The sequence below is a fragment of the Bradyrhizobium sp. PUT101 genome, assembly GCF_052043945.1.
In the GTDB taxonomy this organism is placed as follows: Bacteria; Pseudomonadota; Alphaproteobacteria; order Rhizobiales; family Xanthobacteraceae; genus Bradyrhizobium.
This window is the reverse complement of the sequence record NZ_CP197207.1, coordinates 5,547,973-5,777,249: the sequence shown is the minus strand read 5'-3', so window position 1 is coordinate 5,777,249 and position 229,277 is coordinate 5,547,973. Positions and strand designations below refer to the sequence as shown.

The window sequence follows — 229,277 nt, the reverse complement described above, 5'->3', positions numbered from 1 at the left end:
CGAGACCATCGCCGCGCTGAAGATCATCGACCGCGGCGATCTGCATCCCGACGAGATGATCGGCTCCTGGGCCGGCGAGCTCGGGCAGACGCAATTCCTGCCCGTGCACTACGTGAACTATGCGGTCGATTATGACGGCGACGGACGGCGCGACCTGCTGCGCTCGCCGGCCGACGTGATCGGCTCGACCGCGAACTACATCGCCACGGGATTGAAGTGGCGGCGCGGCGAGCCCTGGCTGGAAGAAATCAAGGTGCCGCCGAACCTGCCGTGGGACAAGACCGATCTCACGACGCGCGAGCCGCGCTCGACATGGGCGCAGCTGGGCGTCACCTATCCCGACGGACGTCCGCTGCCGAATGACAATCTTGCGGCATCCGTGCTGCTGCCGATGGGACGCCATGGTCCCGCCTTCCTGGCCTATCCGAATTTCGCGGCCTACACCGAGTGGAATAACTCGCTGATCTATTCGACCACGGCGGGCTATCTCGCCTCGCGCATTGCCGGTGCCGCGCCGATGCGCAAGCCGTCGGCGCCGGTCGCGCAATTGCCGTTCAACGAGCTCAAGGAATTGCAGCAGCTCCTGGTGCGTGCCGGCTTCAATGTCGGCAAGGTTGACGGCGTGCTGGGCCAGCAGAGCCGCGCTGCGGTGAAGGCGATGCAGATCAAGTACGGCCTGCCGGCCGATTCCTGGCCGACGGCCGAGCTGGTCGCCCGCATGCGCGGCGGCTCGGCGCAGGCACAGCCCCAGGCGACGATCCGCTAAACCCTCCTCCGTCATGCCCCGGCTCGACCGGGGCATCCAGTACGCCGCGGCCTATCGATTCAACCAAAACTGTCTCGGCGTACTGGATCGCCCGGTCAAGCCGGGCGATGACAGCGAGGATGACGCCGTAGAATTTTCGTATCGGACAAGCCGCGCTCTGCGATTGTATTTTTCCATGAGGCTCCCATGTGAGTGGCTCAGGTTTTCTCCTGAGATTTCCCACCATTGAAGCGAGCATCACATGTCCTTCCACGACGCCGTCGTCCCCGCCTATTTGCAAATGCTGAACAGCGTGACTGGGCTGCTCACCAAAGCTGAGGCGCATTGCGCGGCGAGAAAGATCGATCCCGGCGTCCTGCTCGGCTCGCGCCTGTTCCCGGACATGTTGCCGTTGTCGAGGCAAGTTCAGCTCGTCTGCGATTTCGCTGCCAAAGGCTGTGCGCGGCTTGCTCACAGCGAAGTGCCCTCGACGCCCGATACCGAGACCAGTTTCGCGGAATTGAAGCAGCGGCTGGCGAAGACGATCGACTACGTCAAGTCGTTCAAGCCCGAGCAGTTCGAAGGCGCCGATGCGAGGGACGTCACCTTCCCGGCCGGCCCCGACAAATCCATCACCATGAAAGGCCAGCAATTCCTGAGCTCGTTCTCGCTGCCGAACTTCTATTTCCACGCCGCGACCGCCCACGGCATCCTGCGCCACAACGGCGTCGAGATCGGCAAGCGCGACTTCCTCGGCGCAAACTGATTGCGAAATCGCACGGCTGCGGCAGCGGAAATCCGCTGCCGCAGCCGAAGTTGCACATGAATTATGCTACGGCAGCCCCGCCGCGCAGCTCACCTGCACTTTCCGAATGGCTCTTCCCTTGCGCCTGATGCCGCGATGCACAAGTGTTCGGGACCTCTCACCGCCCGGAAGCATTTCCCATGAGCCGTTCGACTAAATTGTTCGAGACCTACAAGCTCGGCCCCATCACGCTGGCCAATCGCCTGGTGATGGCGCCGCTGACGCGCAACCGCGCAACGCCCGGCACGTTCGTTCCGAGTCCGCTGGCGGCCGACTATTACGGCCAGCGTGCCTCCGCAGGGCTCCTGATCACCGAAGCGAGCCAGATCTCGCAGCAGGGTCAGGGCTACCAGGACACGCCCGGCATCTACAGCAAGGACCAGGTCGCCGGCTGGCGCAAGGTCACCGATCGCGTGCATGAGCGCGGCGGCAAGATCTTCATCCAGCTCTGGCATGTCGGCCGCATCTCGCATGTCGACCTCCAGGCGAATGGCGCTGCCCCGGTCGCGCCGAGCGCGATCCGCGCCAAGGGCAAGACCTTCGTCAACGGCACCTTCGCCGACGTCTCCGAGCCGCGCGCGCTCGAACTCTCCGAAATTCCCGGGATTATCGACGACTTCAAGCGTGCGACGAAGAACGCGCTGGAAGCCGGCTTCGACGGCGTCGAAATCCACGGCGCCAACGGCTATCTGCTCGACCAGTTCGCGCGGGACGGCGCCAACAAGCGCACCGATGCCTATGGCGGCTCCATCGAGAACCGCGCCAGGCTGATGCTGGAAGTCGCCAAGGCCGTCGCCGCAGAGGCCGGCGGCGATCGCACCGGCATCCGTATCTCGCCGGTGACGCCGGCCAACGACCTCTCCGACAGCAACCCGCAACCGCTGTTCGATCACATCGTCGACGGGCTCAGCGCGCTCAATCTGGTCTATCTCCATGTCGTCGAGGGTGCCACCGGCGGGCCGCGCGACATTGCACCGTTCGACTATGCGTCCCTGCGCAAGCGCTTCTCCGGCGCCTACGTCGCCAACAACGGCTATGATTTCGACCTCGCGACCAAGGTGCTGGACGCGAACGCGGCCGATCTCATCGCCTTCGGCAAGCCGTTCATCTCCAACCCCGACCTGGTCGAACGCCTGAAGCGGGGCGCTCCGCTGAACGACTGGGACAAGACCACGTTCTACGGCGGCGGGGCGAAGGGCTATACGGATTATCCGACGCTGGCGGCCGAGCCGGCGGAGTGAGGGACCATCCACCCACGACGCTGTCATGTTCCGCAAAGGCGCGGCATCCAGTACGCCGCGGCCCCTCGATTCAATCATGACCGCCTCTGGAATACTGGATTGCCCGCCCCTGTGCGCAATTGCGCACTAGGCGGGCAATGACACCGGGTGTGTGGGACGCGCGTCCCACAAGCTCGTCACCACAAGCACAAAAGAAAAAGGCCGGGATCGCTCCCGGCCTTTCGTGTTTGTGACTCTCTAAGCGCTGCTTATTTCGCCTCCGCGCGCTTGGGCGGGCTCGCCGGCCACGACTTGATCAGCGTGTCGTAGTCGACCGTCTCACCCTTCGGCTTCTCGTTGGCGAGCTTGCGCTGGGGCGCGACGGTGCCGTCCTTTTCCGCCTTGGCGAACCAGTACTCCGGCTTCTCCTTCTTGTGGAGCTTCGGACCGCAGGCGCCCTGCACGCCGGACTTCTCCAGGCGCTCCATTACGGAGTCCTGAGCGGCGGCCAGCGCATCCATCGCCTGCTGCGGCGTCTTCGCACCGGACGAAGCGTCGCCGATGTTCTGCCACCAGAGCTGCGCGAGCTTCGGATAGTCGGGCACGTTGTTGCCGGTCGGGGTCCACTGCACGCGCGCGGGCGAGCGGTAGAACTCGATCAGGCCGCCGAGCTTCGGCGCACGCTCGGTGAACGACTTGTCCCAGATGTCGGATTCACGGACGAAGGTGAGACCGACATGGCTCTTCTTCAAGCTCACCGACTTGGAGACGATGAACTGGAGATAGAGCCAGGCCGCCTTGCGGCGATCCGGCGGGGTCGACTTCAGCAGCGTGAGCGAACCCGCGTCCTGGTAGCCGAGCTTCATACCTTCCTTCCAGTAGGCGCCGTGCGGCGAGGGAGCCATGCGCCATTTCGGCGTACCGTCCGCGTTCATCACGGCGATGCCCGGCTTCACCATGTCGGCGGTGAAGGCGGTGTACCAGAACATCTGCTGGGCGATGTTGCCCTGCGCCGGCACGGGACCGGACTCGGAGAAGGTCATGCCCTGGGCCTGCGGAGGCGCGTACTTCTTCATCCACTCGAGATATTTGGTGATCGAGTAGACCGCCGCCGGTCCGTTGGTGTCGCCACCACGCTCGACGGAAGAGCCAACCGGACGGCAGCCCTCCATGCGGATGCCCCATTCGTCGACCGGCAGACCGTTCGGAATGCCCTTGTCGCCGTTGCCGGCCATCGACAGCCAGGCGTCGGTGAAGCGCCAGCCGAGCGAGGGGTCTTTCTTGCCATAGTCCATATGGCCGTAGACCTTGACGCCGTTGATCTCCTTGACGTCGTTGGTGAAGAACTCGGCGATGTCCTCATAGGCAGACCAGTTCACGGGCACGCCGAGCTCGTAGCCGTACTTGGCCTTGAACTTGGCCTTGAAGTCGGGATTGGTGAACCAGTCGTAGCGGAACCAGTAGAGGTTGGCGAACTGCTGGTCGGGCAGCTGATAGAGCTTGCCATCCGGCCCGGTGCCGAACGACTTGCCGATGAAGTCGTTGACGTCGAGCATGGGGTCGGTGACGTCCTTGCCCTCGCCGGTCATGTAGTCCGACAGCGCGATGGTCTGGCCGTAGCGGAAGTGGGTGCCGATCAGGTCGGAGTCGTTGATCCAGCCGTCATAGACGTTCTTGCCGGACTGCATCTGGGTCTGCAGCTTCTCCACGACGTCACCTTCCTGGATGAGGTCGTGCTTGAGCTTGATGCCGGTGAGTTCGGAGAACGCCTTGGCCAGCGTCTGCGCCTCGTATTCGTGAGTCGTGATGGTCTCGGAGACGACGTTGATCTCCATGCCCTTGAAGGGCTCGGCGGCCTTGGCGAACCACTCCAGCTCCTTTTTCTGGTCCTCCTTCGACAGCGTCGAAGGCTGGAATTCCGCGATCCATTTCTGGATCACGGCCTCGTCGGCAGCGCGCACCGGCGCCGACATGGCGAGCGACACCGCAAGAAGCGCGGCGGTGCTGGACATGGTCAAAAAGCGATTCTTGGTCAATGGACCTTTCCTTCTCCTAAACTGTCGCATGTTGTTCCTCCGTTGCAGCGACAAACTTTTATACAGGCCCGGGTTGGCCCCCGGATCTGGCCGTCCCTTCGCGAGTTTCAGACCGTGCGGAAGATGAGCGCGGCCGTGACCAGCGAAATTCCACTTGCGAGCCACAGGCTCGAAATCTCGAAACCCTCCTCGCCGACCGGCAGCGTGGCGATGGGGTCGGTGCCGACGAGACCGATCCACACGAGGTGGATAACGGCGGCCGCGATCAGCGAGATGAACAGGCGATCGCCGCGCGTGGTCGGGATGCGCAGCACGCCGACGCGCTCGGCCTCGGGATAGACCGCGGCGAGCCAGGTCATTACGGCCAGGGTGCAGGCGAGCGCGACGAAGAAGATCGCGGTCGGCAGCGTCCAGGCCATCCATGCGATAGACTCCATGGCTCTTACTCCTTGCGCATGATCTGTTCCGAAAACCGGCTTCCACTTTTCAGGATCATGCGCGTTACACCCGGCCGAGCGCGAAACCGCGCGCGATATAGTTGCGGACGAACCAGATCACCAGCGCGCCCGGAATGATGGTGAGCACGCCGGCGGCAGCGAGCAGGCCCCAATCCATGCCGGCGGCCGACACGGTGCGCGTCATGATCGCGGCGATCGGCTTGGCCGACACCGAGGTCAGCGTGCGCGCGAGCAACAGCTCGACCCAGGAGAACATGAAGCAGAAGAAGGCGGCGACGCCGATGCCGCTCGCGATCAGCGGCACCAGGATCTTGATGAAGAAGCGCGGGAAGGAATAGCCGTCGAGGAAGGCGGTCTCGTCGATCTCGCGCGGCACGCCGGAGACGAAGCCTTCCAGGATCCACACCGCGAGCGGCACGTTGAAGATGCAATGCGCCAGCGCGACCGCCCAGGGCGTATCGAACAGGCCGATCGCCGAATAGAGGTTGAAGAAGGGCAGCGCATAGACCGCGGCCGGCGCCATGCGGTTCGACAGCAGCCAGAAGAACAGGTGCTTGTCGCCGAGGAAGCGGTAGCGCGAGAACGCGTAGGCCGCCGGCAGCGCCACCGAGATCGAGATGATGGTGTTGAGGACGACGTATTCGAGCGAGTTGATGTAGCCGGAATACCAGCTCTCGTCGGTGAAGATGCGCTTGTAGTGCTGGAGCGTCGGCGTGTGCGGCCACAGCGTCATCGTCGAGACGATCTCGCTGTTGGTCTTGAAGCTCATGTTGACGAGCCAATAGATCGGCAGCAGCAGGAAGACCAGGAACAGCCCCATGATGAGGCGGCGGCCGGGAATCGAATGCATCACGCGGCTCCTTCCTTCACGGCTCGTTCGGTGCCGGCATTGGTCATGACAGTATAGAAGATCCAGCAGACGATCAGGATGATCAGATTGTAGACCAGCGACAGCGCCGCGGCCTTGCCGAGGTCGAACTGGCCGAGCGCGATCTTGACGAGTTCGATCGATACGAAGGTGGTGGAATTGCCGGGTCCGCCGCCGGTGACGACGAACGGTTCGGTGTAGATCATGAAGCTGTCCATGAAGCGCAACAGCACCGCAATCAGCAGCACGCGGTTCATCTTCGGCAGCTGGATCGCCTTGAACACGGCCCAGCGCGAGGCGCCGTCGATCTGCGCGGCCTGGTAATAGGCCTCGGGAATCGACTTCAGGCCGGCGTAGCAGAGCAGCGCAACGAGGCTGGTCCAGTGCCAGACGTCCATCACAATGACGGTGACCCAGGCGTCGACGTCGTTGGAGACGTAATTGTAGTCGAAGCCCATCGCGTTGAGGACATAGCCGAGCAGGCCGATGTCCGGGCGGCCGAAGATCTGCCAGATCGTGCCAACCACGTTCCATGGAATCAGCAGCGGCAGCGCAAGAATCACGAGACAGGCCGCGACCGTCCAGCCCTCGCGCGGCATCGACAGCGCGACGACGATGCCGAGCGGCACCTCGATGGCGAGGATCACCAGCGAGAAGAACAGATTGCGGCCGAGGGAGGCGAGGAAGCGACCGCCGAGATCGGTCGAGGGATCGAGCAGCTCCTTGAACCAGCCGACGCCGTTCCAGAAGAACTGGTTGTTGCCGAACGTGTCCTGCATCGAATAGTTCACCACCGTCATCAGCGGCAGCACCGCCGAGAAGGCGACGACCAGGAACACCGGCAGCACCAGGAACCAGGCTTTTTGGTTGACGGTCTTGTCCATCAGGCGGCTCCCTCCACCAGAAGGCTGTCGGCATAGACGTGAACGTGCGACGGATCGAATTTCAGGCCGGCGGTGCCGTCCGCGCTTGTGAAGCCCGCCGGCGCGCGCGCGGCCAGCTTCGCGTCGCCGACGCGCACGCGCGCGAAGCGGATGCGGCCGAGATCGTCGATGCGCTCGATCTTCGCGGTGAGCAGGCCGGGCGCGGGCGCAACGACCTCGACGAATTCGGGACGGACGCCGATCTCGATCGTCGCTCCCGCAGGCAGATTGTCGTAGGCGCGATTGAGCGCGATGACGTGGCCGCCAACCCTGGCCTCGCGTCCTCGCACCTCCGCCGGCAGGATGTTCATGCCGGGCGAGCCGATGAAATAGCCGACGAAAGTATGCGCCGGCTTGTCGAACAGTTCGGCCGGCGTGCCGCTCTGCACCACGCGGCCGTCATGCATGACGACGACGGTGTCTGCAAAGGTCAGCGCCTCGGTCTGGTCGTGGGTGACGTAAATCATCGTGAGATCGAGCTCGCGGTGCAGCGCCTTCAGCTTGGAGCGGAGCTGCCATTTCAGCTCGGGATCGATCACCGTCAGCGGCTCGTCGAACAGCACGGCGGCGACGTCGGAGCGGACCAGGCCGCGGCCGAGCGAGATCTTCTGCTTGGCATCGGCCGTGAGCCGCGTCGCCTTGCGGTTCAGGTAGGGCTCGAGGTCGAGCAGGCGGCCGATCTCGGCGACGCGCCTGTCGATCTCGGCCTTCGGTACGCCGCGATTTTTCAGCGGAAACGCCAGGTTCTGCCCCACCGTCATGGTGTCGTAGATCACCGGAAACTGGAACACCTGGGCGATGTTGCGCTTCTGGGTCGACAACGGAGTGATGTCCTTGCCGTCGAACAGGATCTTCCCCCGCGACGGCGTGATGATGCCGGAAATGACGTTGAGCAGCGTGGTCTTGCCGCAGCCGCTCGGCCCGAGCAGCGCATAGGCGCCGCCCTGACGCCAGGTCATGGTGACGGGTTTCAGCGCAAAGCTCTCCGGCGCGGCATCGTTGCCGCCGTAGGAGTGCGCGAGATCGACGAGGTCAATGCGGGCCATTGCGCATCTCCCTCAAGAGCTTTTTCTGTTTAACGCGTTTTCCTCACGCGAACCGCTACGCGCTTCGCTTGAAAACGCTATGCCGGGTGCCGCGACGAGGCGATCCGCCGCGTCGAACACGAAGACATCATTCGGATCGAGCACGGCGTCGAGCGTCTGGCCCGGCTCGAACTCGTGCACGCCGTGCAGCACCGCCACCCAGTTCGATCCGTCGCGGGTCAGATGCACGAAACTCTCCGAACCGGTGATCTCGGTCACCGTGACCGTGGCATGGAAGGCATGGCGGTCGGCCTCGCCATTGGCGAGCGCGAGCTGATGCGCGCGAAAGCCGACGCGATAGATGCCGTCAGCCAGCGACGAATAGAGCCCCGTGGCCGGTGACGCGGTGCCGCCTGCATATTGCACGGAGCCATTCTTCTTCTCGATGCCGACGAGGTTGAGTGGCGGATCTGAAAAGACCTGCGCAACGCGCAAGGTCTGCGGCCGGCGGTAGACGTTGGCGGTCTCGCCCATCTGCAGCGCCTGGCCCTCCCACATGCACACCGTGTTGCCGCCGAGCAGCAGCGCCTCGGTCGGCTCGGTGGTGGCATAGACGAAGATCGCGCCCGAAGCCTCGAAGATGCGCGGCAGCTCGGCGCGCAGCTCCTCGCGCAGCTTGTAGTCGAGATTGGCGAGCGGCTCGTCGAGCAGCACGAGATCGGCGCCCTTGACCAGCGCGCGTGCGATCGCGGTGCGCTGCTGCTGGCCGCCGGAGAGCTGGAGCGGCGTGCGCTTCAGGAACGGCTCGAGCCGCAGCAGCTTTGCCGCTTCCGCCACGCGCGCCTCGATCTCGTCGCGCGGCTTGCCCTGCACGCGCAGGGGCGAGGCGATGTTCTCGTAGACCGTCAGCGAGGGGTAGTTGATGAACTGCTGATAGACCATCGCGACCGAGCGCTTGCGCACGTCGGTGCCGGTGACGTCCTTACCGTTGACCAGGACCTTGCCCGTGGTCGGCTTGTCGAGGCCAGCGAGCAATCGCATGATCGAAGTCTTGCCCGACAGCGTCGGCCCGAGCAGCACGTTGAGCGTGCCGCTCTCGAGCGTCAACGAGACGTCGCGGATGTGCTCGACACCGTCGACGGTCCGGGTCACGTGATCGAGTGTCACGGTCATGAGCGTCCTCCCGCTTCCAGCAGGGGACTTTGCGGCACGGCGTGGGTCCTGATCCAGTCGTCGAGTGCCGCAATCTCGTCGTCAGATAGTCGCAGGCCGAGCTTGGAACGGCGCCAGACGACGTCCTCCGCTGTGACGGCCCACTCATTGGCCATGAGGTAGCGGACCTCGCGCTCGGTCAGGGTGGCGCCGAAGGCCTGGCCGAGATCGGCCGCCGATTTCGCATCGCCGAGCAGCTTGATCGCCCGCGTGCCATAGGCGCGCGCGAGCCGCCTTGCATGCTCATGGCTGAGGAAGGGATAGCCGCGCTGGAGCTCGGCGATCAGACCGTCGATGTCGGACACATCCATGTCGCCGCCGGGCAGCGGCCATTTGCCGGTCCAGCCCTCGCGCGCTTTCGCGCTGCGGAGATAGGGCGCAAGGCGTTCCAGGGCCTCTTCGGCGAGCCTCCGATAGGTCGTGATCTTGCCGCCATAGATCGACAGCAGCGGCACGCCACCGGGCGTGTCGAGCTCGAACACGTAGTCGCGCGTCGCGGCCTTGGCTTCGCTGGCGCCGTCGTCGTAGAGCGGACGCACGCCGGAATAGGTCCAGACCACCTCATCCGGCGTGACCGGCTTGGCGAGATATTCGCTCGCCGCGGCGCACAGATACTGGATCTCCTCGGCCGTCGCCTTCACCTTGGCAGGATCGCCGTCATAATCGCGATCGGTGGTGCCGATCAGTGTGAAATCGTCCTGGTACGGGATGACGAAAATGATGCGGCCGTCGGCATTCTGGAACATGTAGGCGCGGTCGTGATCGTAGAGTTTCTTCACGACGATATGTGAGCCCTGCACCAGGCGGACTTTCGCCTTCGCATTGACGCCGGCGCCGCGACCGAGCACGTCCTCGACCCAGGGACCGCCGGCATTGACCAGCGCACGCGCCTGGACCTGCGAGCGCTCGCCGGTCAGCGTATTGACCATGCTGACGGTCCAGAGGCCGCCGGCCTGGCGAATCTCGGTGGCGCGGGTGCGGGTGCGGATCTCGGCGCCCTTGTCGGCGGCATCGCGCGCGTTGAGCACGACGAGGCGGGCGTCGTCGACGAAACAGTCGGAATATTCGAACGCGCGGGCATAGCGATTCGGGATCAGCGGCTTGCCGACCTCGTCGCGCCGCAGATCGACCGAGCGGGTCGCCGGCAAGAGGTGGCGGCCGCCGATGTGGTCATAGAGGAAGAGGCCCAGGCGCAGCAGCCAGGCGGGACGCAGGCCGGCATGGTGCGGCAGGACGAAACGCAGGGGGCGGATGATGTGGGGCGCGATGCCCCAGAGGATCTCGCGCTCGATCAGCGCCTCGCGGACCAGGCGAAACTCATAATATTCGAGATAGCGCAGGCCGCCATGCACCAGCTTGGTCGACCAGGACGACGTCCCGCTCGCCAGATCGTTCATTTCGCACAGGAAAACCGTGTTGCCGCGGCCCACCGCGTCGCGCGCGATGCCGCAGCCGTTAACACCGCCTCCGATAATGGCGAGATCGAAAATACGCTCCAACAGACGCATCCCCCGGCGACCGCCCGTTCGTCGAGCGGCTACTTTCGCTTTTCATTAGATCATACCGAAAAACGAAAGCAAGATGAAAGAGAGGCGAAAGGAAGTGAAAGGGGAACATATTCGATGGCAATGAGGCGGGGAAATCGGCAATAAACCGGGCAAGTTTCGAGGCAAACAGCTCAATCGAACGGCGTGGCCCGAGCGATGCGGGACACGTGCCGAAGATCTTGAATGTAGCAACATATCTACATACATTCCTCTCGGTAAGGTACGCCAAGACAAGGAGGCGCTGACGGATGGTGACCACCCTGACCAGCCGAGAATTCAATCAGGATACGAGCGGCGCCAAGAAGGCGGCCTCGCAGGGTCCCGTCTTCATTACGGATCGTGGCCGCCCGGCCCATGTCTTGCTGACAATCGAGGACTATTTGCGCCTCAGCGGCGGGCACATGAGCCTTGCAGAAGCTCTGGCGCAGACGAACGCGGACTTTGACTTCGATCCACCTCGTATGGCCGGCGGGATATTCAAGTCGGTCGATCTCGACTGATGTTTCTTCTGGACACCAACGTCATTTCCGAACTGAGGCGACCGGACAAGGCTGATCGCAACATGCTCGCTTGGGCCAACACAGCGCCCGCGGCGAATTTCTTCATGTCCGCCATTTCGATTCTCGAAATTGAACTTGGCGCGCGCCGGATCGAGCGCAAAGATGCGGTGCAAGGTGCTGTCCTGCGCGCCTGGATCGACGATCACATTCTGGCCCGCTTCGAGGGGCGGATCCTGGCAATCGATACGGCCGTAGCGCAGCGTTGTGCGCAACTTCACGTTCCCGACCCGCGGGCCGAACGCGACGCCCTCATTGCAGCGACCGCGCTTGTTCACGGCTTGACCGTCGTTACGCGCAATCTGGGGGATTTCGAACCTACGGGCGTCCCGCTACTCAATCCGTGGGACGACGTGTGAGCGCCTATCTCAGCCGAACGACCGGTGCGGCTTCAGGCGCGGCATCCTGAGCATCAGCCGCATCATCGACCTCTGCCCCCTTCGGCATCGCCTCGACCACCTCGATGCCTTTGCTGTGGCAGATGGTGGCGAGGCGCTCGGGGAGTTCCTGGTCGGTGACGAAGGTCTGGATCTGGGTGATGTGGGCGATGCGCACCGGCGCGCTACGGCGAAGCTTGGTGGAATCGGCGACCAGCATGACGCTGCGGGCATTGGCGATGATGGCCTGCGCCACCTGCACCTCGCGATAGTCGAAGTCGAGCAGCGCCCCCTCCTCGTCGATCGCGGATGCACCGATGATGGCATAGTCGACCTTGAACTGGCCGATCAGTTGCGTCGCGGTCGAGCCGACCACTCCGCCGTCGGCGCGCCGAACCGTGCCGCCCGCGACCACCACCTCGATGCGGGGATGGCGATAGAGCAGCATGGCAACGTTAAGATTGTTGGTGATGACGAGGAGATCCTCGTGCGAGGTCAGCGCGCTCGCGACCTCCTCCGTCGTGGTGCCGATGTTGATGAACAGCGAGCAGCCGTTCGGGATCAGCGAAGCCGCCGCCGCGCCGATCGCCTTCTTCTCCTCGGCAGCGACGAAGCGGCGCGCCTCATAGGCGAGGTTTTCGACGCCGGAGGCGATGATGGCGCCGCCATGGATGCGGGTCAGCGATCTCCGCTCGCAGAGGTCGTTGAGATCCTTGCGGATGGTCTGCGCCGAGACTTCGAATCGACGCGCGAGCTCCTCGACCATGACGCGGCCGGAAGCGCGCGCGATGTTGAGGATTTCGGCTTGGCGATGAGTTAGTCCGGTCACGGCAACGGCCTCAAATCAGGATGATGCATGGTGCGGCGGTTCGCGTCTTCGGTCAATGCGCGCGCCGATCACGGTTAACGGGCGACGGGCCCTCACCACGCCATTTCTTACCACGCCATGGCGTTCGCAAGACGCTCGAGCAGCGCCGGATCGTCGAAGGCGCTGGCAGAAGTGACGGCGCCTGATGCAACCAGGTCAGCATGGCTGAGGCTGGTCCGGATGCCGACGGTCGGAATTCCGGCCGCCGTGGCGGATTGCACGCCGGTGCGGGAGTCCTCGAATGCGATCGAGGTTTCCGGCCGCGCGCCGACGAAACGCAGTCCTTCCTGATAGGGCAGCGGATGCGGCTTGCCGTGCGGCAGCTCGGCGCCGATCACGAGTGCCTTGAAGCGATGCGTGATGCCGAGACCGGAGAGCAGCAGCTCGGCGTTGAGCCGCGGCGCGTTGGTCACGGCGACCATGGGGATGCCGGCGCTGTCGGCCCGGTCGAGCAGCGCCATCAGGCCCGGCAGCGGTGCGATCTGCCCGGCTACGAGCGTGCGGAAGACCTCCTCCTTCTCATCGAGGATCAGCGCGCGCCGCTCCGGCGCCTCGTCGGGCAGAAAGCGCTCGCCGATCGCGACATTGGCGAAACCCTGCAGCTCTCTGGAGAAACGCGCGCGATCGAAGACATGGCCGCGCGGGCCGAGCACCTGGTTGAAAGCCCTCAAGTGCAACGGATCGGTATCGGCAAGCGTGCCGTCGATGTCGAACAACAACGCCCTGCCCGTCGCATCGTAGCTGGCCTCGATCATTTCCGTACTTTCCCAAATGCGCGACGCATCGATGCGCGAGACGTATCAATACCGCCTCGATCCCGCAATCGCGCATTCACATGACGACAATGCGACACTCGACAATGTCATGCGGGGCTGCAACACTCGGCGCAAGATCAAAAAGGAGGAAACGATGACCATCAATCGACGCGATCTGGCTCTCTCCACTTTCGCCGTCTCCGCGCTTGCGTTCGCCGCGCCGGCGATCGCCGCTTCGGCGGACGAGGAAGCCGTGGCGAAGAAGGTCGAGGCCTTCCGCCTTGCCCAGATCGCGGCCGATCCCAAGGCGCTCGGCGCGTTGTGCTGGGACGATCTCAGCTACAGCCATTCCAGCGGCAAGGTCGAGGACAAGGCAACCTTCATCGCCAACGCCACCGACGGCAAATCGAAATTCCTGTCGATCGAATACAAGGACCCCACCATCAAGGTGGTCGGCCCCGCAGCGATCGTGCGTTTCCACTGGCTGGGCGAGCAGGAGATGGCAGCCGACGGGAAAAAAGTATCGACCAATCTTCACATCCTGATGAACTGGCAGAAGCAGGGCGACGAGTGGAAGCTGCTGTCGCGGTCTGCGACGAAGTTGTGATGACGTCCCTCCCCTTTCCTTCTTGTGGGAGAGGATGGCTCCGCGAGGGAGAAGGGAACGGCACGGTGCGGTCGGCAAAAAATTCCGACCGCGCAACTCGCGTTGACGACTACGCCGCTTCCTTCACATCGCCGTTAACCAGCTTGCGCGCGGCGCGTTCGGCTTCGCGGGCGTTGCGGAAGAGCTGGCCTTCGAGACGGTTGAAGCGGTGGGACGAGGCGAAGAAGCAGTAGCCTCCTTGAGAGCGAACGACGATACCTGCGGTCTGCGAATCGACTTCGATAATGTAGCTGTCCGGCATGGTCCGTGGATCCCTCAGTGCGGGCAAATAACGGCACTCGTGCCCAAAGGTTCCCAGGCATTTGAGGCCGTTTCACCCCGAATCGACACGCAATTGAGTACGCCGAGACCTCATCCGTTTTATGACTGGTTCTTGGCGAAGCCGCGACGAGGATGACTCACCCGCGCCGCGTTCTGCGGCGCTTGCCACGTCTCGCAGGATGAGGCAGAGCGTCGCGCGCGATTACGTCGCGATCGGCGGATCGTTTCGCTGGATCGCCTGCGGACGGCCGTGGTCGTCGATCGAGACGTAGGTGAAATTGCCGTCGGTGACGAGGAACGGATGAAGCTCCTTGCGCCGCAATGCCCAGGCCTCGAGATGCACCGTCAGCGAGGTGCGCCCGACGCGCACGAGATTGGCGTAGACCGAGACGAGATCGCCGACATAGACCGCCTTGCGAAAATTCATCGCCTCGATCGCGACCGTCACGGTGCGCGACCTCGCAGCCTTCGAGGCGAACACGCCGCCGCCGACGTCCATCTGGCTCAGAAGCCAGCCGCCGAAGATGTCGCCGTTTGCATTCGTGTCGGCCGGCATCGCCAGCGTGCGGATGCAGAGATCACCGCTCGGCCCGGTCGTAGCTTGTTCACTCATATCGCTCTCACTTGAAACTGTCCCAGCCCGGATCAGGCGCATAGCGCGCACCGAATCGCTCGGCCAGCGCGCGCAGCGTCGAGACCACGTCATCAACGCCACGCGTGCGCGCATAATTCAGCGGGCCGCCGCGGAACGGCGCATAGCCGGTGCCGAAGATCATGGCGCCATCGACCGCATCGGCATCGTCGACGATGCCCTCGCGAAGCGCCGCGATGCAGACGTTGGACATCGGCAGCACGAGGCGGTCGATCATCTGATCGGTGACGCGCGGGCCGGTCTCGGGAAGCGGTGCCTTCTCCGCCTTGCCGTCCTTCCAGGTGTAGAAGCCCTTGCCGGCTTTGCGGCCGAGCTCGCCCCTGGCGACCTTCTCGCGCAGCCAGGCCGGCGTCGGCGGCAGGAGATCGCCGAACTTGGTCCGCAGCATGTCGCCGACGTCGAGGCAGATGTCGAGCCCGACCTGATCGGCAAGCTCGATCGGCCCCATCGGCATGCCGAACTGCTCGGCTGCGGCATCGATCAGGCGCTGGTCGATCTTCTCGTCCAGCATCACCATCGCTTCCAGCATGTACGGCGTCAGCGCGCGGTTGACGAGGAAGCCGGGCGAGCTCTTCACCGCGAGCGGCAGGCGGTCGATCGCGCCGACAAAGGCGAGCGCGTCCTTCAGCACCTGCGGATCGTTGCCGTCATGGCTGACGACCTCGACCAGCTGCAACCGCGACACCGGATTGAAGAAATGCAAGCCGACCAGCCGCTCCGGCCGCGCCAGAGTGGTGCGCAAGTCCTGAAGCGGAATGCTCGACGTGTTGGTCGCAAGGATCGCGCCCGGCTTCATCCGCGGCTCGAGCGCGCCATAGACCTTCTGCTTCAGCTCCAGTTTCTCCGGCACGGCCTCGATGATGAGATCGGCATTGCGAACGCCCTCCCCGTCCATGTCGGGGATGAGACGGTCGAGCGCGTCACGCACCTCCGTCGGTTTGCGGATGATCTTGCCGTAGAGCTCGGCTGCGCGCTTCACCGCACCCGCGATCGGCTCCGCCTTCATATCGGCGAGCGAGACGCGCACCCCCTGCCCCGCACACCAGGCGGCGATGTCGCCGCCCATCGCGCCGGCGCCGATGACATGGACATGCTTGACCGTATTGCCGCTGCCCGCGGCCTTCTTCATCTGCTCACGCAGGAAGAAGACGCGGATCAAATTCTGCGCGGTCGGCGTCACCATCAGCCTGGCGAAGGAAGCCTGCTCCGCCTTCAGCATCGCCGCCTTGCTGCCGCCATGTGCCTCCCAGAGATCGATCAGCGCGTAAGGAGCGGGATAATGCTCCCGGGATGCAGCCTTCGCGGCCTCCGCGCGCATGCGCTTGGCCAGCAGGCCACGCACCGGCCCGAGATTGGCGGCGCGCGCGAGCAGACCGGGCCTAGCCCGCTTCAGCCGGCCGAACAGCGCATCCTTCACCGCGCCGTGGACGTGGCGCTCCTGCGTCACGGTGTCGACGAGGCCGATCGCCTTGGCACGGCGCGCATCTATGGTGCGGCCGGTCAGCATCAGCGCCATCGACTGGGTCGGATTGACCAACGCGGTGAACCGTGCCGTGCCACCGAGGCCGGGATGCAGGCCGAGCATCACCTCAGGGAAGCCGAAGCGAGCACCGTCGATGGCGATGCGCGCCTGGCAGGCGAGCGCGACCTCCAGTCCGCCGCCGAGGCAGAAGCCGTGGATGACCGCGACCGTCGGCAGCCTCAAGGCTTCCAGGTGGTCGACAACGGCGTGCGCGGCGCGGATGCGCGTCTCCACCATGCCGGGATCAGACGCGCCGCGAAATTCGTTGACGTCGGCGCCGGCAACGAAGCCGGACGGCTTGGCCGAGCGGATCACGAGGCCGGCCGGACGCTCGGTCTCGATCGCGGCGAGCACGGCGTCGAACTCCTCCATCACGTCGGAGGACAGGGTGTTGGCGCTGGTCTCGGCGCGGTCGAACAGCAGCCAGGCGACACCATCGGCGTCACGCGTCAGCTTGAAATGCCTGTATGGACTGTCCGCCGCGGGCGGGGGCCCAAGCGTCAGGAGGCGGTCGCCCAGCGCGGTCATGATCTTCGAATCCATGGTCACACCGCCTCGATCAGCATGGCGCCGCCGAGCCCGCCGCCGATGCATTCGGTGGCAACGCCGCGCCGGGTGCCGAGCCGCCTCATCGCATTGACGAGATGCAGCACGATGCGGTTGCCGGAGGTGCCGACGGGATGGCCGAGCGAGATCGCGCCGCCGTCGACGTTGAGCCTGTCGCGATCGATCTCGCCGGCGGCGCCGTCCAGCCCGAGGATCTCGCGGCAGAATTTGTCGTCGTTCCAGGCGGCGAGGCAGCCGAGCACCTGCGTCGCAAAGGCCTCGTTCAGCTCCCAGGTCTCGACGTCCTTGATCGTGAGATTATTGCGCGAGAGCAGCGGCGTCGCCGACATCACGGGCCCGAGCCCCATGATGCTGGGATCGAGCGCAGCCCAATGGCTGTCGACGATGACGGCCTTCGGCGTCAGCTTGTGCTTTGCGACCGCCTCGTCGGAGGCGAGGATCACCCAGGAGGCGCCGTCGGTGATCTGCGAGGAGTTGCCGGCGGTGACCTGTCCCCAGGGGCGCTCGAACACCGGCCGGAGCTTTGCCAGCGTCTCTGCCGTCGAATCCGGCCGCACGCCGTCGTCATGGTCGAAGAACTTGCCGTCGCGGGAGAACGCAGTCTCGACCTCGCCCCTGAGAAAACCGGCGCCTTGCGCATGCGCAAGGCGGCGATGGCTTTCGGCGGCGTAAGCATCGGACTGTGCGCGCGTGATGCCGAAGAGATGGCCGACGACTTCCGCGGTCTGGCCCATGTTCAGCTCGGTGATGGGATCGGTCAGGCCCCGCTCGAGGCCGATGATCGGCTTGAGATAGCGCGGCCGCAGCTTGAAGGCCGCAGCGAGCTTCGCGGCAACGCCCTTGGCGGTGGCGAGGCCGGCGAACCAGCGCACGCCGGAGTTCGGCCAGACCAGCGGCGCATGGCTCAGCGCCTCGGTGCCGCCGGCGAGGATCATGTCGGCATGGCCTTCACGGATGTAGCGGTAGGCGGTGTCGATCGATTGCATGCCGGAGCCGCAATTGATCTGCACGGTGAAGGCGACCATGTCCTCGCCCATGCCGAGCCGGAGCGCGGCGACGCGGGCCGGGTTCATCTCGTCCGCGATCACGTTGACGCAACCGAGGATGACCTGATCGAAGCTGTCAGGCGCAAACGGCTGACGCGCCAGGAGCGGCCGGCCGCACTGGACGGCGAGATCGACCGGCGTGAACGGACCGGGCCCCGAACGCGCCTTTAGAAACGGCGTCCGACTGCCGTCGACGATGAATACCGGTCGTGCCATCAGCTCGCCGCCCTCTGCTCACCGAGTTCCTGGAAGAACTGATGCACATTGACGGTTTTCTTGTAAATCGGCGACAGCGCCTCCGGCGCAAAATCGTCGACCTCTATCACTTTTGTGACGGATTCGCGGGCCGCGGCGAGCTGCTCGCCCTCAGCCTGCGTGATCACGCCCTTGGCGACCGCTTCCTTCCAGTCGCGAATATGCGCGGCGCGCAGGCGCCTGGCGATGGCGTCCGTGCTGGCGACCAGCTCGAACGCGCGCTCCAGCCGGGCAAAACCGCCGTCGTCGTCGACCCGGGCCAGATCCGGCGTGAGGCGCTCGCGTGCCGCCGACGGCTCCAGGGCCAAGCTCGCGCATCGGTGCACGACGCGGTCGGAGGGGCCGAGCACGCGCGCGCCGAACGGTTGGACCACGAGCCCGAGGAAACCTGCGACGAAGCGGTTGGGCAAATTGGCGAGGATTTCGGCAAGCCGGTTCTCGATCGTGCGGACGCCGGTCGCCATGCACCATTCCAGCGCGGCAAAATCCTCTTTCTGCCGGCCTTCGTCCTGCCAGCGCTTCAGCGCGGCCGAGAGCAGATAGAGCTCGGACAGGATGTCACCGAAGCGGGCCGACAGCATCTCCTTGCGCTTGAGCGCGCCGCCGAGCGTCAGCAGCGCCATGTCGGCGCAGAGCGCAAAGGCCGCGGAGTAGCGCGAGAGCTGGCGATAGAATGGCGTCGCATCGCCCGCATCGGGCGCCGGCGCGAATGCGCCAAAGGTCCAGCTGCGACCGAAGGCGCGGAACAATGTCCGGAAACTATGGCCGACATGCTTCCAGAACGCCTTGTCGAAGGTGGTGAGGCCGCGCTCGCGATCGGAATCGGCGAGCGCATTCATCTCGTCGAGCAGATAGGGGTGCGCGCGGATGGCACCTTGCCCGAACACGATGAGGTTGCGAGTCAGGATGTTGGCGCCCTCCACCGTGATGCCGACCGGCACGGCGCGGTGCAGATTGCCGAGATAGTTTTGCGGACCGTCGATCACGGCCTTGCCGCCATGGATGTCCATGGCGTCATCGATCACGGTGCGCATCCGCTCGGTCGCATGCAGCTTCATGATGCCGGAAATGACGGCGGGATGAATGCCGGCATTCAGCGCCGCACAGGTCAGCCGCCGCGCCGCATCCAGCTGGTAGGCGGTGGCATTGATGCGCGCGAGCGGCTCCTCGACGCCTTCGAACTTCGAGATGGAGATGCCGAACTGCTCGCGGATGCGGGCATAGGCTCCGGTGGCGCGCGCCGCATAGGCGGCGCCCGCGGCAGAGAGCGACGGCAGCGAGATGCCGCGTCCGGCGGCAAGGGCCGTCATCAGCATCTTCCAGCCTTGGCCGAGGCGCTCCTTGCCGCCGATGACGTAGTCGAGCGGAATGAAGACGTCGCGTCCCCAATTCGGGCCGTTCTGGAACACCTGCATCGACGGCAAATGGCGATGGCCGATCTCGACGCCGGGCAGATTGGTCGGGATCAGCGCCACGCTGATGCCGAGCTCTTCCTCGCTGCCGACGAGATGATCGGGATCAGAAGCCTTGAAGGCAAGGCCCAGCAGCGTCGCGACCGGGCCGAGTGTGATATAGCGCTTGTGCCAGTTGAGCCTGAGGCCGACCACCTCGCGGCCCTCGAAGGTGCCCTTGCAGATGACGCCGGTGTCGACCATCGAGGCGGCGTCGGAGCCGGCTTCCGGGCTGGTGAGCCCGAAGCAGGGAATGTCGCGGCCGTCGGCGAGGCGCGGCAGCCAGCGCTCCTGCTGCTCCCTGGTTCCGAACCGCATCAGGAGTTCGCCGGGCCCGAGCGAGTTCGGCACCATCACGGTGACGGCCGCCGCAATCGAGCGGGTCGAAATCTTGCGCACCACTTCCGAATGGGCGTAAGGCGAGAAGCCGAGGCCGCCGAACTCCTTCGGAATGATCATGCCGAAGAACTTCTCGCGCTTGACGAAGTGCCAGACGTCCTGCGGCAGGTCACGCAATTCCCAGAAGATCTTCCACTCGTCGAGCATGGCGCAGAGCTCGTCGACGGGGCCGTTGAGAAAGGCCCGTTCCTCGTCCGTCAGCACGGCCTGCGGCACCTTCAGCAGCTTCGACCAATCAGGATTGCCGGTAAAGAGATCGGCGTCCCACCAGACGTCGCCGGCTTCGAGGGCTTCACGTTCGGTGTCGGACATCGTCGGCAGCACGCCGCGCGCCCAGGAGAAGATCGGCTTGGTAAGAATGTCGCGGCGGAAGCTCATGGCGGACCTCATGCATCGGCGCGGGTGTCAGGCATTTTAGCGGAAAGTGGGTGGCGGATGTGAAGACTTCGGCTGCGATATTGACGCGGCCGGGCGGCCGCCCAAGCCATAACGGCCGGGGCGTGGTGGCAGTTCCGGGAGGGGGAATGGGGCTGAACGCCCCACTGTCATTCCGGGGCACGCGAAGCGTGAGCCCGGAATCCATCATGCGGCAGCGTTGGTCGGTGAATGGATTCCGGGCGCGCGCCTGACGGCGCGCCCCGGAATGACGACGCGAAGATGACCGGCCCTAATCCGGCCGGATCATCTCGAACATGTTTTCGGGCTTGATCTCGAAATAATCGCCGCGGCGGCCGGCGCGGACGATCGGGTGGGCGGCGGCGGTCTGGTAGACGCCGTCCTTGATCAAGGTCTTGTCGATGTGGACGGCGACGACCTCGCCGAGGGTCAGCCAGGCGTCGGCCTCCTTGCCGTCGGCGCCCTTGAGGCGGACGATGTCGGACACCTTGCACTCGAAGGCGACGGGGCTCTCAGCCACCCGCGGCACGTTGACGAGCTTGCCGGGCACGGCGGTGAGGCCCGCGAGCTTGAACTCATCAACCTCGGGCGCGACATGCGCCGCGGTCGCGTTCATCTGCTTCGCCAGGTCCATCGTGGCCAGATTCCAGACGAACTCGCCGGTCTGCTGCATGTTCTCGACCGTATCCTTCCAGTTGGTGGAGGAGAAGCCGATGATCGGCGGCACGTAACAGAACGCGTTGAAGAAGCTGTAGGGCGCGAGGTTGACGTGGCCCTTGGTATCGCGGGAGGAGATCCAGCCGATCGGCCGCGGCGCGATGATGGCGTTGAAGGGATCGTGCTTGAGGCCGTGGCCCTTGGAGGGCTCATAGAAGTACAGGTCTTTGTCGGTCACGCGGGTGCTTCTCCAATGCCCGTCATTCCGGGGCGATGCGAAGCATCGAACCCGGAATCTCGAGATTCCGGGTTCGGTCCTACGGACCGCCCCGGAATGACGGCAAGGACGTTATAGGAGAAACTTCCCGCCTCGTCAGTGGCGCGGCGACAGACCCGCGATGACGAAATCGATCATCTGGTCGATGGTCGGACCAGGCTTGGTGGCACACTGGGCGATCATCTGGGGGTGGAAGAAGCGCATCATCGCGGTACAGGCGCACAGCGAAGCCAGCTGCAGGTCCGGCGCCTCGAACTCGCCGGAGGCGACGCCTTGCGCGATGATCTGGCCGACAAATCCGGCGATGCACTCCATATGGTTGACACAGACCTGCCAATCCTCCTGCATCGCGATCTCGACCATCTCGTGCAGCTTGTTGTCGCCGACATAGCGCTCGGTGTTCATGCGGTGGATGGTGGTGAGCAGTTCGCGGAAGCGCTCCCTGACCGGACCGGGCTTTGCGACGATCCGCCGGGCCTCGAGCTCGACCTCGCCCATCAGCGAGCGGGCCACCGCCTGATGGATCGCTTTCTTCGATTCGAAGAAGCGATAAACGTTGGCGGGGCTCATCCGGAGCTCCTTGGCGATATCCCCGACCGTGGTCTTCTGGTAGCCGATCTGGCGGAACAGCCGCTCAGCCACCTCGAGAATACGATCCCGGGTGTCGCCTTCGATATGTTCCGCAATCAGTGTCATTTGTCAGGACTCGTCCGTCAGCACTTCATCTCACTTATTCAGCCGCTTCAGCAAGCGGAATAGCGGAATGCTCATCGCTCCCATGCTGCGGCGCGGCAGGCTGTTCCGGGGTACCGGCCTCATCCAGGCTCTTCCTGAACCACAGGGCGTAGAGGCCCGGCAGATACAGGAGCGTGAGGAAGGTCGCGACGAACAGGCCGCCCATGATGGTGATCGCCATCGGGCCCCAGAAGGCCGAGCGCGACAGCGGGATCATGGCGAGGATGGCGGCGAGCGCCGTCAGCACCACGGGCCGGGCGCGGCGGACGGTGGCTTCCACGATCGCCTCGCGCCGGGTCAGGCCGTGCGAGACGTCGGTCTCGATCTGGTCGACCAGGATGACCGTGTTGCGCATGATCATGCCGGCAAGCGCGATCAGGCCGAGCAGCGCCACGAAGCCGAACGGGGCATTGGCGACGTTGAGGCCGAGCGAGGCGCCGACGATGCCGAGCGGCGCGGTCAGGAATACCAGGATCAGGCGCGAGAAGCTCTGAAGCTGGATCATCAGCAGCGTCAGCATCACCATGACCATCACCGGGAAGAGGATGAAGATCGAGGCGTTGCCCTTGGCGGATTCCTCGAACGCGCCGCCGGGCTCGATCCGGTACGCCGGCTCGAGGTGATCCTTGATCGCCTTCAGCTTCGGCGTGATCTGGTTGGTGACGTCGGGCGCCTGCACGCCGTCGACGACGTCTGAGCGCACGGTGATCGCCATGTCGCGGTTGCGCCGCCACATGATCGGTTCCTCATGGGCATATTCGATCTTGGCGATCTGCTGCAGCGGCACGGCAACGCCATTGCGCGAGGTGATGGTGAGATCACCGACACCGCCGAGGTCGAGGCGCTCGGACGGGATCGCACGGGCGACCACGCCGACCTTCTCGATGCCGTCGCGCACGGTCGTGACCTGCGAGCCCGAGATCAGCATCGACAGCGCTTGCGAGACGTCCTGCGGGGTCAGGCCCATGGCGCGGGCGCGATCCTGGTCGACGACGAGCTTGAGGTAAGGCGACTGCTCGTTCCAGTCGAGCTGGACGTCCTTGACGCTCTTGTTCTGCCGCATCACGTCGCGGACCTGGTAGGCGATCTCGCGGACCTTGTTGGGGTCGGGGCCGATCACGCGGAACTGGACGGGGAAACCGACCGGAGGACCGAAGTTGAAGCGGTCGACGCGCACGCGCGCCTCGGTCAGGAAGCCCTCGGCAGCCGCGTTCTCGATCTTGGCCTTGATGCGCTCACGCGCCTCGACGCCCTTGGCGACGATGACGATCTCGGCGAAGGCCTCGTTCGGAAGCTGCGGATTGAGGCCGAGCCAGAAGCGCGGCGAGCCCTGGCCGACATAGGAGGTATAGGTCTCGATGTCCTTGTCGTCCTTCAGCAGCGTTTCGGCCTTCTTCACCGCCTTCTCGGTGACGTTGAAGGCGGTGCCCTCGGGCAGGCGCAACTGGAGGAACAGCTCGGGCCGCTCCGACAGCGGGAAGAACTGCTGCTGCACATGGCCGAAGCCGACGATCGAGGCGACGAAGACGCCGACGGTCGCGACCACGACGGTGATGCGGTGATTGACACACCATTGCACGATGGCACGCAGGCCACGGTACATGCGGGTCTCGTAGACTGCGTGCGGATCGTGGTTCTGGTGCGCCTTCATATCCGGGAGCAGCTTGACGCCGATATAGGGCGTGAAGATCACCGCCACGAACCAGGAGGCGACCAGCGCGATCGCCACGATCCAGAAGATGCTGCCGGCATATTCGCCGACCGCGGAATTGGCAAAGCCGATGGGGAGGAAGCCGGCTGCCGTGACCAGCGTTCCCGTGAGCATCGGAAATGCAGTTGATTCCCAGGCAAAGGACGCCGCGCGCACGCGGTCCCAGCCCTGCTCCATCTTCACCACCATCATCTCGACCGCGATGATGGCGTCGTCGACGAGCAGGCCGAGCGCGATGATCAGCGCGCCGAGCGTGATGCGGTGCAGGTCGAGCGACATCGTGTTCATGACGATGAAGACGATGCCGAGCACCAGGGGCACCGACATAGCGACCACGATGCCGGTGCGCCAGCCGAGTGCCAGGAACGAGACGAACAGCACGATGACGAGCGCTTCCATGAAGGAATGCACGAACTCGCCGACGGCGTGCTCGACCACCTTGGGCTGGTCGGCAATCAGCTTGACGTCGATGCCCTGCGGGACGGCCTTCATGAACTCGTTGGTCGCCTTCTCGACCTCCTTGCCGAGCTCGAGAATGTTGGCGCCCTTGGCGGTGACGACGCCGATGCCGATCGCGGGCTTGCCTTCCTGGCGCACGATGAAGCTCGGCGGATCGACATAGCCATGGGTGACGGTGGCGATGTCGCCGAGCCGGAACACACGGCCGTTGCTCTCGACCGGGGTCTCAGCCACGGCCTTGGCACCGTCGAGTGCGCCGGTGACGCGCAGCGGCACGCGCTGCGACGAGGTTTCGACCGTGCCGGCCGGCGTCACGTTGTTCTGCTTGGCGAGCGAATCGAACAGCGCCTGCGGCGTGATGCCGAGCGTGGCGAGCTTGGCGTGGGAGAACTCGACGAAAATACGCTCGTCCTGATTGCCGTAGACGTCGACCTTGGTCACGCCGGGGACCTTGAGGAGGCGCTGACGGAATCCTTCCGAGACCTTCTTGAGCTGAGCATAATCGGCGCCGTCGCCGGTCATCATGTAGAGGATGGAATCGACGTCGGAGAACTCGTCGTTGACGACGGGTCCGAGAATGCCGGAGGGCAGCTGGCCCTGCACGTCGACCAGCTTCTTGCGCAGCAGATAGAAGAGATAAGGCACGTCCTTCGGCGGCGTGTTGTCGCGGAACGTGACCTGGAGCGCGGTGAAAGCGGGCTTGGAATAGGTCTGCACCTTCTCGAAATAGGGCAGCTCCTGGATCTTCTTTTCGATGGGATCGGCGACCTGGGTCTGCATCTCCTGCGCGGTCGCGCCGGGCCATATCACGGAGACGTTGACCACCTTCACCGTGAAGAACGGATCCTCGGCGCGGCCGAGCTTCTCGTAGGAGAAGAAGCCTGCGACGCCGAGCACGATCATCAGGAAGAGAACCAGCGTCGGATGGCTGACGGCCCAGGCCGAAAGGTTGAAGCGCTTCATCGCTCTCTCCGAAAGAAGATCCAGTTGCAAATACGACAGCCGCTCTATTCACCCCGTCATCGCGAGGCAGCGAAGCAATCCAGGGGGCTGGGCAGGTTCTGGATCGCTTCGCCGCTTCAGCCCTCGCATTTGCGCTCGGGCCGAAACTCGCCTCACACGACGTAACTCGACTTCTCCAGTCATTCCGGGGCGCCCGCAGGGCGAACCCGGAATCTCGAGATTCCCCGGTGCGAAATTGCGCACCTGTGGTCTGGTCCTTCGGACCATCCCGGAATGACGGGAATTAGAAACTCAGTGATGAAACGATCCGCACCCGCTGACTCGGATCGAGCTTCTGCACGCCGAGGGCGACGATCTTGGCGCCCTCTTCCACGCCGCCCGTGATGACGACGTCCTTGCTCTCGTAGGACTTCACCGTCACTGGTTTCAGCGCGACCGAGCCGTTGTCGTCGACGACGTAGAAAGACGGCTTGCCGCCTTCGTTGAACAACGCCGATAGCGGCAGCCGGGCGACGCGCTCGGTTGCGGCGTCAGACAGCGTCAGCGTCGCCGTCATGCCGAGCGCGACCTTGTCGTCGGCCTCAGGCAGCGAGAACTTTGCCAGATAAGTGCGCGTGGCCGGGTCGGCCGCCGGCGCGATCTCGCGCAGCTTGGCCGCATACTTCTTGTTCGGCTCGGACCAAAGAGTGACGCTGGCGACGCCCGACTTGGCGCGTCCGACCAGCGTCTCAGGGATCGCGACGACCGCTTCCTTCTCGGCAAAGCGGGCGACACGGATCGAAGCCTGGCCCGCGGCAACCACCTGGCCGGGCTCGATCAGCGTTGCGGTGACGACGCCGCGGGCATCGGCAACAAGCGTCGCGTAGGAAAGGGAATTCTTAGTCAAATCGACCGAACGCTCGGCCCGGTTCAGGCGCGCACGGGCCTCGTCGGCGGCGGCGCGACTCGAATCCAGCTGCGCATCGGTGGTCCAGCCCTTGGCCTTCAGGTCCTTGGCGCGCTGCTCGGCGGCGGCGGCCTGGGCCAGCACGCCGGTCGCGGCGGTCTGCTCGGCGACGGCCTGCTCGGCCTGGAGCTTCAGGTCGACCTCATCGAGAGTGGCCAGCGGCTGACCAATTTCGACGGTCTGGCCGACCTCGACCAGGCGCTTGGCAACCTTGCCGGCGACGCGGAAGCCGAGATCGCTCTCGATCCGCGGCCGGATTGTGCCGACGAAGCTGCGCTCCGGCGTCTCGGCTTTGTAATGGGCGGTAGCAACCAAAACCGGCCGCGGCGGCTCGGCCTTCTCGGCCACAGTATCATTGCACCCGGCCAGGGCGGCGGCCATCAGGGCCAGCGATACACCCACCAAGAGCTTGGAATAGCTGGACAAAACCGACCGGACGAACATCGAAGAACACTCCTGCATCTCGACTGGCGGGAGTGTCGACTAAGGACTGACGAAAGTCAATAATCGTCAGTCATCAGGAAAGCGTGATCGTTAAGGGGTGGTAAGGATTGGGATGGCCATATTGCGAAGGTGCGATGGTAGAGTGGGCAACCGGACTTGTCCGTCGGAGCCCGGCGGGCGAAGGCAGAGCGCGCCCAACCTTCAGCCCGGGAGGAGATGGTGGGCACGGAGCGCGACAAGCGCGCCTTTTGCCCACCGTGCGACGGCCCCCTTACCGCCCCTGCTCGGCGAACTCGTGCTTGCTGTCGTGGCCGCCGACGAAGACCAGGATGCCGGCGATCAGGGGCAGCACGGCGAGGACGAGCAAACCGGTCGAGGTCTGGCCGGTGGCTTCCTTGACCCAGCCGATCAAATAGGGCCCGCCGAAGCCGGCGAGGTTGCCGATCGAGTTGATCAGGGCGATGGCGCCGGCCGCCGCCGTGCCGGACAGCCAGGCGGTCGGCAACGTCCAGAACACGCCGAAGCAGCAGAACACGCCGATCGCGGCGACCGTCAGCGCAGCCATCGTCAGGATGGGATCGGTGAGAGAGGAGGAGATGCCGAGCGCGACGGCGGTGAGCAGCAGCGGTGCGCCGACATGCATGACCCGCTCGCGGCTCGCATCCGAATGCCGCGCCCACAGGATCATCGCAATGGTGCCGAACAAATACGGGATCGCGGTGACGAAGCCGGTTTGCGCGTTGGTGAGGCCGAACGCCTTGACGATCTGCGGCAGCCAGAACTGCATGCCATAGAGCGCACCGACGAAGCCGAAATAGATCAGGCTGAGCGCGATCACCTTCGGTGACGACAGCGCTTCGCCCAGCGAGAAGTGCTTCACCGCCTGCTTTGCCGCGATCTCCGAGTCGAGCTTCGCCTTCAACCAGGCCTTCTGCTCGGCCGAGAGCCAGTCCGCCTTCTCCGGCTTGTCGGTGAGATAGAACCAGGTGACGATGCCGAGCAGCACGGACGGGATGCCCTCGATGATGAACAGCCACTGCCAGCCCTTCAGCCCCATCATGCCGTCGAGCCCGAGCAGCAGGCCCGAGATCGGCGCGCCGATCACGGTCGAGACCGGCACGGCGATGGCGAAGGCCGCGAGGAAACGGGCGCGATACTGCGCCGGATACCAGTAGGTGAGATAGAGGATGATGCCGGGGAAGAAGCCGGCCTCGGCGACGCCGAGCAGGAAGCGCAGGACGTAGAAGCTCGTGACGCCGCTGACCATCGCCATCAGCGCCGAGATGATGCCCCAGGTCACCATGATGCGGGCGATCCAGCGGCTTGCGCCGAATTTTTCCAGCGCGAGATTGCTCGGCACCTCGAAGATGAAATAGCCAATGAAGAAGATGCCGGCGCCCCAGGAGAAGATCAGCGGCGTGAATTTCAGCTCCGCATTCATCGTCAGCGCGGCAAAGCCGAGATTGACCCGGTCGAGATAGGAGAAGAAATAGGCCAGCACCAGGAACGGAATCAGGCGCCAGGAGATGGCGCGGATGGTCGAGGTTTCGATGTCGCTCTTGCTGGCGCTGTTGGCACCGCCGGCGGAACCGGCATAGGTGGTCTGGCTCATGGCTTCCCCCCAGGGTTGTTGCTTTTGTGGGCTAAGTGGCGGTTTTGAGCATCGCGGGCAAAGAGTCAATGGAGCGAGCAATGCACGGGACGCAGCCGGATAAACCCGTTGCGCCGCTCCGGACATCGCTGATCCGCGCCGTCCTCGCCGCGGTGGTGATCGTCTGCGGGTTGTGCTTGCGCTGGTACGGCTTTCCGCTCGGGCTTCCGGCCTTCGTGGTGAAATATGGCGGCTCGCTCTTGTGGGCGACGATGGTGTTCTTGCTGGTCGGGGTTGCGCTGCCTCGGCTGACGCGGACGCAGATTGCGGCCATCGCGGTGGTGATTGCAGGCGTCGTCGAATTCTCCCGGCTCGTGCACACGCCATGGCTCGATGCGTTCCGGCTGACAACGGCCGGCGCGCTGCTGCTCGGGAGAATCTTTTCGCCGTGGAATTTGGCCGCTTATGCGGTCGGGATTGCCTTCGGCGTTTGGATCGATCGGCTCGTCCAACGGCGTAGGGAGGAATAGCGCGCGGCTGCGCAGAGCGCTGATCGCCCTACGCAGATTTCACTCCGCCAATTGAAACCGCTCGAATCGGTCGAGCTCTTCTTCGATCACACGCTTGAGCTCCCGTCGTCCCGCCGCCTTCTTGCCCTGCCCGACCCAGGTCCATTTCTGCATCAAGAGCTTCTTCGCCTGCCGGTCGGTCTTGAGATCGAGGGCGGCGACGATCTCGTCGCCGACCAGCACGGGCAGCGCGAAGTAGCCGAGCTTGCGCTTGGCCTTCGGCACATAGGCTTCGAACAGATGGTTGTAGCCGAAGATGAGATTGGTGCGCTTGCGCTGGATGATCAGGGGATCGAACGGCGAAAGAATGTGGACGAGATCGGGCGACGGCCCCTCGCCGCCCGCCTCCAGCGCTGCGGGCGAGGCCCAATGCTCCTGCTTGCCGGCGCCCTCGAGCGTAACAGGCACGAGCTCGCCGCGGCGGACGCGCGCGGCGATCAGGCGCGCGACCGGCTTCTTGCTCGGCGCGTCGAGATGGCAGATCGAATCCAGGCTGACGACGCCCTGCGAGCGCAGCGCGCGATCGAGCGGATAGGCCGTGATCTCCCGCGCGGAGGCCGGCTTCGGCGGTTTGTCCCACCCGAAATGCCGCGCCATCAGCTCATAGGTCTTCAGCATGCCCTGGCGCTCGCTGATGGTGACGGCGCCGGTATAGAAGGCGAGTTGCAACGCGCGCTTCGACGGCTTGCGGCTCTGCCACAGGTGCTCCTTTTCGACGAGCACGTCGTCCTCGATGTCGCGGATCGTCAGCGGGCCGGCGCGCAGCAGTCGCATCACCTTGCGCGTGTCGGCCGGCTTCACCGAGGCGAACCATCCGTGTCCCTCGCGCCGGTGCTCGCGCATCGCCGGCAGGAAGAACCGGAAGTCGCTGCTCGGCACGTAGGACAGCGCATGGGTCCAGTATTCGAACACGCTCTTGTCGACGCTCTGGGCCTGACGCAGGTCGGCGCGACGGTAGGACGGGATCCTGCTGAACAGGATGTGGTGATGGCAGCGCTCGATGACGTTGATGGTGTCGATCTGCACATAGCCGAGATGAGCAGTCGCGTCGGCGATGGCCTGAGCGCCCTCCCCGAACGGCGCGCGCAGGTCGAGCCGCTGGGCATGCAGCCAGATCTGCCGGGCCTGTGCCGTCGAGAGCGGATGGGGTTTCGGGGCGCGGGGCATTGCGGAATGCAATGTAGCCGGATTCGCCGCAAGGCAAGAAGCAGGGACACGAAAAAGCCGCGCTGACATCTGCTGCCAGCGCGGCCATGACGTCCGGGATCGGCGGGGGGCCCTACTTCATCGCCATCGCCTTCTCGGCGTTCATATAGTGCTTGCAGGCTCCGCGCATGTTCCCTTTGCTCATGTCGGAATTGGCCGATGCCATCGACTTCCTCGCTGCGATCTTGCCCGGCGTGTCTTCGCCGCCCATCCCCGCAACGAGCTTCGCCATATTTGCACTGGTGCACGCCATCTTGGCGGCGGATGCGGGGGACAGCGCAAGCGCCACGAATGCCGTCGCGAGCAACAGGGTCTTCATCAATTTTCTCCTCCAGAAAGGAAGCCGGCCTGATGCCGGCCACCGCAACTGCCATTCTTCAGCGGCAAGTTTTTCAGGGAGAAGACACTTCGTTGTCGCGCTGCCGAATCAGCCCCCTCTCAGCCTGCGGCTTTTGGGCGCTCCCGGTCGCGACAGTCAGGATCTCCGCGGGGCGATTTCGAATGTGAGGAAGATCACATCGAGGCCTTTGAACCTGCCCTAGGCTCGCAGCATCAAATCGCCATCAGGCGTAACAGCGAGGATACGACAATGACCCGTTTTGATAAGTCTTTTGGACTGAAGGCGATGATTATCTCCGCAGCGCTGTCGATGACGGCGGGCCTGGCTCTGGCCGGCGACAACAATGTCTCCACCGATAAAATCCTGGAGGCACTGAAGCCCAAGCCGGCAACCCGCGGCCTGTCCATCGGTCCGCAGGCCGACACGACCGCGCAAGCCAGGGAATCGACCTTCCTGAACACGGTGCGCAACCGCTCGACCCGGTCGCTCTCGACGGGCGAGCGCGAGCAGATCGCCGAGTTAGCTGCGACCAAGCCGAAGATCGATCTGGAGATCCAGTTCGACTACAACTCGGCCGACATAGCCAAGACGTCGGTGGCATCGGTGCAGGCGCTCGGCAAGGCGCTGTCCGATCCGGCGCTGAAGGGCTCGACCTTCGTGGTCGCCGGCCACACCGACGCGATCGGTGGCGAAGCGTACAATCAAGGGCTCTCCGAACGGCGCGCCGACACCATCAAGAAGTACCTGGTGCAGAACTACGGCCTCAACGGCACCGATCTCGTCACCGTCGGCTACGGCGAGACCAAGCTGAAGGATGCCGCCAACGGCGCCGACCCGACCAACCGCCGCGTCCAGGTCGTGAACATGGACACCAAGACCGCAGCGAAGTAATTCGCAGTCGTCGCGCCAGACACGCCGCTTGCCGCAGCCCCGGCAGGCGGCGAAGTCATATCCAGCTTTGGAACAGCATCAGGCGGCCGAAGGTTCGCATGGACGTGCCGAGGAAGGCCGCGGAGATCGGCAGCATGACCGCAAAGCCGGCTGCAGCGACGCCGACATAGGCCCACAGCAGCCAGCGCGGCAGCCCCTCCCGGCGCAGCACATAGACCAGCGCCAGCGAGGCCGCGGTCGCGGCCGGCAGATAGTAATAGATGAAGCCGAGCGTACGCGGCAGCAACGCCCAGGCGAGCCAGGGACCGAAATAGAATGCCGCGATCAGGAATGCATCCCACCGCCGGGCGACGATGAAATCGCGCAGCACCACAACGAGGGCGAGCAGAGCCGGCCAGAGCACCAGCGGATTGCCAAGAAAGACGATCGCAGCGACGTTGTCATCTCCCGTCTTGTCGAACAGGAACCACACCGGGCGCGCGAGCAACGGCCAGGACGGCCATGCGCTCATATAGGTGTGGCCGGCGATGGCCGTCGTGGTGTTGTCGGCGAAGATCCGCCGCTGCGCCTCGATCAGATCCGGCGGTGACACTCCATAGAGGGGGACGAAAGCGGCAAGATAGGCCACCGTCGGCAGGACGGCGAAGCAGAGCGCGACGTGATGCAGCCTCAAGCCGCGCCAAAGCTCCGGCCGATACCAGTCGTCCGGCTTCGCGTCGGCAAACAGCGTACGCCAACCCTGCATCAGGCGGATCACCGCAACGATCACGATGCAGACGCCAAGCGGAAACAGGCCGCTCCATTTGCAGGCCGCAGCACAGCCGAACAGGCTGCCCGCGAGCGCGAACATTGCCTGCGGCCGCTCTCTGCGAAAACCATGCATGAAGGCGGCGGTCGCGAGCAGGCCGAAGCCGAGCGCAAAGATGTCGAGCATCGCGATGCGCGCCTGCACGTACAGCATCTGGTTGAGGCCTGCGAACAGCGCCGCGGCGATCGCCGGCCCTTGCGCGGAAAACAGCGCGAGGCCGCACAGATAGATCGCGACGATCGCCAGCGCGCCGAACAACGTCGCGGGGTAACGCCAGCCGAACGCGTTGTCGCCGAAGGTTGCGATCGATGCCGCGATCAGCTCCTTGGCCAGTGGCGGATGCATCGGATTGAGCATCGGCTGCGACATCACAGGCGCCAGCATCTGCCGCGCCGCCGGGACGTAATGCACCTCGTCGAAGACGAATTTTTCCGGCGTGGTGAGACCGATCAGCAGCGCCAGATGCGCAACCAGGAAAATCGCGACAGCAAGCACTGCGCTCGGCGACAGCCCTGGAACTGCGAGCGATTCAGGCGGCTGCTGTTGAGATATTTTGCGTGGCAAATCTGCGTCACCGCGGACAAAAATAAAGGTCGCGATCTCATTGAACGCATTCTGTCGCAACTGTCACTAAGCATAGCGCACGTCCCGCGCCGCTTGTGATAATTACGCCACATCGCAAGCGAGCGCGATCCGGTACGATCAGGGACACATCGATCGGTTGCGAAATGAATTTGCGTTTTTGGCTTTTCTCCATCCTCTCGTTGGCCACATTGGGCGCCGGCTCTAGCGCGCAGGCGCAGACTCGCGTCGGCGAAGCCGTCGTGATCCAGAACGAGGTTGTGCGCGTGGCCGCGACCACGACGCCGATCAATGTCGGAGACAGCATGCTGCGCGACGAGACCGTGCGGACCGGCGCCGACAGCGCGGCGCGTTTCGTGATGGCCGACAGCACCAATCTGTCGCTCGGCCCGAGCGCCACGCTGAAGCTCGACCGCACCGTCTTCAACGACGAGCGCAGCTATCGCGACGTCGCGATCCGCATGACCACCGGCGCCTTCCGCTTCGTCACCGGACGTTCCGACAAGGCCGCTTACAAGATCACGACGCCGCTTGCGACCATCGGTGTGCGCGGCACTACGCTCGACATTCTCTCGCAACGTGGGCGCTCCGTGGTCGTGCTTCAGGACGGCGCGGCCAGCGTCTGCACCAAGAGCTCCCAGTGCGTGCAGCTCACCCAGCCAGGCGACACCGCGATCATCACCTCGACCGGCGGCAAGGTCGGCATCACCAAGGCCAACACGCCGCCCTGGACGTTTGCCGCCAACTGCGCCGCGAGTGCAGGGCTTTGTGCCGTCAACCAATATGCCGGCGCCTCGCCGACCATCACGCCAGCCGTCCAGGACGACGGCATGCTGTGCGGGCGCTGACGATGACGAAATACCGCTTCCGGCGCCTCATCCTCATCGGCGTGCTGACCGCCGCGTCCGCATTTGCGCTTGTCGCCTCGGGGGCCCGCCCGGCGGCCGCGCAGGCGTCGGAGTGCGGGTCCGAGTGCGGCGAGCCGACGCCTTATCCGTCGCCGACCTACTCGCCCTCGCCAGCGCCCTCCCCGAGTCCTACGCCCTCACCAAGCCCTGCGCCCTCACCGTCGCCGAGCCCGTATCCTTCCCCCAGCCCATATCCGTCGCCGAGCCCGACACCGACCGGCGCGGCTTCCAGCGGCAGTTCGATCGGCGGCCTCGCCAACCAGCGCTTCAACCAGATGATCACCAACCGGGTGCTCGGCACGGTGCTGCTCGGCGTCAACGAGCAGATCAATTGCGGCGACTGCATCAGCGCATTCGGCTCGGCCGGCTCGTTCTCGGCCGGCATCCACGGCCGCAAGGCGCTGACCAACAATCTGTCGCTGCTCGCCGGCATCGCCTACACGCACTACGACGGGCGTGGCTACGAGATCACCAGCGCACCGATCGGCGCTTTTGCGTTGCGCTATGACTTTACCGATTGGGGCTCGTCGCGGCCGTTCTTCGACGTCGGCACGATCCTGACGCCATGGGAGAAGGCGCGCTACACGCGCAGCTACGATACCAGTCTCGGCCCGGTGAGCGTGACCAGCTCGACCAACGTCTCGAACTACGCCGTCTACGGTCGCGCCGGCTGGATAAGCCGCCTCTCGCCGCGCGACGAGGTCGCGGCCTCGATCGAGGTCTGGCAGCTCTGGCAGCGCGTCTCCGGCTACAGCGACAGTACGGTGGCGTTCAATCCATTCGACGCCAGCATCGCTGATGGCACCGACCGCACCAGCCTCGTCAAGATCGGCGGCCAGTGGACGCATCTCTTCGGCAGCAACATCGAGACAAACATCAATGGCGGCTGGGTGCAGTCGTTTGCGAGCCACAGCGGCATCGTCGCCACCGTAACCGGCAACGGCGTGGTGGTGCCGACCATGGGCAACCAGGGCTGGTTCGAATATGGCGGCCGCCTCGGCTTCCGCGTGCAAAAGGGCTGGATCGTGGATCTCTTTGCCAACGGCACGTTGGGCCCGCAGCCGGTCGGGAACACGATCCACGGCGGCGTCGGGCTGCGGATAAATTATTAGGACGGAGACCTCGCTCCAAATTCCGCTGTCATGTCCCGCGAAGGCGGGACATCCAGTACGCCGCAGCCCATCCGCTCAATCACTGCCGTCTCGGAGTACTGGATCGCCCGGTCAAGACCGGGCGATGACAATGAGCATGTGGCAGGAGCCTGTGACCTCAGGCGGCCGACTTGCCCTCGAACGCCTGACGCAGGACGGCCACGTCGAGCTTGACCATCTTCATCATGGCCTGTACCGCGCGCGCGGCCGCTGCCTTGTCCGGGCTCGACAGGAACTCGAACATCACTTTCGGCACCACCTGCCAGGCCACGCCCCAGCGATCCCTGAGCCAGCCGCACTGCTCTTCCTTGCCGCCGTGGGCGAGGAACGCGTTCCAGACGCTGTCGACCTGCGCCTGGTCGTCGCAATGGATCATCAGCGAGATCGCGTGGGTGTATTCCATCTTCATGCCGCCGTTGAGCGCGACCAGGGGCTGTCCGGCCATCGTGAACTCGACGACGAGCACGGAGCCTTCCTTGCCGGAGGGGCCGTCCGAAACGTTGCGCTGGACGTGCGTGATCGCCGAATTCGGAACGAGCGAGACGTAGAATTTTGCGGCGTCCTCGGCATCGCCGTTGAACCACATGCAGGGCACGAGCTTGGACATCGTGAATGCTCCTCTTCAGATCTTCCGGGTTCGGATCAGGCGTTTGCCATCTCGGGCTGCAGAGGGGCGGCCGCGAGGTCCATCCAGTTCACACCCCACATATGGCCATCGGGATCCTCGAAGCTGCGGCCGTACATGAAGCTGTATTCGTCCTTCGGACCGGGATCGGCCACTCCGCCTGCCGCCGCAGCCTTGCCGACGATATCGTCGACGTCGCTGCGACTGTCCGCGGACAGGCAGAGTAGCACCTGGTTCGAGGTCCTGGCATCCGCGATCGGCTTCGGCGTGAACTGGCGGAATTTGTCGTGGGTCAGCAGCATGGCGAAAATGGTCTCGGAAAAGACCATGCAGCTCGCGGTCTCGTCGCTGAATTGCGGATTCTTGACCGCACCGACCGCCTCATAAAAGGCGGTCGCGCGCTTGAGGTCGGTCACCGGCAGGTTGACGAAGATCATCTTGGGCATCGGAAGCTCCTCGGGTGGGGTTCTGCCCAAGGACGGACGGCCAGGCCGTCATCCGACACCGCTTCCGACTAATTTTTCGGACCCCGATCTGCGGGGTTCTGTCGCACCGAACCCCGCGCGCCGAGCAGCCTTACTTCTTCTCGTTGGGATCGCGGTGCACCGGGTCGATCCAGAGCACGGTCTCGGGCTTCTCCACCGGCTCGATGTCGAGATTTATCGCCACCGCCTCGCCGTCGCTGCGCACCAGCACGCATTCCAGCACCTCGTCCGGGCTGGCGTTGATCTCCTGGTGCGGCACGTAGGGCGGGACGAAAATGAAGTCGCCGGGGCCGGCTTCCGCGGTGAACTGCAGGCTCTCGCCCCAGCGCATCCGCGCCTTCCCCTTCACCACATAGATGACGCTTTCGAGATGGCCGTGATGATGCGCGCCGGTCTTGGCATCCGGCTTGATGCTGACCGTGCCCGCCCACAATTTCTGCGCGCCGACGCGTGCGAAATTGATGGCAGCCGCGCGGTCCATACCGGCCGTCGAGGGCACGTTCGTGTCGAGCTGGTTGCCCGGAATGACGCGCACGCCGTCATGTTTCCAGCGATCGTCGTGATCGTGTGCATGATGCGAGTGCGAGTGATCATGGCCGGTCATGGGTACTTGCTTTCTGTTGGTTCCGTGCGCGGCAAACTAACCCAAAGCCGCAGCCGCAAGCCATACCAAAATCGGAACCCTCGTAGCCGCTCAGCGTTGTCATTGCGAGCAAACCGAGAGGAGAATTTCATGGGCAGCACCACTGACAAGATCAAGGGCACCGCGAACGAGGCGATCGGCAAGGCCAAGCAGGGCATCGGCGAAGCCACCGGGTCCGATCGCATGAAGGGCGAGGGCGTGGTCCAGGAAGTGAAGGGCAAGGGCCAGCAGGCCATGGGCGACGCCAAGGATGCCGCGAAGGATGCGATGGATCGCGCCGCCGCCGCGGCAAAACGCGCGACGGAGTGACGCGCTTAGAGCTGAAAGCGAAAAGACCGGCCGAAAGGCCGGTCTTTTTGTTTGTGCAGTCATTCCGGGGCGGCGCGAAGAGCCGAACTATGGTGCGCGATTGCGCACCTGAGAAATCTCGAGATTCCGGATTCGATGCTGCGCATCGCCCCGGAATGACGGCTACGCCGTCACTTCACCGCGAGCAATTCCACGTCGAACATCAGGGTCGCGTTCGGCGGGATCACGCCCCCCGCGCCGCGCGCGCCATAGCCGAGCTGCGGCGGGATGATCAGCGTGCGCTTGCCGCCGACCTTCATCGAGGCAACGCCCTCGTCCCAGCCGGCGATGACGCGACCCTTGCCGATCGGGAATTCGAACGGCTCCTTGCGATCGACAGAGGAGTCGAATTTCTTGCCCTTCTGGCCGTTCTCATAGAGCCAGCCGGTATAGTGCATCACGCAGATCTGACCGGGCTGCGGCGAGGCACCGGTGCCGACGGTGGAGTCGATGATCTGCAGGCCTGAAGCTGTGGTCATGGTCTTTCCTGCGGTCTGGGCCGAGGCCGTGGTGGAAACGAAATCGGACACGCCACCGATCACGGCGATCGCGAGTGCCGACACGATAGCGAGGAGCATGCGCTGAAAACGCTGCATAGGGCACCTTCCATTTGAGGCGGGAGGTGTCTAACCCAACGACGTCGCCGTTTCCACCCCTCAGACCTCGATATTTTCCAGCCGCACCGGCAGCTTGCGGATGCGCTGGCCGGTGGTGATAGATCGCGTTGCAGATCGCTGCATTGGTGCCGACATTGGCAAGCTCGCCGAGGCCCTGCGCCCACCGGGTTGATGTGATCGTCCTGCTCGGAGAGCATGATGACCTCGACGCTGGGCACATCGGCATTCACGGGCACGAGGTAGTCGGCAAGATTGTCGTTGACGTAGCGCGCATTGCGCTCGTCGATCTCGGTGGCCTCCAGCAGCGCCGAGGACATGCCCCAGATCAGGCCGCCCATCAGCTGGCTGCGCGCCGTGCGCGGATTCATGATCCTGCCTGCAGCGAACGCGCCGACCAACCGGGGACAACGGATCTCGTGCGTGAAGCGGTTGACGCGGACCTCGACGAACTCGGCGCCGAAGGCGTAGGCGATCTTGTCCTTCATTTGATGGCCGCCGACGAACCGAGGCTGCCCGGCATGCATGGCCCTGAACGAGTCCGGCGGTGCGCCCTCCGGCTTCCATTCGCCATATTCCTCGACAACGCCGACATCGGAACCATCGCACTTCCGGCAGCACCGGCCAAGAAGGCGCGGCGATTGAATTAACTTGGAGCAATGAGTGCAGTTCCGAACGAGAAAGGGCGGCGCAGCAAATGCCGCGCCGCCCTTCGTCAACTTTTCCTGATCTTGCGCGCGGAACCCCGCGCGAGCTCAATAGCCGAGGGCGCAGCCGTCCTTGCGCGGATCGGAGCCGCCCGTGAGCGTGCCCTTGTCCCAGTCGATCCAGATCGCCTGGGCGCCGCCGAGCGGGCCGACCACGCTGGTGGTCTTGTGGCCAATCTTCTTCAAGCCTTCGACGATCGCAGCCGGCACGCTGTCCTCGAGTTGATATTGGCCCTCGTAATGCAGGCCGCGCGGCATGTCGATCGCCTCCTGCACGTCGCAGCCGTAGTCGAGGATGTTGGTCAAGACATGGGTCTGGCCGGTCGGCTGATACTGGCCACCCATCACGGCGAACGACATTGTCGAACGGCCGCCCTTGGTGAGCAGGCCCGGCATGATCGTGTGCAGCGGGCGCTTGCCGCCTTCGATGCAGTTGGGATGGCCGGGCTGGATGCGGAAGCCGCCGGCACGGTTCTGGAACAGTACACCGGTCTTGTTGGAGACGATGGCCGAACCGAAGGAATGCGCGACCGAATTGATGAACGAGCAGACGTTGCGGTCCTTGTCCACCACCGTGATGTAGATGGTCGAGGGGTTCATCGGCGGCGCAACGTTCGGCAGGTCAAGCATGCCGTCCATGCGGATCTTGCTGATGTACTCGTCGGCAAAGCCCCTCTCGAGCATCTCGGCGACGTTGATCCTCATGTGCTCGGGAGAAGCGACATGCATCTCGCGGTTCATGTAGGCGATGCGCGCGGCTTCCGCCTCGAGATGGAACCGCTCGACGCTAACGGGCGCGTACTTGGTCAGATCGAAACGCGACAGGATGTTGAGCATCAAGAGCGCGGTGACGCCCGGGCCGTTCGGCGGGCACTGCCAGAAGTCATAGCCCTTGTACATGGTGCCGATCGGCGTCGTTACCTCAGTGGTGTGCGCGGCGAAATCGTCGAGCGTGTGCAGGCCGCCGATTCCCCTGAGGGTCTCGACCATGTCTTCCGCGATCGGCCCCTTGTAGAAGGCGTCGCGGCCATCCTTGGCGATCGCGCGCAGGGTCTTGCCGAGCTCGGCCTGGCGAATGACGTCGCCGGCCACCGGCGGCTTGCCGCCCGGCAACAGGTAGCGCACGGTGTTGGTACCATTCTTCAGCTTCTCGAACTGGTTCTTCCAGTCGAAGGCGATGCGGGGCGCGACGACGTAGCCTTCCTCGGCCGCCTTGATCGCGGGCTGAAGCAGCCGGTCGAAACCGAACTTGCCGTGGTCGCGCAGAACCGTCGCGAAGGCGTCGATCACGCCTGGGATCGAGACCGCATGCGCCGATGTCAGCGGCACCGAGTTGATCTTGCGCTCGAGATACCAGTCGGCGTTGGCCGCCTTGGGCGCGCGGCCGGAGCCGTTATAGGCGATGATCTTGCCCTCGCCGCGCGGCTGGATCAGCGCAAAACAGTCCCCGCCGATACCGGTCGACTGCGGCTCGATCACGCCGAGCAGGGCAGAGCCGGCAACGGCCGCGTCCACCGCGGTGCCGCCCTCGCGCAGCACCTCGATCGCCGCGAGCGAGGCTTGCGGATGCGAGGTCGCGACCATCGCGTTGGTGGCGTGGACCGTGGACCTGCCGGGGAAATGGAAGTTTCTCATCGAATTTCTTGCTCTCTTGGCCGTGGGCGCGAGTGGCGCGCCATCTCGAAAACCGCGTCTACATGACACATTCCGGCCCGGCGGGGCAATGCTGGCATACCAGGAAAATGGCTGCCATCCGCTGGACGTATGGAGTTTTCGACGCTGGCGGCCATGCGGGTTTTCCGGATGGCTGCCGCCTGCTAAACGAGCCGCCATGTCCGATCCGAATTCGGCGACCAAGGTCGCGGCCCTCTATCAATTCGTCGCCCTCCCGGAATACCGCGAGCTGCGCGAGCCGCTGCGCGCCTTCTGCGCTGGCCTTAAGCTGAGGGGCAGCGTGTTGCTGGCGCAGGAGGGCATCAACGGCACCGTCGCCGGTACGCCGGAGGCGATCGATGCCTTCGCCCATGAACTCGCACACGGCGACATGTTCGGCGGCAGGCTCGACAAGCTCGAATTGAAATTCTCGACCGCGGAAGCGATGCCGTTCGGGCGGCTCAAGGTGCGGCTTAAGAAGGAGATCGTCACGCTCGGTGACGAGACTGTCGATCCGACCCGCCAGGTCGGCACCTATGTCGATGCTGCCGAGTGGAATGCGCTGATTGCGAGGCCCGACACGCTGCTGCTCGACACCCGCAACGCCTTCGAAGTGGCCATGGGGACGTTCGAGGGCGCGATCGACCCCGGCATCAAGAGCTTTGGCCAGTTCAAGGATTTTGCCGCAATTGAGCTCGATCCGGCAAGGCACCGCAGGATTGCGATGTTCTGCACCGGCGGCATTCGCTGCGAGAAGGCGAGCGCGCATCTGCTCGCGCGCGGCTTTGCAGAGGTCTATCACCTCAAAGGCGGCATTCTCAAATATCTCGAGGAGGTGCCGGAGGCTGAGAGCCGCTGGCGCGGCGAATGCTTCGTGTTCGACGAGCGCGTGGCGCTCGGCCACGGTCTGCGAGAACTTGGCTTGCGCGAACGGAGCCTGCGCGAACAAAAATTGGGGCACGGCCGTGACGAATGAGATCAAGACGCTGAGCGAGCGCATCGACACGCTGGAGACGCGCCTTGCCTACCAGGACGACGCGATCGAGACGTTGAACCAGACCATCACCGCGCAGTGGAAGCAGATCGACACGCTGACGCGGCAGATCGCGCAGCTCCATGAGCGGCTCCAGGAGGCCGAGGCAAATGCGCCGGGGCCCGCCAACGAGCGTCCGCCGCATTATTGATCGGTCTTACTCGCCGGACGCCTTGGGCAGCAGGTTCATGACCTCGCCGGACATCACCAGGCGATCGCGGCCTGCGTCCTTGGCGGCGTAGAGCGCCCGGTCGGCAGCTTCGATCAGCGAGGCCACACCCGCCGTGCGCTCCAGCGCCGGCCGGCAGGTCGCGCCGCCGACCGAAGCGGTGACGCATCCAGCCGCCAGATTGGTGCTATGAACGAGGCCGGCCTTGTGAATGGCACTGCGGATCCGCTCGCCGACCCGGGCGCAGCCGGCGGCGTCGATGTTCGGCAGCAGCACGGCGAACTCCTCGCCGCCATAGCGTGCCGCCAGATCGCCGGCGCGCTGCGTTTCGGCCGCGATGATCTCTGCGATCCGGCGCAGGCAGGCATCGCCCGCGGGATGGCCGTATTCATCGTTGTAGGCCTTGAAGTGGTCCACATCGATCATCAGCAGAGCAAGGCTTGAGCGGTCGCGATAGGCACGCGCCCATTCCTCCTTCAGCCCCTCGTCGAAGCGGCGACGATTGGCGAGGCCGGTGAGGCTGTCCTCGATCGCAAGCGTCTCCAGCCTGGTCTCCAGCCTCTTCTGCTCGGTGATGTCGCGCGAGATCGCGACCACGCCATCGACGTTGCCGTTGCCCTTGCGGGTCACCCGCATGGTCGATTCGAGCCAGACTTCGCCGTTCTGCCGGTGCGCGTTGCGGTAGGTGAAACGCGCCTCCTCCTTCTCGCCGCGCTTGATGGCGTCGACGATCGCCTGGACCTCGGGCAGATCCTCCGGATTGATGCCCGCAAGAGCCGGCGTGCCGATCAGCTGATTGGGGCGCCAGCCGACGACGCGGACCGACGAGGGCGAGACATAGCGCAGCCGCTCGTCGAGGCCGATGCGTGTCACCATGTCGCTGGAGCCTTCGGCGAGCAGACGGAAATGCGCCTCCTTCTCGGCCAGCGCGACGGCCATGCGCTGGCCCCGGTGCAACTGCCGCACCAGCACGCCGCCGATGACCGCGATCAGCATCACCAGCGCGAGCACGTAGAGCATGCGGGAGATTGCCGCGGCGCGCCAGGGCGCGAGCAGCTCGTCCTTGTCGACCGTGGCAACCAGGAGAAGCGGGAAGCGGCTGCTGCGATTGAAGAAGCTGACGCGTTCGGCGCCGTCCAGCGGCGACTTGAAGTGATAGGCGCCGCTCGGCCGCTGCAGGCTCGGCTCGCGGAAAAAAGGCGTGTCGACGACGCTACGTCCGACGAATTTCTCGTTGCCGGGATTGCGCGCGAGGATCATGCCGTCGCCATGCGTCAGTGTCACGGAGCTGTTGCGGCCGATCTCGAACTGCTCGTAGAAATGCGAAAGATATCTGGAGCTGATGGTCGCGAGCACCACGCCGCCGAAGCTGCCGTCCTGCTTGTTGAAGCGGCGCGACAGGGGGACGACCCATTCGCCATCGAGCAGGCTCTTCACGGGACGGCCGACATAGGCCTCGCGCTTCGGCGAGAGCCGGTGATATCGGAAAAATGCATCATCGCTGAGGGTCGAGCCGATCGTACCGGGCGAGGTCAGCCAGTTGCCCTGATCGTCGATGATGTCGAGGCCGTGGATACGGGTGATCGCCTTCTTGCGTGCGTCCAGGAGGTTTCCAAGCTTGGCGACCGTGGCTGGAGCAGTGCCATCCATCTCCAGCCGGCTGACCACGCCGACGACGCCGGAATCCAGGAGATCGAGGCTGTCCTCTGCATGCTGTGTCAGCGAACGGGCGACGTTCGCCATCTCCGTCTCGGCACCCTTGAGCACTGCGTCGCGTGCCGCCCACTCGCGCCAACCACTGACGCCGAGGATGGTCGCGCAGGTCAGCAAGACGAAGGCCGCCGCGCGCAGCGGCAGGCGGCTCCATCCAGCTCGTTGGGTAGCAACGCTCATGCGGCAATGTCCTCCGGTCGACCGGAAACTCTGCCGCTTCTGTTAGTGAATTCTGAAATCACTACCGGAATACGTGGCGATCGACCCGCTTCCAGTAGTCCTACGGACGCAACGATCAACGCATCGCTAACAAGGCATTAGCAAGCCTGTCGGAATCCGGCGCGCCCGCCGCTGCTAGCTGAAGATGGCCTTAACCTTGTCCCAGAGCGAGGGGTGGTGGTCGGCATCCGCATCGGCCTTCGAAGGCGTCGGTTGCGCGGCACTCACGGGATCGGAAGCAGGGAACGTCCCCTTCAGCCCGGCGTCGAGCTTGGCGTTGCGGTCGGCAGCGAGCGCATCGTGCGGGTCTTCGGCGTGCTTGTCGTGCGGCGCGGGATTGAATGTCTCAGCCATGATCTCCTCCATGGGCTGATCAACGCGGGCCGATCGCGCCGGTTCCCCTGTTCCGCTGAGGGCTGGGGGTGTATCAGGAACCATAACCTTCCGCAGGATCATTCGTGCCCCAGTCTCCGACGAAACCTTTCATCGACGTGCTCTCCGGCCAGCGCCAGACCATCCCGCCTGTGTGGATGATGCGCCAGGCCGGGCGCTACCTTCCGGAATATCGCGAGGTGCGCGCCAAGGCAGGCGGCTTCCTCGATCTCTGCTTCAATCCCGAGCTTGCCGCCGAGGTGACGCTGCAACCGATCCGCAGGTTCGGCTTCGATGCGGCGATCATCTTCTCCGACATTCTGGTGATCCCCTATGCGCTCGGACGCTCGGTGCGGTTCGAGGTCGGCGAGGGCCCGCGGCTCGAGCCGCTGGACGATCCAGCCAAGGTCGCGACGCTGGCGCCGCGCGTCGACCTGGGCAAGCTCAAGCCGGTGTTCGAAGCGCTGAAGATCGTGCGCGGCGCGCTCGATCCCAGGATCGCGCTGATCGGCTTTTGCGGCGCGCCCTGGACGGTTGCGACCTACATGGTCGCGGGGCACGGCACGCCGGACCAGGCGCCCGCCCGGATGATGGCGTACCGCCATCCTGAAGCCTTCTCAGAGATCATCGACGTGCTGGTCGACAGCTCGATCGAGTATCTGTTGGCACAGCTCGCCGCCGGTGCCGACGCGTTACAGATCTTCGACACCTGGGCCGGGGTGCTGCCGCCCGCCGAGTTCGCGCGCTGGTCGACCGAGCCGACACGGCGCATCGTGGAGGGCGTGAGGGCCAAGGTGCCGGAAGCGAAAATCATCGGCTTCCCCCGCGGGGCCGGCGCGCTGCTGCCTGGCTATGTCGAGGCGACCGGCGTCGATGCGGTCAGCATCGACTGGACCGCGGAGCCGGCCTTCATCCGCGAGCGCGTGCAAAGCAAGGTCGCCGTGCAGGGCAATCTCGATCCGCTGGTGCTGATCACAGGCGGTTCCGCGCTCGACCGCGCGGTCGACGATGTGCTGGCCAATTTCGCGCAGGGGCGGCTGATCTTCAACCTCGGCCACGGCATCCAGCCGGAAACGCCGATCGCTCATGTCGAGCAGATGCTGAAGCGCGTGCGGGGCTGAACGGCGGGCGGACTCTCCGCATCGTCATGGCCGGGCTTGTCCCGGCCATCCACGCCTAACCAACCGGTGCCAAGAACGTGGATGCCCGGGACGAGCCCGGGCATGACGACCTCACGTGATCGCGGTCCAACAAAAACTGCGAAAACAACCCCATGCACAGTAGACAAGTCATTGAAAACTCTAGGCCTGCATGATTCACCCCGCGCGTTTGACACGTCGGGCGAGACAGGCGCAGAACTGCGTGATCGCCGATTGTGATTTTGGCTGGGCTCAGCGTGGCCGGCTGCGCTCGATGATCTCCGCCGCCCCCTTTGACAGCAGGTCCAATCCCACCGCACGGCCGAGTTCGCGCGGGCGGTTGGCGGGGCCGGTGCGCGAGGCCTCGATGATGGTGTTGCCGGAGAGGTCGAGCACGGAGGCGGTGAGCGACATCTGATCGCCGGCGATGGTCGAGAAGCCCGCAACCGGCGAATTGCAGTGGCCGTTGAGCACCCACAGCACCTCACGCTCGGCATCCGCGCACAAATGCGCGGCGGGATCGTCGATCGATGACAGGATCTGTCGCGTCTGCCAGTCCTGCGCCGCGCATTCGACGGCGACAATGCCCTGCCCCGCCGCCGGCAGCATCTCAGCCGCGGTAAACTCATAGGCGATGCGGTTCGCCAAACCAACGCGATCGAGGCCGGAACGGGCCATGATCAGCGCATCGGCAGGCCCCACCGCGCCACCATCCGGCAGGCGCTGCTTCTCGCCATTGTCGAGCTTGCGTACGCGCGTGTCGGCGGCGCCGCGGAAGTGGATCACTTCCACGTCCGGAAACAGGCGGCGCGCATAGGCGGCGCGGCGCACCGCGTTGGTGCCGATCTTGAAACCCTTGCCGCGGGACTGACGCAGCGCCTCCAGGGTCACGCCGTCGCGCAGCACGAGCGCATCGCTCGGCGGATCGCGCGACAGCGTGGCGCCGATGACGAGGCCGGGCGTATCCTCGTTGCCCGGCATGTCCTTCAGCGAATGCATCGCTGCCTGGAGCTCGCCCGACAGCACCGCGGCGCGGATCTGCGCCACGAAGGCACCGCCCTTGCCGCCATGCGGCAAGAGCTTGCTGGTCTGGTCGAGATCGCCCGTGGTGTCGAACTTGACGATCTCGACATCGAGACCGGGCACGGCGGCGGCCAGACGGCGCGCGATCTCTTCCGTCTGTGCCAGCGCCATGGCGCTCTTGCGTGTGCCGATCCTCAGTCGCGTAGCCAATCCCGTGTTCCTTCCGAGCCGTTTATCGCGCATCCTCCAGTATCATGTCGGAGGCCTTTTCGGCGATCATGATGATCGGCGCGTTGGTGTTCCCCGACACGAGGTCCGGCATGATCGAGCCGTCGACGACGCGAAGACCGTCGAGCCCCCTCACCTTCAGCCGCTGATCGACCACCGCGAGTGCGTCATTGCCCATACGACAGGTCGAGGTCGGATGGTAGATGGTGCTGCCGCGCTCGCGGCAATAGTCCAGTATCTCGGTGTCCGTAGATACCTTCGCCCCGGGATCGTATTCGCTGACCACGAACGGCTTCATCGCCGGTGCGTTCAATATCTTGCGCAGGATCTTCAGGCCCTCGACGTTGGTGGTGCGGTCGGTCTCGGTCGACATGTAGTTGATGCGGATCTCCGGCGGCACGGTCGGGTCGGCGCTTTTGATGCGCAGGCTGCCGCGGCTCTCGGGCCGGAGCTGGCACACTGACGCCGTGAAGCCGGAGAAATCGTGCAGCTTCTCGCCCATCTTGTCGGTCGAGAACGGCAGGAAGTGGACCTGGATGTCGGGCGAGGCCAGCCGCGGGCTGGTCTTGAAGAACGCGCCCGCCGTGCCGGCCGCAATCGTCAGCCAGCCCTTGCGGAACAGCGCGTAGCGTGCGCCGGCCATGGTGCGGCGGAGCGGATGATTGACGGTGTCGTTCAGCGTGATCTTCTGCGAGCAGCGCATCACGATGCGCACCTGCATGTGGTCCTGGAGGTCGTGACCCACGCCCGGCGCGTCCAGCACGATGTCGATGCCATGCTTGCGCAGGAGATCGGCAGGACCGACGCCGGAGAGCTGGAGCAGCTGCGGCGAGTTGTAGGCGCCGCTCGACAGCACGACCTCCTTTCGCGCCCGCACGCGGCGCAACGCCGCGCCTTGCCGGTATTCGACGCCGACCGCGCGGCGCCCTTCGAACAGGATACGCTGGCCGAGCGCGGACGTCTCGATCTTCAGATTGCCGCGCGTCCTGGCGGGTCCGAGATAGGCCACCGCCGTCGAGGCACGCCGGCCGTTGCGCGTCGTGGTCTGGAACAGGCCGACGCCTTCCTGCGTCGCACCGTTGAAGTCGGGATTGTACGGCAGACCGGTCTCGACCGCGGCGTCGATGAAGGCTTTCGACAGCGGATCGGTCACGATCATGTTGGAGACCGGCAGCGGCCCGCCCGTGCCGTGATACTGATCCGCACCGCGCGACTGGTTCTCCGCCTTCTTGAAATAGGGCAGCACGTCGTCATATCCCCAGCCGGTGTTGCCGAGCTGGCGCCAGCGGTCATAGTCCTCGTGCTGGCCGCGGACATAGAGCAGGCCGTTGATCGAGCTCGACCCGCCGAGCGTCTTGCCGCGCGGCTGGAACACCTGGCGGCCCTTCAGTTCGGGCTCCGGCTCGGTCTGGTACATCCAGTTGACCGTCTTCTCCTTGAACAGCTTGCCGTAGCCGAGCGGGACATGGATCCAGATGTTGGAATCCTTCGGGCCGGCTTCGAGCAACAGCACGCTGTGTTTGCCGTTCGCCGACAACCTGTTGGCGAGCACGCAGCCGGCGGAGCCGGCGCCGACGATGACGTAGTCGAATTCGGGATCGGACTGCGCGAGAGAGGAATTTGCGTTCATGCGCTACTGTTCTTCTTGTTGGTGTGGGCGTTTCCGTCGTTCACTTAGCACAATCATGCGCGCACGCGCAGCGCCTCGACCAGCGACTTGAACGCACGGGCGTATTCCGCGCCTGCCCTTGCGATGTCAGCGCGTCCGGCGCAGGCGACCGCGGCTTCCGTGACTGCGCCGAGCAGCAGCCGCGCCAGCGGCTCGACCGGCTGGCGGGCGATCAGCCCGGCTTCCATGGCAGCCGCAATCGCGCGCGGCAGCTTGCCGCCAAAATGCTTGGCGTCGATCTCCCGCCAACGCTCCCAGCCGAGCACGGCGGGGCCATCGCGCAGGATGATCTGGCCGGTCGGCCCCTTCGCCGTCGCGGCAAAGTAATGCTGGGTGCCCGCGACCATGGCGGCGAGCACGTCCTTCTCGGCACGCGCGGCGCCGTCGATCTCGACCACGAGATCGCGTGAGACCTGGTCGAACACGGCTTCGAACACCGCCTCCTTGGTCTTGAAGTGATGATAGACCGCGCCCTTGGCGATGCCCGCAGCGTCCGCGATCTCGTCCATGGTCGTGGCGGCGAAGCCTTGCGCTCCGAACAGGCGGCGCGCCGCCGTCAGGATCGCCTCGGTTGTCGCTGCGCGCCGCTCCGCCTGTTTCGCCATGGGCCCTCGTCTAATTCAATCATACGCCGGCCGCCAGTTGACTTTTCGACCGCCGGTCGGTATTTACCGACTGTCAGTCGGTTTATCCCCGAGGTGCATCATGCCGAGCCGTGAGATCGTCGAAGCTTTCGCAAGGAGGCTGGAGGATGGCGACTTCGTCGGAGCGATCCTCGACTATTACACGCCGGATGCCGCGACCCACGAGAATCTCGCCGCGCCGGTGGTCGGGCGCGACAAGCTCGCGGACAAGGAGCGTCGCGTGCTGGCGGCGTTCAAGGAGGTCACTGCCGTGCGCATCGGTCCAAGCCTGATCGATGGCGATATCGTCGCCAGCCGCTGGAAATTCTCCTTCACCAACGCTGAAGGCGTCACGCGGACGCTGGAGGAGATTGCCTGGCAGACCTGGCGAGGCAACGAGATCATCGAGGAGCGGTTCTTCTACGATCCGAAGCAGCTCGGACGCTGACATTTCCGCTGATTGCCATCATCGGTACAGCATGACCACGGCCATGCCGCTGAGGGGCGCAAGAAACCGGACGGCCTGCCACCGAGAGCCGTCGATCGACCAGCGTCCATAGACGATGGTGCCGTCGTTTGGGGATGACGGCCTGGGTTGATCCCGAAATGCCTTCCATCGCGCCTCGGCAGGCCCGAGAAAATCTTCCGGCTTGACCGTCATGTCGGAGCTGTTCAGCACCACCTGCATCATCTCGCCTTTCGGCTGGAACATCGCTTCGGCCCCGGGTGGCGAGAAGAAGCTGCGTTTCGGGGCGATATGCTGCTCATAGAAATCCTGACCGACCGTGACGGCCGCAGCGTAGGGACTGACGTACGGCACCCCCGAGATGCCGGGAACGACGAGGTGGCCTACCCCGCGCACCTCCTGCCAGGGAATGAAGAGACCCTTGAGCCATGGCCTGTGAAACCGGATGCCCGCGGCAGACATGGAGACGACCGCCCGATCCGCATAGAAGTGCCGGTAAGCTGAAAACGCGATCCATCCGAAACCCAGATAGAGCAACATCCAGCCGAAAACATTCAGCGATGGATTTACGAGATGGCTCCAATAGAGACTGCGTATGGCGCCGACATAGCTGGAGCGGCCGCTTGGCCCGCCGACCAACACGCTGATCACACCGATCACGCCGGAGACGATGATCAGGACCAGGAGGCCGATGAACAATTCGAGAAGCAAGGGCAGCCCGGACCGTCCGATCAGGCTCGTCAGTGCATAGCCTGCGAACGCCAGCCCCAGGAGACCCAGGTAGACAGCGGCCAAGGCCGCTCCATTCTGGCCCCGGCTCTCGGCGTGAAGCGCGACCGCGAGGCCGGCGACGCAAGCCCACATGGCCCATGAAATGCGGTCCATCCGCCATTTATCCATCGTGTATTCGACCGTTGCCGAAACATCGGCTGAAGGCTCGCTCATGGACAGGCCCTCGGGATTTCAAACGCATCCAGTGCCGACGCGGCGACGGTGGCCTGTCGGTCCGACGAACGTATCATGCGATGGAGCGAGGCGTCTCGATCCCCTCAGGGGTGGTAGAAAGCGGATCGAGGAGCCGCTCTTCCCGGCGCGGGAGCCGCTCAGGCCTTAATGCGAGACGCTGACGCACCTGAGGCCTGACCTGGCGCGACTCCCATGGAAGGGCTGACGATCCATCCGGAGCGAGCGCAAGTCCCGTGCGTCGCTTGCCATTTAAGGACTGATCGGTCTATATATATCGGCATGAGGCACACAACCCCAGCGCAGCCGCCCCGTGGCCGGCCGCGAAGTTTCGATACGGAAATCGCCGTCGAGCGCGCGATGGAGGTGTTCTGGTCGCGTGGCTATCATGCCACGGCGTTGCCCGACCTCCTTCGTGCGACGAGATTGTCGCGGGGCAGCCTCTACGCCGCTTTCGGTGACAAGCATTCGCTGTTCTTGCGCGCGCTTGATCGCTACATCGCGGATGCCTTGAGGCGTATGGAAGGGGAATTCGATCCTCGCAACGATCCGGTGGTAGGCTTGCGGGCCTACCTTGCCGGCTACGTCGAGCGCACCAGTGGGAGCAACGGACGGCGCGGATGCCTCTTGGTAGCCACAGCCATGGAATTGGCCGGCCAGGATGCCGAAGTGGGTCGCCGCGTTGCGGGCTTCTTCAAGGCCATGGAAGCCAAGGTGACGGATGCACTCTCGCGCGCGAAAGCGGCCGGCAAGTTGGCCGACGGTGTCGAGCCCGCGATCGCCGCCAGCATTCTCGTCTGTTTCGTCGAAGGATTGCGTGTCGTCGGCAAGACGGCTCCGGCCCGGATCGCGTCGCAAGCCGCCGCCGACGCTCTCGTCGGCCGCTTCGTGAAGTAATTCGATGGATGCCTCGGCATACTGGCGCATCCACATATGGACTGATCGGTCCTGAAAGGTGCGCCATGTCTGGCATCCAGATCGTTTGCGCCATCGCCGTTCCCATGATCTGGGGATATCAGTTCGTGGCCATCAAGGTGGGCGTCGCGGAGTTTCCGCCACTGTTCTTCCTCGCACTACGCTTTCTGGCTATCGCAGTGCTGCTCGTTCCCTTCGTCGCGAGGCCCACGCGTCGACAACTAGGTCCTGTTGCGACCATCTCGCTGTTCCTGGGCGGACTGAATTTCGGGCTGTTCTATGTCGGGCTTGGACTCGGCTCGGGAAGCATGTCGGCCGTCGCGTACCAGCTCGCCACGCCCTTCACCATCCTGTTGTCCTGGCCCATTCTGGCGGAGAGGCCGTCTCTCGCCACCTCTGCCGGAGTCGTGCTTGCATTCGTCGGCGTGACCGTGCTCGCGGCGGAGCCGGGCCTGTCGACCAACCTGATTCCGCTGCTGCTTGTGGTTGGTGCCGCTCTTGCCTTCGCGGTGTCCAACGTCTTGACGAAGCGTTACGGGCCCTTTGATCCCTTGATGTTGATGGGGTGGTCCTCGCTGCTTACGGTCCCGCAGGTCATGTTGATGTCGCTGCTCCTTGAATATGGACAAGCGGCGAGCCTTGTGACGGCGGGCGAACTTGGCTGGCTGGCGCTCGCCTACACGATCTTCGTGGGGGGAATTGTCGGGTTTGGCCTCTGGTTCTGGCTGATCGCCCGTTGCTCGATGGTGCGCGTCGCGCCCTTTGGTCTGCTGCTTCCGGTGTTTGCCTTGCTTTCGAGCGTCCTGTTTCTCGGCGACCGACTCACGCCAAAGCTGATCGTCGGCGGACTGCTCGCGATGTCCGGCGTCGCCATCACGCAGCTGAGACCGCGCCCTCGCCCCATTTGATGTCCGGCCTGTCAGGCATTTGTATCGATTTGTTATCGATACTGCGTGACGAACACGCAGAAGTGGTCGCGGTCACCGCGGCAAACGAGGATAATTCATAGTTCGTCAAAGGTTTGCAACGAATTCTCCTGATCGAGCCGGACAACGGCCGGTGCTGCTAGGCTATCGCATGCGGACTCAAACGACCAACTATGTCGCACGGCTGTTCGCCGGCGATCTGTCGGCCTTTGGCGGTCCCGCAACCGACGAAGCCATGGCCGGGCATATCCGCGCCGAACAGATGTCGCTGGTGCTCGGCTATTCGGTCGGCATCATGCTCGGCAATGCCTGCAACGCCATCGTGCTCGCCATCGCACTGTGGCAGTCGCCGGACAGGACCTTCGCCTTGATTTGGGCCGTCACCGTCGCCGGCGCCGCGATCGCTTTTGGCCTGCAATCCCACGCGGCGCGCCGCATCACCAAGCCGCAATTCGTCTCGCGCCGGGCCATGCACCGGCTGGTGCGCAACGCCTTCATCCTCGGCTCCGCCTGGGGCATCGTCCCGGTCGCCTTCTTCGCCGACGCCTCGACCGGCGGCCAGCTCGTCATCACCTGCCTGTGCTCGGGCATGCTGGCCGGCGGCGCACTGGCCTTCGCCACCATCCCGATCGCGGCCATCGCTTTCACAGCCCCCATCTTCGTCGGGATCGCCATCTGCCTCGGCAGGAACGGCGATCTGGCCTTCCTGCTGATCGCCTTTCTCGTCGTGGTCTATGGCAGCGTCCTGCTGCGCGGCGTGTTCGTCAACTCGTTCTCGTTCGCGCGGCGCGTGATGCGGCAGATCGAGGCCGAGCGCACGGTGCGGCTGGATCCCCTCACCCATCTGCCCAACCGCGTCGCCTTCAACGAGACGCTCGATGCGGCGCTCAAACGGCTGGCGCTGTCGGGTGAGGACTTCGCGGTGCTGCTGCTCGATCTCGACCGCTTCAAGGACGTCAACGACCAGTTCGGTCATCCCGCCGGGGACGAATTCCTGGTCCAGGTTGCAAGCCGCCTGCAACGCTGCACGCGCGCGGCCGAGCACGTCGCGCGCATCGGCGGCGACGAGTTCGCGCTGGTCATGGCCAATCTGGCGCGGCCGAAGGATGCGCTCGACATCGCCGAGCGCTTCGTCGCGGCCTTCACCGAACCGTTCCAGATCGAGGGCCGCCAGATCGTCGGCGCGACCAGCGTCGGCATCGTGCTGGCGCCACGCGACGGCGACACGCCGTTCGACGTCATGAAGAATGTCGACGCCGCGCTCTACCGCGCCAAGAAGGCGGGGCCGGGCACCGTGTGCTTCTTCGAGCAAGCCGACGACAGGCTCTCCCGTGACCGCAAGGCGCTGCAAGCGGACCTCGAGGGTGCGATCGCACGAAACGAGCTGTTCCTGGTCTTTCAGCCATTCCTCGATCTCGGCACCGACCGGATCACCGGCCTGGAGGCGCTGCTGCGATGGCAGCATCCTTCGCGCGGGCTGGTGCCGCCAAGCGAATTCATCCCGATCGCGGAGGAGACCGGGCTGATCCACGAGATCGGCGAATGGGTCATCCGCCGCGCCTGCGCAAGTGTTGCCGAGTGGCCGGAAGACATCAGGGTCGCCGTCAACTTCTCGGCAGCGCAATTTCACAACACAGGCATCCTCCAGACCATCGTGCAGGCGCTCGCCGATGCCAAGATCGCTCCGCACCGGCTCGAGATCGAGATCACGGAATCGATGCTGCTGTCGAAATACGGCTCGGCCGCGACGGTCCTGAACGCGCTGCTCGAGCTCGGCGTCACGGTGGCGCTGGACGATTTCGGGACCGGCTTTTCCTCGCTGACCTACCTGCGCAAGCTGCCGTTCAGCCGCATCAAGATCGACCAGTCCTTCATCCGCGACATGCTGGTGCAGCCGGACTGCGCCGCCATCGTCAAATCGGTGGTCGGGCTCGCGCGCGATTTGCAGATCGGCGTGGTGGCGGAGGGTGTCGAGACTGCCGACCAGCTCGAATGTCTGCGCCAGATCAGTTGCGACGAGGTGCAGGGGTATCTGATCAGCCGGCCGGTGTCGGCCAATGGCGTGCTGGCGTTGCTGGATACGAGGAAGTATCGGGCGACTTACGCGGCGTAGGCTGCAAAGCCTCCACGGCGTCATGGCCGGGCTTGTCCCGGCCATGACGACCTCAGCTCAAATCGCATCCGCCCGCAGCAGCGTGTCCACGGTGATGGTGCCGCGGGCGCGGGAGACACAGGCGCAGATCTTCTGGTTGCCTTGCTTCTGGTGGTCGCTGAAGAAGACGTCGCGATGGTCGATCTCGCCGTCGACCTCGACCACGTCGATGGCGCACAGGCCGCATTCGCCCCGCCTGCAGTCGAACATCACGTCATGGCCGCTGGCGTTGAGCACGTCCAGCATCGAGCGCTCGCGCGGGATTTCGAGCTCGATGTTCGAGTCCTTCAATCGCACGCGAAACGTTTCGGTCGGCAGCGTGCCGCTGGAGCCGAAGGTCTCGTAGCGAAGATCGGGGAGCGGATGGCCGGCGCCGATCCAGGCATGGCGCGCGGCGTCCAGCATCCGCATCGGACCGCAAAACAGGCCCAGCGTTCCCTGCGGCAATGAGGCGAACAGGGTGTCGAGATCGAGCCGCCTGCCTTCGTCGCTCGCATGGACGACGAGGCGATCTCCAAGCATCGCGGCGAGGTCGTCGAGATAGGCGGCCTCGCGGCGCGAGCGCACCGCATAGTGCAGCGTGACTTCCGGCCCGCGGCGCGCCAGCGCCTGCGCCGCGCCGAGGATCGGGGTGATGCCGATGCCGCCGGCGATCAGGCAATAGTTCTGCCGCGTCCAGTCCACCGCGAGCAGAGAAGCGGGCTGGGTGATGTCGAGCCGCGCGCCCGGCTGCAAGGACCACATGTAGCGCGAGCCGCCACGGGAATCCTCGGCGCAGCGTACCGCGATTCTGAAGCCGTGCGAAGAGCCCTCGCCGACCAGCGAATAGGACCGTGTCTCCGGCAGGCCGTCGATGGTCACGCTGACATTGATGTGGCTGCCAACCGGATAGGCCGTGGCGTCGAGCTGATCCGGCTTGATCAGGAACTCGCGGATGCCGGGCGCAAGGTCGCGCGTCGAAACGAGCGTCGCCGGGGTCCAGGTTTCAATGAAGCGCATGGTGACTGCCCTCAATCGGTTGCGGTCTTGATCAGCGCGAGCGCCGGCAAGAGGTCGAGATGGGTCCGGTTGCGCAGCGCGAGCCGCAGGTTTCGCACCGCGAGCCGCGCATGCTCGCGCATGACGGCCTCGGCGCGCGCGCCTTCGCGGTTCTCGATGGCGTCGATCACGACGCGATGGTGCTCCTGCCCGATGATCAGGATCTGCTGCGCCTCCGGCAGCGCCGACTGCGCCATCACGAAGCCGCTCGGGGACGCAAACGGCAGCGCCGAGGCGCGGTCGATCTGGCGGATCAGCGGCGGGCTGCGCGACAGTTCCGTGAGCACGGCGTGGAAGCGCGCGTTCAGCGTGACATAGGACGAGAAGGCATCGACCGAGATCGGCACCTGGCGGAGCAATTCGTCGATCGCCGCAAGGCATTCCTTCAGCGGCTCCAGCTCGCGCGCGGAGACGCCGCGTTCGGCCGCGAAGCGCGCAGCCAAGCCTTCCAGCGTGCCGCGCAGCTCGATGGAGTCGGAAATGTCGCGCTCCGAAAACGCCTTCACCATGAAGCCGCCGGAGGGGATCGCCTCCAGGAGGCCATCCTCCTCCAGCCGCACCAGCGCCATGCGCACCGGCGTGCGCGAGGCGCCGGTGGTCTCCACCGCCTGAAGCTCGGAGATGCGCTCGCCCGGGCGCAAGGCCCCCGACAGGATCTGGTCGCGCAGCGCGAGCTGCGCCTTCACGGTCTGCGAGACAGAGCGGTCGACCTCGCGCTCGGCCATGTCCCTACTCCGCGGCCTGAAGGTGCTTTGGGGCGTTTTCCTTCGCCACCATCCGGTCGATCAGCTTGCGCGACCACATCGCGCCGGCGTCGATGTTGAGATTGTAGAAGATGCGATCGGGGTTCTCGTCCATCGCCCGCTGCTGCGCCTCGAGGATCAGCTCGTCCTCTCGGAAGATGCCGGAGACGCCCTCGCGGATCTCGGTGGTGATGCGCTGCTCGCCGAGGCGGTAGTTGCGGACGAACGCCCAGAAATAATGGCAGGTCTTCTCGGTCTCCGGCGTGATGGTGTTGAGGACGAAGCCGTTGACGCCCTGCGAACGGTCGCCTTCCGGCGCGCCGCTGCCGGCCGGCGCCACGCCGACGTCGATCGCGATGGTGCACGGGGCCTCGAAGCGGATGATCTGCCAGCGATCGACGAGCCCGGGCTTGCCGAGCTGCCTGGCCCAGAACGGCGGCGGCTCGATGTTCCGCATCCAGCGCGTCACCGTCACCGTCTTCTCGCCATGGGTGACGTCGAACGGCGCTTCGGCGACCGCCTCGTTGCCGATCGAGGAGCCGTGCACGAAGGTCTCGTGGGTGAGATCCATGAGATTGTCGAGCACGAGGCGGTAGTCGCAATTGACGTGAATGGTCTTGCCGTCGCCCGCCCAGGCCGGATCGTGATTCCAGTGCATGTCCGGCACCAGTGCGGGATCGGCCAGCGCGGGATCGCCCATCCAGAGCCAGATGTAGCGGTGACGCTCGACCACGGGATAAGCGCGCACGCAGGCCGACGGATTGATGGTCTCCTGCGAGGGCATGAAGGTGCAGCGCCCCTGCGCATTGTACTTCAGGCCATGATAGCCGCAGACGACGGTGTCGCCTTCGAGCCGGCCCTTGGACAGCGGCACCAGGCGGTGCCAGCAGGCATCCTCCAGCGCGGCCACCGAGCCGTCGGCCTTGCGGTACATCACGACATGCTTGCCGCAGATCGTCCGCGGCAACAGCGCCGGCTTCACCTCGGCGTCCCAGGCGGCGGCGTACCAGGCGTTCATGGGGAAGGGTTTTGTCATTGGTCTCGCTCCCACGGCTTATGTATGCGTTATGTATACAGTAACTGAGGAAAGAGATCATTCAAGCTAAAAATTTGATTACTATCATACCTGTATCGAATTAAATGTATACAGAACTGACGTAGAGGATAGAGGCCCCGTCATGGCCGGGCTTGTCTCGGCCATCCACGCGCTGCCGCTCGGCACGTAGAACGTGGATGCCCGGGACAAGCCCGGGCATGACGACCTATAGAGACGTGATTGTCCGCAGTTCCGGGCGCCCTACGCCCCGAATACCTTCTTCAGCCCGGCCTGGGCCTCTTCCTGAATCTTCTTCAGATGCTCGGTGCTGCGGAAGCTTTCGGCGTAGATCTTGTAGACGTCCTCCGTCCCCGACGGCCGGGCGGCGAACCAGCCATAGTCGGTCTCCACCTTGATGCCGCCGAACGGCTGGCCGTTGCCGGGCGCCTTGCTGAGCGTCGCGCGAACCGGATCGCCGGCGAGATCCTTCAGGCCGAGTTGCTCTGGCGTGACGGACTTCAGGATGTTCTTCTGCGGCCCGGTCGCGGCAACGTCGATGCGCGCGTAATGGGGCATGCCGAACTCGGCAGTGAGGTCGCCAAAGATCTGGCTGGGATCGCGACCGGTCTTCGCCATGATCTCGGCAGCTAACAGGCCGAGGATGATGCCGTCCTTGTCGGTGGTCCAGACCGCGCCGTCGCGGCGCAGGAACGAGGCGCCTGCACTCTCCTCGCCGCCGAAGCCGAATCCGCCGGTGAGCAGGCCGTCGACGAACCATTTGAAGCCGACCGGTGTCTCCACCAGCTTGCGGCCGAGCTTCTTTGCAACACGGTCGATGATCGAGCTCGACACCACCGTCTTGCCGATCGCGGCGTCCTTGCCCCAGTGTGGGCGGTGCGCGAACAGATAGGAGATCGCGGTCGCCAGATAATGGTTCGGATTCATCAGGCCGCCGGTGCGCGTGACGATGCCGTGACGATCGGCATCGGTGTCGTTGGCAAAGGCGACGTCGAAGCGGTCGCGCATCGCGATCAGGCTCGCCATGGCGTAAGGCGATGAGCAATCCATGCGGATCTTGCCGTCCCAGTCCACCGTCATGAAGCGGAAGGTGGGGTCGATCGCCTCGTTCACCACCGTGGCCTTCAGACCGTAGCGCTCGATGATCGGATGCCAGTAATGCACGGCGGCACCGCCGAGCGGATCGATGCCGATGGTGACGCCGGCGGATTTGACGAGGTCGAGATCGACGACATTGCCGAGATCGGCGACGTAAGGGGTGATGAAGTCGTAGGCGTGGACGTTCGCGGACTTGCGCGCCTTGGCATAGTCGATGCGCTTCACGCCCTTCAGGCCATCGGACAGGTACGCGTTGGCGCGCTTCTCGACGACACCGGTCACATCCGTATCCGCCGGGCCACCATGCGGCGGATTGTACTTGTAGCCGCCGTCCTCCGGCGGATTGTGCGAGGGGGTGATGACGATGCCGTCGGCGAGGCCGCTGGCGCGGCCCTTGTTGTAGGTGAGGATGGCGTGCGAGATGACGGGCGTCGGCGTGTAACCGCCGTCCTTGTCGATCATGACGTCGACGCCGTTGGCGGCGAACACCTCGATGGCGCTGACGAGTGCCGGTTCGGCCAGCGCGTGGGTGTCGATGCCGATGAAGAGCGGACCCGTCAGCCCCTTTTCTCGTCTGTAGTCACAAATGGCCTGCGTAGTCGCGAGGATGTGGCCTTCGTTGAACGTGTTCTTGAACGAGGTGCCGCGATGGCCCGACGTGCCGAACGCCACGCGCTGCGCCGGATCCGATGCATCGGGCTTGCCTGCGAAGTAGGCCGTCACCAGCCGCGGAATATTGGTGAGCGCGTCCGGCGAGGCCTGCTTGCCCGCCGCGGGATGAACATCAGCCACTGAAATATCCTCGTCCTGTCGTCACGGAAATAGCGGGACACCATAGCATCGGCCGCGCCCCCGCCAAGGCCACAACACGCGCGATTGGGAAGGCGTTCCTTGGGGCGTGATGGTGGCGGACGCCCGGTCACGGATCAGGGCGCCCGCGCGGCAGCGACCGCGCGCCAATGGCCGGTTTGTTAACTCCGGAGCTCTATGACAAACCCATGCTGCGGGATCAGGCACACTTCAGTCTGGGCGCGACGTGGAGACACGTGGCGGTCGTGCTGCTGTTGTCGGCCCCGATCGGCGCACATGCGAGCGACGGCGATATCGACGGGCCGCACACGACGTCGACGATCCCCAGCGCCGGGACCGAGCTCGGCGCCGGCGAAACGCCGTCATCCCGAACCATGATCCGGAAGATCATCGAGAGAGAAACGGCAAAGACCAATTTGCCGGCCGATGTCGCCGAAGCCGTCGTCTTTGTCGAAAGCGGCTATAACCCGGCGGTCGTCGGCAGCGTTGGCGAAATCGGCGTGATGCAGGTGCGGCCCGAGACGGCGGCGATGCTGGGATTCCGCGGAAGCAATGCGGAACTCGCGGAATTGGACGTCAATATCCATTACGGGGTACTTTATCTCAGCCGGGCCTGGCACCTGGCGGGCGGGGATCTCTGCCGCGCCCTGATGAAGTACCGGGCAGGTCATGGCGAAGAAGAGATGACCGCACGGTCGCAGGTCTATTGCAACCGAGCCCGCAACCGTCTCCTCGCCATGAATGCGATGCCGGCAGGGACCGCAACTGCGACTGCTCCGGATCCTGTGCCCCCCGTCGCTGCTACGGCTCCGGCAAAACCGGCGAGCCGCCCGAAGATGCCGGTGCAGCCCAAAACGGTCTATGCCCGCTATCGTCAGGGCACCGCGGCCGCCAGCCGCGCCTATTGGGCCGCGCACGAGGCCCGGATCAGCCAAATCAAGGCGCGCATCGGATCCAGATGGAAGCGCGTCGCATCGCGTTGACGGCGAGCCGGCGACTCCCTTGAGCCGCTTCGAAGCGGAGGGCAAGGTTATTGCGATCACCGGCGACACGGTCGGCAAGATCGCGGCCAAGGCCGGCGTCAGGAAGCTCGCGCTGACCCACCACCGGCCGCGCAGCGACGACACCATGCTGAGCGCGCTGCTTGAGGATGTCCGAGGCGACTACTCAGGTCCGGTCGTGCTCGGCGAGGATCTCACGCGCATCGAGGTCTGAGGACCATCGATCAGCGCGCCCCTCGGCCTCAGGACGATCCGACCTCGATCCGGAACGACAAGCGCTCTTCCCCGCCCGGCGCAATATGCATCAGGCCCGGCTTGTCGGTGAACTCGCCCTCGAAGCCGGCGGGACTGGCATAGCCGCGCCAAGGCTCGATGCAGAGGAACGGCGCACCTGACGGTTTCGACCAGACGCCGAGCTCGCGGAAGCCGCGCCATGACATTTTCAGCCACGGCCCGGTCGATGCCCCCTGCCCCGCGGCAAAGCGGACCGAAGTGCTCTCGATCCGGTCGAAGATGATGGCGTCGTCGGTGAACAGGGATTCGGACAGAGGAAGCGAGCTGCCTTTGACCGGGCTTGGCTCCGCTGCCGGCCGCAGCAGTCCACCATCGAGACGGCGGACGGGAGACGACTCTGCACGCGCGAAGGCCAGCGCATAACTCTCCTTTGCCACGCCGGGCTGCAGCGGCCAGTTGAAGGCGGGATGGCCGCCGAGCGAGGCCGGCAGTGTCTCCTTGCCGGTGTTGGCGATCGTGAACGTCAGGTCGAGACCGGTGTCATCGATGGCGTAGGCGGCCGTGAGCCGGAATGCGAACGGATAGAGCGCGCGCGTCGCCTCATTGTCATCGAGCACCAGGGTGCAACGGCTCTCGCCGCGTTCCGCCCAAGCAAAGCGGCTGTCGCGGGCAAAGCCGTGCTGGGTCATCCGATAGGTCTTGCCCCGGTGTCGCAATTCGTCGTTGGCGAGGCGCCCGACGATCGGAAACAGCAGCGGCGCGTGGCGCGGCCATTCCGGCCCCGCCTGCCAAACGAATTCGATGCCGCTGTCGTCCCTCAGCGAGCACAGCTCGGCTCCGTGCGCCTTGATGGTTGCCGTGAGGGAGCCGCTGCGGAGAGAGTAGGTGTCGTCACTCATGCCCGACGTCTACACCCCCAACCTACCCGCAGCAAGGCAGCGCCGATCATGCGACTCGAACGTTTTGGCGCTGATCGAGCGCTACGTCATATTTCCGTACCCAACGATTGCTCTGTTGGCTCAATCACCGTCTGCCTCCCCGAGGCCGACCCGACCTGAAAGCCGATGAACTCCCATGGTAGCCAATTGAAGTTCTTCATCAACGGCCGCTTTCTGTCGCAAAAGCTCACCGGCGTTCAGCGTTATGCCGCTGAAATGGTCAAGGCGATCGACGTGCTCCTGGCGTCGGAGCAGACCCCTGCCTCGCTGCGCAACGCCGAGTGGCAATTGCTGACGCCGGCGGATGCGAGCGAGACCCTTCATCTCGATCACATCAAGATCCGCGCGGTCGGCCGGTTGCATGGGCACGCTTGGGATCAGATCGATCTCGCACGCGCCGCTGCCGGAGGCCGCTTGATCAGCCTGGCCAATTCCGGTCCCGTCTTCCATCGCGACCACATTGTCGTGCTCCACGACGCCCAGGTCTTTCGCAGACCCGACTTCTTCAACTGGCGCTACCTGACCGTTCATCGCACGATGGGGCGGCTGCTCGCCCGCCACGCCACCATCGCAACGGTGTCGGCATTTTCCCGCGGAGAACTTGCTGAGGTGCTGAATCTATCGGCATCGCGCATTCCGGTCTTTCCCAACAGCGCCGAGCATTTCGCTGCCACGAAACCCGACCCCGGCATCCTCGCGCGACTGGGCATTCAACCGCAAAAATTCTTCCTCTTCGTGGGCTCGAAGACCAAGAACAAGAATCTCTCCGTCGCGATCCGCGCCGTCCAATTGCTCGACCGGGCCGACGTTCCACTGGTCATCGTCGGAGGCGATAACAGCAAGGTCTTTCAGGACAATTCGGGCGAAGGGGTTTCCGGCCTGCTGCTTGCCGGGCGTCTGACGGACAGCGAGATTGCCGCTCTCTATGCGCATGCATCGGCATTCGTGTTTCCCTCGCTCTACGAGGGGTTCGGCGTGCCGCCGCTCGAAGCCATGATCTTCGGCTGTCCGGTCATCGCCTCGATGGCTGATGCCGTCGTGGAGACATGCGGTGACGCAGCTGCGTATTTTCGCGCCACCGATGCCGAAGCGCTGAAGCAGCTTATGCTCGAAAGACTGGCAATCGGCGCGATCTCGGACCAGGAGCGCATGCGGCAGCAGGATCGCCTTGCCTTCTATTCCTGGAAGAAGTCGGCGAAGGCTCTGCTCGATCATCTCGAACGACCAGCAAGAATCGCCAGCGCCGCTTGAAGCTCGACGCAGTTCGCCTATTGCGCGCGATGGTTCTTGCACAAACGATTTGCAACTCGCGGCTCCTTGCATAGTTCCACGAGAACTTTTTCGTTCGTGCACCGATCGCGGCGCAACAACACCACATCGCTGCCCCAATATCGCTACGTATTCGAGGAACTGTGCCGTTATCAGTGAAGCTCAGAACAGGGATACACGATGTCCGGCTCTCCGACGCAGCCTTATCCAAGACAGACGATGAAAGTGCTGCACGTCGCCGAGACGATTCGTGGCGGGATTGCGAGCTACCTGAATGAGTTACATCCTCAGCAACAGGCGAGCTTCGGCGCCGAGAATGTACATTATGTCGTGCCCTCGGATCATCGTCGCGATCTCGCCGCGGTCGATGACAACCAGATTACGACGTTCGAGCGATCCGGCCGCAGCATCGCCGGACTATTCCAGATGTTGCGCGCAAGCATGCAAGCGCTGGATGCCTTCAGACCGGACGTGGTGCACCTGCATTCCTCGTTAGCAGGCCTCGTGCTCCGGCCTGCGCTGGCGGCTCGCTCGGGCGGACCGCGCGTCGTCTATTGTCCGCACGGCTGGGCGTTTTCGCGCGAGACCGGCCGCCTCAGTCATGTGGTGACAAAGGCGGCGGAGAACCTTCTCGCGCGCACGTCGGACCGGATCATCTGCATCTCCGGCGACGAATTCAACGAGGCGGTCCGCGCGGGAATTCCCGCCGACCGCCTCATCGTCGTCCACAATGGCATCTCGAAGAGCCGCACGCTGCAGCCCGTTGCGGCGGAATGGACTTCCAAGAAGGTCAAGGTCCTGTTCATCGGTCGTCTGGATCGGCAGAAGGGCTTTGATCTCCTGATCGAAGCGGCACGCTCGCTCGAGGACGTCCTCGACGTCCGCATGGTCGGCGCCTCCGTCGTCAACAAATACGAAGGCCCGACCGTCCCCTCCAACGTGTCCCTGCTGGGCTGGCTGGACCGGCCGACCATCGAGACCCAGCTTGAGGCCGCCGACCTCGTCGTGATCCCGTCACGATGGGAAGCCTTTGGCCTCGTTGCGCTCGAGGCGATGCGCGCCGCCAAGCCCATTCTGGCGTTCCGCAGCGGCGCATTGCCCGAGATCGTCGTCGATGGCGTCACCGGCGTGCTGTGCGAGCCCGTCGCCGTTCAGCCGCTCGTCGACGGCTTCCGGCGAGCACTGGATCTCGATCTCAAGGTGCTGGGGCAGCGCGGCTACGACCGGTTCAAGCAGCTGTATGACGTTCAGAAGACGCATGGACAATTGCAGCAGGTCTATGTCGAGCTCCTTCAGGACGACCGGACGCCGATTGCAACGAAGGCGGGGCTGCAATCGGATCTCTCCGAGAATTTCTGATGATCAACATCCACGCTTGCCCTCGCAGATGCTGGAGATCGCGATGGCGATGCACCCGGCCGGGTTTGATGTTGTTACCGCCAGTGTATCGCGCGTGAGCATGAACTAGACCATGACACGCCCACGCACCTTGGTTCGCGACAGTATCCGCCTCGCGGCCTTCATCTCGTCCATTCTTCTGTCGGTCCCTGCCTGCGCTCAGCACGCTCAACCGCTCGATGCTCGATTCCTGTTGGGTGTCGGCACTCATCAGGGCCTGGGCGGGCCGGTGAGCGCGCGCGGGTACGTGCCTGCGGAGAACATCGCTCAGATCAAGCAACTCGGCCTCAACTCCTTCCGCGACGACTTCCCCTGGTCCGATTTCGAGACGGCCGGACGCCGGATGGGCTTCGCGCCCAGACTCGGCAGGCTGGAGGCGCAAGTCAGGTCCGGCGTCGCGCGCCCGCTCCTGATCCTTGCGTTCGGCCATCATCTCGTTCCGAATTCCTCACCACCGACGACCGATGAAGCCCGGCAGCGGTTTGCCGATTATGCTGCTGCCGCGGCGCAATCGGTCGTGGCGCAACACCCGCTGTTCGAGCTCTGGAACGAATGGAACCTGGCGGCAAAGAAAGATGCCGCATTCTCACCGGAGAACTATCTGGCGCTCGCGGAGGCCGCACGCCCGGCGGTCAAGCGGGTTGCGCCGAACGCGCCTTTCCTGGTCGGGGCGCTCGGCGACGATCCGGGCTGGACGTGGACCGAGAAGATGCTGCGAACCGGCATTCTCCAGCACGCGGACGGCGCTTCGATCCATCTCTACAATTTCTGCATGGGTCCAAGCAAACGCACCTCCGCCGAGATCATCGATCGGCTCACCGCGTTCCATCGGCTCGTGGGTCAGGCGAGCGGAAACCCCGACTTCCCGATCTATGTCACCGAGACCGGCTGGACCACGGCCACCAACAAATGCGGCGTCAGCGAACAGGCCCAGGCCGACAATACGGCACAGCTCATCCTGTGGGCGTCGACCGCGGCACGCTGGCTCAAGGGCGTCTGGCTCTATGAGCTCAAGGACAGCGGAAAGGATCCATCGGAGCTGGAGCACAATTTCGGCCTCTACCGTTACGACAATTCGCCAAAACCCGTCGCCTGTGCGGCCCAGGGCGCCTGGGCTTTCATTCGCTCCAGCCTGAGTGCCGAGCGACGAGAACTCGCCAGCGGCGTCGTGTCGATCAATGCATCCACGGCGTCCGGCGGCAGAGTTGCAGTCTGGTCCGAGGCCCCGGACCGACGTTACGAAATCCGGCTCAAGGGAGAACAGGAAGGAGCGACTTTTGCGATGCCGTGCGATTCCGCCGCAAGACCAGCATCCGGGGCCTGGATTCCGGTTTCGAGCACACCGGTTCTTATTGCAGTCAACAACGGTTCCACACCCGGCCTGGAGATACGGCCGGCGCGATAGGCGCGATTTTGCAGACATGAGGTTACGCGATGAAAGTTCTTTTGACGTCCACGCTTTATCCGACACCTCAGGCACCAAAGATCGTTGGCGGTGCAGAGATCTTCGCGCGACGTTTCGCCGAAGGCCTGGTGCAACGCGGAGACGAGGTCGAGGTGATACGGGCCGCGCCTGCCCCCCAACAGGCTCGCGAATCCTGTAACGGCATCGACATCTATTCCGCGCCGGTACAGAACATCTATCTGCCTTTCACCGAGCAGAAGAACGTCGCGCTGCGCAGCATCTGGCACGCGGTCGATGACTGGCAGATGCAGGCGCCCCTGATCGCGGAGCGAGTCCGGGCCTTCAAGCCGGACGTAATGCACTCGAACAATTTGTCGGGTCTCACCACTGCGATCTGGCGCGTTGCCGCCCAGCTCGGCGTCCCGGTGCTCCATACACTTCACGACTATTATCTGACCTGTCCGCGCTGCTCGCGCTTCGACAAGGGACACTCGTGCGAGCACACCTGCACGAGCTGCGGAATTCTGAGCTATCATCGCAAGCGCGCCACGCATTGGCTCAGTGCCGTGGTCGGCGTGAGTGAGCGCGTCCTGTCCATTCATACCGACATGGGCATGTTCACCGAGACGCCGATCCGCACCGTGATCCGCAACGCCTCGACCGAGCCGCCACGTGAGCCCTATCCTCGTCCAATCTGCACCACGGAAGTGACGTTCGGGTTCATCGGCCGCCTCACGGAGGAAAAGGGCATCGACAACCTGATGCGGGCACTTGCCATGCTGCCGCATGATCGCATCCGGATGCTGATCGCCGGTCGTGTCAGCGACGAGGAGCAACGACGCCTCAGGGCGCTCGCTCCGGACGCGCGCATCGAGTTCATGGGCTTCGTGTCGCCGGACGATTTCTACAAGCAAGTCGACGTGGTGGTCGCGCCATCCATCTGGCACGACCCCGGCCCACTCGTCGTCGCAGACGCCAAGGCAGCTGGCAGGCCGCTGCTCGGAACGCGCTTTGGCGGCATGCCCGAGGTCATCGAGCACGGCGTTACGGGCTGGCTGACCGAAGCCGATCCGCAATCCCTGGCCGACAGCATGCTCGCAGTCGCGGCGGATCCGCACAAGATCGACGAGATCAGCCGGCGCCTCATCGCGGATACCAACAAATGGGTATTTGCAGACGTGCTGTCTTCATACAAGAACCTGTATGAGCAATTGCGCGAGCAACGGATGTCGCGCTTGCACGCAGCAACGGCCGACGCGCCGCTGGGACGGGCCGTCGGCAAGGGGCGCCTCATTCCGAGATGACACGCCTCTTGGCGATGGCGGGCTACTTCTATCAAAGCGCCGCGGCGATCATCCTGATCTTCGCGATCAGTCATCTGCTGCCCGCCGCCGACTACACCAATTTTTCCCTGGCACTGGCCTCGAGCCAATTGCTCTGCGTCCTGATGTTCGAGTGGCTGCAGCTCGCCGGACTGCGCTTTCTGGCGGCAGCAAGGGAGAACGAAGCGGCTCGATTGAGGTGGTCGCTCTTTGCGGCAGGCCTGTCGAGTGCGGGGGCGCTCATCGTGGTCGGGAGCTGCGCATCTTTGGCCAGCGTGCTCCCGACGGGGATCGTCGCACTCGGCCTCGGCATATCCGTGCTTCAGGGCTTGACGGATCTTTATTTCCTGTCGGTCCGTCTGTCCGATCGGTTGGGCATCGCGTCCCTTCTTCTTGCGCTTCGTGCCACCGCCCTTCTGACCGGGGCCGCCGCCGGCGCAGCGAGTTCGGGAACTGCCGAAGCGGCGCTGCTCGGCGTTGCCGCCGGCCACACGCTGGGCCTCCTCGCCGGACTGGTGGCCTATCGCACCCCCCTGGATCGCCCTTCGCTGCGGACCATGCTCGCCGACTGGAAGGATTTCTCCCGCTACGGCATGCTCGCCGCGGGCGCGTCGGTCATCCATTTGTCGGTCCCGGTGCTGCTCCGTGTCATCGTCATCGGCCGGCTGGGTGCGACGGGGGCTGGCGCCGGATTTTCGATCGCGCTCGACCTGCTGCAACGTCCCTTTTGGGTCCTCAATGCGGCGATCCACACCGTGAGCTATCCCGAAGTGGTCAACGATTTCGAGCACGGGACCAGCGCAAAATCAGTGCAATCTGCGCGCCGCATGCTCGAGTTCATGATCTGCACGACCCTCGTCCTGCTCGGCGGATTGGTCGGCTTCATTCCAGATGCCGCGCGTATCCTGGTGCCCCGGGAGAGCCTGGATGGATTCCTGCAGACGGCGCCGGCGATCGCCGCCTTCTATTTCCTGCATACCCATTTGCAGGCGACGATAGCGGTTGTCCCCCACCTCGAGAAGCTGGCGACCAGGCTGGTCCTGGTCGCCGCCGGCCAGCTCGCCCTCGTTGTCGCCCTCTCCCTGGTCGCAGTGTCGGCCGGCCTGTCGCCGCGAGGGGCGGTGGGCTGTGCTTCGCTAGCCACCCTCGCTACGATTCTGGCCGCACTCGGTCCTACGCTGCGGTTTGAGGCATTCCCGCGCTGGTCTTTGGTCATGCAGGCGCTGGTGGCCGCAATCCTGATCGGATCACTCGGTTCGATGCCGACGGAGCCTGCGGCATGGCTCACCGGCAAGATCATGATCGCCGCGCTTGCAACGGCGATCATCGCATGGCGCGGGGACTTTCTCATGCTGGCGCGCCGCGGCTGATCCGCCACACCCGTGTGTCTGCCAATCAGATCCGGTTTTCCGAGAGGGAACCGGCCTCCCGTGTCAGCTCCCGCAGCGGGTGCGTGTACCATCACTGAACCAGCACAACCCTCCCGGGTATCTCCTATAATTTAACCGCCCACAGAAGCGGCATCTGCAAACGTCCTGTGCAGGCTCTATCAGTTTCACGGAAGAGCGGATGAAACTCCGTAGGATTGCGGACGCCGCGAAGCCCCTTTGCCCGCATCACACGCTGCAAGCGTGCCGCATCGTTCCTTTCCGAACCTGTCGCGTGGATCCAATCGGCACAGCCTGCGCATACATTCATCAGTTGAGATCGACAGAATTCTTGAAAGCGCCTTTCTCACGCCATCCTGCTCCGGCATCGCAATCAACGTTCTGCTGCAACAGAGCAAGCCTGTTCCTGCACAAGGAACCTGTTTCGCTCGCTATTTGTAGCTTTGGTTTTTATCTGAAATTCACACTCGACAGAGAAGGTTGAACGCAAATCCCTGCGAGCAATTTGGTTCGCGCTGAAATCGAGTGTGCAATGTCTGATCAAGCAATCCTGTCCGCCAGCGGCTTCATCAACTCCATCGGCGTCAACACGCATGCCGGCTTCGGATGGACCGGCTACAACAATCTCGCGATGATGGTCGACGACCTGGAATATCTCGGCGTCACCAATCTCCGCGACGCAATGGGAACCAGCCCGGCTGCGCAGCCGGTGGTCGAGGGGCTCGCCGCTGCCGGTTACAAGTTCGACTTCCTCGTATCGTCCGCCCTGCCCCAGATGGGTACGACGGGACTTGAGAAGTATATCGCGTCGCTCGAGAAGTTCGTGGCGAGCCACCCGGACAGCATCAGCGCCATCGAGGGTCTCAACGAGGCCAATCACCAGCCCTTCAGCTACAATGGCAGCTCGAGCCTCACCGCCGCGGCCCAATTCCAGAGCGCGCTCTATCAGGCCGTCAATGCCAACGCCGCGCTCGGCAGCATCCCCGTCTACAATCTGTCACTGGCGTACAACGATCCCCAGGGCTACAGCCAGCTCGGCGACATGTCGGGCTCGGTCGACTTCGCCAATGCGCATGCCTATGTCAGCACCAGCCTGACCACCGGCAGCTCAATCTCGGCAACGCTGAGCGCCGTCATGACCGCTGCGCCGGGAAAGCCGGTCGTCATCACGGAAACCGGATACACCACGCAAGCCAACACCCAATATCTCGGCGTCAACGAGACGGTGCAGGCCAAATCGATCCTGAACACACTGGTCGATGCCTACAAGGCCGGTGTCAGCGCGACCTATCTCTACGAGCTGTTCGACCGCGACTCGTCCGCGGGCAACACCAATCCCGAAGCCAACTTCGGATTGTTCAATTCCGACGGAACGCCCAAGCTCGCCGCGACCGCGATTCACAACCTGACGACCATTCTGGCCGACGACGGCAAGGGCGGCCAGCAGCCGACCGATCCGTTGAACTACACCCTGAGCAACATGCCGGCCTCGGGCAACAGCATGGTGCTCGGCAAGAGCAATGGGGCCTATGAACTCGTCGTGTGGGCCGAGCCGAAGCTCTGGAACGATGCCACCGATACCGAGGTCACCAACAGCGCCCAGACGGTCACGGTGGATCTCGGCGGCGTGCATCATACGGTGAAGGTCTACGACACGCTGACGGGAACCACGGCGATCGCCAGCTACACCGACGTCAGCACCATCACGATTCCGGTCAGCGATCACCCGTTGATCATCGAGATCGACGCGCCTCCGACCACGCCGACTCCGCCTGACACCCGGGCCAGCGTCAGCGGCACGGCTGCCGAGATCGTGCCGCAACTGTCCGACCTGAGCACGTCGACGGCGCTGCAAAGCATCACGTTGACGGATTCGCATGTCCTGCCGGTCGCCTCGAAAGCGACGATGGACTACATCATTGCCCAATACGGCAGCGCGCTGTCCAAGATCGAGGGCGGATACTCGTTCTCCGTGACGAACACGGCCGCGTCCTGGACCAACACGAAGACTTACGACGCGAGCGGAAAGCTGCTGTCGAAGTCCGACACCGGCCTCAATTCAAGCGGGCAGCCGACCTCGACCACCGTCGCCTACACCGACGGTTCCCAGGACCTGATCAGCTACACCGCCGGCGTGATGACGAAGTTCGTTCATGTCGGAACCGACGCAATCCGGACCACCGACACCTACAACACGGCCGGAACTCTTCTGAGCGAAATCGTGCAGAGGCCGGACGGCTATTACTCCACCACGCTCTACACGAACGGCGTGAAGACCGCCGCCTACGTCAAGAATGCCGACGGCTCGCAGGACAACTACACCTACAATATCACGGGGAAGAGCTTCACCACGCAGGTGCAGCACCTCGATCCGACGGGAAAGGTCACCTCGGTGACCCGCAGCCATGCCGACGGCTCGCTGGATTCGACGCAGGTCTACAACAGCGACGGCAGCAGCGTGATCACCACCTATAGTGCCGCCGGCGTCAAGCTGGTCGAGACCACCTATCATGCCGATCACAGCAAGGACGTCTGGACCTACAACATCACGGGCCAGACCTACGCGACCGAGCACGACGTCTACGACACGACCGGCTTTCTCACCAGCCTGACGCGCCTGCACACCGATGGCAGCCTCGCCTTCAAGCTGGTTCAGACGCCTGACGGAACCAAGACGACCGATTGGTACGATGCCGCCGGCAGCCTCACCAGCGAGGTCGTGCAGAAGGCCGACGGCTCCACCTCGACCACGCTCTACAGCAACGGCGTCAAGACCAACGCCTATGTGAAGAACGCCGATGGCAGCCAGGATAATTATGCCTACGGCATCACCGGCCAAAGCTACACCACGCTGATCCAGCACGTCGATCCGTCCGGCAAGGTCACCGCAGTGACCCGCAAGCATGCCGACGGCACGTTCGATTATACGGAGGTCATTAACGCCGACGGCAGCAGCGTCGTCACCAATTATGATGCCGCGGGAACGCGGACGAAGGAAACCAACTACCACGCCGACGGCAGCAAGGACGTCTTTCTCTTCAACATCACCGGCCAGAACTACACGACCGAGCACGACATCTATGATGCGACCGGCTTCCTCACCACGCTGATTCGCACCCACGCCGATGGCAGCCTCGCGTTCAAGCTGGTGCAAAGCAGCGACGGGGCCAAGGCGACGGACTGGTACGACGCCAACGGTGTCCTCACCAGCGAGATCATCCAGAAGCCGAGCGGATACAGCTCGACCACGGTGTACACCGATGGCGTGAAGACCGCGGCCTACATCACCAACGCCGATATGAGTCGCGACAACTATAGCTACAACATCACCGGCCAGAGCTATACCACGCAGTACCAGCACCTCGACCCGACCGGCAAGACGACCGAGGTGACCCGCTGGCACGCCGACGGCTCGCTGGACTACACCCAGGTCGTCAACAGCGACGGCAGCAGCGTGGTCACCAACTACGATGCAGCGGGCGTCAAGAAGACGGAAACCGACTACCACGCCGACGGCTCGAAGGACGTCTTCCAGTTCAACATCGTCGGCCAGACCTACACCAACGAGCACGACACGTACGATGCGACCGGCTTCCTCACCCACATCGTGCGCACCCACGCCGATGACAGCCTGGCATTCACGCTGGTGCAGAGCGCCGACGGCACCAAGACCTCCGATTGGTACGACGCAAAGGGTGTCATCACCAGCGAGGTGACGACCAAGAGCGATGGTTACAACTCCACGACCGTCTACACCGCCGGCGTGAAGACTGCGGCCTATATCAAGAACGCCGATGGCACGTCGGACAACTGGAACTACAACGTCACGGGGCAGTCCTACACAACCCAGCATCAGCACCTCGATGCCTCGGGCAAGCTGGTCGAGCTCACCCGAACCCACGCCGACGGCACGCTGGACTATACCCAGGTCATCCACGACGACGGCAGCAAGCTGACCGACATCTACGACAGCGCCGGCAACAAGACCCAGGAGACCGCCAATAACGCCGACGGCTCGAAGGACGTCTTCCTGTTCAACTTCAACGGACAGACCGGCACGACGCAGCACGAGAACTACAACACCGCCAATGCACTACAGTTCTTCGACCAGACCAAGACCGACGGCACCCATAACGTCACGGCCGTCGCCAGCGGCGTGACGATCCAGGGCGGCGCCGCCAACGACGTGTTCTCGGCCGCACCAAGCTCGACCACCATCGCCTACGATCATGGCCAGGACCAGATCCTCAACTTCCAGGCCGGCGACGGCACAACTCACGACGTGATCCAGATCTCGAAGCTGCTTGCGGCAGACTACAGCCACCTGCAGATGACCCAGTCCGGCACGAATGCGCTCATCACGTTCTCGGCCGACGACTCGATCCTTCTCAAGAACGTCTATGTCAGCAACCTGACGAGCCACGACTTCGTTTTCGTCTGAGCAGACCGGACAGACCAGTATCGACATCGACGCGGGCCGGGACCAGCCAAAGTCCCGGCCCGTTCATTAGGCGCTTGCCTACTCGAGAGGCACAACTCGATCAACGAAGATACCCTCTTCGCGAGCAGGCGGTCTTCGTGAACGCAGCCTGCCGATCCTGTGTTCGCGCCGCACCGGCCGACGATCGCAGCGCACTTGCGTCACAATTGATCCCTAGAAGAAGCTAACACCGCAAGGAATTCGATGCCCGATGGAAGCAAGTGAAGCCAGACGTTTCGTCGTCCTCGACTTTTATCGCTTCGTTGCCGCCCTCGGTGTCTTCATCTTCCACCTGAAGCTGGTCGACCCGGGCATCTCGCCGGTCTGGAACGGATCCTTTGGTCTGTTCGTGGACATGTTCTTCATCCTGTCCGGCTTCGTCATCTCCTACTCCTATCCGGCCGACGCGCGCGGCGTTCGCGCCTATTCCCGGTTCATGATCCGCCGCATCGCGCGGATCTATCCGCTGCACCTGCTGAGCTTGCTCATCTTCGTGGTGCTGATCGGCGTCGGCCTCGAGCGCACGGCGCGGTCGACCTCGCTGGACTTCCTGTATAACCTCCTGCTGGTCCAGGCCTGGGGCGTCACCAATCATCTCAGCTTCAACTCGCCGTCATGGTCGATCAGCGCGGAGTTCTTCTGCTATCTGATCTTTCCGCTTCTGATGCTGCTTGCACGCAAGGTCCAACCGGTCGTGCTCGGCGCAATCGTGGCGGCGCTCTATCTGGTCCTTGCCCACGGCCATTTGCCGATCTGGCAGGACCGGTCGCAGATGTACGGCGCCAACTACGACTACGGCATGCTCCGCGCGTTGCCGAGCTTCCTGAACGGCATCCTGCTCGCCATCCTGTTCCGGATGTCGGGTCCCTACCGGCACAAGCCGGTCATCTTCGCCGGCATCGGCGTGTTCGGCCTCTCCGTGCTCGTCCTCAACGTCTTCGCCAAGCCGGATTTGGCTATTCTCCTGTTCTCCTGCGCCATCCTGCTCACCGCGGTCGGCGAAAGCGCCTTCAAGGAGTTTCCGGGCGCGCGCCTGCTTGGACGGCTCGGCAATACCTCATACGCGATCTACATGCTGCACGATGCCGTCCTCATTGCGGTGTTCAAGCCGTTGTGGACCTGGCTCGAACTTCGCCCGGATCAGTTCGCCCTGTTCGCCCTGGCATGTTGTGCGGTCCTCACCATCATCGCCGACCGCACCTACGCCTATTTCGAGAATCCCGCGCGGCGCCTCATCAATCGCTGGGCTGACATTGGTGCTGCGTCCCCGCGGAAGGCTCCGGTGGTCGCAGCCGAAACGTCCATGCGCTTTGACAACACCGAGCGGGCGGTCAACTGACGCCCGCCCGATGGCAAGAGGCGTTCAGGCAACCTTGCCGTCGGCCGCCGGTGCCATCCGCATCGCGCTATCGCCCAGTAAGGGGGCGACGTTGGCACGCGACAGCTCCATGACGCCCGGCAATGCCTGGCGGACCTGCTCGCCGGCGGCCTCGTACGCACCGAGGAAGTGCAGCAGAAATTTCTCGAAGCTGTCTCCGACGAGGAACTGAGCCGGCGAGAGCAACAGCTGCTCGCTGGTGCCGAAGTGCGCGAACAGGCCCTGGAACTTGTCCTGATAGGTGATCGCCGCGACGGGCGTTCCCTGCCCGAGCGCCGCAATCGCCAGATGCATGCGGCCGGTGATCACGCCGTCGACCAGTCCGACCACGGCCTTGATCTCGCCCGCCGACAACGTCTGTTCGACATGATGCACGTGCTCGCCGAGCGTGGGCTTGAGTCGGTCGGCCAGCGGCCGAAGACAGTTGTCGTCGGCGATCTCGGGCCGGTAGTCATGCGCGAGCAACAACCAGCTTGCATTGTGCTCACGGGACAGGCGGTCCATGGCGGCCGCCGCAAGCTCGATCATTTTCCGCAGCTTGGCCGGCTCCGGCTTCTTGAACAGCATCGGGTGCATGTTGAAGACGAAGACCTTACGCCCCTGCTCGCGTTGTCGCGCGATCGTAGCCGCGATGTCCTTCACTGCGGCGGTGTCCGCGCGCGGCGTCAGCATGAAGGCCGCATCGGCGACCAGACGGGCGCGTTTCCGGGCAAAATCGTCGAAGCGCTGAAGGGATATCGAATCGCGCAGATTCAAGGCCACGCCCGGCCCCAGCAGTCGGAACACCTCGCGTAGCGCCTTCGCAGGCCGGGAGTTGAAACTGAAGCCAAGCACGCTGACCTTGGCGCCGAACGCCGCCATCAGGTCGGCAACGAGCAGCATGCGGGCGGCATCCACCGGAGAATAGTAGCCGTCGAGCACATCGGCGCCCAGAACTAGTCCGAAATCCGGCCTGGTGAGGGACAGCTCCCGTGCCACCGTCTCGTAGGAGAACGGTTGCTTCCAGAGTTCGAGCGGCTTGAAGCCCATGCCGCGCACGTCCGCGCTGGCTGCCGCTGTGGCCGTGACGATATAGATCTCGAGGTCCGGATAGGTCCGCCTCATCTCCCCGGCAGCCGCTTCGATCATGGCCTCATCGCCGCGGGACTGATGAATGCTCCAGGGATCGGAGGGAAGCACCACGAGCCGGCGCGGATCGTTGCGCGGCGCGGCGTTGACGCCGACATCCTTCCGGGCGATCTGCCATCTGCGCAACTCGAGGAGATCGACTGCGAAGGGCGTATTCTTCGCGCTGTTGAGCCAACCTCGAAGCTGCCTGCGCACCGGCACCGGAATCAATTGCTTCACCACATCCTCCTCGTCCTCATCAAGCGGTCGCGCCGCGCTTCACGACGAAATCTATCAAGGACAGCAGCTGCTTCCGCCAGAACAGCAGGATGCTCGCCAAATAGGTCGCTGCAAAGCAGGACGACAGCAGCCCAATCCGCAAGTAGGGGTTCATGCCCGGCGTCGCCTCCCGGCACAGCGCGACCGCGCCGTACGCCAGAACGATGGCGCAAAGGCAGCCCGCAATGGGGCGCAGAAACTGACTCCAGCTCAAGCCCAGCAGCCGAAGCGCCAGCGCAAACGTCACGGGCGTCACCACGAGCTGCGCGAACGCGAAAATCGTGGCCAGTTGACCGATGTCATGCGACGGAAGCAGGAACATTGCGGGCACGACCGAACAGAATTTCAGGATGTTGAGCAGAAAGACGTAATTCGGCTTGCCCATGGCGCCAAAATAGGCGCTGTTGACGAATTGCACCGTCTGGACCGCGCCGATCAGCATCAGCGGCCGCATGACCGCTTCGCTGCCGCTCCATTTCGCGCCGAACAGCAGCAGCGAGAACTCCGGCGCGATCGCCGCAAGGAGCACGAAGATTGGAGATCCGACCAGCGCTCCGAGACTGACGCTGCGCAGATAGGCGCCGGCAACCCGGTCGCGCTCGTGCGCGATTTTCGACAGCGCGCTCAACGCGACGTCCATGACCGCCTGGGTGAGGAGCTGCATCAGGATGATGTAGACCCTCGCGCCGACCGTGTAGATGCCGAGGGCTGCGACGCCATAGAGCGACAGGATGATCATGTCGATGGTGCGAACGATGGCGAAATCCAGCAGCCGGTTCAGAACGACATGGACGCTGTAGCCGGAGAGCTCCCGAAAGCTTCTGGAATCGTAGCCGCGCATCGGTAGCCATCGCGGCTGGCTCCACAGCCACAAGCCGCTGATCGCGCTCTGAACGACCACCTGGATCACGAGGCTGAGAGCGCCGAACCCGGCATAGGCGCAGGCAATTCCCACGATGCCGGAGATCGCGGTCGCGACCATGGTCCTGACCGCGAGCACGCGAAAATCCATCTGCCGCTTGTAAAGCGCCTCCTGAAACAGGGTCGCGGTGCCGATCGGGAGGGAGAGGGACGCAGCCGTCAACAGCGGCGCGAGCCCTTTCACGTCCAGCCAACGCTCGATATCCGGCGCAAGAAGAGCAATCAGAACCGCCAGGATCGTCGAAGCTGCAAAGGAGCAGAAGAAGGGCAGCGTCACATCGGCAGGCTCGAGCGTGCGACGCTGGATCAACGCGTCGCCGAAGCCGAATTCGGCGATTGAACTCAAAAGCAGCAGGATGAAGGCAACCAGCGCCGCAAGACCGAAATCCGCGGGATCGAGCAGCCGTGCCAGCACCAGGAACAGCACGAACGACAACGCGCGGCCGCCCCAATTCTGGGCAAGCGACCAGAACAAGGCAACCACGACCTGATGTTGTTTGCCCGTAACGCTCATCAAGAATTCGACCCAATTCCGACAGATCCAACCACAATCGTAGACTAGACGCGTGGCATGCGATGCTGCCGCGACGTCACCTTCTCCGATCATGGCGGAGCACTGAATGCTCGCTACAATACGACGGAGTGATGGCAACCAGATGAGTGCCGTCACGATTCCGATTTAGAGTGGAAGTGAGTTCAAATCGTGGACTACACTCCAATCAACCTTTGCGAAGTGATGCAAAATGGATGCCTTGTTGAATTCGCCCGCTCAGCGTTCTCTCCGCAGCTCCAAGCGTTTGCGTGTGGCCATCTACGCACCGCATTTTGCGGAATATTCCTACCGTCTCGCGTCGGGATTGGCCCGCCATTGCGACGTCCGGCTAGTGCTCAATCGCAAAGACGCGAACCAGCAGTGGAAACTAGCCGATATCGCTGTGACAGCTCCATTCGAGACGAGAATTCGCGACCTGAGCCTGCGCCGCGGCGGCGCGATCGGCATCCCAGCCTCGTTCCTGGACATAATTTCGTTTCGTCCCGACGTGATTCATTGTCACGAAGTTCCGGAGATCTACACGTCCAGGCTGATCCAACTTCTTCGTCCGCTCGGCATTCCGCTGGTGTTGACCGTTCACGATGCGATCCCGCATTCGGAAGGCGGCTCCGGTACCTCGCCGCGTGAAGATGCATGGCGCGGGCGCATGCGCGCAGCCGCGTCGGTCGTCACCACGCATGGCGAGAGCTGCATTGCCGATTTTCGCCGTGCCTCGCCTGACTTCAAAGGGGAAGCGGTCTCCAGCATGCATGGCGTGCTCATGGTGCCTCCGGCTGGAGGTGCGGTCACCGCGCCGGAAGCCGCGCGCATCCTGTTTTTTGGACGGATGTGGGCTTACAAGGGCCTCGACGTCTTCATCGATGCAATCGACATGCTGGCCGAGCGCGGTGTGGCCCATGAAGCGATCGTTGCCGGCCGCGGCCCCGAGATGACACGGCTCGGAGCGCGGATGGAGGCGATGCCGACGGTCAAGACCATCAACGCCTTCATTTCGCCTGCCGATACCGGACGACTGTTTCAATCCGCAACCGTGGTTGCCCTGCCCTACAAGGATGCAACGCAGAGCGGGGTGCTTGCATCCGCCTATGGGAATTCCCGCCCCGTGGTCGCCAGCGCCACCGGCGGCATTCCCGACGTCGTCACCGACGGAGTGAACGGGCTTCTGGTTCCTCCCGGCGACGCCACTGCATTGGCCGATGCGCTCGAACGCGTGCTGACGTCGAAGCCTCTCGCAGCGACGTTGACGGATGGCGCACGGCAGACCGCGGCCGGCATCCTCAACTGGGAGCGCATCGCAGAGGGGCTTCTAGGATCCTATCACAAGCTCGCCGGTCGCACCGTGAGTTGACCGTGACCGGCCTCGTGGCGTTCAAGCCGATTGCTCGATCTTCATCGGCCGGAACAACGTGCCTCGGATCGCGCCATCCAGCAGTCGACGCAGCCTCACCTCGATCAGCTCATAGCTGATCGCACTCGCCACCAATGACATTACCAGCCCGAGCCCGATGAAGGCGGCCCACAGCAGCCAGCGGTCGACGCCGACGGCGACCAGCTTCAGGCCGATCACCTGCAAGGGGAAGAGCACGAAGGGATGCACGAGATAGAGGCTGTAGCTGATCTTGCCGACATATTGCAGCGCCGGCGCGCTCAGAGCTTTGCCAAGGCCCGATTCCGGAGCAAGCGCCATGCCGAACAGCAGAAATCCGGGAACGAGCCCCACGAACGGGTGAAACAGGACGAGGCTCGCATACAGAGCGACCCCGCAGGCCAGGCCTGCGAGCAGTCCGGCGGGCCCGGGAATGGAGATGCGAAATCCGATTGCGCTGAACAGCATCCCGACGCAGAAGAACGCAGTGATCGGCCAGTGCATCAGGCACGCCAGACCCAGCAGGATCAGGGGCGCTGCCAGCAGCCTGCCCCCGACGCGCCACATCGAGAACGTCAGCGCAAACCAGATGTAGAACGCCCACTCATAGGTCAATGTCCAGGCATTCTGCTGGGCAATGGGCAGGCCGAGCGCGTCCTGGACGAAGAACAGATTGGCCGCAAAGATTGTGAGATAGCTGGTCAGATCGATCCCGCGGAAGAACTTGTAGGCCACGATCGGACCGATCGCGAACAGCGCAAGATGCAGGATCACGAACACCGGCATGATGCGCAGGACGCGGTCGAAGAAGAACCGCGACAGCGAACCGTGCCGCACGAGACTCGCCGGAATCAGGAATCCGCTGATCATGAAGAACAGCTCGACACCATGCCCGCCGACATTGATCACCGATTGCAGCCAGGACCAGAGCGGCGGCAGGAAACCGGGATTCGGGATGTCGTACATGCCCCCCTTCGGCATGTCGTAGAAATGGTCCATCAGCACGCTCAGTGCCGCGATGCCGCGAAGGCCCTGGACCGAAGGAAGGAACGATCCATCATAGGCGGCGCCCGGCTGGTGAGGTGCCTTGATCACTCCGCGGCCCCCTGGGTGCTGAGGGCAGGCTCGAGAACGACCGGCCTTCTTCGCGCCGAGCGGAACCTTTGCCCGAAGGAAATGCAGGGTTTCTCGACGAAGGTGTAGGTCATCCAGCTGACCAGGATCGACAACGCCAGGATCGCGACCATGAAGATCGACCATCCCAACGGCCCGTCACCGAACCAAAAGAGGCGATGGATGACGACGATCACGAACGGCGACATCAGGTAGACCGAATAGCTGATCACGCCGACGAACGCCATCGGGCGCCACGCCATTCGTTCGCCGAACACGGCAAAGGCGATGAAGACCAGCGCCGCGCAGACATAGGCCGATCCGATCGAATAGCTGTAGAAGAAATTCTCGTGATAGACGCCTCCGAAACGCCGATCGGACAGGGTGGCTGCGAAGATCGCATACAGGAGCGTGCAGACGGCCACATGGGTCCATCGCAGCTTGCCGCCGATGACGGTGTCCCGGATGATCTTGCCCAGGAACATCGCCGACAGGTTCAGCCCGACCTCCATCACCGAGGAAACGGTCCTGTTCTCGACCAGGAGCGCAGCGGTGGTTCCGACCAGAGCGGCCGCGGCGACGATCGTCACCGCCGTAAAGCGCTGGTTCAACAGCCCCATCGCAAAGAGAATCGTGCATCCGGCGTAGAACAGCAGCTCGATCGCCAGCGTCCAGTAGAACACCCAGAGGTTCGGGATGTTCACGAAGGTCTGCAACATCGTCACGTTCGCGACGACCTGCCCCAGCGGATAGCTCTGCGACTGCAGCACCTGCATCGTCACGAGCCCGACCAGGAGCGATGTCCAGTAAGCCGGATAGAGCCGGAAGAAGCGGCTGATCGCGAAATCCCTCACGGGAGTGGCGCTGTCCGGAAAGCTGAAGGGGATGACGAAGCCGCTGACGAAGAAGAACAACACGACGCCAAACCGGCCAAAGTTCATGTAGTAGCCGAACACGTCATGGATGGGCCAGTAATAGGCGCCCGTCGGGTGCTTTTCGACGATCACCTCGAATACATGCTGGACCAGGACCGACAACACGGCAATGCCGCGGAGCGTATCGATGAATGCAAGCCGTTTATGCATGGTTCGTTCTCACCTGCTCCCGCTCGCCGCCGGTAGATCCGGGCGGAAGCCTTCCAACGGCCGCATCGGCTGCCGCATGACGATCGGCACGGCGTCGACGCCTCGTGCGGAGGTCGCACGCCGCGAGAACACTTCGCTGAAGCTCAATGCGATGATCAGCAGGCCGGACGCCGGCCCGTAGTTCAGCACCGTGATCGTGAACAGGTTGACGACGAAGAGCAGCGTCAGCTTGTATACGTCGGTCGCACCGAATGTCGCCCGGAACACCATCACCATGAATGCGACGAAGGGAAGACCGAACATCAGGTAGGTCCCGATGTAGAAATTGTCGACCGGCACCCAGTAGTGCGCGAGCGGCGAGAACAGCTTCTGCGGATAGTTGAAGCAACCCGCGCCGCAGCCGGTCACCAGGCCGATCGGCATGAGCTGGCTCATGTAGACGAACGGCAACTGCCAGCTGTTGTTGATGCGATCGACAATGCTGAACAAGGTCGAGTGCGGCACGGCTGCGGTGCCGGAAGCGAGCACGATCATGAAGAACGGAACCAGAATCGCGGCAAACGACCATAGCGCGAGGGTCCGGATGGCGGGAAAGCGCGACCTCTCCGGCAGCAGCCGCACGAACACCAGCAAGAGCAGGTAGGCCACGAGGACGATCATGGTCGTCTTGCTCGTGGTCAGGCGAGTGGCATAGATCGCAATGGACCCGAATACGATGCACCACGTCGTGCTCATGCGAATGGACGTGATCGCGAACGACACGAGGATGAAGAAGGCAGCCATGGTATTGTCGGCCGCAAAACCCATAAGGCGCTGGTCGTCGCCGCCATAAGCCCACCACAACCGGCCCGCCTCGCGCACCGCGCCGAAGGACTCGTATTTGTAGCCGACCCAGGGCATCAGATAGAATTTCGTCAGGAACACGCCGATCACGGACAGGTAGAAGGTCAGTGCGATGACCGACAGCAGCTTCCGATACGAGCCGAGGCTCGAGTCGCAGAAGCAGAATCCGACGAATACCGGCAGCATCATCTTGAAGGACGAGATGGCCGCGTTCGCCGTACCCATCATGAAGTAGCCGAGCACGAGCGACAGCATGATCTGCACGAGCACCAGCAGGGCCAGGGTGCTGCGATTGCGCAAGATGCAATGCACGAAGAACTGGGCCAGACACAAGAGCGCGACGCCGTCGGGCAGGTACCACAACGCATCCATGTGATAGATGCTGGTGTAATAGCGCATCACTCCGCCGAAGGCGTCGCGGACCAGATAGACCCCAAGCGCGATCGCCTCGATGTTGAGGCTGATCAGCGTGATCTGCGGCCTGTTCAGCGCGAGGATGCTCATGTCGCGCTCAGTTGGTCAGCCGCGCCGACCGCGCGGGAGATGCAGCGAAATCCGGACGGCTTCCGAGCGCATTTCGCAGGAACTTGCCGCCGGGGATTTCGATGTAGAGATAGGTGAAGTGCGAAACCACCAGAACGGCCGCCAGTGAGACGACGAGATTCAACGTCGCCGGCAAGCCCGCCCAGACCGAATCCAGCGCAGCGATCCGCCCTGCTCCCACTGCCCGCACGAAGTACTCGGCCAGCAGCACCACGAGTGCGTGCACCATATAGATGGAGTAGGAACGGCGACCGAGCCAGACCAGCGGCTTGGCCACCAGCATCCGCGGCACCAGCAGCCCATCCGGAAAGGCCAGCAAGCTGCCAAGAAAGATTGCGAACGTCACCGGCGCGAGGAAAGTTGCCGCGGGATTGGTCTCCGCCAAGGACACCAGGACGATGCTGGCGATCATGGCGACGAATTGCACCGCTCCCTGCACGGCAGGACCCGGCTTTGCCGGCAGGCGATCGACGATCCTGACCGTCAGCACGCCCAGGAAGAAGCTCACGAAGCAGCGCAGGATGCCGAAATCGGTCTGAAGCCCGAGGCTCCTCTTATCGAGCACGAAGATGATGAAGACCAGGCTGCCGACAGCAAGCGCACCGCAAAGGACGTAGAACCACAACAAGGAACGCATGCGCTGGGCCAGCAGCACGATCAGACCGAACACCAGATAGGTGTAGAACTCGACGCTGATGCTCCAGCTCGGCGCGTTCCAGCTGAGATAGTCGATGAACCCCATGGAGTGCAGCAGCAGGACGTTGAGACCGAACGAATAGGCGTTGTTCACCTCGAAGGCCGCCGGCGCGGCAACCACGACGCCCGCCATGACCAGGCTGATGCGCAGGAGACGAAACAACAGATTTGCGATCAGCATGACGATGTGCAGCGGATAGACCCTCGCCAGGCGCCGCACCATGAATTCGCGCAGCGAGAAGCGCCCGAAGTCGCTCTCGACATAGCTGAGCGACATGACGATCCCGCTGAGAACAAAGAACAAATCGACCAACAGCCACGCGCTTCTGAAGAACGAGCAGTTGATCCACGCATTGTTCGGGAACGCCGCGAGGAAAGTCGGCATCAACAGGAGGTGGTGAATCACCACCGAAGTCGCGGCGATCCCCCGAATGCTGTCGAGCGGCAGGACATGCGCCTTCTCACGATGAACCAACTCCGTCACATCAACATTCCATAGCTATTGCACCGCAGCAGTGTGTATCAGGTCTCGCGCATGTTCAATCTTCGCGATCGCGGACTCGCACTCGATGCATGACGATCGACGATACTTTCAATGCTCGCAGATCATTCGGACATGCGAGCGCCAACATCACGCCACTTTTTGTTTGAGGCCCGCGTGCTTCGGGCGCAAATTTCACCAGTCGTGATGATTGCGAGTATTTGCGCGGAAAGTGTGCGCGAAATTCGGCGCTGTTGCGGTAGAGGACAGCGACCGTGAGCGCTTCGCATGCAGATGGCGCACGCGGATATTTTTTCTACACGCGGGGAACAATGTCCGCGCGCAGTGCTTGTGTCGGTTTTGCGACGCGCGTTTGCGGCGCTTTGACGGACGAGCGCCTCTTTTGTTTTCAAGTTGCAACATTCCTGGGCGCGAACATGCCGATCTCGCAGGCATTGCATCTCGCAGGTTTGCAACCGATCGGAGGCAGCTAACGCATTCGTTGTCGGCGACAGATGCATCCAGCTTTTGCGCCGCACAAAAATTGACACAGTTGGCTGCCAAGTTTCGCGTGTTCTCCTACTGCAACAAGGAGGAAGGGACACGGATGGGCTGCGGAGCAACACGTCGTCATATGAAGCCGCGATGGCTCCCGATCGCCTTCGCAGGTTCTGCCCTGATTCTAATCAGTGTCGATGCTTGCCACGCGCAGTGCGTTGAATTCTCGGACCGCGCCTCGCAGCTCGAACTCGACACCTTCGTGAAGTCGCCCTCCTCGCTCCTGGAGCGACTGCGCAACGACAAGGAGAAGCTGCGAAATCGCCTCTCAACCTACGTCGCGACCAATCCGTCGGTGCTGCCGTCCGTCCAGACGCTCATTTCGGCGTCGGCTTCAGCCGATCGCTCGTCGATCGGCGCCGCGCTGCGCATTGCGGAAGGGCGCTGCACATCGACGAAGCCGGACGCTGCGCGTAAGATCAGGGATTTCGTGCAGCGGATCGGCGATCTCAACGTGCAGGCCGGCTATTCCGCTGCAGGCGAGGACAACTCCGGCGTCCAGATACAATCGACGGTCAAGGGGCCGGCGCAGCCGCCCCGAGGCGGAGCCCTGCTCGACGGCGAGTGGAGGACCAAGGTGGCCAATCCATTCAAGCCCGTCCCGCTTCCGAATTGATCCATGATCGTCAAAGGCAGCAAATCAGCAGATGTATCAGCCTAGAGAACATTTCCAGTCGGGACACCGATTCGGTATCGAATTCGGCGGGGCAGTCCTCAGCTTCGAGCGCGTAGCCGATGTGTTGCGCCGCCAGTGGCCGATCATCGCGACGTGCGTCGGAGCTTCACTGGCCCTGGTGATTTTGTACCTGGCTTCGGCGCAACCCATGTATACGGCGAATGCCCGCATCATGATGGATACGCGTCAGGCGCAGGTGCTGGACAAGGACAGCAACACCAGCAGCGCCCTGATCGACACCGGCTATGTCGACAGCCAGGTCGAAATCATCAACTCGGACGACCTGATCCTGTCCGTCGTCCGTCGCCTGAAGCTGACGGAGGATCCGGAGTTCAACGGTTCCAGTCCGGGCCTGCTTTCGATCATCATCGGTAAGGTCATGTCGCCGTTTCGCTCCGGCGAACCGGCATCCCAGGAACACATCGAGCATGCCGTGGTCGAGCAGGTTCAGAGGAATCTGCGAACGGAACGCGTCCTGACGACATATGTCCTGTCGCTGAGTTATCGCGCACGAACCCCCGACAAGGCCGCCAAGATCGCCAACGCCGTCGCCAATGCCTACCTCGTCGGCGCCCTTGAAGCCAAATATCAATCCACCAAGCGGGCGACCGAGTGGCTTCAGCAGCGCAGCCTCGAGCTGAGCGAGCAGGCGACGGCCAGCGACCGCGCCGTGCAGACCTTCAAGGCCGAGCACAACATCGTCGGAACCAGCCGCGGCCTGATGTCCGAGCAGCAATTGTCGGACCTGAATACGCAGCTGGTTCAAGCGCGAGCCGCGACGGCCGAAGCCAAGGCCCGGCTCGACCGGATCGACGCGATCTCCGACCAGGATCTCGCCCAGCCGACAGTGACCGACGCGCTCAACAACTCGGTTATCACCCGCCTGCGAGCCCAATATCTCGACCTCCAGGCCCAATATGCCGACTGGTCCAGACGCTACGGCAAGACTCACCTTGCAGCGGTCAATCTGGCCAACAAGATGGAGGAGCTGCGCAAGAACATCGCCGATGAGCTACATCGGATCGGCGACGCCTATCGCAGCGACTACGAGATCGCAAAGAGCCGAGAGGCCTCGCTCGAGAAGAACGTGAAGGAGCTCGTTGCCCAGGCCGGTCACACCGGCCAGGCCGAGGTCAAGCTGCGCGATCTCGAAAGCGCCGCCGACACCTATCGCAATCTCTACAACAACTTCCTCGAGAAGTTGCAAAGCGCGACGCAGAATCAGAGCTTTCCGCTCAGCGAGGCGCGTCTCATCAGCACCGCCGCCAAGCCGGATCGCAAGAGCTCTCCGCGCACGGTCCTGGCACTGGTGGGCGGCCTGGTGGGCGGCCTCTGTCTCGGCTTCGGCGTCGCATTTGCGCGTGAGCTGCTGAGCGACGTGTTGCGGACCCCCGGCGAGGTCGAGGACGAGCTCGGCGTGAAGTGCCTCGGCGTCTTGCCCGATATTCGTCCACCCGCGAAGGCCGGCCCATCCGATCTGTCTCGCTACGTCGTCGATCATCCCTTCTCGCGGTTTGCGGAGACGTTGCGCAACATCAAGGTATCGATCGACGTTGCCCGCCTGACCCGCGAGATCAAGGTGATCGGCATCGTCTCTTCCCTTCCCAAGGAAGGAAAAACGACTGTCGCCGCGAATTTCGCACAGTTGGTCGCTCTGACGGGGCACCGCACGGTTCTGATCGACGGCGACCTGCACACGCGCTCGCTGACGCGAGAGCTCGCGCCCAACGCCAAGAGCGGACTGGTGGAGGCGCTCAACGACCCCGCGAGCCTCGGCTACCACGTGCAGCGAAGCAAGGAAACGGGACTGGATTTCCTTCCCTCCGTCGTGGCTTCCCGCATGGTGAATTCGGCCGACGTCATTGGATCGAAGGCGATGGCCGAGTTGCTCAAGGTGCTGAGGGAGCACTATGAGTACATCGTGATTGACCTTGCCCCGGTGATGCCGGTGGCGGATTCGAAGGCTGTCAGCTTCCTGATCGATGCCATGGTCTATGTCATCGAATGGGGGCAGACGACACGAAGCGCTCTCCAGGAGTCGGTCTCCGGGTCGGAAGTCCTCCAGAAGAAGCTGCTCGGCGCCGTGCTCAACCGCGCCAACCCGAAAATGCTCAAGCGCATCGAGGCCTACAAGGGCAAGCACCACAACAGCTATTACGTCGAGCATGCCTGAACGGAGGCGCGGCGCCGCGCCTCCCGCTCGCGCGGATGGAAGAGTTCGGTCGGGCGCCGTGGTTCACCCTCCTCGACCGGGAGAGCTCGAATTGCGCCGACGCGGAGCGTCCCCGGCGCAATCGGGGTGAGCAAGCTCAGCATTCCATGAGAGCAGAACCCTCGGGGTTCGATCAGCACTGATCGTGCTTCGGCCAGACTGGCCTTCAGACGCTGGCGGCCACAGGGCCGCGCGCCTGTTCATCGGATCATTGGTCGAGCCAAATTGCTGCGGGGGGAGAGCCCCCTCTCTCGATCGGGAGCCGCCAAGCGGACCTTGATCCCGCCGCGCGCCCGCACGCGATCTCCGTATTCGTCCGGAATCCACAACTTGCAGTTATTGCTCTAGCCAAAAGCAAGGATTGACGACAAAGATGGTGGCCAGGACAGTGCGGCCATTGGCGACCATCCGTCGACAAACGAGACAATCCTAGCCCTGATGCCTCAAATCGCCGAAACTTTAGGCATCTTCCATTCTCGGTTCCCTGAGGCTAATCTCGCCTCATACTCGGCAGTTCCTTTCCGGTGGCTCGGATGCTGATCGCGCTTACGATTTTGACGATTTGGGTTCTGCTCAACATTCTCTTCGTGTTGATCGTAGTTCCCCCGCGCAAGTCGCTTCGGCCACCTGTGACGACGACGCTCTCACCGGCGCCCATCGACCCAAGCCGGCGTGAGATCGAGCATGACGAACCCTTCTCGATCCGCCACGTCATCGTCTCCGTTGCAATGGGGGCCTTCTTCGTGCTCGTGCCGCCGTTGCTCGCGCTGCGCGATGCAATCATGCGGCTCTTCGGCAGGCCGCCGCGCAGCGGAACCTGAGGCCCTCGGGCCGGAGGTTCCAGCAATTCAGAAATCGACCGACTAATAGGCTTCCTGGAACATCACTGCGGACGCAGTGCGGGCCATGATCTTCAGGTCGAGCCAGATGCTCCAGTTGCTGACGTACCAGACGTCGTACTCGACACGTTTCTCCATCAGGTCGATCGTCGGCGTTTCTCCCCTGAATCCGTTCACCTGGGCCCAGCCCGTCAGACCCGGCTTCATGTGGTGGCGGTAGACGTACTTGCTGATGAGCTCGTCGTAGTAATTGTCATGGGCGAGCGCGTGCGGGCGCGGTCCGACCAGTGACATGTCGCCACGCAGCACGTTCCAGAGCTGCGGCAGCTCGTCGATGCTCGTCATGCGCAGGAAGCGCCCGATCTTGGTGACCCGAGCATCCCTCTTGGTCGCCTGGGCAATCGTTTCGCCGTTCTCGCAGACGGTCATGGTTCTAAACTTCCAGATCTCGAACGGCCTGCCGTTGAAGCCGCGGCGCGACTGCCGGAAGATGACGGTTCCCGGGGAATCCAGCTTGATCAGCACGGCAACGGTCAGCAGCAGCGGCGTCAGCATCACAAGCGCGAACAGAGCGACACCGATGTCGAGACAGCGCTTTTGCAGACGCTCGAGAATGGTGAGCGGCGGTCGCTGGATCTCAACCGCTACGGTTCCGCTGACAGGCAGAAAGGGACGGGTCACCAGATCAGCGACCGAGTCGTCCGGCAGCAGGCGAATGGGCTGGGGGACGGCGCGCAAATATGGCCCCAGTTTGCGCAGCATTGGCAATTCGTTCCAGTCGAGCGCAAGCAGATATTCGTCGACATCAGCCGAGCGCGACTGACGGATGACGTCGCGAATCTGCCGCTCCCAGTGCCCATCATCCCGGTCGGCTCCGAGCACGAAATGGCGCATGACGTCGAAGCCATTCCTCCGCAGATCCTTGAAGCGGTTCGAGGTGAAGTCGAGCGGCTTCAGGCTGAGCAGGATCACCTTGCGATCGACCAACCGGCTTCTCGCAAAGCTGGTGCCGAACACGGCCTGCCAGCCGAAGCGGAGGCTGATCAAGCCAAGCCCGCCGATCACGCCGAACACGATGACGGTGCCGCGCGATAGATTGTCGGTCGATTTCAGCAGGAAGGCCGCAACGGCAAGGATCGTGAGCGACGTCAGCCAGATAAACACCGCCATTCGAAGCTGCCACACGAGATTGAGCAGGCGGTGCGTGGAATAGACGTCCCGGAAATAGGCAATCCCGACGAACACCACGCCGACAAACAATCCGGCTCCCACCGATGCCCCGTCGGGAGACGAAGCGACGGCCATACCATACAGCGAAGCACCCGCCGCATAACTCAACAGGATCAACAGAAAGTCAGCACCGATGACGACGATCTGAAAGGGCCTCTGAAGAGCGCTGCCGCGCGCGGATGACAGCGCATGAGCGTTCTCAGAACCATAAGTTGCAACAGCCATTCGAACCTCTGCTTATCGAGAGAGTGCCTGACGCTCATCGTGATGCTGAAGACTCGTCACTTCCCCGCATGGAAAGTGTTGATTGATCGCAGCGACATTGTGGCGCTGCACGCAAAACTTTTGCGGCGCACGGACGATGCGTCGTGTTGAAATGCGCAGCGAAATTCGGTGCGCTGAAAATGCCGTCACAGTGCTGACATATGAGCGGACGGACTGCCCTATTTTGAATCAAGTTCCGCATCGGATGCGAGGCCGGTCGTTGCATCAACGCTTCTTCGCTCAACTTTGAGGCGCTGCGTTGCTCTCGCCGAGAGCACAACCGAGGTCGACACGAGAATCTCTCTCGAGCTTCTATCTGTGGCTGCATGCAAGGATTCGCTGCGTCATGCAGACTTGCCGCACGCTTCGGGGCAGCGATGCAATTCTGCGAACCGCTTCCTGTTCCTGAAGCCTCGAAACAAGGTCGGCAAAAAATGCCGCGCCCTTCTTTTGGCGTGATCAGGTCGGAGAACAACCATGCGGCCCCACCGAATTCGCGTTGTTCGTGTTGGATGGAAGCTCTCCGGTGCCGGCGACTTGGGGACATTTTTCGACCACCCGACCGATTGAGCGCCATGAAATCTCTCGCGCGACTACGCCCGCCCATTCCCAAACCGCAATTGCCGGACGGAGTGCGCATCTATGCGATCTCCGATATTCACGGCTGCGCACATTTGCTCCAGCCCATGCTGCGGGTGATCGACGCCGACGTCGAGCGCAGCCGGCCGCGCTACGCTGTCGAAGTCTTCATGGGCGATTACATCGATCGCGGCCCGGATACGCGCTCCACCCTCGACATCCTGGTCGAGCGGAGCCGCAGGGGAAATGCGGTTTTCCTCAAAGGTAACCACGAGGCCTTTCTGGTGAGGGTGTTCGAAGACCCTTCACTATTCGAGGACTGGATTGCCTTCGGCGGGACCCAGACATTGATGTCCTACGGGCTTGCCCCGCCGGATCTCAAGCGCGACGAGCCCGCATCGATCCTGCGCGACTTGATTCGTGCGATGCCGACCGAGCATCTGGAATTCCTGGACAATCTGCGGTTGAGCTTCAGTTGCGGAGACTTCTTTTTCGTCCACGCCGGCGTTCGCCCCGGCGTTCCACTGGCCGAGCAGACGGAGCGCGATCTGCTCTGGATTCGCGAGGAATTCCTGCGCAGCGAGGAGCAGTTCGGCAAGTATATTGTCCATGGTCATACGCCGGTCCGCAGCGCGGAATTCCTGACCAACCGCGTCAACATCGACACCGGCGCCTACGCGACCGGCAACCTCACGCTGATGAGCATCCAGGGAAGCCGCATGCTCGCGGTGTGAGCGCCCGACCCATCTGCCGTTGCCTGGAACAGGTGAGCAGAGAGCGCAAGACGGGTCGCCTTGGCCACTCCGCTGCGGACGCCGCCTGAAGCGCGATGCGATTAGGATGAATCGTCATCGCGCTTTAGGTTGCTGTTTGAGCATGATCTTTTCGGAAAACCGCTACGCACTTTTCCGGATCATTGCCTTAGCTGAGGACGTGCAGCGGCTGCAAGCGTGCCCGGCTTTCTGCCATCCAGGCGCTCCAGGCGCGCTCATGCTTCATATAAAGCTCCGACCAGCGCCGGTCGCTTTCATTCTGGCCAGGCCGACGCTCCTCGTGACGTTCTTCCTGGAGCGAGGAAGCGCTCTCCGATGACACGCGCGGATTGTCCAGCCTCTCGAACTCGATGGTCTCCGAGCTCGTGAGGCCGATGAGCACGCGCTGTCCGGCTCCGTTGAGGATGTATCGCCGCGGAGCGTCCTTTCTCGCCTCGACCATGCCCTTCTCCTCCTCCTTGATGTCCAGTCCCGGCGCGATCCTGCGCGGACCCGGCCAGACTAGAACGCCCGTCGGGCATGCCCAAAGGTCGAGGTCGGCGGCGAGCGAACCGATTGTCGCGATGAATCCGAAAGCTTGCGCTGGATACGCCAAGCATGGATCACGTATCCCAAGATGAGGCCAGCGCAGAAGATCGAGACGGAGACGGAAGCAGAGGCTATTGCAGAAACCATCGGAACATCCTGGTTGGTGCGATGCACATCAAGAGCAAGCAGTGTGTCGACATCATGGTTCTCAATGAGAGCTGCACGCTCAAAGATTGTTCACGCCCGATGTATCGACAAGCAAGAGGGTCCGAGCCCCGCCTGCCCACCCCGGGTTATCGGGCGCAAGTAGCGCTTCATCAGAAATGCAGCCTATAGATGTCCAGGTATTCGAGCAGAAAGCCGCTCTGAAGAATCGCACGCGCCATGCGCTCGGCAGCAGGTCGCCAAACAATTCCAACTGCTCGGGCAATCGTCCTGAAGCACGTCGATTGAGCGGCCGAGTGGCTCGGCCGGCACGCCCCAATCCTCGCCGAGAGCAAGGAACTTGCGGGTATCAACAAATCAAGCGGCTCACTTAAGCCATTTTTAGGCCGCGGACGTTAATAGTCAGGCAGTGTACGGAGTAAATTGCGTGACCGCGCTGGCTTTAGGGACGATGCTGATCGGAATGGTTCTCGGGACCAGATTTCGCGTCGTCATTCTTCTTCCGGTCATCGTTGCCGGTTCGGCAGCTCTGGCCATCGGTGCGATACTCACCGGCGCCAGCATGTGGGACACTGCGAAATCCATCGCCGTGTTTGCCACCGTGCTGCAGCTTGGTTACGCTTTCACCGCCTTGGTTGTCGCATCAATCATTCACGGTGGCGAGAAAGAAGACGCCGAAGAGAGGTCCGAGGCAGTACGACTTCCGCTGAAGCGCTCACCCGTGCGTCACGACGTGAATTGAGCATTAGAGGGCGCTGAGTCCTCCGGAGAACCCGTCCCACGGGACGCGCAGGTGGCTCCTGATGCGGTCGAGCCAATAGATCTGCGCGGGTTCCCCAGCGATGCAGTCCGTCGACCTACTGCGATCCGTTCACCGGATGTTCCGGCGAACCAATCCCAGACCCAGACGAGCCGATAGGCAATCCGTTCGGGGCGGTCCCGGCGCCCATGTTGCGCTGCGCCTGGGCAGCCGAAGGCGAGCCCACAGGAGCGAGGGAATTAGTTGACGCCGAACCGGTCGTCGTTCCGAAGAGGCTGTTGTTCGCCGGCTGATCGATACCGCCGTAAGTCGTGACCTGACCAATGCCGCCTGTGCCCGGGCCCGCTCCAGCAGCCGACGATCCCTGGCCTGTTCCACCGGTTGCTGCGCTGCTTGACGCTGCTCCGCCCCCCGCCGCTGCACCGCCGCCGCTGCCTTGAGCAAACGCGGCCGGCGTCAACGCGAGGCAAGCAAAACTGAGAATGATCAATTTACGGATCATCGAAGCGCCTCCCTTGACGGAGGACACAACGGCGCACGTGCGCGAGAGTTCCTTGACGGCAAGAAGGGACTTCAAGCCGCGCGGTCCAACATCTCCGCGTCGAGATCCGCAATGACGTCCTCGAAGGCCGAAATCGTCTGTTGAATGGCCGCGATCTTCAGGAGCTCAGCATCGTCGATCGGGCCGATGCGATTTTGAAGCGCAACGACGAGCTCGCGCCGCCGCTCTTTCAGCTGGACGAGCGGTAGGCCATGATCAGTTAAGTATCTCATGACTGCCTCTATCTCACTCTGCTAACAGCCAAGTTAGCAAACTCTGCTGAGAAACCCGTTCCAGCTACACGTCGAATTTTACCGAATAGGCTTACCCCCGCTCCGATATCCACGCCGCGCCGGTCTCTTGGAGACAGAAGCGGCTTTCCTACCACTTCAAAGCTGTATCCCAGATCCTGGGATCGCTCGCCGATTGTATCCGGACGAGGACGTATCGCCGTTCAAACTCCGCCATTGTCGCAAGGCGACTCTGCAAATTGTCCAGAACCCATATGCCAATGCGGTCGCGCGCAATGAGAACCAGATGATGCCGTCCGTCCTCCTGTAAGATTACTTCAGCCAGCAGCAATCTCCCGGAGGGCCAACCCCTTTCCAACAAGGCATGGCGCTTCGACACCGCATAGTCCCCGCATGCCCCCTCCTTCGGATAGATTTGCCAACGGCGAGTCCGAACATTCAGAGGGACGATGGCCGCGTTGGTCAACGCATTGACGACTTCAAGCTCATGCGAATCCAGTTCTTCCACGGGTTTACCTGAAGTCGGCGCGCAATCCGCCGGATAGTCGAGACAGAAGGCCGTAAATTGCATCGGCTGGAGTGTCGGGGTCGCCGACGCACTTCCCAAGATCGGAACGCACCAAGCAATCAGCGCACAGCGCAACGAGTGCCTCAGCATGGCTCGGGTCTCCCAAGAATGGCGAGGCCGACGCCGGGCACAACCCGGCACCACTACCTTAAATCCCCAAGGAGGTTGAAAGTTGCATGATATTCGTCCTGAAATTGAAAAATTTGCGGACAGAAGGCGGACAGAAGGAAGGAAGCGTCAGGCTATATTTGGCGCGAACCCTCGGAAGCCATGAAGTTCAGGAGTTGCGCTCACGTGCACCTGTCGGCACTGGTCGGACGCCAAGGGCAGGTAAGACTGGTTGACGATTCATCGGAACGGTTTTGGATTTGCATTGTGTCGTTCGATGAACGAGGCGACGTCTGCTCTGAGGGCGACTACGCTGCGATAGACGTCTCGCCTGATCTTTCTTTATCGGGGAGGAGCGCGAAGAAGCACTCGACTTGGTTTGAGCCATGACGAACTGGTCGGGATCAGGTGCACGTGCCGACGAGGCCCTTTGGCCAGTCATCTCCGGATCAGTGGGGTCTTGTGCGTAACGTGATTGCCATGACGAGAGGGCAGTGCTCGACCATCGGACCCAAATTGCGCCGGCCGGAGCGCACCATGTAAGAACCACGGGCGGATTTGCGCTGCTCGATGCTCGATCTAGACGAGCAAATCAGGAGCCGCCCAATTTGAGCGGAGGCCAACCAGCACTGGCCTACTTTCAGTGCAGAGCAGCACTTTGTTTAGCCTTCCCGACGGTGCCGAAGGGCATACACTTTTTCAGGATTTTCAAGTTCATCTCGAATGAGCCCTATTGTGAGTTTGATTGCGACGGCAGTTATATTGCTCTTCATGAACTACCTTGCAGCGCAAGCAGAGCACGTGCTCCCGCCGTTGCAGCACACATTCTTCTGCATGAAGTCTCCATTTGAGTGCAAATCGCAGACTAAGGCGAAGGCGCAACCTCTGCCGAAAGCTCAACGCATTCGAGAACTTCAGCAAGTCAACGCCAGCATTAATCAGCCAATTTCCGTGGTCCAATTGCAAGCCTCGGCTCTCAGGCACCGGACTATTGTCCCGCGGATGGGCGACTGCGCGAGAACGAAACGACATGTCCTGCTATCGCGAGGCTGGCGGTCGTCGCATCTGCTGCAGGCCGAGGTCGTCCGGCGCCGGACAGGCGTCATCTCGTCTTGATGGGGAAAAATGAAAATGAAGACTTTGTCTTGGACAATTTGCGAAGCGAGGTATCGCCCTTGAGAAGCATATTTCGTAACGACCAACTGATCAGAATCGAGGCGTCCGACGACCCGGAGTTCTGGATCCGACCAAGCGGACGCGCACTATCTGAAGGCGCTCTCGATCGAAGCCGCTATCCATCCACGTGGAGAACGAGTCGACATGAGTCTCACCTCGACCGATCGGAAGGGGAATGGCTGTGGACGATCCTTCAAGGCTCAATATGCGCCAATCGCTTCGTCGCCGGCAATGCCTCTACACAACCCGACGGTCAGGAACAGATGTAACCTTGATCGCTTAGGTCAGGAACACTCGAGCCCTGCAGCGATCGTTGACACAATCAAAATCAAGGTCAGTCGAACAGTTCAGACTCACACTCAAATATTTGTCCACCACCCCAGGCAAAACGGGCCATCGGCAATTTGATCATGATATTCGTCATTGGGATCTACGTTACAGGCTTCACGTCCGGCTATGCGATTCGAGCCTATATCTCTCATCGACGCCGAAAGCGCTTCAGGCGCAGCCATTGACCGGTGTCGCTATATGTCTCCGCCCTGTACCAGGAAGTCACCTGATCGACACATCCACGACAATCACGGACGTACCGCGCATGCGGTTGTTTTCGCCGGCGACCTCAAGCTTGAAGCGATCGCTCGACCCGTTCGCCGGGGCGCGATAGAAGAAGGCGGGCCCAGCTATCGTCAGTGTCCCCGCAGCCGGTGGCTCGACGATCTTGATCTCGTTGATCAGCATGGCCCTGCCGCGAAGCCCTTGCAAACAGTCAGTCCCGCCACGAATCGAGAAGGCCCAGTGGACCGTGTCGGAGATGAGCTCGAAGCCTTCGTTGCGCGACAAGCAGTTGCCAGCCGAAGCTGGTATTGAGGCCTGGCATAGGACGAGCGCTGCAAGGGCGCAGATCGTGCCGTGACGCATCAGAACAAATTCCTCCCTGCTTGACGCGGCGGAACAGCATCCCGCGACGGGCACGCTCAGGCCGATTTCTCATTCGCCCCGGTCGACAGGTACGCCGCGTAGGCGAGCCGAATTCCGTCTCGGAGCACTGTACTAGCACGCCAGCCGAGCTTTGCGAGGCGGTTGACATCCAGCAGCTTGCGCGGCGTGCCGTCGGGGCGCGACGCGTCGAAAGTGATTCCCCCACAATAGCCCACGACCTCCGCAACGACGCGTGCAAACTCGGCGATGGTAATGTCCTGCCCGGTGCCGATGTTGACCAGTTCCGCGCTCGAATAGGTCTTCATGAGATGCACGCAGGCATCAGCCATGTCGTCGACATAGAGGAATTCACGACGCGGCGTGCCGGTCCCCCAGACCACAACCTCCTTGGCTCCAGCGACCTTCGCTTCGTGAAAGCGGCGGATTAAGGCTGCGACAACATGGCTGAGCTCGGGGTGATAATTGTCGCCTGGACCATAGAGATTGGTCGGCATCACGCTGATGAAGTCGCTGCCGTATTGGCTGCGATAAGCTTCCGCCATCTTGATACCGGCGATCTTGGCGATGGCATAAGGCTCGTTGGTCGGCTCCAGCGGTCCTGTAAGTACGGAATCCTCACGCAAAGGCTGCGGCGCGAGCTTCGGATAGATGCAGGAGGATCCGAGGAACATCAGTTTCTCGGTGCCGTTCAAATGAGCAGCTTGGATCACGTTCGACGCGATCGCGATGTTGTCGTAGATGAATTCGGCCCGAAGCGTGTTGTTGGCGACGATGCCGCCGACCTTTGCCGCAGCCAGGAAAACGACCTGCGGCCGTGCCTTCGCAAACCAGTCGAACACGGCCGCCTGGCTGCAAAGATCAACCGCGCTCCGATCAACCGTGAGAAGGCGGACGTCCTCCCGCGCCAGTCGGCGCACGATCGCGCTGCCGACCATGCCGCGATGGCCAGCGACGTAGACGGTTTTGCCTTTCAGCTCAAACGGAGCGCTGGCCATTCGCTGCGTCCCGTCGTGCCTCGACCAGATCGCTCGCCATCATCTCCTCCACGAGCTGCGCGAACGTCCGCTTCGGCTTCCAGCCAAGTATCTCGTGCGCCTTGCTGGCATCGCCGACGAGGAGATCGACCTCGGTCGGACGGAAATAGGCCGGATCGATCCGAACGACAGTCTTGCCGCTCTTTGCATCGATGCCGACTTCGTCGACCTTCTTGCCGCGCCATTCGATCCGGCGACCGACCCGCCCGAAAGAAAGCTCGACCATTTCGCGCACCGAGTGCGTCTCGCCTGTTGCAAGCACGAAGTCGTCGGGCTTGTCGGCCTGCAGGATCATATGCATGCCTTCGACATAGTCCTTGGCATGACCCCAGTCGCGTTTGGCTTCGAGATTGCCCAGGTAGAGCGTGTCCTCGAGGCCGACCTCGATTCGAGAGACGGCGCGGGTGATCTTGCGGGTGACGAAGGTCTCGCCTCGGATTGGGCTCTCGTGATTGAACAAGATGCCGTTCGAGGCAAACATGCCGTAGGCCTCACGGTAATTCACCGTGATCCAGTAGCCGTAAAGCTTTGCGACGCCGTAGGGCGAACGCGGATAGAATGGCGTAGTTTCCTTCTGCGGGATCTCTTGCACCAGGCCATAGAGTTCGGAAGTCGAAGCCTGGTAGAACCGCGTCTCTTTCTCCATGCCGAGGATGCGGATCGCTTCGAGCAGCCGCAGCACGCCGATGGCATCGGCATTGGCCGTGTATTCGGGGCTCTCGAAACTGACGCCGACGTGGCTTTGCGCGGCAAGATTGTAGATTTCGGTCGGCCGGATCTGCTGCACCAAGCGGATCAGGTTGCTTGAATCGGTCATATCCCCGTAGTGCATCCGGAACGGCACATCATCCAGATGCGGATCCTTGTAGAGATGATCGACACGGGCAGTGTTGAAGGAAGACGAGCGCCGCTTGATGCCGTGCACAACATAACCAAGCGACAGCAAGTATTCCGCGAGATAAGCACCGTCTTGACCGGTAATGCCGGTAATCAGAGCGACCCGCTCTTTCATGAGCTAATTGTTCCTAGCAGGGCCTGCAGCGCCCAGGAGACCCGGACTGCTTCCGAGAAAGCTGCGAGCGCAAAATTCCTTAATAAACCAACTTCTTGGACATATCGTCCGCTCGGTCAACCCTCTCCTCGAAGTGAGGCGTACCTTTTGAGTATTAAGGTCAATCTATCCGGGTTGGCGAGACCGCCTCACCGAGCATAGCGAATTTTGCGCCATTCCGCGCCTAAAGCATGATCCGGAAAAGTGCGCAGCGGTTTTCCGAAAAGATCATGCTTAAACAACAACCTAAAGCGCGATGACGATTCATCCTAATCGCATCGCGCTTTAGCGCTCAAGCGTTGCCAGCTCAAGGACGTTTCAGACGCGCGATCTCAGCGGGCGCGCGTCGCCGTCGCAACGACCTGCGCTGTCGACCGTGAGACCGTGACTTCGACCGTGGAAGCCCCCTCCGTGCGACGATTCTTGCCGACGACGGTCAAAGTGAACTTATCGGGACCCGAGAAATCGGGCTTGGCGATATAGCGAAAACCGGATCCAACGATCACGATCTCGCCCCCCTTGGGCTGCTCGGCGACGTTAACCCAATAGATCTGCATCGTCGACCAACGCAGCCCCTGGATGCACTCGGCTCCCGGAGCAATGGTCATCGACCATTCAATGGTGTCGAAGTCGAGCTTGTAGGGCGTGTGGTCCCGCAAACAGCTTGGAGAGGCGTTCGCGGATGCTGTCGCAAACAAGCCCATCCCCAGCGCCGTCGCGGCGCGGACCAAAAATGATGACATGCCCCCTCCAGATGTTGAGCCCCCTCAGCGTATTCTGCCGAATCTCAACATGTCGTAGTGGGAAGTAGGTGATCCCATCAGTTTGGTAAACTTGTGGCTAACCGGGCACGCAATTTTACGGGGCCTGGACCCGTCTGCAGCCGCTTCCGGGCCTCGTAACCTGGTGGCCCGCGCCGCCGACGACCGGTCTGCCGCCGGCGCCGTCTGCTCATCGACAAAAGCAAGGACGGGCCGCCCGTCCCGAACGCGCCATTTCATGCGATCTTGAGAAGCTGCCGATCAGCCTCTGACCTGCAAGACTGGTTCCGCGGCAGGTCGTCCATAGCAGGAAAGGTCCATCCATGGACCGCCCCAATAGGTACCACCATTCCAGCCCGACCCGACATAGGGGCCATCGCAGTAGGGGACGTACAAACGGGACTGGTGATACCGGGTGTGATAGGCGCCCCTGCGCGCAGGCATCGCCAGCTCGGCAGCGGACGCGGTGCCCACTGTCAGGGAGAGCGGACCGCCGCTTGCGAAAGACCAATCGACGGAAAAGGGGGCAGAACTCAACAAAGCGGCAGCCAAAATCATACCGAGAATACTTCGCTTTTTCACAACGACCTCCCGAAATGCAAAACCCAAGGGTTCGTCTACGACCTTCATAGTTGACCAGAATAGCCGCTCCCGAGCGCCCACGCACGCATTTCGTCATCGCCGACCGAAGCGAGACGACGAGGCGGCCGAATTCTGCCTGGCCGGCAATGTTTAGTCAGTGGGCTGATCGACGTTCCGCCCGCTTACGCATCCATGGACAACCGAAACAGGCGCAAGTAGCGTCGTCACGGCACGATCGGCGCTCCAGGTCGGAGCCGAATTTCATGGCAGACCAAGGTTGGAAGACGCCAGATGCACACGACGCGCCCATCAAAGACGAGACGAGCCGCGAGCCTGGCACTGATGTCTCTGGCTGTTGTCGCCATGAGCTTCACAGCGGCGCACGCCGCACCAACCGCGGAGGTTGCCAAGCGATGCCTTCGCTACGCCTACACGCTGTATCCCTACAAACGCCCCGGAGCCGTTCCGATGAGCGGCGATCGACAGGCCTATTTCCAGGACTGCATGGGGAAGAACGGCGATGTGCCCCCTCCGGCCCGAGCCGGCACCGACGCAACGTCCACGAAAATGAACGACGCGGCAGCCACGAAAAACTGAGCGCTGCGGCTATCTGTAGCGCTGCTGATGTCGATAGGGATATCGATAGATCGGCTGAAGACTTCGTGGACGGCTGGCGCCCGGCGGATACTGTCGGTAAACGTTGGGAGTTGGCCTGCTCGTCCCGGTCGTGGGGGGAGAGCTTGGAATCACCAACGTAGGCGCGGCCGTGTCGCGGGTACCGCCCGTCGCTGATTGCGCGTTCGCGGCCCCGGACAAAGCGAGGGCGCAGAAAATCAGTGAGGAAAAGAGAGCGGTCTTGCGCATGATATAAACCCAGCCTGTTTAACGCACCGACCGAATTCGCGTTCCAAGGCAAAACACAATACCTGGCCGCTCCCGAAGGCAAGCTCGACCCGCTGCCAAATCTGCAGACTAGCGAACAATGCGCAAGAATCCCGCCACTTGGGGCGCAGAGATTTGCGCATGTGATTGCCGGCGCGCGAGCAACCGCGTTGCCACCAGGCAATTAATTCCTATCCAAACGCCTATTCCACCCCAAACCAGTGAGCTGACGGTCATCTCTGTCCCCAACGTCTTAGATGACATTTAAGACAGAGTGATTCCCGATCTGCACAATTTCAAGGAGAATGTTTGGTGAGGTCGCGTCACCACGCAAGCGCCCGGCTGACAGTCAAGGCTGAAGGTAGCACGCCTCAAGCCCGAAAGGGGCTATACCCGTGGTCACGCCGACTGGAGTGCCCGGCGTTTAGCGGCAAACCCGGACGCGGCGCAGCTTGATGCCATGGCGGGTCTGAACTTCAACATAGCGGATGCAAGGACCCCAGCCGGTGTATCCGTAGGGGTACGGCCGGCCGAAAAACGACACATCGTGGACGTCAGCCTGGACGGCGTCAGATCGGACCACGGGACCAAGCGCAAACGCAGAACTCACGCTCGCCAGCAGCGCAAAGCCACAAACCATGCTGAACTTGCGAACCATCACCAGCTCCCCCGTGCTCACGTCCTGTTCACCACATAGAAGATTCCAGGGAATGTCAAAGGTTTCTCTAACCTAGCCGGATCCCGGTGTCAAAATACCGCTTACGAATCGCCACTAAATTTCTAAAAAGCTAACTTGTTGAGAAAAGATGAAAATACCTGCTACAAGCCACCGCAGGTTATTTCAGCAAGTCGATATTTTTTTCCCGGGGTCGGGCTCATTATGAGTAAAGCGCCGCGTTTGTTGCTGTTGCCTTCGCAGGAGGAGCGCAAGCCGTATTTGGACGCTCCGAAGCCTCGCCGGGATGTTCCCCGGCGCGCTTGGCATCACTTGCCGCAACCCAGCTTCATCGAAGCCACGGTCGCGATGGTCGACTTCATCCTGATCGTGATGACCAGCCTCGTCTGCAGCACAATGTACTATGCGCTGACGGACGGCCACATCGCCGCAGCGCTTCCCTATGCAGGTATGGGACTTATCGTGAGCGTCAATTTCGCAGCGCTCATGACAGCACGGCGGAATTATCGCCTCAAAGTGCTCATGCGGTTCTCGAAGCAGGCGAGGGAGACGATCGTCATCTGGTCGGGCATCTTCGCGTTGCTCGCCGCAGTGGCGTTTATGATGAAGATCAGCAGCGACTTTTCCCGCGGCGCAGTGATCCTCTTCTTCGTGGGCGGTCTCGGCGCGCTACTGTGCTCGCGCCAGATCGCCGCGAAATTCATCGCGCGCTCGCTGTCGAACGGCCTGTTCGCCAAAAAGCGGATCATCGTTATCGCGGAACATGACCAGAGCAGCTCGTCACGACCGCTCGCAGAACTCCTGTCGTACGGTTATGTCCCGGTGAAGACCTTCGAAATCTCCCGGGAGGAGATTGCTGCACCCGGCATCACCAGGTCGCTCCAATCGAAGCTTTGCGACATTGTCGAGGTCGCGAGGAATGAGGGGATCGAAGACGTCTACCTGCTGCTGCGGTGGCGCAACGACCGAACAATCGACGGCATCCTGGATGCGCTCGCAGTGCTGCCGATTTCCGTCCATCTTGTTCCCGATAGCAGCGCCGCGAGGTTCTTGAGCTACCCCGTCGCCAACGTCGGCACGACGTGGACTGCAGTGCTCAAGCGAACGCCGCTCACTCGCGTCGAGCTCGCCGCCAAACGCTGGTTCGACCTCTCGTTTGCGATGATCGGCCTCCTGACGTTCCTGCCTTTGATGCTGCTGACGGCCGTCCTCATCAAGCTGGATTCCCGTGGCCCAGTCTTCTTCCGGCAGAAGCGCGACGGCTTCAACGGACGAACTTTTGACATCCTCAAGTTTAGGACCATGCACGTTCTGGAGGATGGCGCGGTCGTCAAGCAAGCAACACGCAACGATCCGCGTATCACCCGGCTTGGCCGATTGCTCAGGAAATCGAGCATCGATGAGCTCCCGCAACTGCTCAATGTCATCTACGGCGACATGTCTCTCGTGGGGCCACGCCCCCACGCGACCTCCCACAACTCCGAGTACGAAAAGCTGATCGCCAATTACGCCTTTCGCCATCACGTCAAGCCGGGGCTGACAGGATGGGCCCAAGTCAACGGCTGCCGCGGCGAGACTCGCCAGATCGATCAGATGAAACAACGCGTAGAATATGACCTCTGGTACATCAACAATTGGAGCCCCTGGCTCGACCTCAAGATCGTGCTACGAACGACGGTTGTCGCTCTGTGGCAGGACGGAGCATACTGAAGCGTGCCGACGAATCGCATCGTCCAATTAGGGTTGATAAGAGGTTTGCGGGCGTCTGCCGCCAACCCTGTGCTAGCGTCACGATGCGTGGCCATCAAAGGTGTCAAGTAAGCGACATGCCTTTGCGACGCCTTCAGCATCGGCAGATTCCATCTGCTCGCCCCAAAGACCGGTATTGCTGATCTCATGCAATCGTCGCAGCTGGGTGACGTGGGAGCTTATCCCGAAATTGACAACACCCTGCCCTTGAGGCTGCGAAGTTCGGAAAGCTGCGACCACTCGCATGCTGGACAAGCGAGTAAAAACACGCCTGCATCAATCCGTGAGCCACTGTGTCCACCATTGAGTTAGCCATCTGATGCGCAACGCCGCCATTCTCGGTCGACCGGGAGCATCATTCCGGTCCCTTAGCCGCTGATGAAGAGAGATTCTCGACACGATCACCGTGGAGTCGTCATCCGGTCGATCACGGCGGCGGCTGCCGGGGTTGCCTCCAAGGCGCTTGGATTGTTCAACCAAGTCGTCAGTGTTGCATTGATCTCAAGCGCGCTGGGCGCAGATGGCTTGCGGGAGCAGATGCTCGCAATCGCATTCGTGAGCTGGTTCAACCTCACTTTGTGCGGAATGCACACCTCTTTACCCGTGCTTCTCGTTCGCTCAGCGCCGACCGCTGAGGCATCGAAGCTATTCATCAAGACCGCCTACATTCTTGCCCTGCTGGGGGCTCTTGCCTCAGTTGCGTTGACCCTCCTGATCCTCAATCTCGGGCTCTCGAAGAGCTTGGTTGGTGCGCCCCTGGCCACAGCAATAATCTGTAACGCAACAACGATTGTCTTCGGCCTGTCCGAGAAGGTATTTCATGCGACTGACCGGATAGCACAGTTCAATGTGCTGAATATGATCGGCACATTGATAAGCCTTGGCACCACCTACATCCTGGCTAGGACGCATCCAACCGCGAGCGGCTTTGTAGTGGCGTTTTATCTTGGCGTGCTGCTCCCTCCTCTCGCCGCGACGGTCTCGCTTGGCCCACGGTTTGATTTGACGAGAGTTCCCTCCTTTGCCGATTTTTACGCGTGCGCACGCCAACTCATTGGCGTGGGTGTCTTCGGACTGGGGTACGAGGTGGCATCCTACTGCAAGCTCCAGGCGCTATTGGCGCTTTTGGCCTTACTAGGTCTTTCAAATGCAATCGCTCCCGTCGGGCTTGGGCTCCGATTGCTCGGTTTGATCAGCGGTGGACTGACGATCGCGATTCCGATCCTGATGCTTCGAATCGGCACGGCCATTCGCACTCAGGACGAACGGTCGAGACGGTTCTGGACGCGCATGGGTCTCGGAGTAGCGGCAGCAACCGCAACTGGCACAATTGCCCTCTATCAGCTTCTGGGACCGGATGTCTTCGATGCCTGGACAGCCGGAGCCGTAGCACTCGGTCCCGGCGATTCGATCGCCCTCGCTATTTTTTCGGCAGTTTATCTCGTGCAGAATCTCGTTTTCGCGCTGATCGCGCCCGATCCATCCTTCGCCAGACAGCTCCGTTGGTTGTTCTGGCTGGAGGGACCCGCCGTAATTGTTGCGGCAGTAGTCTCCGCCCTCCTCGCACCCGCCAGCTACGGCGGAGCAGCGGTCCTCGGCGGAGCGGCTTTCGTTATGGGCGCTACGTCCTTGATGTTACTCGGCCTTTTAGTTGGCCGACGTTTCGGTGATAGTGAAGGCAACGGCCTACGATTGCAGAAGCACCTATGATTTTCGATCTTAGCACAAGACCGAAGACCAACTCGCTCCGGATCACCGGAAGCGGCTCTGACGGGTTGAACGGTTCCCGCGACAATATCCGATCGGATGGCATCGAATTCCGTGCAGTATCGCAGCGTCGCAATCATTGCTCATCCGCAGCAACCGTATCCGGGGTGCCGTGGCCAGGATTTAGACACGACCTCGCGATCGGCCACCTTGCCGGCCCGACCAAGCGCCGGTACAGAATCCCAGTCGCCGAGCTCGCATATCAATTTTTACTGCCTATCGTATCTCGGATCTAGCCAATGCCCCCGGAAGTAAAGATCTACGGGCTGCTTTACTTCGATCCGGAGAACGATCGGCACGTCAACATCAGCAGCAGGCAGAAGACGATCGATATTTATCTCCTTTGCGCCGCGAACTGCAGTCGATTGCTCCGGGACCTCGGTGTCAGCTTCACGCTCATTACAAACAACAGGACACTGCTGACTGAGAGGCTGCTGAGCCTATCCATCTCGAGCCTCCAGGTTCTGGAATATCGGTTCACGCTATCCGTCCCGGCTGGAGTTCCCTTTTACTCCGCACATTTCAAACTCGAACTCTGCAATGCATTCGCCAGTGGAGATTTCGGCAAGTACGTTGCGCTGATCGACATAGACACGCTTCCCTTGCGGTCGTTGCCTGTGTCGGAGCACTTGTCGGCATATGAAATTTCAGACCAGATTTTCCCTCGGTACGGAAGAGACGTCGTTGTTCGAGATCTGGAGATTCTGGCCGGGAAGGGCTTGCCGGATGGACGATGGTATGGCGGCGAATTTGTCATGGGCAGCGCCGACCAATTCCGCGTACTGGCCGAATTCATCAACGAATGTTGGCCGCGATACGTCGCGAACATCGGTGCCGTGCATCATCTCGGTGACGAGATGGTGCTGTCCGCCGCATTAAACCTCTACTCGGAGAAACACCGCGTGGCCGATTACGGAGCCTCAGGTCACGTCGCCCGCTGGTGGTCGTCTCGGACATTCAACAAGCAGGCCACGTTCAAGGATGTCAGGAACGCAGCGCTTCTCCACCTGCCTGCCGACAAGCCATTTCTAGCGACGCTCGTCAGGAACGGCGCGAACAAATTCCCGATCCTCGACGCATACGAAAAGCACGTACGGAGCAAGCTTTTGTTACGTTCGTTGATCCCCGCATACGGTCTACTTGGACGACTGGCCAAGAGGTTTATGCCTCGCCTTTCGTGATCCATAGAGCGCGACGGCAGTCAAAAATTTGTCCTGCCATCCGTCATGCGAGAAGAAAATCGCTGCTCGTCAATCCGAGATGGGTGCCGGTCAGCGCAATCTCCATATTCGCGGCATAAGTGTCCTGCGCGCTCACAATCTGGGCCGCATTCGTGGTATTGACCAGCACCACGGTATTTCCTCCAGTCTCAAGATAGGCAACGCTATTGGCATTCAGGGTGAGATTGCCGGTCCCGGTCAGTTGCCCCTGGAACAGCGGAATGCCGTTGCTGCCGTTGATTCCGCTGATGCCCGAAAACTGAATTGTATCGTTGACGTGGTCGAATCCGACGATGACTGCGTTGCTGGCTGGCGTCGAATCGGAAGCGGCCTTGAAGATGAACGTATCCTTGCCAGATCCTGCGAACATCAAATCTCCGCCGGCGCCGCCGGTGAATATGTCGTTGCCCCCGTTGCCAACGATGATATCGAACCCATTGGTGCCCACGAGCGAATTTGCGCCCGAGGTCCCCAGGATTGCACGATCGCTGGTGGATCCGACATTGCCGGCGGCATCCGTCGCCGTGACCGTATACGTATGGATGCTGCTTGACACGTTGGTGCTGGCGAAGCTCCATGTGCCGTCGCTGCCGGTGGTCGTAGATCCCAGCAAAGTCGAACCGTCGTAAATCGAAATCTTGTCGCCGAACTGAGAGCTGGTACCGGTCAGCGTCAATTTCCCGCTCGAGAAGGACTCATTGTAAAGCGAGACCGACGGAGCCGCGGTGTCCACCGTGACACTTAGGGCTGTCGACGCCGTACTGGCATTTCCAGCGGAGTCCGTTGCCGTTGCAACAAAGTTGTGCGTGCCGTCGGCGAGATCGGCGGTCGTGAATTTCCATACACCGTTGGCATCCGCAGCCGCGGTACCCAGCCACGTCGTTCCGTCGTAGATCATCTCAATGCTGTTGGCGGCCGCCGTACCGGTCAACACCAACGCCTTGACGCTGGTTATTCCGTCGCCCACAACGCCGCTATCGGAAAATGAGGTGATCATCGGCGCGACCAGCTTGATGCTCGAGCTGTCCGATTGCCACACGCGCACCCAATCCACATACATCGGCCAGCTTGAATCGGTCTGAAGCGACAACGCGAGCTGCTGGCTGTCGAGAATGGAGTAGGTGGACGTGGCGCTGGCGCTCGATGACGGGGTAAGCGAACCGCTGTCGGATCCAGCCAATGCTGCAGTCGTAGTCGTTGGCGCGAGCCAGTAGACCGACGACATCGCTTTGCCATCGAAGTACCAGGTCGCATGCCCCGGCGTATTGCCCGACTGAGGTACCCAGAGGAGCCCGTAGCTGTGATAGGCACTCCAATCGATAGCCCCGACGTTGATGAATGAGTTTCCGTAGTTCGCGATGTTGATCTGCCAGCCGTCTGTGGTGCTGTACGTTCCCGACCAATCGTGGATTGTACCCAGATACTGGCCGGAGCTGAGCCCATTCATGTACTCCATGATGTCGACTTCGGCGTAGTGCGTGTAGCCCTCCGCCTGCCCGGCCGCCTGGGAGACACCCGTGGCACCCGGGTCGATGATGTGCTCAATCGAAAGTCCCCAGAATGCCGGCCACGACGTCGCGCTCCCTCCCGCTGAAGGATCGAATTTGATACTCGCCTCCATGTAGGCACCGCTGCCGAACACGGTGCCTGTATAGCCGCCATCTGAATTCGCGAAGGCCGAGACAAGCGAGGCGCCTCCCGTCCCGCCACCGAGCTTGAGAGCCCCGTTCGAGATCGTCACGTTGTCGGCGTTTGTCGCACCCGTGGAAAACCAGTTCTGGAGGTACCAGTCGTAACCTGCGGCGTGGGAGTTCGACATATCGATCGAGCTGGTCGAATTGAACTCGTCGTCGAACACCATGTGGCTGAAACTCTGCAACGCAGCCTGCGCTGGAGCATCGATAGAGCTGTCGGTGTCCGTGGGCTGCGTTCCGATCGTTACACTGACGGGTTGGGAGACCACGCTGACGTTTCCGGCGGCATCCGTCGCCGTCACCGTGAACTGTTGCGCGCCACTCGACAGCGCTCCGCTTGTGTAGGTCCAAGATCCATTGCTCGCCACAGTCGTACTGCCGAGCTGTACGTCACCATCGTAGATGATGAGCTTGCTGTTTGCCTCAGCCGTGCCGGAGAGCGTGATCTGGTTGGTGCCGGTCAGGTGTTCGTCGGTAATGACCGGGGCGGCGGGAGCCACCGTATCCACGGTGATGCTCTTGGCACTGGAGCTGGCGCTCGTAATGCCGAAAAGCGAGCTTCTTGCGGAAAAACTGTGCTGGCCATCCATGAGGACGCCCGACGTAAAGCTCCAACTGCCGTTCGAGTTTGCGACGACCGTCCCGATGAGCGTTCCACCGTCGTAGACCTTGATGGTGCTGTTGGCGGCAGCGACGCCTCCAATCTGCAAGACGTTGGCGTCCGTTATTCCGTCCCCGATCACGTTTGTATCAGGCGATATCGACGTAATGCTCGGGGGCGAGATGCTCGAATTCTTGGTGCTCGTCCTGCTCGAAGAATTCCCAGTGCGCCGCAAGACACATCTCCGTTCGTTTCGCGCCTGGGAATTCCCAAGCCTCGGACGCAAACGGATTAAGCGAGCCAAATGAAAATACGGCTGCGGGAAAACCTAAAGCTTTAGGGATGAGTTAGACGGCGCGCATCCATCGCGAGCGTCCGCTCATCATCCGGCAGATTGCCGAAATCCCCTTGTTTGCAATCGTGAGAACGGCAACTCGATGCGCGCGAATTTGATCGCCTGGAGGCCAGGTTTGTCGGGCACGCAGCCGTGCCCAGACGCGACATCACCGAATTCGCTGACCGACTGATGCTTCCACTCAGGCAATTCGGATCTGCCGTCGCTTCCCACGCGCGAAGATGGACCAATTTTAACGTAGCGCGGAAGAACGCAGGACAATTCTACTTCAAGATGCGAATTTGCCGGGTCTTCACCGCGGATTTACGGGGCCGCACACCGTCGATTTTCGTGGCGCGACGTCGGCGGGCTTATTAAGGTTGATACTGAGCCCTATAGTAGGTTTGTAATCAACTGTGCTAACTTGATCTTGCTTTCTCGAGGCTGTTGTTAACGGTATTTGAACAGGAATTAATACTGCCAATAGTGCGGCCCGCATTGCTGGCAAAACCGGTCAAGATATCGATCGCTTACCCTCGCGCAGGCTGCTCCGCGAGGTCATTAGCAGCCTTTTTTTCAGAACGGCCAACAACGGCGCAAGGCGCCGCTGATGGATGCTTTTTGGAGTTTTTTTCTCAGATGCGAATTCTCCTGGTCGGTATTAATTACGCCCCCGATCTCATTGGTGTCGCGAAATATAATACAGAGCTCTGCGAGGACCTTGCAGCGCGTGGCCACGACGTTCGCGTCGTCACGGCTCCTCCGTACTACCCTGAATGGCGTGTTCCGGAAGCATATCGCGGCCTTCGCTACCGGTCGGAGACCATCAACGGTGTTTCGGTAACGCGAACACCAATCTATACTCCGGGCGTTCCAACCGGCGCGAAACGGCTGATCCATCATGCTTCTTTTGCGCTCGCGAGTATGTGGCCGGTAGTCTCGTCGGCGATCCGCTGGCGACCAGACGTTGTTTTCGCTGTAGCGCCTTCCCTGATGTCCGCCGCCGTTCCTGCCTGGATCGCAGCTCGCCTCGGTGCATTCTCTTGGCTTCATTTGCAGGATTTCGAGGTCGACGCGGCGTTCGATCTCGGTCTCCTGCACAACCGGCGGCTAAGGGCTCCCATGGTCGCGATGGAGCGGCTAATACTGCGATCGTTCGATAGCGTATCAACGATTTCGCCTCAGATGCTGCACAGGCTGATCACCAAGGGCGTCGAGAAGGAGAAAGTTCGGGAAATCCGCAACTGGACTGACGTTCGGAAGATTTCGCCGGGCCAGGCGTGTCCGCGTTTCCGCAAGGATGTTCTGGCTCTTGATCCCTCGCATTTCGTTTGTCTCTATTCTGGCACCATGTCGAACAAGCAGGGTTTGGACCTGATCATCGACGCTGCGCGCTCCGTGGGCAAAGCCAATTCGAACATTCGATTCATCCTGTGCGGGGATGGCCCGCAAAAGGACCAACTTCAGCAGTTGGCCAGTGGCTTAACGAACGTAAGCTTTCTAGGCTTACAGTCGGCAGAAAACTTTGCTGAACTGCTGAGGGCCGCGGACGTTCATTTGATTCCGCAAAAGGCCGAGGCCGCCGATTTGGTGCTTCCGTCGAAGCTCGGCGGCATACTTGCTTCCGGCAGACCCGTTGTAGTCATGGCAAACCCCGGGACCGGCCTCGCCGAGGAGATTGGCCAGGGAGGAATGGTCATTCCCCCAGGAGACGCCGGCGGCCTCGCAGAAGCCATCGTTACCTTGGCCGGGGATGCGGCTCTGTGTCGTTCTCTCGGTGAAGAGGCCCGCAGCATAGCAGTCGCGCGTTGGGACAGAGCGACCATCATCTCCGCGGTGGAGCGGACAATGCTGGCCCAGCATCAAAGGCGGCAAGGACCTTCCCCTACGGCGCCGGAGCTGGCTCCCCTCAATGCCAAGAACCGCAACGCTCGCTAGCGCGGGACAGTCCGGCGATGAGCATCGCGCCACGGTTTTGACAGTGCAAAAAGAGAATCCGTCCCCTCTCAGTTGGTCGGCGCAGACCGGCTACGCCATCGGCTCGTCGTGAGCCGCCCACGGGACGCCGCCTCTTCAAGCGAGCAGCGGGGACAGAATAGACCTCATCGCCGATGCCATCATCTGGTAACCCGAAATTCCGGGATGCCCGTCAAACGGATTAGGCGTGATTGAGGGCATGACGACAATTGTAACGCGGTTTGCCTCTGCGTTCGCCATCATCAAATCTGTATAATCCTGTTCCGGATCGCCAGCGGGTCCTGAGAACGTGTAGGTGATAATGCGATCCCATTTGTCGGCGCGCACCACAGCGAGCCAAGACAGGAAGTCGGCGTAGGCCTGTGCGCCAGTCTTGCCGTCGTTGATCGTATTGCCGACCGCAGAGTTTGGGCCCACCAGAATGTTCTTTGCAGCGGAGGAATTGAAGCAAAGATGCCCGTCTGAACCGTAAGTGGATGTGCAGTTCGCAATCCGGTTGCCACTGGCGGCGATATTGTTCCACTGTATATCAAGGCCATCGAGTTGATCCATGAGCATCTCTGGCCAACCGTAGCCGCCGCCATTCTGCGTGCCATACTTGCCCGCAGGATCGCCTCCCTGGCCCTGATCGAAGCTTGCTCCGTCGATGAGGATATTGACCTTCCCGATGGCGGACGGCAACGCGCTTCGGATGTCCCCATATTTGTAGAGGGCGCCTTTGACTGCGGTGTCCTGTGCCGCAGAAAGGGGAGTCGACGACATCATGACCCCCTGCATGCGCCCCGAAAATGCCGTCGAAAACGGCAGGCCCGGCTGAAATCCGATACGCCCCCCCATGGCCGTCGCGGCGGCCAGCGGACCGGCAGTGCCAACCGCGCCATTCAGCGAAACCTGCGACGCATCCGCCCCAAGAATATGGCTGTAGATCGATCTTTGAACGGTGACTGGAGCCGCGATCGATGGGCCGGAAAACTTCGAAAAGTCGACGACACCAATTCCATTGGCAGGCCCGTGCGAAAACATCGATGCGCCGGCGTAGATCGCCGGACTCCCTCTGTCCGTCACCCATCCGGCGTTGGAGCAGTAAGGCTTGATGATCGCGTAGACCGACGAGGATCGGTTGTTGACAGGTACCCTTTCGCTGACATTGAAGAATTGAGCGGGAAGCGACAGCGCTTTCTGGGACAGAACCCCGCCAAAGCCGAAGTAGATTTTCCCCTCTATCAGCCAGACACCCGGCTGGTTTGCAGGCGTTGCCTGAGTAAAATCGCAGCCCCTTCCGCTCTGATCATAGACCTTCGAGCACAGCAGCCCGCCTATGCCGGTTCTCGGATCCACGCCAGCCAGGGCAGCAAACGTCTTGATATCCGGATAGCCATCGATCGCATGGATCGTGCGGGTGTCCCCACCGCGATCAATGACGTCGAACAGAGGACCACTCAGCCATTTCGCGGTCAATGCGGCAAGGGCACCACAGGCGGTCCACGTCACTCCGGTGACCGCATCCATGGGGAGAATCCCGGAGAGATCGAATCCTCCGGTCAGTCGCGCGTCTTTCCGGACAAAAGCTATCGTCAAGGGAACGCCGAGGCCGAGCCCCAGCGCTGCGCCGGCCAGAAGATTGCGTCGATTAAGCATGACGGCGGACCATAGCGCAGCGCTTGCCTTCTTTGAAAGGTACGGCCACCGGTCCGCGCATGTCATTTTTTCTTTGCATCAATGACACGCTGCAAGCGGACCTTCGATGTCGGATCGGTACGCCGGCGCGGTCGCCGCCCGTCGGCTCGAGGACCGTGCCGGCTACCGCATTCTGCGCCGAGGCCGCGCCCAAGAATGTTCCAGCGACAACTGCATAGCGGAGCCGTCTGACGAGGCTCGTGGAACAGGATGGATCTACAACTCCATGAAATCACTCTGTTTTCTGCCCGCCAATTAATCATGCCCGGCGATTGGTTGTTTGAAATGTCGGGAAACTCGACTACAAGAAAACCTAGATAGTTTTGTCCATTTGGCGGTGACTATGAATATTTCGACGACCATTGGCGATTACGCCAAAGCCGTTCAACCGCAGCATACGACGATAGGCGATGCCATCCGGCTCCTCGCGGCGACGCAGCCCGATCACCCGGCTATCGTATCGACCGGCTTCCAGCCGCTGACATATCGCGAACTGCAGATCTTGATCGACCAGACCCGTGTCGCCCTGCGCGCCGCAGGTCTCGGGCGAGACGCCAGGATCGCAGTCGCAATGCCGGACAACATCAGTGCGGCGTTGGCGATCGTCGCCGTGTCTTGCGCGGCCGTCAGCATCCCGGTCAATCCGAAACAAACGCTCAGCGAGGTCGAGGCGAGCTTCGTGAAGCTGAAGCCGTCCGCCGTCATCCTCGCCAGCAACGACAGTTCCACTGCACGCACGGCAGCCGAGCGGCTGGGGATCCCCATCATCGAAGCGACGATCGAGCGCACCCGCATCGCTATGCAGATCGGTGCCGGGCAGGCTTCGTCGGAGCCCGGCGCAAGCCTGGCCGATGGCCCGGATCCGGAATCCCCGGCCTTCATCCTCCAGACCTCCGGATCGGCGGCAGAGCCCAAGCTGATCCCGTTCAGCCATCGCAACATGCTTGCAGCCGCGGCGCGAAATCAATCGTGGTTCAAGCTGACGCCGCAGGACCGCTGCCTGAGCGCGAGCCCGCCATTCTATTCTCACGGCCTGAAGGTCACCGTTCTCACCCCGCTGCTCAGCGGAGGTACCGTCGTATTTCCGGCCGACGGGTCTCGCTTCCGTTTTTCCGAGTGGTTCGAGGACCTCAAGCCGACCTGGTATTCGGCCGGCCCGACGCTGCACCGCATGGTCCTCGATCAGGTGCGCACCGAGACAAATGCCGCCAGACGACATGCCCTGCGCTTCATCCTGTCCGGCGGCGCGCCGCTGCCGGAGAACGTCCTCCAGGGACTGCACGACGTGCTGAACGTGCCCGTGGTGGAGCACTACGGGTCCAGCGAGGCCGCGCAGATCGCCGCAAACCTCCCGCAGCCAGGCCAGGCAAAACCCGGCACCTGCGGCCGGCCCTGGCCCGGCATCGTCAGGATCGTCGGCGAGGATGGCGAGGACCTCGGTCCGGGCCAGCAGGGCGAAGTACTGGTCGGCGGCCCCACGCTGATTTCCGGATATCTCGACGCACCCGAGCTCAATGGCGCATCCTTCTCCAACGGCTGGTTTCGGACTGGGGATCTCGGTAGCATCGACGAAGACGGCTTCCTGACGCTCCATGGCCGCTTCAGCGACGTGATCAATCGCGGCGGCGAAAAGATTTCCCCGCTGGAGATCGACGACGCGCTCATGCGCCACCCGGCGGTGGCCGAAGCCATCGCCTTTCCCGTGCCTCATCCCCGCCTCGGCCAGGATGTCGCCGCAGCCGTCGTGTTGCGGCCCGGGATGGCGGCAACGCCCGTCGAATTGCGCAGGTATCTGCAGGACCAGGTTGCGTCCTTCAAGGTGCCGCGGCGGATTGTCATGTGCGATCAGTTGCCGAAGGGGACGACCGGCAAGGTCGTGCGGCGGCAGATGGGCGCCTGGTTCGAAGCGAACGAGCAGCAGGCCGGCGCGAAGTCTGTCAACACTGCGCCCGTGCCAACCGGCACCGATGGCGTGGACGCCATGCTTGCTGCTCAGCTGGTGAGCGTGTGGGAGCGGTTGTTGCAAACGGCGCCGGTCGCTCTCGACGACGATTTCTTCGACAAGGGCGGCGACTCTCTGCTGGCCGTGGAAATGTTGTCCGAAGTCGAGCGACTGACCGGACAAACCGTCCCTCCGTCCGTCCTCTTCGAGGCTCGAACGATACGGCAGATCGCGCAAAGGCTCTCAGCGCAGACCGCAAGAGCCGACTCGGTCACCAAGCTGAATCCGCAGGGCACCGCAACGCCCATCATCCATCTTCACGGCGACTACAACGGTGGCTTCTATGTATCTCGTCTGGCAAACCTGTTGGGACCGGACCAGCCGCTCTTCGTCATCGATCCTCACGACCTCGGCAAGGAGCGCTCGCCCCTGCCTGTTCCGACGCTTGCCGCCGATCGGCTACGTTTGATCCGAGAGGCCCAGCCAAACGGGCCGTACCGGCTATCCGGCTATTGCAGTGCATCGCTTGTCGCCTTCGAGGTCGCACGCGCGCTCACGTCCGAAGGCGAAACGGTCGAGTTCGTGGGGATGATCGACCCGCCGACAGTCGGCGCGCGCCGATATGTTCAACTAGTCCTATCGGCGATCCGTCTCGCACGTCCGATTGCCGGATCCGCCGTCGACCGTTGGGCAGCATTCGTTTGGTTCAAATTCACGCTGCTCGATAGACCGTGGAAGGTCTCGATCTCGCAACGGTTAGCCTACGCTGCGCGCAAAATTCGGAAGCTCTCCTCTGGAGACCGCGATCAGCTTACTGCTGGGACGAGGATCCCAACCTTGTCGGAATCTCGAATAGCGCAGATCTTCAATACGAGCACTGACGACTGGTCCCCCGACGTACAAGAAATCTCGAATTATGCGCCCGAGCCGCTTGCAGTACCCGTAATCTACTTTGCCGCTGACTACGGCGCGTCGCCATGGCGTAGAATCACTCGCGATGTCGTCACAATAAAGTTAACTGGTGATCATTTCGATGCGATCAAAGATCCCGCAAACCTTGCGCGAATTGCCGATGCTTTGAAGGAGCGACTTCGGGACTTGCACAAAGCATGATGTCTTCGATATCAGCCATTTGCACGAATGGCATTTCGGCTGACGCGAAAGATCTCACGCCGCGTCGCGTTCGCCGCATCGACACCAATTCCTACATATGGGCGAGACCACTGCTGGAGGGCGTGCCGGACGACCATGGGGCCTCTAGCCTGAGCCATCGCCTCTCAAAGCAAAGGCAGCGCGCACTTCGTAAAGCTCGATCTCTGGGATCACGAGCCGGGCGATATCTTGCGGCGCCTTTTGCATCCCGTTCGTGACCATGGATTCGAGAAATGACTGAACCGGCCGACAATCCCGTATTTGACATTGCAACGGCATATCGAAAGACAGCGGCGCTTATCGCGGCCGTGAAGCTCGACCTCTTCACGGCAATCGGCCCCGAGAAGGCCTCGCTCGACCATCTTGCCTCCAAGACGGGCGCCTCGACTCGCGGCCTACGAATTCTGTGCGACTATCTAGTGACTCTCGGCCTGCTCAAGAAACAAGATCTTGACTATCTCCCGACCAATGTTTCCAAGATTTTTCTCGATGAGTCCTCGCCGTTTGCAATGGGTCGAAGCATCGAGTTCTTGGCCGCGCCGGAGATGCTCGACCTCTTTCTAAATGATCCTGCCGCCTATGTTCTCCGCGGAGGCTCCGATGGCCTCGCGCAAGTCGCTCCAGACAGCCCAATATGGGTGCGCTTCGCCAAGGCCATGATGCCATTTGCGGCGCCAGCCGCGAAACGCGTTGCAATGCATCTCTCCGCGCAGGGGGAGGCTCCCTTTACTGTTCTCGATATTGCAGCAGGACATGGCCTTTACGGGATCGAGGTCGCGAAGGCTTTTCCGGAGGCCCTGGTCACTTCTATCGACTGGGCTGAGGTCCTGACGGTCGCGAAGACTAATGCCGAAAAAGCGGGCGTTGCTGATCGGATACGGATGGTCGCCGGCAACGCGCTTGAACTCGATTGGGGTGGAGATTACGACCTCATCTTGCTTCCGAATTTCCTCCACCATTTCGATTTCGACACCTGCATTTCATTGCTCAGCAAAGTGAGGGAGAATCTTTCTTCTGACGGGCAGGTGATCGGCGTCGACTTCGTCCCGAATGAGGACCGCATCTCCCCTCCGGTGCCAGTTATGTTCGCATTTCAGATGCTGGCCACTACGCCAAGCGGCGACGCCTATACAACCAGCGAACTCGATGTCATGGCGAAGAAAGCCGGATTCCTAGGAGCAGAGACGCGGTCGCTCTCGCCAATTCCGGAAAGCCTCATCCTCTTCAAGACCTGAGCGCCTTCCCTAGACATACCGAGCGATGAGATCCCTCAGCGCAGACCTGTCAACAACATGGTCGTTGGTGACCGGTCTGCCGTCCGTATCGATTTCCGCGCAGACGAGCGAGTGATAGGTCAGCCTGCCGATGCGGGCGAGTCTCTCGAAGCAATCGACGACCCGCCCTGTCGGCATGAACTCGATGAGCACAGTGCCGGGATCGCAAAACACCGCGTTCGTGAAACCTGCCCCGTGGGGCCCGACGATGATTTTTGCCTCGGCAAACATCTCGACCTGCCGGGAGAATGAGACGCCGCTGAGGGAAACGACCTCAAAGCCGAGAGCGGCCACGTCGTCGCAAATCTCCGCCTCGTTGATCACCCGGCGGTGCGTCGCGTCCCCTCTCGTGATGTAGATCGCCCGATGCGGCTCGCGGTAACGGCCCTTTTGCAGGAAGGCGGAGCGCAAATACGCGCAGGCATGCTGCTGCGGGGATAGGCTGAAAACAGGTCCGGACAGGGAGGGAATGACCAGCTCATCCGCTCTGATATGCGTGCCGGCGTCCGGAACGGACAGGCGATCATCCGGTAGTCCGAGCAGCTTCAGAGTGTCCCTCTGAAAACCGGTCGTGGCGCTGATGATGTAGCGGTCGGCGGTCAAGCCGCTTTGCTGCAAAAGCCCGAGGCGTGGCAGGATGTCGAACATCCAGTGGTAATAATTGCCGGCCTGGATCGAATTGATGATCGCGACGCGCCCGCCGACATGTTGAATCGGTGGCAGCTCGAATTTGCGCAAGGCTGGATGCGCCCACGGCTGCGACGCGGCCTTGTCCCCTGCCCACGAGACGTCCGCCAGCAGCCGATGGTCGGGCGCGATGACGGCTCCGCTCTCGGAGAGCACGCGCGCACCGGGAACAACGGCGACAAAGAGGTTCGGCTGGAACGGATCCGGCGGGACCATCGCGTCGGCGTGTTGCGTCAGCGCGACATACTGCCCGCATCCGCCTCGTAGATAATCGGATGTGCTGTCGTGATAGCCACGCAGCGGCCCGCGGTCTCCGAGAACCGGATAGAGAACGGTTCCGACGATGCGCATCGCATAGCACGGCGCGCGGCGAACGGCCGCCTTGCATAGCCGGGCAAGCCGCACAGCCGCGGGAACCCTCTTCAATTGCCGCTTCAGGTAAATCAGCGGCTCCGATGCGAAGGGAATGTCGAGCGACACGTCGTACCTGCCAGCTTGTGCAAGAGGCATTGCGCAAGCCTCAAGCAGATTTACTATCTTCAAATAAGGTACTGATTTTCCTTGAGTTTGCATAGTGGCGCCCATATACCGAACGCAGTGTTGGTTACAGCTTTTTCGTTTGTGTATTTCACCTCGTAGAAGCGCCTGGCGGGCGAACGGGTGTCGGTGGTTTCATGAAGGACGTGATAATCATAGAAGCCGGCCGGCGTGAACGTCACTATTGGCTCGATCTTTGGCGCTACCGCGAGCTTTTTTACGTCCTGGCCTGGCGCGACCTGGCGGTGCGTTACAAGCAAACCGTCATCGGCGTGCTGTGGGCCCTGATCCGCCCCCTGCTGACCATGGTGGTGTTCACCATCGTCTTCAGTCGCATCGCCAAGCTGCCGACGGACGGCGACGCGCCCTACGCTCTCATGGTGTTCGCCGGAATCCTGCCGTGGAGCTTCTTCTCTTCGGCGCTCAGCGAAGCCTCCGCCAGCCTCGTCAACAATGAACGGCTCATCAGCAAGGTCTATTTCCCCCGGTTGATCGTGCCGATCGCCACGATCGTCGTCGCGTTCGTCGATTTCCTCATCAGCTTCTGCATCCTTTTTCTGCTGATGGCCTGGTATGGCTTTATGCCCGACTGGCGAATGCTGCTGATTCCCGTTTTCGCCGTTTGGGCCTTCATCGCCAGCGTCGGCCCGGCGTTGTGGATCACGTCTCTCAACGTGAAGTACCGTGATTTTCGCTACATCATTCCTTTCATCGTACAGTTCGGCCTGTACGTTTCCCCCGTCGGGTTCAGCTTCAGCGTGATCCCCGAACAATGGAGGCTCGTCTATTCGCTCAACCCGATGGTCGGCGTGATCAACGGATTTCGTTGGTGCATCCTCCGCGGACAGAGCGATCTGTATTGGCCGGGTTTGATCGTCGGGATCGCTGTATCGGCGTTCTTCGTGTGGCTTGGTATTCGTTACTTCCGTAATTCGGAAAGAACGTTCGCAGACCTGATCTGAGCAGAATAGAACAATGGCCGAAGACGCGATTACGATCGAGAATTTATCCAAGAGTTATCTCATCGGGCATCGGAACGCCTCGTCAGGCAGCTTCAAGTACAAGGCGCTCCGAGACGTCATCAACCAGGAAGTTCGGAATTTTGCACGCAAGGCATCCGACGTCTTTCGTGGCCGCCAGATTGTCCAAGGTGACGAGATCGAGGAATTCCACGCACTGACCGACGTCAGCTTCTCCGTCAAGCAGGGAGAAGTCCTCGGTGTCGTCGGCCGCAACGGCGCCGGCAAGAGCACCCTGCTCAAAATCCTCAGCCGAATAACAGAGCCGACCAAGGGGCGCATCGTCCTGAGCGGACGGGTTGCCAGTCTCCTCGAGGTCGGCACGGGCTTCCATCCCGAACTGACCGGACGCGAGAATATCTTCCTGAACGGCGCCGTGCTCGGCATGGCTCATAACGAGATTCGCAGGAAGTTCGACGAGATCGTCGCCTTTGCCGAAGTCGAGAAATTCCTCGATACTCCCGTGAAGCACTACTCATCCGGCATGTACGTACGGCTCGCCTTTGCCGTGGCTGCGCATCTCGAGCCGGAGATTCTCATCGTCGACGAAGTGCTCGCAGTCGGCGACGCCGAGTTCCAGAAGAAGTGTCTTGGAAAAATGGACGAAGTCTCCCGCAGCGGGGGACGCACCGTCTTGTTCGTCAGCCACAACATGGAGACGGTTCTCAAGCTGTGCACGCGCGGCGTTCTGTTCGAACAGGGGCGCGTGCGCCAGATCGGCGACACGAGGTCCATCGTTTCCGCCTACATGAGCAGCCGCCCCTCGATGCCAACGGTGGTGGATCTCTCGAAAGTGACACCGTCGGCCGAGTTCGCCAAGAAAGCCCGCCTTCTCAGGGTAACGCCCTCTCCGTCCATGAACGACTGGTCTGTCCCCTACGGAAAGGATTTCTCCGTGGAGCTCTCGATTGAAGCTGCACCGGCGACCGCCAAGATCGACATGGCCCTCGATTTCAAGACGCGAGGCTTTGAAGTCGCGACCTGGATGAACCGATGCAGCCACACGGAGCTTTCGGTCCGACCTGGAATCAACACGTTCCGGGTGACGTTCGAGGGCCTCCGCCTGCTGCCGGGTCAGTATTTTCTCGGCATCAATCTCGGGGCGGGACGAGGGTTCGAGAGCTACATGCCGGAGGCGATTCCTTTTGAGATTGTCACGAGTCCCGAGGCGGCAGAGATAGGCGCCGAACATCTCGGAGGGGCCGTCATGGCGATGGCCACAGCGCAACGGATAGACTGACGAACCGTTCAAGTAGACACTTACTGGGAGCTGCTAGCGCGATGCATCGTAGCGATCGTGTGTTGGTCACCGGAGCGAGCGGGTTTATTGGCGGCAGGCTGACTGAAGCGCTCGTCAGCCGCGGCATGACCGTTCGCGCCGCGACCTCGGATGTACGACACTGCTCTCGTATCGCCAGTCTGCCGGTGGAAATCGTCGAGGCCGACCTCAACAAGCCCGACACGCTGGCGCGCGCCGCCGAGGGATGCGACGTCGTGTTCCACGTGGCATATCGATTCGGCGGCGACCTCGGTCAGCAGGCCGTGAATTTCGAGGGCACTCAAGTGCTTGCGGATGCGTTTCACCGGAGTGGTGGCCGCCGGTTCGTCCATGTCAGCAGTATGTGCGCCTATGGAGATCCTCGCGATGAGGATTTGACAGAAGATACGCCTCTCAGGCCGAGCGAGGATCCTTATTCGGCCATCAAGCGAAAGATCGATCTGCTTCTGCTGGACATGCATCGTTCGCACGGGTTGCCCGTCTCCATCCTTCAGCCTTCCATTGTCTACGGCCCGTACGGAACAGCCTGGACGGCGGAACCTCTGCGCCACTTGCGAACGACGCGGATTGCCCTGCCGAACCGAGGCTCCGGCCTGTGCAATGCGGTTTACGTCGACGATGTGGTTGCGTCTCTCCTCCTCGCCGCGGAAAGCGACGCCGCGGTTGGCGAGATGTTTCTCGTCTCAGGCTCCGCACCTGTGACCTGGCGGGAGTTCTACGGCGCTTTCGAGAAGATGGCCGGCACGACGACAATCGTTGAGTTTGACGAGCAGCAGTTCGAGCTCGAGAGGCGTAGCCAGCAACGCAATCGGTCTCTGATCCGGAGGATTCCTCGCGCATTGGCCAAGCGCGCCACACCAAGCTTCATCAAGGCATGGGCCCAAAAGACACTTTCATCATCTTCATCGAATGGCGATCTCCCGTTGTTTCTGCCAGACGGATTGACGCTCGCGTTGCTTGCTTCCAGGACGCACATTCGGATCGACAAGGCGAGGCGCCTGCTCGGCTATGAGCCGGCGTTCGACCTCGCCCGGGGAATGGCGCTAACCGAGCAATGGGCTGCCAGCGCCGGTCTGCTGGCTGCGTAATTCGTGCAAACACCTATAGCTTCTGGTTGTGAGGTCCATGACACGCTCCGAGCGTAACTCAAGGTCGAACGGTGACATTCTCTTTGTATCTCCGACGAGCGGCTGGGCAGCCTGCGAGGAGTTGTGGTCGCAGGCAGCGGAAGATCTCGCTGGCCAGGGCTTCAACATTTCCGCCTGCGTGACGAAATTCGTTCCACTCCACCCTCGACTTGAGCGGCTGAAGCGCGCGGGCATCTGCCTTCATTTCCTGCGGCCGGAGCATTATTCCATCTTGGACCGCGCTTCGCATTTCCTGCTTCACCGGGGGCAGTCGAAATGGAAAGTCTGGTTCGAGCGATGCCTCCGGCAAACCTCGCCCGGACTCGTCGTGTTCTCGGATGGCTTGACGTATCCGGACATCGGGCTTCTCGACCTCTGCATCAACCGGTCCATTCCGTTTGTGACCGTCTCCCACAAGAACTGGGGAGAGCTGTGGATGGCTGACGATGTCGCAAAGCGCTACTACGACGCGCTCAGCCGCGCCAAGCGCTGCTATTTCGTCTCCGAGGGGAATCTCCGCCTGACACAAAAGCAGCTCGGTCACGAACTCGCCAATGCGCAGATCGTCAGGAATCCATTCAACGTCGGGTTTTCTGCGTCGCCAGTTTGGCCTGTACTGGATGGAAAGAGGGGTCTCCGTTTGGCATGTGTCGGGCGGCTGGATCCCGGCCAGAAGGGACAGGACATTCTGCTCGAGGCTCTCTCGAGCACGGCATGGGCAGATCGCGATTGGCATCTCACGCTGTATGGTGATGGTCCGGTAAGAATGCCGCTTGTCAATTTGGCGGCTCGACTAGGCATCTCCGGACACGTGACCTTTGCTGGCCACGTCGATTCCGTTGAAGAGATCTGGGCGTCGAACCACGTTCTTGTCATGCCTTCTCACCATGAAGGATTGCCCCTGGCGGTGGTCGAGGCAATGCTTTGTGGCCGGCCGGTGCTCGCAACTGACGTTGCCGGCCACGCGGAAGTCGTTCGTGACGAGGAGACGGGCTTCCTCGCGGAGTCGCCTACAGTCGGCTCACTTTCTCGAAGCCTGGAAAGGCTCTGGGAACGCCGAGCCGATCTGGAGGCAATGGGATTGGCAGGCGCGGCGCTGATAAGGCAGCTGGTTCCCGCAAACCCCGCCCGCGTGTTCTCGGAACAGCTCAAGACCTTCTTGCAGTGATGAACTGGGCTGAGCTAGCCCAACGCGGCTGCCACTAGCCCAGGGGTTCAAACTGGTCCTGGGCAATTCCGCTCTTGTGTCCTAGCCCCTTGAGCGCGTGATTGCAGGCCCGCGCAGTGAGTGCGAGGATCGTCAAAGTGGGATTTTGCGTTCCCTGGGAGGGAAAGCACGATGCGTCGGTGACATACAGCCCCTGCGCGTCCCAGCACTGGTTGTTCGGGTCCAACACCGAATTCGCCGGGTCCCATCCCATACGCGCGGTCCCGCACTCATGGACCGCGCTACCGGGCGGACGGGGGCCCTTGTCAACCCTGGTCAGGGTGGCATCGACCAAACGCGCCAAGTCGTGCAACGCCTGCAGCTGGTCGGGGACAAGCGCCAATTCAGTCTCGCCCAAAGCGCAATCAATGCGCAGGATCGGGATACCCCACGCATCTCGCCGATCGGGATCCAGCGAAACGCGATTTTCCGGCCTCGGCAGCATCTCGCCGAACGAGATTGCCGAGAAATAGGAACGGCCGCCACCTAGCGCAAATTGATAGAGCTGGATGCCGTGCCCGCGTCCGGTCTGGATGCGATCGTGCGCGCGACTTTCAAAGTGCGGCAAATAAAGGCATCGCCCGTCATCCCATGGCGGTCCCGACGCCCGCGAAGGCGACGCGCCCTCCACCCCGACCATGACGTGATCCATCAGGAATCTTCCGAGCGCGTCAGAGTTGCCGCCCAATCCGGCAGGGCTCCGCTTTGAGCGCGACAGCATCAGCAGACGCGTGGATTCAAGCGCGGAGGCGGAAAGAAATACCAAAGGTGCAAACGATCGCTGCTCGGAGCGGGTCTCATGGTCAATCCAAGACACCCCGGAGACATTTCCAAATTCGTCGACCTCGATCTCCCGTACAACGGCTCCCTGCCTGCACTGAAGACGGCCAGTCCGTGCCGCTTCCTCCAGCCATTGCGGAGGAGCTGCGTAACGACTCATGATGGGGTACGCCCCAGGCCAACGATCCACAATCTGCTCACGGACGAGGGTCTCGGACGGAGCGAACTCCTCGACACTCGCGAGAATACTGTCTGGAACGCAAGACAGGCCATCCAGCATGCCCGACAGTCCGAGACATTGCTCGACCACCGCGTACCATTCGTCGAGTTCAGCGGGCTGCAGCGGCCAATGAGGGCTCAGCCCATCATCGGGCGCAAAGTCGGCTGGACCCAGCCGATAATATTGACGGCCATGCCCCGGCACGGCGACGCGGCCACCCAACATTCGCGACCGAATCCAGTTGAAGGGCCGCCCTGGCGGGGTGACATAGGGACACTCCACATCGTCAACAAAGGCCTCGGGCGCCCGCTCCCACGCGAAGCACTGTGACTGTATTGGCTGACGGAAGCGACCCAATGCACGAATGGCTTGCCTGCCGTATGGAATGATGGAGGCGGGTAGACGTCCAAGAACATCCGGCCTCAGCGCACGACGGACGATCTTGCCCGTGAGCCGGCGAAGCGTAGCGTTCCTCCAATCCGCCGGTGGACCAGCATCGAGGACCAGGACACGCGCTCCCGCCTGGGCAAGCAGCATCGCTGCGAGCCCTCCGGATGCACCTGCTCCGACGATGATGGCATCCGTGCCTTTGGATACACGTAGCGTGTCCAAAGTGGTTTCTTCCAGAACCGTAGCGAGGGCCGAAGTCGGCGCGGTTGCCATCCGAACTATTCTTTAAATCGATTGATCGTATGTGGAGCCACAGTGCGCAACGCACTCATCGGAACAACTTATCTGCCAATGTTCTTACTACAGGCTCCGCGAACTCATTACAATCCGGCTTTGGCAGCGGGCCGAATGTCAATTTTACCATTAACGTCAATCGCTTGCCGTTGCTGTTGCGGTGCAACGGAAGTTCGCTATGATGGACTGATAGACGCAAAATTACTGAAAAATCGAATTTGTTGGGCGCCGCCTCGCGAAGCAGAGAACGGCGCACGGAATGCGCAAGGGACAAGAAGACGTTGCGGCAATGAATTATTCACATTTGAATACCGCTCGTCGCGAAATCGGAGACGACACGCTGGTTCAATCGCCGCAGCTCCAACTCCCCGGTGTGAGTGTCGTCGTTACCTGCTTCAACTATGCTCGCTTCGTCGTCGATGCCCTGGATTCGGTACTCGCTCAGACATACAAGAACTTCGAATGCGTGATCGTTGACGACGCTTCGACGGATCAGTCTGCCGTTATCATCGAAGAATGGCTGAGGAGGCATAGCGACCCGCGTTTTCAATTCATTCGCAGTCCGGCCAATCGTGGACAAACTGCAAGCTTTTCCGTCGGTCTGGCCGCCGGCAAGGGGGAGTTCGTCGCTTTCCTGGATGCGGACGACTTCTGGTTTCCGACATTTCTGCAGCAGCACATCGAAGCGCACCTCAATCGAGATGGCTTTGTCTCCCTCTCCTGTTCCGACATGGTTCAAGTCGATGAGGAACGCAGGGTGATCGCCGGCACGATGGGCACGGCAGGCATTCTTGGGAGACCTCATCTCTTTGATGAGGCCCACATCCCGCGATGCGACGAGAACATGACAGGACTTCACCTGTCGGAAAATGCGAGCATCGAGCTGATCAATCCTAGCTTCCGCGAGATTCCATGGACGGCGACGTCCGGGATGATGTTCCGCCGATCCGCTTTGGATTTGCTTATGCCCGAAAGGCCCGACGAGCTGAGGATTTGCTCGGATTGGTACATATTCGTACTGTGCCATTATTTCACGGGTTCATTGCTCGTCGACTCGTCACTCGGCGCCTACCGGCGCCATCGCAAGAACAACTTTGCTGACAACCCCGTCTTAAGCTTCATGCCCTCGGCCGAATCGGCGATCGCCCGACACCGAAAGGTCGTGGTTCGGATGATGCTTGAGCATCTCGTCAACCAGCGGGACAAATTTGCGACCGTCTTTGCGGGTTCTGACGTGAACAGGCTCATTGGAATCCTCTATGCGGAAACACTGCGCGAAGGCTATTCCGCATCCGGCCTGCCCATAGCGCGCACAATTGGCTTGAGGACCGCCTTCAAGATCGCGATCAAGGCAAAGTCATCGTTCTTGCGCCGATTTCGGTTTTTTTGATTTCAAGAGGAGAGCGGATTGGAACGTATCGTCGTTACCGGAGGGGCTGGCTTCCTGGGCTCTCATCTCTGCGAGCGCTTGCTTGCGGACGGCCACGAGGTCATATGCGTCGACAATTTCTTCACCGGAAGAAAATCGAACATCGCGCACCTGCTCTCCAATCCGCGCTTTGAACTGCTGCGTCACGACGTGACAATGCCTCTCTATATCGAGGCCGATACGATCTACAATCTCGCCTGCCCGGCATCTCCAATTCACTACCAGTTCGATCCGGTCCAGACGACCAAGACAAGCGTACATGGCGCGATCAACATGCTCGGCCTCGCCAAGCGCATCAAGGCGAAAATCCTGCAAGCATCGACTTCGGAGGTCTACGGCGATCCCGAAGTTCATCCGCAGACCGAAGACTATTGGGGGCGGGTCAACCCTGTCGGGATACGTTCATGCTATGATGAGGGCAAGCGCTGCGCCGAGACCCTCTTCTTTGACTATTGGCGCCAATACCGGCTGCGCATCAAGGTGATCCGCATCTTCAATACCTACGGGGCGCGTATGCACCCGCAGGACGGCCGCGTGGTTTCCAATTTTATCGTGCAAGCGCTTCGTGGAGAGGATCTGACGATCTATGGCGACGGCACGCAGACGCGCAGCTTCTGCTACGTCGACGACCTTATCGAGGGCATGATCAGGGCGATGGGCACTCCGGACGAATTCACAGGTCCTGTGAATATCGGAAATCCCCGCGAATTCACGATGCTGGAGCTGGCAACGCTGGTTGTCAGGATGACCGGCTCAAAGAGCCAGCTGGTATTCAAACCGTTGCCCGGCGACGATCCACGCCAGCGGAAGCCGGACATTTCTCTCGCGAAGACGGCACTCGACTGGTCACCAACGATTGAACTCGAGCAGGGCCTTGAACGCACGATCAAGTACTTTCGCGACGTGGCGAAAGTTGCCTGAACCCATCGCCGATTCTCTTGACCGGACCTCGAAGCCAGCGGGATGACATGACCATTCGCTACGCGGTTCTGTTCAAGGTCCATTATTGGGACGACTTCGCAGCACGCAGACTCCAGCATCTGCTCCGCAAGGCCGCCGGCGGCGATGTATTTGTGTTCGTGGACGAGACGCACGGCCCGGTCCCGCAAATTCCTTACGATCGCGTCATTCGAGTGACCGAGCGCGACATGACAGTCCTAGACACCGTACTCTACCCGAAGGGCAAGGTATTTTGGTACAACGTAGACTACCCGCTCTATTACCTCTACCTTCGGGATAAATCGTACGACTACTACCTGATGAGCGAACACGACGCCGTCTTCAACATTGACGTCGACAAGTTCGTCGATATGGCCCATGCGACGAACGTAGACTATGTCGGGTTCCCCTTGACCAAGGACGCATGGCCTCTGTTGACCTGCGAAGGTGTGTATCCGGCGAACTTCAAGATCGAAAATTGGCTAAGCTGCATTTCCCTGCATTCCCGGCGATCTGTGGAATTTCTCCTGAAGCGCCGCCGGGAGCTTGGGCGGAGATATCATGCCAGCGAAATCAAAAACTGGCCGAACAACGAGGCTTTTCTTCCGACCGAAATGCAGAACAACGATTTCGTGGTGCGTACGCTGGGCGACTTCGGCAAGGTCGACCGCTACAGCTGGTGGCCCCCGACACACGAACGCGACCTTCCGCTGCACGAGGACCAAGCCTTCTTACATCCAGTCCTCGACGAACGAAGGTATGTCACCTCCTGCGTTCGCGAGTCGAACCTGATCAGCTACTTCTCGCCCGGCAGCGAACTGCGCAAGATGCTCCGTCGAGCGTCCTCGTCCGCGCTCCCGGCGGTCCTGGACGAACTCACGCGGCGCATCGTCAGACAAGTTACTCCTACTCCTCTCTTGCAGTCCGTGCGGCGATTCCGTGCCCGAAACGCCGGCGCTTTCCGAAGATTCTTACGACGAATGACAGCGGGCTGACGACCGAATCCCTCCGAGAGCTGAATGATCCGGCATCTCTCGAATCGTGCGCTTTTGAAGGATGAAGGACCTCGTCTGCTGCATGGCACACAGTTAACGGCCCGCCGGAAAGCGACCCGGCTGGACCGGGAAAAACATGCATTAGCCTAAGTATTCGGTCCGAAGAATTCCTTCGACTGACGGGAGTTTAATGGGTAAAATCTGCACAATTCATTTCTCCGCTCGCGCCGACGAACCTGGGATTCTTTTGGTCTAATTCATCCCGCCGTCAGTACCGATCAGAATTAGGTCGAAGAACGCATAATGACCCCCCGCTATGCTGTCCTATTAAAGGTCCATTACTGGAGCCCATTCGCGGAACGGAGGCTTCGGCATCTCCTCGACAGAACAAATTCAGGAGACGTCTATGTCTTCGTGGACGAGACAAATGGGCCAGTCGGCGAGATTCCATACGAACGCGTGATCCGCGCGACCGAGATCGACATGGCGGAACTCGACGTCCCGATCGAGCCCGCGGGCAACATCTTCTGGTACAACGTCGACTACCCGCTCTACTACTTCTTTCAGCGACATCCGTCCTACGACTATTATCTGATGTGCGAACACGACGCGGTTCTCAACGTCGACGTCGACGCCTTCGTGCGCGAAGCGCATGCCGATAGCGTCGACTACGTCGGACTTCCATGCAAAGAAATCGGGTGGCCGGTGCAAACGGGAGAAGGAGCATATCCGGATTCGTTCGTACTTCATCAATGGCTCAACTGCCTTTCGTTGCACTCGAACCGATCTGTCGCATTCCTCCTCGAACGGCGGCAGATACTTGCTCGGCGCTTCGCATCCCGCGAGATTCCGACATGGCCAAATAACGAGGTGTTTGTGCCGACCGAGATGTTCAACAACGGTTTCAACGTTCGGACATTGGCGGATTTCGGCGGGGTAGAGCAATATACTTGGTGGCCTCCAACGCTCGAAGATGATCTCGCAAAGCTGCGCCATCAAGCCTTCATCCATCCAGTTCTGGAGGAGCGGAAGTATATCGTCTCATGTCTGCGTTTTTCAGACCTATTGAATTATCGCAACTATGCTCGCGACGGACAACTTCGTCGACTGCTCGGCCGCTGGTCTATGCTCCATTTGATGCCCTTTTTCCTGAAGGAGTTCGCGCGCCAAACCTTGCGTCGGGTCGCCCCCACGTTCCTGCTCAAGACGCTGCCAGCAACTCGAAACGCTGGAAATTTCCGGCAACTTATTCTTCGGCTCCCCTCGGCGAGGTCGTAAACATGACCGCGTGTCGCCATGAAACCAAGCGCCGTCGCGCGTTGGCAAGCAAGTTCTACTGGAAAGCGCTCCTGCAACCGCGCGACATGAACAAATTTCGTAACAGTCTCTGTCCTTAGCGCACCACAGACTCTCCAATGGACAGATCAACCGCAATCATTGTCGCGACAAAGGGCAGACCGCAGGAGCTGCGTAATTTGCTCAATGCCCTGACCGAACAAACGGTGCGTCCGGATCTGATCGTCGTTTCCGCCTGCGACAAGACCGACATGATCCCAATGACGAGCGAGCCGAGTAACTTGAGGGTACTGTTCGGATCGCCAGGATCATCCGCCCAACGAAACCGCGCCTTGGCGGAGGTGCGCGGAAGATTCAAAATCATCGTCTTCTTCGATGATGACTTCGTTCCCTCCCGCTTCTGGATCGAACAAGCTCACGAGCTCTTCGCTGCACAACCCGACGTCGTCTGCGCTACGGGAGAAGTACTCGCCGATGGCGCCGTGAACGGCGGATTGGATTGGGCGGAAGGCAGATCGATCGTCGATAGGCTCGACGAATCCAGGAAAAGGGACATCATCAATTGCAAGATAAGTAACAACCAGCCACCCTACGGATGCAACATGGCCTTTCGTGCTACGAGCATCGAACACATCAACTTCGACGAGCGCCTGGTGCTCTATGGCTGGCTTGAAGATCGCGACTTCTCGGCGCGCGCTGGAGCGAGAATGGTTTGGACTGACGCCTTGTGGGGCGTACATCTGGGCACCATGCGAGCTCGGTCGTCCGGCCGCCAATTCGGCTATTCACAACTCGTGAACCCTTGGTATCTCGTCCACAAGGGAACTATGACGCTCAGGGAAGCAGTTCAAACCATGCTCTTTGCCGTCATGAAGAACGCAATCGAGAGTATACGCCCGACCTCAAAGATCGATCGGCGCGGGCGTCTCAAGGGCAATATCATTGCAATAAAGGATCTTGTTCTCGGCCGCTGGGCACCCGAGAACGCTTCGAACCTTTAAACACGCCTTGAGCGTACGGCCGTCCCAAATCGATGTTCGACCGCCAGCGACACCGGCCTCTGCACCACCTCTGTCAGGTCAACAACCGGTCAACCGCGTCCGCAAAGCAATCGACAGTGGCGGCACGTGACAGATGCTCGGGCGAAATCAAACGGCCAGGATCGCGGCAGATCTCCTCCATTGCCCGACTTATACCTTGCAGGTTATCGACCTCGACAACGAAGCCGTTTACAAAATTCCGGACGAGCGAATCCCGTGCTCCAACCGCATCGGAGACAATCACGGGAACACCGCAAGCGATTGCCTCGTTAATCACCAATCCCCACTGCTCGCTGCTGCTTACCAGCACCAATGCGAGCGCGTCTGCCAGTAGCGGCAATACTTGTTCATTGGGAATGGCTCCGCAGAATCGAACGCGATCGGCAACGCCCAATTGATCCGCCAGTCCGCGAAGGGCCGCTCCCTCGGGCCCCTCGCCTACGATCAACAAGTCGATCGGAGCAGGGTTTTCCTTACAGAATGCCGCAAACGCCGAGATGACGGATTCTGTGTTCTTCCTCTTCACCAAACGATTGACCACGATGAAGTAGCTCTTGGGCTTTACATTCTCGCGCGGAGAAACGTCTCTCTTCGTGATACGGTGACTATCGATGGTATCGTATCCGACCTCGATCCTGCCGCGAACTCCAAGAAATCGCAGATAGCTCGCACTCCGAGCTCCAGAGACCAGCGCACCGTTGTAAGGAAGATAGAAGATGGCCTTTGCGGCCTCTCGAAAGACTTGGCGTTGATAATCGTCGAACTTCGAATCTCCTATCACGAATACCTTCTTCATTCGGAGCCGCAGGATGATCGCCGTCAGGAAAACCTCGGGCCGCTCGTAGTGGCATAGAAAATAGGCGTCAGCACTGGCGAACCACACATGCCGAGCATAGGCTTGGAGTCTTTTCCGAAAGCCGAGTTCCTCGGCAATCACCGACCGATATGCCACTGTAACGTTCGGATCGGTATCGCCGCCCGTCTCGTAGAAGCTGTACACGCTCGACTTATCAGCCAGCGCAAATATAGTCGCCTGAATCCTGGGACATCGCTCCCCGCAACGGCGAACCCTCGCCAAATGATGAGGGCCTACGAACTCCCACGAAAACAGAGCTCGGACCGCTCCACTCATATCCCGCCCTCCAAATCTGGGAGACAACGCAATTGCCAGAATTGCAGCCAGGCAGATGTCAAAGCCATGCTGAATAGCGCTCCAGCGAAAATTTCATCCTTTATATCTCTCGAGGGCATCATGGAACTTCTCGAAATCCCGCCGCCGTTGCACTCGCAGATTCGATCGCAGTTCACCTGCCTCTTCAAGAGCCGCCGAGAAGACACTTGCGTCTCCCTCCCAGGCAAGTAGCTGATCCACGATCTTCGTCAAATCATTCGCATTCGAGTCAAGTAGAAGCTCGCGCGATAACATGTCGGCGATACAGCCGCGGTCCGACGCGGAGACAAGGGCACCAGCCGCCTGCGCCTCAAAGATAACCAGCGGCTGAGCTTCGTGTACATAGCGTGTCGGGAAGACCAGAACGTCGACAGATGAGAGGAAACGATCCTTGGCATCATCGAAGACAGGACCGACATAATCGATACCCCCGATTTCATCCATTCGTCGCTTCACATATGCCTCGATGTCGGCATCCCCAAATGGCCCTGCTATGCAGCCAGTGAGCGTCGAACCTCGCGACCGAAGCTCAGCCATCATATCCAGGAAGCGATCGATACCCTTCTCGCGAGAGATATTCGAGAGATAGCCAACTGTGCGCAGCTCACGTCCGACAAGAACCCGATCAGATTCTTCTAGATCAAAGAACGCAAGGTTCGAGACGACTACGATTCTCAGATTGGCGCCATACTGACGCGAAATGCTCGTCGCCATCTTCGAGCATAGCGCGATATGGAGCTGGTCAGCGCCTGCGATACCAGTGATCGCGCGCATGATCCGGCTTTGTCTCGCGAGATACGAAAAGCTGTGGTGATGAAGAACGACGTTATATCGCTTCAGCCGCGCCAGCGCCACGACGAGGAAGTCGTACAACAAGCCGAACCCGCCGGAGAGAGAAACGTACACCGCGTTCGACCGTCTTGAATCGAAGCGCGGCCCCAGGATGGTGCGCCAACAGCGCAGATATGCCGCAATCCTGCTGAGATGATAACGCCATCGAGCGGTCACCTTGCCGGGCGCGGTATTGCAGAGCTGTAGACGAAATCCCTCGGCGGCCAACCGATCTGTTACTCTTTGCGTGATGAGGGCCGCGCCATGCACCGGCGGCGGAAAAGGGCCCACAATGATAATCACTGGCGCGCCGGCCGATTGTCGGCCCCTTCGCGAACGAACAGCACGTCTGCCTGAAGCTGCTGCGTCTTCTGTCCGCTCGAAATGTTATAGACGCCAGCAATGTTGAAGCCGTGCCCGTGAAGAAAGGAAATCACCTGAGATGCGAGAGCCTGACCGTTGTAGAGCTCCACAAACGATAGCTCACAGTAGATCATGGAGAACCTACCGAGCAGGTTCTCAGCACCACGCAGGACGTGAAGCTCAAAACCTTGAGTGTCTATCTTTAGAAGGTTGCTGACACCAAGGTCGCGCTCCTGCAGATAATCGGACAGCGGGCCACATGGAACCTCGACGGTATCCACGATGCGTGTACCGAATGTCCGAGCCTGAAGTTCGCTCACACCGAGCGGGGAGGAGGAATCGTCTTTCGCCGCCACATTGATCGACAAGGTGCCGCGTTCTGTGCCTATCGCTGCACGAACGAGCCGGGTCTTGGGGTCGGATTCGAAGATCGATTGAAAGAGCCTTGCCGGATTCTCGAGAGGCTCAAAACTGATGATCTGCGCGGCCGGGAACGTATGCCGCGCAAATACGGCAAACTGCCCTTTGTTCGCTCCAACGTCGATGATCGAGTCGAAGCGGCACTGAGAAAGAGCCTCTTCGTGCTCTACCGACGGGGCAATCCCTTTCGACAAGGACTTTCGATAATCCGCGCCCTGCAATCCGGCTAACAACTTCCGTGCGCGCAGCGTCCAGAGTGACATAAGGCTACCAGGAAACATTCACCGCCAAAATCATGGGCTGCACGCACCGCCGAAGCTGCCCGCCGCCTTGGTTCGATTCGCGACGCCCCCAATGCTCACGAGGCGCCGCAACATGCATCTATACCAGTAAGTGAACCCCGATACGCGGCTATTGTCAGCAGATTCTTGGCCATATCGACTTATGGTATCTCTTCTGGGGCATCGATACATCCCAGATCTTAACCGTCGAAGCGGACCAACAGAATGAATTCCGGGACTAGCGCTTCCAGTTTTCGGCCCCGGACGCCTGCCACACATTGACGGACTTGACGGTCATCGGCTGGCCGGGACCGGTGCCCAGAATGAGAACGAGATGGTTGCGATCAAGGATGCTGAACATTCGGGGCGGCTTTGGCGGCGGCTCCTCGTCGACGTATTTCTTCCATGCAAGCCGGGCTCCGATCTTTCGATCGTCAAAGTAGAATTCAGCGTAACCATCACCTGTCGAGGTTGCGGGGACCCATAGAAAGCCGTAGCGATGATACTGGGTAAAGTCGGTGGCGGCGGGCACCTCCCGAATGAACAGCCTCGACCAGGCCGGCATTGGCTCCAGCTTGCCTTCAGGACCGAACCAGTCGCGCAACACTCCGCCGTAGTGGTTCGGGCGCCCGCTTTTGACGTAGTCCGAGAGATCGTATTCAAAGAAATCGACCTCGATAAAGCGCTCAAACCCCTTGGGCTGCCCCGGCCATTGCCGCGTATCCAATTTAGCCATGTGCTCGATCGCCATGGCCCACCATGCCGGCCAACCGCGAAATTCTGTTCTCACGACGTCGCGGGGATCGAAGCGGAAAGTCGCTTCGAAATAGCCGCCGCCGCCAAATACAGTGCCTCGGAATTTGTCGGGCCCGCTCACATCGACCGCCGAGGCAATCTCGCCGTTAGGACCGGTAACGTCACCCAGCAAGGTTATGCTGCCGTCCTGATTCAGCACCAGACTGTCAAGCTTCGGAACAGATCCAAAGAACCGGTAGGGATACCATTTGAAGCCCTGCCGCGCCGTGTTGGCGACGTCGACTTCCTGGGCCGTGAAAGCAGTCGCGAATGTACGAACCTTGTAGCCAACGGCGGCCGCCTGAGGCGGCACATTGAGCGACGTATCCTCAGCATAGACCAAGCCCGTAGATAGGATGAACAGCCCGAGAAACGCGGTCAAACCAACAAATGAGCAGCAGTCCCGACATCCGCTGGGATCATCGACGGACGAGACGGACACTACCCCTGTCTTGCCTGCGTCGCGCTTGCCGCCCTCAGGATCACACTCGGACGGATCTCGATACTCTTTCAGAGAGCGGACTCCCAGGGGCCCGCTCAAATCGCAATTCATCCAGCTACACCCGAAGGCCATGGCGGCCGAATCGAACGGCTGTACCGGGACGAACACGCCGCAGCGACGTGTCGATCGCACCGAGCAAAGCATCGCGGGGCAGAAACAAGACTACAAAGAAAAGAAAAGGATACGGATTCAAATTCAGAACTCGATCGTTGAAAAACGTCATTGGGAGCGCCGATAGCAGCATAAAAAAGGTCTTCGTGTTCGTTCGATAAATCCTGGATCCATTCTTGAAGATCGTCACGACGACAAACACGGACATGAACCCCATCATACCGAGCAAGCCTAACCACATACTATGCGGCGTTATGACCTCACGTCCGAAATAGTTGAAGCCCGCACCAAACACAGGAAACGAGACAAATGTCTGCCAAGCGGCCCGCCAGCGATCTTCGCGCCCGACAAAACCGCTGCCCGCACCTCGGTATTCGTCGTTCAGGAGGAAGATATCCGCGATGCGGTCATGCTTCAGAATGAAGAAGCCAAACAAGAGCAGCAAGACCGCTCCCACCATTGCGGCTTTCGTCCCCAAGGTAAAATCCTTGATCTTGTCGACATACATAGACATGGAAAATGCCAGCAGAAGGGAAAGAAGTGCGGCTCGGGATTCCATGTAATTCAGCGAGACGAAGTAAAGGACAAACAGTGCCACCAAAAGCATCGTGCTGGTCCGCGCGATACAAAACGCGACGAATCCCGAAAACAGGACTTCACCCCCTAAGTTCGGCTGGGTACCGAATATGAAGGTATAGCGACCACTGGCCTCCCAAACTCCAAGTGAGCTATTGAGCGGGACGAAGTTCAACTGAAACAAGAACGTCGCACAGGCCAGGAGGCACGAGACGCCAAAAGTCTTCATATAGGTCGTAACGTTCTCTCCGCTCAAGATCGCGACCGTCATCAGCAAACTGACAATCGCGCCGATCGGCTGAACTATCCCCTCCAGGGTGGAATTTCCCATGAGCAGGGAGACCAGAACCACGCTCACGACCGGAACGTAAAAGGGCCAGACGCGACGAAGGTTGCTGAGCCTTACTGTTCCGATGAAGACGAGCAGAACGGCCAACTTGCAGGGTACGGCTGCCGAATAATATAGCGGGAAGTAAGTCCCCCCTGTCTCGGCGAAATCACTGAACCGATAAGCGGCGATCCAGACCGAGCTGTCGAGAAGCGCGCAAAGGACGGCTACAATTCGCGCCTGGTTGGCGGCAAAGAGATATCTCGATCTCGCTTGTTTCATTGGCATTCTTAGGCATCTAGCCAAAACAAAGGCGTATCCGCACAGCTTTCGAAGCGGACAGTTCCAAGTGCATCATCTCGTCGATTCATCGTCCTGTGAGTCGGACACAGGCTGTTCAATCCGCGACAATGCAATGATCCCGATCGTCCGGACATCATTCCTTGACACCGAATTCCTTGACGCCCGGGATTGTAAGTCCCTGCACGTCGTTTGCTTCGAGCACTCTTGCGAATCTGTAACGGCTCACCTCGTCGACCCTTGCAAGCCCATCCAAGAGCCTTTGCCCGATTGGCAATCCAGGACCGGCCAGAATGCTGGCCGCATCCGAATACAGACCCGACCGGACAAGACCCGCAAACTCCTCGATCGATCTGCTGGCGAGATCATCCGGCATTTGCGCAAACAAGCTCAGTACAAGAGGATTTCGTCGCAGAGCGATCCAAACTTCGTTGGGGCCCATGAGATACGACGTCCGGAGGAGATTAAAATCAGCCGCAGCGTTGTCGGATTGTTGGATTGGAAGCCAGAATTTGGTCAACCAAAGGAATGCATTCGTTGGGCTATCAGAGAGCATAGCGTCGATTGAGTTCGCAAGCTCGCCGACTACTGCCGCATCAGGCTTGGAGCGGCCTGCAGCCATGTCCTCCTCCACGAGCCGCAAACGAATAACCGCAAGATTGCTCCGGACCGAAGGTCGCAGCTGCCGATCCCGACTCTCGCTCAGTCTATCGCGGAGCACGCTCAATTGCGCGGGGCTATACTGCTCACCGGTCAAGACCCGCTGGACGTCCGCCTCCAGGGCTCTCTCGCGGCTAAAAGTGGGGAACGTGAAGATCGACCAAGCAATTGCACCAGCTCCGCAAAGCATTGCGCACGCGCGGATCAATCCGTCACCTTGCCTGCCGATCGAGCTCATCCAGAATAGCCGTAATGGCCGTAATACTGTCCGCTATAGCGTCCGTAACCGTCTTCGTAGCGCCCCATGACGCGCACGTCGGCCTTGTTCAATACAACACCTAGCAGAAGATCGTAGACTTCCGGAGCGCTCGACAGCTGCCGCTCCACGAAGCCTTTTCGCGTTTTTCCCCATTCGATAACGTAGAGGTAGGAATCAAAGATTTTAGTGGTTGCACGCACATCGACCACCGGCGCAAGCGGCGGGAGATCTACAATGACGTAGTCATAGGTGGCACGAAGACCGTCGACGAGGACCTTGAACTCGTCCGACGCCAAAATCTCGTTTGTGTGGGCAAAACGCGGCTTCAGTCGCGTGGGCACGAAATCAAGCCCGGTTTGATCATCAGAACAGATCACGTCCTTCAAATCGACTTCGCCGTTGAGCACCTCAATGAGCCCGGATTTCACATTCGGCATCAACGAGCGCGACAGCGTTGGGTTTCTAAGGTCGCTATCGATCAACATCACTCGCCGACCCGAATGGGCGATCAGCTGAGCAAGATTGGAAGCGATAGTAGACTTGCCCTCGCCGGGTATGGTCGACGTGATTCCGATGACCCGATGAGTGCCGCCGGTTCCACCAATGTCCGCGGCGATCTTGATAGAGCGGAATCCTTCGGCAAAGCCCGACAGAGGGTCGTCCACGACCTGGCGCATGAACTCTCTGCCGCCATCCGAGAGCTTCTGCTTGTTGTCGAGCTTGCGCTCCGAGGAAGCTGCGCCGGCCTCGATCGACGAGCGCGGCACCAGCGAAACGATCTCCGCAGCCTGCAGATCATCGCTGGCACCATATGCTTTCTTCGGTGCGGGCGCGCCGGCCTTCTGTTTGGCGTCCAACATAACCCGCGGCGGGGTCACACCGGCCTGGCGTAGGCTTGGGAGCACTGCAAGACAATTGACGTGCAGAGAGCTTTCGACGTCTCGAGCCGTTCGAAAGACCTGGTCCACAGCTTCGCGCAGGACCGCGGCAGCGAAGCTCAGGGCAAGACCGATGAAAGACGCAATCCCCAGCACAGTGAATGTCAGAGGGCCGCTCTTGCCCTGGGGTGCAGCCGCAGCGCTGATGACACGCGCCTCGGTTATCGGGAACGATTGCTGCTGAATCGCTTCCATGTAGCGCTGGAGAAAATTGTCGTAGAGCGTGTGATAGACCTTTGCGGTGCTCTCAAGGTCTCGCAAACCCAGTCGATCGCGATTGGTAGTCTGCGAATTTGTGATGAGGTTCTTGAGGTTCTGCTCGAGACCGTCCACACGCGATTTGGCGATCTCATAGTCGCTTTTGTAGCCCTCTGCGATACGTCCCAGTTCGTCCACGATGGAACGCCGCAACTCGGCCATCTGCGTCCGCAGGTTTACTGCCGCCAAATGGTTGGGACCATACCGCGTGGACCAAATCGACTCCTTGGCGGCAAGATCCAGATAATTGCTCCTCAGACGATTGATGACGTCGCTCTTGAGCGAATCCGTGACCGTCGCGTCTACCGTAGCGTTAGCCGCGTCTTTCTTCAGGACCTGAGTAATCCGTTCAAGCCTGGCTTTTGCTTCTTCGGCGGAAGCTCGTGCTGTACTCAATTGGCTATTCAGCTCTTCGAGTTGCTGCTCACCAAGCAACCGCGTCCCGGAGTTGCCGCCCACCGAGACGATGTTATTCTTCTCTTTGTAGTCCTGCACGGCGCGATCAGCGTCGGAGGCCTGCTGGCGCAGCTCTTTGATGCGGTCCTGCAGCCAGCGGCTCGCGCGGCGAGTTGCTTGGTACTTGGATTCGAGTTGGTCGACGATGTAGGCGTCGGCCATCGCATTGGCGATGGTGGCAGCCCGATTTCCGTCCAGCGAGGTAAACCCGATATCGAGCACGTAGGTCCTGCCCACCCGGGTGACCGTCCGCCTCGCCAGGAAAGATCCGAGTGCCGCGCGCGTGAGCGCCGTATCCGACTGCACTCCGGGCGATTGAAACAATCCCCGGACTATCCCCATCACTCCCCCGCCGCCTCCCACAAACTCGGAGTCCTCGGTCAGCTTGAGTTCCTTGATGACCGACAGGCCAATGCCTTCGGATTTGAGAATCTCAACTTGAGTTTCAACTTGCCCCGCATCGATCGGAAGATCGCCCAGTGGAGCATCTTGCTGCAATATTCGCACCTTGCTGGAATCGATCAGCAACATGGCGTGAGAGGTAAATATCGGGGGCGTCGTAAAGAGATAGACCGCCCCCACGGCAAGTGCGCAAGCCAGAAAGAAGATGAATATGGGAAACTGTCGCCGGATGAAGCCGGTAAACTGCTCGACAAGTTCCGAAATCGTGACTGTTTCCTCAAGCCTATCCGGTTCGATCCGGGCACCGGATTGGCTGCCGAACTTCAAACGCGCATCCATACGAATGCCTTCATTATCGAAAAATGCCAAGCGGCAGGGGCTCGGGCAAATATGGCCAAGCTCAATTCGACCCTACGTAAGAGCGGGTTATCGTTACCTTGACGATCGCGTATCAGAATGGGCTAACCGGGGTAATCCCGCCAATGCCCGACCCCCGCGTCAAACTAAATCCATTTGAAGCAAACGTGCTGCCGTTGGGAGCGCTTCCGCCGTTCTGTCCGCCCGAGGGAGGACCAGACGCCGTCGGGCCACCGCCACCACCACCGCCGCCACCACCACCAGCAGCCGCTGTGCCAGTATCTCCCGCTGCTTCTGCATACGCTTTTTGCAGTTCAGGAAGTCCCGATGCAACTACGTCCTGCTGGATCTTGTTCGCCGAAGCCGGATCATTCGCCGAGGCGTAGGCCTTGGCTGCGGTTGCCAAGCCTTGTGCAATTGCCTTGCGTTGATCCTCATTGGCGTTGCGAGCAAGCGATATGATCGAAGCGACCGTATTCTTGTCCGCGCTGGCCAAATCGGCAATCTGACTGGTCAACGCAGGGCCGCCATCCGGAAACTGACCGAGCAACTGGCCGGGATTGGCCTGAAAGGCCGAAATCTGGGCCGGGGTCAAATTCGACGTCTGACCGCTCACTTGAGCGTTTGCCATCTGCACCGACAATGTAAGCGCCGCACCCACAAACAATTTCGCAGCAAGCCGCACCGTCATTCTAATTCTCCTAGCAATTTCGTCGGCAAGTATACCGAAAGCGCCGGCATTTAAGAAAAATCTAACTTCACTATAGCGGAGGTGGGATGAATACAAAAGTGGTATGTGCGCCACCCTGACTGCCCGCCAAAGTATTGATATGATTTATTTAATCTAAAAATCGCGGCCAGGCTGGGCGATTAGTTGGAATTAATACTAATAGACGACCGATTGCTTACCAATGTCCCGCGCTCGCCTTCGGCCATCCCGCCTGCGGCTGGTCGGCTGCGTTCCTCGCGGCGCAGTACCCCCTGCGAAAGGCCCAGGCCAATGAGAGCAAAAACGACTATTGAATAGCCCGCAAGCTGCAGAGGAAAGTCGATTGACGAATGCAAGAAGGCGATGAGTGAGACGCCGAATGCCGACAAAGGGACGACCATATGTCGGCGGCGGCCGCGCACGGCTACGGCCAAGACGACAAAGGTGACCGTCCACGCCAAGCCCGCAACGATCGTCAGCGGTATTCCCATCTCTGAAGCGAATTCGAGATGGGTATTATGCGCGACGTTCCACACACCCCACATCGAAATATCGTCGCTACGATAGGCTGGGAACACCTGGGCGAAAGTACCGAGCCCGGTCCCGAACCACGGATTGTCAGCGATGATTTTGAGTGTCGAACGGTAAACCGAGAGTCTCCCCTCATCGCTGAGCCCCTGCAGGTCGAGGCGGCGACCTATATTTCCACCCAGGACCTGCATCAGCACGAGCCCGCCCGCGACACATCCGATGAAGACGCCCACAATGCCGGGTCCACCCGGCAAATCTCGTCTGAAATAGGCCAAAAAGGCTACAATCAAGACTGCGAGTGAGATGAGCACCCCCCCACGCGAATTCGTCATGAACATCGCGGAGAGACAGACGAACATCATCGCGAAGCGAATGAGAACGTCCTTGCCTGCGTGCGCAAGAAGGTTGTGCGGCACTCTCTTCCACAAGACCTTGCCGCGCGGTAGGCGGGATCTCACTGCAGCCATCAGCAGGACGAGCCACACCACCGAGCACGAGCCAAAATAGGCTGCCGCGGTATTCCGGTTGATAAATGTGGAGGTCAGACTGCCGATATAAGCGGTCTTGTCGCGCCACAAGATGTGCAAGGGATCAAGCAGTAGCCCGAAGATTCCAGACAAGGCATAACCCGCCCCTGCCCAGGCCATGACCTTGACCCCGCGCCGCGCGCGGTCCGAATCTGATCCGACGATCAACCCAAGCGCGAGCGCCAGGAAATTGGCCAAAGGCAGCCCCAGCGCAAAGAACGGCTCCCCCCTGACGACGGACACCGATGGCGCAAGGGGCTTGCCCAGCGCTTCCGAAGCCTTATCCCAGATGGGGTTGAAAGGCGCTATCCAGGGCCGATCTGAAAGCTGCTCGTGCAGGACGAACGAGAAGCAGAGAACCACAAAGAAAAGTCCTGCCAGGAGGAGCAGATGATTTTTCCGCAGGCGTTTGACCGGCGCACAGATCAGCCCGACGCCCAATATGGCGCACCACGCTGCGATCGTGGTCGCGTCTCTTGAACCGAACAGCAGCGGGGGTGCAGCCAGCGCCAAATAGACAATCCCGGCAGAAATCTTGCCGAGAATATCGCGTCTCCTAGGTGCTCGACCGGATCCGGTGAGTTGCGATGGGGCCAACTTGCTGACGTCTCGAATTTGAAACTGCAGTCAGGTAGCGCGACGGCTCGTGACCCGAAACAGACTACGAAAATGGCTTTCTCGCTGTCCGCCCAGCAGCCTCACTTAGACTCATGAATCCAGCCACTCATCGAGCAGCGCGCCAAAGACAGCTCCGACCTGTGTTTCCGGCACTACTGGAAGGTGGCAGTACCGGCGCGGATCGTATTGTACACCGCGTATCCATTGTTCGTCAGGATCAAGCCGTTGTTGACCGTGTTCATGATCGAGTCGATGGACGCCGTGAACTTGGTGACATCGACCGATTCGGCATTCGCAACGAAGACAACATCCTGGTTCCGCATCTGAACATTGGTCGCGAGGAAGTACCCTCCTGGAGCGCGGAAACTGGTGCTGAAGATGACGGGGATCAGCTCGCCGCGGAACTTGCTGACGTCGACGCCCAGTTGCTCCGCCAATTCACGCGGTTCAAGCCGATAGAGGAAGACCGAGCCAGGATCCGCCTGATTGTCGACCAGACCGCCCGCCTTGCCGACCGCCTCGGCCAGATTGATGCGCCAAGCGTCGAAATTGAATTCCCCCTGCGTACCGGTTGCACCGAAAGCCAGGAACTTCTGTTGCTCTCGGTAGACGTAAATTCGGTCGCCCGGCTGCACATAGATGTTGTTCGAGGCCTCATAGACTAAATTGGCGAATGGCACAGTCGCGCGCTTGTTGCCACGTTGCAGCATCACCCAGGTCTCGAAGCCCTGGCCCTTGATACCGCCGGCGCGCGTGATGGCATCCGTGACGCGATCCTGCGCGCCATAGGCGGCCGCGGGGAAGCGATTTGGCGTATTGACCTCGCCGAACACGGAAATCAGCGACGTCCGCTGCTGTGACAGCGACACCACGACCTGCGGTTCGATCGCGCGGTTTTTGATGCGGTTGACGATGTCTTGCTGGATTTCGCCGTTGTACCGGCCTGCAGCCCTCACAAGGCCCGCATAAGGGACGCTGATGTTGCCATCGTTATCGACCGTCTGGTCGGGAATCGTGACAAAGTTACCTGGACGAACGCCAGCTTCAGTCGGGATAAACAGGCCGCCTGCGGCTGCTTCGAAGATCGTGACGCTGACCACGTCGCCGACGCCGAACTTGATCTTGGCCGGTGGCACGTATTTGTCAGGGAACACGCCGGAGAGCCCCCTCGGCTCAAAGCGCGCCAAGGCCGAAACAGTCTCCGGGGTCAGCTTGACCACTGCGTACGGCAGCTTCGAAGAGGTATCAGGTGCCGTCGCATCCGCATTCATTCGGACCTGATGAGCGTACGGTCCAGACGACGGAACCCAGGAGCAGCCGCCGAGTGCAATAGCCAATACAGGAAAAGCAATATGGGCAAATTTCAAAAAAGACATAGAGCTAGCCCCATCCATTCAGCGAATGGTTATGGCAACGTATGCTTTCGAACAAGCGATGTCGGCGCGCCTCTCGTCCAATCGGCGGATGGTGCGCCAATTATGCAACAAAACCGGACCCGACACTTCAGTCAAGCTGAAAATGCCTTATATTTCCTGTAGTTACAGATTTCTGTCAGGATTTATGCCCCTTTTTTCGGTTTTGCGGGGGGTGGGGAACTTGATGCCCCGGATTCAGACGCTTCTGATTGCGATGGTTTTGGCAGCCGGAACGGAGGCGGCTGTCGCTCGGGACGACTCAACGCCGACCTTCGAGCACTGTCGGCTCATCGCTGAAAATCAGGCCCGTCTGAATTGCCTAAAAAGTCTTCTCGTACCCGCGCCGTCAGAGACCGCGCCGTCGGGGAGCGGTGGCCCCGAGAGCCCTTGGCCATTGATCAGGACGCCCCGGCCGGGGGGAGGACCTGAGGCCATTGCGATCATGCGCACGCCGGACATTTTCCGCTCCGACCCGGATTTGGCAGGACTGATGATCCGCTGCCGCGAACAGACCGGACTCGAGGTGCTTCTGGCGCTGGTCCGGCCCTTCCCACCCCGCAGCAAGAAAGACGTGATCGTGATCTCGGGCACCGCCGAATCGACCCTCAAGGCCGAGACGTCGGATGCGGGAACGGCGCTGGTGCTCCCTGTCGATGCAACGATGTTCTCGACCGGGCCCTGGCGGCAGTGGAAGGAGCTTGCAATCAGAATTCGAGACCCCGGCGGTGACATCCGTGGGGTGATTCCCCTTGACGGGGCCGCACAAGCGATCGCCGTGCTTTCGGCAAGTTGTCCAAGCGGGTAAGCGCGAGCGCCCGCTTGGCAATTTCGCACCCGGGGCAGAACTGATCGGCTCTCCTGGCCAGGGGCGTCGCGCGGCAAGCGGTCGCCAAGCCAATTCCGGACGCGATCTCGTTGCAGAGCGCGCTTCGTGCTATAGCGCGCATCATGGTTCGTGAAATTTTTGGGTCCCTGCTTGTCGATCGCCTTTAGTTTACTGCTCATATGCATAGTTTTTGCGTCTGGGGCGACCATCCATGATGGATTTGCGGTACGGTCGCTTCTCTCCCTTCTCGCGGCCATCGCACTTGTTTTCGTTGGCGCATCCGCGCGAGCTGTGGACATCAAGTTTGCCAGTCAGGCCACGGCTCGCCTGAAAGTCGTAGTCGCCCTGCCCGCTCTCTGGATGCTCGTCCAGATGTTGCCGCTTCCCTTCGGCGCGCACTCGCTATGGGTCTACGCAAACCAGGCGCTGGATCAGCAGGCCTTTGGCCACATCAGCATCGACCTCGGTGCGACAATGCTGTCGCTCGCCTTCTACTTAACCAACATCTCGCTGATCGTGGTCGCCCTGTTCGCAGCCAGGGACCGCAAGAAGGCGGAATTGATCCTGCTTGTCCTGGCGGGGGTTTCCGTAGCGACCACGATCGCGCTCCTCTTTGGGAAAGCTGGCCTTGTTACCTGGATGGACGCCAGCGACGATGTTCGCAGCGCGATCAGTGCTCTTGGCGTTTTGCTGTGGCTCGCGCATGCAGTGGGCACCATCGAACGACACCGAGGGCGCAACGTCGAGGACGGGAGTTCCCTCAAACTCATGCTGTCGGCAAGCGGCATCGCGCTCGTGTGCTGTATCGGCGGCTTGGCAGCCAGCGCAACTCTGAACGTCGGATTGATTGCTGCGCTGGGGGTTCTTGTTTTCGGCTCGATTCAGCTCGTGCGCCGGGCCGACCTGGCAAATTGGACGACGGCCGTGCTCATCGTCACCCTATGCATCGCGGCGGCGATGATTGCCACCTGGCGCTACGATCCAACTCGCATGGTCTCACCGTTGCTGCAATTTGCCACCGCCGTGTCCGCAGAGGCAGCCTCGGTAACAACGCGGCTGCTGTCCGACGCTGGCTTGCCTGGAACCGGTGCCGGGACGTTCGCAGCACTCCTGCCTCTCTATCAGGGTTTGGGCGGTTCGATCACAAACCCACCTTCAACGGTCACGGCCTTCGCGATCGAACTTGGCTGGCCGATGACGCTGGTCCTGATAGCCATCGCCCTATGGACGATGCTCGTTCTGTTTCAGGGGGCACTGAACCGAGGCCGTGACTCCTACTACTCCGCCTTGGCCGCAGCGTGCGTCGTCGTCCTGCTTGGTCAGGCGTTCTGCGACGCAAGCCTGTTGAACACCACCATTGCGACCATCGCAGATGCCGTCATCGGACTGGGCCTGGCGCAACGCATCAGCGCCAAAGCCGGTTGAAATCAGCCCGTGACGCTGCGATTGCCGAACGCGGCCCAGTAATTTGGGTTCCTGGGGGTCTGCATGCGGACCCAGCGGTAAGGCGCGCGGGTCCATGCTCGGATCTGCGGCGTAAGATTATCGAGCATGAGATCGCCTGCCGACGTCCGGACCACTAGGATCAGATGATGCTCGCCCCAAGAAGTCACGACTTCGCTGAGGAGGAGCGACCGCGCCGGCCAACCACGCGCCAGCAGTTGGGAGCGCTTGCTCACCGCATAGTCGTTGCAATCGCCCCGCGCGGGATTGATGAGCCATTTCTCGGCAGCCAGACCTTCGGTATTCGGCTCCGGCGAGATCGACGAATTGACGGTGTTGTTAACCTCTTTGAGATCAGCCCAACGCTGCTCGGTCAGGCGCACTGGGCCGCCCCGAAACACGATGCGTTCCTCTTTGCATTCGTCCTGATAGCGCATGCAAAACTGGGTATACGCCATCGGCGGCAAGGTGAAATTGCCGAACGAAATCCGTTTTGCGACCGAACCGAGCATGCTCGGCATTCCAATAAAGCCGGCGCTGGCGTTCTGGCATCCGGTCGCGAGCAAGGCTGCTGCCGCGACCACCGCCCTCCACCTGGAATTGGACCACATCTTGATTGACTCCCCTTCTGTCCTTGGCGAGGGAGCCTAGAGAACAAGTTTTGATTTCTCGCTCGATTGCGGCGTAGTGTTCGATGCAAATTCGCGCCGTCTTGTTCAGAGACGACTAACCATTTGGTGCGCTCGCCGGGCGACCTCCCGCCGCCGTTGAGTTCAAATTAAAGCCGGATCGGACATTTTCTCCATATGATCAAGTTGATGCGATCGCGCAAAACGCCACGGCCGCCTCGGTTACCCAATGGAATCCGCATCTACGCTTTTGGCGACATCCATGGCTGCGTCGATCTGCTCCGCAACATGTTCACCGTGATAGACACTGATCTTGCGCGAAGCCCCATCGATCGCCCGATAGAAGTCTACCTGGGTGATTACATTGATCGTGGCCCATACTCCCGCCAAACACTCGATCTGCTGATCGAACGTAGTCGATATCGCGAAACGGTGTTTCTGAAGGGAAATCATGAAGCATATTTCCTTGAGGTGCTGAGAAACCCAAACAAGGTCGATGAGTGGAGGCAGTTCGGTGGCCTTCAGACGTTGATGTCGTACGGCCTTAATCCACCGCTCAATCCAACGGCGGCCGAGCGAATTGACTTGATAGAGTCTCTCAAGGCGGTGATGCCGGCGGACCATCTCTCATTTCTTCGGGGCCTGGCGCCGTCCTTCACCTGCGGTGACTTCTATTTTGTCCACGCGGGCGTACGCCCTGGGGTCCCCCTCAACGAACAGCAGGAATCGGATCTGTTGTGGATTCGGCACGAGTTTCTCGATAGCACGGCAGACTTCGGCAAGTTCATCGTGCATGGGCATACGCCGGTTCGGGGGCCCGACATTCGGACCAACCGCATCAACATCGATACGGGCGCTTACGCGACCGGAAATCTGACGTTGCTAAGTATCCAGGGAAGCAGCATGCTGCCGGTCTGACCTGTACCTGAGGCATACGGCTGAATCTGAGATGAGTATCGTTTTAAAGTTTAGGCTCCTGCTTTCGGTCATTGTGTTGTTGGTCGGCACCGTTGCGGTGGCGAACCTTGGGGCTGGATTCCGACGAGCGGAGCCCTTGCTTTCGATTTCACGCATTGCGAGCGCCGCCTCGGACGATCAATTGGCGTCGGCAAAGCTTGCCTCGACGCTGATGCCGCTTCGGTCGGATCTCAGGGCCGAATATGCATTGACTGCGGCCAGTCGTGTTCTCAACTCCGATCAATCCGCGCCAGCCGAGATCGCAATGGATGCGGTCAAAAGCTCGTTGAAGGTCGGTCCACATGACTCCCTCATGTGGCTCGTCCTTGCCTTGCTCCAGACGCGAACTAAGGCCGCCGATCACCGCATCGCGGAATCGTTGAAAATGTCCTATCTGACCGGCCAGAACAGGACCGATCTGATACCGGCGCGTCTCAGGAGCGCAACGTCCGGAAACACTCTGACAGACACAGACCTGGCGGAGCTCGCAAAGGGCGATGTGCGTGCAATTCTCACGCATCTATCCGAGCAACGGCCGAGCCTGGTCGACGACTATGCTCGCGCGTCTCAAATTGGACGAGCCTTTCTCGAAACGAGCGTAAAGGCAGTCGATCCCAAATTCATCGAGACACTGAAGAACTGACAGCGATCATTGTGGGCCTCTGGTTCTTCAGACAGGCCTACTTCTTCTGACATTCGCTGTAGAACTGACCGTTGGACGCCGCCATTCGCTCCAGGCAATGCCTGCGGTCGGTGATCGTCCCGGCGACTGTGAAGTCGTAAGCCTGGCCTTTCAGGACCAGAGCGTACCGCCCCGCCGCCAACGGCTTGTCGGGGTCCTCGCTTTGAACTTCATACATGTCCGCTTCGTCCTTGCTGGGTGCGGTTCGGTACGGAATCGCGATATTGCGGATCACCCAGCCATCATCGGCCTTCGACACAACCGGCTTACCCGCTTTGTCGAAGGTCAGCTCGTTCTCGATCTTGGCGACGATCCGGATCTCCGCGCGATCCGCGGCCGAGGTGGCTGAATCACGACGATACACGATGAATTTGATATGTCCGTCGGGCACCACGGTGCGACTCGGCGTAGCAATCTGCGCCGAGATGGCGACACGCATATCCGGCGCGCGACCCGGCAGCATGTCGAGCTCGTAAAGCTTGTCGGCGCTGATCGCATAAATTCCATAGGCTTTCGGTACGAGAGGCGACGCCTCGCGTGCAGGTTTTTCGATCTGTTTCGGCGGGGGAGCCGGCGCTGCAACGGCAGTCCGTTCTGGCTCGACCAGTTGCGTGGCGCTCGGGACACCGCTTCGCCAGGTGGGCGTATTGCTTCCACGAACGATATAGGCGAGCACCCATGGGATCGGGAGCATCAGAACCAGCATCGCGAGAGCCGTGAGCCAGAAAGACCGTCTCTTCGAGGTTGCGGTATCGGCCCGGACTTCGACGAGCGGCGGCCCCGGTCGGACCGTCGACCGCTCACCGTCGACGCCTTGCCCGGTGACTCGAGGGGGCGGCAAGGCGGCCGGCCCGTTCGAACCGGGCAAGCCTTCATCATTATTCCTGGCGAAGGTCTCCACACCCAGGATTGCGGTCTCCAGTGCTTTCGACAGCTTCCGCTGGTCGTGACTGCCTTCGCTCGCGAGCTGCTCCTCCAGCTTGTGCCGCGCCAATTCGTAGACGGTCTGGCGGAGATGCTCCGGATCATTCTTGATGGAGTCGATCATGCGCGAGAGAATCAGCGCGAATTCCACCTCCGGCATTGGAGCCGGCGGGACATCGTCTTCTGGTCGTACGATCTCCGAGCCCATTCGATCCCATCGCCCTCGATCAAAGCGTGACCTGCGCAATCCCAAGGTTGCTGGCTTAGCATAATTGGAAGATATCGCTGCGCCAATGGCATGAAACATGCCAGATTCCAAGCACTTCCCCGACCAGATATTCCAGTCCTCGCGACGTTTCCAGTATCGATTGGCACGTTTCTGATGCCTCCATGCAGCGGAGATCGATTTTCATGGCGATCATTCATCTGGCCGCGTCTGGTGTTCGCGGAGTTGTCGCGCTCAGGAAGTTCCCGAACAATGCTCTGTCCGAGATGAGCCGGGAGCAGTGACAGGATACATTCAGAGCGTCGCGCGAATGGAGTATCCTTGAGGACGGCAGTCTGCTTCCCGGCGATATTGTCTCGACCAACCGCGGAATGTTTCGATTTGAGGGTTCTCCGGATCGACAGCGTAAGCGGGGCGATTCGTGCCCGTCCGATGAGCGGTCACCTGCCGGCGCGTTGCCGGCCGAGCAATGGATGTTAGTATAATGTCCGTCGTATCAACCGCTGGGCAGAAGGATTCGGAGCATGCATTCCCATTGGAAACCCGATTTGTGCGCGGCAACGCTGCTCGTGGCAGCAGCCACAATGTTGCCAGAACCTGCTCCAGCCATCACCGTCGAGTTGGCAAGGAAGTGCAACGCGCTTGTCGAAAAGCAGTTTCCTCCCCGCCAGCCCGGCAATCCTGCTGCAGGCAGCGCAAAGGGCAGCGGACAGGATCAACGGGACCTTTTCAAAAAATGTGTCGACAGCGGTGGCAATATCGACGGTGCAGTCGAAAAGACGGACAAATGATTGCGTCAGCGCCGAGGCTGGCCGATCTATCGCCACGACTTATCAGCTGTCGAGCTGCGGCGGCTTGAAGTCCGGGAAACGCGTGAGCATTGCAGTCTTGACGAACTTCAGGTGAGCAATGGTGCTTGCCAGTTCCTTGAGCCGTCGCTGGCCGTTCGAGATGTCGGCCGCGAAGAGATCCTGATGATGATTGTCGAGCGGCTCCCGCTCGAGATATTCATCGGTCCCGTTTCCGAAGGTGACGGATGCACGCGCGAGGGCATCGTCAACGCGCCGGTTCAAACCGGCCTGCTCCCTCTCCGCCTCCTGCAACGCTGTTTCGATCGCCGCCAGGACGGCACCGATGCGCACGCGATCGGTCTCCGCATCACGCTCGACGGAGCGGGCTTTGAAGCCTTTGTCCTCGCGGCGGGAGCCGAGAAGATTGTGTGCGCGCGCTCTCAGGAACAGCTGAAACATTTGGGCCATCCCACATTCGAGATCTGGGCCGCTACCATCGGTCAGGCATAGTTAACAAAGCTTAAAGCTTGCACCCACCCCGGCTGGCTTTGTGCGATCCAGACCAGCCAAGCCTCTTCCTGCTTGGAATTAAGCTGGAGCCATCGAACTTCGTCCGCGGCGGCAGCCCCAGATCTCCCTCGTTCATGTTGAGGGCGGCGGAAGATCTTGGGCATAGGTCGACATAAAACGGAAGCCGAATCCCGTGCTCCCCCCGGCAAGCGCACGATGCACCGAGCACGTCTGCTCTTTGCATTGATGAAGACGGCTTCGACGGATTTCGAATGCGGTCGCTGGCGGTTTGCAGACGACATTAACGAAACATCCGTGGTTATACGGAGCGTCATTCACCAACTTCGTCCCGGTAAGGTTGAGAGGTTAGCTTAATCCGCGTTGTTTGTTGCGAAGTTTCACGCTTTGCTTATCCATCTCTCGCACCGGGCTTCCCCAAGCCCGGCCCCACCCAAGCAAAGCCGTCGAGCGAATATGGGTCCGCTTGGCGGCTTTGTCGTTGTGTCGACGAGAGGATCATTTCGTTATGGCGCGCAGGCCCTGGTCGTTCAAGGAAGACCGCCGGCTCATGGAGTTGGCGAAGTCTTCAGCCTCGCTGGAACAAGCGGCGAAAATTCTCGGGCGCTCACCCGATGCGGTCAAGCGCATGGCGCTACGACTTGGCCTTTCATTGAAGTCGAAGGCGGCCAAGAAGACCTGACTTCGGCGCGGCAGCGCTCGCCTCGCGCCTCACAACCCGTCGCCGCGCTGAGCCTGCAACGTTGAACCGCCCGAACGTATCACGTTGAAAGCAGGCGTGTGCGAGCGACGCCTTTAACGATACTTTCGGCTTTCGAACCTGACGGGCGACCAACCTTGTATGTTGGCGTCATGCGCAGGAATCACATCATAGCAGCTGCGAGCATCTGTCTTGCGCTGATCGTCTATGCCACCCTGGCGAGGCTGGCGGGTAGACCCGCACTCATGGGGCATCACGAGGCCTATTGGGTCGTCGTGATCGAGCGCTTCAGCGCCTACGGGCTGCTCGGCTTCCTGCTTTCCTTCCTGCTGCCCGGACGGTTCGTTCTTGCCTGCTCTCTCGTCGTCGCGGTCGCTATGGGGCTGGAGCTGATGCAGGCGTTCATACCCGACCGCGATCCGGGCTTCCTCGACGTGTTGCAGAAGGCGGCAGGAGGCACCGTAGGCGTCATGCTCGCCCAGATGATCTTGGCGTTCTTGCCCAGACCACCTGCCTAAGGCGGCCGGCTCAAGCCACCCCACGCCTGTTGTGGAGCTCGGAGGGATCCGGGAGTTCGGCCATCTGCCGATGAGTTTCGTGCAGCGCTTCAATGGCGCAATCGAGATTGAAATTCGCCTCACGAATGGATGCGAAGAATTTGACCGTCAGTGCCAGATCGAGTTTGACGCGCGTCGCCCCATCGCGACTCTTGCGGCGATCGAGCGACAAACGGATGGCGCGGTCCCGGGCCTCCATTGCGCCGCAGCCGCAAAGCGCGCCGAGTTCGTCGTATGTCATCCAGATTTGAGGCATGTTCTTCCACCACGCTTGACCGGCCGCCATACTAGCTCTCGCTTCTAAAGGCAGCATTGCTTCAGCGCGGCCGCGGCGTGACTTCGAGACAACAATGTCAATGCAATGCTAATCGCGGCGGTAGAGCATGATCCGGGAAAGTGTAAAACGGTTCTCCGAAGAGATCATGCTCGAACAATAACCTGAAGCGCGATGACGATTCATCCCAATCTCATCGCGCTTGAGGTGCGAGCTCTTGTGGAGCTGCGCGGATCGTCGGCGATCTGCCTCTTACTTGGGCGAGCCAGCCGTGAACGGATGCCGCGGGCGGGAGCGGCCGTCGAGCCCCTTGGGCAGCTTGTCGGCCTTGAGCTTCACGACCGCGCTCCGGTCGGCGGCAGCCGGCGCATCTTCCTGGCTGTAGATCAGCGTCACCTCGAGCTTCACGTCAGGCGCTTCCCGGGCCGTTCCCGAGCAGGTCGCCATCGCACCGGTATACAGGCCGGAGAGCTCGACCTTGACTTCGTCGAGCCCGAATACGGTCGGCGGCCCGTCGGCATGTCGCCGCGTGGTTAGAACGGCCGTGAAACGCTGGTCGTCATGGAACTGATAGGAGCCGCCATAGGTGAAGAAGCTGTCACTGCCGGAAATCCGACCCTGGGCCAGATGCACGATACCGGTGCCTTGCGCTTGCGCGGTTCTGAACCACGCCGCGTATTTGCCTTCTTTCAGCATGGAAACATCCGTCGTGAATTCCACGCGTATTTGCAACGAACCGTAGGGCGCGACAATGACCGACGCGGCGAGCATTCCGCCGCGGTTAACGCCGTGCAAATTCAATCCGTCAAATTTATGCCGGCGCACGCGGCGGCGCCCGCAGCAAGATCAGAACAATTCTATGCCGTCGTCCGCCGTCTCGACTGCCTCGACCCGGCGCGTGGTGGCTGCCGACGCCAGCCCGAGCGTTTGCAGGAACTCCCGGTGCACGTCCCGCTCGCGTTCCATCGTGTAGCGCGCGAAGAGCTGGTCGAGCACCGCCTCGTCCTGCGCTTGCGGCCGCGGCTTCTGCGCGGCTGCGCTCGCGGTCTCGAGCCGCGCCGCGACCGTGGGCAACGCCGCGGAGCCTTCGCCGAGCGCGGTCATCAGGCCTTGCGCCGAATTCATCAGGTCTTCGAATTCCGCACCTTCATCGACCAGCCGGCTCATCAGCTTGCCGAGCCGCTCATTGCCGGCCTCGACCTCGCGCAGCGCCTGGAGGATCTGCGGTTCGAGCTTGGCGAGCTGCGTGGGATCGCCCTGCAAGCGGAGTTCCTTCAGCTCCCCGGCCGACCGCTCGATGCCGTCGAGCACGGGCCTCAAACGCCCTGCCCCCACTGAAACCTGGTCGGCGGTTGCCTTGAGCTCGTTGGCAATGACGACGAAAGCGCTGCCGCGGCTGCCGAGATGGCTTGCCTTGAGGCCCGCATTCATTCCGATCAGCGTGATGTCGATTGTCGCCTCGGCCAGCCCGGCGATCGCTTGACGGAATTTCGCCAGCGTATCCTCGACGATCGCGAGCGCCTCGTCGACCGAGCGGCCCGCACCCTCGCAGGTGGCGATCAGGGTCGATGCGTGCGCCAGCGTCTGCTTGATGCGTGTCAGGAACGACGACGAGCTGCCATCCTCGCCGCCAAACAACGTGCGGCCGTGGCCGACGACGCTGCCCGCGTCGTGCAGGATGGCGGTCAGCGCGCGAACGATCTGGCCGATGTCGCCGGCGAACTCGCGCTGGGCATCCCTGAGCTGGGCCGCCTGCAACTGGCAGATCGCACGCGCGCCGTCATCGCTCACGACCGGTTCGGGAACGAGGCTCGGGGCCGGTCCGGACACAAGGCCGAGGCCGTGGGAGACGTGCTCGAGACGCTGACGCGTGCTGTCGCCCGCCTGCAGGGAAACAATAGCGCTGCCGACCGCCTCGGCGATCTTCCTGGTGCTGGAGCTTGCGCGGTCGGCCAGATGGCTGCTGTTGCGGCGCTGATCATGCAATCCGGCATAGGCGGAGCCGAGTTCGACGCTCTCCGCCGCCAGTTGATTCCGGTAGCGGCTCTCGAACTCCTTCTGCCGGCCGGATGCGGTAGCGACCGCCTCGAACAGGCGTTCCTGATCCCGCGCGCAGCCCTCGATCGCGCCCTGCACGGCCTTGCCGAGATCATAGGCTTCCTGCGTGAAGGCGAGAAAGCCCTCGCGATCGCTGTCGAGCGAGGCTGCCTCGATCCGCGCGCTGCGGGCGATGATGGTGATCATCTGGATGTGCTTGAACAGCGGCTTGAGCAAGGCAGACGCCTCCGCCGTGCTCTTGCCGATCGTCTCAAGCAGGGCGGTCTCGGCTGGCAGCGCCTGCGCCAGGTCGCTGAGCCGCGCGGCGATCTCCTGTAGCGCGGTCGCGGCGCCCTCGATCTCTGCACCGGAGAGTTCCGAGGAAAGCGTTGCGAGGCCCTGGTTCAGCTCCTTGAAGATGAGATGCCCGCGTCCGAGCTCTTGACCGACTCGCGCGAACACGTCCTCGATGCGCGAGGAGACGTTCTCGGTCGCGGCGATCGCCTCAGCAAGCGTGTCGGCGGGAATGACGGACATTGCACTCAACCTGCCACCGCAACATGCCCGGCCTGATACCAGAGCATGATTTCGCGCGGGATATGGTTCAGCGAGACGACCTTCTCGACGCCGCCATGAGCGATGGCCTCCTTGGGCATGCCGAACACCACGCAGCTCTCTTCATCCTGAGCCCGCGTCGAGGCGCCGAGCTTGCGCATCTCCAGCATTCCGCGCGCGCCATCATCGCCCATGCCGGTCATGATCACGCCGAGCGCGTTGGCGCCGGCATTCTGGGCCGCCGAGCGGAACAACACGTCGACGGACGGACGATGCCGGGACACTGGCGGCCCATCCTTGATCGCGATCTGGTAGCGCAGGCCGATGCGCTGGAGCAGCATGTGGCGGGCGCCCGGCGCGATATAGGCGCGACCCGGCAGCACCGGTTCGCCGTCCTCGGCCTCCTTGACCCGGATCTGGCAGACGCCATCGAGACGCTTGGCAAAGGCTGCGGTAAAGCCTGCCGGCATGTGCTGGACGATGACGATCGGCGGACAGTGCGGCGGCAGCATTTCAAGGACGTCGTTGAGCGCTTCGGTGCCGCCCGTCGAGGCACCGATGCACACGATGCGTTCCGTGGTCGGCCGGACCTTGCCCTGCACCGGCGGCGGGATGATGGCATCGGCGGTCAGCTTCTTCTCGATTGCGCGACGCTCCGCACGCGGGCGCACCCGGGCGCGGGCGGCCGACTTCACGGCCTCACGCAGCCGCGTGGAGCATTCGAGCAGTGCCTGGCGCGTGTCGATCTTCGGCTTCGGCACGATGTCGACTGCCCCCGCCTCGAACGCCTCGAACATCACGTTCGAGCCCTCCTCGGTCAGCGAGGAGCAGATGATCACCGGTATCGGACGTTGCGCCATGATCTTGCGCAGGAAGGTCATGCCGTCCATGCGCGGCATTTCGAGGTCGAGGATGATGACGTCAGGCAGCTCCTTCTCGAGCCGCTTGGCCGCCACGAACGGATCGGACGCGGTCGCCATCACCTCGATCTCCGGATCTTCACTCAAGATCGTCAGCAGGATTTGGCGCACCGACGCCGAATCGTCCACGATCAGCACGCGAACTTTCTCCCTCGGCATTCTGGTTCCGCTCCGGCTAGACCTGGAAGATGGTAGGCTGAACCTGCTTCAGCCCAGGCACGGCACTGTGAATCATCGATTCCGAATGCCCGACCAGCAGATAGCCGCCCGGACGCAGATGGCTGCACAATTGCTCCACCACCTTGCGCTGGGTCTCGCGCTCGAAATAGATCAGGACGTTGCGGCAGAAGATGATATCGACGTCACGGTCGACGGGATAGGATTTGTCCATGAGATTCATCCTCATGAAGTGCGTCATGCGCCGTAGCTCAGGTACGATCCGCACTTCGCCGCGCGACTTGTCCCGCGACGACGAAAAATATCGTTTCACGAATTGCTCTGGCACCGGGGCGAGCACGTCGCGGTTGTAGATCGCCGTCCTGGCGAGGCGCAGCACCGCCGTCGAGATGTCGGTCCCGAGGATTCGGTACTGGAAGCGCGAGCCGCTCCGCGTCATGTCGTCCAGCACCATCGCGGTCGTGTAGGCTTCCATGCCGGTGGAGCTCGCCGAGCTCCAGATCTTCAGGTTCGCGTTTTTCCGTCCACGCACTTTGAGCAGGGCGGGAATCGCAATCTCGCGCAAGAAAGTGAAGTGCTGCGGCTCGCGGAAAAAGTCGGTCTTGTTGGTCGTCACCACATCGATGAGATGAGTCAGCTCGGTGTCGAAATGATCCTCCTCGAACAGGTTCTCGACGTATTCGTTGAGGTCGGAGAAGTTCAGCGCGCGCACGCGCTTGTGCAGCCGCCCCTCCAGCATCAGCCGCTTGCCCTGCGGCAGCTTGATGCCGACCTGGCCTTCAATCAGTTCGGCGATGGTGCGAAAATGGCGGTCCGAAAGATGCACGGCCGTATCCTGCATGGCAGGCATCATGGCCGCCTGCCCCGACCCGGGACGGCCACCTGCATTGCATAACCGGCCATACGGAGCATCTTGAATCCTACACTTTAACTAAAATTGCCGAAGACGGATCGGCCCGCCGATGGCGGGCCGATCCGTCAGAATCCTAGCGCTGGAAATCGGCGTCCCGATCGTCCACGCCGTCGTTCATGTCGAACGCGAAACCGCCGCCACCGGCAGCCTTCACGGCACGCGCCGGCTTGGCCAGCGGCTTCCTCGCCGGACGCTCGACCGCCGCCATGGTGGCCGCCTTGGCGCGCAGCTGATTCACCGCCCGGTCGATCGGCGCGGCGGCATGACCTTTTCCACCCTGCTCGATGCGGAAGTACGCGATGGTCGACTGGAGCTGTTCGGCCTGCGAGGCGAGCTCCTCCGAGGTCGAGGACACCTGCTCGGACGCGCTGGCGTTCTGCTGGCCGACCTTGTCGAGCTGCTGGATCGCCTGGTTGATCTGGGCCGAGCCCACATCCTGCTCGCGGCAGGCCGCGGTGATCTCCTCGACCAATTCGGCGGTCTTCTTGATGTCCGGAACGAGCTTGGACAGCATAGCGCCGGCCTCTTGCGCGACCTTGACGGTGTCGACCGAGAGCGTTCCGATCTCGGCCGCTGCCGCCTGGCTGCGTTCGGCCAGCTTGCGCACCTCGGAGGCGACCACCGCGAAGCCCTTGCCGTGCTCGCCCGCGCGCGCGGCTTCGACCGCCGCATTGAGCGCGAGCAGATCGGTCTGGCGCGCGATCTCCTGAACGATCGTGATCTTCTCGGCGATGGTCTGCATCGCGTTGACGGCGCGGCCGACGGCTGCGCCGGAGGCTTCCGCATCCTTGGCCGACTGCGCGGCGATCTTCTCGGTCTGATTGGCGTTGTCCGCGTTCTGCTTCACGTTGGAGGCCATCTCCTCCATCGAGGACGAGGCTTCCTCGGCAGAGGAGGCCTGCTCCGTCGCGCCCTGCGACAGCTGCTCGGCGCTCGCGGAGAGTTCCTGGCTGCCAGCGGAAACGTTCTGCGCTGCCGTCAAAGCCTCCGACACGATCTGGCGAAGCTTCTCGATCATGCGTTCGAGCGCGAGGCCGAGCGTATCCTTGTCCGACAGCGGCTTGGCTTCGACCGTGAGATTGCCCTGCGCAATCTCGTTGGCGACGGCCGCGGTCTGGTTGAGATTGACCGTCATCGTATTCAGCGACTTGATGAGGTCGCCGATCTCGTCATTGCTGGACGAATCGATCTTTTGACTGAGATCGCCGATCGCCACCGCATCGGCAAGGCCGACCGCACTGGAAAGCGAACGGCTGATATTCAGAGCTATCCAGACTGCCGCAGCGATGGCGATGACGAGCGACGCGAGGATCAGGGAAACGAGAATCAGGATGGCGCGGCCGCCATCGACTTTGGCCTGCTCGCTCTCCCCGGCCATCTGCTTCTTCACATAATTGATATAGTCGCTCGCGGCAGTGAGTGCCGGCGTGGAGGCCTTCAGGCCCTCGGTCATCGACCGCTCGGTCGCCTTGGCCTTGTCCTGTTTGGCGAGCGCAAGGGTCTGGTCCTGTACCGCGTTGGAGTTCGCGTAGGCAACGGCGAAAGTATCGATCATTTTCCTGCCGGTCTCGCTCGCGCTGGAATAGACCTCGTCCTTTACCTTCATCGCGTGTTCGCGCAGTTGGGCGATCTGGCCGATGAACTTGCCCTGATCGGCTTCCGCCGCGAGGATAGTGTTCTTCTCGGCCCGCACCTGAAGCAGGACGGCCTCCTGAAGCTCGCCAACCTTGGCCAGCCGGCCGGCACGGGCAGACAGATGCTCGGCTGTCGCGACCATGTCGTTCAACTTCAGATACGCGACGCCGCCGGCGATCATGGACAGCAGGATGACGACGCCGAAGGCGGTGGCAAGCTTGGCTTTGACGGTGAATCTCATGTCTGTCTCGTTGGTTCGAATTGGGGTGCTTTACGCGTGATTACGCTTCACTCTTGCAACTCAGGCGGCGCGAGGTGCGTCCGCGCCGGCATCGCGTCCTTCCGGGATCTTGTCGTTCGCCATCAGCCTGGCGAGGTCGAAAATCACGACGAACTTTTCGCCCTTGCGGCCGATGCCGGAGGCATAATCGGATTGCCATCTGCCGCCGACCTCGGGGATGGGCTCGATCGCCTGCTCGTCGATGTCGGTGACCTCGAACACGCAGTCGGCGACGAAACCGACGCCGACCAGGCGGTCTTTCGTCGGCACGTCTAGAATGATGATGCGGGTGGCTTCGGTGGACGGCACGCTCGGCAGACCGAGCTTGGTCCGGAGGTCGACGATCGGGTAGCCACTGCCGCGCACATCGATCATGCCGAGCAGGAAGTTCGGGGCGTGCGGCAGGCGCGAGATCGGCCGCATGTCGAGGATCTCACGGACATTGCGGATGCTGATGCCGAACGTCTCGCCGGCGAGCCCGAGCGTCAGATATTGCGAGGTTGCGGCCATGATGCAGTCCAAGGATCCGGAGGTTGGCAAATGAATGCGGTCCGGCATAAGAGCCGGACCGGCCGATCAGCGTTGGAACTCGGCGTCGCGGTCGTCTTCGCCGTCATTCATGTCGAAGGCAAAGCCGCCGCCGCCGGCGACTTTCATCGTGCGTGCCGGTTTGCGGACCGGGGCCGGCTTCTTCGAGCCGCGATCGACCGCCGCCATGTGCGCAGCCTTGGCCCGGAGCTGACCGACGGCGCGGTCGATCGGCTCGGCCGCAGCATTCTCCTTGCGCGCCGCGTGCTCGATCCGGAAGAACGAGATGGTGGATTGGAGCTGCTCGGCCTGCGAGGCGAGCTCCTCCGAGGTGGAAGACACCTGCTCGGACGCGCTGGCGTTCTGCTGGCCGACCTTGTCGAGCTGCTGGATCGCCTGGTTGATCTGGGCCGAGCCCACGTCCTGCTCGCGGCAGGCCGCGGTGATCTCCTGCACCAGTTCCGCGGTCTTCTTGATGTCGGGCACGAGCTTGGACAGCATTTGGCCCGCCTCTTGCGCGACCTTGACGCTCTCGGTCGAGAGCGTGCCGATGTCTGCCGCGGCCGCCTGGCTGCGCTCGGCGAGCTTGCGCACCTCGGAGGCGACCACCGCAAAGCCCTTGCCGTGCTCGCCTGCGCGCGCCGCTTCCACCGCCGCGTTGAGCGCGAGCAGGTCGGTCTGGCGCGCGATCTCCTGCACGATCGTGATCTTCTCGGCGATGGTCTGCATCGCCTCGACGGCACGACCGACGGCGACACCGCTGGCTTCGGCGTCCTTGGCCGATTGCGCCGCAATCTTCTCGGTCTGGTTGGCGTTGTCGGCGTTCTGTTTCACGTTGGAGGCCATTTCCTCCATCGAGGACGAGGCTTCCTCGGCAGACGAGGCCTGCTCGGTCGCGCCCTGGGAGAGTTGCTCGGCGCTGGCGGAGAGCTCCTGGCTGCCGGCCGAGACGTTCTGCGCCGCCGTAATCGCCTCGGTGACGATCTGCCGGAGCTTCTCGACCATCACGTTCAGCGACTTGACGAGATCTCCGATCTCATCGTTGCTCGCCGAGGGGATGGTCCGGCTCAGATCACCCTCCGCGACCGCGCCCGCAAGGCCAACAGCCCTTCCGAGCGAACGGCTGATCGAGATGGAAATCCACAGCGCAGCCCCGATCGCAACCGCCAGCGAGATGCCGATCAGCATCATCAGCAAGAGTTGGGCCTGGTGCCCCTCTGCCTTGGATTGGACAGCCTGCTCGGCCATCTGCTTCTTCGTGTTGACGACGTAGGCACCCATCGTCTCCATCGCATCTGCGACGACCTTGCGGCCGTCACCCATCGAGCGCTCCATGGCCTTCGTCTTGTCAGTCTTGGCAAGCCGAATCGTCTCTTCCTGGTACGTATTCATCTTCGCGTATGTGACTGTAAAGCCGTCGAGCAGCTTCCGGCCCCCCTCGCTCGCCAGCGCGTAGACTTCGTCCTTGGTCTTCGTCACGTGCTCGCGGAGTCTGGCTGCTTCGGCGGCAAACTGCTCGGTCTGCGCCTCGGTCGCGAGGATCGAATTCTTTTCCGCGCGAAGCTGCAGCAGGATGTCCTTTTCGATCTGCGTTGCCTTCTCCATCCGGTTCGCACGCAGGACCATGTTGTCAGCGGTCGCCATCATGTCGCCGAGCTTCATGTAGGCCACGCCGCCCGCCACTCCGGACAGGACGATGATCAAGCCGAACGCACTGGCCAGCTTTGCCTTGACGCTAAATCTCATTTCCAGCCTCTACCCCGGTCTCGCCCGAGACCTCATTTCAATTCAGAATGCGTTCCATGTTTGGAACGATGACGAACTCTTCACGCCACTTCGCAATGAAGCGAATGAACTCTGGTTTCCAATGCATGCCGACGCGCGGCGTCTGCTGCACATCCGTCTGCGCGATCTCCGTGACTTCGTAGACCTTGTCGGCGGTGAGGCCGACCAGAACCGGTTCGCCGTCAAAATCGAGCTCGATCACGACGATGCGCGTGTCGGCCGAGTTGTCGAGCTGCGGCATGCCGAAGCGAATGCGCAGGTCGGCGAGCGGAATGACGTTGCCGCGCACGTTGATCACGCTGGGAACGAAGGCGCGCGCACCCGCCACCTTCGTAACAGGGACGGGATCGATGATCTCGCGCACGAGGCCCGCGTCGAGTGCAAATTTCTCCTCGCCGAGGCCGATCATCACGACCTGCATTGCGCCGCTCCGATGCTCGCCCGCCAAATTCCCGTTCATCACGCCGCCTCGTTGATATGCTGCTTCTCGACCTTCGACTGCGCCAGCGAGACCAGCTGCGCGACGTCGAGGATCAGAGCCGCCGTGCCGTCGCCAAGGATCGTCGCGCCGGAGAAGATCGTGACGTCGGAGTGCAGCTTGGAGAGCGACTTGATCACGGTCTGGTGGTTGCCGATGATCTGGTCCGCGACGAGGCCGACGCGGCTCTCGCCTGTAGAGATGATGATCGTCTTCTGGTGCTTGTCGGGCGAGCCCGACGAAGCCATGATCTCGCGCAGCCGCAAGAACGGGACGAGGTTGCCGCGCACATTGAGGAAGTTGCGGCCGCGCGAACGTTCGTCCTCGGCCGTCAGCTCGACGCACTCCTCCACCGCCGACAGCGGAATGATGTAGCGGCCCTCGCCGACGCGGATCAGGAGGCCTTCGATGATCGCGAGCGTCAAGGGCAGGCGCAGCGTCACGGTGGTGCCCTGTCCCGGCCTGGTCGACAAATCGATCGTGCCGCGCATGTTCTCGATGGTGCGCTTGACCACGTCCATGCCGACACCGCGGCCCGACAGCGCCGAGATGGTCTGGGCGGTCGAGAAGCCGGGGTGGAACAGAAACTGGTGGATCTCGTGATCCGTCAGCACGGCGCCGGCGGCGATCAGCCCCTGCTCTTCCGCCTTCGCGCGGATGCGCGCGGTGTTGAGGCCGCCGCCATTGTCCTTCACGGTGACCAGCACCTGCGCGCCGGAGTGGACGGCGGCGAGCTCGATCCGGCCCTGCTCGGCCTTGCCATTGGCAGCGCGCGTGGCGGTGTCTTCGATGCCGTGGTCGATGGCATTTCGGATCAGGTGCACCAGCGGGTCGGCCAGGCACTCGATCATGGTCTTGTCGAGCTCGGTATCCTCGCCTGTGGTGACGAATTCGACCGGCTTGGACAGATCCCGCGACAGATCGTGCACGAGCCGGCGGAAGCGACCGAACAAGGAGCCGATCGGCACCATGCGCGCGCCTATGGTGGTGTCTCGCAAGGAAGATGCAAGGCGCTCGATCTCCTCGGCGATCATCTTGATCGAGAGGTCGGAGCCGGAGGCGGCGAGCTGGGTCAGCCGCGCCTGCGCGATCACGAGTTCGCCGACGCGGTCCATCAGCTCGTCGAGGCGTTCGGCCTGGACGCGAACGGTGGCGATGCCGCGCTCCTGCTTGGCGTCCTCGCGGCGCGCGGGTGCCGCCTCGCGCTTGATCTCCGGCCTCGGCTCAGATTGGGGCTCCGCCCTGGCGACGGGCTGCTCGACGACAGCCTCCACCGCCGGCGCAGCCGCTTCAGCGATGATCGGCTCCTCGTCGAGCAATTGGAATAACGGAGCCGGCGCGGGCGCTTCAACATGTTCCAAAGGCGAGAGCGTCAACTTCAACTCGTCCTGGACGAACATGAAGACGTCGTCTATCGCGTCCTTGTCGCAGGCCGCGTGCAGCTTGACGTCCCACTTCAGATAGCAGTCTTCCGGCTCCATCTCGTCGAGGAACGGGACGCCGTCGGTGACAGGCACGACGAAGCAAGGGCCGAGCTTGCAGAGATCTTCCAACAGGTCGAGCGGATTCGAGCCGTTGCGCAGGATATGGGATTCGAATTCCAGATAGAGGTGCCAGCCGGCCTGCTTGCTGCCGGCAGGAGCCAGCGACGGCGCCTCGGCGATCTCGACGACCGGAGCGTCAGACCTGTCGGCCGAGACGAAGCGCTTGAGATCGTCGAGAATGGCTTCGCCGATAATGTCGTCGGTCGACTGCGGATCCTCGATCAACGCGCGGATGTAATCTTTGGCGGCGAGCGCGACCGAGATCAGCTCCTGCGTCGGCTTGATCTCGCCCTTGCGGACACGGTCGAAGGCGGTCTCGAATTCGTGGGTGAAGGAGGCGACCTTGTCGAAGCCGAACATGGCGCCCGACCCCTTGATCGTGTGCAGGGCGCGGAAGGCGGAATCGACCAGTTCGCGGTCGTCGGGACGCTGGCCGAGATCGAGCAAGGCTCCTTCGAGAACTTCAAAGAGCTCACTGGCTTCCTGACGAAAGACCTCGGTCGGGTCCATTGCGCTCATGTGCGCACCAACTTGCCGACCACGGCGAGCAGCTGTTCGGGCTTGAAGGGTTTGGTGATCCAGCCGGTGGCGCCGGCGCTCTTGGCTTCCTGCTTCACCGTGTCGCTGGATTCGGTGGTCAGGAACACGATGGGCATGCCGACCGCGCTCGGCAGCTTGCGCAGTGCGCGGATGAGCTCCAGCCCGTTCATGACGGGCATGTTGAGGTCGGTGATCACGAGGTCGAGCTTACCGGCTTGCGCCTTGGCGAGCCCTTGCGCACCGTCGCCGGCCTCGATCACGTTGTGACCGGCCGGCTCGAGCACGACCTTGATCATTTGGCGAATGCTGGGGGAATCGTCGACGGTAAGAATCGTGGCCATCAGGTGCCATCTTTCTTTTGCGGGAAGTGCTGATCGATCATCGCCTCGCTGGTGAAACCGGCGCGGCGAAGGGTGTTGCGCAGAGACTGAGAGAATGATGTGAGCACCACTGGGCGGCCTTGGGCCTCGCCCGTCTTGGCGGTCGACAGCAGAAGCTGGATCGAGGTCACGTCGGCCTTGTCGACGCTCGAGCAGTCGATCTCGAGTCGCTCCTGGCGGCCGAAGGCCTCGCGAATGAGCTCATAGACGTTGCGAATGGCTGCGATGCTGCAGTCCGCGGGCAACCGCAACGACCACTTCGGCTCCGTCGGATTGAGCGCCATCGCTGCCCCGCCTTTGCTAAAATTCCGCTACACGTTTGGCTTGAGTCGAGTGAGCAAACTCCTAACGCGGGCATCCGTACAACTACGGGTCACACTTTCCGGGAATTCGCGCAACTGCATGCAAGCATACACAGCGTGCTGACATCTCGTTCGGGACGTGGACACCCGTGAGGCCCGTTTGCTTCGCGTTAAATGCGCTTGGGCTATGGCTGGGGTTCGTGTCTTTGCCAGCGAAGAGACCCCGACCACCGATGCTGACCCAAGCGCTCCTGGTTGATGACAGCCGCTCCGTCCTCAACTTCCTGAAACGTCACATCGAGGCTGAAGGTCTGGTCGAGGCCACCACCTTCCTCGATCCCGTGGAGGCGCTGGCCTGCGCGCGGGAACGCGTCTTCGATCTGGTGCTGGTCGACTACGAGATGCCGCATATGGACGGCATCGGCTTCATCCGCACCTTCCGCAGGCTTCCCGGCTGCACCGACATCCCGATCGCGATGATCACCTCGCGTCAGACCGATGACATCAAGATGGAAGCGCTGCAGGCCGGTGCAACCGATTTTCTGCCCAAGCAGCCACAAAGCCTCGAGATGACGGTGCGCCTGCGGAATTTAATTCAGCTTGGTGCAGCTGTGCGCAAGCTTAACGACCGCGCCGCGCATCTGGCCAGCGAAGTCGCAGCAGCAACGCGAAAGCTCGGCGAGCGCGAGGAGGAGATCATCCTGCGGCTCGCGCTCGCGGTCGAATACCGCGACAACGATACCGGCGAGCACACGCTGCGGGTTGCCAAATACAGCCGTATCATCGCCGACCAGCTCGGCCTGCCGGCCCGGCTGTGCCGCGACATCTATCTGGCCGCCCCCCTGCACGACGTCGGCAAGGTCGCAATTCCCGACAACATTCTGCTCAAGCCGGGCAAGCTCACCGACGACGAGATGGCGGTGATCCGGACGCATGCGACGATCGGCGAGCGGATCCTGGCCGATTCCAGCTGCGAGCTGATCCAGCTCGGCGCGCAAATTGCCGCAGGCCATCACGAGCGCTGGGACGGCGCGGGCTATCCGAACGGCTTCAAGGCGAATGAAATCCCGGTCGCGGCGCGCGTGGTTGCAGTTGCCGACGTCTTCGACGCCCTGACGACGCGGCGGCCGTACAAGGAGCCGATGCCGCTCGAGGTGGCGCGCAGCTACCTGGCTGAAAACGCGGGCCGGCAATTCGATCCGGCCTGCGTCGCGGCCTTCCTGTCGCGCTGGGACGAGGTGGTCGAGATCGCCGCAGGTCAGCAGACGACGCCTTTTCAGACGACCGAGGCCCCCCTCGCTCCCGTCATCGAGAGTGCGGCGGAGAGCGGTTCGAGCGGGGGCCGTTCGGCCGAGGCCGTCCCGACCGCCTGACATGGGCAATCCGCCAACATCTTGCCACAGCTCCATTTTTCTCCGGTCGCCGGTTTGAACCTGTTCCTGCTAAAATGGCACCAATAACCAAGAGTGATTCTGGTCACACTTGCCCGGGCGCCCTGCTGCTAGGCATCGAACCAGGACGGGCACCGGTAGAGCATCGTCGAATTGGATGAGAATTCCCATGAAAAGCCTGATTGGCGCCTTCGTCGGCGCATTCTGCCTTGCGGCCCCCGCTTTGGCGCAGACTCCTGCCGCGATCGTCGAGGACGTTCAAGGCAAGGTCGATGGCATCGCCTTCATGGACTATGTGGCGCCGGGCAAGATCATCAAGCTCGGGCCCAAGGCCAGCATCACGCTCAGCTACCTCAAATCGTGCGAGCGCGAGACGATCAGCGAAGGCGTTGTTCTGGTGGGCACTGAGCAGAGCACCGTGCAGCTGGGCGAGGTCAAACGGGAGAAGGTGCCCTGCGATACCAACGCGGCGAAACTGTCGGAGCGCCAGGCGAACCAGAGTGCCGCAACGACCTTCCGCAACGTGCGGTCGGACGCCAAGAGCGCCCCGTCCAAGCTGCCGACGCTCTACGGGGTCGCCCCGCTGGTGCAGGCCAGGAGCGGGAGCACGCTGGTGATCGAGCGCACCGACGGCAAGGAACCCACGATCACCGTGCCGCTCAGGAACGAAACCATGGTCGGCGGCAAGTTCTATGACTTCGCCAAGGCCGGGAAGTCGCTGACCCCCGGCGGCAGCTATCTCGCCATTCTCGGCACCAAGCGCTACGCCTTCCAGGTCGATGCCAGCGCCACGTCATCGCCGACCCCGATCGTCGGCCGCCTGCTGCGGCTCGAATAGGCGGCTCCGCGAAGGCGCGATGCAGCGGATCGGCAGGCGGGACATCGTTGCGACCATCCTGATTGCGCTTCTTGCGGGCGCGATCTTTACGTCGCCACCGCTTCAGGCGCTGCAAGGTCTCTCCCTCGACATCCTCACGGCGCTGCGCGGCAAGGCCGTTGGCGATCGCCGTGATCCCGCCACCTCGCCGGTCGTCGTGGTGGCGATCGACGGGGAGACCTACGACACCCCGCCCTTCAAGGGATCGCCGACGCAGACCTGGACGCGCGAGATCGGCCGGGTACTCGGGAGCATCACCGAAGGCGGCGCCAGGGTGATCGGCTTCGACGTCATCTTTCCGAGCTCGATCGAGCAGTCCGAGATTCCATTTGGCGACGCGCCGCTCGGCACGCGCATGAAGGGCTTTGACCGGGACTATCTGATAGCCCTGCGGCAGATCTCCGACACCGGCAAGCTGGTGCTCGGCGAAATCCTGAGCAACGACCATCCGGACAGGCCCTACCGCGCCCAGCAGCTGGCGGTGAAGAACAACATCCGCGCGCTCAACGTCCATACCGACCCCGACGACGTGATCCGGCGGATGCCGCTGAGTTTCTCCATCGATGGCAAGCCGGTGCCCGCGATGGCCGTCGAACTCGCCGCGCGCGCACTCGGCGCGAAGCCCGCGTTCGGGCCATCCGGCGCGATGGAGTTGTCCGGCTATCCGATTCCCAGCGCGGTGCCCAATACGCTGACCCTCAACTTTCGCGGCCTGGGCCGTGACGTCCCGGCCTATTCTTTCGCCGACCTGCGCGCCTGCGCCGAGAAGGGCGACCGCGACTTCTTCCGCCGCAGCTTCGACGGCAAGGTCGTACTGCTCGGCACCATCCTCAATTTCGAGGACCGCAAGCTGACCTCGATGCGATTGTCCGGCGGCTATGACGGCTCGCCCGCGCAACGATGCGCCCTGCCCGCCCCCGCCAGCACCTCGCAAAAGGCCCGTAGCGAGATCGCAGGTGTGTTCGTGCATGCCACTGCGGTCCGAAACCTGATCGAGCAAGACGCGGTGACCGAGCTCGGCTTTGCCGCGCGGGCCGGTCTCACGATTGCGCTCGCGGCGATCATCGCCTGCGCGGCCTGCATGCTCGCACCTGTCGGCGCGGTGACCGCCTGGCTCGCCGTCATCGCCGTTTACGCAGCCTTCGCCGTCGGTGCGTTCGCACATGCGCTGGCGCTGCCTGTGGTTGAACCCGCCCTGGCAAGCCTCTCCGCGCTGGCAATGATGATCGGCTATCGTTTCGTGCTGGCCGATCGCGACGAGCGCTTCCTGCGCAAGAGCTTTGCCTATTATCTTGCGCCTGAAGTCATCGACGCCATGGTGACGTCCGGCAAGATGCCGGCGCTCGGCGGCGAGATGCGCAACGTCACCATGTTCTTCTCCGACCTCAGAGGCTTCTCCTCGATCGCGGAGACCATCACGCCCGTCGAGCTGGTCACGCTGATGAACGAATATCTCTCCGGTATGACCGACATCATCGAAAGCCATGGCGGCTACGTCGACAAATATATCGGCGATTCCATCGTCGCCATGTTCGGCGCGCCGGCCGACGATCCCGCGCACGCGAGCAACGCGGTTCGTGCCGCGCTGAAGTGCCACGAGAAGCTAGCGGAGCTCAATGCCGGCAATCCCGCCTTCGCCGGCCACGGCCTGTCGCATCGCATCGGACTCAACAGCGGCGAAGCCGTGGTCGGCAATATCGGCTCGCGGCGCCGCTTCAACTACACCGTAATGAGCGACACCGTGAACGTCGCCTCGCGGCTCGAGGGTGCCAACAAATATTACGGCACAGCGATCATGGCGTCGGAAGCCACGATGGCGCAGACCGGCGACACCTTCGCCTGGCGCGAGCTCGATGCGATCAGGGTCCAGGGGCGCGGCGAGGCGATCAGGGTGTTCGAGCCGCTGGCGGAGAAGGATGCCGAGAGCGGCGAGCAGACCGAAGTGGCTGCGGCGTATGCGGAAGGTCTGGCCCGCTGGCGCGCGAGGGATTTCGCGAAGGCGGCGGATGCGTTCGATCGGGTCGCGAAGATCGATCCGGCGTCGGCGCTGTTTGCCGAACGCGCGAGAGCGCTCGCCACAGCCCCCCCGCCGCCGGAGTGGACGCCGGTCAATACGCTGGAAGGGAAGTAGCAGTTGTTCCCCCTCCCTTGGGAGGGCGAAGCAGCACCGCTGCCTAGAACGGCAAGCCCACGTAGTTCTCCGCGAGCAGGCGCTGCGCCGTCTCGGACGAGAGCAGATAGTCCAGCTCCGTCTGCTGGAGCCGATCCTCGTATTCGAGCCGGTCGGGGAAGCGGTGCAGCAGCATCGTCATCCACCAGGAGAAGCGTTGTGCCTTCCAGATCCGCGCGAGCGCCTTTGCGGAATAGCCTTTGAGACCGGAATCGTCGCCGCCCTGATAATGCGCGAGCAAGGCGTGGTAGAGATAGTAGATGTCGGAAGCGGCGCTGTTCAGTCCGCGTGCGCCGGTCGGCGGCACGATGTGCGCGGCATCGCCGGCGAGGAACAGGCGGCCATAGCTCATCGGCTCGGCGACGAAGCTGCGCAACGGCGCGATGCTCTTCTCGATCGAGGCTCCCGTGATCAGGCGGCCGGCGACCTCCTCCGGCAGGCGGCGCTTCAGCTCGGCCCAGAACGCATCGTCGCTCCAGTCCTCCACCTTATCGGCCAGCGGCACCTGGATGTAGTAGCGGCTCAGCACCTGCGAGCGCAGCGAGCAGAGCGCGAAGCCGCGCTCGTGCTTCACATAGATCAGCTCAGGCGACACCGGCTTCGTGCGCGACAGTACCCCCAACCAGCCGAATGGATAGACCTTCTCGTATTCACGCAACACGTCCTTCGGGATCGACCTGCGGCTGACCCCGTGAAAGCCATCGGCGCCGACGATGTAGTCGCAATCGACGCGGACAATGTCGTCATTCGAGCGATAGGTCACGTAGGGCCGGTCCGACGTCAGATCGTGCGGCGTCACATCCTCGGCATTGTGCACGACCTTGCCGCCGAGCCGGTCGCGCGCCTCGTAGAGGTCGCGCGTCAACTCGGTCTGGCCGTAGACCAGCACCGAATTGCCGCCGGAATGCTTGTGCAGGTCGATCTTGGAGAGTACGCCGTCATGGGCGATCTCGAACCCCCGGTGGATCTCGCCCTCGCGGTCCATCCGCTCGCCGCACTGCGCCTCGCGCATCAGCTTCGCAAAGCCGTGCTCGAGCACGCCGGCGCGGATGCGGGCGAGCACGTGATCGCGGCTGTATTTCTCCAGCACGATCGTGTCGATGCCCTTCAGATGCAGAAGCTGGGACAGCAATAACCCGGACGGCCCACCGCCGATGATACAGACCTGAACTTTCATTTTTGCGTCCTCCCGTCGGCACTTTTTTGCAGATTCAGCGCTGCAAACGGATGGAGGGTTTCGCCATTGTCTTGTACTATTCGAACATGAGAAGCACAGCCCCTGGCCCGGCGATCCGGGTCTACAATTTGTTCGGCGAATCCAGCGATCTGCCCGACGTCGTGCATTGCGAGACGATCGCGTCGCGCTCGGTGCTGCACGACTGGACCTTGGCCGTGCATCGTCATGCCCGGCTGCACCAGGTGCTGCTGATCGAGCGCGGCGGCGGCGAGGCAACGCTCGACGGGCGCGTGGTGCCCTTGAGGCCGATGCAGATCGTCAACGTGCCTGTCGGCCACGTCCACGGCTTCCGCTTCGTGCCTGATACCCAGGGCTGGGTGTTGACCATCGCGGCGGAGATTCTGGATGAGGCGCTGCTCGCCGCCGAGGGCCTGCGCGGTGCACTGTCGCGATCGGCCGTGGTGCGCGGCACGCCGCAGATCCGCGCCACGATGAAGCAGATCTTCGCCGAACACGCCGCGCGCGATTTCGGCCGTGCGCATGTACTCCGCGCCTTGTCGTCGGCCATGATCGGGCTCGTGGCCCGCGCGCTCACGGGCGAGAGCGGCGGCAACGGCACGGCGGAAAGCGGACTATTCCGCCGCTTCGAGGCGCTGCTCGAACAGCACCATCTGGAGCGCTGGAGCGTTGCGGACTATGCGGGCGCGCTATCGATCACGCCGACCCATCTCAACCGGATCACGCGGGCGGCGACCGGCGATACCGCCTCGCATCTGATCCTCAACCGGCTGATCCGCGAGGCGCGGCGCAACCTCGTCTACACCAACCTGCCGGTCTCGACGATCGCCTACGCGCTCGGCTTCGAGGACCCCGCCTATTTCAGCCGGGTCTATGCCGCCGCCACGGGGCTATCGCCGCGCGCGTTTCGCGCGCAGCTGCATGACCGCGAAGGCTGAACCATCGGACGAAAGACCACGCGCGCTGATGGTCGGAGGCCACGCCGCAGTCGCGTTGGTTGCCGGCGCGCCCCACTTACCTTCGTATAAGGGGTGCTATCCTTTGGATAGAGGCCCTTTACCTCCGTACAATTGAGCGGCGAATGCGCGCGCCTTAGCGTGACTGCATTCAGCGCCCTGGCGCTGGTGGCATGGAACCTCCCTAACCTCGGCGCAAGGCGGCCACCCCTGTTCGGTCGTCTGCGCCGCTCTTTCAGCAAGCCATCGGCGCCTTCAGTATTTTCCGGCCGACACATCGCGCCATTTCGGCTGGATCCGTCAGCTTTCGTGTCGAACTCGGGATTTGTGCATAATGTCTTCGTTTGGGAAGATCGCGCTCTTTATCGATGGCTCCAATCTCTATGCCACCTCCAAGGCGCTCGGTTTCGACATCGATTACAGGCGGTTGCTCAGTGAGTTTCAAGGCCGGGGTACGCTGCTGCGCGCCTTTTACTACACGACCGTCATCGAGGATCAGGAGTTCTCGTCAATCCGCCCGCTGATCGATTGGCTCGACTACAACGGATACACCGTCGTCACCAAGCTCACCAAGGAGTTCATCGACACCACCACCGGCCGCCGCAAGGTGAGGGGCAGCATGGATGTCGATCTTGCCGTGAGTGCGATGGAACTCGCCGAACACGTCGATCAGATCGTGTTGTTCTCGGGCGATGGGGACTTTCGGTCGCTGGTTGAGGCCCTGCAACGCCGCGGCGTCCGCGTGACGGTCGTCTCCACACTCTCCACTCAGCCGCCCATGGTCGCCGACGACCTGCGCCGGCAGGCGGACGTGTTCATCGACTTGGCAGACCTGAAACCGAAAGTGGCGCGCGATCCGGTCGACCGGCCGGGATCGCGCGAGGTGCGGCAGCCACCGCAATTCCTCGCGCGCGGATCCATCAATCGGAGCGACCGGGTGGAATGAACCGGGGACGGCCGCTGGCACCTCAGACGTCGAAGAACACCGTCTCCTCCGGCCCCTGCAAATTGATCGTGAAGGAATACACGATCTTGCCGGCGCGCTCGCTGCGCGTTGCGATCAGCGTCTTGCGACGGGTCGGCTGCTCGATCAGGTTGAGCACGGGATCGGCGGCGTTGGCCGCCTCTTCGTCCGAGAAGTAGAGCCGCGTGTTGAGGCCGATATTGATGCCGCGCGCGACGATCCAGACATTGATGTGCGGTGCGCATTTGCGGCCCGCCTTGTCGGTGATCGCGCCCGGCTTGATGGTCTCGAAGGTGACGAGACCGCTCTCGAAGTCGGAACCAGCCCGGCCCCAGCCGCGAAACTCCTGCTCCAGCGTGCCTGCCGAGCGATCGGCCGGATGGTTGTAGCGGCCAGCCGCATTGGCCTGCCAGATCTCCAGCAGCACGTCGCGCAGCGGCGTGCCGGTGCCGTCGAGCACCTTGCCTTCCAGCGTGATGCGTTCACCTTCGGTATTCGGCGTCACCAGCACGTTGGAGAAGTTCTTCTCGAAAATGTCGAAGCCGGCCATCGCCGGGATCAAGCCGATATGGACGTAGGGCCCGGCCGTCTGCGAGGCGGTTTCCTTGAGATAGTTGAGCGGCTGCGGCATGGCTCAGTTCCCCTCGGTACGATTTTCGAAATAGGTGGAGCGCTGGCCGCGCAAGACGATGTCGAAGCGGTAGGCGAGCGAATCGAACGGCGACGAGGCGTTGAGGTCGAGCGGCGCCACGAGGCGGTCGAGCGCATCCTTGTCCGGAATCGTCGTCAGGATCGGGCAGACCGGGATCAAGGGATCGCCCTCGAAATACATCTGCGTGATCAGCCGCTGCGCGAAGCCCGAGCCGAACACCGAGAAGTGGATGTGGGCCGGGCGCCAGCTGTTGACGTAGTTGCGCCAGGGATAAGGCCCCGGCTTCACGGTGCGGAAATAGTAGTAGCCGGTCTCGTCGGTCAGCGCGCGGCCGCAGCCACCGAAATTCGGATCGATCGGCGCCAGATACGTATCTTTCTTGTGCCGGTAGCGGCCGCCGGCATTGGCCTGCCAGAATTCGACCAGCGTGTTCGCCACACCGCGGCCGGTCTCGTCCAGCACGCGGCCATGGACGATGATGCGCTCGCCGATCGGATCGCCGTCCTTGGCGTAGTTGCGGATCAAATCATTGTCGAGCGGGCCGACATCATTGTGCCCGAACACCGGCCCCGTGATCTCCGAGATCGAGTTCTCCAGCGACAACAGCGCCTGGCGCGGCGAGCGCAGCACCGAGGATTTGTACCCCGGCGCATGCGCCGGCGGATGGATGGAACGGTCACGCTGGAAGAAGCCGCCGTCGCCGAGCGGCGGCGTAAAGGGCTCGGGGCGATTGAGGCGGGGATCCCGCAAGGCTGGCGCCTGGGCGTTCATCGGCGTTGTCTCTCCCTGTGGCGCCCGGGGTCCGGGCGCGCAGCTTGTCGGGGAGATCATGGAACGATCTATTCTCAAGATAAATAGATCGATTATAATGAATTCCATGAAAGAAATCGATCATTTGGCCCTTGATGGCCACGCCCTCGCACTGTTCCTGGCCGTGCTGGAGGAAGGCTCGGTGACAGCGGCGGCAACACGGCTCGGCCTGACGCAATCGGCGGTCAGCCACGGACTGAACAAGCTGCGGCGGATTGCCGGCGATCCCCTGTTCGCCAAATCCGGCCGCGGCATCGTCGCCACGGCGCACGCCCAGGCCCTCGCGGCGAAGGCGCGCGCGTTGATCGACGAGATGCGCAGCTTTGCCGGCGGCGTCACCTTCGCGCCGGCGCAGGCCCAGCTGTCGCTGACCATCGGCGCCAACGACTTCCAGCGCGACCTGCTGTTGCCGCGGTTCTTCGATCACGTCGCCGCACAAGTGAAGAGCTTGAACCTTCGCGTGATCCCCTCGCAGTCGCCTTCGCCCGCAATGCTGCGCGAAAACCGCTGCGATCTCCTGATCACACCGCTGCCGCCGTCGGGCGTCGATATCGTGCAGAAGCGGCTGCTGAGTGATCACTACGTCTGCTACTACGACGCAAAGGCACGTGCTGCGCCGGCCAGCCGCAACGCCTATCTCGCGGCGCGTCACATCACCGTGGTCTACACCGACAACGAGCGGCTAGACTTCGACCGCCGGCTGGCCGCGAACGGGCTTCACCGCGACATCGCGATCTCAGTGCCGAGTTTCTCCGGCGTGCCGTCCTTCCTGCGCGGATCGCAGATGCTTGCGAGCATGCCGAGCCTGCTCGCGGACGGTGTGATGCGCGGTTTCGCGCATACGCGAATTCCATTGGCCTCCCGCACGCGAACGCTGGCAGAACTGCCGATGTTCATGGTCTGGCACCAGCGCTATCAGAAGGATCCGGCCCATCGCTGGATCAGGAGCCAGCTCGAGACTGTCGCCGCGACGGTTGCCGCCTGAACGAGGGCCCCTCCGCCGCAAAACCTGATTCCCGCCAAAGCCACTGGTAGCGCACGGGGAGCCACGCTAAAATCCCCCCATGACAGTGACCGACATTGCGAGCCGGACCTACAATCACAGCTGGCGGCTGGATCCCATCATCCGCAGCCTGCTGGATACCGACTTCTACAAGCTATTGATGTTACAGATGATTCGGGAAGACTACCCGAATCAGCAGGTGACCTTCTCGGTCATCAACCGCTCGCGCCATGTGCGACTTGCCGAGATCGTCGACGAGGGCGAGCTGCGCGCCCAGCTCGACCACGCCCGCACCATCCGCTTCTCCAAGAAAGAGCTGATCTGGCTTGCCGGTAACACCTTCTACGGCAAGACCCATATGTTCTCGGCCGACTTCATCCGCTGGCTGGCGGAATTCCGCCTGCCCGAATACGAGCTGCGCAAGGTCGAGGGCCAGTACGAGCTGCATTTCCACGGCCCCTGGACCCACACGACGATGTGGGAGATTCCGGCGCTGGCGATCCTCAACGAGCTGCGCTCGCGCGCGGCGATGAAGGGCCGCGGCCGCTTCGAGCTCGACGTGCTCTATGCCCGCGCCAAGGCCAAGCTGTGGACCAAGGTGGAACGGCTGCGCAAACTCGAGAGCCTCCGACTCTCCGACTTCGGCACCCGCCGGCGTCACGGCTTCCTCTGGCAGCGCTGGTGCGTGGAGGCGGTGAAGGAAGGCCTGGGCTCATCCTTCATCGGCACATCCAACGTGCTGCTCGCGATGGACAACGATCTCGAAGCCATCGGCACCAACGCCCATGAGCTGCCGATGGTCGCGGCCGCGCTCGCCAGGGACGACGAGGAATTGCGCTGGGCGCCCTACCGCGTTCTCGACCAGTGGCGCCAGACCTATGGCGGCAATCTCCTGATCGCACTGCCCGACGCCTTCGGCACCAAGGCCTTCCTGCGCGATGCGCCGGAATGGGTCGCCGACTGGACCGGCTTCCGCCCCGACAGCGCGCCGCCGATCCAGGCCGGCGAGGAGATCATCGCCTGGTGGGACAAGAAGGGCCGCAACCCCAGGGACAAGCTTCTCGTCTTTTCCGACGCGATGGACGTCGGCTCGATCGAGGAGACCTACCACCACTTCACCGGGCGCGTGCGACTCTCCTTCGGCTGGGGCACCAACCTCACCAACGACTTCGTCGGCTGCACGCCGGACGGCTCGTTCAACCTCGATCCGATCTCGCTGGTCTGCAAGGTCTCGTCGGTCGACGGCCATCCGGCCGTCAAGCTCTCCGATAATCCGGAGAAGGCGACCGGCCTTCCCTCGGAGATCGAGCGTTACCTGCGCGTGTTCGGCGACGCGGGCCGCGTGCGCAAGCCGGTGCTGGTCTAGCCGACCCCTCGATCGGGTAAACCGCGCACGACGAATGCGCTGCATTGGCTCGCCGATGCCGCGCCAGTCCCGGTTCGCCGGCATTTGAAGCGATTTGCGGGAGCCTGCTTCACGACGGCTTCACCCTGCGACGGAGTCCCCCGCGCCTTTCAGGTCGAGTTAAGCAACCATCTCGTCTACTTCGCGTTGCAGCGCAACGCTCCGTTGGGATCGTTGATCGACTTGGGGTATAAGGTGTTTCGCAGAACAGCGACATCGGCGGAGGGACACAGCTTCCTTCACGTCATCAAGCTCGTCTCGCCTTTCGTGATGGTCGTCGTGCTCCAGGCGGCGATCGCGGGATTCAGCCTCGAGGTGATGTCGTCGGTCCGCGCCTATGTCGCCGGCGAAGCATTGTGGTCGCGCTCGCAGAAGAATGCCGTCTACTTTCTCAATCTCTACCTGCATTCGGGTGAGGCAAGCCAGTTCACGCAATACCAGGCCGCGCTCGCCGTTCCGATCGGAGACGAGTTCGCGCGCTGGGCGCTCGAGCGCGATCCGGTCGACGTTGAAGCCGCCCGCATCGGCCTCCTGCAAGGCGGCAACCATCCCGATGACGTACCGGGATTGATCTGGCTGTTTCGCTACTTCGGCCACGTCAGCTTCCTCCAGGATGCAATTCGTGAGTGGGCTGCCACCGACCCCATGCTGCTGGAGCTCAGCATCTTTGGCGAGGTCATCCGGTCCGAGCTGGAGAACGGGCCCATTCAGGACGACGGCCACCTGCAATTCCTGTCGTCGCGGCTTTCTGAACTCAATGCTCAATTCACGGTGCACGCCAACCGGTTCTCCACCGTCCTCGGCGAAGGCTCCCGCGCCATCAAGGTGACGCTGACTTGCATCAACATCGTCACCGCCGCGGCGCTGATCCTGCTTCTGATCTGGCATACGCGGCGGCTGGTGCTGCAACGACAGGCGTTCGAAAACGCCCTGCATGCCGAGACACAGCGCCTGGCCTGGCAGGCATCGCACGACTGGCTGACCGGCCTGTCGAACCGTCGCGCCTTCGAGGCGCGCCTGCAAAGCGAGCTGGACAATGCCGCTGCGGGTACGCTCGGCCTGATCCTGCTCGACCTCGACCAGTTCAAGAGCGTCAACGATAGCTGCGGCCACCTTGCCGGCGACCGCCTGCTCCGCGAGGTCTCGCGCCTCCTGCAACAGGACCGGCATGCGCATGATCTGGTGGCCCGGCTCGGCGGCGACGAATTCGGGTTGATCCTGCCGCAATGCTCGCCCTTCGATGCCGTCGACATCGCCGAGCGTCTGCGCAGATCGCTCGAGCTGCTCAATTTCGCCTGGGACGATCGTTGCTTTGCGGTGACCGCCAGCATCGGCGTGACCTGCATCGCCGACCGCAACATCCCGCTCGAGGATGCGACGCGGCGCGCGGATGCTGCCTGCTATCGCGCCAAGGAAAGGGGACGCAACCGCGTTCAGGTCGAGAGCGGAAGTTCGAGCGCTGTCGCCGCCGCCCCCCGCCCGCGGGAAGCTGCGCGCGCCTGACGCAGCTCGCCGCTGTCAGCGCGGAGACAGAGCCCTCTGAATCGTTGGTCGCACCATCGCCTTCCGGCGCGACGGCCGATTTCAACCGAGGCAAGGGATCACCCCGCCGTCCGCCGCTCCTGCGCGTAACGCACCAGCGCGGCGAAGCGGTAGATGCCGTGCACGAACTTTCCGTAGGGCATGGTGATGAACAGCGCGAACACGGCGCCGAGATGCAGCGCGAGCAGCGGCCCCATCGCGCCGGTCTCGCGCAGGACCAGCAGCAGCATTCCCGTGAGGCCGGTCAGGAACAGCATGGCAATGAAGCCGACATCCATGCCGTAACGGCTCTCGTCAAGCAATGCCGGATCGCGGCGCATCTTGGCCGTGAACAGGCCGACCGGCCCGATGATCAGGCCGATGCCGCCGAGCGAGCCCAGCACCACGGGCAGGTCCCACCACGGATATGGCGCCTCGCGCCCGAACAGATAGTGATACAGCGTCGCCACCGACGTCGCGGCGAAGCAGAGCAGGAAGCCGTAGAAGGTCAGGTGATGATAGAGCTTGCGCCGATCGGCCGGCTTGTCGTCCTCGTTGTAGCAGCCGACGCCGCCGCCATGGAGATAGCGCAGTTCACCGGCATCGCGGATGGCCTGAAAGATCGAGCCTCCGTCCGCGCGGCCGCCGATGGGTGCGCCGATCTCGCGCCAGAAGGCGCGCACGCTCATGGCGAGGGCCAGGATGGCGTAGAGGAATGCGGCGCTGAACAACGCCGCCATCGCATTGTGCGGCATCAGCCTGTAGAACGCACCCGGCCCTGTATGGACACCGAACAGCACACCGCTGTCGTTCAAGGCGGCGAAGCCGAGAATGAAGGCGGCCATGCTGAGCGCGGCGATGACGCTGATGACGAGCCCGTTGCGCGCGAACGCACCGGACAGCGCCTGCGGCCAGGCGTAGGCCGCATAGGACTCCGCGCGCGCGACCGCCAGCGTCTTGGGGACATTGACGTTGAACTCGTGCGGCGGCGAGAACTGGCAGTCGACGTAGCAGGCGCCGCAGCCATGGCAGAGATTGGCGAGATAGTTGAGATCGCCGTCGGAGAAGGCGCGGCGCATCTCCATGGCCGGAAACACCGCGCACAGGCCTTCGCAGTAACGGCAGGAATTGCAGACCGTCATCAGACGGTCGGCTTCGTCGAGAATCCTAGTTCCGTGCATGTTTCGCCGCTTCCCGTCCCGCAATCCGCCCGAACACGCTGCCGATGGTCATGCCCATGCCCGCGGCATAGCCCTTGCCGAGCACGTTGCCGGCCATGATCTCTCCGGCCGCGAACATGTTGGCCGACGGCTTGCCGCCCTTCATCAGCATCCGCGCCTCCTTGTTCACGCGCGTGCCGAGATAGGTGAAGGTGATGCCGGGCCGCACCGGATAGGCGAGATATGGCGGCGTCTCGATCCGGCGCGCCCAGTGCGTCTTCGGCGGCGTGATGCCATCGGTACGGCAGTCGTCCAGGATGGTGTGGTCGAAGGTGCCGGGCCGCACCGCGGCGTTGAATTCGGTGATCGTCTTCTCCAGCGCCGCCGGATCGAGCTCGAGCCTGCCGGCGAGCTCCACCACCGTCTGCCCGGCGATCGGCGGAAACAGCGTCGGCATGAAACTCGTGACGACGGTCGAGTCGAAGATGATGTAGGCGATCTGGTCGGGCTGCGCCGCGACCAGCCGGCCCCAGATCGCGTAACGCTTCGGCCAGATGTCCTCGCCCTCGTCGTAGAAGCGCTGCGCGTGCTTGTTGACGACGATGCCGAACACGACCGAATCGTGCCGCGTGATGATGCCGCCGTCGAATTTCGGCGCGCGGGCGTCGATCGCGACCGCATGGCACTGGGTGGGATCGCCGACCTCCTGCACGCCCTTGTCGAGCAGCATCTTCAGGATCGAGCCACGATTGTAGGGCGTGCCGCGGATCAGGAAGTTGTCGGCGGCCTCGCCCCAATATTGCTTGAGCCATTCGATGTTCGCCTCGAATCCGCCGGCGGCGGCGACCAGCGAGGTCGCGCGGATCTCGCTCTCGCCCTTGATCGGCCGCTTGAGGCGCGCAGCGAGAAACATGCCGTCCTCGATCACGAGGTCGGTGACCTCGGCATCGTATTCGACCTCGACGCCCAGCCGTTCGGCGGTGAGATAGAGCGCGTTCAGCATTGCGCGGCCGCCGCCGAGAAAGAAGGAGTTGGTGCGGCCAAGGCTCAGCGTGCCGCCGAGCGAGGGCTGCCAGCGCACGCCCTGCTCCACGATCCAGTTCAGGATGTCCTTGGATTCGCGGATCATGTGGCGCGCCAGCACCTCGTCGGTCCGCCCGCCGGTGACGCGCAAAAGGTCCTCCCAGAACTCTTCTTCCGTATAGGGACCGGTCAGGATTTCGGTTGCCGCGTCATGGGCGCAGCGCATGTTGCGGGTGTGGCGGGTATTGCCGCCGCGATAGAACTTTGGCGCCCCCTCGAGCACCAGCACCGATGCGCCGCCGCGCCTGGCGCTGATCGCAGCGCACAGCGCCGCGTTGCCGCCGCCGATCACCAGCACGTCGTATTTGCTGCTCATGCCGTCTGCCTGATGCGACAAAGGTTGGAGACATTCTGCCAGCAGGCGGTCTCGATGGAGACGATCCGCCATTGCACACCTTTGTATACAAAGATATACAGAAGGCACGCAAGCGGCATCTCTGCATGGGCAGGATGCGCATCGAGGGATCATGGCCAGACGCCCGGCAAGGACAGGCGGATCGGTGTCGCGCGGAGCCGGCGTGGCGCTGGGAGAAGCCGTGTTCCGCTCGCTGTGCGAAGCGCTCCAGGCCGGTAGCTACCGCGCCGGCGACCGCCTGCGCGAGGAGGAAGTCGCCCAGCGGCTGAAGGTCAGCCGCACGCCGGTGCGGGAAGCGCTGGGCCGGCTCGCCGCGCGCGGCTTCGTCGAGCCCGCCGGCGGCCGCGGGCTGATCGTCCGCAACCTCGACATTTCCGAGGTGCTCGAGCTCTACGCCATGCGCGAGATCATGGAAGGCGCCGCCGCGCGCCTCGCCGCCGAGCACGCCTCGACGACGGAGATCGACGCGCTCCGAGACATCGAGCAGGCTTTTGTCGAGGCGCCGCAGACCGACGCCGCCGAGATGGCGCGGCTCAACCGCGCCTTCCACGAGGCCATCTGCCGCGCCGCGCGCAATCGTTATCTCGACAACGCTTCGCGGGAATTGCAGGACTGGATCGCCCTGCTCGGCCCGACCACCTTCACCGTATCGGGGCGCCCCTCGACCAGTCATAGCGAGCATCAGGCCATTATCGAGGCCATTGCCGCGCGCGATGGCGACAAGGCGGAAAAGCTGGCGCGCGCGCATATCCGGGAAGCGCTGCGCTGCCGGCTGAAATTGTTGCAGAAGCAATAGGCCGCCTACCGCCTCACCTTGCGCGCGGGACGCGCGTCTTCAGCCGAGGCCGGCAAGGCATTGTCAAGCAGTTCGGTCGGGCCGCCCAGCGTGCGCGTCAGGCGGATGGCAGCCTTAAGCAACAGAGACGTCATCGCCTTGATATTGTCCCGCGTGAAGCGCAGCTTCGGCCCCGAGAGCGACAAGGCGCCAACGCATTTTCCAGCGGGGCCGAACACCGGGCAGGCAAGTCCGGCGCAATCCGGATCACGCTCGCCAAAGGACACTGCGATGCAGCCCTCGCGAATCTCATCATAGCCCTCCCCCTTCTCACCGTCGAAGGCAAGGATAACCCGGCCCGCCGCGCCGCGATCGAGCGGGAGCAGCATGCCGGCCTCGACGCGGTCGAGCGTCGAATGCTGGGAATCGACGCGGAAGACGCAGAGCCTGCGCTTGGCATCATGCCGCACGTGATACGACGGACTTTCCGTGCCATCAGCCACGAGCTGCCGCAACAGCGGCACCACCCGATCATGCAGATTGTTGCTGCGCTGGTAGACCGCACCGAGCCGGAACGGCGTCGGGCCGAGATGATAGCGACCGTCGGCAAACTGCACGAGATAGCCGAATTCCTGAAGCGACGTCATCAGCCGCAACAGCGTGCTCTTGTACATTTTGGTGCGCCGGGCGAGCTCGGCCAGAGTCATCGGCTCCGGCGCATCCTCGAAGGCCGCAAGGATGCTCAGGGCGCGGTCGACGGCGGCGACACCGGACGAAGGCATGCGGTCTCCTAGTCAGGGAATCCGGAGGGATCGATCAGCTTTGCGATGACGGGAAAATACGCATCGCCCATGCCCTTGTCGATCGTCTCCCTGAAGATCGTGCGCATCAGCGCCGCGCCGCGCAGATTTAGCCCGGCCTGCGCACCCAGCTCCAGCGCGTAAGAGAGATCCTTCATTGCATACTCGGTCGAGAAGGCGCGCAGCGGAAACTCCTTGGCGACGATTGCCTTCATGCCATGGTTACGCAGGGCAAAACTGTCCGCCGACCCCTTGGACAGGGTCTCCAGCAGCAGCTTCGGCTCGACGCCGCTGTGTTTGGCGATCGCGACCGCCTCCGCCAGCGCATTGACGGTCTCGAACAGCACCATGTTGTTGAGGATCTTCGTGACCTGCCCGGCCCCGGTGTCGCCACAGAGGGTGACGTCCGTGGCAAAATGCCGGATCAGTGGCTCGACCTTAGCGAACTGCTCGACTGTCGCGCCGACCATGACGCTGAGCGTGCCGTCCTGCGCAGCCTGACGCGTCCGCGCGATCGGCGCGTCGATCCAGAGCGCGCCCTTGTCAGCGAGTTGCTTCGCGAACGACCGCGTCAGGCCGACATCGGAGGTGCCGAGATCGACCACGGTCTGGCCGCTTCCGATGGCCGGCAGGATGCCTTCGAAGACCGACATCACATGCTTGGCACTGGGCAGGCACAGGAAGATCGTCTCGGTGCCGCCGACGACATCCTTGACCGACCTCGCCGCGGTCCCTCCATCCGCAACGATCCGCGCCAGCGGCTCTGCGGCGAGGTCGAACGCCAGCACCGGCCGTCCGCTCTTGCGCAAGAGGTTGCGGCAGATCGGCTCGCCCATGACACCGAGACCGATGAACCCAATCGAACCAGACATTCCGTTACTCTCCCTCGAAAATCCCATGACCGGGCGGGTGCAGGCCCGCCCGGTCGACGCATTCATTTCACCAGCGGACAGCCGCCTTCGCTCATCGGCCGGAACACCTCTTCGCCCGGCTTGGAGCTGACGATCCGGTAATAGTCGAACTTGTACTTGGACTCCTCCGGCTTCTTCACCTGAACCAGATACATGGTGTGCAGCACGCGCCCGTCGGCGCGGATCGCAACGTCCTTGTTGTACATATCGTTGACTCTCATCTCGTGCATCTTGGCGGCAACGGCCGTCGCATCCGTCGTGCCCGCCGCCTTCACGGCGGCCAGGTAGTGGTGGACGCCGCTATAGACCCCGGCTTGCACCATGCTCGCGACCTTGCCGTCCATCAGAGCGGCGTAGCGCTTCGACCAGGCCCGCGTTTGCTCGTTGAGGTCCCAGTAGAACGAAGTCGTCACCTGCAAGCCCTGGGTGACCTTCAGGCCGAGAGAATTCACGTCCGTGATGAAGACGAGAAGACCGGCGAGCTTCTGACCGCCTTCGACGATGCCGAACTCGCCCGCCTGCTTGATCGCGGTCTGCACGTCCGCGCCCGACGTCGCCAGCCCGACGACGTCGGCCTTCGAGCCCTGCGCCTGCAACAGGAACGACGCGAAATCGGCGGTGCCGAGCGGATGGGCAGCCGAGCCGATCACCTTGCCGCCGGCGGCCTCGATGAATTTGGTCGCGTCGCGCTGAAGCGCGTGGCCGAAGGCATAGTCGGCCGTCACGAAGTACCAGGTCTTGCCACCGGCCCGCGTGATCGCGTCGCTGGTGAGCTTCGACAGCGCGTAAGTGTCGTAGTTGAAGTGGAAGCTGACCGGCGAGCACGACTTCCCGGTGAAGTCGGATGAGCCGGGGCCCGAGATGACGAAGATCTTGTTCTTCTGCTTGGCGACTTCGAGGATGGCAAAGCCGGCCGAAGAGGCCGCGCCGTCCGCAATCATGTCGACGCCCTCGTTGTCGAACCATTTGCGCGCGGTGGCCGATGCGATATCCGGCTTGTTCTGGTGGTCGGCCGAAATGATCTCGATCTTCTTGCCTAGCAATTCGTTGCCGAAGTCCTCGGCCGCGAGCTTAGCGGCGGCAACCGAGCCTCGTCCGCCATTGTCGGCGAACACGCCGGACTGGTCGTTGAGCACGCCGATCCTGATCACATTGTCGGCTGCAAGCGCGGTGCTCGCTTGTGCGGCCAGAATTGCCGCCATGATCCAACGCAACTTCATAAGATACGCCTCCCGTTTACGAATTTGCTTGTTGAGGATGTCTTGCAGCACCGGCGCGATGTAGCGGCGGAACTGTTCCGGGTTCTCACTCATCGGAAAATGACCGAGCCGCTCCATCACGGTGGCCTTGGCGCCGGGAATGCCGGCCGCGGTCCGCAGCGTGTCCTCCGACGTGCAGGAGAAATCGTACTCGCCGGTGAGGAGATAAAGCGGACACTGGTTGACGTCGATGTTACAGGTGCGCCCGCGCAGATCGCCATCGACGCGATAGAAATAGAGATCGCCCTTGAAGATGCCGGGACCGCCCTGCTTGTAGCCCCACAGCGTCTCGTTGCGCGAAGCTTCCGGGCCGTTGGGCGCGATCAGGCCGGATACCAAGGCGGCGCAGACCTCACCGCCATGAACGTCGGGCCGGTTCAGCCAGGCCGTGTCGTACCAGGGCTGCTGGAAGTCCGCCGCCTCGAGCCCGATCAAGGCGCGGAATTCGCGCGCATGCTCGATGGCGAGATTGAGCACGATACGGCCCCCGATCGAGCAGCCCATCACCACCGGGCGCTCCAGCTTCAGCGCGTTGCAGAACGCACGGATGATCGCGGTGTAGCTTGCGGTGGTCAGCCGATATTCGGTGCCGTATTGGCTGTCCGGCGGATTGGACTTGCCGTGCCAGGGCATGTCGAAGGCGATGACGCGGAAATGCTTGGTGAACTCGTCATCCACGAGCAGATGTCGCCATTGCCGCGCATCGGAGCCGGCGGTGTGGAGGCAGACCAGTGGAATGCCGCTGCCGTTTTCCTCGAAGTAGATGCGGTTGATCTCTCCATTGACTTCGACGTGGATGTAACGTCCGACGATCGGCTCGATGAGTCCGTTCATGACGCACCTCCAAAACCGTTCTGTCGCGGCAGCGCCAAAAGATCCTTGAAGTACTGAAGATGCGTCATGAAGGGATGCAGATCGCCTTCAAGCGTCGCATGGCCGCGCTTATTGATCGCCAGCAGATCGTGCCAGCCTGCCGGCGGCATCCGCTGCCAGTAAGCGGCGAACGCGGCAGGTGTTGCGCGATAGGAAAAACGCCAGGAACGCATCAGCACTGGAGCCGGCGTCATATCCACGATCTGCCCGGCGCGGATGGCAACGTGAAATGGCTGCGTGCTCGGCCCGAGCAGGCAGTCGACGTCAAGCCAACGTCCGCGGGCGGTCAGAGTGGCATCGCGTGCCAGCAAGTCGGGGATTGCCTCGAAGGCCGTGATGACGGCGCCGGGCGTGAACGACACCGGCGGGCCACCGCCCTGATGGACGCGTTCGGATTCCATCGGTTCATTCCTCCCCTATCCATCGTTCTGCTAGACAGAACGTCATTCTATTTCGCCTCCACTTCTATACAGGGCTTGTGAGCGAACTCAAGTGCATGGGGCCGCATGCGGTGCCGCGGGGAGGCCGCCCGTTCAGGGGTGAAGTCTTGTCTCGCCGCCGGCGCGGCCCGAAATCAGGCTTCGAGGATGCGCGCGAGCAGCCAATAGCCGCCGAGCAGGCCGATCACCGTGGACACTGTGTAGACCAGCCCCGCCGCCCTCACCGGCTCGGACCGATCCTCAGCACTCAGTCGATCGGCCAGGCGGAGGATCGGCAGCGCGACTGCGACGATCGCGACCTGTCCGATCTCGACGCCGATGTTGAAGGCGGCCAGCGCCGGCACCGCCGCGTTGGGCGGCAGCCCGATCTCGCGAAGCGCACCGGCGAAACCGAAACCGTGGATCAGTCCGAACAGAAAGGCCATGCGCCAGCGCTTGTCGACATCGCGCGAGAAGAAGTTCTCCACGGCCACGAAGACGATCGAGGCCGCGATCGCAGGCTCCACAAGGCTGCTCGGGATGACGAGGACATCAAGCGCGGCCAGCGACAAGGTGATCGAATGGGCGATGGTGAAGGCCGTCACGATCTTGACGACCGGAATGAGCCGTCTCGCCCACAGCACCACGGCAATCAGGAATGCGACGTGATCGTAACCGAGGAAGATGTGTTCGATACCCGTGAGGAGATAGCGCTGCATCGTCGACCACAGCGGCGGCGGCGCGGTCGAGAGCGTGACCGTCGTGTTGCCGGCGTCGAGCAAGGCCTGCGCCTCCGATCTGCCCTGCGCGATCAGCACGACCTGCCGCGCGGCCGGGTCTTTCTCGGTCAGCACGGTCGAGCGATAGATGAGGTCGCCGGGGGCATCAGCGCAGGCAAAGCTGTTGCGATAGATGATGCCGTCACCGTCCGGCAGGATCGCTGCATCTCCGGCCGAACAAGCCCTGGCGCCGCCCGTTACCGCCAGGTGCGTGCTCATATAGATGAGGATGGCGGATCTGGCAGCTTCGACCGCCGCAGGATCGACCGCATCCTGTCTCGCATCATAGGTCCTCGTGCCGATCAGGCGATCGACATCGCTGCCCTTCAATCCGATCTCGACGCTCACCGTGCGATCGGCGGTCAGCGCCACGCGCGCCGTGACGAGGTTGACCTGATGCGCTTCAGCCGGGAGAGCGATGCCGAGCAGCGCCGCGAACCACAGCAGCAGCGTGCACCTCACGATCCCGCTCCGTCACGCCAGCACATCCGCCACGACCGCCTTCAAGACATCCCGCACATCGGCCGGCATCAGCCGCACCTGCAATCCGCGCTGACCGCCATTGAGATAGACCAGCTCATGCGCGAGCGCGCTCTGCTCGATCACGGTACGTACCGGCTTGCGCTGGCCGAACGGGCTGATGCCGCCGACCTTGTAGCCGGTGACGCGCTCCGCCTCGGGCGGCTTCATCATCTGCGCTGACTTGCCGCCCGCGGCAGCGGCGAGCTTCTTCATCGAGACTTCCTGGTCGGATGGCACGATCACGCAGACCGGCTTGCCGTCCACCAAGGCCATCAGCGTCTTCAGGACCCGTGCCGGGTCCTCGCCGATCGCGGCGGCCGCCTGGAGCCCGATGCTCTCGGCGTCGGGATCATAGTCGTAGGTGTGGACTGTGAAAGCGACACCGGCGGCCGTCAGTGCACGTGTGGCGGGGGTGACTTTGGACATGGACGGTGTTTACCACCGTCATTGCACGGAGCGAAGCGGTGTGGCACGAGCAGGCGCCACACGATGACTGTCATCGCCCGGCCTTGACCGGGCGATCCAGTACTCCGAGACAGTGGTGATCAAATCGATGAGCCGCGGCGTACTGGATGCCCCGCTTTCGCGGAGCATGACAGCAGCTTGTGGGGGCGCGTGTCGTGCCCGATGACGAGGCCTTCTACTCCGCCGCGTCCCTCATCTCGACACGCTCGGCCCTGACTGCGCAGAACTTGAACTCCGGGATCTTGCCGAACGGGTCGAGCGCCGGGTTGGTCAACAGGTTCGCCGCCGCTTCCGCGTAGCAGAACGGCATGAACACCATGTTCTCCGGCACGTCGCGGTCGGAGCGGACCTTGACCTCGACGGCACCGCGCCGTGTCTCCAGCCGAATGAAATCGCCCGGTGCGAGCTGCTTCTTGCGCATGTCCTTCGGCGACATGAAGGCGACCGCCTCCGGCTCGATCTGGTCGAGCACTTGCGCGCGGCGCGTCATCGAGCCGGTGTGCCAGTGCTCCAGCACGCGGCCGGTCGAGAGCACCATCGGGTATTCGACGTCAGGCAACTCGTCCGGCGGGATCACCTTGGCCGGCACGATCTTGCCGCGGCCGCTCGCGGTCGGGAAGCCCGTGGTGAAGATGATCTCGTTGCCGGGCTGGTCCGGACCGTCGACCGGATAGGTCACCGCGCCTTCACGCAGCAGCCGCTCCCAGGTGATGTTCTTCAGCGAGGGCATCAGCTGCGCCATCTCGGTGAAGACGTCGCCGGGGCCGGCATAATTCCACGGCAGGCCCATCCGCTTGCCGATCTCCTGGATGATCCAGAGATCCTGCCGCGCATCGCCGGGCGGCTTGATCACCTGGCGCGCGAGCTGCACACGGCGGTCGGTGTTGGTGAACGAGCCCTCCTTCTCGGCGAAGGCCGAGGCCGGCAGGATGACGTCGGCGTGGAACGCCGTCTCGGTGACGAAGAGATCCTGCACCACGAGATGATCGAGCATGACCAGCGCCTGGCGGGCATGCTGGAGGTCGGGATCGGACATCGCGGGGTTCTCGCCCTCGATATACATGCCCTTGATCTCGCCGGCATGGATCGCGTTCATGATCTCGACCACGGTCAGGCCGCGGACGGGATCGAGATCCTGCTGCCAGAGCTTTTCGAAGGCGCCGCGCATGTCGTCGCGGCCGACCGGCTGATAGTCCGGCAGGAACATCGGAATCAGGCCGGCGTCGGAGGCGCCCTGCACGTTGTTCTGGCCGCGCAGCGGATGCAGACCGGTGCCGGGACGGCCGACCTGGCCGGTGATCAGCGCCAGCGCAATCAGGCAGCGCGCATTGTCGGTGCCGTGGACATGCTGGCTGATGCCCATGCCCCAGAAGATGATCGACGACTTCGCGCGGGCATAGGTCCGCGCCACCTCGCGCAGCGTCTGCGCCGGGACGCCACAGATCGGCTCCATCTTCTCCGGCGTGAACTCCTTGATCTTCTCCTTGAGGTCCTCGAACCCCTCGGTGTAGCCGGCGATGTACTGGTCGTCGGTGAGGCCCTCGGTGATGATCGTGTTGATCATCGCGTTCAGCATGGCGACGTCCGAGCCGGGCTTGAACTGCAGATGCTTGGTCGCATGACGCGACAGCGTCTGCCGGCGCGGGTCCATCACGAACAGCTTGGCGCCGTTCTGCTTGACCGCGTTCTTGATGAAGGTCGCGGCGACCGGATGGTTCACGGTCGGGTTGGCGCCGATCACCCAGATCACTTCGGCATCCATCGCGGCGGAGAACGGCGCGGACACCGCGCCCGAGCTCAAGCCTTCGAATAGCGCTGCCACCGACGATGCGTGGCACAGGCGGGTGCAATGGTCGACGTTGTTCGAGCCGAAACCGGTGCGCACCAGCTTCTGGAACAGATAGGCCTCTTCGTTCGAACCCTTGGCCGAGCCGAAGCCGGCCAGCGCCTTCACGCCCTTCTCGTCGCGGATCTTGACGAGGCCCCTGGCCGCGATGTCGAGCGCTTCCTCCCAGCTCGCCTCGCGGAAATGGGTGAAGGGATTGGCCGGATCGACCTGGTCGTTCGCATCCTTCTTGGCATTCGGCAGCCGCACCAGCGGCTTGGTCAGGCGATGCGGATGGTGGATGTAGTCGAAGCCGAAGCGGCCCTTCACACAAAGACGATTGTGATTGGCGGGGCCGTCGCGGCCTTCCGCATAGATCACCTTCTCGTCCTTGACCTCGTAGGTCACCTGGCAGCCGACGCCGCAGAACGGGCAGAGCGAGTCGACCTTCCTGTCGGCATAGGTCACGCGGGTCTGCTTCTCGTCCAGCATCACGGCCGGCATCAAGGCGCCGGTCGGACAGGCCTGCACGCATTCGCCGCAGGCGACGCAGGTGGACTCGCCCATGGGATCGTCGAAGTCGAACACGATCTTGGCGCCGTGGTTGCGGTAGGCCATGCCGATGACGTCGTTGACCTGCACCTCGCGACAGGCGCGCACGCAGAGGCCGCACTGGATGCAGGCATCGAGATTGACGCGCATCGCCGGATGGCTGGCGTCGGTCGCCCAGCGCTCGGCGGCGGGGAAGCGGCTCTCGGTGACGCCCGTCGTCTCGGCCCAGTGCCAGAATTTCGAATCCGGATCGTGCGAGGTCTCGCGCGCCGGCTGGTCGGCGACGAGCAGCTCCATCACCATCTTTTGCGCCGAGACCGCGCGCGCGGACTCGGTCTTCACCTTCATGCCGACCGACGGGGTGCGCTTGCAGGACGCCGCCAGCACGCGCTCGCCCTCGATCTCGACCATGCAGGCACGGCAATTGCCGTCGGGGCGATAGTCCGGCGCAGGCGAATAGCACAGATGCGGAATCTCTCGTCCCTGGCGCTTTGCGACTTGCCAGATCGTTTCGCCGGGATTGGCCTCGACCTGCTTGCCGTCGAGCTCGAACGTAATCTTCGTCATTCGGCCGCTTCCTTGAACTCGTCAGGGAAATATTTGATCACTGAGCTGAGCGGATTCGACGCCGCCTGTCCGAGCCCGCAGATCGAGGCATCGCGCATCGCCTGGCTCAATTCGTCCAGCAAGGCACGGTTCCAGACCGGCTTCTGCATCAGAAGCGCTGCCTTCTGGGTTCCGACGCGGCAAGGCGTGCACTGGCCGCAGCTCTCGTCCTCGAAGAACTTCATCAGGTTCAGCGCCGCCGCGCGCACGCTGTCCTTTTGCGACAGGATCACGATCGCGGCCGATCCGATGAAGCAGCCGTATTTCTCCAGCGTGCCGAAATCGAGCGGAATGTCGTCCATCGACGCAGGCAGAATGCCGCCGGACGCGCCGCCCGGAAGATAGGCGTAGAACTGATGGCCATCGGCCATGCCGCCGCAATATTCCTCGATCAGCTCGCGCACGGTGATGCCGGCGGGCGCGAGCTTCATGCCGGGATTCTTCACGCGCCCCGAGACCGAGAAACTGCGCAGACCGTGACGCTCGTGGCGGCCATGGCCCTTCCACCAGTCGGCGCCCTTCTCGACGATGTCGCGCACCCACCACAACGTCTCGATGTTGTTGATCAGGGTCGGCAGGCCGAACAGGCCAACCTGGAACGGATAAGGCGGCTTGTGCCGGGGCAGGCCGCGCTTGCCCTCGATGCTTTCGAGCAGCGAGGATTCCTCGCCGCAGATGTAGGCGCCGGCGCCGCGCCGCATGTGCAGCGTCGGGCCGCCCGGCGGCAGCTTTGCGATCTCGCGCTGGAGGATCTCGCGCGCGGCCGGATATTCGTCGCGCAGATAGATGTAGACGTCGGAGGCCTGGACCACGTGCGCGCCGATCAGCATGCCCTCGATGAAGCGGTGCGGATCGGTTTCCAGATAATAGCGGTCCTTGAACGTGCCGGGCTCGCCCTCGTCGCCATTGATCGCCATCAGCCGCGGCCCGGGCTCTCCCAGCACCGCGCGCCATTTGCGCCCCGTGGGGAAGCCGGCGCCGCCGAGGCCGCGCAGCGAGGCGTCGTCGAGCGCCTTCAGGAGATCGTCCTTCGGCAGCTCGCCCGAGCGCACGCGGCCCAGCAGCCTGTAGCCGCCGCCGGCGACATAGGCGTCGTAGTCGACATGTTCGGGCAGATGGGCGTGAGTGTCGCCGGCCTTTGCCGCCGCCATCACATTGGCGACGGTGGCGTGATCGACGAAGTTGTGACCGACCTCGGCAGCGGGTGCGGTGTCGCAGCGGCCGACACAGGGCGCGCGCACGACGCGGATGCCCGGTCCAGCTTTGCTTTGCAGATCTTGCAGCAGCTTCTCACCGCCGAGCATCGCGCAAGTGAGGGAGTCGCAGACGCGGATGGTGAGCGGCGCAATATCCTGCTCGCCCTCCTTCACCACGTCGAAATGGGCGTAGAAGGTCGCGGTCTCGAACACCTCGGCGAAGGAGAGCTTCATCTCGTCGGCGAGGGCTGCCAGATGCGCGGCCGAGATCTGGCGATATCTGTCCTGGATCAGGTGCAGATATTCGATGAGCAGGTCGCGCCGCCGTGGGCGGTCGCCGAGCAGCAACTCAATTTCATGCGCGGCGACCGGATCGACCTGGCGTCCCTTCGGGGTCGCCTTGGCGCGCCGGCGTCCCTCTCCGGGATGCTCGAAGGAGCGGACCTTGTGCACGTCGTCATGGCTCATCGATTCGTCCCGATCTCGTCCTTTAGAACTGCTCCAGTTCTAGCTTCTGGCATGCCATATGCCAAGAAAATTATCATGCTCACGGAAGCAGTTAAGCGCGCAGCCCAAGGGCAACCCTGCATCGCTGTCCGGACGTGGCCTTGCGTTCGTCCAACGCGCCAACTCACAGAACGAAGCCTGAATTGGTCTGGAGATCAATAAAGGCTTCCTATGCTGCGATAGCGAAATCGCATCGAGCTCCCGCTCCGAGGCTACAGGTGCCCCTCCATGCCCAGGGTGTTGAAGGGTCAGCATTTGCTCGTGCACTCCTCGATATAGAGTCGGCGATCGTCACCCGCGAGGCCCTTGGCCTTCACGTCCTTGCGACACTCCTTATCGAAATGAACGGCGGGAGCGCGCGCATGGTGCGCTCCCGCTCGCAACGAATGTGCGATCAGAAGATCTTGACCGCGCTCTCCAGCGTCTTCCAGACACCCCAGGCGAGCGGAATGCCGACGAAGGCCCAGAACAGCGCCGCCTTGGCGTCGAGCCCGCCGAAGCCGATGCCGTAGGACCCGTGCGGGCCTGCGGCGGCGGCGTTGGCGCTCGCGGCCTGGAGCTTGGCGACGTCGGCATCGCTCATGTGCCACTTCGAATCGACGGGCTTGATCAGGTAGTTGCAGATCAGGCCCGCGACCAGCATGGCGCAGAGGATGTACATGGTGGTGTTGTAGAGCTGGTCGCGGGGAACGCCGGCCGCCAGCTGGAACTCGCGAATGTAGTTCACCACGACCGGGCCGATGATGCCCGCGGTCGACCATGCCGTCAGCAACCGGCCGTGGATGGCGCCGACGAACTGGGTGCCGAACATGTCGGCGAGATAGGCCGGCACAGTCGCGAAGCCGCCGCCATACATCGAGAGAATGATGCCGAAGCCGAGCACGAAGAGCAGCTTCGAGCCCATCGCCGCGAAGGTCGGGGCCAGCGCGTAAAGCACGATGCCGAGGATGAAGAACGTGTAGTAGGTGTTCTTGCGTCCGATCTTGTCCGACAGCGAGGCCCAGAAGAACCGGCCCCCGATGTTGAACAGCGACAGCAGGCCGGCGAAGCCCGCGGCGATGGCCGCGATCTGCGCCTTCTGTCCGGCATCGAGCTGGTTGAAGCCGATGTCGGGCAGGCCGATCAACTTGCCGGCGAAGATTTCCTGAAGCATCGGCGAGGCCATGCCGATCACGCCGATGCCGGCGGAGACGTTGAGGCACAGCACCCACCAGATCAGCCAGAACTGCGGCGTCTTGTGCGCGTCATTCAGGTGGACGTTGTTCTTGGAGATCATCGCATTGGCCTTGACCGGCGCCGTCCAGCCCTCGGGCTGCCAGCCGGTCGGCGGAATGCGATAGCGGAACGCGCCGATCATCATGAACACGAAGTAGATGACGCCCATCGCAACGAACGTCTCCCAGACGCCGACCGAAGTCGGGCTCTTGAAGTAGTTCATCAGGAGATTCGCCAGCGGCGCGCCGATCATGGCACCGCCGCCAAAGCCCATGATGGCCATGCCGGTCGCCATGCCGCGGCGATCCGGGAACCATTTCACCAGCGTCGACACCGGCGAGATGTAGCCGAGGCCAAGACCGACGCCGCCGATCACGCCCGAGCCCAGCCACATCAGCCAGAGCTGGTGGGTGTAGATGCCGATCGCGCCAAGAAACAGGCCGCCGCACCAGCACAGAGCTGCGACGAAGCCGGCCTTGCGCGGACCCACCCGTTCGAGCCAGCCGCCCCAGATCGCGGCGGAGACGCCGAGCAGCACGAAGAACAGCGTGTACATCCAGCCCAGGCTGGCGACCTTCCAGTCGCAGCTCGTGGTGAACAGCTCCTGCCACAGCGACATGTCCGGACAGGCCTTCGGCGCAGTGATGCCGATCGCACGCGACAGCGGAAGCCAGAACACCGAGAAGCCGTAGGCCATGCCGATACAGAGATGGATGCACAGCGCCGCCGGCGGCACCAGCCAGCGATTGAAGCCGGCCGCCGCGATCGTGCGTTCACGATCGAGGAAGCCGGAAGCACCGACCGGTGCAAGAACGGTATCGGCAGTGGTCATAAGCATTACCTCCCAAGCGCGGCCTTGCCGGCACATCGGTTTGAGACCGGCCTTGCGCGAGCTCGGCAGCCGCGCAGGACAGGTCGGACTTCATGCCGAAGCGGAATAATCTGATGCGCGTCGCGTCATGTGCGCCGAGCAAGCAGCTGATCGCGGGCTGTCCCTTCGCCTCGCAAGCAGCGTTGCCGTGACGGCTATCGCGCCCTCATCCCCCCTCAACACCCTGTCCTGAGATGAGCAACACGCGTGCCAGAAGTCGCATCGTGACGATTCAACGACTTCCCGCAGCGCAATGCGCGACACCGGACAGAATGTCCTGGAAGCCTCGGACAAAATGTCCAATCAGGCCGCTTCCGGCAGCCACACCGTGAATGTACTTCCGGAGCCGACGCGGCTTTCGGCGGTGACCTGTCCGCCCTGTCGCTCGATCAGCGTCTGGCTGATGGAGAGGCCCAGCCCGGTGCCTTGCCGCAGCTTCGTGGTGTAGAAGGGATCGAATATCTTCTCGATCACCTCGGTGCTCATGCCGATGCCTGTGTCGGCGACCTCGATGGCGACGCCTCGATGGCCGTCGCGCTCGGCATCGAAGGAGCGGAGCGTCAGGGTTCCGCCGTCCGGCATGGCGTGGATCGCGTTGACGATGAGATTGACCAGTACCTGCTGCAGCTCGTTGCGGTTCATCAGCACGAGCCGGTTGGCGCGGTCGTCCCTGACCACGGCGATCTCGGTCTTGTTCAGAAGATGCTGCACCAGCGGCAGACAGTCGGAGATGACGCTGGCCGGCGCATGGCGCTCGACATAGCCGGCATATTCCTCCGGCCTTGCAAACTGCAACAGCTTGGTCACGATCTGGCTGATGCGGTGAATCTGCTCGTCGAGCAGGCGAAACTCGACCTTCGCCCTGTCGGCATCGGCCCCGAACACGCTGCGGATGACATCGAGATTGCCCTGCATCACCGCGATCGGATTGTTGATCTCGTGGGCAACGCCGGCGGTGATCTCACCGATCGCAGCCAGCTTCTCGGACATGATGAGCTGCTTGGTGGTGGCCTCGAGCTTGAGATTGGCGTGCTCGAGGTCCCGGGTGCGCTCCCGCACGCGGACGTTCAGTTCCTCATTCCATTCCCGGAGCTGTCGATCGCGTTCCTGGATCTGGTCGAGCAGGCTGTCGAGATGAACAGCGACGCGACCGATCTCGTCGCCCAACACCGGCATCCTGGTGCGGGCGGAGAGGTTCCCGCGCTCCACCTCGGCGATCGTCGCCGTGACGCGCTCCAGCGGCATGAAGATGGAGGTCGCCCAGCGCAGGAAGATCGGCACGGTCGCGGCGGTGATCGTGATGAACGCTGCGATGATGATCACCAATGTCTGGTACTTGGCTTCGCTGAACGGCTTCTCCAGAAAGCCGACATAGAGCATGCCGACGCGCTTGCCGTAACTGTCGACCAGCGGCTCGTAGGCGGAGATGTACCAGTCATTGACCACGAAAGCGCTGTCGAGCCAGGTGCGCCCCTCGCCCAGCACGGCGGAGCGCACCGCCGCCGACACGCGCGTGCCGAGCGCGCGCCGTCCCTCGAACAGGCGGACGTTGGTCGATATCCGCACGTCGTCCAGGAACAGCGTCGCGGTGCCCTGGCTGCCCTCCGGCAGGCTCGCCGCGCGATAGACGAGATCGTTGATCGTGTCGATGAATTCCAGGTTCTGGTTGAGCAGGGTGCCGCCGACCAGCGCAGCGGCGCCACCGTCGGGCAGCATCGCCCGACTCGCCGCATGCACGACCATGCCGCGCGTCTCCGTGCTGCGGTCGGTCGGCACCGCGTTCGGGGTCGGCACGAGGTCCAATCGCGCGCGCTCGGCCAGGGCCGGCGAAATTGCGGCGAGCTCGTCATTGCCGAAAATGTCGATGCCCGTCGCAGGGACCTGGCCCGACAGCGCCGACATGATGATCGGCCAGTCACTTCTCGGTTGATGCTGCAACGGCGGCGATGAGGCCAGGACGTCGCCGCGACCGTTTATCAGATACAGGAAATCGAGACCGGCTTCCTTGCGGGTCTCGTCGAGCAGACCCTGCAGGGAGCCGCGCGCATCCGGCGCCAGCACCTCATGGAAGCGGGCAGACAGGCTGAGCGCCCGGATCTGGGCGCCCGTCTTTTCCAGGATGCGGGCGAGATATTGGTGGGCGATAGTGAGATCGCCGTTCACCTTGGAGATCAGGGCCGCGTCGAATTTCGCGTTCCAGCGATAGATCGCAACGCCGAGCAGAAGCGGCAGGATGACCAGCATCGGCAGCAGCGCGATCGCCAGCAACCGGAAGCGGACGGAGCGTCCCCGCACGGGCTCGCCGCTGCGGCCGGCAGCATCAGACATCCCACAACGCGCATTTGCGGTCGATGGTCTTGCGCGAGATACCGAGGCGCCGAGCCGCCTCCTCGCGATTGCCATTGACCTCCTTCAGCACGCCGAGAATGTGACGGCGCTCGAGTTCTGCGAGACTGTCGGCAGGCGCAGCCTGATCGGTGTCGCGGGGACCGGCAAAATCGTCGGGGAAGGCGCCGAGGATCAGCGTGCGCTCGATCAGATTGCGCAGCTCGCGCACATTGCCCGGCCAGTCATAGCTTGCGAGCGCCGCCCGCACCGCGGCGTCGATCGGCACCGGCGGCATGCCGAGCTGAACCGACAGCTTGCTCATGAAGATGGTGGCGAGCTCCTGCACGTCATCGCCGCGATCCTTCAGGAGCGGCAGGCGGATCTGCATCACGTTGAGCCGGTAGAACAGATCGGCTCGGAAACGGCCCTTCTCGACCTCCTTCTGAAGCTCTGCATTGGTCGCGAAGATGAAGCGCAGGTCGACCGGGACTTCACGCTCGGAGCCAACCGGACGGACGCGGCGGTCTTCGAGCACGCGGAGCAGCTTGCTCTGCATCGGCAGCGGCAGCTCCCCGATCTCGTCGAGGAACAACGTGCCGCCATGGGCATACAGGAACAAGCCCTCGCGGCCCGAATCAGCGCCGGTGAAGGCGCCCTTGATGTGTCCGAACAGCTCGGCCTCGATCATGTCCGGCGGGATCGCCGCGCAATTCACGGGCACGAAGGGCTTGTCGGCGCGGTCGGACAGCGAGTGGATCGAGCGCGCCGCCACTTCCTTGCCGGTGCCGGATTCACCGGTGAGGAGAATCGAGGTCGGCAGGCGCGCGACCCGCGCGATGGTCTCACGTACGCGTAGCGTCGCCGCCGACTGTCCGATCAGATTGTCGCGCAGAAAGGTGCGGTCGGACGAGGCACGCAGAGCATAGCGCAGGACATAATTCTCACGCTGGAGGCGGACGCGGTCGAGGCATCTTGCCACCGCGTTGAGGATCTGGTTGGAGCGGAACGGCTTGAGCACGAAATCTGCCGCACCGGCACGCAGGGCCTGGATCGCGGTGTCGAGGTCGGCATAGGCGGTGATCAGGATGGCGTCGGCGAAAAAGCCGACGGCGCGCTGCTCGGCGAGCCAATCGACGCCATTCTTGCCTGGCATGATGTTATCGAGAATGACGACGTCGTAGCGGTTGGAATCGAGCTTGCGCGAAGCCTGGTCGGTATCGGCCGCCTCGTCCACCAGCTTGCAGCGCGGCGCAAGCGTGCGCACCAGGAAATTGCGCATGCCCGGCTCGTCGTCGACGATCAGGATGGAGGCCTGCGCCAGCGCGCTGAACTCCGGCCCTGCAGCCGTCTTGCCGAGCTTGACGGCAGGCTCGCGTCCCACCGCGGGACTTGCGGCTGCGCTTGCCCTCGATGTTGAGAAAGTCATGCCCGATGTCTTAGGTTTGAGAATCTTGGGTTTGAGAAACTTGGGTTTGAGATCATCCACCGCAATAGTCGGCGTCTTTCGCAATGCAGCGAAGCTCCGGCCGCTTCCCCCGCAGGCGCAGCATAGTCAAACCACGCCGCCGTGAACATTCGCCTTTCTACGGGGCGCCGCTCTTCTCGACCAGGAACACGATGCGCGCCTCGTTGCGCTCGGTGATCTCGACCTTGTCGCCGGTCTCGCGGATCAGGTTCGGAATGTCAATCACCGACAAGGGATCGGTGCAGTGAACCTCGAGCTGATCGCCCGGCTGCAAAGGCTTGAGCGCCTTGCGCGTCTTGAGGGCGGGCAGCGGGCATTTCAGTCCGGTGAGATCGAGCATCGTTCTGGTCATGGCCGCAACATGGCGGGACCGATCGATCGCGTCAACGCAAAGGCGCCTAGAGCAGATCGGCGTAGGACAGGAAGCCCACGTCCTGCCCCGGCTCGACATTCGTGATGTCCTCGCCGAGTTCGACGAGGCCGTCCGTCTCGACCAGCGAGGACAGCAGCCCGGCCCCCTCACGCGGGAACTTGATCGCCTCGAGCCCGCCGTCCTGCGCGCGCCGCAGAGAGGCGCGCACATATTCGCGCCGCCCGGCCTTCTTCTTGTAGGTAAACGCCGCACGCAACGGGATGGGCGTCAACGGCTCCGGCAAGCCTCCCGCCAGCGCCAACACGGTCGGTCGCACCACATGGACAAACGTCACGAAGCTCGCGACGGGATTGCCGGGCAATCCGATCAGCGGCGTGCCGCCAATGATGCCCATCGCCACGGGACGGCCGGGCTTGATCGCCATCCGCCACAGCACCAGCGAGCCGATGCTCTCGACCGCAGCCTTGACGTGATCCTCCTCTCCGGTCGAGACGCCGCCGGTGGTGAGGATCAGGTCATGGTGACCTGCGACCTGCTTCAGGCCGTTCGCGAGCGAACTGCGCTCGTCGCGCAGAATGCCGAGGTCGCTGACCTCGCAGCCGAGCCGGCGCAGCATCGCCATCAGCATGAAACGGTTGGAATCAAACAGCTGCGAGGCGGCGCGCGGTTCGCCGGGCGACGCCAATTCGTTGCCAGTCGAGAACACGGCGACACGGATGCGCCTGACGACGTCGAGTCCCGTCAGGCCGAACGCGGCGGCAAGGGCGACATGCTGCGGTCGCAAGCGCTGGCCGGCACGGAGCGCGACGCGACCTTGCGGAATGTCCTCGCCTGCGGGACGGACATTGGCGCCGGGCTTCAGCCCCGGCGGCAGCACGATCCTGCCGGAATCATCGATGCGGACGTCCTCCTGCATGAAGACGGTGTCCGCATCGGGCGGCATCGGCGCGCCGGTGAAGATGCGCGCGGTGTGACCGGGCTTGATCGGCGCCTGTGCAAGGCCGCCGGCCTGGATGCGACCGTCGAGCGGGAACGCCCGTTCGGCGCCGTCCGGAAGGTCGGCGTTGCGCAGGGCGTAACCGTCGACGGCGGAGTTGGTGAACGGCGGCAGCGGCAGAGGTGCGGCCACATCGCGCGCGAGCACGCGCCCGTCGGCGTCGACGAGCGCCACGGTCACGATATCGGCAATCGCGTTGACGCGCGTCGTGATGAGGCCAACGGCTTCGTCGACCGACATCATCGGGCCGCCGAAGGCAAAGCAATCGTCCGATAGTTGCGCCATGGTGCCTCGTCAGCGCATCGCAGCGCTCTTTGCCACCGCTTCCTCGAGCGGCATCGCCGCGCGCAGCAACAGTTCCGCGGCAGCCGCGATATCGTCGAGATGGACAGTCGGCAGCCTTGTGTCAATCGCGACGTCGCTCGCAATCCCGGCAATGCCGGGATCATCGGGAAACAGCAGCGGCTTGCCGTTGCCGGCGCGGTGCACCTCGATCTTGCGGTGCGGCTCACGCTTGAAACCCTCGACCACGACGAGATCGACGGCGGAGAGCTTGCCGAGCAGCTCCGGCAGCCGCGGCTCCGCCGCCCCGCGCAGCTCATGCATCAGGGCCCAGCGGTTCGAGGAAGCGACCAGCACCTCCGCCGCGCCGGCCTCGCGATGGCGCCAGGAATCCTTGCCGGGCACGTCGACGTCAAACTGGTGATGCGCATGCTTGATCACGGAGACACGTAGGCCCTGCGCATTGAAATGCGGGATCAGCCGCGTCAACAGCGTGGTCTTGCCCGCACCGCTCCAGCCTGCAAGGCCGATGACTTTCATTCCCGATCCGTCTCCGCGAGCGACTTGGTCCTTGGTGGAACCGCTCTCTCCACCGCCATTGCGAGCGTGGCGACGCAATCCAGACTGTCTCCGCGGGGGCATTCCTGGATCGCTTCGCTGCGCTCGCAAAGAGGACGAGGCGGCATTTCGCTATCACCCCGCCATGCATATATCGGCTTGACCCGAATGTCATGCTAACCTCGCCGCCATGATGAAGATCGACAAAGCCCCGGTACCCCTGATCATCCCCAACCCCGACGACCCGCGCCTGACCCAGAGCGTGACCGGGACCGACCAGACCGGCGCCAGGGTCGAGATCAAGGTCCCGATGGAGCGGCCATTGACGCTCTACCTGAATGCCCAGGAGATCGTCACCATGATGACGATCGGCGACTATCCCGAGTATCTGGCGCTCGGCTATCTGCTGAACCAGAACATGCTGAAATTTAGCGACGTGGTCACCGAGGTCGAATACGACGACGACCTCCAGGTGGTCGTGGTGCGCACCGCACATCACACCAATTTCGAGGCCAAGTTGAAGAAGCGCACGCAGACCTCGGGCTGCGCGCAGGGCACCGCCTTCGGTGATCTGCTGGAGGCGGTCGAGAGCGTCGCGCTGCCGAAGGCCGAGCTGCGCACCTCCTGGCTCTACCAGATGACGCAGACCATCAACACCATGCCCTCGCTCTATCTCGAGGCCGGCGCGATCCATGGCTGCGTGTTGTGCAAGGAAGGCACCCCGCTCTGCTACACCGAGGACGTCGGCCGCCATAACGCGGTCGACAAGATCGCGGGCTGGATGTACCGCCACGGCGTCGAGCCTGGCGACAAGATCCTCTACACCACCGGGCGTCTCACCTCGGAGATGGTGATCAAGACCGTCCGCATGGGCATTCCGATTCTGGTGTCGCGCTCCGGCTTCACCGCCTGGGGCGTCGATCTCGCAAGGCAGGTCGGGCTGACGCTGGTGGGACGCACCCGCGGAAAGCGCTTCATCGCGCTCGCAGGCGAGGAACGCATCGTCTACGATCAGAATCTTGCTTATGTCGAGGAGGAATCGGCCAGGCACAAGCGCAAGGGTGAAGGTGGTGACGACTAGGATTCCGGCAACGAGCGTTCCATCGACTCTCGGCGTGCTGCTCGCCGGCGGTCTCGCGCGGCGCATGGGCGGCGGCGACAAGCCGATGCGCACCATTGGCGGGCGCACCATCCTGGAGCGCGTGATCGCGCGCCTTTCGCCCCAGTGCAGCGGGCTGATCCTCAACGCGAACGGCGATCCCGCCCGCTTTGCTGCGTTCGGCCTGCAAGTCGTCGCCGACGACGTGCCCGGCTTTCCCGGCCCCCTCGCCGGCATCCTCGCTGCGCTCGACTGGACCGCGACGAACCGGCCGGAGATCGAATGGGTGGTCAGCGCCGCCGGCGACTGCCCGTTCCTGCCGCGCGATCTCGTGGCGCGGCTGCATGAGGCGCGCGCGCGTGAGAACGCTCAGCTCGCGGTGGCCGCGTCAGGCAAGCAGTCGCATCCGGTGATCGGCCTGTGGCGCGTCGCCTTGCGCGACGAGCTGCGCCACGCGCTGGTCGTCGAGGACCTCCGCAAGATCGACCGCTGGACCGCGCGTTATCCGCTCGCAACGGTGACGTGGCCGGCGGAGCCGCTCGATCCGTTCTTCAATGCCAACACGGTCGAGGACATCTCCGAAGCCGAGCGCCTGGCGGTGCTGGATGAGGCATCCTAGCAACCTCACGATTTCGGGAACTCGTTGAGCAACGAGCGCGGCGATCTAGCTCATGGGCCGTTGAACCGGACTTCAGCCAGACGTTGACGCGCGAGGCCTCCTGCAACGCGCTAGGCAGGCCGGAATCCGGCCCCCTCCAGCGCCGCACGCGCCTCGTCCGAGCCGAGTGCGTCGAGAAAGGCCCGCACGGCCGGCCGGTCTTTGCGTGCGGTTACCAGTGCGAAGTCATAGTGCTCTTCCGCCAGCGGAATGAAACCGAGGCCGGCCGCATGGGCGACCGGCGCAATGGTCATGCCCCAGTCGGCGCGGTGCTGGGCGACGGCCGCCGCAACTGCATTGTGCGAACGCGGCTGGTTCCAGTAGCCTTCCGGCCGCACGCCGCCGAGCAGCCGGTCGATCAGGATGCGTGTGCCGGCGCCCTGGTTGCGGTTGACCATGATGCAAGTGGGATCAGCAAGCGCGGCAGCGACCGCATCCTTCGCGTTCAGGTCCTCGAAGCGCCTGTCGCCCTTGCGGAACACAATGCCCTGCATCCGCCGCCAGCCGGGGACGAGCTCGAGCCCCTCGACGAGATAGGGCGTGTTGTAGGTCTCGCTCTTGTCATCGAACAGGTGGATCGGCGCGAGGTCGCATTCGCCGCGCCTGGCCGCCGCGAGGCCGCCAAGGCTGCCGACCGCGATTGAGCGCACGGTCAGGCCGGCATGCGCGAGCGGTGCGGTGACGAGATCAAGGCCGGTGCAATGGCTGCCGACGATGACGAGATCGGGCACGCGCACATGCGGCGTGAACAGCGTCACTTCGGCTTCAGTCCCGGCCGGCATCTGATCCGCCAGCGCATCGATGCGCAGAAAGCCGTCCGCCTGCGCAAATGACGTGATCGCGCCAGAACCCTTGCCCGAGGGATAGGCGATGAGGCCATCCCGGCCCTGGACCAGCGAGACCATGATGAATTCGGTGCGGCCGAGTTCGGAGGCGATGCGCACCGGCACGGTCGCGTTCACCTTGGCATCGGAGCGCGGCGGCAGGCCGGCCATCCTGCGCAGCACCGGCACGATCATGTCGTGGAAGGTGAACATCGCCGAGGTCGGAAAGCCCGGCAGGATCACCAGCGGCTTGCCATCGCACACCGCAAGGCACAGCGGCTTGCCGGGCTTGAGCGCAACGCCATGCGCAATGATGCCGGGTGCGCCGAGCCGGCCGATGATGCGATGGGAGAGATCGCCCGCGCCTTTCGACGTACCGCCCGACAGCACAAGCATGTCGGAGTCCGCAAGCGCGCGGCGCATGGCCGCTTCGAGCCTGGCTTCATCGTCGGGAATGGCACCGAGGAAGACGGCCTCGCTGCCATTCTCGGCGACCGCAGCGGCGACGATGGCGCCGTTGGTATCGTAGATTTCGGCAGGCGCGAGCGGCTGGCCGGGCTGAACCAGTTCGTCCCCGGTGGAGATCACGGCAACCCGCGGCCTGCATACGACACTCACCTCGGCAATGCCGCAAGCCGCCAGCATGCCGATCTCGCGCGAGCCGATGATGGTGCCGGCGCGCAGCAGCGCCTCGCCGCGCGCGATGTCGGATCCGGCGTACGAGACGAATTGCCCCGGCGAGACGGCGCGACGGACGTCGATCGCATCGAGGCCTGCCGGCTGGGTGTGCTCGACCATGACCACGGCATCGGCGCCGCGCGGCAGCGGACCGCCGGTGGCAATCGGCGTCGCGGTCCCGGCCGCCACCTGCAGGGTCGGTGCGGTACCGCAATGAATGGTCTCGCCATTCAGCGCGAGGCGCACGGGCGCGCCCTCGCCGGCCGCCGCAAGATCCGCGGAGCGCACTGCAAAACCATCGACATTGGAGCGGTCGAACGGCGGCACGTCGATCGGTGCGGTGACGTCTTCTGCGAGTGCGGCACCGAGCGCAGCAGCGAGCTTGCGCGATGCGCTCGGAAGCCCCCGCGGGAACAAGGCCGCCTCGAAGCGCGCCAGGGCCTCCTCGCGCGAGAGGATTTTGAGAAACTGCTCCTGCTCGAGCGCGCTGCGGTCCGGTGATTTCGGGATCATCGTCATGCCAGGACCCATATCATTCCCGCATCAGATGGGCATCGACCGGCGTACCTGCCGCAAATCCCTCGTGACTGGCGGGAATGAGCAGCCACGCGTCCGCACGGGCGATGGCCTGAAGCGGCCATTCGCCCACGGCAAGCGGCATCCAGGCGCGATGTTCCCCGGCCAGCAAAGCGATCTCGGCGATGCCGACACTGGATGCGATTTTTCGCGCAAGTGGCAAGGTCACCCGCTGGCGCGGCCGGCGCGCCGACAGACGATCGACGAGCGGCAGCACGAGCGCGAGCCAGGCCGCAAGCGCATGATCGGGCGAGCCGGGCAAGGCGACGAAGGGAACCTGTCCGAGCCGTCCGACCGCGGCAGTGCGTCCGGGCTGGAGCGCAAGGCCGTGCACCGTCACCTCACCGCGCCGGGCCAGGGCCGTGATGGCGGCGTCCTGGCGGCCAACCCCGCTGCCGCCGATCGTCAGCAGAAGATCGCAAGAGGACGCATCGAGCACATCGGCAATCGATGCTTCGTCGCGTGCTCGAGCGTGACGCGCCTCGACGTCGAGTCCCGCCGCCCGCGCGAGCCCGGCGACCATATGCGTCGTTGCCGTTGCGCCCGGCACATTGACGATGTGCAGCCGGGGCCGCCGCACGCCCAGCTTCTCCAGGCCCGCAACGCGCGCCATCAAGAGATCGGCCGCACCGACCGGATGGCCTTCGGCGCCGGCAGGCGCGCCTTCCGCGATGTCGCTGCCGGCGCGCCGGACGCCCTGTCCGGGCACGCCCTCCGCCAGCACCTGCACGAGCGGTCCCGACACCTCCACTGCATCGGCATCGAGCACACAGTCGGATCCCGCCGGCATCGCCTCGCCGGCCTCGACCCACACCGGCACGCTTGTCAAAGGCAGCGGCGAATAAGAGGACGCGCCGACGAGATCGTTGGCGCATAGCGCCCAGCCGTCCGCGGCGGCAATGTCGCGCGAAGGATAGGCGGCAAGCAGCGGCGTGCCCGCCGCGACGCAGCCGATCGCTTCTGCGCACGGCACCTCCACCGGCGCGACGGGATCAACGCCTCGCAGCAACGCGGCGAGGGCGGTGTCGAGCGGCGTCAGCGATGGCGGCAGGCGCTGGGTCATGCGCCATGATGGACCATGCATCGCCCGGTTTGGCAACCGCCGGCGATGCGAGCCTCAACCGCCCGACCTGTCCGAATTGGGGAAGAACAGCTGCTGCCCGTCGACCTTGTAGCCGGCGATCGCCGTCTGCCCCTCCGGCGATGTCAGCCAGTCGATGAAGGCCTGCCCGAGGTCTTTCTTCACGTTCGGAAACTTCTCTGGGTTGACCAGCATCACGCCGTACTGGTTGAGCAGCCGCCTGTCGCCTTCGACGACGATGTCGAGATCGCCGCGATCCTTGAAGGCGATCCAGCTGCCGCGGTCCGCCAGCACATATGCATTCGCGGCGCGCGCCGCGTGGAGCGCCGAAGCCATGCCCTGCCCGGCCTCGCGATACCAGGCGCCCTTGGCGCCGGCGATGTCGATGCCGGCCACGATCCACAGCGCGAGCTCCGCGGCGTGGGTGCCCGACCGATCGCCGCGCGTCACGAACGGCGCGCCCTTGGCTTCGATCGCCTTCAGCGCCGTCGCGATGTCCTTGCCCTTCACGCCCGCGGGATCGCTCTTCGGCCCTATCAGCACATAATCGTTATACATGACGTCGTAGCGCTTCACGCCAAAGCCGTCGGCGATGAATTTCTCCTCCTGGGGCCGCGCGTGCATCAGCACGACGTCGACCTCGCCCCGTCGCGCCCCGTCGAGCACTTCGTCGGCGCGCCGCGCGATCACGGTCACCTCGATGCCGGTCTTGTCGCGGAAGATCGGCAGCAAATAATCGAGCAGGCCGGACTCCTGCGTCGCCGTGGTCGAGGCGAGGACGATGCCGCGATCCTCCGCGGAGGACGCCGCAACACTCGCGGCAAGCCCGCAGAGAAGCGCAAATACAACGGACAGGCGGCCCATGATCGGGGTTCCCTTGGCTATGACGCGATCATGATGATGATCGATTGCGCCGCACTCGTGACGCGTTTTCGCGCAGCCAGCCGGGAAATTTCGGCAACGCCGCCGCGCCGCGCGAGCGATTGATTCAGGATCGTTCACCAAAGCAGAAATCGCGCGTGCTGATGTATTGCAAAGCGGCGAGATGATCGGGCATGGTTCCCGCGGACAAAATATCTGAAATGCAGAATTCCACCTGCGTCGGGCGTCAAAAAGAAACAATAATTTACATAGGAATGCAGGATGGAATTCCTGACGACCAGCGAAGCCGCCGAATATCTTCGGCTCGGCGAACGCAAGCTTTACGAACTCGTCACCACCGGTGCGATCCCCTGCACAAAAGTGACGGGGAAATGGCTCTTCCCGCGGCACGAACTCGACCTCTGGGTCCTGTCGGGACTGGCGCGTCCGGCCGGCATGTTGATCGCGGAGCCGCCGCCGGTCGTCGGCGGCAGCCAGGACGAACTATTGGATTGGAGCCTGCGCGAATCCGGCTCTGGCCTGGGATCGATGAGCGAGGGCAGCGCGCGCGGGCTCGAGCGCTTGCAACGCAACGAGGTGATGGCCGCGGCGGTTCACTTCCACGCCTTGAACCCCTCCGACAATCTCGCCAGCGATGCCAGTATCGAAGCCCTGCGAGCCGCGCCGGACCTGCATGATGCCGTGCTGGTCGCGTTCGTGCGCCGCGAAGTGGGTCTGGTGCTGCCGCACGGCAATCCCAAGCGACTGCACAGCCTGACCGACGTGCTCGCACTCGGCGCCCGGATGGCGATGCGGCAACAGGGCACGGGCGCGCAGATGCTGCTCGACGTGCTCCTGAAGCGCGCGGGCGCCTCGACGCGCGATTTGCGCCGCATCGAAACCTCGGCCCTGACCGGGCCGGATCTTGCCGAATTGGTCCGCGCCGGCCAGGCCGATTGCGGCATCGCGACCCGCGCGGCGGCGCGCTCGGCCGGTCTCGATTTCGTGCCGCTGGTCTGGGAGAATCTTGACCTCGCGATGCGGCAGCGCAGCTATTTCCGCCCGGCGATGCAGGCCGTGCTCCGCTTCCTGAACGACCGGCGGCTGCGCCAGCGCGCCGATGAGCTGACCGGTTACGATCCTTCGCCCGCAGGACAGATCCGCTTCGCAGCCTGACATTGACGCCCGCCCCCGAATAGTTGCAAAAGAAACCAATTCAGCCGGGCCGTACCCGGACGCAACGCCGGCCAACGAGCCGGCTCAGGGGAGGACAAACGTGAATCCAACCAGATTTGGACTGCCGGTCGCGGCTGCCTTGGTGGCGGCCTTGCTGCCGGGTGCCGCAATGGCGCAGGTGTCCGACGACGTCGTCAAGATCGGCGTGCTCACCGACATGAACGGCCCCGCTTCCGCGCCGACCGGCCAGGGCTCGGTGACGGCGGCGCAGATGGCGATCGACGATTTCGGCGGCACCGTGCTCGGCAAGCCGATCAGCATCGTGATCGGCGACCACCAGCTCAAGGCCGATATCGGCGGCACGATCGCGCGGCGCTGGTACGACGTCGACCAGGTCGATCTGATCGTCGACGTGCCGGTCTCCGCGGTCGGCCTCGCGGTGCAGAACGTCGCCAACGAGAAGAAGCGGCTGTTCATCACCCATTCCACCGGCACCGCGGATTTCCACGGCAAGTTCTGCTCGCCTTACGCGATCCAATGGGTGTTCGACACCCGCGCGCTCGCGGTCGGCACGGCGGATGCGGTGGTCAAGCGCGGCGGCGACAGCTGGTTCTTCATCACCGACGATTACGCCTTCGGCCATTCGCTGGAGCGCGATGCGTCCGCGGTCGTCACCGCCAATGGCGGCAAGGTGCTGGGCTCGGTGCGGCCGCCGCTGGCGACCCCCGACCTCTCCTCCTTCGTGCTGCAGGCCCAAGCCTCCAAGGCCAAGATCATCGGCATTGCCGCCGGTCCCCCCAACAACATGAACGAGATCAAGACCGGCTCGGAATTCGGCGTGTTCAAGGGTGGCCAGCAGATGGCGGCGCTGCTCGCGCTGATCACCGACATCCACGGCCTCGGCCTGCAGGCGGCTCAGGGCCTGCTCCTGACCACGTCGTTCTACTGGGACATGGACGACAAGACCCGCGAATGGTCGAAGCGCTATTTCGCCAAGTTGAACAAGATGCCGTCGATGTGGCAGGCCGGCGTCTATTCCAGCGTGATGCATTATCTCAACGCTATCAAGGCGGCCGGCACCGACGATCCGCTCAAGGTCGCCGCCAAGATGCGGGAAAAGCCGATCGAGGATTTCTTCGCCCGCAACGGCAAGCTGCGCGAGGACAATCTGATGGTGCACGACCTCTGGCTGGTGCAGGTGAAGACGCCGGAGGAGAGCAAATATCCGTGGGACTATTACAAGATCCTCACGACCATCTCCGGCGACAAGGCGTTCGGGCCGCCGGACCCGGCGTGTGCGATGGTGAAGAAGTGACGGTGCAGCCGGACACACATAGGTCGTCATGCCCGGGCTTGACCCGGGCATCCACGTCTTTCTTGGGCGCGGTGGCGCGTGGATGGCCGGATCAAGCCCGGCCATGACGAGTGTGGGCGTGCAGCAGCGTGCTACTTCATGGCGCCGATCTCTCGGAAGTACTTTGCGACGCCCGGATGGATCAGCTCGGCCTTCGGCGCGGCCGCGACTGTGTTCGCCGCATTGGTCTCGCAGGCCTGCGCGAGCTTCCCGCAGAACGTCGCCTCGACGCCGTGCAGCGTCTTCGCGAGGCGGTAGGCGACATCGTCCGGCAGGTCCTCGCGCGTGAGGACAAAGCTCCAGGAGCCGAGCGAAGCGATCGGCGCGGTCTGGTTCGGATAGGAGCCGGCCGGCACGGTGAGCGGCTTCAGGAACGCATGCTTGACGCGAATGCGCGTGATCTCCTCGGCGCTGGGCGCGATGAAGCGCGCGCCTGATGGGCTCGATGCCACCGCGGCAAAGCCGGGCCAGCCGATGCCGGCGCCCCACAGCGCGGCGACGCGGCCATCCTCGACCATCGCCGGGCCGTCGCCGGCGCGGTCGAGATAGATCGCCTTGAAGTCCTCGTCCTGCTTCAGGCCGAGCCCGTCCAGCACATAGCGGGCCAGGATCGGCAGGCCCGAGCCCTTGGCGCCGAACGCGACGGGCTGGCCGACGAGATCGCGGATCGTCCTGTAGGGACTGTCGGCGCGCACCACGAACATGCCGGGGTTGGAATAGATCGCGGTGAAAATTTTCAATCGCACCGGCGCACGGCCGATGCCGGCGAAGGCCTCATAGGCCGGCTCGCCCGCGACCAGCGCGAGATCGAGCTCGCCCTTCTCCAGCAGCGGGATGTTCTCGTTGCTGCCCCGGGTATTGCGCGGCGCGATGGACAATTGCGGATCGGCCGCGTTCATCACCTCCGCAAAGGCGTTGCCGTAGAGCGGGAAGCCGCCGCCGGGCGTCGCGGTGCCGAGGTTGATTGTCTGGCTGATCGTCGTGGTCGGAATGGCGCTGCCTCCGGCTTGGCCAGCAGCGGGACTTGCGAGCAGCGCCGCACCGAGAAGGATCATCGCGAATCTCATGGTCGCTCCTGGCGGACCTGCGTCAACACCGACTTGCGACGATGTAGGCAGCGACCCGATTTTGTGAAAGCATGCAGCCAACGACAATAAAGCAATGGGAGACGTCATGTTGCGAATTCTGCGTCACGGTTTGTTCGGGCTCGCAGTCCTCTTAGGTCTTTTCAGCACCACCCCTCCCGCCTCCGCCGCCTATCCCGACCGCCCCGTGCACTGGCTGATCGGCTTCTCCCCCGGCGGCCCGGTCGACATCGTGGCGCGGATCATGGCGCAGTGGCTGTCGGAGCGGCTCGGCCAGCAGGTCATCGTCGAGAACCGCACCGGCTCCGGCGGCAACATCGCCGCCGCCGCCGCGGTCAACTCGCCGCCGGACGGCTACACGCTGCTGTTCGTCGCGCCCAACAACGCGATCTCGACCTCGCTCTACAAGAAGCTGCCGTTCGACTTCCTGCGCGACACCGTGCCGGTCGCGAGCATCATGCAGCTCACCAACATGCTGGTCGTCTCCAACGCGTTTCCGCCGAGGACGGTCAAGGAGTTCATCGACTACTGCAAGGCCAATCCCGGCAAGATCTCCTATGCCTCCTCGGGCAACGGCACCTCGGTGCACATGTCGGCCGAGTTGTTCAAGGTGATGACGAAGTGCGACATGGTGCACGTGCCCTATCGCGGCTCGGCCATCGCCTTCCCCGACATCATCTCCAACAAGGTGCAGCTGATCTTCGACAACCTGCCCTCGGCCATGGAGCAGGTGAAGGGCGGCAATGTCCGCGCCCTGGGCGTGACCTCGCCGCAGCGCTGGCCGAGCGTGCCCGACGTGCCCGCGATCGCCGAGACCGTGCCGGGCTTCGAATCGGTCGGCTTCTACGGCATCTCCGCGCCGAAGGGCACGCCGCCCGAGGTGATCGAGATCCTCAACAAGGCCGTCGGCGAAGCGCTGAAGGACCCGAAGCCGGTGGCAAAGCTCGCCGAGACCGGCGGCATCCCAAAGCCGATGACGCCGGCCGAGTTCGGCAAGCTGGTCGCGGATGAGACCGCGAAGTGGCGCAAGGTGGTCGAGTTCGCCGGGGTCTCGGTGGACTAGCCAGCCATCGCGGGATCTGTCGCTCGCCGGCACGACGTTCGAGGGGGCCAACAGGCCCTCTCAAAGCAAAAAGTGCGAAAACAACCCCATGCACAGTAGAGGACGTGAGCAATCACAGCGGCTTACGGACGCGCTAAATGAGGCGCGGCCGGATGATCGCGAGGGTCGTTTGACTTGTCGGGCAAAACAGTGGCAGAATGCGACTATTCCGAATTCCGCGATGATCCGATCATTCGATACGCCGCATGTTCCGCGCAGCGCCGGCGGCTCCCCTTGATCAGGCCCCACTCTGTTCGACGCGCTCTCCAGGCGCGAACCGGGACCCCTTCGCCTTGAAAACGCTTGAGGATTGCACCCCCGCCTCAGGCCCTGTAAACGAACCGCGCACCGTTGCCGGCCGCCTCCCCGCGGCCGCCTCGCGGCGGGGCCTGTAGCTCAATGGTTAGAGCCGGCCGCTCATAACGGTCTGGTTGCAGGTTCGAGTCCTGCCGGGCCCACCAGCCTTGACTCGCTTCGCGAGTTTCGGCTCGGCAAGCCGGTGCCACAAACACCCAGCGAAGCGAACGAAGGCTGACACGCCGAAGCCCACAGGGCCGAGGCGACGTATTCGACGAAATGCGTGCCGAGGGTCCACCGCTTCTGCTCGATGGGCTTTTGTGCACTGTCACCGTGACGACGATCGAGGAAATCGCCCCTTCATCGATCGAACGCCTTCTGCTGCTGATTGCGGGATCGAAGAGGGCACCGAGGTCAAGTATTCGCGCCGCCGACCTGCCGATGGTGCAACCCCAGCTTTCGACAAAGACCAAGCGAAGCAGATCGCGATCCTCGCAAATAAGCCAGACACACCCGAACGCCTTACAACTGTGGCTCGGCTATGCGCGCACCACTTATCGTAGCGATCTGGCGTCCGGAACGCTCTCGCCCTGCAAGTCATTGATAGTGCCATACCCTTCGGTGGCTAAGCTCTTTACGTTTTCGCGCAGAGGTAGTAGCATTCCAATGAACAGGAGGGCAATCGATGGCAAAAGAGCGAAAGGCTCCAGCCGGTTCAAGGCTCAATCCAGCAGCCAAAAGCGAAATCCTGGAGCTTATCAGTCAGCAAGTTGCTTTGGCTGGCCGGGCGACGCCTCTCACGGCGGATGAGAGGATCGATGAGTATCATAAAGGCACATCGCCGGGTCCGGTTGATCAGTACATAAAAGGGCAGCCCCAGCAGTAACGGCTCGGCGGACAGTCATGGTAAGGACGATAGAATTGTCCTAAGCGATCTCAGCGGAGCCCGCCCGGCTCGGAGGAAGACGGAGTTCACCATCCTTGCTCCAGCTAATCTCGCCTTGGGGCGAGAGGACGATGATTCGTTCAGCGAGTGATCGTGGGGCCATCCGAAAAAGATCAGCATGCGTTCCGAACTGCGCGGGATTGGATACCGGTTGAGCAAAGTCGGCATGCTCGTACGCGAATTCCGCGTACGGCAGAATCCATCGCGCCTTGACCAACTCGGCCCAACGCAGCGTATCCTGAGCAGAACCCGTGAACTGCTCCAAGGCGCGCGACAGAACGAAAGGCTTCTTATAAAAATGGGAGCCTTGAAAGTGGAAATTGGAGCACGGCGAAAAGAACAAGTCGACGGGCCCAAACCTTTCATGCACTTCTCGCATAACGTCGTCCATTGAGCCAAAGTGGTCAGCGCATGCATCAACCACTCCAAGAGCACTCTTGCCTCCGAACCGGAGATGGTATGTCTGCCAGTCTTGCCGTCCCTCTGGACCGCTGCCCTCTCCATAGAAGGGTAACGATACAAACTCCACATCGCCGAACTGTAGCGACTCCCAAGGCTCCACTGTCAACACATTGTGGAATCCAAGCTCCTCGCACACGCGCCTCATGTCGATATTCACAATGGACGGCCGCGAGCGCAGCTTTGGCACGACGATTGGCGTGTCGCGATCCACGAGCAGTAAACTGTCCAGGTTGAGGTGGTCCCAGTGAGGATGCGAAATAATGATCGCATCGTAGGGTCTGGTCAGGAAATGCTCGAGCCGAACCTCGGGCCGGTGTCGGAGGACTAAAAGTGGATCTATCAACACACTACTGTTCGGCGTCTCCACCACTAGGCAGGAATGCCCGGCCAGCGCAATATGATATCCGGAAGGCGCAGGCAGCGACTGCAACTCTACGAACTGGAGCAGTTCCTTTTCGATGAGGACTTCGAGCAGGCTCCACTCGGCGTGGTCTACCTTTCGGCGTAGTTCGTCGACGCTCGTCGACGGCCTAAGCCGGGCGAGCAACTCGCCGAAGACTGGGAGGCTCAAGGCATTTATCGGAATGCGCAGCTCAGAGCGGTCCGCCCTCGATCGGAAAGACAGTTCCAGGTCGGGATCGAAGATCGTTAGCGGTGGATCGAAATAGAACTCGTCTCGCAAACGCAGGACTTCACCGACGTTGGTATAGAAGCGCTTTGCGCCGCTGCATTCGAACCAGTCTTCTCGGCCCAACTCCCTAGCAGCAAACATTGCGTCCCGGCAATCTGCAATCTCCTGAGCAGTTTGTCCAAGTGCAAGATGTGCCAACGAGCCGTCGTCTAGAAATCGTTTGAGCCGATAGCTGTCCAACGTGACGAGGCAGTCCGGATGCAACACCAACGCGTATGAATCGCCTTGCTGATATGGTAGCATGTCTCAAGACCCTCACCTCAGATCCATCTCAATGATTATTCCTCAATCTGCAGAATCCTCCAGCGGAGAATTGTCGGGCCATCGTGAATCCTTGTATCGAGGCTTTTCCTTTCCGGGCGCGCCACTCCATGCCGAGTTGTTCCGGGCGGTCACAGAGGAATGGACCCGGGAGGTCCTACGCGTATTGATTGAGAGAATGCATGAGCACCAAAGCTCCAATTCCCTGCGCACCTATCTGAAGCAGGCCAGCCAAGGGCGAAATCTTGGGACTTTTGCCTTGGACCCGAACTGCGGCGCTGCGCACGAGGCACTTTCCGGAAACACGGAATTGGTAGACCGTGCGGCATGCGGTGCGGGGTTGATGCTCGCCGCGGCGGGGGAGATTGGTGATTGGAACGTCAATCTGACCTCCCCGACCCGCTTTCGGTTTGGACACTGGCTTTTGCCGGCCGCCACCCGCTTCATTGTTCACGTTGACTCCGAACGCACTTGCATTAACGTTGGGCCTCATACTTTTTCGGTGCAACGCGATAACGTGGAGACCGCGGACGCCATCGAACTTCCAACCGTTCATGCCGGCGCCAGGCGGATTGTGTGTTGGAATCGCAACGTTGGACGCGCTACTGAAGTTGCGATCCTCTCGCGACAATTCAGAAATCGCTTAAGGGGCGACTTGCCCGACAGAGTCCAATCAGCTTTTGACTTGTTGTCGCGCGCGGCTCCCGAGTATTACGAGTGGGTATCACGCGTCGTTCGGGTAATCTTTCTTCTGGAATGCAGGGGTCGCCTGCTTGAAAGCGCAAGTTTTGCGTCTCGACCGGGTGTTCTCCGGATCACTGCGGATACCCGACCGGCTGCCGTCGCCGAGATGCTCGTGCACGAGGCGAGCCATCAATACTATTACCTGCTGACTCGTCTGGGCTTCGCGTTGAGCAACGCAGAGGACACTCAGTATTCGCCTCTTAAGCGCACCGAACGTCCACTGGACAAGATCATTCTCGGGTTTCACGCCTTCGGGAACGTCCTGCTGCTCCATCGCCAGCTGAGGGAACGCCATGCCGACGATGACGGATACTGCGCAGAAACCTTGCAGCCTACACACGCAGAGGTTACTATGATGCGCGATACCATCAGACTGCACGCTCAGTTGACCGACATCGGGCGAGGCCTATGTTATCCTCTGTCAGCTGCCCTGTCGTAGACGACCCAAAGATCGCCACTGTCATCGTCAAGCTGGCGAGCCGCTGCAATCTGAACTGCACATACTGCTATCTCTATCAGCACGCCGACCAAAGTTATTTGGGTCGGCCGCCGCTGATCTCAGATCGAGTCTTTGACGCCATTCTTCTGGCGATGATACGTCACTGCGAGCGGCATGCGCCTCACCGCATGTCAATGCTCTTTCACGGTGGCGAGCCTCTGCTCGTCGGACCGACGCGCCTAGGTAAGTTCGTGAAACGAGCCCGCGCTGCCTTGGGAACAAGCCTGCGTTCGCTGTCGATTCAAACAAACGCAACGCTCATCGATGCGAATTGGGCGGCCCTTTTGGCCTCAGTCGGCATCGACGTTTCAGTGAGCCTCGATGGTCCAGCCGAATGGCATGACCAAGCGAGGCGTGATCATCACGGGCGAGGCTCCCATGAGAACGTTATCCAAGGAGTTCAGAATCTAATTGCCGCTGGCATCGATCCATATGTCTTGTGCGTAATACAGCCCAGTCGTTCAGGCGTCGACGCCTTTCGGTACTTTCTCGATCTAGGAATCAAGCGCTTCGATCTGTTGCTGCCTGACGTGACACACGACAGCAAGCACGCTTTCTACGGCCGACTCGGGCCGCACCCCGTGGCTGACTACCTCATCCCAATCTTCGACCTCTGGCTCAAACGCGACGATCCGACCGTCGAGATCCGTTTGTTCAACAACCTGCTGTCAATGTTGATGGGCGGCCAATCCCGATTCGACAACTTTGGAAATGGCAGGCCGAGCTATTTGGCCATCGACACTGACGGAACCATCGAGGGCTTGGATGTTCTGCGCATTTGCGAGCATGGGCTCTCGGCCAGCGATCTGAACATCTTGACGAATGATTTTGATAATCTTTCTTCTGGATCACCCCTCTTCTCCAAAGCGCTAGTCTCCGGCTTCCAGCTGCCATCAATGTGCCGCACTTGCCCAGAGGTGGAGATTTGTGGCGGCGGTTATCCGCCGCACCGATATTCTCGCGCGAAGCACTTTGACAATCCTTCAGTCTGGTGTGCAGACATTCTGGTACTGCTAAGACATATGCGCCGGACATTGAGGGCCCACGGATATGCTTGACGCAGCCAGGCCAGCCCTGTTTTTTTCGAACGCCTTGGGCGACCACATATTGAACCTCCCGGCGATACGCGGCCTGTGCCAGCTATTTGCCGGGCGCTTGACCGTGTTGGTGGGGAACCCCTTCGCGCGCACTCTCCTAGCTGGTCTGCCAATGCGTGACATAGTCGAAACCCGGATTCGATACGTTGGAGGGGCAGGTCAGTTCGATGCAGCTCTTGTTGCTAAGACGCTTGACAAGATCGATCTCTTCCTGAGCCTCAACCCCTGGCATTCGGGATCAATAACAGAACTCTTGACTCGCCTTCACCCTAGATCTTCGGTCGGCTTCTTCCCCGATTTTTCGACCGCACTCCCGCTCGACTTCTCGCGCCACAGTGCCGACCTTGCATTCCAAGTCGTCCGTCTGTTTGACCGTTCTCGCTCGCCGGAGGATTACTTGTCGCGGCTGCCGCTTCCTTCGGTCAGCGAAGACTTCGCAACCTCCCTCCGTTCACAAATCGGCTCGGATCAAAAACTGCTGGTGGTCCACGCTGAGACCAAACCTGAGAAACGCTGGCCGCCAAACTATATGGCCGAGACTATCGCCACATTCATGTCGATACATCCCGAGTTTGTTGTGATCGCTATCGGCGCTCATGAGATCGCCATCAATGATACTCCCGGATTAATTGCAGCCGTCGGCTTGCGTATAGAATCTGCGATGGCGCTTCTTTATTCTGCTGATCTCTTTCTTGGTGTCGACTCGTTCCCGCTCCATGTCGCAGACTTCGCGCAGGTGCCCGGCATTGGACTGTTTGGCCCAACTGACGCGAGGGAATTTGGGTTCCGCTTCTCTCCAGTGCATCGACACGTCCAAGCGGCACATGAGATGACCGAGATCTCCGTCACCGCCGTCGTTCAGGCGCTCGAAGATGTATTGCAAAGATCTCATGGAGAATCGAGCCGAGTGCCCCGCCGGCCTTTCAGTTTCTGAGATTTGAACTCGCCTTGTCGGGGATTGCGGTGTGGGATTGCTGCGACAATGTTGGAGTGAATGATCCAGCCGCTTTGTGAGGGCTTGCCAACAAGGCGCTCCGACGATGACAGTCCAGCGGTATCCCGACTGCCCCTCAAACCAACTCCAACCTCAGCGACCGCCCCACCATCCGCGCAGATTACGGTGACAGTGCACTAAATCGTTTGAGACAAGAGTGCACTTTCAATGCATTTCAGAGGGGCAACTGCGGAGCCAGGAACGCAGCCACTCGCAGTTGATTTCAGATATTTCAGTTAGGTGGACCGGGCCTTATAATTGGGCTCGGAAGGGACTTCCATCATGACCACGCACGTCCTGCAATTCGTCGAACTCTCGGTCCAGGACCGCAAGGCGGGCGAGGCCCTCGGAAGGCTTGGCAAGGGCGACCGGGTCGAGGTCCGGGTCCGCCGCAAGGCGGGTGCGGATCAGATCGTTAGACTGCCGCTCAAGGCTGCCGCATTGCTCGAGACTGCACTCAGCCATCTCCTTCAGGGCGAACGCGTCGCCGTCGTCGCCGAGAATCAGGAACTCAGTCCGAATGACGCGGCAGATATCCTTGGAATCTCACGGCCTCTCGTCGTGCATCGCATGGACTCTGGCGATCTGCCCTTCCGATATGTCGGCAAGCACCGCCGTACGAAGCTACAGGATGTGTTGACGCTGAAGGCGAAGATGGATGCCCGGCGGACGGCACTGGAAACTCCTGCAGCCGATGCAGAGGAACAACACGAGCGGGCCGGCTCCGCGAAGAAGCCGGAGAAGAGCATCGGACGCTCTTCCAAGCGCGCCTCCGCACTAAGGGATGTTGATCAACTCGTTCTTGGTACGACGAACGCTCCATACCGCCGGGCGATCACATCGCCTGATCTCGTGGCTCGCCTCAGATCGAGGGACTGGCAAAACTGGATCGCACACGTCGTCACGTTCTTCACGGAGGTGCGGCCTGAGCTTGTTTTGCAGTTCGCGCGGCTTCACGGCATTCCCATCAAGGAATTGTCTGCCGCCTATCGTTCGATGAAGTCGGCCACTGGCGAGACCAGCCCTGCATTGGAGCGCGCATTTGAGCGGCTGGCGTAGGCTCCTTGGTCGAACGCTCGATGGGCTTGCGGGCCTAGCGCGGCAGGGGCGGCCTGTGCCCGACTGGGTCCTGGGTGGTGGCACGGGAGACCAACCTCACCCCTCCACCCTATACAACCTCCACCGCTCCGGCACGCCCTTGAGCCGGTGCACGCCGTGATCCCTCAGGCTGATCGCGGACTGCGCCGTCATCAGTTCCTTCACCGCGCTCGACACTAGCACCTCGCCTGCGCGCGCCTTCGCGGCGACGCGGGTGCCGATGTGGAAGGCGAGGCCGACCATTTCGCCGCCGCTGATGGTGTATTCGCCGGCGTGCAGGCCGACCCGGATCTCGAGGCCCAGCGTGCGCATGGCTTTCTGGATCGCGGTCGCGCAGGCGATGCCGGCGGCGGGCTTTTTGAAGGTCGCGAGCACGCCATCGCCGGTGGTCACGACCTCCTTGCCGCCGCACGTCTTCAGCTCCTTGCGAACGGCGGCATAGTAGTGGCCCATCACCTTGGTCCAGCGCGCATCGCCGAGCTTGGCCGCCTTCGCGGTGGAGCCGACGATGTCGACGATCAGGATGGTGGCGAGGGCCTGCTTGAGCTCGGCGCTGCGTGCGGCCGAGGGGCTCCGGTTCGCGATGGGTCCGGTCAGCGGCTCGTAGCGATGATTGCGGCGCCGCGCGATCGCGGCTTTGGTGTAGTCCTGCGCGCGCTGCGCGCTGCCGCAACGAACCGTCTTCTCCTGCGGCAGACGCGACCAGTAGACCTTGCGGCCGGCACCGGCGCCATGCACCTCCACGGCGCCCCACTTCAGGAAGACCGCCGAGCCAACGCGCCTGACGCACCACGCCTTCGACGTGTACCCGGAGACGTTCGACTGATGGACACCGATGCGAAGGAATTTCGGCATGAATGTGCGGCCAAAGACCGTTTGCGTAGCTTTCGCAAAAGCTAGTCGCACAACCCGGCGTTGGCAACCGGGCTCCCAATCCGCCCCTCCGCACTGCAGACGAGGCTATCGCTTATGGACGAGGATTGTCCGCGGGGCTTGCTCGGCCTCTTGCGCTTGCGGGAGAGGCCGGCGCGCTCATCGAGGGCGTCGGGTGAGGGCTTCGCCACGCAGGGACATTCGCCGCAATCCTCAACAATCCCGATGCGGAAACACCCCACCCCAGCCCTCCCCCGCAAGCGCAGGGCAATCGCATATGAGGAGACGCGGCGGGAAACTCGCCTGCGGCCATCCTTCGAGACGCCCGCCTCCGGCGGGCCCTCAGGATGAGGCGTAGTGCGCGGCAGCAGTTTCAAAGGACACCGCCTTAGCGAAGCCTCATCCTGAGGAGACCGCAAAGCGGTCGTCTCGAAGGACGAGGCGCTTGCTCAGGCCCGTCCGAAAAGTCATATGCAATAGCCCTGCCCGCAACCGGGAGAGGGAGCCCAGTGAGCCACATCGTGCACACGATATGCGATCGCCCCATCCCTGCAGGGCGATCATCTCACGTCAGCTCCTTCGACCAGTCGTATTCGGGCCTGGCCGCCGAGCGCGTCACCGATTTGGCGGCATCGACGCTCGATGCCTTTTCGGCGCGGCGCTGATAATCATCGGCAAGCAGCTTCAGCCGCGTCGCGACCACCTCGTCGGTCATGCTCATCGCAGCGCGCAGCAGGCTCTGCGCCGTTTCCATGTATTGCTTGCCTCGTCGTGACATCTGCAGGGTCATGGCATCCTCGCACGGTTCTCTGGAGATATTTCGAATGCGATCGGGACACGGCCGAACCAGTCGCGGTCATCCCGGCGACGCGTCGCGAAACGATCGACGCACTTCTTCGAGCAGAGCGGCTTGCGCCACGCGTAATACCTGACAAGTCCGAACTGGCCGTCGCAAACGGCGCAGCGCCCGGTTCGACCATGAAGATTTGCGGAGCAGGTTGGCATAGACGTCTCCTCTCGTTGTCGCGCCTGATGTCGCCGATCACCTCTTCTGTTGCACCGGGGCTTGCCTCGCCTCCCGATGACGCGGGCGGCATTCGTCGTCTGAGCCGCCCACGAAGCCAGCTTACGAGTCCTGCGCGGCGATCTCTTTCACCAAGGCGCCCTCAATTGCGCATCCGCACGACGCCCGGCCCGGCACATGACAGGCGGGCGAACGCCGGTTTGCCCGGCGCGGCGTCCGTCGGCTGGAGGAGGCGCAGCAAAAAGCGATGTGCTATCCTCCTGCGGGGGCGGCAGGAGAGAGAGAACCCATGGCAACGAGTGTCAAGCAAATGCTGGAAGCTGCGAACGCGGCGGTCCCGAAGATCACCTCCGATCAGGCGGCCGAGATGATCAAGAACGGCGACACGCTGGTCGTCGACGTTCGCGATGCGCCGGAAGTCGCCGCCAGCGGCAAGATCGCGGGGGCCGTGCATGTCTCGCGCGGGATGCTGGAATTTCGCGCCGATCCGGAGTCGCCCTATCACGACAAGGCGTTCGACAAGACCAAGACCGTCATCCTCTATTGCGCGTCCGGCGGCAGATCGGCGCTGGCCGGGAAGGTGCTGAAGGATATGGGCTACGACAAGGTCTACAACGTCGGCGGATTCAAGGATTGGTCCGGGGCAGTCGAGAAATAGGCGGAACAGGCAGTTCCCGTTTCCTGGCGCTTGCACATCACGGCCATGAACGATTGATCCTCGGGGCGCGGACCTTGGTGCTGCGCCCCGATTGGCACTTCCTGCGCCACGTGCGGGGGGCGGGACCGTCACCCGGGCGATCGACGGCGTCTGACTTGCTCGGTCGGTCGAAGCTTCATCCTTGACGAAACGATCCGCCTTCACGCGCGTTTTCCCTGTGCCGAGAACCGCGCGAGGCGTGTCATGACCAGGGATAACGAACTGAAGCCCGACGATTTCCCGATCGAAGCCGACAAGGACAAGCTGAAGACGCACAAGGGCGAGCCCGTCGCCGAGGCCGAATCGGAGCAGATTGCGGACGAGATCGCCGAGCGGCTGAACGAGCATGCGCACCGGGAAGAGCAGGATCGCTGGTCGGCGTAGCGGCAGCCGCCGCCCCGCAGGATTTGGAACGACCAGGCGTTCCCGCGCATTGGCCCGCGCCGGATCCCACTTGTTCCGGCAATGGCGGCCCCGGCATGAACCGCCCCCGGACGGCCGGGGCCGCCTGATCGCGAGCGGAAAGGAGCGAAGATGAAAGCGCTTGTTCTTGCTGGGCTCATTGCAGCTCTCGCGTCTCAACCTTCCGCGTCGCCCAAGGCGGCGCGGGTGCCTCCAGATCCGGGTCGAGCATCGATGCGACCGGAACGGGCGGTGCGCCGGGCGCAGGCGCCTCGAGTCTCAACACGTCATCGGATGCCAACAGGGGCGGCTCGAGCGCACCGGCGAAGTCGACGACGGAGCGCCCCGGGGACAACGACACCAGACAGAGCCAGGGCGGCCAGATGAACGCACCGGGGGCCGGCACGATGGGAACGAACCGCAAATAGCCGCGGGCGTAGGTCGCGCCCTCACTCCGGATACGCGAACAGATCGATCGGCTCGTTGAAGCCGCGCACCGCGTGCTGGCCGACATGCTCCAGCGCGAACTGTTTCTCCACCAGCTCGGCGAAGGCGCGTGACAGCAGCACCTTCTTGCCGATCGTCTTGGTCAGCGCCTCGAGGCGGGAGGCCATGTTGACGGCCGGGCCGATCACGGTGAAGTCGAGCCGGCTGGTCGATCCGATATTGCCGTACATGACGTCGCCGACATGGACGCCGATGCCGTAGTTCAGCGGCGCGCGGCCGGTGCCGCTGTTCCGTTCGTTCAGCGCGACCATGGCCTGCCGGGCCTCGGCCACGGCATGCAGCAGGTTTGCGCAGGCGTCGGGCGCGCTGAGCGGGAAGATCGCGAGCAGTCCGTCGCCGATGAATTTGAGGATCTCGCCGCCGTGCCGCGCAATCGGCTCCGACATCGCGTCGAAATAGTCGTTGAGCAGGTCGATGACGTCGTCGCGCGGCCAGTTGTCGGAAATCTTGGTGAAATCCCGGAGGTCGCAGATCATGATCGCGGCGCGGACCGTCGTGCCGGTGCCGCGCCTGGTGGCGCCGGCCAGGATCAGCTCGCCGGCATGGGAGCCGACATAGGTCTCCAGCAGCGTCCGTGCCAGCCGGTTCTTGATGCGGATCTCGCTGACCAGCGCCAGCACCGGCAACAGCTTCTTGAGGCCGGCGATATGCGCATCGTCGAAGCCGCCGGGCCGGTCGGTCGCGAAGGTGACGATGTGCCGCTTGCCGAGCGTATGGTAGAGCGGCCAGGCGACATAGTCGGTGAGGCCCTTGGCCCGCATCTCGTCATAGAGGGCGTGCTTGCGACCGAGCGAGGGATCCTGCTCGAGCCTCTCGCGCAGCTCGGTGGCGCCGTCATGGATCTCGTGAGCGGCGCTGCCGATATATTCGGGCCGCTCGCGAACTTCATAGTCGACCAACGCAATCTCCGCCTCGCGCATCCCGTCGGACCACATCATGCGGGCCCCCAGCCATTGCGGGTGATTGATCAACACGTGGAGCGTCGCACGCTTCACCGGAATGCCCGCCTGCTGCAGGCGGATGCACATCTGCGCGAAGATGTCGTCGATGAAGCGCTCGTCGCGCGTGCCGTTGGTCAGCCAGTCGATGACGCCGTCGGCAGGCGTGGGGGCATGGTTGTCTGGCGCGTTCATATCCTGCCCCTCGAGCTGCGGTCCGTTGCGAAGCAGATATCATGCTCCGGCCGGGCGGCGTCAACCTGACCAATTGCATGGATTGTACGCAGCGGGCGACCGCCGCAGCGGCCGCCTAAAGCGCGATGCGATTAGGATGAATCGTCATCGCGCTTCAGGTTGTTGTTTAAGCATGATCTTTTCGGAAAACCGCTGTGCACTTTTCCGGATCATGCTTTAAGCGAGCAGCCGGATCGACCCCAGCACCGCCAGACCCGAGACGAGCGCAAGCATCGCCGGCTCCGTCAGCTCGACCTTCAGCGTGCCCTCGTCGGGAACCGTAAAATGATCGTCATCGAGACGAATGCGGCATTCGCCGCGAGCGGCGTAGACGAGATGGGTGCCCACCGCGAGCAACCGCTCGCCGGGCTCCTTAAGCGCGAGGAGATCAATCTCCGCCGCACCGCGCCGCGCCATGAGGTTCACGACCTCGACGGGACCGGCCTCGAGCTCGGTGACGATCTCGAGCTCGCCGGTGAAGCGCACGGTCGTAAAAGGTTCACGTTCGTCGAATTCCTGCGTGGGCGACTTCAGCGCGAGCCCGCGCCCGTCCACGACCATCTGCAAGCGGTCGATCCCAGGCATGTGGGAGAAGGGACCGGGCGCCACGATCGGCGTCGAAGCAAATCGCCACAGCAGGCTGTCCCAGCTCTTCTGCGGCGCATCGTCCCGATGAGCGTCCGCAATGTCGGTGAAGATGCCGCCGCCGTTCTTCCACGGCGAGCGGGTGTAGTCGTCAGGTTTCAGCAGTGTGGTTTTCATGTCCACATCATGCGCGGGATGGACCGGCTTTGCCACCGGTTTTCACTTCAGCCGCTGAAGCTCGAATTGGGTCTATGTCGCTATTTCGACGTCAATGCCGCCACGGGTCGCCAGGCGTTATCGGGCGACGTCGCGGCGAACTGCCGGCATCGGTCACGCATCAGTTCGGCCGGACGATCGCGACCGCGCTGTTTCAACACCATCTCGAAGTTGGCGAGCGCATCGGCGAACCGCCGCGCACGATAGGCGGCGAGACCGCGCTCGTAATCCGCGATCCAGCCGGGGGCCGCCGCTGTCTCGTTCACCATTCCAATCAATTCGTGAGCCGAGAGACCCTCCTCGCGTCCGTAGACCGCGATGCTGTCGACCTCGCGCGTGATGACGGCACCGCGCACCAGACGTTCCGTCGCTTCGCCGATCAGGATCCGCGTGCCATAGGATTTGTTGGCGCCTTCGAGCCGGCTGGCGACGTTCACGGCATCGCCGATCACGGTGTAGTTCAGCCGCAGCTCCGAGCCGATATTGCCGACCAGCATGCGGCCGGAATTGATGCCGATGCGGATCTGGAGCGGCTGGCCGAGGTCGTCGACGAGGCCCGATCGTTCGATCGCCCTCTGGCAGGCGAGCGCCGCGCGGCAGCATCGCGCCGCGTGATCGTCTTGCGGCTGCGGCGCGCCCCAGAACGCCATCACGGCATCGCCGATGAACTTGTCGATGGTCCCGCCATTGGCGACGATGATCTCCGAGGTGATGTCGAGATAGCGCGACAGCAGCGGCACCACGCGATCGCCCAGCCGCTCGGACAGCCCCGTAAAGCCGGCAATGTCGATGAACATCACGCTGAGCTCCTGGACGCTGCCGCCGGGCCTCGCCTCGACGCCCTGGCGCAGCAGGCCGCGGACGAGATCCGCCGGGATGAACTTGCGGAAGGCGGACAATCCGGCCGCCATCTCGGCAATCGCGCCCGACAGGCTCGCGATTTCCCTGAGCCGCGACGGATGACGGCGGACCTGCTCCAGCGCGAAGGCCTCGACATGGCGAAGCTCGCCGACGACGCGCGACAGCGGCGCGGCGATGACCGAGCGCGCCAGCATCGCCGAGGCGAGCGCCGCGAGCACGGCGCCGACGGCAAGGCCGAGGATCAGGCGCCGCAGCGTCATCTCGACCGGCCCGAGAAATTCGGCCTCGGGGATCACGGTCGCGAGCGACCAGCCGGGAAACGGCAGCGGCGTCAGCGCGACTTCATAGGCAGCGCCGCCCGACGTGAGCCGGCTCCGCCAGGCCTCCCTGCCGCCGGCCTCGCCCGCCTTGCCGAGCGCCAGGCGCGCGAGCGGCAGCAGCGCCGTGTCGCCGCGCGCCGGATGAAGCTCGTCGGCATTCTTGTCCGGCGCCGCGACGAGCTCGCCGCTGCCATCGACGATGAAGGCGGTCCCCGTGCGCCCGACCTCGAGCTGCGACAGGAAACGCGCGAGCCTGGTGTATTCGATGACGACGGCCAGTACGCCTTGCCGCTCCTGATAGACGTCGATCGGTCCTGCAAAGGCGATCGACGGCCGCACGCCGGTCGCATGGTCCAGCACCCTGAACCATTGCGGATCATCCGCGGTCAGCCCGGCCTTGAACCAGGCCTGGTCGGCGACGCGGAATCCGGTCGGCTCGAAGCGGCGGTTGGCGAACTCGATGTCGCCGGGCACCACGTCATACTCATCGACGCGGCGCTGGCCGGCATGGTCGGTCAGCGAGATCTCCATCATCTCCAGACGGCGATCGCCGAGCTTGTGCGCGGCGAAGAAGGAGCCGTCGGGCCAGCCGAACGCGACCCAGGAAATCGTCGCCTGCGACTGCAATTGCGAGAGAAAGACGAACTCGCGCTTGTCGGCCTCGCGGGTGTCGAGCACGTTCTGGAGGAACAGCGTGCGGATCGCAGTGTGGGCGGCGCGCGCCTCGTCGACGATCGCCGAGACCTCCTTGCGCACGGCCGCCACGATCTGCTCGTTGATGGTCGAGGCGAGCTGCCGGCTGGTCGCCTCCGCCGTGCGCCACCACAACAGGCTGCAGAGGGCGGCCGTCAGCAGGATCGCGGCCAGGACCAGCGCGGAGACCGCAAGGCGGATGCTGACCGTCAGCCCTGCGATCGCGCGAAGCCGTCGTTCGGGATCGACATTCATCGCTGCTTTCGCGCCTCGTTGCGAGTCACTGACATTGTCTTACGCCGCCGGCGCTCGTTCGTTACGTCTGGCAGGAGCGAGCGACCGCAGCCAATGCCCGGTGGCTACCATCTCGATAGAAGCTGGGCATTGGCTTCGAGCCGACGCTTGCCCGCTAATCCCCGCTCGAGCGCACCGCCCGTGCGCCCGATCCAAGCGGTCTCACGAACTCGTGAGCAGCCTGCCGGTAACGCAGGTGGTGCGCGGAGCGAAGGAGATCATGCGCTGTCGCCTGCCAGGCGATGCCATCTCGAACAGGAGAATCTCGATGTCTGCCAAACATGCTGTCACCTCCCTGGTCCTCGCCGGTGCGATGTCGACCGCGCTCGCCACTTTTGCCGCCGCCAGCCCTCTGACCAAGGCCGAGGGCGAAGCGGCCGTCGCCGCCAAGAAGGAAAAGTGCTTCGGCGTCGCACTGAAGGGCCAGAACGATTGCGCGGCGGGTCCGGGCACGACCTGTCAGGGCACCTCGACCATCGACTTCCAGGGCAACGCCTGGAAATTCGTGCAGGGCGGCACCTGCACCAGCATCGAGCTGCCGAACGGCAAGAAGGGTTCGCTCAAGCCGGTGTAACGGCCGGCGCGACATCGCCAGCAAGCACGAACGGAGCAGCACGATGAGCACGGTGATCAAGTCGACCGGACCTGCGGCCGTGCCGCTCCGCTTCGCGACGCCCATCGGCGGCGTTGCCGGGACGAGCTTCAAGCCCGAGCATCTCCCGGCCATCCTCGCGGCAGGGCCTCGGCGCAGCTTCTTCGAGGTCCACGCCGAGAACTACATGGGCGCCGGCGGCCCGCCGCATCGCGCGCTGGAGGCGATCCGCCGCGACCATCCGCTCTCGCTGCATGGCGTGTGCATGTCGATCGGCGGGCCCCGGCCGCTCGACAAGACGCATCTGGCGCGCTTCCGCGGCCTGGTCGCGCGCTATCAGCCGTCGCTGGTCTCCGAGCATCTCGCCTGGTCGACGCATGAGACCAGCTTCTTCAACGATCTTCTGCCGCTGCCCTATACCGAGGCGACGCTGGCCTGCGTTTGCGATCACATCGACCAGGTGCAGGAGGCGATCCGCCGTCCGCTGCTCTTGGAAAACCCCTCGACCTATGTCGCGTTTCGCGAATCCTCGATGAGCGAGACCGAGTTCATCCGCGCCGTTGCCGAGCGCACCGGCTGCGGCCTGCTGCTCGACGTCAACAACGTGTTCGTATCCGCAACCAACCAGGGCTTCTCGGCGCTTGAGTATCTTGCGGAGTTTCCGCTGTCGCGGGTCGGGGAAATTCATCTCGCCGGCCATGCCGAGCAGGCCGACGACGAAGGCGACCTGCTGTTGATCGACAGCCATGACGGCCCGGTCGCGGACGCCGTCTGGAAACTCTACGAGATCGTGATCCAGCGCCGCGGCGCGGTGCCGACGCTGATCGAATGGGACAGCAAGATACCGGATTGGCCGGTCCTGCAGGCGGAAGCCGCCGCGGCCCAGGCGATCCTCGACCGTCATCAGTCCGCCATGCCGGCTGGAGACCGTCATGCCGCATGACGCCGGCCTGTCCTTCACCACTTCGTTCGCGCCGGCGCTGCTGGATCCGGCGCGCAGCACACCCGCGGACTTGACCGGCCCGAACGGCAAGGCCGCCGGCCGGCGCTACGACGTCTACCGCAACAACGTCACCGTCAGCCTGATCGACGCGCTGGCCGCGATCTATCCGGCGGCGCAGCGCATCACCGGCGCCGACTTCTTCCGCGCCATGGCGCGTACCCATGTCCGCGGCAATCCGCCGACATCGCCGCTGCTGTTCGCATACGGCCGCGACTTCCCGGAGTTCATCGCGCAGTATGAGCATGCGCAGGCCATGCCCTGGCTCGCCGACGTCGCCCGCATCGAGCGCGCCTGGCTCGATGCCTATCACGCCGCCGACGCGCTCCCGCTGTCGCCGGCCCGGCTGTCGGCGGTGACGCCCGATCGTTTGGCCGGTCTGGTGTTCATTCCGCACCCGGCGGCGCGATGCCTGCGCTCGCGATACGCGGCCGTGACGATCTTTGCCGCCAACCGCGACAATGCACCGGTCATGCGCATCGATGCCTCGACGCCGGAGGATGCCCTGATCACACGTCCCGAATTCGACGTCGCCGTGCGCCGCCTTCCGCCGGGCGGTGCAGTGTTCGCAGACTGCCTGATCTCGGGGCGGCCGCTCGGCGAGGCCGCGGCGTCGGCACTGGAAGCCTCAAGCGAATTCGACATCGCCGCGAACATCGCCGGACTGGTCGAGGCCGGCGCCTTCACCTCGCTCGCTTGCGGAGACCAATGATGATCACGGACCAGCACATGACCGCCGACAGCGGTCCGCCCTCGCCAGGATGGCTCGTCGACAGGGCCAATCATCTGGTGCAAACGATTGCCGTCCCTTCGCTGGTCCAACTCGTGCTGCGTATCGCGCTGGCCGTGCCGTTCTGGCGCTCGGGCATCCTCAAATGGGACGGCTTCCTCAGGCTCAACGACACCGCCGTGACGCTGTTCAGCGACGAGTTCATGCTGCATCTGCCGGGCGGGCCTTACCACTTTCCGGCGCCGACGGTGATGGCCTTCCTGTCGGGTTCGGGCGAGATCATGTTCCCGGTCCTGCTGGTGCTGGGACTCGGCACGCGGTTCGCAGCGCTCGGGCTGCTGTTCATGACGCTGATCGTGGAGCTCACGGTGCCCGACGGCTGGCCGATCCACCTCACCTGGGCCGCGATGGCGCTGGGCATCATGGCTCACGGGCCGGGGCGCCTTTCGCTCGACCATCTGCTCTGTCGCGCGCGATCGCCGGAGCGATAGCGCGCCCCCTCACATCCCGCTTAAGCCGCTATCGACCGCGAGGCTCTGCGCGGTCACGTAGACGCTTTCGTCCGAGAGGAAGAACAGCACGGCATAGGCGATCTCCCAGGCAGTGGCCTGACGGCCGAACGGGACGTGGCCCTTGCCGCGGGAGGGACGGCCGGCGCCGGCCTCGCGGCCGTTCGGGGTGTCGACGAGGCCGGGATAGACGAGGTTGGCGCGGATGCCGCGGCGTGACCCGAGATGGGCGATGTTGCGCATGAGGCCGCCGAGCGCAGCCTTGGAGGAATCGTACACCGCCATCTGCGAGCCGGCTTTCAGCGCGGCGATCGAGGAAATGAAGACGATGGCGCCGCCATCATCGAACTTCGGCATCGCGGCGCGGCAGCACAGCATGGGGCCGCGGACGTTGACGTCGTAGATTTTGTTCCACTCCTCGGGGCTGACGGCATCGAGCCCGACCTTGCCGAAGGTGCCGATGTTCAGCACCATGCCGTCGAGCCCGCCCATCACGCGATGGGCTTCCGCGATCATGCGAACGACGTCGGCCTCGGACGTCACATCGGCGGCGATGGCAAAGCCCTCGCCGCCTTCATCGGTGATGCGCTTGACGGTCTGCTCGGCAGAGCTGCGATTGAGGTCGGCGACCGCGACCTTGGCACCTTCGCGTGCGCACAGGATGCTCATGGCCCGGCCGTTGCCGATTGGATCGGTGGCGGCGTCGAAGACACGCTGTCCGCCGCCGACGATCAGGATGCGGCGCCCTTTCAGGCGTCCCCTGCCTGGGGCCTCGCCCAGCGATTCCGCGCTCGGCGGGCGGACGTAACGGTCCGGCTTGCTCTCGGTCTCCGCCATCTCAGCCACCCGGCCTCTTGCCGCCGTCATAGACCTTCATGCCGGCTGCGGGATCCAGATCGGTCTCGGTCGCCTCGGTGAGGCGCGCCATCATCATGTAGAAGCCGAGCGCGACGATGGATTCGACGATCTCCTGGTCGCTGAAGTGTCTTCGCGCAGCAGCGAAGGTCGCCTCCGCCACGCGGACGTTCTCGACCACTTCGCGGCCGAACTTCAGCAGCGCACGCTCGGCCTCACCCAGCGCGGTGGCGTCGTATTCTGCGCGCTCGACGGCATCGATCTGCTCTTGCGTGCAGCCGACGCCGAGCGCGATCGGCACGTGCTGGCGCCATTCATAGGCGCCACCTTCGAGCTGCGCGGCCTGGAGGATCAGCAGCTCGCGGTTGACGGCCGAGAGCTTCTGCTTGTGCAGGATCGAATTGCCGAGCCGCATCGCCGGGATCATGTTGGCCTCGGCGTGGGCCATCATGCGGAAGATGTTGAGCTTGACCGGCATGCGGTCGAACGAGGCGCGGATATCGCCGCCCGTCGTCTCCGGATCAATCAGGGGCAGCCTTGCCACGCGTTTCTCCCTTGGGCTTTCGTTTCTTGTTGTCGTCGTCATGGCCTGCCGCGATCAGCGACAGGAAGAAGGCGAGATAGCGGTCGATCGCCTCGATCACCTTCGCACGCGGCGAGGGCGCCGCGCCCATCACGTAATGTTCGAGACGAATGTAGATCAGGCCAGCGGCGAACAGCCGCGCGGTCTCGCGCGGATCGGGCGTCGAGATCAGGCCGGCGAGCGAGAAGCCCCGGAAATAATCCGTCATCAGGCTCTGTTCGCGCGCATAGAAATGATCGGCGAATTTGGCACGGATGCCGGGGACGCGGTTGCGCTCGGCGGTGATCACCTTCTGGAACTGGTGCTCGCGCGGATCGGACCATTGCTCGACGAGGTCGAGCGCGAACTGACGGCAGAACGCGGCGGGCTGTCGCGCGAGCTGCCTGTAGCGCGGCTCCTCCAGCCGGCTCGCCGAGCTGGCGGGACCGTGCTCGGCGACGATCGCCTCCAGGATCGCCGCCTTGCCGGGGAAATGATTGTAGAGGCTGCTCTCGCGGATGCCGACGCGGCGCGCCAGCTCGCGCATCGAGGCGCCGCCATAGCCGCTCTGCGCGAACAGGTTGAGCGCCTCGGTGAGGATGCGCTCGCGGGTGGTGGGCGCAGCCGCTTCCGCCGCGCTGGAGGTGTGGACAGCCATGTGGCTTGACTAACGAACGATCGTTCGCTAGTCAACCGTACGAACGATCGTTCGTTTCGCCAGTCTGGCGGCAACGGTCGCGGCCCGCAAGATCGCTTTCGGGCAATGTTCTCGCGTTTCAACTCCGCTCCTTCGAGAGGCGGAGAGCAATTTTGGGAGACGACGTCATGGCGCGCTTCGCCCGCCTTCGGCTGCATGCGGCTTGCATCCTGTTGCCGCTGCTCGCAGCAAGCACTGCCCAGGCCCAAAGCGCGAAATACGATCCCGGCGCCGACGACAAGACCATCAAGATCGGCACCACCGCGCCGCTGAGCGGCCCGGTATCGGCCTTCGCGCAGATCGCGAAATCGGCGGAGGCCTATTTCCGGAAAGTCAATGACGAGGGCGGCGTCAACGGACGGCGTATCCAGATGATCATCGCGGACGACGCCTACAGCCCGCCGAAGACGGTGGAGCAGACCCGGCGACTGGTCGAGAGCGAGGAAGTGCTCTTGATCTTCGGCGGTGTCGGTACGCCGACCAACAGCGCCGTGCACAAATATCTCAACGACCGCAAGGTGCCGCAGCTCTTCCTCGGCTCGGGCGCGGCCAAGTGGGACGACCCGAAGAATTTCCCGTGGACCGTCGGCTGGCAGCCGACCTATCGCGACGAGGCGATCGCCTACGCCAAGTACATCAAGGCGAGCCACGCGAATGCGAAGATCGGCGTGCTCTACCAGAACGACGATCTCGGCAAGGACTATCTGAAGGCGCTGGAGGAAGGGCTCGGCGGCGGCGAGGCGATTGTCGCGCGGGCAGCTTACGAGACCTCGGCGCCAACCATCGACACCCAGATCCTGCAATTGAAGACCGCAGGCGCGGATGTCGTGCTCGTCGCGGCGACGCCGAAATTCGCGGCGCAGGCGATCCGCAAGATCGGCGAGATCGGCTGGAAACCCGTGACCATCATTTCCAACGTCTCCGCCTCGATCAGCGGCGTGCTGGAGCCGGCCGGCAAGGACAATTCCACCGGCGTCATCTCCAGCCAATACCTGAAGGACGCCACCGACCCCGCGCTGAAGGACGATGCCGGCTACAAGGAGTGGCTGGCGTTCATGGACAAGTACATGCCGGACGCCAACAAGAGCGACTGGCTCAACGTCTACGGCTACACCATCGCGCAGACGCTGGTGACGGTGCTGAAGGCATCAGGCAACGACCTCACCCGCGCCAACGTCATGAAGCAGGCGACCACCATGAAAGACGTGCGCCTGCCGATGCTGATCAACGGCACCGCCGTGAGCAATTCGCCCGAGCGCTTTACGCCGATGACGAGTCTTCAATTGATCCGTTTTGACGGCACGCGCTGGGTGCCGTTCGGTGATCTCCTGAAGAACTGATCATGCGGCAGATCAAGGTTGGCAGCATGCGGGTCGATCTCGTCAGCGAGATCCCCGCGCTTGCCTTCGACAAAAGCTGGCTGTTCGCCAACGTCACCGACGCGGTGATCGCGGAGAACCGGAGCTGGCTCGACCACCGCTATATCGAGCCGGAGACTGGCCGCTTCATTCTCAGCCACCATTCCTACCTGGTGCGCACGCCGCGCTGGACCGCGATCGTCGACACCTGCTGCGGCAATCACAAGCATCGACCGCGCGTGCCGGCATGGAACAACCTGAATCAGCCCTATCTCAGAAACCTGCAGGCGCTGGGCGTTGCCCCTGAACAGGTCGATTTCGTGATGTGCACGCACCTGCATGTCGATCACGTCGGCTGGAACACGCGCCTCGTGGACGGGCGCTGGGTGCCGACCTTCCCCAACGCGCGCTATCTGATGGGGCGGGACGAGTACCGCCATTTCGAGGCCGCGCACAATGCTGCGCCGAACACCCCGGTGAACCATGGTTCGTTCGAGGATTCCGTGCTGCCGGTGGTCGCGGCCGGCCTCGCCGAACTCGTCGAGACCGACCACCGCCTGTTCAGCGATCGTGACGCCGCCCTGCGCTTCGCGCCGGCGCCGGGCCACACCGCCGGCAACATGCAGATCCACCTCAACGGCGGCCACGATCACGCGGTGATGTCGGGCGACGTCATCCATCATCCGATCCAGTGCGCCGCGCCGTGGCTGTCGAATGCCGCCGACGTCGATCCGGCTGCGGCACTCGCAACGCGAATGGCGCTGCTGGAGGAACTGGCGGACACGCCGAGCTATCTGCTCACCGGCCATTTTCCGGCACCGACTGCGGGACGCGTGATCCGGCACGGCGAGGCCTACCGATTTCGTTTCGAGGATTAGACTATGAAGCTGAGTTCGATCGGCGGCCCCGGAGTTCACCTCTCCCTATGGGAGAGGTGATCCGAGCTCGTGGCTCGCATCGATTCAACCAAAACCTATTCTTCTTCCGGAGATGCCACATGATGCTGCGCACGGTCACGCTCTCACTGCTCGCATTGGTGTTCACGGCCCTGCCGGCACGGGCCGAGGACCCCACCGCCTACCCCACCCGCAAGATCAAGATGCTGCTGCCCTATGCGGCCGGCGGCGGCGGCGACGTGGTCGGCCGGCTGCTCGCCGACAGGATGAGCAAGACGCTCGGACAGACCATCTATATCGAGAACCACACCGGCGCGGCCGGCACGCTTGGCACGCAGATGGTCGCGACATCTCCGAATGACGGCTACACCATCACCGTCGGCGGCATGACCACGCATGTGCTTGCCCCCGCGATCTATCCAAAACTGCCCTACGATCCGATCAAGGATTTCACG

General features: G+C 62.6%; 199 protein-coding genes, 1 tRNA gene and 1 pseudogene (2 of these 201 only partly in view). 86 read left to right on the top strand and 115 right to left on the bottom strand.

What is annotated here, in order from left to right; translation table 11 throughout:
* The 3 genes from ACSHT2_RS27705 to ACSHT2_RS27695 form a co-directional block, all read left to right on the top strand.
* A protein-coding gene (locus ACSHT2_RS27705) for a lytic murein transglycosylase (RefSeq protein WP_440637833.1) crosses the window boundary here: on the top strand, positions 1-766 show its 3' portion. The gene continues 536 nt to the left of window position 1, outside the view; only the last 766 of its 1,302 coding nucleotides appear in the window; its start codon lies beyond the left edge, outside the window; the stop codon is at positions 764-766.
* 241 nt (positions 767-1,007) lie between these two features.
* Positions 1,008-1,511 (top strand): DUF1993 domain-containing protein, encoded by a 504-nt coding sequence (locus ACSHT2_RS27700; protein ID WP_319330184.1) that lies wholly within the window; start codon positions 1,008-1,010, stop codon positions 1,509-1,511.
* 179 nt (positions 1,512-1,690) lie between these two features.
* A complete protein-coding gene (locus ACSHT2_RS27695) occupies positions 1,691-2,791 on the top strand; it encodes an alkene reductase (protein ID WP_440637832.1) in 1,101 nt (366 codons plus the stop codon).
* A 248-nt stretch (positions 2,792-3,039) separates the two neighbouring features.
* Here ACSHT2_RS27695 and ACSHT2_RS27690 read toward each other — a convergent pair whose 3' ends face one another.
* The 7 genes from ACSHT2_RS27690 to glpD form a co-directional block, all read right to left on the bottom strand.
* On the bottom strand, positions 3,040-4,782 hold the full coding sequence (locus tag ACSHT2_RS27690) for an ABC transporter substrate-binding protein (RefSeq protein ID WP_440642947.1): 1,743 nt from the start codon (positions 4,780-4,782) through the stop codon (positions 3,040-3,042).
* Between the two features lie 131 nt (positions 4,783-4,913).
* Entirely contained in the window at positions 4,914-5,243 is a 330-nt protein-coding gene (locus ACSHT2_RS27685; protein WP_124163319.1) for a DUF2160 domain-containing protein, read from the bottom strand.
* Between the two features lie 64 nt (positions 5,244-5,307).
* Positions 5,308-6,114, bottom strand: coding sequence for a carbohydrate ABC transporter permease (locus ACSHT2_RS27680; RefSeq protein ID WP_027575556.1), 807 nt, complete (start codon positions 6,112-6,114; stop codon positions 5,308-5,310).
* Positions 6,114-7,016 (bottom strand): carbohydrate ABC transporter permease, encoded by a 903-nt coding sequence (locus ACSHT2_RS27675; protein ID WP_319330189.1) that lies wholly within the window; start codon positions 7,014-7,016, stop codon positions 6,114-6,116. Before ACSHT2_RS27675 ends, ACSHT2_RS27680 begins: the two co-directional genes overlap by 1 nt.
* Positions 7,016-8,101 carry an ABC transporter ATP-binding protein gene (locus ACSHT2_RS27670; RefSeq protein WP_440637831.1) on the bottom strand — a complete coding sequence of 362 codons (1,086 nt, stop codon included), beginning with the start codon at positions 8,099-8,101 and terminating at the stop codon, positions 7,016-7,018. Before ACSHT2_RS27670 ends, ACSHT2_RS27675 begins: the two co-directional genes overlap by 1 nt.
* Before the next feature lie 12 nt (positions 8,102-8,113).
* Positions 8,114-9,253 carry an ABC transporter ATP-binding protein gene (locus tag ACSHT2_RS27665; RefSeq protein WP_440637830.1) on the bottom strand — a complete coding sequence of 380 codons (1,140 nt, stop codon included), beginning with the start codon at positions 9,251-9,253 and terminating at the stop codon, positions 8,114-8,116.
* A complete protein-coding gene (gene glpD, locus ACSHT2_RS27660) occupies positions 9,250-10,800 on the bottom strand; it encodes a glycerol-3-phosphate dehydrogenase (protein WP_440637828.1) in 1,551 nt (516 codons plus the stop codon). Before glpD ends, ACSHT2_RS27665 begins: the two co-directional genes overlap by 4 nt.
* 287 nt (positions 10,801-11,087) lie before the next feature.
* On the opposite strand from glpD, the gene ACSHT2_RS27655 reads away from it, so the two are divergent.
* Positions 11,088-11,339, top strand: coding sequence for a type II toxin-antitoxin system prevent-host-death family antitoxin (locus ACSHT2_RS27655; protein WP_440637827.1), 252 nt, complete (start codon positions 11,088-11,090; stop codon positions 11,337-11,339).
* Positions 11,339-11,755 carry a type II toxin-antitoxin system VapC family toxin gene (locus ACSHT2_RS27650; protein ID WP_440637826.1) on the top strand — a complete coding sequence of 139 codons (417 nt, stop codon included), beginning with the start codon at positions 11,339-11,341 and terminating at the stop codon, positions 11,753-11,755. The genes ACSHT2_RS27655 and ACSHT2_RS27650 overlap by 1 nt, the downstream gene beginning before the upstream one ends.
* A gap of 4 nt (positions 11,756-11,759) precedes the next feature.
* On the opposite strand, the gene ACSHT2_RS27645 is transcribed toward ACSHT2_RS27650, so the two are convergent.
* Both ACSHT2_RS27645 and ACSHT2_RS27640 read right to left on the bottom strand, forming a co-directional pair.
* Positions 11,760-12,602 carry a DeoR/GlpR family DNA-binding transcription regulator gene (locus ACSHT2_RS27645; RefSeq protein WP_440637825.1) on the bottom strand — a complete coding sequence of 281 codons (843 nt, stop codon included), beginning with the start codon at positions 12,600-12,602 and terminating at the stop codon, positions 11,760-11,762.
* Positions 12,603-12,709: 107 nt separating this feature from the next.
* Complete coding sequence (locus ACSHT2_RS27640; RefSeq protein WP_440637824.1) at positions 12,710-13,396, bottom strand: HAD family hydrolase; 687 nt, start codon at positions 13,394-13,396, stop codon at positions 12,710-12,712.
* A 154-nt stretch (positions 13,397-13,550) separates the two neighbouring features.
* On the opposite strand from ACSHT2_RS27640, the gene ACSHT2_RS27635 reads away from it, so the two are divergent.
* On the top strand, positions 13,551-14,003 hold the full coding sequence (locus tag ACSHT2_RS27635; protein ID WP_440637822.1) for a nuclear transport factor 2 family protein: 453 nt from the start codon (positions 13,551-13,553) through the stop codon (positions 14,001-14,003).
* 109 nt (positions 14,004-14,112) lie between these two features.
* Here the strand turns inward: ACSHT2_RS27635 and ACSHT2_RS27630 are convergent, their stop codons facing one another.
* From ACSHT2_RS27630 to ACSHT2_RS27585, 10 genes are all read right to left on the bottom strand, one after another.
* Positions 14,113-14,304 (bottom strand): hypothetical protein, encoded by a 192-nt coding sequence (locus ACSHT2_RS27630; protein ID WP_028134810.1) that lies wholly within the window; start codon positions 14,302-14,304, stop codon positions 14,113-14,115.
* A gap of 222 nt (positions 14,305-14,526) precedes the next feature.
* Complete coding sequence (locus tag ACSHT2_RS27625; RefSeq protein WP_239621802.1) at positions 14,527-14,937, bottom strand: acyl-CoA thioesterase; 411 nt, start codon at positions 14,935-14,937, stop codon at positions 14,527-14,529.
* Positions 14,938-14,944: 7 nt separating this feature from the next.
* A complete protein-coding gene (locus tag ACSHT2_RS27620; RefSeq protein WP_440637821.1) occupies positions 14,945-17,041 on the bottom strand; it encodes a 3-hydroxyacyl-CoA dehydrogenase NAD-binding domain-containing protein in 2,097 nt (698 codons plus the stop codon).
* A 2-nt stretch (positions 17,042-17,043) separates the two neighbouring features.
* Positions 17,044-18,327: an acetyl-CoA C-acetyltransferase gene (locus tag ACSHT2_RS27615; RefSeq protein WP_440637820.1), complete on the bottom strand. Its 1,284-nt coding sequence runs from the start codon at positions 18,325-18,327 to the stop codon at positions 17,044-17,046.
* Positions 18,327-20,594 carry an acyl-CoA dehydrogenase gene (locus ACSHT2_RS27610; protein ID WP_440637819.1) on the bottom strand — a complete coding sequence of 756 codons (2,268 nt, stop codon included), beginning with the start codon at positions 20,592-20,594 and terminating at the stop codon, positions 18,327-18,329. Before ACSHT2_RS27610 ends, ACSHT2_RS27615 begins: the two co-directional genes overlap by 1 nt.
* 289 nt (positions 20,595-20,883) lie before the next feature.
* A complete protein-coding gene (locus tag ACSHT2_RS27605; protein ID WP_440637818.1) occupies positions 20,884-21,507 on the bottom strand; it encodes a flavin reductase family protein in 624 nt (207 codons plus the stop codon).
* 135 nt (positions 21,508-21,642) lie between these two features.
* On the bottom strand, positions 21,643-22,242 hold the full coding sequence (locus tag ACSHT2_RS27600; protein ID WP_440637817.1) for a TetR/AcrR family transcriptional regulator: 600 nt from the start codon (positions 22,240-22,242) through the stop codon (positions 21,643-21,645).
* 34 nt (positions 22,243-22,276) lie between these two features.
* Positions 22,277-25,414, bottom strand: coding sequence for an efflux RND transporter permease subunit (locus ACSHT2_RS27595; RefSeq protein WP_440637816.1), 3,138 nt, complete (start codon positions 25,412-25,414; stop codon positions 22,277-22,279).
* A 283-nt stretch (positions 25,415-25,697) separates the two neighbouring features.
* Positions 25,698-26,804, bottom strand: a complete 1,107-nt coding sequence (locus ACSHT2_RS27590) for an efflux RND transporter periplasmic adaptor subunit (RefSeq protein ID WP_440637815.1) — start codon at positions 26,802-26,804, stop codon at positions 25,698-25,700.
* Positions 26,805-27,075: 271 nt separating this feature from the next.
* Entirely contained in the window at positions 27,076-28,416 is a 1,341-nt protein-coding gene (locus ACSHT2_RS27585; protein WP_440637814.1) for an MFS transporter, read from the bottom strand.
* An 80-nt stretch (positions 28,417-28,496) separates the two neighbouring features.
* On the opposite strand from ACSHT2_RS27585, the gene ACSHT2_RS27580 reads away from it, so the two are divergent.
* Positions 28,497-28,925, top strand: a complete 429-nt coding sequence (locus ACSHT2_RS27580) for a DUF2809 domain-containing protein (RefSeq protein WP_440642946.1) — start codon at positions 28,497-28,499, stop codon at positions 28,923-28,925.
* Positions 28,926-28,964: 39 nt separating this feature from the next.
* Here ACSHT2_RS27580 and ACSHT2_RS27575 read toward each other — a convergent pair whose 3' ends face one another.
* Positions 28,965-30,131, bottom strand: a complete 1,167-nt coding sequence (locus ACSHT2_RS27575) for a winged helix-turn-helix domain-containing protein (RefSeq protein WP_440637813.1) — start codon at positions 30,129-30,131, stop codon at positions 28,965-28,967.
* A 112-nt stretch (positions 30,132-30,243) separates the two neighbouring features.
* Positions 30,244-30,489 carry a hypothetical protein gene (locus ACSHT2_RS27570; protein WP_061028668.1) on the bottom strand — a complete coding sequence of 82 codons (246 nt, stop codon included), beginning with the start codon at positions 30,487-30,489 and terminating at the stop codon, positions 30,244-30,246.
* Between the two features lie 270 nt (positions 30,490-30,759).
* Between ACSHT2_RS27570 and ACSHT2_RS27565 the strand changes: the two genes are divergently transcribed.
* Positions 30,760-31,401, top strand: a complete 642-nt coding sequence (locus ACSHT2_RS27565) for an OmpA family protein (RefSeq protein WP_440637812.1) — start codon at positions 30,760-30,762, stop codon at positions 31,399-31,401.
* Between the two features lie 55 nt (positions 31,402-31,456).
* Here the strand turns inward: ACSHT2_RS27565 and ACSHT2_RS27560 are convergent, their stop codons facing one another.
* A complete protein-coding gene (locus ACSHT2_RS27560) occupies positions 31,457-32,719 on the bottom strand; it encodes a phospholipid carrier-dependent glycosyltransferase (protein WP_440642945.1) in 1,263 nt (420 codons plus the stop codon).
* 218 nt (positions 32,720-32,937) lie between these two features.
* Here ACSHT2_RS27560 and ACSHT2_RS27555 point away from each other — a divergent pair, with 218 nt between their 5' ends.
* Both ACSHT2_RS27555 and ACSHT2_RS27550 read left to right on the top strand, forming a co-directional pair.
* On the top strand, positions 32,938-33,639 hold the full coding sequence (locus tag ACSHT2_RS27555) for a FecR family protein (RefSeq protein ID WP_440637811.1): 702 nt from the start codon (positions 32,938-32,940) through the stop codon (positions 33,637-33,639).
* 2 nt (positions 33,640-33,641) lie between these two features.
* Positions 33,642-34,811 carry a hypothetical protein gene (locus ACSHT2_RS27550; RefSeq protein ID WP_440637810.1) on the top strand — a complete coding sequence of 390 codons (1,170 nt, stop codon included), beginning with the start codon at positions 33,642-33,644 and terminating at the stop codon, positions 34,809-34,811.
* A gap of 157 nt (positions 34,812-34,968) precedes the next feature.
* Here ACSHT2_RS27550 and ACSHT2_RS27545 read toward each other — a convergent pair whose 3' ends face one another.
* The 3 genes from ACSHT2_RS27545 to ACSHT2_RS27535 form a co-directional block, all read right to left on the bottom strand.
* Entirely contained in the window at positions 34,969-35,457 is a 489-nt protein-coding gene (locus ACSHT2_RS27545; RefSeq protein ID WP_440637809.1) for a VOC family protein, read from the bottom strand.
* A 35-nt stretch (positions 35,458-35,492) separates the two neighbouring features.
* A complete protein-coding gene (locus ACSHT2_RS27540) occupies positions 35,493-35,921 on the bottom strand; it encodes a VOC family protein (protein WP_440637808.1) in 429 nt (142 codons plus the stop codon).
* A 130-nt stretch (positions 35,922-36,051) separates the two neighbouring features.
* Positions 36,052-36,564 carry a cupin domain-containing protein gene (locus ACSHT2_RS27535; RefSeq protein WP_271526723.1) on the bottom strand — a complete coding sequence of 171 codons (513 nt, stop codon included), beginning with the start codon at positions 36,562-36,564 and terminating at the stop codon, positions 36,052-36,054.
* A gap of 129 nt (positions 36,565-36,693) precedes the next feature.
* On the opposite strand from ACSHT2_RS27535, the gene ACSHT2_RS27530 reads away from it, so the two are divergent.
* Positions 36,694-36,912, top strand: a complete 219-nt coding sequence (locus ACSHT2_RS27530) for a CsbD family protein (protein WP_319330225.1) — start codon at positions 36,694-36,696, stop codon at positions 36,910-36,912.
* 170 nt (positions 36,913-37,082) lie between these two features.
* On the opposite strand, the gene ACSHT2_RS27525 is transcribed toward ACSHT2_RS27530, so the two are convergent.
* The 3 genes and pseudogenes from ACSHT2_RS27525 to ggt form a co-directional block, all read right to left on the bottom strand.
* Positions 37,083-37,547 (bottom strand): FKBP-type peptidyl-prolyl cis-trans isomerase, encoded by a 465-nt coding sequence (locus tag ACSHT2_RS27525; protein ID WP_440637807.1) that lies wholly within the window; start codon positions 37,545-37,547, stop codon positions 37,083-37,085.
* A gap of 60 nt (positions 37,548-37,607) precedes the next feature.
* Positions 37,608-38,170 (bottom strand): annotated as a pseudogene (locus ACSHT2_RS27520) (molybdopterin cofactor-binding domain-containing protein); the annotation flags it as partial.
* Between the two features lie 150 nt (positions 38,171-38,320).
* Positions 38,321-39,907: a gamma-glutamyltransferase gene (ggt, locus tag ACSHT2_RS27515; RefSeq protein WP_440637806.1), complete on the bottom strand. Its 1,587-nt coding sequence runs from the start codon at positions 39,905-39,907 to the stop codon at positions 38,321-38,323.
* A gap of 196 nt (positions 39,908-40,103) precedes the next feature.
* Here ggt and trhO point away from each other — a divergent pair, with 196 nt between their 5' ends.
* Both trhO and ACSHT2_RS27505 read left to right on the top strand, forming a co-directional pair.
* A complete protein-coding gene (trhO, locus tag ACSHT2_RS27510) occupies positions 40,104-40,901 on the top strand; it encodes an oxygen-dependent tRNA uridine(34) hydroxylase TrhO (RefSeq protein WP_440637805.1) in 798 nt (265 codons plus the stop codon).
* Entirely contained in the window at positions 40,891-41,109 is a 219-nt protein-coding gene (locus ACSHT2_RS27505) for a SlyX family protein (RefSeq protein ID WP_440637804.1), read from the top strand. The genes trhO and ACSHT2_RS27505 overlap by 11 nt, the downstream gene beginning before the upstream one ends.
* Before the next feature lie 6 nt (positions 41,110-41,115).
* On the opposite strand, the gene ACSHT2_RS27500 is transcribed toward ACSHT2_RS27505, so the two are convergent.
* Positions 41,116-43,020 (bottom strand): diguanylate cyclase, encoded by a 1,905-nt coding sequence (locus ACSHT2_RS27500; protein WP_440637803.1) that lies wholly within the window; start codon positions 43,018-43,020, stop codon positions 41,116-41,118.
* Positions 43,021-43,194: 174 nt separating this feature from the next.
* Positions 43,195-43,413 (bottom strand): hypothetical protein, encoded by a 219-nt coding sequence (locus ACSHT2_RS27495; RefSeq protein ID WP_440637802.1) that lies wholly within the window; start codon positions 43,411-43,413, stop codon positions 43,195-43,197.
* Positions 43,414-43,517: 104 nt separating this feature from the next.
* Between ACSHT2_RS27495 and hemE the strand changes: the two genes are divergently transcribed.
* Positions 43,518-44,552 (top strand): uroporphyrinogen decarboxylase, encoded by a 1,035-nt coding sequence (gene hemE / locus ACSHT2_RS27490; RefSeq protein WP_440637801.1) that lies wholly within the window; start codon positions 43,518-43,520, stop codon positions 44,550-44,552.
* 270 nt (positions 44,553-44,822) lie between these two features.
* Here the strand turns inward: hemE and hemC are convergent, their stop codons facing one another.
* The 3 genes from hemC to ACSHT2_RS27475 are packed head-to-tail and all read right to left on the bottom strand — an operon-like array spanning position 44,823 to position 48,095.
* A complete protein-coding gene (gene hemC / locus ACSHT2_RS27485; protein WP_440637800.1) occupies positions 44,823-45,803 on the bottom strand; it encodes a hydroxymethylbilane synthase in 981 nt (326 codons plus the stop codon).
* Positions 45,804-45,825: 22 nt separating this feature from the next.
* Entirely contained in the window at positions 45,826-47,451 is a 1,626-nt protein-coding gene (locus ACSHT2_RS27480) for a GMC family oxidoreductase (RefSeq protein WP_440637799.1), read from the bottom strand.
* A gap of 53 nt (positions 47,452-47,504) precedes the next feature.
* Positions 47,505-48,095: a TetR/AcrR family transcriptional regulator gene (locus ACSHT2_RS27475; protein ID WP_440637797.1), complete on the bottom strand. Its 591-nt coding sequence runs from the start codon at positions 48,093-48,095 to the stop codon at positions 47,505-47,507.
* Positions 48,096-48,195: 100 nt separating this feature from the next.
* On the opposite strand from ACSHT2_RS27475, the gene ACSHT2_RS27470 reads away from it, so the two are divergent.
* Entirely contained in the window at positions 48,196-48,561 is a 366-nt protein-coding gene (locus ACSHT2_RS27470; RefSeq protein ID WP_370115409.1) for a nuclear transport factor 2 family protein, read from the top strand.
* 18 nt (positions 48,562-48,579) lie between these two features.
* On the opposite strand, the gene ACSHT2_RS27465 is transcribed toward ACSHT2_RS27470, so the two are convergent.
* Entirely contained in the window at positions 48,580-49,524 is a 945-nt protein-coding gene (locus ACSHT2_RS27465; protein WP_440637796.1) for a hypothetical protein, read from the bottom strand.
* Between the two features lie 378 nt (positions 49,525-49,902).
* On the opposite strand from ACSHT2_RS27465, the gene ACSHT2_RS27460 reads away from it, so the two are divergent.
* The 3 genes from ACSHT2_RS27460 (at position 49,903) to ACSHT2_RS27450 (ending at position 53,496) form a co-directional block, all read left to right on the top strand.
* The gene (locus ACSHT2_RS27460; RefSeq protein WP_271526961.1) at positions 49,903-50,439 is read left to right on the top strand and encodes a TetR/AcrR family transcriptional regulator; all 537 of its coding nucleotides are present in this window, start codon (positions 49,903-49,905) and stop codon (positions 50,437-50,439) included.
* 65 nt (positions 50,440-50,504) lie between these two features.
* Positions 50,505-51,365 carry a DMT family transporter gene (locus tag ACSHT2_RS27455; protein ID WP_271526737.1) on the top strand — a complete coding sequence of 287 codons (861 nt, stop codon included), beginning with the start codon at positions 50,505-50,507 and terminating at the stop codon, positions 51,363-51,365.
* Positions 51,366-51,534: 169 nt separating this feature from the next.
* On the top strand, positions 51,535-53,496 hold the full coding sequence (locus ACSHT2_RS27450) for a putative bifunctional diguanylate cyclase/phosphodiesterase (RefSeq protein ID WP_440637795.1): 1,962 nt from the start codon (positions 51,535-51,537) through the stop codon (positions 53,494-53,496).
* Between the two features lie 57 nt (positions 53,497-53,553).
* Here the strand turns inward: ACSHT2_RS27450 and ACSHT2_RS27445 are convergent, their stop codons facing one another.
* The 4 genes from ACSHT2_RS27445 to pgm all read right to left on the bottom strand — a co-directional run bounded on the left by ACSHT2_RS27445 (position 53,554) and on the right by pgm (position 58,260).
* Positions 53,554-54,534: a PDR/VanB family oxidoreductase gene (locus ACSHT2_RS27445; RefSeq protein ID WP_440637794.1), complete on the bottom strand. Its 981-nt coding sequence runs from the start codon at positions 54,532-54,534 to the stop codon at positions 53,554-53,556.
* Positions 54,535-54,545: 11 nt separating this feature from the next.
* Entirely contained in the window at positions 54,546-55,298 is a 753-nt protein-coding gene (locus tag ACSHT2_RS27440) for a GntR family transcriptional regulator (protein ID WP_440637792.1), read from the bottom strand.
* Positions 55,299-55,302: 4 nt separating this feature from the next.
* Positions 55,303-56,352 carry an aromatic ring-hydroxylating dioxygenase subunit alpha gene (locus tag ACSHT2_RS27435; RefSeq protein WP_440637791.1) on the bottom strand — a complete coding sequence of 350 codons (1,050 nt, stop codon included), beginning with the start codon at positions 56,350-56,352 and terminating at the stop codon, positions 55,303-55,305.
* A 261-nt stretch (positions 56,353-56,613) separates the two neighbouring features.
* Positions 56,614-58,260, bottom strand: a complete 1,647-nt coding sequence (gene pgm, locus ACSHT2_RS27430) for a phosphoglucomutase (alpha-D-glucose-1,6-bisphosphate-dependent) (protein WP_440637789.1) — start codon at positions 58,258-58,260, stop codon at positions 56,614-56,616.
* A 167-nt stretch (positions 58,261-58,427) separates the two neighbouring features.
* On the opposite strand from pgm, the gene ACSHT2_RS27425 reads away from it, so the two are divergent.
* Together ACSHT2_RS27425 and ACSHT2_RS27420 are read left to right on the top strand one after the other, a co-directional pair.
* Positions 58,428-59,261 (top strand): lytic transglycosylase domain-containing protein, encoded by an 834-nt coding sequence (locus ACSHT2_RS27425; protein ID WP_440637788.1) that lies wholly within the window; start codon positions 58,428-58,430, stop codon positions 59,259-59,261.
* A 19-nt stretch (positions 59,262-59,280) separates the two neighbouring features.
* Positions 59,281-59,493 carry a hypothetical protein gene (locus ACSHT2_RS27420; RefSeq protein ID WP_440637787.1) on the top strand — a complete coding sequence of 71 codons (213 nt, stop codon included), beginning with the start codon at positions 59,281-59,283 and terminating at the stop codon, positions 59,491-59,493.
* A 28-nt stretch (positions 59,494-59,521) separates the two neighbouring features.
* Here ACSHT2_RS27420 and ACSHT2_RS27415 read toward each other — a convergent pair whose 3' ends face one another.
* Positions 59,522-60,412, bottom strand: a complete 891-nt coding sequence (locus ACSHT2_RS27415) for an aldose 1-epimerase family protein (RefSeq protein ID WP_440637786.1) — start codon at positions 60,410-60,412, stop codon at positions 59,522-59,524.
* Between the two features lie 186 nt (positions 60,413-60,598).
* On the opposite strand from ACSHT2_RS27415, the gene ACSHT2_RS27410 reads away from it, so the two are divergent.
* From ACSHT2_RS27410 to ACSHT2_RS27380, 7 genes are all read left to right on the top strand, one after another.
* Complete coding sequence (locus ACSHT2_RS27410) at positions 60,599-61,702, top strand: glycosyltransferase family 4 protein (RefSeq protein ID WP_440642944.1); 1,104 nt, start codon at positions 60,599-60,601, stop codon at positions 61,700-61,702.
* A 237-nt stretch (positions 61,703-61,939) separates the two neighbouring features.
* The gene (locus ACSHT2_RS27405; RefSeq protein WP_440637785.1) at positions 61,940-63,079 is read left to right on the top strand and encodes a glycosyltransferase; all 1,140 of its coding nucleotides are present in this window, start codon (positions 61,940-61,942) and stop codon (positions 63,077-63,079) included.
* A 112-nt stretch (positions 63,080-63,191) separates the two neighbouring features.
* Positions 63,192-64,523 (top strand): hypothetical protein, encoded by a 1,332-nt coding sequence (locus ACSHT2_RS27400; RefSeq protein WP_440637784.1) that lies wholly within the window; start codon positions 63,192-63,194, stop codon positions 64,521-64,523.
* A gap of 29 nt (positions 64,524-64,552) precedes the next feature.
* Positions 64,553-65,827 (top strand): glycosyltransferase family 4 protein, encoded by a 1,275-nt coding sequence (locus ACSHT2_RS27395; RefSeq protein ID WP_440637783.1) that lies wholly within the window; start codon positions 64,553-64,555, stop codon positions 65,825-65,827.
* On the top strand, positions 65,824-67,215 hold the full coding sequence (locus ACSHT2_RS27390; protein WP_440637782.1) for a hypothetical protein: 1,392 nt from the start codon (positions 65,824-65,826) through the stop codon (positions 67,213-67,215). Before ACSHT2_RS27395 ends, ACSHT2_RS27390 begins: the two co-directional genes overlap by 4 nt.
* A gap of 550 nt (positions 67,216-67,765) precedes the next feature.
* Positions 67,766-71,674, top strand: a complete 3,909-nt coding sequence (locus ACSHT2_RS27385) for an RHS repeat protein (RefSeq protein WP_440637781.1) — start codon at positions 67,766-67,768, stop codon at positions 71,672-71,674.
* A gap of 250 nt (positions 71,675-71,924) precedes the next feature.
* Positions 71,925-73,052 carry an acyltransferase family protein gene (locus ACSHT2_RS27380; RefSeq protein WP_440637780.1) on the top strand — a complete coding sequence of 376 codons (1,128 nt, stop codon included), beginning with the start codon at positions 71,925-71,927 and terminating at the stop codon, positions 73,050-73,052.
* Positions 73,053-73,076: 24 nt separating this feature from the next.
* On the opposite strand, the gene ACSHT2_RS27375 is transcribed toward ACSHT2_RS27380, so the two are convergent.
* The gene (locus tag ACSHT2_RS27375) at positions 73,077-74,438 is read right to left on the bottom strand and encodes a polysaccharide pyruvyl transferase family protein (protein ID WP_440637778.1); all 1,362 of its coding nucleotides are present in this window, start codon (positions 74,436-74,438) and stop codon (positions 73,077-73,079) included.
* Positions 74,439-74,457: 19 nt separating this feature from the next.
* Positions 74,458-75,912 (bottom strand): lipopolysaccharide biosynthesis protein, encoded by a 1,455-nt coding sequence (locus ACSHT2_RS27370; RefSeq protein WP_440637777.1) that lies wholly within the window; start codon positions 75,910-75,912, stop codon positions 74,458-74,460.
* Positions 75,913-76,201: 289 nt separating this feature from the next.
* Here ACSHT2_RS27370 and ACSHT2_RS27365 point away from each other — a divergent pair, with 289 nt between their 5' ends.
* Positions 76,202-77,299, top strand: a complete 1,098-nt coding sequence (locus ACSHT2_RS27365) for a glycosyltransferase family 4 protein (protein WP_440637775.1) — start codon at positions 76,202-76,204, stop codon at positions 77,297-77,299.
* Between the two features lie 21 nt (positions 77,300-77,320).
* On the opposite strand, the gene ACSHT2_RS27360 is transcribed toward ACSHT2_RS27365, so the two are convergent.
* The 4 genes from ACSHT2_RS27360 to ACSHT2_RS27345 are packed head-to-tail and all read right to left on the bottom strand — an operon-like array spanning position 77,321 to position 82,081.
* Complete coding sequence (locus ACSHT2_RS27360) at positions 77,321-78,412, bottom strand: acyltransferase family protein (RefSeq protein ID WP_440637774.1); 1,092 nt, start codon at positions 78,410-78,412, stop codon at positions 77,321-77,323.
* Positions 78,409-79,515, bottom strand: a complete 1,107-nt coding sequence (locus tag ACSHT2_RS27355; RefSeq protein ID WP_440637773.1) for an acyltransferase family protein — start codon at positions 79,513-79,515, stop codon at positions 78,409-78,411. Before ACSHT2_RS27355 ends, ACSHT2_RS27360 begins: the two co-directional genes overlap by 4 nt.
* Before the next feature lie 9 nt (positions 79,516-79,524).
* On the bottom strand, positions 79,525-80,862 hold the full coding sequence (locus ACSHT2_RS27350; protein WP_440637772.1) for a hypothetical protein: 1,338 nt from the start codon (positions 80,860-80,862) through the stop codon (positions 79,525-79,527).
* Positions 80,863-80,869: 7 nt separating this feature from the next.
* Positions 80,870-82,081, bottom strand: coding sequence for an acyltransferase family protein (locus ACSHT2_RS27345; protein WP_440637771.1), 1,212 nt, complete (start codon positions 82,079-82,081; stop codon positions 80,870-80,872).
* 370 nt (positions 82,082-82,451) lie between these two features.
* Here ACSHT2_RS27345 and ACSHT2_RS27340 point away from each other — a divergent pair, with 370 nt between their 5' ends.
* The 3 genes from ACSHT2_RS27340 (at position 82,452) to ACSHT2_RS27330 (ending at position 86,345) form a co-directional block, all read left to right on the top strand.
* On the top strand, positions 82,452-83,252 hold the full coding sequence (locus ACSHT2_RS27340) for a hypothetical protein (protein ID WP_440637770.1): 801 nt from the start codon (positions 82,452-82,454) through the stop codon (positions 83,250-83,252).
* 31 nt (positions 83,253-83,283) lie between these two features.
* Positions 83,284-85,485 (top strand): GNVR domain-containing protein, encoded by a 2,202-nt coding sequence (locus tag ACSHT2_RS27335; protein ID WP_440637769.1) that lies wholly within the window; start codon positions 83,284-83,286, stop codon positions 85,483-85,485.
* 572 nt (positions 85,486-86,057) lie between these two features.
* On the top strand, positions 86,058-86,345 hold the full coding sequence (locus tag ACSHT2_RS27330) for a hypothetical protein (RefSeq protein ID WP_440637768.1): 288 nt from the start codon (positions 86,058-86,060) through the stop codon (positions 86,343-86,345).
* Between the two features lie 42 nt (positions 86,346-86,387).
* On the opposite strand, the gene ACSHT2_RS27325 is transcribed toward ACSHT2_RS27330, so the two are convergent.
* Positions 86,388-87,818 (bottom strand): undecaprenyl-phosphate glucose phosphotransferase, encoded by a 1,431-nt coding sequence (locus tag ACSHT2_RS27325; protein ID WP_440637767.1) that lies wholly within the window; start codon positions 87,816-87,818, stop codon positions 86,388-86,390.
* Between the two features lie 614 nt (positions 87,819-88,432).
* On the opposite strand from ACSHT2_RS27325, the gene ACSHT2_RS27320 reads away from it, so the two are divergent.
* On the top strand, positions 88,433-89,170 hold the full coding sequence (locus ACSHT2_RS27320) for a metallophosphoesterase family protein (RefSeq protein WP_440642943.1): 738 nt from the start codon (positions 88,433-88,435) through the stop codon (positions 89,168-89,170).
* Positions 89,171-89,357: 187 nt separating this feature from the next.
* Here ACSHT2_RS27320 and ACSHT2_RS27315 read toward each other — a convergent pair whose 3' ends face one another.
* Positions 89,358-89,651 (bottom strand): hypothetical protein, encoded by a 294-nt coding sequence (locus ACSHT2_RS27315; protein ID WP_440637766.1) that lies wholly within the window; start codon positions 89,649-89,651, stop codon positions 89,358-89,360.
* A 678-nt stretch (positions 89,652-90,329) separates the two neighbouring features.
* On the opposite strand from ACSHT2_RS27315, the gene ACSHT2_RS27310 reads away from it, so the two are divergent.
* Positions 90,330-90,644 (top strand): hypothetical protein, encoded by a 315-nt coding sequence (locus tag ACSHT2_RS27310; RefSeq protein ID WP_440637765.1) that lies wholly within the window; start codon positions 90,330-90,332, stop codon positions 90,642-90,644.
* Between the two features lie 591 nt (positions 90,645-91,235).
* On the opposite strand, the gene ACSHT2_RS27305 is transcribed toward ACSHT2_RS27310, so the two are convergent.
* Together ACSHT2_RS27305 and ACSHT2_RS27300 are read right to left on the bottom strand one after the other, a co-directional pair.
* Positions 91,236-91,436, bottom strand: a complete 201-nt coding sequence (locus ACSHT2_RS27305; protein WP_319330284.1) for a hypothetical protein — start codon at positions 91,434-91,436, stop codon at positions 91,236-91,238.
* A gap of 148 nt (positions 91,437-91,584) precedes the next feature.
* Entirely contained in the window at positions 91,585-92,112 is a 528-nt protein-coding gene (locus ACSHT2_RS27300; protein WP_440637764.1) for a transglutaminase-like cysteine peptidase, read from the bottom strand.
* 741 nt (positions 92,113-92,853) lie between these two features.
* Here ACSHT2_RS27300 and ACSHT2_RS27295 point away from each other — a divergent pair.
* On the top strand, positions 92,854-93,246 hold the full coding sequence (locus ACSHT2_RS27295; RefSeq protein ID WP_440637763.1) for a transglutaminase-like cysteine peptidase: 393 nt from the start codon (positions 92,854-92,856) through the stop codon (positions 93,244-93,246).
* Between the two features lie 612 nt (positions 93,247-93,858).
* Here the strand turns inward: ACSHT2_RS27295 and ACSHT2_RS27290 are convergent.
* From ACSHT2_RS27290 to ACSHT2_RS27275, 4 genes are all read right to left on the bottom strand, one after another.
* Positions 93,859-94,224: a hypothetical protein gene (locus tag ACSHT2_RS27290; protein WP_440637762.1), complete on the bottom strand. Its 366-nt coding sequence runs from the start codon at positions 94,222-94,224 to the stop codon at positions 93,859-93,861.
* A 56-nt stretch (positions 94,225-94,280) separates the two neighbouring features.
* Complete coding sequence (gene fcl / locus ACSHT2_RS27285) at positions 94,281-95,240, bottom strand: GDP-L-fucose synthase (protein WP_440637761.1); 960 nt, start codon at positions 95,238-95,240, stop codon at positions 94,281-94,283.
* Positions 95,221-96,291 (bottom strand): GDP-mannose 4,6-dehydratase, encoded by a 1,071-nt coding sequence (gmd, locus tag ACSHT2_RS27280; protein WP_440637760.1) that lies wholly within the window; start codon positions 96,289-96,291, stop codon positions 95,221-95,223. The genes fcl and gmd overlap by 20 nt, the downstream gene beginning before the upstream one ends.
* A gap of 371 nt (positions 96,292-96,662) precedes the next feature.
* Complete coding sequence (locus ACSHT2_RS27275) at positions 96,663-97,073, bottom strand: hypothetical protein (RefSeq protein WP_440637759.1); 411 nt, start codon at positions 97,071-97,073, stop codon at positions 96,663-96,665.
* Between the two features lie 891 nt (positions 97,074-97,964).
* Here ACSHT2_RS27275 and ACSHT2_RS27270 point away from each other — a divergent pair.
* Positions 97,965-98,270 carry a hypothetical protein gene (locus tag ACSHT2_RS27270; RefSeq protein ID WP_440637758.1) on the top strand — a complete coding sequence of 102 codons (306 nt, stop codon included), beginning with the start codon at positions 97,965-97,967 and terminating at the stop codon, positions 98,268-98,270.
* 709 nt (positions 98,271-98,979) lie between these two features.
* On the opposite strand, the gene ACSHT2_RS27265 is transcribed toward ACSHT2_RS27270, so the two are convergent.
* Positions 98,980-99,213, bottom strand: a complete 234-nt coding sequence (locus tag ACSHT2_RS27265) for a hypothetical protein (RefSeq protein WP_440637756.1) — start codon at positions 99,211-99,213, stop codon at positions 98,980-98,982.
* A 135-nt stretch (positions 99,214-99,348) separates the two neighbouring features.
* Here ACSHT2_RS27265 and ACSHT2_RS27260 point away from each other — a divergent pair, with 135 nt between their 5' ends.
* The 3 genes from ACSHT2_RS27260 to ACSHT2_RS27250 all read left to right on the top strand — a co-directional run bounded on the left by ACSHT2_RS27260 (position 99,349) and on the right by ACSHT2_RS27250 (position 103,928).
* Positions 99,349-100,941, top strand: coding sequence for an undecaprenyl-phosphate glucose phosphotransferase (locus tag ACSHT2_RS27260; RefSeq protein ID WP_440637755.1), 1,593 nt, complete (start codon positions 99,349-99,351; stop codon positions 100,939-100,941).
* Positions 100,942-101,448: 507 nt separating this feature from the next.
* A complete protein-coding gene (locus ACSHT2_RS27255) occupies positions 101,449-102,690 on the top strand; it encodes a hypothetical protein (RefSeq protein WP_440637754.1) in 1,242 nt (413 codons plus the stop codon).
* A 296-nt stretch (positions 102,691-102,986) separates the two neighbouring features.
* Positions 102,987-103,928 carry a hypothetical protein gene (locus ACSHT2_RS27250; RefSeq protein WP_440637752.1) on the top strand — a complete coding sequence of 314 codons (942 nt, stop codon included), beginning with the start codon at positions 102,987-102,989 and terminating at the stop codon, positions 103,926-103,928.
* A 43-nt stretch (positions 103,929-103,971) separates the two neighbouring features.
* Here ACSHT2_RS27250 and ACSHT2_RS27245 read toward each other — a convergent pair whose 3' ends face one another.
* Entirely contained in the window at positions 103,972-106,497 is a 2,526-nt protein-coding gene (locus ACSHT2_RS27245) for an Ig-like domain-containing protein (protein WP_440637751.1), read from the bottom strand.
* Between the two features lie 597 nt (positions 106,498-107,094).
* Here ACSHT2_RS27245 and ACSHT2_RS27240 point away from each other — a divergent pair.
* Entirely contained in the window at positions 107,095-108,534 is a 1,440-nt protein-coding gene (locus ACSHT2_RS27240) for a WcaI family glycosyltransferase (RefSeq protein ID WP_440637750.1), read from the top strand.
* Between the two features lie 135 nt (positions 108,535-108,669).
* Here the strand turns inward: ACSHT2_RS27240 and ACSHT2_RS27235 are convergent, their stop codons facing one another.
* On the bottom strand, positions 108,670-110,082 hold the full coding sequence (locus tag ACSHT2_RS27235) for a hypothetical protein (protein WP_440637749.1): 1,413 nt from the start codon (positions 110,080-110,082) through the stop codon (positions 108,670-108,672).
* Positions 110,083-110,593: 511 nt separating this feature from the next.
* Between ACSHT2_RS27235 and ACSHT2_RS27230 the strand changes: the two genes are divergently transcribed.
* Complete coding sequence (locus ACSHT2_RS27230; RefSeq protein WP_440637748.1) at positions 110,594-113,305, top strand: AMP-binding protein; 2,712 nt, start codon at positions 110,594-110,596, stop codon at positions 113,303-113,305.
* 272 nt (positions 113,306-113,577) lie between these two features.
* Complete coding sequence (locus ACSHT2_RS27225) at positions 113,578-114,579, top strand: methyltransferase (protein ID WP_440637747.1); 1,002 nt, start codon at positions 113,578-113,580, stop codon at positions 114,577-114,579.
* Positions 114,580-114,588: 9 nt separating this feature from the next.
* Here the strand turns inward: ACSHT2_RS27225 and ACSHT2_RS27220 are convergent, their stop codons facing one another.
* Positions 114,589-115,785, bottom strand: a complete 1,197-nt coding sequence (locus tag ACSHT2_RS27220; RefSeq protein ID WP_440637746.1) for a glycosyltransferase family 61 protein — start codon at positions 115,783-115,785, stop codon at positions 114,589-114,591.
* A gap of 194 nt (positions 115,786-115,979) precedes the next feature.
* Here ACSHT2_RS27220 and ACSHT2_RS27215 point away from each other — a divergent pair, with 194 nt between their 5' ends.
* The 4 genes from ACSHT2_RS27215 to ACSHT2_RS27200 are packed head-to-tail and all read left to right on the top strand — an operon-like array spanning position 115,980 to position 120,435.
* Complete coding sequence (locus ACSHT2_RS27215; protein ID WP_440637745.1) at positions 115,980-116,804, top strand: ABC transporter permease; 825 nt, start codon at positions 115,980-115,982, stop codon at positions 116,802-116,804.
* A gap of 13 nt (positions 116,805-116,817) precedes the next feature.
* On the top strand, positions 116,818-118,101 hold the full coding sequence (locus ACSHT2_RS27210; RefSeq protein WP_440637744.1) for an ABC transporter ATP-binding protein: 1,284 nt from the start codon (positions 116,818-116,820) through the stop codon (positions 118,099-118,101).
* Between the two features lie 41 nt (positions 118,102-118,142).
* On the top strand, positions 118,143-119,228 hold the full coding sequence (locus tag ACSHT2_RS27205; RefSeq protein ID WP_440637743.1) for an NAD-dependent epimerase/dehydratase family protein: 1,086 nt from the start codon (positions 118,143-118,145) through the stop codon (positions 119,226-119,228).
* Positions 119,229-119,265: 37 nt separating this feature from the next.
* Complete coding sequence (locus ACSHT2_RS27200) at positions 119,266-120,435, top strand: glycosyltransferase family 4 protein (RefSeq protein WP_440637742.1); 1,170 nt, start codon at positions 119,266-119,268, stop codon at positions 120,433-120,435.
* A 34-nt stretch (positions 120,436-120,469) separates the two neighbouring features.
* On the opposite strand, the gene ACSHT2_RS27195 is transcribed toward ACSHT2_RS27200, so the two are convergent.
* Complete coding sequence (locus tag ACSHT2_RS27195) at positions 120,470-122,137, bottom strand: GMC oxidoreductase (RefSeq protein WP_440637740.1); 1,668 nt, start codon at positions 122,135-122,137, stop codon at positions 120,470-120,472.
* A 280-nt stretch (positions 122,138-122,417) separates the two neighbouring features.
* On the opposite strand from ACSHT2_RS27195, the gene ACSHT2_RS27190 reads away from it, so the two are divergent.
* The 5 genes from ACSHT2_RS27190 to ACSHT2_RS27170 all read left to right on the top strand — a co-directional run bounded on the left by ACSHT2_RS27190 (position 122,418) and on the right by ACSHT2_RS27170 (position 127,818).
* A complete protein-coding gene (locus ACSHT2_RS27190) occupies positions 122,418-123,548 on the top strand; it encodes a glycosyltransferase (RefSeq protein WP_440637738.1) in 1,131 nt (376 codons plus the stop codon).
* Between the two features lie 18 nt (positions 123,549-123,566).
* Positions 123,567-124,508: a UDP-glucuronic acid decarboxylase family protein gene (locus ACSHT2_RS27185; protein WP_440637737.1), complete on the top strand. Its 942-nt coding sequence runs from the start codon at positions 123,567-123,569 to the stop codon at positions 124,506-124,508.
* A gap of 47 nt (positions 124,509-124,555) precedes the next feature.
* Positions 124,556-125,521, top strand: a complete 966-nt coding sequence (locus ACSHT2_RS27180; RefSeq protein ID WP_440637735.1) for a hypothetical protein — start codon at positions 124,556-124,558, stop codon at positions 125,519-125,521.
* Between the two features lie 414 nt (positions 125,522-125,935).
* A complete protein-coding gene (locus ACSHT2_RS27175) occupies positions 125,936-126,799 on the top strand; it encodes a hypothetical protein (protein WP_440637733.1) in 864 nt (287 codons plus the stop codon).
* A gap of 137 nt (positions 126,800-126,936) precedes the next feature.
* The gene (locus tag ACSHT2_RS27170) at positions 126,937-127,818 is read left to right on the top strand and encodes a glycosyltransferase family 2 protein (RefSeq protein WP_440637731.1); all 882 of its coding nucleotides are present in this window, start codon (positions 126,937-126,939) and stop codon (positions 127,816-127,818) included.
* A 73-nt stretch (positions 127,819-127,891) separates the two neighbouring features.
* Here the strand turns inward: ACSHT2_RS27170 and ACSHT2_RS27165 are convergent, their stop codons facing one another.
* From ACSHT2_RS27165 to ACSHT2_RS27120, 10 genes are all read right to left on the bottom strand, one after another.
* Positions 127,892-128,857: a glycosyltransferase gene (locus tag ACSHT2_RS27165; protein WP_440637729.1), complete on the bottom strand. Its 966-nt coding sequence runs from the start codon at positions 128,855-128,857 to the stop codon at positions 127,892-127,894.
* 225 nt (positions 128,858-129,082) lie between these two features.
* The gene (locus tag ACSHT2_RS27160) at positions 129,083-130,162 is read right to left on the bottom strand and encodes a glycosyltransferase family 4 protein (protein WP_440637727.1); all 1,080 of its coding nucleotides are present in this window, start codon (positions 130,160-130,162) and stop codon (positions 129,083-129,085) included.
* On the bottom strand, positions 130,159-130,905 hold the full coding sequence (locus ACSHT2_RS27155; protein WP_440637726.1) for an FkbM family methyltransferase: 747 nt from the start codon (positions 130,903-130,905) through the stop codon (positions 130,159-130,161). Before ACSHT2_RS27155 ends, ACSHT2_RS27160 begins: the two co-directional genes overlap by 4 nt.
* Before the next feature lie 256 nt (positions 130,906-131,161).
* The gene (locus ACSHT2_RS27150; protein ID WP_440637724.1) at positions 131,162-132,259 is read right to left on the bottom strand and encodes a hypothetical protein; all 1,098 of its coding nucleotides are present in this window, start codon (positions 132,257-132,259) and stop codon (positions 131,162-131,164) included.
* A 16-nt stretch (positions 132,260-132,275) separates the two neighbouring features.
* On the bottom strand, positions 132,276-133,517 hold the full coding sequence (locus tag ACSHT2_RS27145) for an O-antigen ligase family protein (RefSeq protein ID WP_440637722.1): 1,242 nt from the start codon (positions 133,515-133,517) through the stop codon (positions 132,276-132,278).
* A 154-nt stretch (positions 133,518-133,671) separates the two neighbouring features.
* Positions 133,672-134,157: a hypothetical protein gene (locus tag ACSHT2_RS27140; protein ID WP_440637720.1), complete on the bottom strand. Its 486-nt coding sequence runs from the start codon at positions 134,155-134,157 to the stop codon at positions 133,672-133,674.
* A 272-nt stretch (positions 134,158-134,429) separates the two neighbouring features.
* The gene (locus ACSHT2_RS27135) at positions 134,430-136,877 is read right to left on the bottom strand and encodes a polysaccharide biosynthesis tyrosine autokinase (protein WP_440637718.1); all 2,448 of its coding nucleotides are present in this window, start codon (positions 136,875-136,877) and stop codon (positions 134,430-134,432) included.
* Between the two features lie 82 nt (positions 136,878-136,959).
* The gene (locus tag ACSHT2_RS27130; RefSeq protein ID WP_440637716.1) at positions 136,960-137,556 is read right to left on the bottom strand and encodes a hypothetical protein; all 597 of its coding nucleotides are present in this window, start codon (positions 137,554-137,556) and stop codon (positions 136,960-136,962) included.
* Between the two features lie 179 nt (positions 137,557-137,735).
* A complete protein-coding gene (locus ACSHT2_RS27125) occupies positions 137,736-139,145 on the bottom strand; it encodes an O-antigen ligase family protein (protein ID WP_440637714.1) in 1,410 nt (469 codons plus the stop codon).
* A 257-nt stretch (positions 139,146-139,402) separates the two neighbouring features.
* Positions 139,403-140,626, bottom strand: coding sequence for a polysaccharide biosynthesis/export family protein (locus tag ACSHT2_RS27120; protein ID WP_440637712.1), 1,224 nt, complete (start codon positions 140,624-140,626; stop codon positions 139,403-139,405).
* A gap of 481 nt (positions 140,627-141,107) precedes the next feature.
* Here ACSHT2_RS27120 and ACSHT2_RS27115 point away from each other — a divergent pair, with 481 nt between their 5' ends.
* Both ACSHT2_RS27115 and ACSHT2_RS27110 read left to right on the top strand, forming a co-directional pair.
* Positions 141,108-141,470 (top strand): hypothetical protein, encoded by a 363-nt coding sequence (locus ACSHT2_RS27115; RefSeq protein WP_440637710.1) that lies wholly within the window; start codon positions 141,108-141,110, stop codon positions 141,468-141,470.
* A 312-nt stretch (positions 141,471-141,782) separates the two neighbouring features.
* Positions 141,783-142,916 carry a hypothetical protein gene (locus tag ACSHT2_RS27110; RefSeq protein WP_440637709.1) on the top strand — a complete coding sequence of 378 codons (1,134 nt, stop codon included), beginning with the start codon at positions 141,783-141,785 and terminating at the stop codon, positions 142,914-142,916.
* Positions 142,917-142,918: 2 nt separating this feature from the next.
* On the opposite strand, the gene ACSHT2_RS27105 is transcribed toward ACSHT2_RS27110, so the two are convergent.
* Positions 142,919-143,545, bottom strand: a complete 627-nt coding sequence (locus ACSHT2_RS27105; RefSeq protein ID WP_440637707.1) for a transglutaminase-like cysteine peptidase — start codon at positions 143,543-143,545, stop codon at positions 142,919-142,921.
* Between the two features lie 195 nt (positions 143,546-143,740).
* Here ACSHT2_RS27105 and ACSHT2_RS27100 point away from each other — a divergent pair, with 195 nt between their 5' ends.
* Together ACSHT2_RS27100 and ACSHT2_RS27095 are read left to right on the top strand one after the other, a co-directional pair.
* Positions 143,741-144,481 (top strand): metallophosphoesterase family protein, encoded by a 741-nt coding sequence (locus ACSHT2_RS27100; RefSeq protein ID WP_440637706.1) that lies wholly within the window; start codon positions 143,741-143,743, stop codon positions 144,479-144,481.
* Positions 144,482-144,512: 31 nt separating this feature from the next.
* Positions 144,513-145,163 (top strand): hypothetical protein, encoded by a 651-nt coding sequence (locus tag ACSHT2_RS27095; protein WP_440637704.1) that lies wholly within the window; start codon positions 144,513-144,515, stop codon positions 145,161-145,163.
* A gap of 37 nt (positions 145,164-145,200) precedes the next feature.
* On the opposite strand, the gene ACSHT2_RS27090 is transcribed toward ACSHT2_RS27095, so the two are convergent.
* Complete coding sequence (locus ACSHT2_RS27090; protein WP_440637703.1) at positions 145,201-146,334, bottom strand: hypothetical protein; 1,134 nt, start codon at positions 146,332-146,334, stop codon at positions 145,201-145,203.
* A 542-nt stretch (positions 146,335-146,876) separates the two neighbouring features.
* Here ACSHT2_RS27090 and ACSHT2_RS27085 point away from each other — a divergent pair.
* The gene (locus ACSHT2_RS27085) at positions 146,877-147,143 is read left to right on the top strand and encodes a hypothetical protein (protein ID WP_440637701.1); all 267 of its coding nucleotides are present in this window, start codon (positions 146,877-146,879) and stop codon (positions 147,141-147,143) included.
* A 42-nt stretch (positions 147,144-147,185) separates the two neighbouring features.
* Here ACSHT2_RS27085 and ACSHT2_RS27080 read toward each other — a convergent pair whose 3' ends face one another.
* Positions 147,186-147,602, bottom strand: coding sequence for a hypothetical protein (locus ACSHT2_RS27080; protein WP_440637699.1), 417 nt, complete (start codon positions 147,600-147,602; stop codon positions 147,186-147,188).
* A gap of 577 nt (positions 147,603-148,179) precedes the next feature.
* Between ACSHT2_RS27080 and ACSHT2_RS27075 the strand changes: the two genes are divergently transcribed.
* A complete protein-coding gene (locus ACSHT2_RS27075; protein ID WP_319333653.1) occupies positions 148,180-148,353 on the top strand; it encodes a hypothetical protein in 174 nt (57 codons plus the stop codon).
* A gap of 170 nt (positions 148,354-148,523) precedes the next feature.
* A complete protein-coding gene (locus tag ACSHT2_RS27070) occupies positions 148,524-148,889 on the top strand; it encodes a VanZ family protein (RefSeq protein WP_319333651.1) in 366 nt (121 codons plus the stop codon).
* Between the two features lie 10 nt (positions 148,890-148,899).
* On the opposite strand, the gene ACSHT2_RS27065 is transcribed toward ACSHT2_RS27070, so the two are convergent.
* The 12 genes from ACSHT2_RS27065 to ACSHT2_RS27010 all read right to left on the bottom strand — a co-directional run bounded on the left by ACSHT2_RS27065 (position 148,900) and on the right by ACSHT2_RS27010 (position 161,258).
* Positions 148,900-149,214, bottom strand: coding sequence for a hypothetical protein (locus ACSHT2_RS27065; protein WP_440637698.1), 315 nt, complete (start codon positions 149,212-149,214; stop codon positions 148,900-148,902).
* Positions 149,215-149,454: 240 nt separating this feature from the next.
* Positions 149,455-149,898 (bottom strand): hypothetical protein, encoded by a 444-nt coding sequence (locus tag ACSHT2_RS27060; protein ID WP_440637697.1) that lies wholly within the window; start codon positions 149,896-149,898, stop codon positions 149,455-149,457.
* Between the two features lie 150 nt (positions 149,899-150,048).
* Complete coding sequence (locus tag ACSHT2_RS27055) at positions 150,049-151,776, bottom strand: chemotaxis protein (protein ID WP_440637695.1); 1,728 nt, start codon at positions 151,774-151,776, stop codon at positions 150,049-150,051.
* Between the two features lie 5 nt (positions 151,777-151,781).
* Positions 151,782-152,873, bottom strand: coding sequence for a protein-glutamate methylesterase/protein-glutamine glutaminase (locus ACSHT2_RS27050; RefSeq protein ID WP_440637693.1), 1,092 nt, complete (start codon positions 152,871-152,873; stop codon positions 151,782-151,784).
* A 16-nt stretch (positions 152,874-152,889) separates the two neighbouring features.
* Entirely contained in the window at positions 152,890-153,744 is an 855-nt protein-coding gene (locus tag ACSHT2_RS27045) for a CheR family methyltransferase (protein WP_440637692.1), read from the bottom strand.
* A gap of 133 nt (positions 153,745-153,877) precedes the next feature.
* A complete protein-coding gene (locus ACSHT2_RS27040; RefSeq protein ID WP_440637690.1) occupies positions 153,878-155,680 on the bottom strand; it encodes a methyl-accepting chemotaxis protein in 1,803 nt (600 codons plus the stop codon).
* Between the two features lie 60 nt (positions 155,681-155,740).
* On the bottom strand, positions 155,741-156,229 hold the full coding sequence (locus tag ACSHT2_RS27035; protein WP_440637689.1) for a chemotaxis protein CheW: 489 nt from the start codon (positions 156,227-156,229) through the stop codon (positions 155,741-155,743).
* 66 nt (positions 156,230-156,295) lie between these two features.
* The gene (locus ACSHT2_RS27030) at positions 156,296-157,993 is read right to left on the bottom strand and encodes a methyl-accepting chemotaxis protein (RefSeq protein WP_440637687.1); all 1,698 of its coding nucleotides are present in this window, start codon (positions 157,991-157,993) and stop codon (positions 156,296-156,298) included.
* A 37-nt stretch (positions 157,994-158,030) separates the two neighbouring features.
* Positions 158,031-158,492: a chemotaxis protein CheW gene (locus ACSHT2_RS27025; protein WP_440637685.1), complete on the bottom strand. Its 462-nt coding sequence runs from the start codon at positions 158,490-158,492 to the stop codon at positions 158,031-158,033.
* Complete coding sequence (locus tag ACSHT2_RS27020) at positions 158,492-160,573, bottom strand: chemotaxis protein CheA (protein ID WP_440637683.1); 2,082 nt, start codon at positions 160,571-160,573, stop codon at positions 158,492-158,494. Before ACSHT2_RS27020 ends, ACSHT2_RS27025 begins: the two co-directional genes overlap by 1 nt.
* Complete coding sequence (locus ACSHT2_RS27015) at positions 160,570-160,935, bottom strand: response regulator (protein WP_158667688.1); 366 nt, start codon at positions 160,933-160,935, stop codon at positions 160,570-160,572. Before ACSHT2_RS27015 ends, ACSHT2_RS27020 begins: the two co-directional genes overlap by 4 nt.
* Complete coding sequence (locus ACSHT2_RS27010; protein ID WP_319333627.1) at positions 160,935-161,258, bottom strand: STAS domain-containing protein; 324 nt, start codon at positions 161,256-161,258, stop codon at positions 160,935-160,937. Before ACSHT2_RS27010 ends, ACSHT2_RS27015 begins: the two co-directional genes overlap by 1 nt.
* A 251-nt stretch (positions 161,259-161,509) precedes the next feature.
* On the opposite strand from ACSHT2_RS27010, the gene ACSHT2_RS27005 reads away from it, so the two are divergent.
* The 3 genes from ACSHT2_RS27005 to ACSHT2_RS26995 all read left to right on the top strand — a co-directional run bounded on the left by ACSHT2_RS27005 (position 161,510) and on the right by ACSHT2_RS26995 (position 165,675).
* Positions 161,510-162,649 (top strand): HD domain-containing phosphohydrolase, encoded by a 1,140-nt coding sequence (locus tag ACSHT2_RS27005; RefSeq protein ID WP_440637682.1) that lies wholly within the window; start codon positions 161,510-161,512, stop codon positions 162,647-162,649.
* A 187-nt stretch (positions 162,650-162,836) separates the two neighbouring features.
* On the top strand, positions 162,837-163,505 hold the full coding sequence (locus tag ACSHT2_RS27000; protein ID WP_440637681.1) for a hypothetical protein: 669 nt from the start codon (positions 162,837-162,839) through the stop codon (positions 163,503-163,505).
* Positions 163,506-163,524: 19 nt separating this feature from the next.
* A complete protein-coding gene (locus ACSHT2_RS26995; RefSeq protein WP_440637680.1) occupies positions 163,525-165,675 on the top strand; it encodes a CHASE2 domain-containing protein in 2,151 nt (716 codons plus the stop codon).
* Positions 165,676-165,718: 43 nt separating this feature from the next.
* On the opposite strand, the gene pobA is transcribed toward ACSHT2_RS26995, so the two are convergent.
* A complete protein-coding gene (pobA, locus tag ACSHT2_RS26990) occupies positions 165,719-166,891 on the bottom strand; it encodes a 4-hydroxybenzoate 3-monooxygenase (protein ID WP_440637678.1) in 1,173 nt (390 codons plus the stop codon).
* Positions 166,892-166,941: 50 nt separating this feature from the next.
* Here pobA and ACSHT2_RS26985 point away from each other — a divergent pair, with 50 nt between their 5' ends.
* Together ACSHT2_RS26985 and ACSHT2_RS26980 are read left to right on the top strand one after the other, a co-directional pair.
* Entirely contained in the window at positions 166,942-167,847 is a 906-nt protein-coding gene (locus ACSHT2_RS26985; RefSeq protein ID WP_440637676.1) for a helix-turn-helix domain-containing protein, read from the top strand.
* Between the two features lie 352 nt (positions 167,848-168,199).
* Positions 168,200-168,811, top strand: coding sequence for a LabA-like NYN domain-containing protein (locus ACSHT2_RS26980; RefSeq protein WP_440637675.1), 612 nt, complete (start codon positions 168,200-168,202; stop codon positions 168,809-168,811).
* A gap of 22 nt (positions 168,812-168,833) precedes the next feature.
* Here ACSHT2_RS26980 and pcaG read toward each other — a convergent pair whose 3' ends face one another.
* Entirely contained in the window at positions 168,834-169,460 is a 627-nt protein-coding gene (gene pcaG, locus ACSHT2_RS26975) for a protocatechuate 3,4-dioxygenase subunit alpha (protein ID WP_440637674.1), read from the bottom strand.
* A 3-nt stretch (positions 169,461-169,463) separates the two neighbouring features.
* Positions 169,464-170,252: a protocatechuate 3,4-dioxygenase subunit beta gene (gene pcaH, locus ACSHT2_RS26970; protein ID WP_440637673.1), complete on the bottom strand. Its 789-nt coding sequence runs from the start codon at positions 170,250-170,252 to the stop codon at positions 169,464-169,466.
* A 97-nt stretch (positions 170,253-170,349) separates the two neighbouring features.
* Between pcaH and ACSHT2_RS26965 the strand changes: the two genes are divergently transcribed.
* From ACSHT2_RS26965 to ACSHT2_RS26955, 3 genes are all read left to right on the top strand, one after another.
* Positions 170,350-171,276: a LysR family transcriptional regulator gene (locus tag ACSHT2_RS26965; protein ID WP_440642942.1), complete on the top strand. Its 927-nt coding sequence runs from the start codon at positions 170,350-170,352 to the stop codon at positions 171,274-171,276.
* Positions 171,277-171,355: 79 nt separating this feature from the next.
* Entirely contained in the window at positions 171,356-172,660 is a 1,305-nt protein-coding gene (gene pncB / locus ACSHT2_RS26960; RefSeq protein ID WP_440637672.1) for a nicotinate phosphoribosyltransferase, read from the top strand.
* A 234-nt stretch (positions 172,661-172,894) separates the two neighbouring features.
* Complete coding sequence (locus ACSHT2_RS26955; protein ID WP_440637671.1) at positions 172,895-174,202, top strand: GGDEF domain-containing protein; 1,308 nt, start codon at positions 172,895-172,897, stop codon at positions 174,200-174,202.
* Positions 174,203-174,300: 98 nt separating this feature from the next.
* On the opposite strand, the gene tcuB is transcribed toward ACSHT2_RS26955, so the two are convergent.
* Positions 174,301-175,401, bottom strand: a complete 1,101-nt coding sequence (gene tcuB / locus ACSHT2_RS26950; RefSeq protein WP_440637670.1) for a tricarballylate utilization 4Fe-4S protein TcuB — start codon at positions 175,399-175,401, stop codon at positions 174,301-174,303.
* Positions 175,388-176,779 carry an FAD-dependent tricarballylate dehydrogenase TcuA gene (tcuA, locus tag ACSHT2_RS26945; protein WP_440637668.1) on the bottom strand — a complete coding sequence of 464 codons (1,392 nt, stop codon included), beginning with the start codon at positions 176,777-176,779 and terminating at the stop codon, positions 175,388-175,390. The genes tcuB and tcuA overlap by 14 nt, the downstream gene beginning before the upstream one ends.
* A 151-nt stretch (positions 176,780-176,930) precedes the next feature.
* On the opposite strand from tcuA, the gene ACSHT2_RS26940 reads away from it, so the two are divergent.
* Positions 176,931-177,614 carry a GntR family transcriptional regulator gene (locus ACSHT2_RS26940; protein ID WP_271526816.1) on the top strand — a complete coding sequence of 228 codons (684 nt, stop codon included), beginning with the start codon at positions 176,931-176,933 and terminating at the stop codon, positions 177,612-177,614.
* A 5-nt stretch (positions 177,615-177,619) separates the two neighbouring features.
* Here ACSHT2_RS26940 and ACSHT2_RS26935 read toward each other — a convergent pair whose 3' ends face one another.
* The 14 genes from ACSHT2_RS26935 to mobB form a co-directional block, all read right to left on the bottom strand.
* Positions 177,620-178,375, bottom strand: coding sequence for an IclR family transcriptional regulator (locus ACSHT2_RS26935; RefSeq protein ID WP_271526817.1), 756 nt, complete (start codon positions 178,373-178,375; stop codon positions 177,620-177,622).
* A gap of 8 nt (positions 178,376-178,383) precedes the next feature.
* The gene (locus ACSHT2_RS26930; RefSeq protein WP_440637666.1) at positions 178,384-179,265 is read right to left on the bottom strand and encodes an NAD(P)-dependent oxidoreductase; all 882 of its coding nucleotides are present in this window, start codon (positions 179,263-179,265) and stop codon (positions 178,384-178,386) included.
* A 62-nt stretch (positions 179,266-179,327) separates the two neighbouring features.
* Positions 179,328-181,397 (bottom strand): alpha/beta fold hydrolase, encoded by a 2,070-nt coding sequence (locus ACSHT2_RS26925; RefSeq protein ID WP_440637665.1) that lies wholly within the window; start codon positions 181,395-181,397, stop codon positions 179,328-179,330.
* Entirely contained in the window at positions 181,394-181,798 is a 405-nt protein-coding gene (locus tag ACSHT2_RS26920) for a hypothetical protein (protein WP_271526821.1), read from the bottom strand. The genes ACSHT2_RS26925 and ACSHT2_RS26920 overlap by 4 nt, the downstream gene beginning before the upstream one ends.
* A 212-nt stretch (positions 181,799-182,010) precedes the next feature.
* Positions 182,011-183,096, bottom strand: coding sequence for a HupE/UreJ family protein (locus ACSHT2_RS26915; RefSeq protein WP_440637663.1), 1,086 nt, complete (start codon positions 183,094-183,096; stop codon positions 182,011-182,013).
* Between the two features lie 12 nt (positions 183,097-183,108).
* Positions 183,109-183,582, bottom strand: a complete 474-nt coding sequence (gene ybaK, locus ACSHT2_RS26910) for a Cys-tRNA(Pro) deacylase (protein WP_440637662.1) — start codon at positions 183,580-183,582, stop codon at positions 183,109-183,111.
* 214 nt (positions 183,583-183,796) lie between these two features.
* Positions 183,797-186,565, bottom strand: coding sequence for a formate dehydrogenase subunit alpha (gene fdhF, locus ACSHT2_RS26905; protein ID WP_440637660.1), 2,769 nt, complete (start codon positions 186,563-186,565; stop codon positions 183,797-183,799).
* Positions 186,562-188,268, bottom strand: coding sequence for an NADH-ubiquinone oxidoreductase-F iron-sulfur binding region domain-containing protein (locus ACSHT2_RS26900; RefSeq protein WP_440637658.1), 1,707 nt, complete (start codon positions 188,266-188,268; stop codon positions 186,562-186,564). Before ACSHT2_RS26900 ends, fdhF begins: the two co-directional genes overlap by 4 nt.
* A gap of 433 nt (positions 188,269-188,701) precedes the next feature.
* Complete coding sequence (locus ACSHT2_RS26895) at positions 188,702-190,354, bottom strand: OFA family MFS transporter (RefSeq protein WP_440637656.1); 1,653 nt, start codon at positions 190,352-190,354, stop codon at positions 188,702-188,704.
* Between the two features lie 342 nt (positions 190,355-190,696).
* A complete protein-coding gene (locus tag ACSHT2_RS26890) occupies positions 190,697-192,721 on the bottom strand; it encodes a sensor histidine kinase (protein WP_440637654.1) in 2,025 nt (674 codons plus the stop codon).
* Entirely contained in the window at positions 192,714-194,147 is a 1,434-nt protein-coding gene (locus tag ACSHT2_RS26885; RefSeq protein ID WP_440637652.1) for a sigma-54-dependent transcriptional regulator, read from the bottom strand. The genes ACSHT2_RS26890 and ACSHT2_RS26885 overlap by 8 nt, the downstream gene beginning before the upstream one ends.
* Positions 194,148-194,304: 157 nt before the next feature.
* Positions 194,305-194,538: a sulfurtransferase TusA family protein gene (locus ACSHT2_RS26880; protein ID WP_061024365.1), complete on the bottom strand. Its 234-nt coding sequence runs from the start codon at positions 194,536-194,538 to the stop codon at positions 194,305-194,307.
* A gap of 46 nt (positions 194,539-194,584) precedes the next feature.
* Complete coding sequence (locus tag ACSHT2_RS26875; protein WP_440637651.1) at positions 194,585-195,841, bottom strand: molybdopterin molybdotransferase MoeA; 1,257 nt, start codon at positions 195,839-195,841, stop codon at positions 194,585-194,587.
* A 9-nt stretch (positions 195,842-195,850) separates the two neighbouring features.
* The gene (gene mobB / locus ACSHT2_RS26870) at positions 195,851-196,378 is read right to left on the bottom strand and encodes a molybdopterin-guanine dinucleotide biosynthesis protein B (protein WP_440637649.1); all 528 of its coding nucleotides are present in this window, start codon (positions 196,376-196,378) and stop codon (positions 195,851-195,853) included.
* Between the two features lie 208 nt (positions 196,379-196,586).
* Between mobB and ACSHT2_RS26865 the strand changes: the two genes are divergently transcribed.
* Together ACSHT2_RS26865 and mobA are read left to right on the top strand one after the other, a co-directional pair.
* Complete coding sequence (locus tag ACSHT2_RS26865) at positions 196,587-197,477, top strand: formate dehydrogenase accessory sulfurtransferase FdhD (RefSeq protein WP_271526831.1); 891 nt, start codon at positions 196,587-196,589, stop codon at positions 197,475-197,477.
* On the top strand, positions 197,422-198,114 hold the full coding sequence (gene mobA, locus ACSHT2_RS26860; protein WP_440637647.1) for a molybdenum cofactor guanylyltransferase MobA: 693 nt from the start codon (positions 197,422-197,424) through the stop codon (positions 198,112-198,114). Before ACSHT2_RS26865 ends, mobA begins: the two co-directional genes overlap by 56 nt.
* A gap of 110 nt (positions 198,115-198,224) precedes the next feature.
* On the opposite strand, the gene ACSHT2_RS26855 is transcribed toward mobA, so the two are convergent.
* The 3 genes from ACSHT2_RS26855 to ACSHT2_RS26845 are packed head-to-tail and all read right to left on the bottom strand — an operon-like array spanning position 198,225 to position 202,176.
* Positions 198,225-200,174 (bottom strand): molybdopterin biosynthesis protein, encoded by a 1,950-nt coding sequence (locus ACSHT2_RS26855; protein ID WP_440637645.1) that lies wholly within the window; start codon positions 200,172-200,174, stop codon positions 198,225-198,227.
* Positions 200,175-200,187: 13 nt separating this feature from the next.
* A complete protein-coding gene (locus ACSHT2_RS26850; RefSeq protein ID WP_440637643.1) occupies positions 200,188-201,294 on the bottom strand; it encodes a molybdopterin-binding protein in 1,107 nt (368 codons plus the stop codon).
* 54 nt (positions 201,295-201,348) lie between these two features.
* The gene (locus tag ACSHT2_RS26845; RefSeq protein WP_440637641.1) at positions 201,349-202,176 is read right to left on the bottom strand and encodes a substrate-binding domain-containing protein; all 828 of its coding nucleotides are present in this window, start codon (positions 202,174-202,176) and stop codon (positions 201,349-201,351) included.
* Positions 202,177-202,455: 279 nt separating this feature from the next.
* On the opposite strand from ACSHT2_RS26845, the gene ACSHT2_RS26840 reads away from it, so the two are divergent.
* Together ACSHT2_RS26840 and ACSHT2_RS26835 are read left to right on the top strand one after the other, a co-directional pair.
* Positions 202,456-203,349, top strand: coding sequence for a substrate-binding domain-containing protein (locus ACSHT2_RS26840; RefSeq protein WP_440637639.1), 894 nt, complete (start codon positions 202,456-202,458; stop codon positions 203,347-203,349).
* A gap of 100 nt (positions 203,350-203,449) precedes the next feature.
* Positions 203,450-204,664 carry an ABC transporter substrate-binding protein gene (locus tag ACSHT2_RS26835; RefSeq protein WP_440637638.1) on the top strand — a complete coding sequence of 405 codons (1,215 nt, stop codon included), beginning with the start codon at positions 203,450-203,452 and terminating at the stop codon, positions 204,662-204,664.
* Positions 204,665-204,795: 131 nt separating this feature from the next.
* Here ACSHT2_RS26835 and ACSHT2_RS26830 read toward each other — a convergent pair whose 3' ends face one another.
* Positions 204,796-205,770, bottom strand: coding sequence for a TAXI family TRAP transporter solute-binding subunit (locus ACSHT2_RS26830; RefSeq protein WP_440637636.1), 975 nt, complete (start codon positions 205,768-205,770; stop codon positions 204,796-204,798).
* A gap of 106 nt (positions 205,771-205,876) precedes the next feature.
* Between ACSHT2_RS26830 and ACSHT2_RS26825 the strand changes: the two genes are divergently transcribed.
* From ACSHT2_RS26825 to ACSHT2_RS26815, 3 genes are all read left to right on the top strand, one after another.
* The gene (locus tag ACSHT2_RS26825) at positions 205,877-206,851 is read left to right on the top strand and encodes a Bug family tripartite tricarboxylate transporter substrate binding protein (protein WP_440637634.1); all 975 of its coding nucleotides are present in this window, start codon (positions 205,877-205,879) and stop codon (positions 206,849-206,851) included.
* 424 nt (positions 206,852-207,275) lie between these two features.
* Positions 207,276-207,351, top strand: a tRNA-Ile gene (locus tag ACSHT2_RS26820).
* 521 nt (positions 207,352-207,872) lie between these two features.
* The gene (locus ACSHT2_RS26815; RefSeq protein WP_440637632.1) at positions 207,873-208,073 is read left to right on the top strand and encodes a hypothetical protein; all 201 of its coding nucleotides are present in this window, start codon (positions 207,873-207,875) and stop codon (positions 208,071-208,073) included.
* A 40-nt stretch (positions 208,074-208,113) separates the two neighbouring features.
* Here ACSHT2_RS26815 and ACSHT2_RS26810 read toward each other — a convergent pair whose 3' ends face one another.
* Entirely contained in the window at positions 208,114-209,529 is a 1,416-nt protein-coding gene (locus tag ACSHT2_RS26810) for an MBL fold metallo-hydrolase (RefSeq protein ID WP_440637630.1), read from the bottom strand.
* Between the two features lie 31 nt (positions 209,530-209,560).
* Here ACSHT2_RS26810 and ACSHT2_RS26805 point away from each other — a divergent pair, with 31 nt between their 5' ends.
* The 4 genes from ACSHT2_RS26805 to ACSHT2_RS26790 all read left to right on the top strand — a co-directional run bounded on the left by ACSHT2_RS26805 (position 209,561) and on the right by ACSHT2_RS26790 (position 213,940).
* Positions 209,561-210,730: an aKG-HExxH-type peptide beta-hydroxylase gene (locus ACSHT2_RS26805; RefSeq protein ID WP_440637628.1), complete on the top strand. Its 1,170-nt coding sequence runs from the start codon at positions 209,561-209,563 to the stop codon at positions 210,728-210,730.
* The gene (locus ACSHT2_RS26800) at positions 210,700-211,848 is read left to right on the top strand and encodes a radical SAM protein (protein ID WP_440637626.1); all 1,149 of its coding nucleotides are present in this window, start codon (positions 210,700-210,702) and stop codon (positions 211,846-211,848) included. The genes ACSHT2_RS26805 and ACSHT2_RS26800 overlap by 31 nt, the downstream gene beginning before the upstream one ends.
* Entirely contained in the window at positions 211,841-212,821 is a 981-nt protein-coding gene (locus ACSHT2_RS26795) for a glycosyltransferase family 9 protein (RefSeq protein ID WP_440637624.1), read from the top strand. Before ACSHT2_RS26800 ends, ACSHT2_RS26795 begins: the two co-directional genes overlap by 8 nt.
* Positions 212,822-213,163: 342 nt before the next feature.
* On the top strand, positions 213,164-213,940 hold the full coding sequence (locus ACSHT2_RS26790) for a hypothetical protein (protein ID WP_440637622.1): 777 nt from the start codon (positions 213,164-213,166) through the stop codon (positions 213,938-213,940).
* A 96-nt stretch (positions 213,941-214,036) separates the two neighbouring features.
* Here the strand turns inward: ACSHT2_RS26790 and ACSHT2_RS26785 are convergent, their stop codons facing one another.
* The gene (locus tag ACSHT2_RS26785) at positions 214,037-214,834 is read right to left on the bottom strand and encodes an adenylate/guanylate cyclase domain-containing protein (protein ID WP_440637620.1); all 798 of its coding nucleotides are present in this window, start codon (positions 214,832-214,834) and stop codon (positions 214,037-214,039) included.
* A 583-nt stretch (positions 214,835-215,417) separates the two neighbouring features.
* Positions 215,418-215,642, bottom strand: a complete 225-nt coding sequence (locus ACSHT2_RS26780) for a hypothetical protein (protein ID WP_319333522.1) — start codon at positions 215,640-215,642, stop codon at positions 215,418-215,420.
* 523 nt (positions 215,643-216,165) lie between these two features.
* Here ACSHT2_RS26780 and ACSHT2_RS26775 point away from each other — a divergent pair.
* Together ACSHT2_RS26775 and ACSHT2_RS26770 are read left to right on the top strand one after the other, a co-directional pair.
* Positions 216,166-216,534 carry a rhodanese-like domain-containing protein gene (locus ACSHT2_RS26775; RefSeq protein ID WP_440637618.1) on the top strand — a complete coding sequence of 123 codons (369 nt, stop codon included), beginning with the start codon at positions 216,166-216,168 and terminating at the stop codon, positions 216,532-216,534.
* 243 nt (positions 216,535-216,777) lie between these two features.
* On the top strand, positions 216,778-216,957 hold the full coding sequence (locus tag ACSHT2_RS26770; protein WP_131874606.1) for a hypothetical protein: 180 nt from the start codon (positions 216,778-216,780) through the stop codon (positions 216,955-216,957).
* A 467-nt stretch (positions 216,958-217,424) separates the two neighbouring features.
* On the opposite strand, the gene ACSHT2_RS26765 is transcribed toward ACSHT2_RS26770, so the two are convergent.
* The 3 genes from ACSHT2_RS26765 to ACSHT2_RS26755 all read right to left on the bottom strand — a co-directional run bounded on the left by ACSHT2_RS26765 (position 217,425) and on the right by ACSHT2_RS26755 (position 221,584).
* Positions 217,425-218,615, bottom strand: a complete 1,191-nt coding sequence (locus ACSHT2_RS26765; RefSeq protein WP_440637616.1) for an adenylate/guanylate cyclase domain-containing protein — start codon at positions 218,613-218,615, stop codon at positions 217,425-217,427.
* 216 nt (positions 218,616-218,831) lie between these two features.
* Complete coding sequence (locus tag ACSHT2_RS26760) at positions 218,832-219,416, bottom strand: HutD/Ves family protein (protein ID WP_440637614.1); 585 nt, start codon at positions 219,414-219,416, stop codon at positions 218,832-218,834.
* Positions 219,417-219,496: 80 nt separating this feature from the next.
* Positions 219,497-221,584, bottom strand: a complete 2,088-nt coding sequence (locus tag ACSHT2_RS26755) for an adenylate/guanylate cyclase domain-containing protein (protein WP_440637612.1) — start codon at positions 221,582-221,584, stop codon at positions 219,497-219,499.
* Between the two features lie 307 nt (positions 221,585-221,891).
* Here ACSHT2_RS26755 and ACSHT2_RS26750 point away from each other — a divergent pair, with 307 nt between their 5' ends.
* Genes ACSHT2_RS26750 through ACSHT2_RS26735 form a run of 4 tightly spaced genes read left to right on the top strand, consistent with a single transcriptional unit; the run spans position 221,892 to position 224,436 of the window.
* Positions 221,892-222,197, top strand: coding sequence for a BufA1 family periplasmic bufferin-type metallophore (locus tag ACSHT2_RS26750; protein ID WP_440637610.1), 306 nt, complete (start codon positions 221,892-221,894; stop codon positions 222,195-222,197).
* A 43-nt stretch (positions 222,198-222,240) separates the two neighbouring features.
* Positions 222,241-223,158: an MNIO family bufferin maturase gene (bufB, locus tag ACSHT2_RS26745; protein WP_440637608.1), complete on the top strand. Its 918-nt coding sequence runs from the start codon at positions 222,241-222,243 to the stop codon at positions 223,156-223,158.
* Positions 223,148-223,927, top strand: a complete 780-nt coding sequence (locus ACSHT2_RS26740; RefSeq protein ID WP_440637606.1) for an HvfC/BufC N-terminal domain-containing protein — start codon at positions 223,148-223,150, stop codon at positions 223,925-223,927. The genes bufB and ACSHT2_RS26740 overlap by 11 nt, the downstream gene beginning before the upstream one ends.
* Positions 223,927-224,436 carry a DoxX family protein gene (locus ACSHT2_RS26735; RefSeq protein ID WP_440642941.1) on the top strand — a complete coding sequence of 170 codons (510 nt, stop codon included), beginning with the start codon at positions 223,927-223,929 and terminating at the stop codon, positions 224,434-224,436. The genes ACSHT2_RS26740 and ACSHT2_RS26735 overlap by 1 nt, the downstream gene beginning before the upstream one ends.
* A gap of 9 nt (positions 224,437-224,445) precedes the next feature.
* Here the strand turns inward: ACSHT2_RS26735 and ACSHT2_RS26730 are convergent, their stop codons facing one another.
* Genes ACSHT2_RS26730 through ACSHT2_RS26720 form a run of 3 tightly spaced genes read right to left on the bottom strand, consistent with a single transcriptional unit; the run spans position 224,446 to position 226,529 of the window.
* Positions 224,446-225,291, bottom strand: a complete 846-nt coding sequence (locus ACSHT2_RS26730; protein ID WP_440642940.1) for an SDR family NAD(P)-dependent oxidoreductase — start codon at positions 225,289-225,291, stop codon at positions 224,446-224,448.
* A 1-nt stretch (position 225,292) separates the two neighbouring features.
* Entirely contained in the window at positions 225,293-225,853 is a 561-nt protein-coding gene (locus ACSHT2_RS26725) for a carboxymuconolactone decarboxylase family protein (protein ID WP_440637604.1), read from the bottom strand.
* Complete coding sequence (locus tag ACSHT2_RS26720; RefSeq protein WP_440637602.1) at positions 225,831-226,529, bottom strand: TetR/AcrR family transcriptional regulator; 699 nt, start codon at positions 226,527-226,529, stop codon at positions 225,831-225,833. Before ACSHT2_RS26720 ends, ACSHT2_RS26725 begins: the two co-directional genes overlap by 23 nt.
* Positions 226,530-226,696: 167 nt before the next feature.
* On the opposite strand from ACSHT2_RS26720, the gene ACSHT2_RS26715 reads away from it, so the two are divergent.
* From ACSHT2_RS26715 to ACSHT2_RS26705, 3 genes are all read left to right on the top strand, one after another.
* Positions 226,697-227,908, top strand: coding sequence for an ABC transporter substrate-binding protein (locus ACSHT2_RS26715; RefSeq protein WP_440637600.1), 1,212 nt, complete (start codon positions 226,697-226,699; stop codon positions 227,906-227,908).
* 2 nt (positions 227,909-227,910) lie between these two features.
* Positions 227,911-228,804 (top strand): MBL fold metallo-hydrolase, encoded by an 894-nt coding sequence (locus ACSHT2_RS26710; protein ID WP_440637598.1) that lies wholly within the window; start codon positions 227,911-227,913, stop codon positions 228,802-228,804.
* A gap of 119 nt (positions 228,805-228,923) precedes the next feature.
* Positions 228,924-229,277, top strand: partial view of a Bug family tripartite tricarboxylate transporter substrate binding protein gene (locus tag ACSHT2_RS26705; protein ID WP_440637596.1) — the beginning only. 615 nt of this gene lie beyond the right edge of the window; the window shows 354 of its 969 coding nt (coding positions 1-354); the start codon lies at positions 228,924-228,926; its stop codon lies beyond the right edge, outside the window.

What these genes read in the sequence shown, in the direction of transcription:
- ACSHT2_RS27700 (WP_319330184.1), top strand. Translation starts at nt 1,008, where the DNA reads ATGTCCTTCCACGACGCCGTCGTCCCCGCCTATTTGCAAATGCTGAAC.
- ACSHT2_RS27695 (WP_440637832.1), top strand. Translation starts at nt 1,691, where the DNA reads ATGAGCCGTTCGACTAAATTGTTCGAGACCTACAAGCTCGGCCCCATC.
- ACSHT2_RS27690 (WP_440642947.1), bottom strand. Translation starts at nt 4,782, where the DNA reads ATGTCCAGCACCGCCGCGCTTCTTGCGGTGTCGCTCGCCATGTCGGCG.
- ACSHT2_RS27685 (WP_124163319.1), bottom strand. Translation starts at nt 5,243, where the DNA reads ATGGAGTCTATCGCATGGATGGCCTGGACGCTGCCGACCGCGATCTTC.
- ACSHT2_RS27680 (WP_027575556.1), bottom strand. Translation starts at nt 6,114, where the DNA reads ATGCATTCGATTCCCGGCCGCCGCCTCATCATGGGGCTGTTCCTGGTC.
- ACSHT2_RS27675 (WP_319330189.1), bottom strand. Translation starts at nt 7,016, where the DNA reads ATGGACAAGACCGTCAACCAAAAAGCCTGGTTCCTGGTGCTGCCGGTG.
- ACSHT2_RS27670 (WP_440637831.1), bottom strand. Translation starts at nt 8,101, where the DNA reads ATGGCCCGCATTGACCTCGTCGATCTCGCGCACTCCTACGGCGGCAAC.
- ACSHT2_RS27665 (WP_440637830.1), bottom strand. Translation starts at nt 9,253, where the DNA reads ATGACCGTGACACTCGATCACGTGACCCGGACCGTCGACGGTGTCGAG.
- glpD (WP_440637828.1), bottom strand. Translation starts at nt 10,800, where the DNA reads ATGCGTCTGTTGGAGCGTATTTTCGATCTCGCCATTATCGGAGGCGGT.
- ACSHT2_RS27655 (WP_440637827.1), top strand. Translation starts at nt 11,088, where the DNA reads ATGGTGACCACCCTGACCAGCCGAGAATTCAATCAGGATACGAGCGGC.
- ACSHT2_RS27650 (WP_440637826.1), top strand. Translation starts at nt 11,339, where the DNA reads ATGTTTCTTCTGGACACCAACGTCATTTCCGAACTGAGGCGACCGGAC.
- ACSHT2_RS27640 (WP_440637824.1), bottom strand. Translation starts at nt 13,396, where the DNA reads ATGATCGAGGCCAGCTACGATGCGACGGGCAGGGCGTTGTTGTTCGAC.
- ACSHT2_RS27635 (WP_440637822.1), top strand. Translation starts at nt 13,551, where the DNA reads ATGACCATCAATCGACGCGATCTGGCTCTCTCCACTTTCGCCGTCTCC.
- ACSHT2_RS27630 (WP_028134810.1), bottom strand. Translation starts at nt 14,304, where the DNA reads ATGCCGGACAGCTACATTATCGAAGTCGATTCGCAGACCGCAGGTATC.
- ACSHT2_RS27625 (WP_239621802.1), bottom strand. Translation starts at nt 14,937, where the DNA reads ATGAGTGAACAAGCTACGACCGGGCCGAGCGGTGATCTCTGCATCCGC.
- ACSHT2_RS27620 (WP_440637821.1), bottom strand. Translation starts at nt 17,041, where the DNA reads ATGGATTCGAAGATCATGACCGCGCTGGGCGACCGCCTCCTGACGCTT.
- ACSHT2_RS27615 (WP_440637820.1), bottom strand. Translation starts at nt 18,327, where the DNA reads ATGGCACGACCGGTATTCATCGTCGACGGCAGTCGGACGCCGTTTCTA.
- ACSHT2_RS27610 (WP_440637819.1), bottom strand. Translation starts at nt 20,594, where the DNA reads ATGAGCTTCCGCCGCGACATTCTTACCAAGCCGATCTTCTCCTGGGCG.
- ACSHT2_RS27600 (WP_440637817.1), bottom strand. Translation starts at nt 22,242, where the DNA reads ATGACACTGATTGCGGAACATATCGAAGGCGACACCCGGGATCGTATT.
- ACSHT2_RS27595 (WP_440637816.1), bottom strand. Translation starts at nt 25,414, where the DNA reads ATGAAGCGCTTCAACCTTTCGGCCTGGGCCGTCAGCCATCCGACGCTG.
- ACSHT2_RS27590 (WP_440637815.1), bottom strand. Translation starts at nt 26,804, where the DNA reads ATGTTCGTCCGGTCGGTTTTGTCCAGCTATTCCAAGCTCTTGGTGGGT.
- ACSHT2_RS27585 (WP_440637814.1), bottom strand. Translation starts at nt 28,416, where the DNA reads ATGAGCCAGACCACCTATGCCGGTTCCGCCGGCGGTGCCAACAGCGCC.
- ACSHT2_RS27580 (WP_440642946.1), top strand. Translation starts at nt 28,497, where the DNA reads ATGCACGGGACGCAGCCGGATAAACCCGTTGCGCCGCTCCGGACATCG.
- ACSHT2_RS27575 (WP_440637813.1), bottom strand. Translation starts at nt 30,131, where the DNA reads ATGCCCCGCGCCCCGAAACCCCATCCGCTCTCGACGGCACAGGCCCGG.
- ACSHT2_RS27570 (WP_061028668.1), bottom strand. Translation starts at nt 30,489, where the DNA reads ATGAAGACCCTGTTGCTCGCGACGGCATTCGTGGCGCTTGCGCTGTCC.
- ACSHT2_RS27565 (WP_440637812.1), top strand. Translation starts at nt 30,760, where the DNA reads ATGACCCGTTTTGATAAGTCTTTTGGACTGAAGGCGATGATTATCTCC.
- ACSHT2_RS27555 (WP_440637811.1), top strand. Translation starts at nt 32,938, where the DNA reads ATGAATTTGCGTTTTTGGCTTTTCTCCATCCTCTCGTTGGCCACATTG.
- ACSHT2_RS27550 (WP_440637810.1), top strand. Translation starts at nt 33,642, where the DNA reads ATGACGAAATACCGCTTCCGGCGCCTCATCCTCATCGGCGTGCTGACC.
- ACSHT2_RS27545 (WP_440637809.1), bottom strand. Translation starts at nt 35,457, where the DNA reads ATGTCCAAGCTCGTGCCCTGCATGTGGTTCAACGGCGATGCCGAGGAC.
- ACSHT2_RS27540 (WP_440637808.1), bottom strand. Translation starts at nt 35,921, where the DNA reads ATGCCCAAGATGATCTTCGTCAACCTGCCGGTGACCGACCTCAAGCGC.
- ACSHT2_RS27535 (WP_271526723.1), bottom strand. Translation starts at nt 36,564, where the DNA reads ATGACCGGCCATGATCACTCGCACTCGCATCATGCACACGATCACGAC.
- ACSHT2_RS27530 (WP_319330225.1), top strand. Translation starts at nt 36,694, where the DNA reads ATGGGCAGCACCACTGACAAGATCAAGGGCACCGCGAACGAGGCGATC.
- ACSHT2_RS27525 (WP_440637807.1), bottom strand. Translation starts at nt 37,547, where the DNA reads ATGCAGCGTTTTCAGCGCATGCTCCTCGCTATCGTGTCGGCACTCGCG.
- ggt (WP_440637806.1), bottom strand. Translation starts at nt 39,907, where the DNA reads ATGAGAAACTTCCATTTCCCCGGCAGGTCCACGGTCCACGCCACCAAC.
- trhO (WP_440637805.1), top strand. Translation starts at nt 40,104, where the DNA reads ATGTCCGATCCGAATTCGGCGACCAAGGTCGCGGCCCTCTATCAATTC.
- ACSHT2_RS27500 (WP_440637803.1), bottom strand. Translation starts at nt 43,020, where the DNA reads ATGAGCGTTGCTACCCAACGAGCTGGATGGAGCCGCCTGCCGCTGCGC.
- ACSHT2_RS27495 (WP_440637802.1), bottom strand. Translation starts at nt 43,413, where the DNA reads ATGGCTGAGACATTCAATCCCGCGCCGCACGACAAGCACGCCGAAGAC.
- ACSHT2_RS27480 (WP_440637799.1), bottom strand. Translation starts at nt 47,451, where the DNA reads ATGAACGCAAATTCCTCTCTCGCGCAGTCCGATCCCGAATTCGACTAC.
- ACSHT2_RS27475 (WP_440637797.1), bottom strand. Translation starts at nt 48,095, where the DNA reads ATGGCGAAACAGGCGGAGCGGCGCGCAGCGACAACCGAGGCGATCCTG.
- ACSHT2_RS27470 (WP_370115409.1), top strand. Translation starts at nt 48,196, where the DNA reads ATGCCGAGCCGTGAGATCGTCGAAGCTTTCGCAAGGAGGCTGGAGGAT.
- ACSHT2_RS27465 (WP_440637796.1), bottom strand. Translation starts at nt 49,524, where the DNA reads ATGAGCGAGCCTTCAGCCGATGTTTCGGCAACGGTCGAATACACGATG.
- ACSHT2_RS27460 (WP_271526961.1), top strand. Translation starts at nt 49,903, where the DNA reads ATGGAGGTGTTCTGGTCGCGTGGCTATCATGCCACGGCGTTGCCCGAC.
- ACSHT2_RS27455 (WP_271526737.1), top strand. Translation starts at nt 50,505, where the DNA reads ATGTCTGGCATCCAGATCGTTTGCGCCATCGCCGTTCCCATGATCTGG.
- ACSHT2_RS27450 (WP_440637795.1), top strand. Translation starts at nt 51,535, where the DNA reads ATGCGGACTCAAACGACCAACTATGTCGCACGGCTGTTCGCCGGCGAT.
- ACSHT2_RS27445 (WP_440637794.1), bottom strand. Translation starts at nt 54,534, where the DNA reads ATGCGCTTCATTGAAACCTGGACCCCGGCGACGCTCGTTTCGACGCGC.
- ACSHT2_RS27440 (WP_440637792.1), bottom strand. Translation starts at nt 55,298, where the DNA reads ATGGCCGAGCGCGAGGTCGACCGCTCTGTCTCGCAGACCGTGAAGGCG.
- ACSHT2_RS27435 (WP_440637791.1), bottom strand. Translation starts at nt 56,352, where the DNA reads ATGACAAAACCCTTCCCCATGAACGCCTGGTACGCCGCCGCCTGGGAC.
- ACSHT2_RS27425 (WP_440637788.1), top strand. Translation starts at nt 58,428, where the DNA reads ATGGCCGGTTTGTTAACTCCGGAGCTCTATGACAAACCCATGCTGCGG.
- ACSHT2_RS27415 (WP_440637786.1), bottom strand. Translation starts at nt 60,412, where the DNA reads ATGAGTGACGACACCTACTCTCTCCGCAGCGGCTCCCTCACGGCAACC.
- ACSHT2_RS27405 (WP_440637785.1), top strand. Translation starts at nt 61,940, where the DNA reads ATGAAAGTGCTGCACGTCGCCGAGACGATTCGTGGCGGGATTGCGAGC.
- ACSHT2_RS27400 (WP_440637784.1), top strand. Translation starts at nt 63,192, where the DNA reads ATGACACGCCCACGCACCTTGGTTCGCGACAGTATCCGCCTCGCGGCC.
- ACSHT2_RS27395 (WP_440637783.1), top strand. Translation starts at nt 64,553, where the DNA reads ATGAAAGTTCTTTTGACGTCCACGCTTTATCCGACACCTCAGGCACCA.
- ACSHT2_RS27390 (WP_440637782.1), top strand. Translation starts at nt 65,824, where the DNA reads ATGACACGCCTCTTGGCGATGGCGGGCTACTTCTATCAAAGCGCCGCG.
- ACSHT2_RS27385 (WP_440637781.1), top strand. Translation starts at nt 67,766, where the DNA reads ATGTCTGATCAAGCAATCCTGTCCGCCAGCGGCTTCATCAACTCCATC.
- ACSHT2_RS27380 (WP_440637780.1), top strand. Translation starts at nt 71,925, where the DNA reads ATGGAAGCAAGTGAAGCCAGACGTTTCGTCGTCCTCGACTTTTATCGC.
- ACSHT2_RS27370 (WP_440637777.1), bottom strand. Translation starts at nt 75,912, where the DNA reads ATGAGCGTTACGGGCAAACAACATCAGGTCGTGGTTGCCTTGTTCTGG.
- ACSHT2_RS27355 (WP_440637773.1), bottom strand. Translation starts at nt 79,515, where the DNA reads ATGCATAAACGGCTTGCATTCATCGATACGCTCCGCGGCATTGCCGTG.
- ACSHT2_RS27350 (WP_440637772.1), bottom strand. Translation starts at nt 80,862, where the DNA reads ATGAGCATCCTCGCGCTGAACAGGCCGCAGATCACGCTGATCAGCCTC.
- ACSHT2_RS27335 (WP_440637769.1), top strand. Translation starts at nt 83,284, where the DNA reads ATGTATCAGCCTAGAGAACATTTCCAGTCGGGACACCGATTCGGTATC.
- ACSHT2_RS27330 (WP_440637768.1), top strand. Translation starts at nt 86,058, where the DNA reads ATGCTGATCGCGCTTACGATTTTGACGATTTGGGTTCTGCTCAACATT.
- ACSHT2_RS27325 (WP_440637767.1), bottom strand. Translation starts at nt 87,818, where the DNA reads ATGGCTGTTGCAACTTATGGTTCTGAGAACGCTCATGCGCTGTCATCC.
- ACSHT2_RS27320 (WP_440642943.1), top strand. Translation starts at nt 88,433, where the DNA reads ATGAAATCTCTCGCGCGACTACGCCCGCCCATTCCCAAACCGCAATTG.
- ACSHT2_RS27315 (WP_440637766.1), bottom strand. Translation starts at nt 89,651, where the DNA reads ATGGTCGAGGCGAGAAAGGACGCTCCGCGGCGATACATCCTCAACGGA.
- ACSHT2_RS27305 (WP_319330284.1), bottom strand. Translation starts at nt 91,436, where the DNA reads ATGAGATACTTAACTGATCATGGCCTACCGCTCGTCCAGCTGAAAGAG.
- ACSHT2_RS27300 (WP_440637764.1), bottom strand. Translation starts at nt 92,112, where the DNA reads ATGCTGAGGCACTCGTTGCGCTGTGCGCTGATTGCTTGGTGCGTTCCG.
- ACSHT2_RS27295 (WP_440637763.1), top strand. Translation starts at nt 92,854, where the DNA reads ATGAGCCCTATTGTGAGTTTGATTGCGACGGCAGTTATATTGCTCTTC.
- ACSHT2_RS27290 (WP_440637762.1), bottom strand. Translation starts at nt 94,224, where the DNA reads ATGCGTCACGGCACGATCTGCGCCCTTGCAGCGCTCGTCCTATGCCAG.
- fcl (WP_440637761.1), bottom strand. Translation starts at nt 95,240, where the DNA reads ATGGCCAGCGCTCCGTTTGAGCTGAAAGGCAAAACCGTCTACGTCGCT.
- gmd (WP_440637760.1), bottom strand. Translation starts at nt 96,291, where the DNA reads ATGAAAGAGCGGGTCGCTCTGATTACCGGCATTACCGGTCAAGACGGT.
- ACSHT2_RS27275 (WP_440637759.1), bottom strand. Translation starts at nt 97,073, where the DNA reads ATGTCATCATTTTTGGTCCGCGCCGCGACGGCGCTGGGGATGGGCTTG.
- ACSHT2_RS27270 (WP_440637758.1), top strand. Translation starts at nt 97,965, where the DNA reads ATGCACACGACGCGCCCATCAAAGACGAGACGAGCCGCGAGCCTGGCA.
- ACSHT2_RS27265 (WP_440637756.1), bottom strand. Translation starts at nt 99,213, where the DNA reads ATGGTTCGCAAGTTCAGCATGGTTTGTGGCTTTGCGCTGCTGGCGAGC.
- ACSHT2_RS27250 (WP_440637752.1), top strand. Translation starts at nt 102,987, where the DNA reads ATGCCCCCGGAAGTAAAGATCTACGGGCTGCTTTACTTCGATCCGGAG.
- ACSHT2_RS27235 (WP_440637749.1), bottom strand. Translation starts at nt 110,082, where the DNA reads ATGGATGCGGTCACCGGAGTGACGTGGACCGCCTGTGGTGCCCTTGCC.
- ACSHT2_RS27230 (WP_440637748.1), top strand. Translation starts at nt 110,594, where the DNA reads ATGAATATTTCGACGACCATTGGCGATTACGCCAAAGCCGTTCAACCG.
- ACSHT2_RS27225 (WP_440637747.1), top strand. Translation starts at nt 113,578, where the DNA reads ATGACTGAACCGGCCGACAATCCCGTATTTGACATTGCAACGGCATAT.
- ACSHT2_RS27215 (WP_440637745.1), top strand. Translation starts at nt 115,980, where the DNA reads ATGAAGGACGTGATAATCATAGAAGCCGGCCGGCGTGAACGTCACTAT.
- ACSHT2_RS27210 (WP_440637744.1), top strand. Translation starts at nt 116,818, where the DNA reads ATGGCCGAAGACGCGATTACGATCGAGAATTTATCCAAGAGTTATCTC.
- ACSHT2_RS27205 (WP_440637743.1), top strand. Translation starts at nt 118,143, where the DNA reads ATGCATCGTAGCGATCGTGTGTTGGTCACCGGAGCGAGCGGGTTTATT.
- ACSHT2_RS27200 (WP_440637742.1), top strand. Translation starts at nt 119,266, where the DNA reads ATGACACGCTCCGAGCGTAACTCAAGGTCGAACGGTGACATTCTCTTT.
- ACSHT2_RS27195 (WP_440637740.1), bottom strand. Translation starts at nt 122,137, where the DNA reads ATGGCAACCGCGCCGACTTCGGCCCTCGCTACGGTTCTGGAAGAAACC.
- ACSHT2_RS27190 (WP_440637738.1), top strand. Translation starts at nt 122,418, where the DNA reads ATGCGCAAGGGACAAGAAGACGTTGCGGCAATGAATTATTCACATTTG.
- ACSHT2_RS27180 (WP_440637735.1), top strand. Translation starts at nt 124,556, where the DNA reads ATGACCATTCGCTACGCGGTTCTGTTCAAGGTCCATTATTGGGACGAC.
- ACSHT2_RS27170 (WP_440637731.1), top strand. Translation starts at nt 126,937, where the DNA reads ATGGACAGATCAACCGCAATCATTGTCGCGACAAAGGGCAGACCGCAG.
- ACSHT2_RS27155 (WP_440637726.1), bottom strand. Translation starts at nt 130,905, where the DNA reads ATGTCACTCTGGACGCTGCGCGCACGGAAGTTGTTAGCCGGATTGCAG.
- ACSHT2_RS27145 (WP_440637722.1), bottom strand. Translation starts at nt 133,517, where the DNA reads ATGAAACAAGCGAGATCGAGATATCTCTTTGCCGCCAACCAGGCGCGA.
- ACSHT2_RS27140 (WP_440637720.1), bottom strand. Translation starts at nt 134,157, where the DNA reads ATGGCTGCAGGCCGCTCCAAGCCTGATGCGGCAGTAGTCGGCGAGCTT.
- ACSHT2_RS27130 (WP_440637716.1), bottom strand. Translation starts at nt 137,556, where the DNA reads ATGACGGTGCGGCTTGCTGCGAAATTGTTTGTGGGTGCGGCGCTTACA.
- ACSHT2_RS27120 (WP_440637712.1), bottom strand. Translation starts at nt 140,626, where the DNA reads ATGTCTTTTTTGAAATTTGCCCATATTGCTTTTCCTGTATTGGCTATT.
- ACSHT2_RS27115 (WP_440637710.1), top strand. Translation starts at nt 141,108, where the DNA reads ATGCGCACGCCGGACATTTTCCGCTCCGACCCGGATTTGGCAGGACTG.
- ACSHT2_RS27105 (WP_440637707.1), bottom strand. Translation starts at nt 143,545, where the DNA reads ATGTGGTCCAATTCCAGGTGGAGGGCGGTGGTCGCGGCAGCAGCCTTG.
- ACSHT2_RS27100 (WP_440637706.1), top strand. Translation starts at nt 143,741, where the DNA reads ATGATCAAGTTGATGCGATCGCGCAAAACGCCACGGCCGCCTCGGTTA.
- ACSHT2_RS27095 (WP_440637704.1), top strand. Translation starts at nt 144,513, where the DNA reads ATGAGTATCGTTTTAAAGTTTAGGCTCCTGCTTTCGGTCATTGTGTTG.
- ACSHT2_RS27090 (WP_440637703.1), bottom strand. Translation starts at nt 146,334, where the DNA reads ATGGGCTCGGAGATCGTACGACCAGAAGACGATGTCCCGCCGGCTCCA.
- ACSHT2_RS27085 (WP_440637701.1), top strand. Translation starts at nt 146,877, where the DNA reads ATGCATTCCCATTGGAAACCCGATTTGTGCGCGGCAACGCTGCTCGTG.
- ACSHT2_RS27080 (WP_440637699.1), bottom strand. Translation starts at nt 147,602, where the DNA reads ATGTTTCAGCTGTTCCTGAGAGCGCGCGCACACAATCTTCTCGGCTCC.
- ACSHT2_RS27075 (WP_319333653.1), top strand. Translation starts at nt 148,180, where the DNA reads ATGGCGCGCAGGCCCTGGTCGTTCAAGGAAGACCGCCGGCTCATGGAG.
- ACSHT2_RS27070 (WP_319333651.1), top strand. Translation starts at nt 148,524, where the DNA reads ATGCGCAGGAATCACATCATAGCAGCTGCGAGCATCTGTCTTGCGCTG.
- ACSHT2_RS27065 (WP_440637698.1), bottom strand. Translation starts at nt 149,214, where the DNA reads ATGGCGGCCGGTCAAGCGTGGTGGAAGAACATGCCTCAAATCTGGATG.
- ACSHT2_RS27060 (WP_440637697.1), bottom strand. Translation starts at nt 149,898, where the DNA reads ATGCTGAAAGAAGGCAAATACGCGGCGTGGTTCAGAACCGCGCAAGCG.
- ACSHT2_RS27055 (WP_440637695.1), bottom strand. Translation starts at nt 151,776, where the DNA reads ATGTCCGTCATTCCCGCCGACACGCTTGCTGAGGCGATCGCCGCGACC.
- ACSHT2_RS27050 (WP_440637693.1), bottom strand. Translation starts at nt 152,873, where the DNA reads ATGCCGAGGGAGAAAGTTCGCGTGCTGATCGTGGACGATTCGGCGTCG.
- ACSHT2_RS27045 (WP_440637692.1), bottom strand. Translation starts at nt 153,744, where the DNA reads ATGATGCCTGCCATGCAGGATACGGCCGTGCATCTTTCGGACCGCCAT.
- ACSHT2_RS27040 (WP_440637690.1), bottom strand. Translation starts at nt 155,680, where the DNA reads ATGAGATTCACCGTCAAAGCCAAGCTTGCCACCGCCTTCGGCGTCGTC.
- ACSHT2_RS27035 (WP_440637689.1), bottom strand. Translation starts at nt 156,229, where the DNA reads ATGGCCGCAACCTCGCAATATCTGACGCTCGGGCTCGCCGGCGAGACG.
- ACSHT2_RS27030 (WP_440637687.1), bottom strand. Translation starts at nt 157,993, where the DNA reads ATGAGATTTAGCGTCAAGGCAAAGCTGGCCAGTGCGTTCGGCTTGATC.
- ACSHT2_RS27025 (WP_440637685.1), bottom strand. Translation starts at nt 158,492, where the DNA reads ATGAACGGGAATTTGGCGGGCGAGCATCGGAGCGGCGCAATGCAGGTC.
- ACSHT2_RS27020 (WP_440637683.1), bottom strand. Translation starts at nt 160,573, where the DNA reads ATGAGCGCAATGGACCCGACCGAGGTCTTTCGTCAGGAAGCCAGTGAG.
- ACSHT2_RS27015 (WP_158667688.1), bottom strand. Translation starts at nt 160,935, where the DNA reads ATGGCCACGATTCTTACCGTCGACGATTCCCCCAGCATTCGCCAAATG.
- ACSHT2_RS27010 (WP_319333627.1), bottom strand. Translation starts at nt 161,258, where the DNA reads ATGGCGCTCAATCCGACGGAGCCGAAGTGGTCGTTGCGGTTGCCCGCG.
- ACSHT2_RS27005 (WP_440637682.1), top strand. Translation starts at nt 161,510, where the DNA reads ATGCTGACCCAAGCGCTCCTGGTTGATGACAGCCGCTCCGTCCTCAAC.
- ACSHT2_RS27000 (WP_440637681.1), top strand. Translation starts at nt 162,837, where the DNA reads ATGAAAAGCCTGATTGGCGCCTTCGTCGGCGCATTCTGCCTTGCGGCC.
- ACSHT2_RS26995 (WP_440637680.1), top strand. Translation starts at nt 163,525, where the DNA reads ATGCAGCGGATCGGCAGGCGGGACATCGTTGCGACCATCCTGATTGCG.
- pobA (WP_440637678.1), bottom strand. Translation starts at nt 166,891, where the DNA reads ATGAAAGTTCAGGTCTGTATCATCGGCGGTGGGCCGTCCGGGTTATTG.
- ACSHT2_RS26985 (WP_440637676.1), top strand. Translation starts at nt 166,942, where the DNA reads ATGGAGGGTTTCGCCATTGTCTTGTACTATTCGAACATGAGAAGCACA.
- ACSHT2_RS26980 (WP_440637675.1), top strand. Translation starts at nt 168,200, where the DNA reads ATGTCTTCGTTTGGGAAGATCGCGCTCTTTATCGATGGCTCCAATCTC.
- pcaG (WP_440637674.1), bottom strand. Translation starts at nt 169,460, where the DNA reads ATGCCGCAGCCGCTCAACTATCTCAAGGAAACCGCCTCGCAGACGGCC.
- pcaH (WP_440637673.1), bottom strand. Translation starts at nt 170,252, where the DNA reads ATGAACGCCCAGGCGCCAGCCTTGCGGGATCCCCGCCTCAATCGCCCC.
- ACSHT2_RS26965 (WP_440642942.1), top strand. Translation starts at nt 170,350, where the DNA reads ATGAATTCCATGAAAGAAATCGATCATTTGGCCCTTGATGGCCACGCC.
- pncB (WP_440637672.1), top strand. Translation starts at nt 171,356, where the DNA reads ATGACAGTGACCGACATTGCGAGCCGGACCTACAATCACAGCTGGCGG.
- tcuB (WP_440637670.1), bottom strand. Translation starts at nt 175,401, where the DNA reads ATGCACGGAACTAGGATTCTCGACGAAGCCGACCGTCTGATGACGGTC.
- tcuA (WP_440637668.1), bottom strand. Translation starts at nt 176,779, where the DNA reads ATGAGCAGCAAATACGACGTGCTGGTGATCGGCGGCGGCAACGCGGCG.
- ACSHT2_RS26940 (WP_271526816.1), top strand. Translation starts at nt 176,931, where the DNA reads ATGGCCAGACGCCCGGCAAGGACAGGCGGATCGGTGTCGCGCGGAGCC.
- ACSHT2_RS26935 (WP_271526817.1), bottom strand. Translation starts at nt 178,375, where the DNA reads ATGCCTTCGTCCGGTGTCGCCGCCGTCGACCGCGCCCTGAGCATCCTT.
- ACSHT2_RS26930 (WP_440637666.1), bottom strand. Translation starts at nt 179,265, where the DNA reads ATGTCTGGTTCGATTGGGTTCATCGGTCTCGGTGTCATGGGCGAGCCG.
- ACSHT2_RS26925 (WP_440637665.1), bottom strand. Translation starts at nt 181,397, where the DNA reads ATGAACGGACTCATCGAGCCGATCGTCGGACGTTACATCCACGTCGAA.
- ybaK (WP_440637662.1), bottom strand. Translation starts at nt 183,582, where the DNA reads ATGTCCAAAGTCACCCCCGCCACACGTGCACTGACGGCCGCCGGTGTC.
- fdhF (WP_440637660.1), bottom strand. Translation starts at nt 186,565, where the DNA reads ATGACGAAGATTACGTTCGAGCTCGACGGCAAGCAGGTCGAGGCCAAT.
- ACSHT2_RS26900 (WP_440637658.1), bottom strand. Translation starts at nt 188,268, where the DNA reads ATGAGCCATGACGACGTGCACAAGGTCCGCTCCTTCGAGCATCCCGGA.
- ACSHT2_RS26895 (WP_440637656.1), bottom strand. Translation starts at nt 190,354, where the DNA reads ATGACCACTGCCGATACCGTTCTTGCACCGGTCGGTGCTTCCGGCTTC.
- ACSHT2_RS26890 (WP_440637654.1), bottom strand. Translation starts at nt 192,721, where the DNA reads ATGTCTGATGCTGCCGGCCGCAGCGGCGAGCCCGTGCGGGGACGCTCC.
- ACSHT2_RS26885 (WP_440637652.1), bottom strand. Translation starts at nt 194,147, where the DNA reads ATGACTTTCTCAACATCGAGGGCAAGCGCAGCCGCAAGTCCCGCGGTG.
- ACSHT2_RS26880 (WP_061024365.1), bottom strand. Translation starts at nt 194,538, where the DNA reads ATGACCAGAACGATGCTCGATCTCACCGGACTGAAATGCCCGCTGCCC.
- ACSHT2_RS26875 (WP_440637651.1), bottom strand. Translation starts at nt 195,841, where the DNA reads ATGGCGCAACTATCGGACGATTGCTTTGCCTTCGGCGGCCCGATGATG.
- mobB (WP_440637649.1), bottom strand. Translation starts at nt 196,378, where the DNA reads ATGAAAGTCATCGGCCTTGCAGGCTGGAGCGGTGCGGGCAAGACCACG.
- ACSHT2_RS26865 (WP_271526831.1), top strand. Translation starts at nt 196,587, where the DNA reads ATGATGAAGATCGACAAAGCCCCGGTACCCCTGATCATCCCCAACCCC.
- mobA (WP_440637647.1), top strand. Translation starts at nt 197,422, where the DNA reads ATGTCGAGGAGGAATCGGCCAGGCACAAGCGCAAGGGTGAAGGTGGTG.
- ACSHT2_RS26855 (WP_440637645.1), bottom strand. Translation starts at nt 200,174, where the DNA reads ATGACGATGATCCCGAAATCACCGGACCGCAGCGCGCTCGAGCAGGAG.
- ACSHT2_RS26850 (WP_440637643.1), bottom strand. Translation starts at nt 201,294, where the DNA reads ATGACCCAGCGCCTGCCGCCATCGCTGACGCCGCTCGACACCGCCCTC.
- ACSHT2_RS26845 (WP_440637641.1), bottom strand. Translation starts at nt 202,176, where the DNA reads ATGGGCCGCCTGTCCGTTGTATTTGCGCTTCTCTGCGGGCTTGCCGCG.
- ACSHT2_RS26840 (WP_440637639.1), top strand. Translation starts at nt 202,456, where the DNA reads ATGGAATTCCTGACGACCAGCGAAGCCGCCGAATATCTTCGGCTCGGC.
- ACSHT2_RS26830 (WP_440637636.1), bottom strand. Translation starts at nt 205,770, where the DNA reads ATGAGATTCGCGATGATCCTTCTCGGTGCGGCGCTGCTCGCAAGTCCC.
- ACSHT2_RS26825 (WP_440637634.1), top strand. Translation starts at nt 205,877, where the DNA reads ATGTTGCGAATTCTGCGTCACGGTTTGTTCGGGCTCGCAGTCCTCTTA.
- ACSHT2_RS26815 (WP_440637632.1), top strand. Translation starts at nt 207,873, where the DNA reads ATGGCAAAAGAGCGAAAGGCTCCAGCCGGTTCAAGGCTCAATCCAGCA.
- ACSHT2_RS26810 (WP_440637630.1), bottom strand. Translation starts at nt 209,529, where the DNA reads ATGCTACCATATCAGCAAGGCGATTCATACGCGTTGGTGTTGCATCCG.
- ACSHT2_RS26805 (WP_440637628.1), top strand. Translation starts at nt 209,561, where the DNA reads ATGATTATTCCTCAATCTGCAGAATCCTCCAGCGGAGAATTGTCGGGC.
- ACSHT2_RS26800 (WP_440637626.1), top strand. Translation starts at nt 210,700, where the DNA reads ATGTTATCCTCTGTCAGCTGCCCTGTCGTAGACGACCCAAAGATCGCC.
- ACSHT2_RS26795 (WP_440637624.1), top strand. Translation starts at nt 211,841, where the DNA reads ATGCTTGACGCAGCCAGGCCAGCCCTGTTTTTTTCGAACGCCTTGGGC.
- ACSHT2_RS26790 (WP_440637622.1), top strand. Translation starts at nt 213,164, where the DNA reads ATGACCACGCACGTCCTGCAATTCGTCGAACTCTCGGTCCAGGACCGC.
- ACSHT2_RS26785 (WP_440637620.1), bottom strand. Translation starts at nt 214,834, where the DNA reads ATGCCGAAATTCCTTCGCATCGGTGTCCATCAGTCGAACGTCTCCGGG.
- ACSHT2_RS26780 (WP_319333522.1), bottom strand. Translation starts at nt 215,642, where the DNA reads ATGACCCTGCAGATGTCACGACGAGGCAAGCAATACATGGAAACGGCG.
- ACSHT2_RS26775 (WP_440637618.1), top strand. Translation starts at nt 216,166, where the DNA reads ATGGCAACGAGTGTCAAGCAAATGCTGGAAGCTGCGAACGCGGCGGTC.
- ACSHT2_RS26770 (WP_131874606.1), top strand. Translation starts at nt 216,778, where the DNA reads ATGACCAGGGATAACGAACTGAAGCCCGACGATTTCCCGATCGAAGCC.
- ACSHT2_RS26765 (WP_440637616.1), bottom strand. Translation starts at nt 218,615, where the DNA reads ATGAACGCGCCAGACAACCATGCCCCCACGCCTGCCGACGGCGTCATC.
- ACSHT2_RS26760 (WP_440637614.1), bottom strand. Translation starts at nt 219,416, where the DNA reads ATGAAAACCACACTGCTGAAACCTGACGACTACACCCGCTCGCCGTGG.
- ACSHT2_RS26755 (WP_440637612.1), bottom strand. Translation starts at nt 221,584, where the DNA reads ATGAATGTCGATCCCGAACGACGGCTTCGCGCGATCGCAGGGCTGACG.
- ACSHT2_RS26750 (WP_440637610.1), top strand. Translation starts at nt 221,892, where the DNA reads ATGTCTGCCAAACATGCTGTCACCTCCCTGGTCCTCGCCGGTGCGATG.
- bufB (WP_440637608.1), top strand. Translation starts at nt 222,241, where the DNA reads ATGAGCACGGTGATCAAGTCGACCGGACCTGCGGCCGTGCCGCTCCGC.
- ACSHT2_RS26740 (WP_440637606.1), top strand. Translation starts at nt 223,148, where the DNA reads ATGCCGCATGACGCCGGCCTGTCCTTCACCACTTCGTTCGCGCCGGCG.
- ACSHT2_RS26735 (WP_440642941.1), top strand. Translation starts at nt 223,927, where the DNA reads ATGATCACGGACCAGCACATGACCGCCGACAGCGGTCCGCCCTCGCCA.
- ACSHT2_RS26730 (WP_440642940.1), bottom strand. Translation starts at nt 225,291, where the DNA reads ATGGCGGAGACCGAGAGCAAGCCGGACCGTTACGTCCGCCCGCCGAGC.
- ACSHT2_RS26720 (WP_440637602.1), bottom strand. Translation starts at nt 226,529, where the DNA reads ATGGCTGTCCACACCTCCAGCGCGGCGGAAGCGGCTGCGCCCACCACC.
- ACSHT2_RS26715 (WP_440637600.1), top strand. Translation starts at nt 226,697, where the DNA reads ATGGCGCGCTTCGCCCGCCTTCGGCTGCATGCGGCTTGCATCCTGTTG.
- ACSHT2_RS26710 (WP_440637598.1), top strand. Translation starts at nt 227,911, where the DNA reads ATGCGGCAGATCAAGGTTGGCAGCATGCGGGTCGATCTCGTCAGCGAG.